This is a genomic window from Pedobacter sp. Leaf132, from assembly GCF_920984695.1.
Taxonomy (GTDB): Bacteria; Bacteroidota; Bacteroidia; order Sphingobacteriales; family Sphingobacteriaceae; genus Pedobacter.
This window is the reverse complement of record NZ_CAKLBO010000001.1, coordinates 461,373-692,058: the sequence shown is the minus strand read 5'-3', so window position 1 is coordinate 692,058 and position 230,686 is coordinate 461,373. Positions and strand designations below refer to the sequence as shown.

Below are 230,686 nucleotides of genomic sequence, written 5' to 3'. Positions count from 1 at the left end.
TCAACCTCTTTGTTGCTGGTAATCGAATTTCCGTTAGAATGTGTATGCTCTGCTCTTAAACCCAACTGAATTTGCCACACTTTCCACTCCTTAGCAAAATTTACATAGGCCGCATTTATGTTTTCTTTATAGATAAAATTGTTTGATTTGCCTAAATCGTTCTGCCAGTTACCCGATAAAAATTGTTCTGAAAGGAAATCGTTATTAGTTACCACGTAGCTGCTTTTCAAACCAGTTTCAAATTTCATGGTTTTATTAACAGGCAAGGTTAAATCTGTTTTGGCCGCATAAATATCTATGTTTGCATCGGTATTATTTCTTAACAAAGTTGCATTGGTTTGTTGTCCGGCCTGGTTTAAATAACGGGCATCAAATTGCTCATCTCTTTTATTATTGAAATTTGAATAATCCACATCGAAAGTGATGTTTTTACCTGTTTTATTAAAATCGTGTTTGATGTTGAAGTTAGCCGTAAAATTATTAGCCGGCGATTTTGAATACGCATTTTGCAATACAGAATTTGTACTCGCAACATTCGATTGCAGCTCCCTGATAAAAGTATTGCTAAAATTATCGAGCTTGGTATTAACCGTATTCGCATCCACCATTACACCAAAAACAGTTTTTTCTGAAGCATAATAGTCTGCACCAAGTTTACCCTGAAAACCTACACCTTTATTTTTTCTTTCAAAATCCTGATTAAAAGCACTCGATAAACCATTGGCGAAAGTAGTTCGGTTAACAATTGTATTGTTATAATTCGACTTTCTAGCTACGGCGCCGTTTCCAAAAACATTCCATTTGCCTTCGCGGTGATTTAAATTTAGGTTTACACCTGCACGAACTAAATCAGTTGGCGAATCGGGCATTATACCTTGCCCACCATTTACAGAAATGGTTCCGTTTGTACCATAAGCTTTATTTCTTTTAAGCTTGATATTGATAATCCCGGCATTTCCAGATGCATCATATTTAGAAGATGGATTGGTAATTAACTCAATGGTTGCAATCTGGTCGCTACTCATATTACTAAGCAATGTTGTAATATCAGCACCTGATAAAAAATTGGTTTTTCCATCAACCATAATGGTAACACCAGTCTTATTATTCAGTTTAATTTGTTCATTTTGCCTGTCAATTTGTACACCCGGTGCTTTTTCCAAAACATCTAAGGCTGTACCTCCTGATGATACAATGCTGCTTTCTACGTTTAAAACGGTTTTATCAATTTGATGCTCTACAAAAGGTTTCTTAGCCGTTATGCTAACTTCTTTTAATTGTTTCACCGTGCTCTCAACGGTAATGGCATTCATTTTCAAATCATTAAGTAATGCAAAACTTGCTGTTTTTGTGGTTTTATAACCAGCCATCGAAACAGATAGAACGTAATTACCAGATTTTAAATCATCAAAATTAAATTCTCCATCAACATTGGTAGAACCGCTCTTTACTATCATCGTATCCGGAGAATTTAAAACTCTTACCGCTGCAAAAGGCAAAGCCACACCTTTTTCATCAATAACTTTCCCGGAAAGTTTATTGATTTTTTGGGCAAAGGAAGCCCCACATGCCAAAAAGCATGCAATTAGCGTAAATAATATTTTCATGTTTTTAAAGCTTATGGAGAATTACAAAGTCGAGGCTTCTAAAGCCATCAACTTAGTAATTCTATCAGATTTTTATTTATTGATTAGCGGTATTTTCTTCAGTATTGATACCTAATTCTTCTTTTACTTCTCTAATTCTGGCAGATATTGAATCCTGGTAAACCGTATCCACACGTCTTTCTTTGCGTAATTGCTCCAAATCCAAAAGCTCACTGTTTAACTTTTTCTTATTCAAAGCTTCTTCTTTTAGCTGTGCAATACATCTTAAACCGTCTTCGGTCATCACCCATGTACTAAAATCGTCGTTGTCATTTTCTTTATCTTCACAATCCCAGGCGCCATAATTATTAATATAGCGGTACGCATCATGTTTAAGAATAAGTTTTGTACCTACCGGGATTTTCAGTTTTATCCAAACTTCCTGGTTTCTCCAGGTTGTACCTTTTACTAACTGAAACCTTGGGTTAAAAATTAGTTTATCCTCACGTTGTGTAAAATTATAATTTATGCTTCTTGCACTTTGTAATGCAAGCTGAAAGGTTTTTCCCTGCGATTCGTAGGTTTGTGTAATGCTTGCCGCTCCCTCGCCTTTCTCAATACTTATTCTAACAGAACTTGGCATTCTAAAAGGATGGTCACCATAATCATCCACAACAATTTGATTTTTATTACTATCATCAATATGGTAGGCCGCACTATCTTCCTTACTGAAATATTTGCTTTTATCTATATCAATAGTATAGGTAGCAAAGCTTTTTAAATCGGTTGATTGCGTTAATTCTGCATGTTCTTTAAATTCTGACGAAATTTTTGCTACGTAATAACCTGTTCCGGCAACTCCTGCTAACCAAATAATTAACAAAGCAAAAGATAGTGTTTTGTTAATTGCCTGGCGGTTAAAAGCAACTCTTATTGAAAACAAAACCAAAGCTAGTAGCGGTACAAAAAGTGTAATAAATGCCCAGAATAGTATTACACCCCTATAACTTTCACTTACAATAGAAAATGGAAACAAATCATATACGCTTGAATCTAAAAACCCCATAAAAGCAGCTGTAGATATAATTAAGGCTAATAATAATCCGGCTCCAAATACGATGATAAAGCCAGCAATAATTTTAAATATTAGCTTTCCGCTACCAGAAATAAATCTGCCCAGCCACTCAAAAAATTCGCCTATAAACATTCCAAATCTGCTGAAAATTGGTTGAGCATGTCTGTTTGCTTCGGCCAAACGTTCTTTAACCGATTGCAATTCTTCATCTAAATTTCTTTGAAAACCTTGAAGATTTGCAGGCTCGCCACGCATCTCCATTTTCTCAATTCTAGATTTCGCCTTTGGCATAATTATCCATAAAATAACATAAACCAAAATACCCGAGCCACCTACAAGTGCGAGTAAAATCATGGCAACTCTAATCCATTTTGCATCGAAATTTAAATAGTGCGCAATACCTGCACAAACGCCGGCTACAACACGCTCATCCATATCGCGGTACAATTTTTTATCAGTGGCTTGTTGTTGGAAACTAGTATTTATAACTGGTTGCTCCTCACCTTCTTCAACGGCATCAAAATCTTGTACACTGCCCATTTGGCTAATTACAAAATTTACGTTTGTAGCATCTACAACTTGTTTTTTCTGCTCATCCATTTGCTCGGTAAGCAGTTCTGCAATACGGTTTTCTATATCTGTTACAATTTCCAAATCATCAGCATGATTAGAAAAATGTTGTTTTACTTCGTTTAAATAAGCTTTTAAAAGCTCGTAGGCGCTCTCCTCAATATGGATGATGGTATTGCCTATATTTATGATGATGGTCTTTTCCATTTCTTTGCGGTTTTAAAATTTTACGAATTGGCGCCTTTTTGCGAAACGCCAACAGCGTAAGCAAGTTCTTGCCAGGTTTGGTCGAGCTGAGATAAAATGCCCTTACCATCTTCAGTTAAAGTATAATATTTGCGTGGAGGCCCTGAGGTAGATTCTACCCAGTTGTAGCTTAATAAACCATTGTTTTTAAGCCTGGTTAATAATGGATATAATGTGCCTTCAACCACCAAAAGCTTTGCCGACCTTAATTCAGCAATAATATCTGAGGCATAAATTTCTCCTCTTGCGATGATTGATAAAACACAGTATTCCAGAATTCCCTTCCGCATTTGTGTTTGCGTATTTTCTGCTATCATAATACAAAGATATATGTTTTAAATTGTACTATGCAATACATAGTACTAAAATAAATTTAAAATAATTCATAACAAACTGTAAATCAGTACAATAATTTTTATTATCAAATTATAAAATTTTAATTTTTTGACAAAAAAGGCATTACCTGTAATTTTTTGAAAAGCAAATTCAGTAATTTTTGGGTTAAATCAGTCCCGCTTTCGCCTATAGTCCCGATGTAGCCTGTGCAAAAAGAGAGCATCAATAACAGACACTATTCAGCTGTTTAAATCGGGAGCTATTTGGCTCAATCTGGTTTAGATAACTTCGGTTTTTGCAAAAAATAAAGTTAATTAGGTGATGAGTTTTATACTTCATTCGCTTTAAGATTCACGCCTACGTGGGAATGACGATGAACCTTAACGCTGAAATTTAAAAAATTACCGTCATTTCGAGCAAAGCCGATAAATCTTTAAGCTATTTTAAAAGATTTCTCCACTGCGGTCGAAATGACGACTTTACTTTTGTCTCTAAAATTCTGATACTAACACAAAAACAAATCACTACAAATAAGGTAGATTTAATATATTTTGGTAATTTTGCACTTCTTATTTAGTTTTCATGAAAAAATCTATAGCCAGCATTGTTGCTGAAGCCAATCAACAGGGCGAAGGTTCGTTAAAAAGAACTTTAGGCCCAATCAATTTAATTTTAATTGGTGTTGGTTTAACCCTAGGTGCCGGATTATTTTCCATCACTGGCTTAGCCGCAGCAAATCATTCTGGTCCTGCAGTAACACTATCATTTGTAATTGCTGCATTAGGTTGCGGTTTTGCGGCACTATGTTATGCAGAATTTGCTTCGATGATTCCCGTTGCCGGAAGTGCATACACTTACTCGTATGCTACAATGGGCGAGCTTTTTGCCTGGATAATCGGCTGGGATTTAGTTCTTGAATATTCTGTTGGTTGCGCAACTGTGGCGATTAGCTGGTCGCAATATTTAACCCGATTTTTAGCAAGCTTAAATATTTATCTCCCTCCGCAGCTTACTTTATCGCCTTTTGAAACCGCGAAGCTTGCTGATGGAACAACCGTTAACGGAATCGTAAACATACCTGCGGCATTGGTAGTTGTATTAATGACAACCATATTAATCAGAGGTACAAAAGGTTCGGCAATTGTAAATGGAATAATTGTGTTTTTAAAAGTTGGGGTTGTACTGGTTTTCATTGCACTTGGCTGGCAATACATCGACCCGGCAAATTATCATCCCTACATTCCTGAAAACACCGGCACTTTTGGTCAGTTTGGCTGGAGCGGCGTGTTACGCGGTGCAGGCTTAGTATTTTTCGTATTTATCGGCTTCGACGCTGTGGCTGCATCCGCCCAGGAAACTAAAAATCCATCCAGAGATTTACCTATCGGGATTATTGGTTCGCTCTTAGTGTGTACCGTATTATTCGGTTTGTTTGGCCATGTTATGACAGGTTTGGCAAATTATAAAGACTTCGCAAATAGTGGAGCGCCTGTTGCAATCGCCATCGAAAAAACTCCTTATGGCTGGTTAAGTCAGGCAATTATACTTGCCATTTTGATTGGTTATACCTCGGTAATTTTAATTGATTTAATGGCTCAATCGAGAATGTTTTACTCCATAAGTAAAGATGGACTGTTACCGAAGATTTTTTCAGAAGTTCATCCTAAATTTAAAACACCTTGGAAGTCAAATATCATGCTTTGCGCATTTATTGGTTTATTCGCAGCATTTGTTCCAATCAATGTGGTGGGCGAAATGACGAGCATTGGCACATTGTTAGCTTTTTTAATGGTTTGTGTAGGCATTTTGATACTAAGAAAAACAGACCCTGATGCTAAGCGACCTTTCAGAGTGCCATTGGTACCGCTTATTCCAATTTTAGGGATTTTAACCTGTATTGCAATGATGGTTTTTCTTCCATGGGAAACATGGTTAAGGTTAGCCGTTTGGTTAATTATTGGTTTGGCAATATACTTCTGGTACGGAAAAAAGCATAGTAAACTTAATAATACTAAAGAAAGTTAACGAATTAATTTTCAGCGGATTAAAGAAGAACTTATGTAGTTAATTAAAGTCAGTGATTTTATAAAATAAAGTGTGTTTTCGCTCACATAACCGCATAAATATCAATTCTTTAACAAAAAATACGATTTATCCACATTTCAACAATTTGATGTGTTTTTGGATCAAGATTTGTTTTATAGAAAATAACCTATAAAAACATTTCCTATGATTATTAAATTAGACACATCTCTATTTAGAATAACAAGGCAAAAATCTGAAGTTGACAAGAAAGTTGCCGATCCATTAACACAAGATCAATGGATTAATGCAGATAGAATCGTGATGGCAATCATGTTCATTGCAACTATTACAGGAGCAATTGTATTTTAATCAGGATTAAAAATCTTCCCATATTAACTCTTTATTCATCATTGCTCCAGCCATTGTTCCTGCTGCAATTGCAGCAGATAGAGCACGAAATAATGTAGCACAATCGCCTGCAGCATAAACACCTTTTGAAGTTGTTTTTTGGAAGGCATCAACAACCAAAAGATTATTTTCGTTAATCTCGCAATTTAAATCTATATACAAATTGTTATGCTGAACCATTTTCGGTTTAGCGTAAACTGCGGCCAACTCAATAGATTCGCCATTATCAAAAATAATTCTGCTTAAATAACCATCCTTGTGTGCTATTTCAAATAATTCAGTTTCTATAATATTTATTGATTTTGATTTAAGCCTAGCAGTTTGTTCTTTGGATAAATTAGATGGGCCGTTGGTTAAAATTGCAACCTCCTTATTCCAATGGTTTACCATTTTCGCCATATCGAAAGCCATATCTCCATTAAGCAACAAACCTACTTTCTCGTCTTTAACCTCGTAACCATGGCAATACGGACAATGAATTACAGATATGCCCCAGCACTCTTTAAAACCAATAATATCTGGCATAATATCTTTTAAACCACTTGCTAAAAGTATTTTTCTTGATGAAAATTTATTGCCACTCGATAGTACGACTTCAAATCCGAGTTCAACAGCTCTTGCAGAAGCAACCTCCCCATCAATAAATTTTATGGTTGGATATTTTAAAACTTCTGCTTTTGATTTAGTAGAAATTTCGTCTGGAGTTTCACCATCATGCGTTAAGAAATTATGCGAATGTGGCGTTTGCTTGTTACAAGGCTTATTCGAGTCTATAATTAATACATTACGTTTTGCTCTACCCAAAGCTAATGCCGCAGATAAACCTGCATAACTGCCACCAATAATTATAACTTCGAAATCCATACTACAATTTTATCCAAAAATATGAATTAATATTTAAAAGCAATTTTGTTGCATTTAAATATTTGTCATTTCGATTTCAAAAAAATTGTAGCTCTGATGAAGTTTCTATAATAGAATGATTCCTCAACAATTAAATAATTTCGTTTCAGGAAATAAGGTTTCATCTCAATTAATTCTGAAACCTGAATCATTCTAAACCACCTAAAAAATAAATACATTGATTTCAGCATTAAGGATTTCCACCATTGTCCGGATTTGTATTCCAGAGTAAAATCTACCATAAACCATTTTCCATTATTTTTTAGGAAATGGTGTAACTTATCAAAAACTAATGGAGCTTGCTGCCGTGAAAAATTATCAAATAAAAATGGTGTCAAAATAAAATCGAAAGAATGCCTTGTATCATAATCTTCAATTGATTGATGAATAAACTCAACCCGATTTTGCTTCCTGTTTCTAGACTTAGAAAGTATTATCATTTTTTTGGAAAGTTCGATGTAAACTATGGTTAAACCAGAACTATGAATTTTTGAAATTTCTTCTAAAATCCAGCCAGTGCCACCCCCAACAATTAATAATTTACTACCTTTTGAAATATAATGGAGCTGATTTATTTGTGCGTTAACCTGAGCTTTGGCAAATATAAAACGACTCAATTTATCGTAATATTTTGCTATTTTATCATAGTTTTCAGCCAAAATTTAAATCTTTTTAATTGTTAATCACTTTACAAATTGCATTCCTAAAATGCCACAAAGAGCCTTAAACAATATTAAGCCATCTATAACAATTAAGTAGAATAAAATATTCTTACGCTTGTGCATGGCGTATGCGACATACAGTGTTAAAATAAATGGAAGCACGTTACATAAAACTTGTGGCAAACCAAAACCTTTGTAACTGGCAAATACAGCCAAAGAGAGTAAGCCAACTAACAATAAAGGAATTAAAATATTGAAAATTGTTTTTCTTAATCCATAACGAACCACAAACGTTCTCAAATGCTTATTCGCATCAGTTGGATAATCTTTAATATCAAAGATGATGGCATTTACTGTGCAAAACATCCAGTTTTTGATGAATAACCATGTCCATAAAACGGAGTCATGGTAACCTATCCCAGTCTCTATCTTCAACATAATTAATGGTAAAACGTTTACACAACAGGCCCATACAAAACCTATTACAAAAGCTTTTAACCATCCTGTACTTCGTAGATTAAAATTGATAAAAGACTTGGGCAGCAAACCATAATACATACTTCCGGCTGTTATAATAATTACAATTGCCACCCAATAACTAAATGGCAGTTTTAAAATATTATTGAAATTTTGATAGAGTAAGTTTACAGCCAAAACACCACATAAAACGATTAATACAACCTGGCTGATTGCTATAAATTTCCGGTGATTGTAATACCATGTATTTCGAAGGTTTAAGCTGGATAGACTGGTAGATGCTTTGGTATACGCGTAGGTGTAGTAGATGGTTGGTGCAAAAAAAAGAAGCAGGTAATAATTTAAGGAATTAAAAGGTAATCTTAATTGTACGGTGGCTTCAATGGTTAGCGCAACAGCTAAAAGCCCTACGAAATAGTTTCCAAAGAAAATGAACTGGACAATTTTATTGAACATTGAATATAATTCAGAATGCCAATTTCGGATATTATATTAAGAGTTTTAAAAAAATGATAGAATTTATGGCACAAAAAAAGCCTCGCAGTTTCCTGAAAGGCTTAGTGTGGGAAATGAGGGGTTCGAACCCCCGACCCCCTCGGTGTAAACGAGGTGCTCTGAACCAGCTGAGCTAATTTCCCTATTTTCAATATTTCAACTCTTGAGTTCCCCGACCCTCCCGACTGATAATGTCGGGATGCTCTGAACCAGCTGAGCTAATTTCCCTTTATTTAAAGGATTGCATTATTTAATAAAAACCTTCCAACTCCATGAAAGGCTTAGTGTGGGAAATGAGGGGTTCGAACCCCCGACCCCCTCGGTGTAAACGAGGTGCTCTGAACCAGCTGAGCTAATTTCCCTTTCCTTTTGGGAATGCAAATATAGCGCTATAATCCTTTTTCACAAATCTTTTTTATTTTTTTTCAGCTCAGCAGGGTTTCTAAAATCTTATGCGACTGCACTTCACCAAAAGAGGCGGTATGTAAGGTGTAGAAAACCAATATTTTATCAAGCAAAAAGCGCCTTTGGTTATTGCTCATTTTTATATCTGATATTTTTTCGAGTGATGTATTAAATAAGGATATAAAACCTAAAGCATCATCTAACTGAAGGTAATTAGAATGTATGGGCACTCTTGATAGGAACTCCCCTTCCTGTAAATCAAAATAAACCTGGTCTGTTCTTCTTCTTTCATTTGGAGAAAAGCCCAAAAACCGTGTTAATTTAAGCAAGAAAGAGAGATGAAAATTTGGATTAAGTTCTTCATTTTCATCAAACCAGGCAATTGAATTAAAAATGTAATCGAATAAACCTTCATCTGCCGATTGCTGACGAATACTCTTATACAGCACCTCGTTCAAAAAAATTACAATACTTGTTTTTACAATATCGTAAGGAATCGTTTTAAATACCGGAACCTGCCTAACCTCAGAAACCCGCTGAATACTTGTGTTTGTTTTATGATAAACGACCATATCTAAAAGATGTAAGGATTGCAGCATATTCATCTTAATCTTCGCCTTTGGTTTTTTAACACCGTTTATTAGGTAAGATTGCATTCCGAATTTATCTGTAAAAACCTGTACGATTACACTGCTCTCGCTGTAATTGGTGGTTTTTAATACAATACCCCTAACTTTGTGCAACATGTTACTGAAACATTTTTTTCAAAAGTATGTTATTTGTGCAAATTTAATTGCGTAAAAATCGACTCCAATTTATAAATAAGATTAGTTTTGCTGTTGTCATTATAATTTAAAACTAGATTACTCATGTGGGTTAAGCTATCCAGGTTTATTCTTCAAAACCGTATTGCAATTATTTTATTTTTTGTTATAGGAACGGTTTTCATGGCTTATCAAGCCAAAAATGTAAAACTTTCATACACCGGAAGTAAAATTTTACCCGTTACTGATAGTGCATTCATCAAATACAACAACTTCAAAAAAACCTTCGGCGAAGATGGTAGTGTAATGGTGATTGGAATACAATCGCCAAATATTTTTAAAAAGGAAACCTATAATAAATGGGTTCAGCTTTCTAATGATATCCAAAAGTTAAAAGGCATCAAACAAGTTTTATCATCAGGTAGAATTTTTCAGTTAGAAAAAGATACTGTTGGGCAAAAATTTACATTAAAAGCAATTCCTGGTAGATTAGTAAAAACGGATTCAGAAATGGATTCTATCAAAAATACCCTACACAATACACCATTTTTTGAAGGATTGGTTTACAATAGGCAAAATGCTACGCTTATGGCGATAACGTTTGATACTAAAATATTAAATACTGCCGAACGTAATCCTATTTTAAAAGAGATTGAAACTAAAGCAAAGGCATTTGAAAAAGACACAAAAATACAAGTCCATATTTCGGGCTTACCTTATATACGTACAGCGGTTAGCAAATTAGTAAGTAATGAGTTTGTGTTGTTTTTAGGATTATCAATTTTAGTTTCTGCACTAATTTTATTAATCTTCTTTAGGAAATTTTCTGCTGTTTTCTTCCCGATTTTAGTTGTAATAATGGGAGTGATTTGGAGTGTGGGCACTTTGGTTTTATTTGGGTTTGAGCTGACAATTTTAACAGGGCTAATACCACCGCTAATTGTGATTATAGGAATACCAAATAGCATACTTCTACTTAACAAATATCAAAATGAAGTAAGAAAAGGGCTCTCAAAAGAGCTTGCATTAAGTGTAACTATAGAAAGAATTGCGGTTACAACGCTTATCGCTAATATTACGGCAGCAATAGGCTTTGGTGTTTTATATTTTACAGGTAGTGAACTGCTGATGCAGTTTGGTAGTGTAGCATCAATAAATGTGATGATAACCTGGTTAATGTGTTTATGCTTAATCCCGATTATTTTTAGCTATTTACCCGCACCAAAACTTAAAGCTCAAAACCACATTGAGGAAGGGTTTTTGCATAAAATATTAGTTAAAACTGATAAACTTGTTCAGCAGCAAAGCGCTGCTATTTATTTTGCTACGATTGTAATTTCAATCATAGCAGTTATTGGCGTGATGAAAATTAATGTGAATGGCTACGTTGTTGATGACTTGCCTAAAAGCTCAACGATTTTGGCAGATTTAAAATTCTTTGAGAAAAATTTTGAAGGCATTTTACCGCTTGAAGTTAGCGTTGATACAAAGAAGAAAAATGGCGTCTTCAATTTAACTAACTTGAAGAGGATGGAAAAAATGGAGAAAATGATTTCATCATATCCAGAATTTTCGCGTTCCATTTCGGTTAATATGGGATTAAAATATGCTACTCAAGCATTTTACAATAATGATTCTACTTTCTTTCGCCTGCCGGATAATATGGAGAAAAACTTTATTCTGGCTTATATTGCCAGTGGAGGTAAGGGCAATGCTAGTTTGCTGACCAATTTTGTAAGCAAGGATAATCAAAGCACCAGAATTAGTTTCCAAATGGCTGATGTTGGCTCTAAACGTTTAGATGCAATTATGGCCGAATTAAAACCTCGGATTGATAGTATTTTACCTCCTGACAAATTTGATGTACAGTTAACAGGCTCAAGTGTAATTTTTTCAAAAGGGACAGATTACATGCTAAAACATTTGTTTGAAAGTATAGGTTTAGCAATTGTATTGATTTCGCTTCTACGTTTAGCACAGTTTAAGAGTTTAGGGATAATGTTCATTTCATTGCTACCAAACATTGTTCCTTTAATTATTACTGCCGGAATTATGGGTTATTTTGGCATTTCACTAAAACCTTCGACGATTTTAATTTTTACCATAGCTTTTGGTTTAGCCTCAGACCAAACTATATATTTCCTAACCCGCTACCAACAAGAATTAAATCTGACTAATTTTTCTGTTCCAAAAGTAATTACGGATACGATTACCGAAACCGGGGTGAGCATGACCCATATTGCGCTAATTTTATTTTTCGGCTTTGGGATTTTTACAGCATCTACTTTCGGCGGAACGGTTGTTTTAGGTTTGCTCCTTTCGATAACTTTATTCGTTGCGTTGATTTTTAACTTAACTTTATTACCAGCTTTGGTTTTATGGTTAGATAAAAAGAAAGTTAGGAAAGTGGTTTCTGATGAGGAATCGGTAAAGAATGTTGGCGAGTTTGACCATTAAGCCCACGATTTAAATCGTGGGTTATGTTGTAAGCTATTTACAGGTAAAAACGAAGTTTCCTATTCTGCCAGATTTATCTAAACCTGATGGTAGCGAGCATGAGCGAAATTTTTCATGGAGCGAGTAAAGCGAACAGCAGGACGAACATTAAAATGAAACACAGGTTTTGCTTTCCAAAATAAAAATAAAAAGAATGTCATAAATTACAACGATAGAGATGCTAAAATAAATTCAGCATGATGACAGCTCTAAAGACCAAATATTAATATTACTCAGTGGCAGGCTTTTGCTCTTCCGCTTCTACAGGCACTTCAACCGTTGGGTCGGTAATAATTTCTGCCTTTCCATCGCCATCATCTTTAGCAAAGAGAATTGGATACAACATCCAAAACGCACCAACCATAACCAATACGCCCGAAAGGATTTGCATGTAACGGGCCCAGCTTACTTCGTATGCTGATAAAATACGGTAGGCGATGAAGGAAAGTACACCGAGTATAAGCACTAAAACAGCTTTTTGTAATTTCAATAGCTTTATCATGGTGTATTTCTTTTAAGTTTTACAATATGAACTAAAACAAAGATTAGCCCAATTAGTTCGAGCAGGCCGCAGAAATAAAATGCGTACAGCACAAAATCGCGATTCGAAGGATTAATAACGGCTACAATTGGCAATGCAATTACCGCAATAATCATGAGTAAGAGACCAATATTAAATAATTTCACGTTAAAAGTATTTACATCAAAACTACCAAATTTGAGCGAAAAACTTTAACTTTGCAACCTTAATTTTTTGAGGTACTTGATTGATGTATAGCGAATTTAAACAATTAGACCTTGCCAAAATAGGGCAAGAAATACTGGATTTTTGGAAAGAAGAGAACATATTTGAACAAAGCATTTCTTCTCGCCCGAAATCCAATCCGTTTACTTTTTATGAAGGACCACCATCTGCAAATGGCATGCCGGGGATTCACCACGTAATGGCTCGTGCTATTAAAGATATTTTTTGCCGCTATAAAACAATAAAAGGCTTTCAGGTTAAAAGAAAAGCGGGCTGGGATACCCACGGTTTGCCTGTAGAGCTTGGTACAGAAAAAGAATTAGGCATTACAAAAGAAGACATCGGTAGAACAATTTCTATCGAAGATTATAACGAAGCTTGTAAAAAAACAGTAATGCGTTACACCGATGTGTGGAACGATTTAACTGAAAAAATGGGCTATTGGGTTGATATGGACGACCCATATATTACCTACAAATCGAAATACATGGAATCGGTTTGGTGGCTTTTGAAACAGATTTATGATAAAGGATTAATCTACAAAGGTTACACCATCCAACCCTATTCGCCAAAAGCTGGAACAGGTTTAAGCTCTCATGAGGTAAACCAGCCTGGCGCTTATCGTGATGTTACCGACACAACAATTGTTGCGCAGTTTAAAAGCCCTCTAACTGCAATTGAAGGAAGTGAAAATTCCATCTTGAAGGCTTTTAATACTTCTTATCCTCTACAAGATGGGTCGGAAGAGGCTTATTTCCTTGCCTGGACTACAACGCCATGGACTTTACCATCAAATACCGCTTTAACTGTCGGACCGAAAATTGATTACGTTTTGGTTAAAACTTTTAACCAATACACATTTTTACCAACCAATGTAATTTTAGCAAAAAACCTGGTTGGTAAGCAATTCAGTAAAGTTTTTTTCGAAAGTAATGATGCTGAAGATTTTGCAAATTTTAAAGCCGGCGACAAGAAAATTCCTTACCAAATTCTTGCTGAATGCAAAGGAACTGAATTGGTAGGCATTAAATATGAACAACTTTTAACTTATTCTTTACCATATAACAACCCCGAAAACGCTTTCAGAGTAATTTCCGGAGATTTTGTAACCACAGAAGACGGTACCGGTATTGTTCATACTGCCCCAACTTTTGGTGCAGATGATGCTAAAGTTGCTAAAGAAGCCGTTCCTGAAATACCACCAATGTTGGTAATGGATGAAAATGACATTCTTGTTCCATTGGTAGATTTACAAGGAAAATTTACAAAACATGTTGGTCCTTTTGCTGGCAAATATGTTAAAAACGAATATTACAATGCGGGCGAAGCACCAGAGAAATCAGTTGATGTTGAGCTTGCTATCTTATTAAAAGAAGAAAATAAAGCTTTTAAAGTCGAGAAATATGTTCACAGTTATCCGCATAGTTGGAGAACTGATGAGCCACTTTTATATTATCCTTTAGATTCGTGGTTTATAAAAGTAACAGACGTTAAAGACAGAATGTTCGATTTGAATGAAACCATTAACTGGAAACCGAAATCTACCGGCGAAGGTCGTTTTGGTAACTGGTTAAAAAATGCGAACGACTGGAATTTATCTCGCTCCAGATATTGGGGCATTCCGCTACCGATCTGGAGAACTGAAGACAAAAAAGAAGAAGTTTTAATCGGTTCGGTTGAAGAACTTTATAACGCTATTGAGAAATCTATCGCAGCAGGTTTCCAAAAAGAAAATCCATTTAAAGGATTTGAAATTGGCAACATGTCTGAAGAGAACTATAACCTCATCGATTTACATAAAAACGTAGTTGATGGAATTACTTTAGTTTCTCCGTCAGGCAAGCCAATGCGTCGGGAAAGTGATTTAATTGATGTTTGGTTCGATTCGGGCGCTATGCCTTATGCGCAATGGCACTATCCTTTTGAAAACAAAGAAACCATTGATGAAAATCAGGATTTCCCTGCAGATTTTATTGCCGAAGGTGTTGACCAAACCCGTGGTTGGTTTTATACTTTGCATGCCATTTCTACCTTAGTTTTCGATAAAGTGGCTTATAAAAATGTAGTTTCTAATGGTTTGGTATTGGATAAAAACGGACAGAAAATGTCTAAACGTTTAGGCAATGCTGCAGACCCATTTCAAACCATTAATGAATATGGTGCCGATGCTACGCGTTGGTACATGATTTCGAATGCAAACCCTTGGGATAACTTAAAATTTGATATTGAAGGAATTGCAGAAGTTCGCCGTAAATTTTTCGGAACGCTTTACAACACTTACTCGTTTTTTGCATTGTATGCAAATATCGATAAGTTCGAAATCGACAAAAATAATTTAAGTAAAGTTGAAGATAGAACGGAATTAGACCGTTGGATTTTATCGTTATTGCAAAACTTAATTAACGAAGTTGATGAAAGTTATAATACTTACGAGCCTACAAAAGCAACCCGTGCTATCCAAGCCTTTGTTGATGAGCATTTAAGCAACTGGTATATCAGGTTAAGTCGCCGCCGTTTTTGGAAAGGCGAAATGACGGATGATAAATGTGCTGCATACGAAACACTTTACACTTGTTTAGAAAAATTAGCACAGCTGATGAGCCCGGTTGCACCTTTCTTTGCCGATTGGTTATATAGAAACTTAACGGTAACCGATAAAACTGCAGCTCAATCTGTTCATTTAACGTTATGGCAAAATGCAGATACTAGCTTAATCGACAATGATTTAAACGAACGTATGGTTTATGCGCAGGATATTTCATCAATGGTTTTATCATTACGTAAAAAATCAAGCATAAACGTTCGCCAACCTTTAGCGAAAATCTTAATTCCATCTTTAAATGGCGATTTCGAACAAAAAATCTCTAAAGTAGCAGATTATATTCTTTCAGAAACGAACATCAAGCATATCGAATTTATTACCGATACGCATGGCATTGTAAAGAAAAAAGTAAAACCAAATTTTAAAGTTTTAGGTGCAAAAGTTGGTAAAAGCATGAAAGCCGTTGCCGATGCAATTAACAATTTCAGTCAGGAAAATATTTTTACTTTAGAGAAAGACGGACAAATTAGCATTTCAACCAATCCAGAACTTGGCGAAAGTATTAACTATGATGTGCAATTAACTGATGTAGAAATTATTGCAGAAGACATTCCGGGATGGCAGGTAACTAATTTAGGCAGCTTAACTGTTGCTTTAGATGTAACCATTTCTGAAGAGTTGAAACAAGAAGGAATTTCGCGTGAGTTGGTTAACAGAATACAAAATTTACGTAAAGAATTAAACTTTGAGGTAACCGATAGAATTAAGGTTTCTTTACAAAATGATAATCTGGTAACTAATGCAGTTGCTAAAAACAAGGCATACATTTGCGCAGAAATTTTAGCCGATGAACTAGAATTAATGGATACTGTAACAAATGCAAACAAAATTGTTATTGATGATGTTGAGTTAAGCATTTCAGTAACTAAAATATAAAATCCATATATTAGAAAACTAAATTAAAACCATGGAAAACAGTAACAAAACCCGCTACTCAGACAGTGAACTTCAGGAATTTAAAGAATTAATTCAAGATAAATTACGCAGTTCTAAAGAAGAACTTAATGCATTAACATCATCATTAAGCAACCCAAACGCTAATGGCACAGAAGATACATCTGGCGCTTACAAAACTTTAGAAGATGGTTCTGCAACAATGGAAAAAGAACAAATCAATCAATTAGCTGCCCGCCAGAAAAAATTTATTGATAACCTTGAAAATGCATTGGTTCGTATCGAAAACAAAACCTATGGCATTTGTCGCGAAACAGGTAAACTAATCCAAAAAGAACGTTTACGTGCGGTTCCTCACGCTACTTTGAGCATGGAAGCTAAATTAAAGCAGAATTAATGAAAGGCTATACAAAACCTTTAATTGTTATCTTTTTAGTTTTACTTGCCGACCAGGTTTTAAAAACGTGGATTAAAACCCACATGTACCTTGGGCAGGAGTTTAACATTATAGGTAAATGGTTTATTATCCATTTTACCGAGAACAATGGTATGGCCTTCGGCATGGAATTTGGCGGGGAGTTTGGTAAACTGGCTTTATCTTTATTTAGAATTGTTGCAGTTGCCGGTATTGGTTATGGTTTGCATTATTTAATTAAACATAAATACCATCGCGGTTTAATTATTAATGTTGCCCTTATTTTTGCAGGCGCATTAGGTAATATTATCGATTCGGTATTTTACGGCAAAATTTATGGCTACGAAGGTTTGTTTCACGGCCGTGTTGTAGATATGCTGTACTTTCCAATAGCGCAAGGGCACTTTCCAAGCTGGATTCCAATTTGGGGTGGCGATGAATTTGTATTCTTCCGCCCGGTATTTAACCTTGCAGATGCCGCCATCTCAATTGGTGTAATACTTATTTTAATCTTCCAAAAAAATTATTTTAAAGAAGATGTAAAAGATGAAGTAAGCATCAATAGTGAGATTGTAGAAGATTGAGACTTGTAATTCTGAGTTTGTCGAAGAACAACAACGATTTATATAAATCCCATTTCTTAATTGAAATGGGATTTTTTTTATTCCCGTCATTGCAAGGCACGAATTAGTCTTAATACTGTAGCAAATCCAAAGGAGATTGCTTCGTGCCTCGCAATGAAGAATGGGCTAAAGTATGTTTTTTGAAAAGCAATCCCGCTACTAAAATCAATGTTTCTTCCCGCTATCCTTACTGCCAATGAAGCCTGTACTTTAACCATCTTTCCACTAAAAAATAACGAAAGAATTGAGCCGCATTGGCATTCATACTATCGGGTTTATTAACTTTGGGTACTGCTAAGAACTACAGATGCATGGCGTCAAACAAAATGATAAATTTTCTTGATATAACTTACTTAAACGCCGGAAACGAAAGGCAAAAGAAAGCTTATCTAATTCTATCCAAAAACAATATTTTAGAAAAGCTTAATCGCTTCGCTCCCATTCTGGTTGGTACCATCCCCATTAATATCGACATTGAAAAAAGTGATTTAGATATTATTTGCTGTTTCATTGATAAAGAAGAATTCAAAAATCACCTCGTAATGTTATTTCAGCATGAACAAGGCTTTATCATTTCAGAAAACGCTACTTTCAATTCAATAAAAGCTAACTTTTTTATCGACGATTTTGAACTTGAAATTTTCGGACAAAACATTCCAACACAACAGCAAAATGCTTATCGCCACATGTTAGTTGAACATAAATTGCTTTTAGAAAAAGGCGAAGATTTTAGGCAGCAAATTATCGCCTTAAGAAAGCAAGGTTATAAAACCGAACCAGCATTTGCAAAGTTGTTGAATTTACAAGGAAACGCTTATGAACAACTTTTGAAGTTGGAAACATAAGTTACACAAAGGCGGTCGTCATTGCGAGGCACGAAGCAATCTCAGCTTCAAAATAGATTGCCTCGTTCCTCGCAATGACGTGGTGGCTAAAGCATAATACCTCTTAACCTAGTTCCTAATTGAATCGAATATCCTATTAGTCGTCATTTCGACTGGAGCGTAGCGAAATGGAGAAATCTTTGTAAATAGATGCATTTCCAAAGATTTCTCCGCTAAGGTCGAAATGACGACCAAATCCATAAATCAATCTTTAAACAACAAACAAATTATATAACCAATAAAATAAGCCAGTAAATCGTAAACTGAAAAGTGAGTGCCCAAAACAATTGTCCAAAAATTACTATCCTGCAAACCTAACCAATTTACATAATGAGTTGCCTGTAAAAACTCAATAACAAAAGAAAAAATCAAGACACCTAAAGCCAGATTTTTATAATTCGTTTTCAGGAAAATTCTAAAGAAAGCATACATCAAAACCACAACCAAAACATCACCACCAAACGGACGGATAAAAGCATCATCCAAATATTTTGCTATTAAAACTTCTACAATAAAAATCGCCAGAAAAATAAATAGAAATTTTAGGCTGAAGGTTAATTTCATTGTTAAAATAGCATCGGTTCGAGCGAGGTGGAAAGAAAGATTGGCGTTTATCATTGCGAGGCACGAAGCAATCTCTAAGCTTAGATTACTTCGTGCCTCTCAATTGAAGAGAATCGACAAAAGTTCTTAATCAATTATATCGAAACCCATATATTTGACCAAAGCTTCAGGAATTTTGATGCCGTTTTCTGTTTGATAGTTTTCTAAAATTGAAGCAACAATACGTGGCAACGCTAATGCACTTCCATTTAAGGTATGCGCCAATTGCGTTTTCCCTTCCTTACCCTTAAAACGAATTTTTGAACGGTTACTTTGGAAAGTTTCAACATTTGATACTGAAGAAACTTCTAACCAACGCTCTTGCGATGCGCTCCAGGTTTCCATATCATATGTCATTGCAGAACCGAAACCCATGTCGCCACCACACAAGCGTAAAACGCGATAGTGCAAGCCTAATTTTTGCAATAAGCTTTGTACGTAAGTACTCATATCTTCCAGTGTTTCGTAAGATTTATCCGGGTGAGTTACCTGAACCAATTCTACTTTATCAAATTGATGCAAACGGTTTAAACCACGAACATGAGAACCATAAGAACCCGCCTCTCTACGGAAACATGGCGTGTATGCTGTATTTTTAATTGGTAAATCTTCTTCCTTTATAATAACATCGCGGTACAAGTTTGTAACCGGAACTTCCGCTGTGGGAATTAAGTATAAATCATCAACAGTTGAATGGTACATTTGTCCTTCTTTATCTGGCAACTGACCAGTTCCGAAACCAGATGCCGCATTTACCAAATGTGGTACCTGCACTTCTTTATAGCCCGCAGCAATTGCTTCATCTAAAAAGAAATTAATCAAAGCACGTTGTAACCTCGCCCCTTTTCCTTTATAAACCGGAAAACCTGCGCCAGTAATTTTAACGCCGAGTTCAAAATCGATTATATCATATTTTGCTGCCAATTCCCAGTGCGGTTTTGCATTTTCAGGTAACTGAGCTGGAGCTCCATGTACCAAAACCACTTCATTCTCTTCAGCGGTAGAACCTTTAGGCACTAAATCGTGAGGTAAATTTGGCAGCAATACCAATAAATTAAATTGAGCGGTTTCGAGCTCATTTAATTTTTCGGTAAGCATTTTAATATTTTCTTTGTGCGATGCTGTTTGTGCTTTAATGGCTTCGGCTTCTTCCTTTTTGCCGGCACGCATTAAATCCCCAATTTGTTTGGCAGCTGCATTTGCTTCAGCAGAAAGGCTATCAAGCGAAGTTTGAGTAGAACGACGGTCTTCATCAATTTTGATGATTTCATCAACCAACTCTGGTTGTTTAAAGTTACGCTTACTCAAACGTTCTAAAACTTTCTCTCTATTTTCGCGGATATAGTTAACTTGCAGCATTATTTAATTTTTTAGCAAAGATAATAATTAAGTCGTCATTGCGAACGTAGTGCGGCAATCTCTCTCCAAAAAGATTGCTTCGTCGTTCCTCCTCGCAATGACGAGCATACAAAAAATATGGACGGCAAACTATTTCTCGTACCCACACCAATTGGCAACCTCGAAGACATGACTTTTAGGGCAATTCGAATATTAAAAGAATGCGATTTAATTCTTGCTGAAGATACCCGAACCAGCGCACCAATGCTTAAGCATTTTGGCATTGATAAAAAGGTTTTCTCTCACCATCAACATAACGAACATAAGGCAACATCTGAGATTATAAAATTTTTACAGGAAGGGCAAAAGATTGCTTTAATTTCTGATGCCGGAACACCTGCCATTTCCGATCCGGGTTTTTTTCTTGTCCGCGAAGCGATAAAAAATAATATTGCAGTTGAATGTTTACCTGGCGCTACTGCATTTGTACCTGCTTTGGTAAATTCTGGCTTACCTGCTGATGCTTTTTGTTTTGAAGGATTTTTACCAGTAAAAAAAGGCAGACAAACGAAATTTAAAAAACTAGCAGAAGAAGAAAGAACGATTATACTTTATGAAAGTCCGCACCGTTTATTAAAAACTTTAGAAGAATTTGCACAATACCTTGGTGAGGATAGGCAAGCATCTGTAAGTAGAGAATTAACAAAAATGTTCGAAGAAACGGTTAGAGGAACTTTAGTGGAGATAAAATCACATTTTGAAAACAATGTTTTAAAAGGAGAATTTGTAATTTGCATTGCAGGAAAACCTGCATCGAAAAGTAAAAATAAATACAATGAAGCTGATTAACGGCTCAAATTAATATTTAAAAAATGATAAGCATAGATAGATTCTTAAGTGACGAACAAGACCCGAAAGCTGTAGAAAAGGTTATCGGTAAACTAAACGATCTTTTAACAGCAGGCGAGGAAATATTATACCTGGCTGTTCAAAAAAAGCCGGCTGTAAACTTGTTGCCAGATAGCATTGCAGTATCAAACAAAAGAATTTTTTATTGTGAGCCAGGTAATTTAGGTTTGACAATGAATTTCAAAGACATTTCATGGAAAAGTGTTAAAGAAGTTTCTTTTAAAGAGGAGTTTTTCGGCTCTAAATTTATTTGTGTGCCACAGCATGGAGAAAACATTGTTACTGAGTTTATTCCGAAAGTACAAGCCCGGAAATTACATCAGGCCGCAAATCAGCAATTAGAGGCCTATAAAGAGTTGTTACATCAGCAAAAGTTAGAGGAAAATCGTGCTATGGCAACAACTGCTAGTACAGCACCGCAGGCTTTTGCCGATATTGCTCCTGTAGAAAAAATAATTGCTGAGCCTGAGCCTATTCAAATTGCAGAAGTTGTAGAAGAACCGGAAGACGAAACAACATTAAAACTACGTAAGCTTAAAACTTTGTATGATAAACATTTGATAACTCAAGAAGAGTACGAAGCCAAAAAAGCAGCTATTTTAGATAGCTTGTAGAAATAGATTTCCCAGTACTGTCACGTTGAGCTTGTCGAAACGCATTACAATCCTTCGACAAGCTCAGGATGACATCTCGCCTAATCAGGCTAAATTATGAGCAAAAAACAAACCTATCTATTAGCATTATTAAGCGCATTTCTACTATGGCTTGCATGGCCACCAATGCCATTTACAACACCTTTATTGTTAATTGCCTTAGTTCCGCTACTTATTGCACTGGAAGATATCTCCAAAAGAGAAATTAAAAAACGCGGAAGAGCTATTTTTTTAACGGCGGGTTTAACGTTTTTAATCTGGAATTCGGCATCAATCTATTGGGTTTATAATGCTATAAGTGCATATAATGGAAAAATTATCGCCATTCCGATTTCGCTTATACCCTATGGTTTAGGTGCTTTATTAATGACATTTGCCTTTTGGCTCTTTTACAGGTTATCTAAATATACAAGTAAGAAAATAGCCTATTTGGGCCTAATTTCTTTTTACATTGCTTTAGAATATTTACAGCAAACCTGGGATTTAGCTTTCCCTTGGATGACCTTAGGTAATGGCTTAGCAGGCATGCATCAACTGGCACAATGGTACGATAGCACAGGTATTTATGGTGGTTCTTTATGGATTTTGTTAAGCAACATCGTAGCTTTTGAAGCTTATAAAAAACTAAAATCGCAAATCGGATATTTAAAATACAGAACTGCAGCAATTTGGGCAGTAATTGTTATCATTCCTATCGGGATTTCGTTAACCAAATATTACAATGCAGAGCAAAAAGGAACGCCAAGCAATGTTGTTGTTGTACAGCCTAATATAGATCCTTATCAAAAATTTGAAAGTATTTCTGCTAATGAACAACTTCAAATTTTAACGCATTTATCTGATTCGTTGGGGCAAAGCAATACCGAATATTTTATCTGGCCTGAAACAGCCTTGCCAACTTACGACGATGAAGACCGAATTCACAATTCTCAAACCTTACAAAATCTTCAAAATTTTTTAAGTAAGTATAAAAACGGAACGCTCATTACTGGTATTGAATCAATTAAATGGTACCCTCATAAAAAAACACTTTCTGCAAAACCCAGGGATGGAATGTTTTACGATAATTTCAACTCGGCCATGCAGGTAGAAAATTCTGCTAACGTTCAATTTTATCATAAATCCAAATTAGTGCCTGGGGTCGAAAAAATGCCTTTTCCTAAAATATTTTCGTTTTTAGATGGCGTTTTTGCTCAACTTGGTGGCGCAGTAAGTGGTTGGGGATGGCAGGAAGAACCTAGCGTATTGTATGCGCAAAGCGGTATAGGTGCGGCGCCTGTTGTTTGCTATGAGAGCCTTTGGGGCGATTGGATTGGCAAACAGGTAAAAGATGGTGCACAGTTCATCGCAATTATTACCAACGATGGCTGGTGGGGAAATACTTCAGGAAAATCTCAACATGAAATGTATGCCAGATTGAGGGCTATTGAAACCCGTAGAGATGTGGCACGTTCGGCCAATACCGGAATTTCATGTTTCATTAATCAAAGAGGAGATATTTTAAAGAGTACAAAATGGTGGACTAGAACTGCAATAAAGGCAGAAATTAATTTGAATGATGAAATTACTTTTTACGTAAAAAGTGGTGATGTGATTGCCAAATTACTTTGTGTTGCAGCTATTATTTTAGCCATGATTATTCCATACAGAAAATGGGTGAAGAAATAAAAAATACGCTTACTTCGCAATACGCTTACGTTTTATATTCAAGAAATACCATAATTGAATATATAAAAACCATGAGCATTGAAGATTTTTTAACTGAAAATAGCAGCTTCGGTCGTGGCTCTATTCGCAACCTTTTAGTACACATTTGCGATACTTATGCCGCGTGGATTGGTTTAAGAGCATTAAACATCCAGCAAGAGTTCAAGCCTTTTTCATATTATAAAGATATCGCTGATTGCATTACTTATTTTGAAGAGATTGATAGCTACATAAATACTTTCCTTCACAAATTTGAAGGCAGTTACGAGACTGAAATTGAAATCCAAAGAAATGGCGATATACTTAAGATATCACCATTAAGGTTATTTACACATACCATTACACACGAGTTTCATCACAAAGGGCAAATCATGTCGCTAAGCCGACATTTAGGCTACACACCTGTAGATGCAGATATTATCCGTTAATAAAAAATTATGAAATCAAAGCAAACGGTTCGTTTAGTGCTTTTAACAATTTTACTGCTTCTAAATATTGGTTGCGATCAAATTTCGAAAAACATTGCCAGAAATAACATCAGCGAATACGAACATATTAGCATTATCAAAGATACTTTTACACTAACTAAAGTAGAAAATAGTGGCGCCTTTTTAAGTCTGGGCGACCAAATGCCCTATATTTTTAGGTTAATAATTTTGACCGGATTGCCGCTTTTATTTTTAGGTTACGGAATGTTTTATCTTTACAGCAAGCCAAAGCTCCCAACAAGTTTTCAAATTGCATTATGCTTTTTAATTGGTGGTGGTATTGGAAATTTATACGATAGAATTAAATACGGTTCGGTAACTGATTTTATGCACCTCGATTTTAAAATTTTTGAAACAGGCGTTTTCAATTTTGCCGATATTTCTATTATGATTGGCGTTGGAATTTTGCTAATTCAGTCGCTAATGGCGAATTGGAAGACATTTACAAGCAATCAACCCGATTCAAATTAATTCTCGTATAGCTTGAAACAAATTTCTTAATCTGTACTTGCATTTTATCAGCAAACATATAATTATCTTTATCTGTTAACAATCTAAAATCAACTCAAAATTAAAAAAGATGAAAAGAAATGCTACAGCCGTTTGGCAAGGTTCTATTAAAGAAGGCGCTGGTAATATTACTACGCAAAGCACAACTTTAAGCAATACACAATACTCTTTCAATTCGCGTTTTGCCGAAGGTGTTGGTACAAACCCTGAAGAATTAATTGCAGCGGCACATGCTGGATGTTTTACCATGAAACTTTCTGCAAACTTAGGCGAAGCTGGTTTCACTGCAGATAAATTAGAAACGAAATGTGAAATCAATTTAGATCCATCAAAAGGTGAAATTGTTGAATCGCATTTAACATTAACAGCTTCAATACCAGATATCACTCAAGAAAAATTTGACGAATTGGTTGCAGATGCAGAAAAAAACTGCCCGATTTCTAAATTATTAAACACTACAATTAAGGTTGATGCAACTTTAGTATAGAAGACAATCATTTTAAAAAAGCGCTTGCAGAAATACAAGCGCTTTTTCTTTTAAATCAAATCGAAGGCTCTGGCATATTTTGAAATTTCAAAAGAGGATTTGGTATTCAGTTTATCGCGGATATTTCTTCGGTGCGTATCTACAGTTGTTGGCGATATGTGTAATTCATTGGCAATTTCGTTAGAACTTTTGCCCAAAGCCATTTCTTTTAAAATCGTTTTTTCACGCTTGCTCAATTTAGAGAAACTTCCGTAGTTGTTTCTGAGGAAATTATTTTCATCTAATAATCTATCAGCTTTTGCAGCCATGTGATGCATCGCATCAATTGGTATAGATATGGTTAATGATAAGAGTGGTAATCCGGCATCATCTTTCATAAATATTTTAGTACTCGATAAATGCCAACGCCAGCCATCAGTATCCGGAAACCTTAATTGTTGGTAATAACTTAAGGTATCTTCATGGCGATTTGATTCCATAAAAGCAATGATTTTCGGCACATAATCCCTTGCATCCTCCGGATTAAAATACCTATGATAGTATTCGGTATTACTTAATTCGCAAACATCCTCTAAACTCAATTTAAGTTGATCCAAACCTCGCTTATTCATATAAGCAACTTCCCAGTTTTGAGTTTCATGTACAATGACAACACCGGGCAAATGTTCAAAAGATAAGGAATGCTGGGTTATCAAACGCCGCATTTCGCTGGTAAGGATAGGTTTGTAGTAGCTTAACATTAATAGAGAGGTTGGGATTATACATGCAAATTACTTAAAATTAGACAGATAGCCCAAGCCCTCCCGAATATTTTTAAACTAACTCAAATATTTTCCTACAATCGGCATCCGCCTGCCCATTCCAAAAGCTTTTGGAGAAACCCTCAAAATTGGTGGCGTTTGGTAACGTTTAAATTCGGCAATGTTAACCATTTTTAAAATCCTTGCCACTAAAGCTTCATCATATCCTTGCGCAATTATTGCTTTTGAACCTTGCTTTAATTCGATGTGCTGGTGTAAGATTTTGTCCAGCAAGTCGTAATCAGGCAACGAATCTGAATCTTTTTGGCCTGGCCTTAATTCTGCCGATGGTGGTTTTACTATGGTATTTACCGGAATAATTTCCTTTTCTGTATTGATGTATCTGGCAAGCTGAAAAACCTGTGTTTTGTAAACATCGCCAATTACACCTATTGCACCACACATATCGCCATACAATGTTCCATAGCCCACGGCACATTCGCTTTTATTTGATGTATTAAGTAGAATGTAGCCGAATTTATTACTCATTGCCATATTAATAATTCCGCGAATACGAGCCTGGATATTTTCTTCGGTTAAGTTGAAAGGCAAACCTTTAAAAGCTGGCGCCAGCATATTATCAAAAGCTTCGGCAGCTTCTTTTATTGGAATAATTTCGTGCATGCAACCAATGTTCTCCACCAAATCAAGCGCATCCTGAACAGAATGATCGGAAGAAAATTTAGACGGCATTAAAACGGCCATTACATTTTCTGCTCCAAGTGCACTGCAAGCTAAAGCACAAACCACAGCAGAATCAATACCGCCTGATAAACCTAAAACAGCTTTACTAAAACCTGATTTTTGAAAATAATCTCTAATACCTAAAACCAAAGCATCGTGTATTTGCTCAATATCTGTTAATCGCGGCGCTGCCGGATATTTATTTTTAACATTTTCAATTTCATTTAAATCAAAAACCTGCAAATCCTCTTCAAAATATTTCATTTCTGCTTTGGTAGCGCCTTCAGCATCAAAAACTAAAGAGCCACCATCAAAAATAATCTCTGTTTGCGCACCAACCTGGTTTACGTAAAAAACCGGCAAATTATATTTTTTTGCATTATCTGATAATACTTTTATGCGTTCATCATCATGCGTGTAAGAAAAAGGCGAGGCCGCAATATTAATCATAACATCAGGCTGCTCTTTTATCAACTCATCCATCGGATTTGAAACATACAATGGGTTATCATTTATGTTCCATAAATCTTCGCAAATGGTTAAGGCTATTTTTTTCCCTTTAAATGCTATACACTGAAATTTTGTTGCCGGCTCAAAATAACGATACTCATCAAAAACATCATAGGTTGGCAGCAATGCCTTTTTAGTTACCGCCTTTACCTTTCCATCTTCAATAAAAAAGGCAGCATTAAATAAATCTTTCCCTTGCAAAACATCATTTTTTATGGGTAAACCGATAATACAGGCTATATCTGTACAATGTTCAGCAATTTGCAGGGCAGATTTTTCGCAGAGCGAGATAAATTCATCAAATTCTAAAAAATCGCGTGGCGGATAACCACAGATGGCAAGCTCAGCAAAAACCACCAAATCGGCACCTTTACCTTTTGCAGTTTGAATACTGCTGATTATTTTTTGTGTGTTGGCTTCAAAATTACCAATGTGATAATTAAGTTGAGCTAGAGCTATCTTCATGTACTGTAAAAAATTAAAAGAATATGTCAAAGTTTAGTACAAGGTAACGGTTAATGATCGAGAAAAATTAAAACGGTCATTATTCTTTTCATACCTTATGTGTTTTATATTTGTTTATAATGAAGTATAATATAAAACACCAGCAAATTTATCTAATTTTTCTTTTTGCCTTAGTATTTATTTCCTGTAGGCAAAGCAAACGGCCAGATGTTAGCAATATAAAACTTGATATTAAGATTGAGCGTTTTGAGAAAGAACTATATTCTGGAAAAACAAATGATGTTAATGAAACTGATAAAAAGCTAAATACAAAATATGGTGTTTTTTATGATGATTTTCTTCATAAAATTCTGGATAGTAGATACAGCAACACCGAATCTTTAGCAAATTTATATGCCGATAAAGCTTACACAGATTTAACAAAAGAAGTTGATAGTGTATATCCAAATTTAAAGGCTCAGGAAGAAGGCTTAACCGAAACCTTTAAGTACATCAAATACTATTATCCGAAAGCAAAAATTCCTAAAATTATATCTTTTGTATCTGGCTTTGCTTATCAAATGCCAGTCGGCGATAATTATTTAGGCATAGGCTTGGATATGTTTTTAGGAAAAGACAGTAAATTTTACACGGCCATAGTTAAAAGTGTTCCACTTTACTTATCGAAGAGATTTGCTCGTGAATACATTATACCGCGGGTTGCAGAAACCTATGCACATGAAGAACTTTTTCACGAACCTGATGAGAACCGGACGCTCTTATCGAAAATGATTTTTCAGGGGAAAATTTTATATTTCTTAGACCAGGTTTTACCTGAAAATATTCCAGATTCTATAAAAATTGGTTACACAAACAACCAACTCGGTTGGGCACAGAATTTTGAAACAGATATATGGGCATACTTTTTGGAAAACAATTTCTTGTATGAAACCGATTACCAAAAAATACAGGTTTTTCTTTCTGAAGGCCCGTTTACTCCCGGATTGGGTGAAAACCGAGATTCGGCACCAAAATTGGGCGTATTTACAGGATGGCAAATTGTAAAAAAATATATGGAAACCCATCCTGATGTTACTTTGCAACAGCTTATGGCAGAAAATGATGCACAAAAAATATTGAATCAATCAAAATATAAACCCAAACGGAAATAATCTGCAATAAAATTGATGTAATAATTCAACAATACCAAAGTCTAACATATAAGATAATTAGTACCGAGCCAATGACAAATCAACCTATTAAAGAAGCGATAATAAAACCAAAAAAAGTTGGAATTGTACTATCAGGCGGCGGAATCAGAGGAATTGCACATTTGGGTATTTTAAAGGCATTTAGTAATCTAGGCATAACTTTTAGTCAAATTAGCGGTACAAGCGCAGGTGCAATAGCAGGTTCATTTTTTGCAGCAGGAATAGATCCTGAAGAAGGACTGAATATATTTCTGAAAACAAAATTATGGCGTTTTGTTCGTCCGGCTGTTGGTTCATTGGGATTAATTAATATCGAAAATACATCCTTAATATTAAAAGAGTATTTCCCTAAAGATTCTATTGAGAAACTTAAAATTCCATTAACAATTGCGGCTGTAAACTTTAGCGAAGGCAGATTGGTTTATTTTACTAAAGGACCTTTAATTCGGGCTATTCATGCATCAAGTTGCATTCCAGGTATTTTTAAACCGATTATGATTGATGGCCAGATGTATGTTGATGGCGGAATTTTAAATAATTTTCCTGTTGAACCATTAATGAACGATTGTGATTTTATCATCGGTTCATCCTGCAATCATCTAAAAGCAGTAGATAAAATTACGGGTATAACAAATTTGCTAGGTCGTGCCGGATTAATGTCTATAAACCATGATATGGAGCGTAAAGCGAAATTCTGCAATGTAGTTATCGAACCAAAAGGCTTAGGCGCCATTAGCACCTTCGATATGAAACGTGCTGAAGATATTTATTGGTTGGCGCACGAAGAAGCCTTAAATGTTATTAAAAACACACCAGCGATTAGAGAATTGATTACGAAGTGATATATGAAGCCCGATCTTATCCGTCATTTCGAGCAAAGCCGAGAAATCTTTGTAACTAAATAGATTTTTTTCCATTAACCTACAAAATAAATTGGAGAACCATCAAGTTCCTTAAATAGAATAGTCTATCTCAACTTAACCAAGCGCTCTCCATCCAAAACCGGAATTGCTGTACAAACATTTAGCTGCAAACAGAATACAACATCTTCTTCTATATTCAGCTGTGCTAAACGATTGCTGTGAGACGATTTATGCAGATACTTTCTTAAATCATCCTTTGCTAAAATATACAAATCTTCAGCGGCTACGCTCGAATCATCAAAATGTTCGAAGTTTTTACGCAGTTTATTTACTACTGCTCCGGCAAATAAAGTATCTTCTAAATTAAACTGGTCTTTCCAGCCTGCACATAAAAGCAATACATTTTTATCTTGCTTTGCCAGATATTCACAAAGTGAATCGAGATTTAAAAAAGACCCAATTACAACCTGATGCGCTCGCTTATTTGCCAAATGAAGCGCTTTAGTACCGTTTGTTGTGGTAAGCACAATGGTTTTACCGGCAACTTTTTCTGTTGTATAAGAAAATGGCGAATTGCCGAAATCGTAGCCTTCAACCACCTCGCCGTTACGTTCTGCGGCCAATAGATAACCTTTATCTGCAAACGTTAAGCAATCTTCTACATTAGCAACCGGGATAATGGCTATTGCCCCATTTTCTATCCCATAAGTTATAGAAGATGTAGCCCTCAAAATATCAATAACTACAACAATACTCTGTTCAATATCATATAAATCAATCAGGGCAGGCGTTAAACAAACTTCAATTTTTTTCGACACGGTGAATGTTATAGGTTTTAGGTTATACGTTTTAAGTTGTAAGCCCAAAACGTATAACTTACAACTTAAAACCTACAACTAATTTATTTACAAAGTGAAAATTATACGTTCTAAGTTGTAAGCCCAAAACGTATAACTTACAACTTAAAACCTACAACTAATTTATTTACAAAGTGAAAATTATACGTTTTAAGTTGTAAGCCCAGAACGTATAACTTACAACTTAAAACCTACAACTAATTTATTTATAAAACGGGAACTTAACAACTTTGGCTTTAATTGGTGTATTGCGGATATTAATAAAAATCTCTGAACCTTCTTTAGCGAAATCTTTAGCAACGTAACCCATACCAATTGCCTTTTGTAACGAGGGCGCTTGTGTACCAGAAGTAACTTTACCAATGATGTTGCCTTCTGCATCAGCAATTTCATAATCATGGCGAGGAATTCCTCTATCAATCATTTCAAAACCAACTAATTTCTTCTGAATACCAGCTTCTTTTTGAGCTTGTAAAGCCTCAGCATTTGTAAATGTTTTAGAGAATTTAGTAATCCAGCCTAAACCAGCTTCAAGTGGCGAAGTTGAATCATCAATGTCGTTTCCGTATAAGCAGAAACCCATTTCTAAGCGTAACGTATCACGAGCACCTAAACCGATTGGTTTAATGTTATATGCCGCACCCGCTTCAAAAATTGCATCCCAGATTTTATCTGCATCCTCATTATTAAAATAAATTTCAAAGCCACCAGCACCGGTGTAACCAGTTGCAGAAATTAAAACATTTTCTACGCCTGCAAAAGTACCTTTAACGAAAGTATAATATTCCATTGAGGCCAAATCAACCTCTGTTAAACTTTGCAAAGCATCAGCTGCCTTCGGACCTTGAATAGCCAATAAAGAAGTTTTATCAGAAATGTTGTGCATTTCAACAGCTTTATCATTAAACTGGTTTATCCAGTTCCAGTCTTTTTCTATGTTCGATGCATTTACAACAAGCATATATGTTTTTTCATCCAGGCGATAAACCAAAAGGTCATCCACAATACCTCCATCTTTATTCGGCAAACAAGAATATTGTACTTTACCATCATAAAGTTTAGATGCATCGTTACTGGTAACACGTTGAATTAAATCCAAAGCATTTTCGCCTTTTAAAATGAATTCGCCCATGTGACTAACATCAAAAACACCAACTCCATTACGAACGGTTGCATGTTCTGCGTTTATACCTTCGTAAGTTACGGGCATATTATAGCCTGCAAATGGAACCATTTTAGCGCCTAATGCGATGTGTTTTTCTGTTAAAGCTGTATTTTTCATGCTTAATAAATAGTTGGCGGCAAAACTACTAAGAAAAAGGCAATGTTTTCGGTTAAATTTTATCAGAAATTTTGTATGATTTTGGAAATCTATATCAGTATTTTAAAGAAGCTGTAGAAAATATCGTCAATGCAAGGCACGAAGCAATCCTATTAATATCGATGGTAGATTACTTCTTGCTTCGCATTGACGAATGAGGAATGATAGTTCAAATTAACTTATAGACATTAGTGGCCATGCGTGGTTTTCGAATCCAACATAAAAACATTTAATCCTTTAGCTTTTCTAGAACCTTAAATAGTGAAGTTTAACCTGTACAATAGCCCCGATAGAGCGGAAAGCACGCATCCCGATTTTTTCTATCGGGAGCGGACTTGCAGCAATAGCGGGACTTTCGTAACCAAAGTGTACAGAAAATTGCGCTTCAAAAAAATATTTAACTTCAAATATAAACCAAGTAAAATGATGGCAAAGAAATACAGCGAAATGAGCACCGAAGAATTGATTAAAACCGAAAAATCAATGAAAGGCATTACTGCAATGTTAGGAGGGGCACTGTTAGTGCTGATTATAATAAATATTTTTATGGCCTTTAAGAAGGGTTTAAGTGCGCAATCTGTGATACCAATTGCAATAATCCCTATTTTTATTATAAATTTTGGCAAATTAAAGGCTATTAAAGAGGAACTGAAATTGAGGAAAAATTTGTAAAAAATGAGCACAGCAATAATTATAACCACGCCAGATAGCGAGATAGTGAGCAGCCGAATTGTTAATGCAACAATTGAACAGGTTTTTGAGGCATTTTCTAAGCCAAATCATTTAAAAAACTGGTGGGGACCAGCTGGTTTTACGAATACTTTTAACGAATTCGATTTTATAGTAGGTGGTAAATGGAATTTCGTGATGCATGGGCCAGACAAAGGAAATTATGCCAATGAGTGCGAATTTATTAAAATTGAAAAGCCATCATTAATTGCCTGGAAGCGCCACTCTAAGCCACTTTTTCAAGTATTATTCACCTTTGAAGAATTAGAAAAAGGCAAGACAAAAATTGTTTTCAAAATGCTATTTGATTCGGTTGCAGAGTGCAATAAATTAAAGCCTTATGTTACAGATAAGAATGAAGAAAATTTTGATAAGCTGGAAAATGAACTGAAAAACGTGACTGCTTAAATTACTGTGGCTTTCAGTTCAGAATAAGTTCTTGGTAAACTTTAAGCATGTTTCCGGCAACCAAATGCACCCCGTGTTCGTTTTCTACCGTCTTTCTGGCGTTTTCGCCAATCTCCAGCCATCTTTTAGGATTTATAATGCATTGCAAAATGGAGCGGTAAAATTCATCGGCAGAATTGGCGATTAAAATATCGTGTCCATGACGGCAATTTATACCTTCGGCAGCTGTTGGTGTTGCAATAATGCATTTCTTCATTGCCATACCTTCAATAATTTTTACCCGCATGCCTGTACCTGAAATGAGTGGCACAATCATAATGGCCTTCGAATTCATAAATTCTACGGCATCAAAAACTTCGCCTTCTACAATCAGATTATCAGAGTCGTATTCAAAAAAATGCTTTTGCATATTTTTTCCGGCAATATAAAAACGAAGGTCTTTGTTCAGTTTCTCGATATCTGGCCAAATATCATCTAAAAACCATTCTAAACCTTCCTGGTTTGGTCGCCAATCCATTGCACCTAAATGAAAAAGCGTTGGGAAACTGGTTTTACTGCTATCGATTTTATAGTTTTCCAAATCTATCGCAACAGGGAAAACCGACATCGGGATTTCACAACCAAACATTAAAATGCTTTGCCTATCAGGTTCGCTAATGGCAAAAATATGATGGAAACGATTAATCTGCTCGGTTTCGTAGGCTTTTAAACGTTGCGCCAAAAATGCCAAATATTTCCTGCGAACTAAGAAACTTTCTGAATGAGAACGGCGTTCCCACATGGTAAACTCAATATTGTGTGCTCTGTAAATCAGCTTTGCGTTACTGTTAGCCTTAACGATATCAAGGTATGGAACTACAAAAAGACCTTCGAATTGGATAACATCAAAAACATTTTCGCGGAGTATATTTTCCAGAGTTCTGGCAGCCTCTTCATCAAAATATCTGGAAACGTTATAAGATTCGTTAGTGAAAATATTGAAAAATGCAGACCAAACATTTACCTGGGTATCTAAATCACAGCTATGGCATTTAATTTTCTCGAAAACAGGGTCGGTAATTTCTTCAATATCTATTCTGGAATTTGCCGGGTTTAAACTGAACAAAGTAATATCTGCACCAAGTTGTAGCAAACCTTTCATGGTGTTATAAACCACAATTGGATAGCCGCTATTTGGCGGGAACGGAACTCTTTTAGTTATGAGTAAAATTTTCACAGCGTTGTGAAAATACGAAAATTAGGCGTTTTTTGAAAACAATTCCAACTGCGGAGCACGAACATTAAATGTTTTACGATGAAATGGCGAAAGACCGATTTCTAATACCGCTCTCCTGTGTGCAATAGTTGGATAACCTTTGTTTTTTCCCCAATTATATTGCGGATAATTTGAATGGAGATTGGTCATAAATTCGTCGCGATGGGTTTTAGCTAAAATCGATGCAGCAGCAATATTTAAATATTTTCCATCACCTTTAATAATACAACTATGCGGAATTTGAGGGTAAGCTTTAAAACGATTACCATCGATAACCAGATAACCTGGTTGTGTATGCAGTTTTTCTACAGCTCTGTGCATTGCCAAAAAAGAGGCATTTAAGATGTTAATCTTATCAATTTCTTCATGATCGCAGGAGGCAACTGCCCAGGCTAAAGCCTCTTTTTCGATAATTGGACGAAGCAAATCACGTTGTTCATGCGTTAATTGTTTAGAATCATTTAAACCATCCAGCACAAAACCTTTAGGCAAGATTACGGCTGCTGCAAAAACAGGACCTGCCAAGCAACCTCTCCCCGCTTCATCGCAGCCTGCTTCTAAAAATTCTTCCTGATAACAATTTAACAACATAGCGCAAATTTAAAGAATAACGCTTAATTTTTGCCTAACGGATAAGGATTGATTAAATTAGTTTTAAACATTAATTATGATGAAATATAATGAAACATTAGCCTTTAGAATTGCCGAAAGATTAATGCATTTGCCTGATGTTGAAGAAAAGGAAATGTTTAGCAGCTTGATTTTTATGGTTGATGCAAAAATGTGCATAGGTGTTTCTAAAAGAAATTTAATGCTTCGACTAAATCCGGATGATTTGGGAAACCTAAGTAATAAAGATGGCTGGGAACAAATGACAATGGGAAACAAAGTAATGAATGGATTTGTATTGGTTTCTGAAGATGTGTTGAACCGCAATGATGAATTGGATTTTTGGATAAAATTAGCGTTAGATTTCAATCCTCTAGCAAAAGCTTCGAAAAAGAAAGTTAAACGCTAACGTTTTGTGCTTTCACATCAAAAGCATCACGTAAGCCAATTGCCAAAACGTTAAAAGCATAAACCGTTAACATAATGGCTAAACCAGGCAGAACAGCTAAATATGCCGCATCCATAATAATATAGCCATAATGTTCTTTAATCATACTGCCCCAGCTTGGCATAGGTGGTTGTGCGCCAAATCCTAAAAAACTTAAACCCGTTTCTAACAAAATTGCAGAGGCAAAATTTGCAGAGGCCACAACTAAAATTGGTCCGGCGATGTTAGGTAAAATATGCCTTGCAATGGTTCTGGCTGTGCTAAATCCTAAAGCTCTGGCCGCTTCTACAAATTCTACCTCTTTAAGCGCCATTACTTGTCCGCGAACCAACCGGGCTACATCTACCCAGGTAGACAAACCCACTGCGATAAAAATTTGCCAAAAACCTTTTCCTAAAGCAAATGAAATGGCGATAACTAATAAAAGCGAGGGTAGCGACCAAACGACATTCATAAACCAGCTTATTGCAGCATCGGTTTTACCGCCAAAATAACCAGCAATAGCGCCTAAACTTACACCGATAAAAAGTGAAATTAAAACCGCTATTAAGCCTACTGACAATGAAACCCGAATCCCTAGAATCAGGCGGCTCAATAAATCACGACCATAAATATCAGTTCCGAGAAGGAAAGTTTTTTGGTAAATATTTTTTTGAGAAAAAAGCATTTCTGGAGAACCCAATTTTGATGGTAATGTGCAATTTGGGCACAAATCTTTTAAATTATATTTGGTTTCTGGTGCTTTTTCTTCGCCGATAAATTCTGTTGCGAAAACATTATCTCCAGCAATTCTATAACCTGTAATTGGAATGCTTTTGAAATTAGGTTTCTGACCGTTTAGCATCTTTTCGAAAAAACCTACCTTTTCAACATTCGCATAGCGCTCAATAATCATAAAAGTAAATCTTGCTCCGGGCTTTTCCTTCGCAATCTGTACCATTTGATTATTCGCGTTTGGAGAATTATCAGGCATAATTAAATAGCCTAAAATACCCATCACTATCAATAATAAAATAAAAATAAGCCCGCTAAGTGCTAGCTTGTTCCTTCTAAATTTTATCCAAACTTTTTTTGATGGGCTATTATCCATTATTTAACCATTCTTCCTTTCCAGTTATATTTTCCGCTATTGCCTGCTACACCAATAAATATGATGTATAGAATGTGCAAAATGCTTAAAAATGGCACAAAAACCAATAAACTTCGTCTTTTGCTAAAGCTGGTTACATCCCATAAAAATAAACCTTCTAAAATAATCTTAACTAACAACTGATAAAATGTGATGGTTAAAAATCCCGGAAGGAATAAACCCGCTGTAAAATTTGCAAGAATGCTTAGGTTGAAAATCCATACAAAAACGCCTAAAATTATTATGCCTTTGTTTTTATATCGCGTACTTTTTGATGCCCAACGTTTGCGCTGCTGAATAAATGAATTTAAATTTTCTTTGGCATGAGTATAAACAATGGCATCTCGATTTTTTAAAAAACCTATGTTATCAGGGTATTTGGCTGCAATTTTATGGAGTAATAGTTCATCATCGCCTGAGGCTAAATCATCGATTCCGGTAAAGCCACCAACCTCATAAAAAGTTGCTTTTTCATAAGCCAGGTTTGCCCCATTGCAAGTAGATGGTTTTTTATTGCCAATGGTAGATGCGCCTAAACCTATCAGATATAAAAATTCTAGAGACTGTAATTGCTCAAACAAACTTTTTTCTTGAAAATATCCTACCGGGGATGAAATCATTTTGTAATCTTTTTCCTCGTACAATGCCACAATGGTTGATAACCATTTCTCTCCCATGCGGCAATCAGCATCCGTTGTAATAATTAAATCTCCAGAGCAGGTACCTATTGCGGTTTGTATTGCCTTTTTCTTATAAGAATTGAGCGCTTTAGCTTCGTTTAACTTAATTAGTTTAACATTTTTATCTGCATAACTTAAAACAATTTCTGCCGTTTTATCAGTAGAATGGTCGTCGATAATAATAATTTCTGTTAGATGTTTTGGATAATTCTGAGCGGTTAAATCAGTAATGGTTTTACCGATATTATCTTCCTCATCACGGGCAGCTACAATTATCGAAACTTTGGTATTTAATATTGTGTTACCTGATTTAAAATAGACCAATTTATGCCATCCTCTAATAAAACTGATTACCAGAAGAGCATAAACGAGCGTTAATAAGGCAGAAAATAGACTAATCAGATTTAGGATTTCCAAAAAAATTGAGTTTAAAAACGAAATATGTGCCTAATATAGCAGGAATAATAATATTTATAAGCCAAATACTAGCTGTACATGCAATAACTGCCACATCTTGCTTGGTTATGAAGCTGAAAAAATAAGAAGCAGTTACGCTCCTGATTCCAACATCGAACAAATCTAAAGATGGTAAGGTTGATTGAACGAAAAACAGAATGCAAATCATCATTATAATATCCAGATATTGTAGTCCGGGAATCAACCACGTAAAAAGGATAAAGTATTGAGAGCTAAACACAAAGTAGCGGGCAAGGCAAAACATTAAAATTTTGAAAAGCTCTCCTTTTTTGTAGCGACCCAAAATGCTGTAAAACTTCTTATATTTTCTGGTGATTTCAAATGATAGAAGTATTCCGTTTAACCACCTGATGTTGAAATAGAAAACCAAAAAGAACAGACAAAAAACCACGACAACTACTTCAATAGCAAAAAACAATCGGTAATCTAAATTCATAAACCGATAGATAAAGGCACTTAGGGCAATGGCACCAAAAACATTCGTTAAAACCAATTGCCCAATGTTTCCTACCGCCATAGCAACCACCCCTACTATTCTGCGCTTTGGCGATAAAAAGAAAACCCTGCCGCCATATTCACCTAGTCTATTTGGGGTAAAGATTGCCAGCGTTAATCCACAGAAAACTGATTCTACAGCTCTGTAAAAGCTAATGCGCTCAATTCTTTGCATTAAATATTTCCATTTGGCCGATTCGAGAAACCAATTCACAAACATGAGTAGAAATACAAAGCCAATTACAAGCGTAATTTGCATCTGTGGAATATTACTCAAAAGCTGACGGAAATTATGTAGGTTTTCATTAGCCACAAGCTTGTGGTAAATAAACCAAAAGGCCAAGACAACAATAATGGATTTAATGGATATTGAAAATATTTTTTTGTTTGTGGCGGTCAACTTGCTCTTTTTAGTTTGCAAATATGCTTAATATTGCTGTAATGTTGAGCGAAAAAAAGGAAAGGGTAATTTTGGGTATCGACCCAGGTACAGCGGTAATGGGTTATGGAGTAATTTTGGAGAAGGGAAATAAGACCGAACTGCTGAGTATGGGTGTTGTAAAAATGACTCATTTAGACGATCCTTTTCTTAAGCTTCAACGCATTTTTGAAAAAACCGTTGTCCTCATCGACCAATACAATCCTGATGTTTTGGCAATTGAAGCTCCGTTTTATGGTAAAAACATTCAGGTGCTTTTAAAGCTAGGCAGAGCACAAGGCACTGCTATTGCAGCAGCTTTATCAAGAAATATATCTGTAACCGAATATTCGCCCAGAAAGATAAAGCAATCGATTACCGGAAACGGGAATGCCACTAAAGAACAAGTTGCCGCCATGTTGCAGCGCTTATTAAACTTTAAAGAAACCCCAGAATTTTTGGATGCAACTGATGGTTTAGCCGTTGCGGTTTGCCATTCGTTTCAAAAGATAACAACCGGTGGAAAATCAAAAACTTATTCAGGCTGGGAATCATTTGTTGTGGATAACAAAACCAAGGTTAAGGGTTTGGTGGCGAAAGCCAAGAAATAGAATTAATTTCGGTCGGTGAGATACCGACCGATGGTTTAGCAACAATGTAAATTCCTTTTTTCTTTCCGATTCCGTCATTGCGAGGCACGAAGCAATCTTTCTAACTAAAGAGATTGCTTCGTGCCTTTTCATAACGTGGCGATGAAAGCTTAAGCTCTCCTTGCTCGGTAATATCTAAATACAACCACTCCTAAAACCCCTACTAAAATCAGCATCCATAAATTAGCGATTGCTAAAATAAATTCCATAAAAATACTCCAGCCATTTACAATATTTAACCATAAACGGGTAGCGAAAGCAGGCTTATAATCGTAAATATTGTCATTTGCTACAATCATCGTTTTAATGGTATTATCCTGATAAAAATTAAGTGTAATATTGCTGTATTTCACTTTGCTATCAATCAACATATTTTCGATTTTCTTATCAATTAAATCATCTTTAATCATTAATGAGGTTTCTACATTCGGGCTTTTCTTTGTCGCCAGTTTATTAATTCTGCTAACTGCTTCTATCCGGTTTTCAGCCTTTAATTTATTAGCCAGATAAGCAATGCTTTGGTCGTCTAGTTTGAGCGATTGATTATCGATAAACACCGCCATTTTAGCAATTGTATTGGTAAATTCATCTAATTTATCTGATGGCACTTTTGCAACCAGATAACCTTCGGTACGGTAAGAAGTTATTTCTTTTAAAGAATCTGTAGACTGTTTTACCTTATCGGTTCCTTGCACCACACTTTGAATGGAAAACTCTGCGACAGTGCCGCCCTCGGCTTTAATTGCCTTACTTAATTTCTCTTTAGTGTTTTGTACATCTTTTACGCGAAACCGCATGTCGGCAGTTTTTACAATTTTTTCAGTGTTATCGGCGTTCGCCACAGAAGCACTGTCAAGCGCTACAGCATCAGTTGATGCAACAGATTCGTGATTTTTTTCAGCATTTTGGCAGCCGAACAAGCCTAAAATTATGGCTATAGCAATAATATTCCTTTTCATGATTTGATGGTTTAAATTTTATAATCATTGTAAAATATTATCTAATGGCCATTAGATTTTTCTTGACGTTTTGGTTAGTTTAATCGTCTTTTTCCCTTTATACAAAAAAGTGATTTAGGTAACCCACTCATAATTAATAGTTGATAAATATAGATTGTTGCTATGTTAAAATTGTAGCCACAGATTTACAGATTATAAAATGACCTGTAATCAGTAAATCTGTGGTCAAGAATATTGAATTCTGCCTGTAAAACCACAAATATTAAGCTTGACCTGTGTAAACTAAACCTGACAGCAGCGAACACGTAGCCGAATTTTTAAGAGGCAAGTAAAGCGAATGGCAGGACTATCGGTAAAAAAACGAAACCGAACCTTGCTTTACTAAAGAAAAAAATAGACAAACAAAAAAGCCAGTCACATAATTAAAACATGATTGGCTTTTATATTAAAGAGAAAATATTTTATGCGTCTAAAATTTTGAATACACCTTTGATGCTGATGATTGCGCCAATAAAAAGGATAATCCATGATACTAATGATAAAACCCATGAATCGAATGCAAAACGAGCGTAAGTACCAACCATGCAAACCAATACACCAAAAATCATCAATTTATAAATTCCTGGCTGGTTAGCCGTTTTCATACTTTCTGTATTGTGCTTTAATTCTGTGTTTTCCATAATATTTATTTTTATGATGCAGCAAAAGTAATACTTATTGCCGAATATTTATAAAGTTTAATAACTTTTTAATCGTTCTAAACGTTGTTTTGCTTTCTCTTTATCGTTTAAATTATCTCCTTTGTACAAAGGTTTTTCCCAATCGCCATACATAGGGTTTGGCAACACAATATATTTTACACCAAATAAGGTTTGATTTGCATTAACCTGCTCTGTAGTATTTTTATTTTCGCGATAGAAAATGTTAGAGAAATCGCTCAAATTATCGCCGCATAGCATTAAGATATTATGTGTTTCGGCAATTTTCTGCCGTCTGGGTTCTTTGTTAGATGTTCCTTTCGATACCAACAGATGTGCATCATCTGCATAAGGGAAACCAAATTGCTGCAAATTTTTAAGGGTTGCGCTGTAATCTTTCTCATCTCTATTGCTGAGGTAAAAAGTTTCGATGTTTTTAGAGAGGGCAAACTTTAAAAAAGCCAAAGCACCCGGAACAGTATCTGCCTTTGATAAATTTGTCCATTCTGTCCAATCTGCAGGATTATAACTTAAGCCTTTTTTAATTTCATGGCCTTGAAACGGCGAGTTATCTAATACGGTTTCATCAATATCTACAATAACACATTTCGGTTTTTTACTGGTATCGGCCCATAAAGCTTCCTTTAAAGACAAACGAGCAAAGTTATATGCTTGAAAACATAGTGCTTTGTATTCGCCTGAGGTTTGCTGCCATAAAACGGCATTGGTGTAATCTCTTGCAGGTAATTGTGCTTTTACAAAAAATGGAGCAAGTATTAGTATGATGATGCTGTATTTTCTCATTGTTTAAAATTATAAAGCAAAGATAAGTGTTATAGAATTGATGGCAGATTTTACTATAAAACCGAATCGGTAACATTCATAATAAAATAATAAAATCGGCAAACGACTACATTGTTAGTTGAGTTTTTTAATTAGATTTGAATCACACACAAATAAATCTATATTATGAAATTTAAATCTTTATTAGGGCTTAGCATGGCCTTTTTTTTTCTTGTTGCATGCAAGAAAGAAAGTCCGGAAATTAGTACTACCGAATTCAGCATTGATAAAAAATCACTGTACTTAACACAATCGATTGAACTTGAAGCAAAAGATGCGACTGCCGGAAGTAATTACATTTGGAATTACGGCGATGGAACCATTGAAACTACAGGAAGTAAAGCTAAACATCAGTATAAAACTTCAGGAGTTTTTGAAGTGACTTTAACTGTTTATGATAAAGCCACCAAGATTAAAATCAGAGTCTTTCCTGGTGACATCAGCTATCAAATTAAAAACAACAGCAGTTTTGATTTGGATTTGAATTCTTACGTAAATCTTCCGGTTAATACAGTTAAATCAATATTAAAACCAAACGCAATTTCTGACACGATTTATGTAAACCTACAAGTTACTGGCAATTTATTGCATGTTACAAATATTAGCGGTATGGCCAAAGGAAAAGCTTTCCGTTTTGACGACATGTTTTGGCAAAAAGATTCTATGCATAATATTCTTTCTGTAGATAATAAAACTAAAGTGCAACTGGGGACACGAGGAGAATTAGGTATTAGTTCTATACTAGAAAATTTATAACATAACAAAAAATCCCAATTCAATTAAGAAATGGGATTTTTTTGATAATCCTTCGACAAGCTCAGGATGACAAATGTCGTTTATCCGTTCAATGCTGCTGCACCACTTACAATCTCTGTTAACTCAGTTGTAATTGCTGCCTGACGAGCTTGGTTATAAGAAAGTTTTAAGGCTTTTAATAACTCACCAGCGTTTTCAGTTGCTTTATCCATCGATGTCATACGTGCGCCATGCTCAGATGCGTGAGAATCTAACACCGCTTTGTATAACTGAATTTTAATTGACTTTGGAATTAATTGCTCTACAATTTCTTCTTTCGAAGGCTCTAAAATATATTCAACATTTGTTGCTTTAACTTCAGCTTTTGTAGGCTCTTCTGCTTTTTGAAGTGGTAGTAATTGTTCAGTAGTAATATATTGTATCGCTGCATTTCTGAAACGGTTATATACAAGTTCTACTTTGTCAAAATCGCCCTTTTCAAAACCAGCCATAATCGCATCAGTAACTTTAGTTACGTTTTCGAAAGTTAAGGCAGAATATATTTCGTTATTGTTGCCAATAACATTGTATTTGCGTTTCTCGTAAAAATCTTGTGTTTTTTTACCGATAGAAATAATGCTAACGTTACCATTTTGTAACTGCTTGCTATATTTTTCAGCAATTAAATTGTTGGCCGCTTTAATTACGTTCATGTTAAAAGCTCCGGCCAAACCACGGTTTGATGAAACAGTAACAATTAAAACCTTATTAGGTTCACGCTCTTGAATAAAAGGCGATGAAGAACCTTCTAAACTTGCAGAAAGATTTTCTAAAATTTCTTTCAGTTTAGTTGCATAAGGACGTAAAGCGATAATTGCATTAGTAGCACGTTTCAACTTAGCCGCCGAAACCATTTTCATAGCTTTGGTAATCTGCTGTGTTGATTGTACCGATGCAATTCGGTTTCTTACTTCTTTTAAATTAGCCATTCTTATTTTTGGTTGTAAGTACTAAGTTATAAGTTGTAAGTGTAAAACTTAAAACCTATAACTTAAAACCTATAACATTCTTAGTATTTACTTGAAATTTCTTTTGCTACTGTATCTAAAACACCAGTAATGTTATCATCAAATTTACCAGCTTTTAATGCCGCTAAAGTTTCAGGATGACGCATTTCTAATTGTGTTAAATATTCAGTTTCAAATTCTTTTACTTTCTCAACCGGCACAGTACGCATTAGGTTTTTAGTACCCACGTAAACAATTGCAACTTGTTTCTCAACACTTAATGGCGAAAATTGCGCTTGTTTTAACATTTGTACGTTACGTGCACCTTTATCTAAAACAGATTTAGTTGCAGCATCTAAATCAGAACCGAATTTAGAGAAAGCCTCTAACTCACGGTATTGTGCCTGGTCTAATTTCAAAGTACCAGCAACTTTCTTCATCGATTTAATTTGAGCATTACCACCTACACGTGATACCGAAATACCTACGTTAATAGCCGGACGAATACCTGAGTTAAATAAATTCGACTCCAGGAAAATCTGCCCATCAGTAATCGAAATTACGTTAGTTGGAATATACGCCGATACGTCACCAGCTTGTGTTTCGATAATTGGAAGCGCTGTTAATGAACCACCACCTTTTACAAGATGTTTAATAGATTCTGGCAAATCATTCATTGCTTGTGCAATATCATCATTTGCGTTAATTTTTGCGGCTCTTTCTAATAAACGACTGTGTAAGTAGAAAACGTCTCCTGGATAAGCCTCACGACCTGGAGGACGTTTTAATAATAATGATACCTCACGGTAAGCCACAGCTTGTTTAGATAAATCATCATAAACAATTAAAGCCGGTCTACCAGTATCACGGAAAAACTCACCAATTGCAGCACCAGCAAACGGAGCGTAGAACTGCATTGGAGCAGGGTCTGCAGCCGAAGCAGCAACAACAACTGTATATGGTAAAGCGCCGTTTTCCTCTAAAGTACGTACAATGTTAGCAACGGTAGAGTTTTTCTGACCAATCGCTACATAAATACAATACACAGGTTGGCCTGCTTCGTAAAATTCTTTTTGGTTGATAATGGTATCGATACAAACTGCAGTTTTACCAATCTGACGGTCGCCAATAACCAACTCACGTTGACCACGACCAATTGGAATCATTGCATCGATTGCTTTAATACCAGTTTGTAAAGGCTCATTTACCGGCTGACGGAAAACCACACCTGGAGCTTTACGCTCTAATGGCATTTCGTAAGTGTCGCCTAAAATTGGTCCTTTACCATCTAATGGCTCACCTAAAGTGTTAACCACGCGGCCAAGCATACCTTCACCAACTTTAATAGAGGCAATTTTCTTAGTACGTTTAATTGTATCACCTTCTTTAATCTCGTCAGAAGCACCCAAAAGTACCACACCAACGTTATCTTCTTCAAGGTTTAATACAATGCCTTGCAGGCCGTTTGCAAATTCAACCAACTCACCCGATTGAACTTTAGTTAAACCGTAAACACGGGCAATACCGTCGCCTACTTGCAACACGGTACCAACTTCTTCCAGTTCGGTTTCTGATTTAAAGCCAGCCAATTGTTGTCTAATAATTGCCGATACTTCGTCTGGTCTTACCTCTACCATAATTTTAATTATATCTTTTTGTAAATGTAAATCTTGTAGTTCTTTTGTTATTCTAGTCCCGCTTTCTGCTTCAATCTTTTACTAAAACCTTATAGGTTTATTTTGCACCTTAATATTTAAGCTATAAGGTTTGCAAAAGTATTTCCGCTGTCAATCGGGTTTATATTATTTTATGCTGTAGTTCTTTTGTTTTTTCAGTATCCCTCAATTTTCAAATCTCAATTCACAAATCTCAAATCTCAATACTCAATACTCAAATCTCAATACTCAATACTCAAATCTCAATACTAACTAAACAGCAAATTCTTTTTTAAGCTTATTCAATCCGCTGGCAATACTTGCATCAAATTGTTTATCACCAACTTTTAAAATAAAGCCACCAATAAGTTTCTCATCAACTTTTTCGTTAATAATAACTTGTTTAGCGCCTAATTCTTTTTTAACAATGGCAATAACTTCCTCTTTGGCTGTAGCACTTAAAACCGTTGCAGAAATTACATCAGCAGTAACAATACCATTAATTTTATTATACTGCTCCACAAATTGTTTTGCAGTAGCAAATAATATAGCCGAACGACCTTTACTTACCACAATTTTAAAATAAGCAATCGTTAACTTACTTACTTTATCAGCAAAAATACCATTTAAAATACCAGTCTTTTTATCTAAAGGTACAATTGGGTTTTTTAATATCGCTTCTAGTTCAGGAGTTTCATCAACTGCCTTTTCAAATAAAACCATATCATTAAAAGTAGATTCTAAAGCGTTGTTTTCAACGGCTAAATCTATTAATGATTTGGCATACCTGCTTGCAACTTTAATTTCTGACATATTTTGAGTTGTAAGTTGTAAGTGATAAGTTGTAAGTTATAATTGCGGTTAACCCTAAACTATAGCCCAATACTTAAAACTTAAAACGTAATACTTATAACCTAGTTTAATTCAACGCCTTTTAACAAGTCGGCTACTAAAACTTCTTGTTTAGCTTTATCATCTAATTGATTACGTAAAACACGTTCCGCAATTTCTAACGATAATGTAGAAACCTGACCTTTAACTTCAGCTAAAGCAACTTTCTTTTGGTTTTCGATTTCGATTTTAGCTTTTTCAATCAGTTTAGCACCTTCAACCTGAGCTTGTTTTTTAGCCTCGTTTAAAATGCTGTCTTTTAATGTTTTAGCTTCTTTCAAAATTTCATCGCGTTCAGCACGTGCTTGTTGCATTAAATCTTGATTCTGACTTGTTAAACGAGCCATCTCTTGTTTTGCTAACTCAGCTTTGTTCAAAGCATCATCAATACTTTGCTCACGCTCGTGGATAGCATTCATAATCGGTTTCCAGGCAAACTTACCTAATAGAAAAACCAATAGTAAAAATGCAATGGTATTCCATACCAACAAGCCAATTTCAGGAACTAATAAATCCATCTTATATAATTAATATTCTTTTAACAACGTAATTTAAACAAGAACCTTCGCGGCAATCCCGAAAAGGTTCTTGTAGAGTTTTTCTTTGATTATTTTGCAATCAAAGAAACTACTACTGCGAATAAAGCAACCGCCTCGATAAAGGCTGCAGCGATAAGCATAGCAGTTTGAATTTTTGAAGCGGCTTCTGGTTGACGAGCAATAGATTCCATTGCAGATCCACCAATTTTACCGATACCTAATCCAGCGCCTATTGCAGCTAAGCCTGCGCCGATTGCAGCTAATGTTCCAGTCATTTTCTGATTTATTTATATTAATTTAACAATAATGTTCTTAATGGTGTTCTTCTACAGCCATACCAATAAATAAGGCCGAAAGAATGGTAAATATAAACGCCTGGATAAACGCAACCAAAAATTCAATTAAGCCGATAAATACAGCAAAGAAAATTGAAGCCGGAGCAATCCAAAGCGAGTTAAAAATAAAAATTAAGCATAATAAAGACATTACCAAGATGTGACCAGCAGTAATGTTTGCAAATAACCTGATTGCAAGAGCGATTGGCTTTGTGAAAATACCAAAAATCTCAACAGGAATCATTAATGGCTTTAGCCACCAAGGCACAGGAGGATTAAGGATGTGCCCCCAATAGTATTTGTTACCTTTAAAAGTGATGATTAAAAATGTACAGGCAGCTAAAACAACCGTTAAAGCAATATTACCTGTTACGTTAGCGCCTCCCGGGAAGAAAGGAACTAAACCTAAAATGTTGTTTAACCAGATAAAGAAAAACACAGATAGTAAGTAAGGCATGAAAGCTGCATACTTATGACCTAAGTTTGGTCTGGCAATATCATCACGAACAAATAAAATGATTGGCTCTAAGAAAGACTGCATACCTTTTGGAGATTTGCCTTGTCTTTTTTTGTATGATGAAGCAACTATTGTAAACACAATTACCAATATTATTACTGATAAAAGCATACTGAAAACGTTTTTAGTAATAGAAAAATCCAGCGGACGAGCATTGGTTACAACTTCAGCGCCATCTTTAACTTCGTGAGAAACAAAAGCGCCATGTTCATTTGCAGTTGCATTGGCATAATAAATTTTATTATGTGCCATTGCAAAACGTTGTCCATTTTTTTCAACAACCTGAGTGCCATCATCATTAAATTTGAAATCTGATGAACTAAAAGTTACTAAACCGCTGTTTGTCCAAAGAATAATTGGTAAATGTAAATGGAAACCATGGTCTCCGTGACCAAAAAGTGTAAAATAGTGGCTATCGCTAATGTGGTGAAAAATGAAAGAAGTGATATCAAAACCTTTTTCTTTTTCTTCATGCGCTTCGCTGTGATTTACAACAGCGCCAGCTTCTTGAGTAGGTGCTACAGCAGTATCTACAGGTAAAGAAGCTACACTATCAACTTGAGCGAAAGTATTATTTTTGATAGATAAAAACGCCGTTAAAAGCGTAAAAACAACAATTACCTTAACAACTTTCGACATAAAAACTTGGTTAAAATCCATTTATTGGCAGTTTTTTACTTTAAATTTTGGTGGCGCAAGTTACGTAACAAACAGTACATTTCAAAGGCTGTAAACAATAAATAAACAGAAAAAAAATTAACAACAAAGAGAAGCCCGTTTTCCTTTGTATTTATACTGTAAATCAGCACAAAAGCCATACAAAAAATCATCTTCAAAATAACAGAGCCTAAAATTGCCATTACTCCCGCTTCGGGATTTCTGTTTATACCTACGTATGCTAAAAAATATGCGATGTATGTAATGCCTGCAATGAAGCCAAAAATTAGCCAAAAGCTACCAACCAGAATTTGCAGTCCGGGAAAAACTAATGGTAAGGCAACAGCAAAACCAATTAGTAAGCCAACAAGAATAAAATAATAACTGGTAAATTTGGTTAGGGTCAATTTCTGATAGATATTTTCTTGATTATTAAACTTCTGCAAAGATAAGATTTTTAAAACCAAGTCGCTACATTATGTAAACATTCAAAAAAGAAACGAAAATGAGTGGATATATAGTTAAGAATATCAGGTAATCCTGACAATTTGAGATGGTTGATTACGCAGAATCAGTATTAAAGAAGATAAATTATGGCTTTGTAACTTGTTTTATGGCCTGATATAAACCTAAAATAACCCCAACTAAAGCAAAGATTGCAGTAATAATATTTGATTCATTTTTCTGATATTCATCAATTTTATAACCAATAAAGGTTAATAAGCCAATTGTTGCAATCATTTGAAAACCAATGGCAGAATATTTTGCCATCCCGCTATACTTCTTTCCGTTATTCTCGTCTTTAGGTTTATCCATCGGTTTAATATAATAAATAATTAACTTTGAGTAATTAAATCTATTGCTAAGTAAAATAATTTTACTTACATTTTGTTATTGTATATATTAAAAAAGCAATCAATAATACTTGAAAAAATATACCTTAAAAACTTTATCTCCCATCCTTTTATTCATAAGCTTATTATTCGTCTTTGGTTGTGTAGCCAATAAGAATACAGGCCTAGATCGTAAGATGCAAAACCTTACGGCAAGATATAACTATATATATAATTCAAATGTTTTACTAACTGAGTATAACGAAAGCTTATTACAAAGTTATGCAGATAATTACGAGCAAATTCTTCCTGTTTATTTAGATCCCGAGCCTCAGGTAAATCTGGTTTTAACTCCAGGAATGGAGAATAAACAATTAGATGAAGTTATTTTTAAAGGACAGGCAATTATTAATGAGAAAAGCTTTAGTAATTATATCGACGATGCATACATGTTACTTGGCCGTGCCAATTACCTGAAAGGGAATTATTTTATTTCATCAGAATATTTTGATTACGTAGCAAAAACCTACAATAGTAATTTGAAAGCTTTTGTAATGGCTATGAACTGGAAGGCAAGAAGCCAGATGCAGTTAAATAACATGGCTTTCGCCGATAAAATTTTAGACACCATGCTTCGCTCTGCAGATAATTTGAAAAAAGACATCGCCGAGCCATTGGCTACAACAGCACAAATGCGCATTTATCAAAAAAGAAACAAAGAAGCTATTTTACTTTTAGAAAATGCAATCAGGCTTGCTGATGAAAAGCAGCTTAGGATTAGATGGCAATACATTCTTGCACAGCTACAGGAGAAGGAAAAAGACTATCAAAATGCTTTTATCAATTTTACAAAAGTAGAAAACAGCAATGCGCCTTTCGAGATGTATTTCCACGCAAATTTAAATCGCATTAAACTTAGGGCAATAATAAGTGGCTATAAAATTAATGAGGAGCAAGCCTTGCTAACTTTATTAAAGGATGATAAAAACTTCGATTATACAGATCAAATCTATTATCAGGTTGGCGAACTTTTCTCAACCGAAGGTAATTATTTGAAAGCGGAAGAAAATTACCAAAAATCGATACAGAAAAGCACTAAAAACCAGAATCAAAAAGCTTTATCTTACTTAAGAGTTGCAGATTTAAATTTTAAAGAGTTTAAAAATTACATCAGAGCAAAATTATATTATGATAGTGCGGTAACTATTTTGCCAAAAAGTTTCTCTGATTACGATAACATCGTTAAAAAAGCAAATAACTTACAGTATTTAGCAGATAGATTTAACCTAATTTCTAAAGAAGATACAGCTCAATTCATAGCTCGTTTGCCCGAAGCTGAGCGTGCTGCTAAGGTACAAGATTATTTACGTCCAAAGGTAGATGTTTCTATACCAGTAAGCTCTACAGGCAATGAACTCCTAAACAATATTGCTATGCCTAATCAATCGTTAAATTCAAATTTATCAAATGGTGCGGGCAATACTTTTTACTTTAATAATAGTACAGCAATAAGTAATGGCTTTGCTGATTTTAAAAAGCGCTGGGGTAACCGACAATTAGAAGATAACTGGCGACAAAGCGTGCGTTCTTCTGCTCAGGATAATAACCAGATTTTAGCCGGTGGAAATGTGGCATTAGGAAATAATCCATCTTTAGTACAAAATGCGCAGACAGATAATTCTCAAACTTCAATTGAGAAAAAATTTTTAGATAATTTACCCTTAACACCTCAACTTTTACAAGCATCGAATCAAAAAATCATCGATGCCTATTTCGAGATAGCTAGTTTTTATCAACAAGAGTTGAATGATGTAGCAGAAGCCAATAAGATTTACCTTGAATTACTGAAGAGATATCCAGAAAACAATCATTTGGATGCTATTTACTACAGTTTATACTTAAATTATAAAGATTCAGATCCAGCTAAGTCGAACGATTATAAGCAACAGGTGCTGAGTAAATTTCCTCAATCAAATTTTGCAAAAATAATTATCGATCCTGCCTATTCTTCAAAACAAGATCAGTTAGAAAACACCATTAATGAACAGTACAATAATGTTTTTGAAAATTATGCCCGAAAAGATTACAGCAATGTGATTAAACAGGTAAATGAAAATCTTCTTGCTTATCCCAATAGTGGCTTAGCACCACAATATGCCTATTTAAAAGCAATTGCAGTTGGCAGAACATCGAAAGTGGATGCTTTATTAAATGAATTTAATTCGATTACTGCATTATATCCTAATGATTTAATCATTGTGCCGTTGGTTAGGGATCATTTAAAATATATTGAGGCAAATATTGAAGCTTTTAAACTGCGTCCGGTGGCATTGGTAGATTTCGACTCTAATGAACCTCGCTTTGTTACACAAGCGCCAAATGCAGAAAGCAAGCCTAAACCAATAGAAAACATTAATGCTGCAGCAGATAATAAACCAGCTCCAATAACGGTAAAACAGCCTGAAGCGGTTGCGGCAAATAAACCTGCAGAAAACAAACCAAGCAGCATTTTTAGTGTTGCTACATCAAATACTTATTATTATGTGATAGATGTTTCGGATGCATCCTTAACTTTGAGCTCTTCCAGATTTGGAATTGGCCAATTTAACAGAGGTAATTACCCGGATAATGATTTGGCCCATAAATTGGTGGAGTTAGATGAGAACCAACTAATTTACGTAACAAGCTTTGTAGATATGGAAGATGCCAAGATTTATGAAGAAAGTATAAAAGGGCAGTTGAAAAATATAATGAAAGTGCCAGTTACAAAATACAGAAGCTTTATTATAAGTAAAGAGAATTTCGATAAACTCACAAGTAAGAATAGTATTGACGAATATATTGAGTTTTACAAAAACAATTATTAGTGCATGAATTAATAAACGTTAATTTCTTTAATGTTTAAAGGTTCAGAACAACAAAAACAACATTACACGAATGAAAAAATCTATTTCAGAAGCTGATATTAAAAGGTATAATTTAAGGATATGGAAAATTGTAATTGGTGGAATTGCAATCTTTGCCATCTTTATCTCTATGCTTGGCTTCGGTCTTTTCGGAACTTTGCCTTCATTTAGAGATATTGAACACCCAAAAAGCAATCAGGCCTCAGAAATTATTGCAGATGATGGCAGACCTTTAGGAACATATTTTGTTCAAAACCGCTCAAATGTTAGCTATAAAGATATTTCCCCGAATGTAATTAATAGCTTAATTGCAACAGAAGATACTCGTTTTAAAGATCACTCAGGTATAGATTTTCAAAGAACATTTACCATAATAGGCTACAATTTAATTGGTAAAAAGCAAGGCGGCAGTACAATTACGCAGCAGCTGGCCTTAAATTTATTTTCTGAGGAAGGCAGGGAAAGAAATTTCTTTAAAAGGGTAATGCAAAAATTTAAAGAATGGGTTGTGGCGGTTAAGTTAGAGCGCAACTACACCAAAGAAGAGATTATTACCATGTACTTAAATACAGTAGATTTTGGCAACCAGGCTTATGGTATTAAGTCGGCAGCGAGAGTTTACTTTAATACAACACCAGATAAATTAAGCATTACCGAAGCAGCAACATTAGTTGGTATGCAGAAAGGTATTACCATGTATTCTCCTACCCGCAATCCGGAGCGATCAAGAGGTCGTAGAAATACAGTAATGGCCATGATGGTGAAGTCTGATTATATGACTCAAACCCAGTTTGATATCGAGAAAGAAAAACCACTTGGTTTACGTTTTAATGCTGCAACTGTTAATGATGGTATTGCGCCATATTTTAGATCGGTACTTAAAGCAGATATTAAAAATATTTTCGAGGAACAAGGTATCACTAAACCTGATGGTTCATCGTATGATTTAGACCGTGATGGATTGAAAATCTACACAACATTAAACTACGATATGCAGGAATATGCCGAAGCTGCTCAAAGAGAATACATGAAAACGCTTCAGGCACAGTTTATTAACAGCTGGAAAGGAAGAAATCCTTTTAAAGACAAAGCCTTACAAATTGAACAGGGCATTAAACGTTCTGACCGTTATAAGGCTGCCAAACTTGATGGTAAAACCGATGAAGAAATTAAAACAGAATTTAACACACCTACAGAATTAACCATTTTCACCTGGAAAGGTAATGTTGATACTACTATGAAGCCTATAGATTCTGTTCGTTATTATAAAATGCTTTTGCGCAATGCGATGATGAGTATGGACCCATCAACAGGATATGTAAAAGCCTGGGTTGGCGGTATAAACTATGAGCATTTTAAATATGACCAGGTAAAAATGGGAACCAGACAAGTTGGTTCAACAGCTAAACCATTTACTTATGCTGTAGCCGTTGAAAATGGTTTTTCACCATGCTTAACCGTTCCAAATGTTCCGGTTACTATTGATGGTTATGGCGACCCATGGACACCAAAATCTTCAGGAAAACCTTTAGCGGGTTCTATAACATTACAAAAAGCACTGGCCTTTTCTCAGAATTATGTTACGGCATATTTAATGAAGCAGGTTGGGCCGGTTGCGGTATCAACTTTAGCCACTAAAATGGGTATTCCAGATGTTCCGGCTTATCCCTCAATTGCTTTGGGTACTTTTGATTCATCAATTTATAACATGGTTGGGGCTTATGGCGCTTTCGCCAATAAAGGCGTTTACACGAAACCAGTTTATTTATTAAGAATTGAAGATAAAAATGGCGTGGTGTTATTTTCTCAGAAACCAATACCTAAACCAATTATGAGCGAAGAAGTGGCCTATGTGATGACCAGAATGCTTAAAGGTGTAGTAACAGGTGGAACGGGGTCAAGATTAAATTACAAATACCACGTTAATGCACCAATAGGTGGCAAAACCGGCACAACGCAGAATAACTCTGATGGTTGGTTTATGGCAATTACGCCGCAATTGGTTACCGGGGTTTGGACAGGTTGCGAAGACCGTGCTTTTCACTTTATAAGTACCAACCTTGGTGAAGGTGCAAATACGGCTTTACCAATTTTTGCAGGCTTTATTAAACGTGTTTACGCCAATCCGAAGCTGAAGATTAGCCACGCAGATTTTGAAGCACCGAAATCCGGTGTTTCCATTGTGTTTGACTGTAACCAATACCAACAGCAAGAAGAAGGCACTACAGAGCTTGACGAAAGATTAGGCTTCTAGGTTTTGCGTGAAGGATAGCAGCGTAAAAGCCCGCAAACCCGATTTAAGCTCTGCCTAAAATTTTTAAAAGGTCTGCTTTCTTGTTTCACAGGTTTTATCGGGTGCGGACTTGAAGCGAATAGCCTGACCCCTTGCGCAGCTTGGGGGCACGCCCAAAATTTTATTAAAGCACATTACAAAATCCCATAAAAATATTAATGAGCAGTTTCGACCATAAAACAGCACTAACGGCAATACCCCACAAACCTGGGGTGTATCAATACTGGGATGCTGAAGGGAAGCTGATGTATATTGGCAAGGCCAAAGATTTAAGAAATCGCGTTGGATCTTACTTTAATACCGATAAAAGCCAGTTTAACGGTAAAACTAGAGTGCTGGTTTCTCGCATCAGGAAGATAACTTTTACCATTGTTGATACAGAAATTGATGCCTGGTTACTCGAAAATAGCTTAATTAAAAAGCATCAGCCAAAGTTTAATATTAACTTAAAGGACGATAAAACCTACCCCTGGATAATTGTAAAAAATGAGCACTTCCCTCGTATATATTGGACCAGAAAAGTTATAAAAGACGGTTCAACTTATTTTGGACCTTATGGCTCGATTGGTATGATGCATACCATACTCGACTTAATTAAGGAAACCTACACTTTACGTACCTGTAATTTACCTTTAAACGAGAAAAATATTGCTGAAGGAAAGTTTAAAGTTTGCCTGGAGTATCAGATTGGAAACTGTAAAGGACCTTGCCAGGCATTACAAAGTGAAGCCGACTATGATAAAAATATTGGCGAGATTAAAGAAATTTTAAACGGTAAAATCGGTAATGTTATCCGCGATGTTAAAGGTGTAATAAAAAAAGCATCAGAAGAATTAAACTTTGAACAGGCACATCAATACGCCAGAAGATTAGAAGTATTAGAAAAATACCAAAGTAAATCTACGGTTGTTAATAGCGCTATAACCAATGTTGATGTAGTGAGTATTGCATCGGATGAGCGTTATGCTTTTGTGAATTACCTAAAAGTGATGAATGGTACAATCATTCAAACGCAAACCATAGAGGTTAAAAAACAATTGGATGAAAGTGATGATGAGATTTTAACATTAGCGATGCTAGATTTTAGAACCAAATTTAACAGTACATCTAAAGAAATTATTGTACCCTTTGAGCTTTCTTTAGAAGATGATAATCTAAAATTCACCGTTCCGAAATTAGGTGAGAAAAAGAAACTACTCGAACTTTCTCAAAAAAACGTACTATTCTTTAAAAAGGAAAAATTAAATCAATACGAAAAACTTAACCCAGATTTAAGGGTTGATCGCATTTTAACCACAATGCAAAAGGATTTGCGTTTAACGCAATTACCTCGTCATATAGAATGTTTTGATAACTCTAACTTTCAAGGTAAGTATCCGGTTTCGGCAATTGTGGTTTTTAAAGATGCAAAACCTTCTAAAAAAGATTACCGCCACTTTAATGTTAAAACCGTTGAAGGTCCGAATGATTTTGCAACCATGGAAGAAGCCGTTTTTAGGCGCTATAGACGCATGTTAGAAGAAGACCAGCCTCTACCTCAACTTATCATTATTGACGGTGGTAAAGGGCAGCTATCATCGGCAGTTAAAAGTTTAAAAAACTTGGGTATTTACAACAAGGTTACTGTTATTGGCATTGCTAAAAGATTAGAAGAGTTATTTTATCCCGGCGATTCATATCCGCTTTATTTGGATAAAAAATCTGAAACTCTGAAAATTATTCAACAGTTACGAGATGAAGCCCACCGTTTTGGAATTACCTTCCACAGAAAAAAACGCGATCAAGGCACATTAAAGACAGAACTGGATCAAATTGAAGGCATTGGAAAAACTACCGCTAATAAATTACTGAAGCATTTCAAATCTGTAAAGAAGATACGAGAAGCTACAGAGAAAGAACTTTCGGAAGTTTTGAACAAAAAACAAACGGTAACACTTTTAGAATATTTTAAGGAAGCGTAAAGCACCTTAAATTTTATCAATAGCGAAAAGGCAAGAAGTAACCATATTTAAGATTGTTCATGCCTTGCAATAAGAATAGGCCAAAAAAAAGGCTTCGATGTTGAGTCGAAGCCTTTTGCTTTTTTAGTATTCCCAAAGTCCTTGCTCGTAATCAAGAACAGCTTTTTTAATTCTTTCAGATTCCATCAATCTTTCTCTTGGGTCTGAAATAATATCCCTCAGTTTATTATCACCCGGGTTAGATTCTTTAACAATATAACTGCTAAATAATCTGCGGATAAAAAAATCATCGAAACTCAAGGTTGATGCATCGTTATTGGTATTTATCAATCGTTTGTGAGCGATAATCGGTCTTAACTCATCGTAACTTACCCAAAATACCGGCTGCCAAACTTTAGAAATTTCATTGAATTTTAAAGGCGCTATACCAACAATACGAGGTTCGAAAATTCCGCGTTTTGTATCAAAAATCCAATCCTCTTTAACTCTAAACTTTAAGAATGATTCAGGATTGAAATCATTAACAACAGTAGTTACTGTACCTGTTTTATTGTTAGAAACCTCTGATGTTCCAAGCGCATTTCTTGCAGCAGAATCTGCACTTAAAGGCATATGAAAGGCATCATCTTCGTTTAAAACACTATCAATTGGCGCATAGGCTGTTAATTCTTCTGCCTTGATTGAAGCAATTAAAACATCAATTAATCTAGATTTAGGTGATTTTAAAACTGAATTCACCGTATCTCTTAAATCAATCTCTCTCCAGATACGTTTTGCATAAAAAACATCCTCTTCACGCACATCTGCAAAAGGTACCATTTCCGTACTATCAATATCTTTACGGGCATAGAAACCATCTTTTGGTGGCACCTTAAGTTTCTTTTTAACTGAAACTTTTTTGGTTGAATCTACAGGAGTAACAACATTACTCGTTGATTGCTGCACCGGCGCCTTTTTCTTTAAAGGCGTTTGAGCGTAAACTAAACCTGTTGATAAAACTAAAACCGCAAAGCTTATAATCCTTTTCATCGTTTTATTATTTAACGTTAAATGAAACCGAAGGCAAAATTTTCTGACGGCCATCTGGTCCCTGAGATACAATATCATCAAAGAAAACTTTTGAGCCCGGTGTTATTGCATTCATCGCACTTTTAACAGCACCAGCAAAATTACCGCCGCTACCTGCTATCGTAACCGCTTCAGAGCGTGGTTTAATTACTGTTATTTTATATCTTAAAATTTTAAAAGAAACATCAAATGGGAAATCATCCAAATCTGCTTCAATTTCTGTTTCACTTTTTAATTGTACTGAAGAAACATCTCCACCAATTCTACCACCAACTTTTGCAATTGGAGCAGGAATAGCTTTAACTCTAAATTTTTGAGAGCCTAAGCTTACCGTTTTACCTGCATTTGATGCGGTAACATTTATTGAAACTTCTGAACCAACCAGCGAACCACTTGCAAGTACGTTATACTTACCAGCACCAACTTTACTCATAGATGCACCTGATGCACTAGCATTAACACTTTCTAATGGAAAACCTGCAGCAGATACAGAGAACGGATTCGGAATACCTGCATAAATTACATTCATTTTATCTGATGAAACGCTTGCAGAAGGTTTTGCAACCTGATATGTTTGTTCAGGTGTTTTGTATTCTTTAATCTGACCATCAGTTTGGCGCACACGGATTGTTCCAACCCACTTGAAAACACCTACACTACCAGTACCACCAGTGTAAGTTCCCTTACCTTCTTTTACATTCAGCTTACCGCCACCAACGCTAATATCAGGGTTCGATCTTGAATCGCTTGCAGTTAAAAATACCTCTGCAGTGTAGGGCTGACCTTGAATAACATAAGAAGTTGGCGCAACTGCAACAGCCGCAAACTTATCAATGTTAACAATAGCCTTATCCATATTTCCGAATAACTTTTTTACCACTTCAGCTTCAGCGTTTTTAGTATCTGTTTGAAGTTTAGTTAAAATGGTCATTGCAGCAGTTAATGGCGTACCTTCACCAAAAAGTGTTTCTTCCCAGTTTCCTTTTCTTTTTCTAGCCGGATCTTTAGCCTCTAAAGAAAACGTAACCGAGGCTCTATCCTGTGCATCGAGCAAAGAAATTAATTTCTCGCGGGTTGCATTAATTTTATCCTTAAGTTTTGCGCCTTCTTTTTGATTTATCATGATACTTGGAGAAATATCCTGATTATCTCTGTTGGTTAAATCACCAGTTTCGGGATTTATACCATCGCCGGCAACTGTAAATTTCTTCTTAATACTTTCGATGTAATTGTTCAAATCATCAGCCGCTGCTTTTGCCTGTTTAGCTTTATCATAAATAGGTTGCGCTCTTGCTGGTTCTTCCTTTAATTTTGAATTTTCGAAAGATGAAAAAAGTTGTTCAATACTTGTATTAACATTATTTTTTGAAGTATCTAAACTATCGTTGATGTTTTTGAAGGCATCTAATATTGTGTCTGATACGTTAAGGGCAAGCATAGCCAACAATACCAAATACATGATATTGATCATCCGCTGCCTCGTTGTTTCTTTTCCGCCTGCCATTTCTTATGTAGCTTTTCTAATTAAGTTAAAATTAAAATAATTAAACTCTTGGGCTGTTCATAGCCGAAAGCATGTTACCATAAATGGCATTAAGTGATGATAAGTTCTTAGCCAACTTATTTACTTCTTCTTTAAACTGTTTCGAATCTTCCATCGATTCGTTAAAGTTTTGCATGGTAAGTGATAAGTTTGAATAGAATTTGTTCATCGATTTTAAGTGTGCAGAAGAATCTTGTAACTCTAATTCGTAAACTGCGTTTAAAGCAGATAAGTTTTTAGCTAAGTTGTTAACCTGATCGTGATAAGCCTGAGCATTAACACTATTATCGCCCATAGCTTTTAAATTAGCGGTAGCCTTTTCAAAAGAAACGCTTAAATTATCAAATCCTGCAGAAGCAGTTTTTACTTTACTTGTAAATTCGTTTGTTGCAGTAGAAGCATCAGCTACATTTGAAATAGCCGCTACTTTATCGCCAAATGTGCGTAAACCGTTACCTAAGCTTTCAATTAATTCAGGACCAACCTTTGCATCAGCTAACATTTTATCTAAAGCTGCTGACGTTGGAGCAGAAACTGCTACCGCTTGTGGTCTAGCTGAAGCAACAGGCAACTCTCCTTTAAAATCTTCCCTCAATTCCGGATAAACTCTTTCCCATGCTGGTTCTGGTTCTGGCGGGAAAAATCCGGTTAAAAAGAACAATAAAGCCTCAATACCTAAGCCTGCACCAATCATATAGTTACCCAATATTCCGCCCAGGTGCAATATTTTAAATAATGCTCCGATAATTACAACACTTGCTCCCCATGAAATCGCTACGTGTAACCAACTTGGTTGTTTCTTTGCTGCCATAAAAAATTTCTTAAAATGTTTTTCTTTAGTTTTTAGTTTGTTTGAATTGTTAGTTACGATTTCTTAAATCTGTACCATATAATGATGATACACATCTGAAACCTATGTAAGATCTTTGTTGGTCTTGATATTCATAAGTTGATACCGCATTCTGTAAGAAATAGCCTGTATCTTTCCATGATCCACCTTTAACCACTTTACGTTTTAAATATTTGCTATCTTCTTTTCCGGCAACATAAGTAAAGTTAGGGCTTAAATCATGTAAAAGTGGCGCCGCTGATTTGTTATAAGCGGTTTGTGTCCACTCGGCCACATTACCAGCCATATTATACAAACCGTAATCATTAGGGAAATAAGAACGAACACCGACTGTATAAATACCACCATCGCTAGAGTAATCTCCACGACCAGGTTTAAAGTTAGCCTGTAAGCATCCTTTAGTATTTCTGATGTATGGACCGCCCCATGGATATTTAGTTTTTGTATTACCACCCCTTGCTGCATATTCAAATTCAGATTCTGATGGCAACCTGTAATCTGCTCTTGCATTAGCAGGCATCTTTCTGGCAGAAGCTACGCCTTGGTATAATTGTGTACGCCAATGTGCAAAAGCTTGTGTTTGCTCCCAGCTAACACCTGTAACCGGATAATCGTCATAAGATGGATGGTTAAAATAACCTCTAACCATTGGATCGTTTTGCGAATATGAATAATCTGTTTTCCAAACCATTGTATCCGGATAAACCGCAATGGTATACCTATCAATATAATCCTGACGCTTGCTGTTAGGATCTTTATGTCCAATAGCAGCTTTATCAAAATTTAATATGCCGTAAGCGTATTCAAGTTTGCGAACATCAATTTCCTTTTTACCTGGTAAAGCATCTAAGCCAGAATAGTACATATTATCCAGCTGACTTGCATTAGCAGCATTCGCACCTTTCCCTTTACCGCTCCAAATGCCCGAGCCATTACCGACCTTTTTCCAATCAATATATTTTTCACCGCCCAATGCATTAGCTGCTGCACCTTTTTGAGTCATCATATATTGTTGCGGATAACCCATTGCAACAATAGCAATCGAATCGCGAACCCATTTAGTAAATTGGCGATACTCAGCATTAGAAATTTCAGTTTGATCCATAAAGAAAGCAGGAATGGTAGTCATTCTGCTTGGTCCGGCTTGAGAGAAGGTAATATCCTCATCAGAACCACCAAGTGGTGTATGCCCTGGTGGAATATAAACCATACCTAATGGAATTCTTTGATTCTTAAATTTACGGTTGTAAGAGCCAACAAGCTCACCTTGGCCACCATGACCACAGCTAGCAAGCAATACTGTCACAGCCAATATAGACAGAAGGTAAATTTTCTTCATATTTTTTTATAGTGTAAAAACACAATTAGGAATTGTATCAAAAATCATTTAAATAAATAATAAAAGCAAGAAATTTACACGAAACCTCATTAATATGGGTATAAGAACAGTTTTTCAAACGTCTCAGACCTAATATTTCCGTTACAAACAAGACGTTATCCTGCTATAACTCAAAAAGTTGCGGTTTATTATTACTAATTAAAAAAATATAGGGATTATTTTTTATTTATTCGAAACTTTGATGTAATTCTCAATGGCCATTGTCATTGAAGGTACTCCAGGAGTTGGCGCAGCAATATCAACAACTAAACCCATATCGGTTACAGCTTTGCTCGTATTTACTCCAAACGCGGCAATACGGGTATTGTTCTGTTTAAAGTTGGGAAAATTTTTGAATAGGGATTGAATACTAGATGGGCTAAAAAATGCAATTACGTCATAAAAAACCTCAGCAAGGTCAGATAGGTCGCTCACCACAGTTCTAAATAAAACAGCAGGTGTAAAATCATAACCGCTTTTCTCCAGAAATTTCATCGTATCTTCAGTTGCTACATCAGAACAAGGATACAAAAATTTCTCGTTAGCATGCTTTTTTAAAACTTCTGCTAAATCTGCAGCAGTTTGCTTACCAAAAAAGATTTTACGTTTACGGTATTGGATGTACTTTTGAAGATATAAAGCAATTGTTTCAGATAAGCAGAAATATTTAAGTTCGGCAGGAACATCATAACGCATTTCTTCACAAATTCTGAAAAAATGATCTGCGGCATTCCTGCTTGTGAAAATTACAGCTGTAAAATCCGCAAGGTTAATCTTATCCTTTCTGAAATCTCTTGCAGGCACGCCTTCAACGTGAATAAAGGACCTAAAATCGACTTTTAAATTATGCTTTTTAGCCAAATCATAGTAAGGAGATTTTTCAGTTTCAGGTTTCGGTAGAGTAACTAAAATACTTTTTACTTTACGGATTCTAGAGTCGTTGTTTTCTTGCATTTTCCTTTATTTCTGCTACAGCCCTATCGTTTTAATTAGTATTAAAATAGGACATATTTCGAGGGCGCAAAAGTACAAAAATAAATGCATTTTAGAAAACTTATTATTTGAGAGTATGGTGATACCCGCCCTAAGTAGCTGAAAAGCAAATATAATTACCAGCAGGAGAATGGCAATCCCGATGTATATGGCGCCATATTTCAAAGGCGATAAGGCAAATGCTACAACTAGAGGAATAAACAATAATGAAGCATTAAAATAACTTAAATATAATATAGAAATGTACTCTCCTACTGGTTTCTGCATGTTAAACAGAAAACCTAAGAATCTTAAAATCAAAAGTTTTAAGGCATAAAAAACAATAATTATCAGAGATATAGAGAAGAAAAATTTAAAACCATCCATTGCCTGATACATATTATAATACTGTGCAACGAGAAAGAAAAACATTCCTAAAATGAATCCGAATTGTATAAATAAAAGTAAAAAGGGCCAGGAACTAAATAAGTTATCTTCCTTATTGATGTTGTTTAAAATACGATTACTAAAAAAAGACTGTACTATTGCCGATAGTTGTTTTGAAAAAGCATTCTTCAAAATAGCAAACACAACTAACATGATAAATATAAAACCAAGAAGATAAACATTTCCTTTTGGTATAGATTTACCTAATTGGTATGGATTTTCCTTTTTCTTAAAATCTTTGTATTTAAGTTGCCAGGCACGTAAATCAAGGGTTGGAAACAGATATTCTTTTTGAACGCTATCAATTAAGGCATTTTTATTTATGGCACTATCTGCTAATACCCACGTATGGCGAATGATAGAATCCGTTACAAACTTTTGTTTTGCTAAAGTTGCAGAATCAACTCTATATCTTCTATAACTATATTTAGCTACTGAAACACTATCCTTTACGGGTGAAATTTGCTGTGCAAAGGCAAAATCTGCACAAAAAATTAATGTAAAAAGGATTAGAATGTGTTTAAGCATTTAATAGTAAGAGTTGTTGCTGCAAAAATAGCTGTTTAATCATTGTTTACCTAAAGAAAATAAATGGATTTATTATATGATGTATCTTTGCGCCAATGTCAGGTATATATATTCACATTCCATTCTGCAAAAAGGCTTGCAACTATTGCGATTTTCATTTTAGTACATCGCTAAAGTATGCCGATGAAATGGTTGAAAGTTTATGCAAAGAAATCAAATTTAAAAAAGATAGAATAAACGGACAGGTTGGAAGTATTTATATTGGTGGAGGAACACCTTCTATCCTATCTCAAGCGGCATTGCAAAAAATCTTTGATGCGATAAATCAAACTTATTCTGTTAGCGCTGATGCTGAAATTACTATCGAAACCAACCCTGATGATTTGACAGCTCAAAAGTTAAAGGAACTAAAACAGTTACCTGTAAATCGCTTTAGCGTTGGCGTTCAGTCATTTTTTAATGAGGATTTAGTTTGGATGAACCGGGCACATAACGCAGATGAAGCAGAAAATTGCATCAAAAGAAGTCAGGATGCAGGGTTTGAGAACCTAACATTAGATTTAATTTATGGTTTTCCGCTTTTAACTGATGATAAATGGGAAATAAACATTCAAAAAGCTATAGAGCTGAGTGTCCCTCACGTATCTGCATACGCTTTAACGGTTGAGCCTAGAACAGCCTTAGCGCATGCCATAAAAATGAAACAGCAAAGCCCGGTAAATGACAATCAAAGTGCATCGCAGTTTGTAATACTGATGGAAAAACTGAAAAATGCAGGTTTTGAGCATTATGAAATATCAAATTTTGCAAAACCCCATGCTTATGCCATTCATAATACCAATTATTGGAAAGGTGTAGATTATATTGGAATTGGCCCATCGGCACATGGTTTTGATGGCAGAAACCGATATATGAATCCGGCAAATAATGCTTTATACATAGAGCGCCTTCAAAGCAATAAACTACCAGAGGTTGTTGAAGAATTAAGTTTAAATGATAGATTTAACGAATACATAATGACTTCATTGAGGACAATTTGGGGAACCGACTTGCAAAAAATTGAAACAGATTTTGGTAAAGATTTTCTTGAAGAAACCAAGCATAATTTACGCCGTTTTGAAAATAAAGATTGGCTAAATATTGAAAATAACACCATAAAATTGAGCGAAAACGGAAAGCTTTTTGCTGATTATATTGCATCAGAATTATTTATAATTGAGAATGAGTGAAGTTTGAAGGATTGAATTTTTAATGTATCAATATCCAAATCTATGGATGCTCCAACTCATCACTTATTCATTCTATCAATCAATAATTTATAATTCAATCATTAACTTAAATAAAACCTATGTCTAAAATTGTATGGATTACAGGCGCTTCATCAGGCATTGGCGAAGCTTTAGTTTACGAATATTTTAAAGCCGGCCACAAGCTCATTATTTCTGCCCGAAACCGTGATGAATTATTTAGAGTTAAAGGAAACTGCCAAAATTCTTTTAATGTACATGTTTTACCTTTCGATTTAAGTGAAACCGAAATTTTAGAACAAAAGGCTGAAGATGCCATCAAAATTTTCGGAAAAATTGATCTGCTTATCAACTCCGGAGGTGTTAGTCAGCGGAGTTTGGCTTTAGAAACAAATACAGAAACGGAACAGCAAATTATGGCTACAAATTTTTGGGGTACAGCCGTTTTAAGTAAAAGTGTTGTTAAAAATATGATAGCAAACGGTGGCGGACAAATTGTTGTAGTAAGTAGCTTGGTTGGTAAATTTGGCACCAAATTACGTTCTGCATATTCGGCATCAAAACATGCATTACACGGCTATTTTGATTCTTTACGCTCAGAAGTTTATGATAAAAATATAGACATCACAATTGTTTGCCCCGGATTTATTAAAACAAATGTTTCTGTAAATGCGCTAACGGCAAGCGGCAAAACGCAAGGAACAATGGATGATGCACAAGCGAATGGAATGAGTGCAGAGGATTGTGCAAAAGAAATTGTAAAAGCAGTTTCGGCCAAAAAGGAAGAAGTTAACATTGGTGGTAAAGAAACCAAAGCAGTTTTACTTAAGCGCTTTTTCCCTAAAATATTTTCGAAAAAAGTTAGGGAGGCAAAAGTTACTTAACCCTTTGCAATAGCAACTTAAATATTAGCAAAAACCCGCGTAAAATAAACCGTATTGAGGCGGTATACTTTTTTGCCTTTGATTAAAATAAAAAGTTTCCTGAGCACTTTAATAAATAGTATTTCTAAGTTAAGTGTTGCGGCAAAAAAGATTTAGCGAAAAGGCGGACTAACATTCAAAAATACATCTTCAGTATCTTTCAAAATAAAAATAAAACCCTTCATTATCAATAATTTACATAAAGATTTCTACTTATTAAAATCCAAGCATCGGTATGCTATCGTAAATGGAATCAAATAACAAAAACTTAAAAATTAGAAATAATGAAAAAATTAATTTTATCTGCAATTGCTGTTGTTACAATGGCATTTACAAGTCAGGTTTACGCTCAAAAAAACCCAATGGTTGGTGGTGCAGCAATGTATGCAACTAAAGATATTGTTGATAACGCGGTAAACTCAAAAGACCACACAACTCTAGTTGCAGCGGTTAAAGCAGCAGGCTTGGTAGAAACTTTAAAAAGTGCCGGACCATTCACCGTATTTGCACCAACCAATGCAGCTTTTGATAAATTACCTGCAGGAACAGTTGATAATTTAGTTAAACCAGAAAACAAAGCTACACTTACAAAAATTTTAACTTACCATGTTGTTGCCGGTAAAATGAATAGTAAAGCAATTGCTGCAGCAATTAAAGCTGGTGGTGGTAAAGCAGAGCTTACTACTGTACAAGGCGGTAAACTTTGGGCTTGGATGGAAGGTAAAAAGCTTATTTTGAAAGATGAAAAAGGTGGAATGAGCACCGTAACTATTGCCGATGTTAATCAGAAAAATGGTGTTATCCACGTTGTTGACACTGTTTTGATGCCAAAATAATTCACGTCCTGATACTATAACTTAAACGTTTCTACTTAGGTAGAAGCGTTTTTTTGTGTTTATTAATCAGCATTAATGTTAATTGTCAGCCTTATTTCAGGTTTTTTAATATTTTACTATTGATGATGATTATGTACATAATTTTACTGCTCAATAGAATAATCAGCTGCGCTTAAACATTTGATTATTAAAATAGACAACAATGAATCCCAACATTTTAAAAATTCAGCAAAATATTGAGCCGTTAAGGCAGCAAATTATTAACCATAAAGTTTACAGCGAAATTAGTGAATTAGAAGATTTGCAAGTTTTTATGGAACACCATATTTACGCCGTATGGGATTTTATGTCGTTACTTAAATCGCTACAAATAAATTTAACCTGTACAACACTACCTTGGTTTCCGGTTGGCGATGCTGTTTCACGCCAGTTGATAAACGAGATTGTTGCAGGCGAAGAAAGCGATGTTGATGCAAATGGAAACATAAAAAGCCACTTTGAAATGTATATAGATGCGATGGAGCAGTGCGGTGCAAATATAAAATCGATAAAAAACTTCTTAACTTCTTTACAAAACGGGAGAGATTTTGATATGGCTTTTGAACTTGCACAGGTGCCAGCTGCAGCAAGAAATTTTGTGAAGGCAACTTTTGAAACCATTAACAACAATAAAGCACATTTGCAGGCGGCAAGTTTTACTTTTGGCAGAGAGGATTTAATACCAAATATGTTTTTTAGTATGGTTAACGATTTAAATAGTACAAAGCCAGAGCATGTTTCTACTTTTAAATATTACCTGGAGCGACATATTGAAGTAGATGGCGACCACCATAGCCACTTAGCATTATCTATGACGGAGAAACTTTGCGAGCAAAACGAAACTTTTTGGGCAGAAGCAGAACAAACTGCAAAACTGGCACTGCAAAGTCGTATTGATTTGTGGGATGCAGCATACAATGAAATAATTAAACAGAAAGTTGTGGCGTAACAATTAATTATTAAAAAATTGTTAAGATAGAAATAAGTGATTTTCGTCACAAATGAAGGTTCGTAACAAAATTATTAAATAAAATTCACACATTTGTTATTCGGTATAAACAGCCGATTTTAAGCCCATGAGTTTCATTTTAAAACCTGTAGATATTGTTGAGAATATCACACCAGAGGAATTTAAGAAGAATTATCTGAAAACTAAACGTCCTTTGGTAATTAGAGGCCTTACTAAAGATTGGCCCGCAAGAGAAAAATGGACAACTGAATATTTAAAGGAAATTGGGGGTGATTTAGAAGTGCCATTGTATGATAATTCTAAAGCCGATCCATCAAAACCTATCAATGCCGCCACGGCACACATGAAATTTGGCGATTACTTGGATTTGATAAAACGCGAACCTACAGAACTTCGCATTTTCTTTTTCAACTTGTTTAAAAAAGTACCAAGCTTAATTAACGATATAAAAATACCCAAAGATTTAATGGGAGGATTTATAGAAAGTATGCCTGCGATGTTTTTTGGTGGTTCAAACTCGGTAACGTTTTTACATTACGATATTGATTTACCTCATATTTTCCATACCCATTTTGGTGGTAGAAAACACATTATCCTTTTTGATTATAAATGGAAAGATAGATTATACTGCCTGCCAAATGCAACTTATGCCTTAGAAGATTACAAGGTAGATAATCCGGATTTTGAGAAATTCCCGGCTTTAAAAGGTGTAGAAGGCTACGAAGTATTTTTAGAGCATGGTGATACTTTATTTATGCCAACCGGTATGTGGCACTGGATGAAATATGTTGATGGCTCTTTCTCATTAAGCCTTCGTGCCTGGGATCAATCTATCTCTCGTAAAGTTGCAAGTGTGTGGAGTTTGTTTAGACATGGCGCCGTAGATAGCTTGATTAAAATGGCTTTTAAAGAGAAATATGCACATTGGAGAGAGAAAAAAGCTGTGGTTATTGCAGAAAATGCATTAGCAAAAGGAAAACCATAAAATAAAATACAATTTAAACCGTTTAATCGGTTTGGGGAAAGCAATTTCAGCGGGGCAGTCGATTATTCGATTGCCCCGTTTTTTTATTTTGGAAATTTTAACATTACGTGAGTTTGCTGTCATGATATTAAGTCGAATTGGTGCAATTCATAAACTTTTTTATCTTCGATAGATGGAAAACGAAATACTGACTGAAAAACAAAAAATGCTTGCCGGTAAAGCTTACCAAGCCGGTGGAACTGAATTAGCTCAAGAAAGATTAAAAGCCAGAGAAATTGTTCACGAGTTTAACAACCTGGCGCCAAAATTTATAAAGCAAAGAAAAGAGTTACTAAAGCGGTTATTTGGCAAAACAGAAAAAATGTTTTACGTAGAGCCACCATTTCGCTGCGATTATGGTTACAATATCGAAATTGGCGATAACTTTTATGCAAACTTTAACCTGGTGGTTTTAGATTGCGCTAAAGTTAGTATTGGCAATAGCGTTTTTATTGCTCCAAACGTTGCCATTTACACAGCCGGGCACCCTATACATGCACACTTACGCGATCAGGAATATGAATGGGCACAAGAAGTAACCATAGGCAACAGCGTTTGGATTGGTGGAAACGTGGTGATAAATCCTGGTGTTACCATTGGCTCGAACGTGGTTATCGGCTCAGGAAGTATTGTTACCCGTGATATACCCGATAATGTTTTCGCTGCCGGAAATCCTTGCCGCGTTATTCGCCATTTAACAGATGCTGATAAAGATTACTACTACAAAGATTTTAAATTAGGTGAATAAAGCTGTTTTAGATTAGCCCTGAGGGATGCAAAGTTTCAGAAGAATTGCAGAAGGTTGTTATTTAAACCTTATTGAAACGGCATCCTTTGAGCGTAGCGAAAAGATATAGTGTAAAGAAGGGCTGAAATTGCCAAAAGTGACAACATTGCTTTTCTAAAAAAATAGGCTATCTTCAAATATGGCTTTGAAAAACAATCAGCAATTTAAAACCGGTTTATACGCAGCTGTTGTGGTTTTTTTAGCTTATACCATGATTTTTGGTTTTCGGAAATCGTTTACGGTTGCAACTTTTGATGGTTTAACCATTGCGGGTTACGGCTACAAAACCGTGTTGGTTATTACGCAAATGCTTGGTTATTTGCTGGCCAAATTTTATGGCATAAAGTTTATTTCAGAATTAAAAAGAACCGGACGCGGCAAAATTATTATTGTGTTAACCGGTATCTCGTGGTTAAGCTGGCTGTTTTTTGCCATTACGCCAATTCCATACAACGTAATTTTTCTTTTTGTAAACGGTTTTCCGTTAGGTATGCTTTGGGGCGTTGTATTTTCTTATGTTGAGGGTAGGCGAAGTACCGATTTTATAGGCGCAACCTTAGCCGTGAGTTTTATTTTTGCATCTGGTTTTGTAAAATCTGTTGGCTTGTGGCTAAGCTTAAGCTTTAATATTTCTGAATTTTTGATACCCTTTTACACGGGTTTGGTTTTTGCGATGCCGCTAATGTTCTTTATCTATCTGATGGAAAAAATTCCACCACCTGATGCTGAAGACATAAAACACAGGGCAGAACGCATTCCAATGACCAGCGCCGATAGAAAGTTATTTATTAAAGATTTTTTCTGGGGATTACTGGCCTGCGTAATTATTTATTGTTTCGCTACCATTTTTAGAGATATCAGAGATAATTTCAGCGCCGAAATGTGGAAAGAGATGGGCTTTTTTAATCAGCCTTCCATATTCGCCAAAACTGAAACACCAATAACATTAATTGTTTTGATATTAATTGGCAGCATGGTGCTGATTAAAAACAACTTTAAGGCTTTACAGTTGGCGCATTACTTTATTTTAATTGGGTTTTTATTCGCTGGTACTTTTAGTTTACTTTTTAAAGCCCAAATGTTGCCGCCAATTTGGTGGATGACACTAACCGGATTGGGGCTTTACATGGTTTACATACCTTTTAATGCGGTATTTTTTGATAGATTGATTTCTACTTTTAAGTACACCAGCAACGTAGGATTTTTAATTTACATTGCCGATTCTTTCGGTTACGTAGGCAGTATAGGTGTTTTATTCAGCAAAGAAATTCTGAAAGTAAAATTAAACTGGGTAACGTTTTTCTCCAATAGCGTAATTATTTTATCGGTAATTGGAATTTTACTTACTATTTTTTCGCTTCAATACTTTAAATCGAAGTTTAAAAAAATCAAGGCAGTTGCTTAGCTCGAGTGGTCTACAAAAATTTTCCACTCTCCATTAAGCTTTTTAAAAAGTAGCGTAAAATAACCTTGAGGTTCATCTTTTTCTCGTTTCAAATACCAGCTACCTAAAACAAATGCCACATCTTTATTTAAAAAATCTACTTTTTTAATGCCAAAAGTTAACTGGCCCATCCCTTCTTTGCCTTGATAAGTTTTTCGGTAATTATCTAAAGTTTTTTGCCAGCCATAAGTTGATCCGCTGCTACCAACAAAAAGCAGGCTATCACTTTTTACATAACCCTGCATAAAAGTTTCAAGGTCGCCTTTGTTCCAGGCCAATCGTTGGGTTTCTAAAACTTTTAAAATGGCCGTTTTGTCTTTTGGCGTTTGCGCCTGGGCAAACAAAGAAATTGATAACAGGAAGAGAATGATTCGAATACGCATGATTGTAAATTAAAAAATAAATATGCGTTTTATTTCATTTAAAAGCTATAGAAATTTGTTTCTTTATACAAAGTAATATCTATGAGCAAAACAGTAACATCTATTGGTGAAATTTTATGGGATGTTTTCCCGGAAAGAAGAAATGCAGGTGGTTCTTCGATGAATGTAGCTTTAAATTTGCATAAACAAGGCATTGAAAGCAAATTTATAAGTGCCATCGGTAAAGATCAACTTGGGGAAGAACTAATAAATTTTTTAAGTAATCAGCACTTTCCAACAGATTTAATTCAAACCAGTAATTTGCCAACCAGTACCGTAGAAGTTAAACTTGATGAAACGCAACAAGCCACTTATAATATTGTAAAACCAGTGGCCTGGGATGCCATTCAACTTACCTTTGATGTATTGAACGCAGTGCAAAATGCTGATGCTTTTGTTTACTGTAGCTTAACCTGCCGGGATGAAACATCAAGAAAAACGGTACTTTCATTGCTGGAGGTTGCTAAAACAAAAATATTCGATATTAACCTGCGGGCACCATTTTTTGAAAAGGAACTGATTGGACAATTATTAACCAAAGCAGATATTTTAAAAATAAACGAAGAGGAAATTGTTTGGGTAAAAGAAGCTTTTGGCTTAACAGGCAATTCAAACGAACAGCTACTGAAACAGCTGGCATCTACTTTTAGCATCGAAATTATTTGCCTTACGCTTGGCGATAAAGGCGCATGCGTTTTAAAAGATGGTAAATTATTTAAGCATGCCGGCTACAAAGTTAAGGTGGCAGATACAGTTGGTGCAGGCGATGCATTTTTAGCAACTTTTGTAGCGTGTTACCTGCAAGCCTACCCAATGGAAACAATTTTAGATAATGCTTGTAAAGTTGGTGCTTTCGTGGCATCGCAGCCTGGTGCAAACCCAGAGTACAATAAAAAGATTTACCACATGGCTTTAGGTTAGCCACAGATTTTTTGCCACAAAACTCAGTCTAATACAGAAAGTAAAACCGAACCAATTTGCAATCTCCATTATTACTGTATTCTGATTTAATACGCTGGGTTTTGCGTTAGGGATTGCCTGCCTTCGGTAGGCAGGAAAGGTTTAGTACCGATTTTTCATCGGTACCGCAGCGAAGCGAAGCCCTGGAAAGCCCGACCCTTTCCCGGTTTTTCATCGGCATTGGGGAACGTCCTTATTATTTTGAATTTTCTCCATAACCAATTTCTGCTATGACTCATAACTAAATTATGACACCACGCTTAAATTAATACACGTTGAAACTTTTACCTTTAGTAATCTGTTACTAAAAGCACATGAGAGGTTTCCGTTTTTCTGATTATAAGCCTGGCGAAACGCCAAAAGGTGGGTTTGAGGAGTTGCTTAAATTATTTAGCGAATTGCTAAATTATACTGCCGGTGATGCCGCTGAGGCACTAAGCTGGCTAAATGAACTTGATAAACAATATAAATTAACAAACAATGATTACGGCATCGGGAATTTTATCGATGACCTGAAAGATAAGGGTTATTTAACTGAGGATAATCAATCTGGTGAATTTAAAATTACAGCCAAAACCGAACAAACCATTCGAAAATCTGCTTTAGATGAGATTTTTGGAAAACTTAAAAAGTCTGGTCGCGGTAACCACAATAGCAACCAAAGCGGCATAGGCGAGGAAAAAAATGCTGATAGAAGAGAGTATAATTTTGGCGACAGTTTAGACCAGATTGATATGACGGCTTCTATCCAAAATGCACAAATTAATCATGGTATTGGCGATTTCACTTTAACAGACAGAGATTTAGAAGTTGAAGAAAAGGATTTTAAAACGCTAACATCTACCGTGTTGATGATTGATATCTCGCATTCGATGATTTTGTATGGCGAAGATAGAATTACACCTGCAAAAAAAGTGGCTATGGCTTTAGCCGAGCTGATTAAAACCAAATACCCAAAAGATACTTTGGATATTGTTGTTTTTGGTAATGATGCCTGGCCAATAACCGTTAAAGATTTGCCCTATCTGCAAGTTGGCCCGTACCATACCAATACCTTTGCAGGTTTAGAACTGGCAACAGATTTACTTCGCCGGCGAAAAACGCACAACAAACAAATTTTCATGATTACAGACGGAAAACCAACCTGTTTAAAAGAAAATGGTAAATATTACAAAAATAGTATGGGTTTGGATAGAAAGGTAATTAACAAAACCTTGAATATGGCCGCTCAATGCAAGCGTTTAAAAATCCCAATTACAACCTTTATGATTGCAAAAGACCCTTATCTGCAACAATTTGTTCGTCAGTTTACCGAAATAAACGGCGGCAGGGCTTTTTATAGTTCACTTAACGGATTAGGTGAATACATTTTTGAAGATTATATTAAAAACAGAAGGAAAACGGTTAAATAAGTTAAAGGTTGAAAGTTAAAGGGTTTAAATGTCTAACCTTTTAACACATAGCCCATAACACGCAACACAATTATATGCAAAACACAACTTTAGGCCAGTTAAAGGCAACAAATTATAAATCAAGAAGCGTTAAAGAAGAACTCAGAGAAAATCTGATTAAAGTTCTGAAAGATAAAAAAACTGAATTTGAAGGCATTATCGGTTATGATGAAACCGTAATCCCCGAATTGCAAACGGCCATACTATCTCGCCACAATATTTTACTTTTAGGTTTACGCGGACAAGCAAAAACGCGTATTGCCCGTTTAATGGTAAATTTATTAGATGAGTATGTACCTTATGTTGCAGGAAGCGAAATTTTCGATGATCCGTTGAATCCAATTTCGTGGTATGCAAAAAATGAAATTGCAACCAAAGGTGATGAAACCGAAATTGCGTGGCTGCACAGAAGCGAAAGATATACTGAAAAATTGGCTACGCCAGATGTAACCGTTGCCGATTTAATTGGGGATGTTGACCCGATAAAAGCCGCTACCTTGAAGTTAACGTATAACGATGAGCGAGTTATCCATTTCGGATTAATTCCACGTGCACACCGAAGCATTTTTGTTATTAATGAATTGCCAGATTTGCAAGCCCGTATTCAGGTTGCTTTGTTTAACATGTTGCAAGAAAAGGATATTCAAATCCGTGGATTTAAGCTACGCTTACCATTGGATATTCAATTCGTTTTTACGGCAAACCCAGAAGATTACACCAACCGTGGCAGCATTGTAACGCCATTGAAAGATAGAATTGAAAGTCAGATTTTAACGCATTACCCAAAAAGCATCGAGGTTTCTCGTAAAATTACTTTTCAGGAAGCTAAGCTTACAAAAGAGCAAAAAGAAAATATTGAAGCAGATGGTTTACTTAAAGATTTAGTAGAACAGATTGCTTTCGAGGCTCGTAAAAGTGAATATATCGATCAAAAATCTGGTGTTTCTGCAAGGCTAACCATTTCGGCTTACGAGAATTTAATCAGCACTGCTGAACGTAGAATGTTAATCTCTGGAGAGAAAAACACTTTTGTTCGTTTATCAGATTTAGCTGGAATTATCCCGGCAATAACCGGTAAGATAGAATTAGTTTACGAGGGCGAATTGGAAGGTCCGGCACATGTGGCTACCACATTGATTGGAAAGGCAGTAAAAACCATGTTTGCCCGCTATTTTCCAGATCCGGAAAAAGCCAAGAAAACAAAAACAGGCAACCCATATACCGAAATTACTGAATGGTTTACCGATGGAAACAACGTTGATTTAACTGATGTTTTAAGCAACAATCAATACAAAAAAGCTTTGATGTTGGTACCCGGACTTTATGACTTAGTTAAAAAATTCCATATAAAATTAAGTGAAAACCAGACATTACTTTTAATGGAATTTGTATTGCATGGTTTGGCAGAATATTCGCAGTTAAGCAAAAACTTTCTTAACGGAGGTTTTGGGTTCTCAGATATGTTCGGCAGTTTATTCAACGCTGAATTTGACGAGGAAGAAGACGAAGACGATTTCAGATAATAATTAATTATGCATTGTTAGCTTTGAAAAATATTTCTTTAATGGGGAGAGATTTTTCAAAGCTTTTTAATTTAACCCGATAACCCAACATGGGCAGATTACCTTTTATAATTGCAGCTTGCATTCTAATTACAGTTTTTGATATTTACTGCTACCGGGCAATTGTTGCGGTTTTCAAAAATTGGAAACCATCAACTAAAAAAATATTTGGAATTTTATATTGGAGCTTTAGCATTTTATTAATTGCCGGCGTTTTCGCTGGAATATACCTTAATTTATTTTTAACACTGAGAGCAGTTATTTTAGTTGCTTTCTTTTTAACCGTAGCCTGTAAATTGGCTATGCTTCCTTTTTTAATTTTTGATGATGTTAGAAGATTATTCATCAAAATATTCCCTAAGAAACAAATAATTGCAGACCAGCCTATCAGCGAGGCTGAGCCTATTTCACGTTCAGAATTTTTAGTAAAAGCTGGTCTGGTCGCGGCTGCAGTTCCACTAACATCATTAAGCTGGGGCATTATTTCTGGCGCTTATGATTATCAGGTAAGAAGGGTAAACTTAATCTTACCCAATCTTCCAAAAGCATTTGATGGTATAACGATGGCACAAATTTCAGACATTCACTCTGGCAGTTTTTATAATAAAACAGCAGTTAAAGGTGGTGTAGAAATGTTATTAGCCGAAAAGCCAGATTTTGTTTTTTTTACCGGAGATTTGGTTAACAACTTAACCAATGAGGTTAAAGAATATCAAGATATTTTCGCAAAAGTTAAAGCGCCTTTAGGTGTTTACTCAACGCTTGGTAATCATGATTATGGCGACTATTATTTCGGTAAAGAATCATCACCGGCCAAAGTAAAAAACCTGAAAGATATTATTGATGTCCACAAAATAATGGGTTACGATTTATTGATGAACGAAAATCGTCGCTTAAAAGTAGATGGTGAAGAAATTGGGATTTTAGGCATAGAAAACTGGGGAATGGGTCGTTTTCCTAAATATGGTAAGATGGAACTTGCTGTAGAAAATACAGATGATTTACCGGTTAAACTTCTGCTAAGTCACGATCCGTCTCATTGGCGTGGCGAAGTTTTACAAAAATATCCTCAAATAGATGCAATGTTTAGCGGGCACACCCATGGAATGCAATTTGGTGTTCGCTTAAAAGAATATCAATGGAGCCCGGTTCAATATATTTATAAAGAATGGGCAGGTTTATATCGCGAGCAACAACAACAGCTTTATGTTAATGTTGGTTATGGCTTTTTAGGTTATCCGGGCAGAGTTGGCGTTTTGCCAGAGATTACGCTTTTCACGCTAAAAAGAGCTTAAAGAAGATTAGAAATTCCTGTAGTTGTAAGGCACGAAGCAATCTAAAAGAAGAGAGATTGCTTCATGCTTTGCAATGATGAAAGGAGAAACCTACCCTGCATTAAAGCGATAGCCAACACCACGCACTGTTTGCAACAACTGCGGATTATCAGGATTTAATTCTATTTTCTTACGTAAACGTACGATATGCATATCAAGTGTACGTGTATTTACGTCGGAGTTGTAACCCCAAACTACAAGCATTAACTCATCTCTGTTTATTACCTTACCAGGATTGCGTAAAAAGTAAAGCAAAATACGATTCTCTAAAATGGTAAGCTCTATCTTTTTTCCATCTCTAAATAAAGTATGGATATTTGGATGATGCTCCATGCTGCCAAAACGATGAATTTCTGCCGAATCTTTATTAACGATGAATTTAACTTTGCTTTCCAGCATGGCAACCAAAACATCCATATTAAAAGGCTTCGTAATGTAATCTGATGCACCAAAATTATAAGCATCAATCTTATCTACATCCTGCGCTTTGGCGGTCATCATAATAATGAGATTTTCAAAACCTTGCTTACGCACCGATTCACAAACTTCAGCACCTTGTTTACCAGGCATCATCCAATCTAATAAAACAATATCAGGTTGGTCTGCTAAAATCATGCGTTCACCAGCTTCGCCATCGTTTGCTTCAAGAACGTTATAGCCTTCGGCCTTTAAGCGATGTGCCACAAGAAAACGAAGGTTTTCATCATCCTCTACAATTAATATTTTTACTTCTTTAGACATTTATGTGTGTTTAGGGTTGTAATATTAAAGTGTTGAAAGGTTAAATTTTGTAAACGCAAATTAATCATTCTAACATTACAATATTTCAATTTTTAAATCTATTTAGCGCATTAAAAATAAGCAAATTTTAAGGGGCATGCTAAGCATTACAGCTTTAAAAACATATTAAGTATTATAAGGCAGTACAATTTTAAATTCGGTACCAATGCCAACCTTGCTTTTAACAGTAATTTCGCCAAGCATAAAGTTAACCAGTTCTTTGCAAAATGCCAAACCTAAGCCAACGCTTCCCATTTGGTTATATTCGTTTTGAATACGGAAAAACTTTTTAAATATATTATTTAATTCTGATGATGGAATGCCGATACCTTTATCTGCAAAACGAAATACCAAAACACCTTTAATCAGCTTTGCGCTAATATGCAATTTCTTGTTATCCGGTTTAGAATATTTGTAGGCATTTTCTGCTAAATTATCGAATAAACTACCCAATAAAACCGGATCGGTTATAAATGTTCTAAAGCCTACAATTTCATACGTAATATCAAAATCAGGATGTTTTAGCGTATGAGATTCAATCGTACTCTCTATAAAATCCTTTATATTAACTTCCTCCTGGTTAAGTTTAATGGCTTTGTTTTCAATTTGCGTAAAAGCAAGCAATTTATTCATCAAACCATTTAATTTATCAGCCTCTTCATCTAAAATTTTGCCGTAAAGATGCTGCTCTTTCTGGCTTAATGATGTTGCACTTTTAATGTTGTTACCAGCAATTTTAATTACGCTAACAGGCGTTTTAAATTCATGGGTAAGGTTGTTTACAAAATCGTATTGCAGTTTAAACATTTTACTGTTGATGTTTAAGTTTCTATATATTAAAAACGCAACAAGTAACAATACGCCATAAACCAAAAGCAAAACCAGGGCAATTGGTAAAAAGTAAATAAAAATTTCTTTTTTAATATATGATTTTGAGGATGTGAAATAGAGCTTAAAATCTGAGAAAGCACCCGGCAATGCAATTTCTGTGTTAATATTTTCGTCTGAGTTATCTATCGGATCATAAGTTAATGGCTCTACTTTAATGCTTTGATATAAAAGTGGACGCGTATTAATCACTTTTATTTTGTAAGGATTCAATTGAAAAACCAACATATCTTGTTGATAAATTGGTGCCGGATCTAGCTTACGCTGAAGCATGGCCTTATACATTTTTAAATCTTCCTGCCGAGGAATGTTTAGGTAAGTTATTTTGTTAGATAAAACAACAGAAAAATTGGTAAACAGCTCTTCCTGAGAGGGCACCGATGCGGTATCCAGCTGATCGATAAAACGTACAAGCTTTAAAGCCATTCCATTAAAATCATCATTAACTTTAAAAGAACGGGTATCTTCTTCAGAAAACAACTTAATCGAATCGGGCTTAACACTTTTTCCGAATTGAAAAATAGATTTTGGTCCGATGGAGAAATGCCCGGCGTTCATGCCATCCTTTACAGGCGTATTTTTAACCTCCGAATCGTAAAAAGTAACTTTAGAAACAAAAGGATATTTTACGGTTATCGTATCTACAAATTTGGATGCGGTTGCAGAATCTAAAAAGCCATTGTAGTACGAAACTTCAGGAATTTTATTCTGAAAAAACTCATTGTATGGTTGTATACTCTGCTCTAAAACATTAACCTTCTCTGATACGAATTCATTCTCGATAGATTTTTTACTGTAATTAAAAGCTAAAAAAAGCGAAAGGATGAATAAAATTGAGATGAGCACGATGAAAGTGACACTCAATGAGAAATTTTTACGATAACCACTTTTCTTTTCCAAGGACATAACCTACTTCTTAATCAGGTTTACCTGTAAAAATTCTTCTAAAGATTTATATAATGCCGTTCTGCCTTGCTGCCTTAAAACCGGATTAGGCCCCTCCTCTTTCTCGATATACGTTACAGATACATTACGTTTTTTAAGCTCTTTTACAAACTGAACACCTTGCGCAACGTTTACTCGTGGGTCTTTAGGGTTTTGTGCAATAAACACAGGCGCTTTAAATCTATCAGCATGAAAAACAGGCGAAGCGAAACGAATGTAATCGGTATCAGTTTCAGGGTTTCCAAATATTTCGTAATACATCTGCAAATTCGACTTAAGGAATGGCGGTATTGTAGTTAAGTAGCTAAATAAACTAATTACGCCAGAGTTAGCACCTCCGCAACTATAAATATCAGGATTTTTATACAAACAATTTAATGCAATAAATCCGCCTAAACCATTACCATAAATGGCAATTTTTTTAGGGTTAGCAATTTTTTGGTCAATAAGCCACCTCACCCCATCATTTACATCATCCTGAATTTTATCGCTCCATTGTTTAAAACCGGCGGCGTAAAATGATTTGCCATAACCAGCCGAGCCGCGATAGTTAACCTGTAAAACAGCATAACCTCTGTTTGCAAAAAACTGAACATCGGCATTATAACCCCAGGTATTTCTGCCTCCGGGTCCGTTGTGTGGTAAAACCACTACAGGTAAATTTGTTGGTTTTTTGTTTTTCGGTAAAGTTAGGTAGCCATTTATGGTTAAGCCATCTTTAGTTTTATAGTTAATTGGCTTCATCTCACTCATTTCCTCCTCTTTAATTGAAGGGTTAATATCAGCCAGTTTCTTAATTTTATTCTGATTAACTACATACAAATAATATGAACCCGGATTTCTATCCGTATAAGTTCTAACCACAAAAACATTATCATTTTTATCTTTATCCATAATGCGCCATTCTGCACCCGGTAGAAGCTGGTCAATTTTCGAGTAGGTAGTTTTGGTGCTGTCGTCTAAGTAATACTTTTCCTTCTTCCACGATTCACAGGTAACGAACATCATTTTCTTCTTCGCTTTGGAGTATTTCGCATCAATAACGTTCAAAGTATCATTACCAAATAAAACCTGTTTCTCTTTACCGGTTTTTAAATCCAAAACTACCAAAGCATTTTTATCTCTATTTACATTAGAAATGGCATAAAGCACATCGGCTTCACTCTCAGAAAAGGCAACAGGTTGTAACGTAGTTTGAAAATTATTGGATGTTACGGCTTTAAATGGTTGGCGCTCATTCTCGCGATATAAAAGCGTTTCGTTTACACCATCACTTGCTACAGCAATTTTTAAGATGCCCTTATTATCTGTTACCCATTCGGTGATGTTGCCAGGGTTTTTCGCCGCAATTTCCATGTTACCCGTACGAACATTTAAACGGTAAACATCAAAAACGGTAGAATCGCGTTTGTTAGAAGCTACAATAATATATTTATCATCAATAAGTTGATCTTCTATTACGCGAAGGCGGTTTTTCTCGTTCGAGCTCAGTTGCTTTTGCTTGCTGCCATCTTTACTTACTACAAATAAATCTGATTTTCGCTCTTTAGATTCATCCTCGGTATAATAAATCAACTCGTTATTACTGGTCCAAAAATAAAAACTGATGCTTTTTTCTTTTAGATGCGTTAGCTGTTTTACCGTTCCGGCTTCAATGTCTTCTACAAAAAGATCTAATTTTTTATCCTGAAGTTTAAGATAAGAAAGGCTTTTGCCATCGGGCGATACATGATAATAAGCTTTATCCTGCGTTCTGAAAAAATTATCTACAGGAATAGTATCCTCTTTTTTGGTGCCTTTGCAGGCCCAAATAAAAGCTACTAAAACCAATAAAATAATTCTTTTCACCATAATCTTCTTCGTTTGGGACGACAAAAATATAATAACCTGATAGCTAAAAGGTATTTTACAGTAAGAATGTTACTAACATTTAAAACACCCGATCGATTCCAATTTAGTATTTAAAATAAATAGTCAAAATAAAATACAAGTAACATTTAAAATACGTTTTATCAGTTGATTGAGTTTAAAGAATTAGGTATTAAAATGTTACATTTAAAACGAATATTTTAAGAATGAAGTCTATTATCCTAAGTTTTTTATTATTGATTAGCATCGCATCAAATGCTCAGAACTTTCGCCCTGGAAGACAGATTGCAAATGACGATGCATCGCTTGCCATCCAATATTATCAGGATGGTGAATATGAAAAAGCTGCCGTTTTGCTGGAGAAAATATTTGCAAGCCCTAATAATGAAGGCTACTTTGACATCTATTTTAATGTTCTATTGAAACTTAAAAAATATGATTTAGCAGAGAAAACGGTAAAAAAGCAAATCAAACAATCTGCAGATAATGAAATGTATACTGTGGCCCTGGGTAAACTGCAACAAGAGAAAGGTGATGCATCTGCAGCCAATAAAATTTTCTCAGAGGTGATTAGTAAGCTCCCTAAAGATGAATTTAGGATAAGAATGTTAGCCAACAACTTTTATCGCTTCGAAAATTACGATTATGCCATACAAACTTTTAAACATGGTAGAAAAATTTTAAATGATGAAAAGGCATTTGCTTTTGAATTATTAAATATTTATCGTTTTAAAAAGGATAAGCCAATGCTGATGCAGGAATATTTAGACATTTTACCAACTGCACCGCAAATGCTTCCTCAGGCGGAAGCCGTTTTATCAATGATTTTTGAAGATAAAGCAGATTATCAAACCTTTCAAACCGGAATTTTAAAAAAGATTCAGAAAGCTCCTGATGAAGAAATTTACATTCAGCTATTAACCTGGAATTACATTCAGCAGCAAGAATACGATATGGCCTTGCGCCAGCTTATTGCTTATGATAAACGCACAAAGGCAGATGGAACAACCTTATTTAATGCAGTTTACACCTTTGTTGATAATGGAGCATACGAAGCAGCGATAAAGGCCTACGAATATTTGATAACGAAAGGCAAAGAAAATCAATACTATTTGCCAGCCAAAATAGAACTGTTAAACACTAAATATAACATTCAAACCAAAGGGAAATTTAAGGTGGCAGATTTAGACATTTTAGCAAAAGATTATCAGGTTTTGTTAGATGAAAACGGCAAAAACAAAAACACTTTATTTGCGATTAAAAAGTGGTCGAATTTGCAGGCATATTATTTAAATCAGCCCAAAAAAGCAGAACTCGCTTTAGAAGAAGCGTTGAAATTGCCTGGTTTAAGTCCGCAGGAAAGTGGGCAGCTTAAATTAGATTTAGGAGATATTTACATTTTAACCAAACAACCATGGGAAGCGTTTTTAGTTTATGAACAGGTAAGTAAACAATTTGAGGGGCAGCCCATTGGTAATGAAGCCCGTTTCAGAAGTGCGAAACTTTCTTTTTACCAGGGTAATTTTGAATACAGCATGGGGCAATGTATGGTGTTAAAAGCTGCAACAAGCCAACTAATTGCCAACGATGCTTTAAATTTAAGTCTTTTAATATCTGATAACATTCAAACACCTGGCGATAGCAGTGCTTTAAAAATGTATGCTGATGCAGAAATGTTGGTTTTTAGAAACTTACCGGAGCAATCCATAAAAAAGCTAGACAGTATCTCAATCGCATTTCCTCAAAATACACTTGCCGATGCGATATTGATGAGTAAAGCCAAAATATTTATTAAAGCCGAACAATATGAAAACGCTGTGGCAATGTTAAAGAAAGTTGATGAAAATTATAAGGATGGAATCTGGACTGACGATGCGCTTTTTACACTTGCAGATTTGTACGAGAAAAAATTGAATGATTTGGTGCAGGCAAAAATATATTTCCAAAAATTGATAACCGATTATTCGGGTAGTATGTTTACCGCAGAAGCACGTAAAAGGTTTAGAAATTTACGCGGCGACGGCGTTTAGTTTTCGGCACCCTTGTTTTCTCTCTCCTCTTTTCCATAGCGTTTTTGCATTTCTAAGGCTAATCCGGTTTCGATAATAAATGCATAGAGCGCACAATTAAATACCAAGCCAAAAAAGTATAAGAAAGTGTTTGAACTAAAAAATTTCCACAAAAATGTATGGGTTGGAAATTGAAAAAAGGAATACAAATCTGCCAAAGAACTTAACAGAAAATTTGGTGCAAAAACATGCCTATCTTCCGATACAAATGCAAAAAAGCAAATTGTAGTTAAAATTGCAATAATAATAAATGCTTTAAAGCATCTATATGGACGGAAGAATTTCATTTAGGGGGTGATTATGATTCCAAAACACTAAGTTCTAAAAATTTCTCACTTATTAAAAAAATAATAACATTTACATTTTGTGGCGCTCTAATCAATTTCAGTTTGTTAGCCAAGCTAATTAATTATATTTGTGCCATGCTTTTATATAATGTAACCCTAATATTAGAAGAAACTGCCGCCGAAGATTGGTTTAATTGGATGACAGAAATCCATATTCCAGCGGTTATGGCTACTGGTATGTTTGCATCTCACCGCCTTTTAAAAGTTGTAGATTCTCCGAATGAAGGTGTTACCTATTGCGCACAATACGTAGCTGATAGCCAGGAAAATTACAACGAATATCAGGAAAAGTATGCCCCGGCACTACAAGAAGATTTAAATGCAAAGTTTAAAAATCGCTTCGTGGCTTACAGAACTTTAATGGAATTTGTAGGCTAACGCTTTTTACTATTTTAATTTCTCGTTATTTTTATGTCTATCCGCATCGCGGATGCTTTTCTTTTGCAAGTTTTTCTCAAAGGCATCAGTTAAGTTAATGCCCGTTTGGTTTGCCAGGCAAACTAAAACAAAAAGTACATCAGCCATTTCATCTGCCAGGTTTACCTCTTCATCACTTTTTTTAAAAGATTGCTCGCCATATTTGCGAGCCATAATACGGGCAACTTCGCCAACTTCTTCCATTAAGATAGCCGTATTGGTTAACTCATTAAAATAACGGATACCGGTTGTGTTAATCCACCTATCTACAGTTTGTTGTGCTTCTTCAATGGTCATGTTTACGTTCTTCTATCTCTAATTTCAGCCTAGTATTAATGTCTATCTTGGCACCTTCCAAAAGGAAAACTGTTGTACCTTTTTCTCTTGCAAATGTATTCCTCAATTCACCAATTTTGGTTATTTTTTCAAAAAGAGGTTGCTCTTTCTTACGTTCAGGATCGCTCTCACCTGCTTCTCTTATCAAAATTAAATCTTTTATAGGTTTATCCATCTTAAACCAATAAAGATAATCGGCATTGTAAGAAACTGCATCTATGTTTTTAAATTTCGAATAATAATTAATTGCTCCTGCTTGCCCGTAGTTATCTGTACGTACAACAACTGCAGTTTTATCTTTAACTTTTGCGTAAGCTGAATCTACAATTGCTGCTAACTCTTTCCAACCAAGCATATCCGCATAATCCTGTGGTAAATTATGGTTTTTTCCATCTTCCCAACGCAAAGCACCTACTTTTTCAAAACGTTTTATATGCTGTACAATTTCAATTGGCGAGTATACCGGCATCAAGATTGGAACTATGTAATAAAATGATCCAACAGTCAAAACTACAAGCAGCCCATAAATCACGTATTTTCTGCCAATAACAATAGTAAGGTAAACACTTCCAAAAGCTAATAAAACCGGATATAAACCTAATGCATAATAGGATTTGGCATTGAAATAACTAAAAATTGATATGGTAAAAATATAAGAAAATAAAACCCAAAGGTGCTTACGGAAAGGTTTATAGATGGCTAAGCCAATGAAACCCGCTAGCCAAATAAATACCACATTTATAAAAAACAGGATTTGTTCTTTAAAGAAATCAGACCGTTTTACATTTACTAATTGCGTTTCTGCAAGTTCCTTCATGTGGCTTATTACCGGAAAATGATGTCCAATTTGCCATATTACATTCGGCGATATGATTAAAAACGCAAGGAGTACCGAAAAATATAAGTGTTTATTCTGAAAAATTTTTCGGTTCGGTAAAATGAGAACAGCCGGCAATATTCCCAAAACCAAAAACATCACATTATATTTATTAAGAAAACCTAAGCCCAGCCAAATAGCAAAATAGTATAGATATTTGATTTGCTGATCTTCAAAATATTTTAAAAGGCAATAGTAAATGGCCGTCCAGGCTAAAACATCAAATGAATTTGGTTGATAAAGTATGTTAATTCTTAAATACACAGAGCATAAATATGCAAGTGCCACCAAACATTTGGCAATTAAATTACCTTTCAAAGCATCTACAATTTGCCAGGCGAAAAGCATAGTTAATGCGCCAAATAATGTTGGAAAAAATTTTACCCAGAAAACACTTCCACCAAGCAGATTTATAATTACCGAAAATATGGCTGTTAATGGTGGAATTGAGGTAAAGCCTGCTGCTAAATGACGGCCCTGATCTAAATGTAAAAATTCATCGCGATGAAGCTCATAAACATTATTAACCAACGCATAACTCAAAACAAATTTAAGTAAGATAAAGCCCGAAAGTATGATTGTTTCAAGAAAGGGCGATTTTTTTTCTTTCATCACTCCTTATTTTTCGTGTCGATTAATATGGTTACCGGACCATCATTAAGCAAACTGATTTTCATATCTGCACCAAAAATCCCAGTTTCTACTTTTTTACCAAGCAAAGCCGACAGCTTTTCAATCATTTTCTCGTAAAGTGGAATGGCGATATCAGGTTTCGCTGCTCTGGTAAATCCCGGGCGGTTGCCCTTTTTGGTAGCCGCAAATAAAGTAAACTGACTGATTAAAAGAATGCTTCCATTAACATTGGCAAGAGCCTTATTCATTAGGTCGTTTTCATCAGAAAACACCCTCATATTTACAATTTTCTGAGCCAGCCAATCTAAATCTTCAATTGTATCTGCATCTTCAATGCCCAAAAGCACTAAAAAACCGGTTTCAATTTGTCCGGTAATGTTACCATCAACAACACAATTAGCCTGTGTAACTCTTTGTAAAACTGCTCGCATATTAAACCTTGGGATATTATAATGCGAAAGATAAGTATTTTGAAATTATTGTAAAAAACAGCAGTTAATGCCTGGTATCGTTGCCATGATAAATGCTCAGGTAACTTTCATATCTCGAAACCGCAATTTCATCATTATTAACCGCTTCAATTACCGCACAACCAGGTTCGTTAACATGTTTGCAATTATTAAAACGGCAATTGTGCGAAGTTTTAAAAATCTCTCTGAAGAAATGACCCAGCTCCTCTTTTTCTATATCAATAACACCTAATTCTCTAATTCCAGGCGTATCAACAATAAAACCACCTTGTGGCAACTCAAACATTTCGGCAAATGTAGTAGTATGTTGCCCTTTATCGCTCCAATCAGAAACTTCGCCGGTTCGCAAATCTCTATCTGGCAATAAAGCGTTAATCAAACTCGATTTTCCAACACCAGAATGGCCCGAAATCAATGTAATTTTATCGGTAATTAAATCTTGAATAACCGGAATATTGATGCCCTTCAAAGCCGAAACCTCGTAAGTTGCATATCCTATTTTTTCGTAAATTTCTTTAAAATCCTGCAGAATTTCTAAACCTTCTTTGCTAAACAAATCCAGTTTGTTAAATACCAAAACCGTAGGTACATCGTAAGCTTCGGCAGTTACCAAAAACCTGTCTATAAAACCTAAAGATGTTCTTGGAGAGGCCAGCGTTACTATCAAAATAGCCATATCTAAGTTTGCAGCCAAAATTTGAGCCTGCTTACTTAGGTTAATCGACTTGCGGATAATATAATTTTTACGTGGCAATAATTCATTAATCAAGCCCTGTTTGCTACCTTTTTCGAGGTCGAATTTTACCCGGTCGCCCACTGCAATTGGGTTTGTAGTTTTAATGCCTTTAATTCTGAATTTCCCTACAATACGGCAGTCATAACGTTCGCCATCATCGGCCAAAACATTGTACCAGCTCCCCGTAGATTTAATAATTAAGCCCTGCATATTTTGCAACAAAGGTATGAAAAGGATGGAAGATGTAAGAAGTAAAAATAGAAGGCGAATTTATAAAGATTTGAAAAGCAAAACCTGTGTTTCATTTTAACGTTCTCCCTGCTTTCTGCTTTATTCCGCTGCGCTCCATGCTCGCGTCAATCAGGTTTAAAGACTAAAGGTGTTGCACAAAATCCTTTCCAATTCGTCAATATGAACCTTTCGAAAAGTAACAATTCAAGCGCTAATAATTTATGCATATAAATTATGGAATTGCACAAAATTTACCAATATTTAATAATATTCAAAACCTGTCAATCGACATTTCGTCATTGCGAGGTACGAAGCAATCCCTACAACTTTGGGTTTGATTTGCGACTGCTCGAAGATTGCTTCGTGCCTCGCAATGACGAGCGTACCTTTTAACCTGACAGACATAGAAATATTTTTTGTTCATCTCTCGAAGTAGATTGCACCCAGCCCTGCAGTCACACCTCTTTGAAAAAACGATGGCAGCAAAAATCCGTACCCCTAAAACCCACATTAGTTTTCAGTTCAAAAAATGCTAGCATTCAATCTAATTAAACGTTTTATTAAAACAATTTTAAATAAAATTAAAAATTGTTTGCATTTAAGAAAAATAATCTGCTACTTTACAGTGTACAAAATACACCATTAGCGAATGATTTTTAACACTTCAATTATTACAACGATTATTATTACCACCGGGATAAACCAGCGGGGCTAATTTGTTGTAAGTTGAATTAACATAAAAACACAGAAAGCGTCCCGATACAAATCGGGACGCTTTTTTTTAACTCTTAAACCGAAACTGATTGAAAATTTAAGCTCATAGTAAATTAAAAGCCTTAAAAATAAATCAGTTAAAAACTATATAAAATAATGAAAGTATTAAAATTCGGCGGCACATCCGTAGGTTCGGCCGAGAACATTAAAACGCTGCTGAGCATAGTAGCCAAAGAAAAATTACAGAGCAATCCGGTAGTTGTATTATCGGCAATGAGTGGCGTAACCAATTTGCTAACCGATATGGCCGAAAAAGCCGAGCGTGGCGAAGATTACGATGCTGGCATTAAGGACATTGAGGCGAAACACTTCGCAGTTATCCGTTCGCTTTTGCCGGCAGCAGCCCAAAATCCGGTTTTTACGCGTTTAAAAATCTTCTTTAACGAACTAGAAGATTTATTACAGGCCGTAACCAATCTCCGCGAACTGAGCTTGCAAACTAAAGATCAGATTTTAAGCTACGGCGAACGTTGCTCCTCTTTCATGATTGCGCACATTGCATCGCAACAATTTAATAATGCATTATACGTAAATGGTGCTGAATTAATTAAAACCGATAGCAATTTTGGGCAGGCAAAAGTAGATACAGAATTAACTGAAATGTTGATTAATAACTTCTATCAGGCCAATAAGAGCAATGTTTTATTTGTTACCGGTTTTATTTCGAGCAATGCAGCTGGTCGCGTAACTACTTTAGGTCGCGGCGGTTCTGACTACACTGCAGCCGTTTGGGGCGCAGCTTTAAATGCAGAGGAAATTGAAATCTGGACAGATGTTAACGGTATGATGACCGCCGATCCACGCATCGTTAAAAAAGCATTTTCATTACCAGAATTGAGCTATACCGAAGCGATGGAATTAAGTTATTTCGGGGCGAAAGTGATTTATCCGCCAACAATGATTCCGGCTTTCATGAAGAAAATTCCGATTGTTATCAAAAACACATTTCAGCCAGATTTTTCAGGAACATACATAAAAAGCGATGTTAAAGCATCGAGTTTACCAATAAAAGGAATCTCTTCTATCGACCATATCAGCATTATTAATCTAACCGGAAGCGGTATGGTTGGCAAAGCAGGTTTTAGTGGCAGATTGTTTTCACTACTCTCTAGGGAACAAATTAATGTGGTGTTGATTACGCAATCATCATCAGAACATAGTATCACTTTTGCTGTTAAACCAACCGATGCAAATCAGGCAATTGCACTGATTAAGAAAGAGTTTGAGCTTGAATTAGATGCCAATAAACTGGCTTTACCAGAGGTTGAAAATAATTTAGCCGTGTTAGCAATCGTAGGCGAAAACATGAAGCGCACACCAGGTATGAGCGGACGATTGTTCAATGCTTTGGGCAGAAATGGTATCAATGTCAGGGCAATTGCCCAAGGTTCATCAGAATATAACATTTCGGTCATCATCAGCGCAGGCGATTTATCAAAAGCAGTAAATGCCGTTCACGATGCTTTCTTCACCGACTTAAAACGCACCCTTAACATTTTCTGCCTTGGAACCGGAAATATTGGTAAAACATTATTTAACCAACTGAAAGAACAAATGCCATTTTTGGCAGCAAATAACGATTTGCAAGTGAAAGTTGCAGGCATTAGCAATACCCGTAAAATGATTTTTAATCCTGAAGGATTATCATTAGAAGATTGGGAAAATGAGCTAAATGATAAAGGCGAACAAGCAGATTTAGCTGTTTTTGTAGACCGCATGAAAACTTTAAACTTACCAAATTGCGTTTTTGTTGATAATACCGCAGCAGAAACACCAATCGAATTTTACCAGGGTATTTTTGAAAGTAGCATTTCAGTTGTTACTTGCAATAAAAAAGGAAACTCAGCAGATTTTGCGCAATACAAATCATTTAAAGATGCTGCCCGCAAATTTGGTGTAGATTTTTATTACGAAACCAATGTTGGCGCAGGTTTACCAATTATCCGAACGTTAAAAGAACTGATGATGAGTGGCGATAAAGTTGCCCGAATCGAAGCAATTTTATCGGGAACCATTTCTTATATCTTCAATAATTTTAAGGGCGATGCCGGATTTTACGAAACGGTTAAAGAAGCACAAGAGTTGGGTTACACCGAACCCGATCCGCGTGATGACTTAAATGGTAAAGATTTCATGCGTAAAATGTTAATTCTGGCAAGAGATGCGGGTTATCCTTTAGAAGCAGAAAATGTAAAAATTGATAATATTTTGCCAGATGCATGTTTAAACGCAACATCTGTTGAAGATTTTTATTCAGAATTACAGAAAAATGCAGCATATTTTGAGCATTTGAAAACCAAAGCGGCGAGCGACGGGAAAGTGTTACGCTACATTGGAAAACTGGAAGATGGCAATGTAGAAATTAGTCTTCAAATGGTTGATGACAGCCATCCTTTCTACATGCTTTCTGGAAGTGATAACATTATTTCTTTCACAACAGACAGGTATAAATCTCGTCCGCTGGTGGTTAAAGGACCAGGTGCAGGCGCAGAAGTGACGGCTGCAGGCGTTTTCGCAGATATTATAAATGTAGGTTCTTTAAGTTAAAAGCATAGATATTGTCATGCTGAGCTTGTCGAAGCATTTTAGGTAAAGGTCTTCGATAAACTCAGACTGACTGTTCTTATAAAATTAAACAGATACCAAAAAATTCAAAAAACAAGAAGATAAATTCTGAAGAGTTGACGTAAGGTTTTTAATCTTTAACCCTTCATCCTTATTCTAATTATGAAAGAAATAAAAGTTTTTGCTCCGGCAACGGTTGCAAACGTAGTTTGTGGTTTCGATGTATTGGGCTTTGCTGTAAATGAGCCTGGCGATGAAGTTGAGATGTGTTTAACCGAAACACCGGGTGTTGTCATCAAAAAAATTACTGGCGATGATGGCCGTTTACCTTTAGATGCGGCTAAGAATACCGTGAGTGCCAGCGTACAGCATTATTTGAAACACATTAACCGATTAGATATTGGCGTTGAAATTGAATTGCACAAAAAGATGCCAATTGGTAGCGGTTTAGGCTCTAGTTCGGCAAGCACGGTTGCGGGTTTATTTGCTATTAATAAGCTAATGGGCGATTTACTAACGCCAAAAGAGTTGGTTCCTTTTGCCATGAAAGGTGAAGAATTAGCTTGCGGTTACGGCCATGCAGATAACGTTGCTCCAGCAATTATGGGTGGCTTTGTTTTGGTTAGAAGTTACGAACCACTTGATGTAATTTCGCTCCCAGCCCCGGCCGGAATGTATGCAGCAATTGTTTATCCTGAAGTTGATGTACCTACAAAAGATGCCCGACAGATGATTCGCAGCAAGGTATTTTTAAAAGATGCAGTTACCCAATGGGGAAATGTTGCAGGCCTGGTAAGCGGATTATTTATGAATGATTTCGACCTTATCGGCCGAAGCATGAAAGATGTTTTGGTTGAACCAACGCGTTCTATTTTAATTCCTGGATTTGATGAGATGAAAAATCTGGCAATGGAAAACGGCGCTATTGGTTTTGGTATTTCAGGTTCAGGACCATCGGTTTTTGCCTTAACAAAAGATGAAGAAACGGCAAAAAAAATAACCAAAGCACAACAACAACATCTACATAAAATTAATATTAACAGCAAAGCTTTTGTTTCTTCGGTTAACGCCGAAGGACCGAGAGTTATTTAAGTGATACGTTATAAGTTTGCTAGTTCAAAACTTATAACGTATTACTTATTACCTACAACTTAAACCATGAAATTGTACTCAACCAACAATAAAAACCTAAGCGTTTCTTTTAAAGAGGCTGTTTTTAATAGCATGCCGCAAGATAAGGGCTTATATATGCCTGTAGAAATTCCTCAGCTTGATGCGGATTTTATAGAACATATTGAAAAATATACCTTGCCTGAAATTGCAAATAAAGTTGCTTCGGCATTATTAAAAGATGAAATTCCTGCTGATGATTTAAAAGCATTAATTGATGATGCTATTAATTTTGATGCGCCTGCGGTAAAACTAGATGAAAAAACTTTTGTGTTGGAGCTTTTCCACGGACCATCATTAGCATTTAAGGATTTTGGTGCTCGTTTTATGAGTCGCGTAATGGCATATTTTCTAAAAGATGGCGAACAGCTTCTAGATGTTTTAGTGGCTACATCCGGCGATACTGGAGGTGCAGTGGCCTTAGGTTTTTTAGGTGTAACAAATACCAGAGTTACCATTCTTTATCCAGAGGGAAAAGTAAGCCCGATACAGGAACTACAACTAACTACTAACGGACAAAATATTAGAGCCATTGAAGTAAAAGGAACTTTTGATGATTGCCAGGCCTTGGTTAAACAAGCTTTTGCCGATAAAGACCTGAACGCGAAATTCCGTTTAACTTCTGCTAATTCAATAAATATTTCTAGATTAATTCCGCAAACCTTCTATTACTTTAACACTTATGCGCAGTTAAAAAAGCAAGGATTAATTGATTTAATTTTCTCCGTTCCGAGTGGAAATTTTGGAAACATTGGTGCTGGTTTATTGGCCTACAAATTAGGCTTACCAGTGAAACAATTTATTGCTGCAACCAATATTAACGATACCGTTCCCCGCTTTTTAGAATCAGGTGTTTATGAAACAAAACCATCAACACAAACCTATTCAAATGCAATGGATGTTGGTGCACCAAGCAACTGGGTTCGTATTATGGATTTATTTGATAACGATGTTGAAGCATTAAAAAACATAATTACTTCTTATCGTTTTAATGATGAAGAAACACTTGCAGGCATCAAAGAGATAGATGCTAAATTTGATTATGTAGCTTGTCCGCACACGGCAATTGCCTACTTAGCCATTAAAAAATTTAGAAAGGAAAATCCTGAAGATAAAAGTGCAGCGGTATTTTTATCTACTGCACATGCCTGCAAATTTCCAGATATTTTCCCTGTAGATATTGCTGCTAAAATAGAAATTCCAAAACAGGTTAAAGCGCTACAGAGCAAAGCACATCATGCAGATAAATTAGGTGCTGATTTTGAAGGATTTAAAAGTTATTTGTTAAAGAATGCAGATTAAAACAGAATCATTAAGAGCGGTGGTAATTTAAATTCTGAAAGTCTCAGCATTACATAAAATTATATCCAAACTCTTAAGGTTTTCAAAAAATAGGAAACAATTTATTTATTTTGGATGTATCCTATTATAAACATTCTAGCCGATGATTGTTAAAGAAGTTCAAGATGCAAGTGCAGAATTATGGGAAAATGCGTTACCGCATATCTCTATAGATTGTGTGGTTTTTGGCTTTCATAATAACAGTTTAAATGTGCTAATGCCAAAGCTAAAAGGCGAACAAAGCTGGATGCTTCCTGGTGGCTATGTTTACAAAGATGAATCAATTGATGATGCGGCGAAACGTATACTTTTTGAAAGAACCGGAGCCGATAAAGTTTTTTTAAATGCCTTTGGCGTATTTGGAAACCTGAACCGTTCAGAGGATTATTTTAAAGACTATCCAGATAATTTATGGCATAAGCAACGCTTCATAACCTTGGGCTATTATGCCTTGGTAAATCACAATGATGTTAATCCTGTAACTGATGTTTATTCGGATTCTTGTGAATGGATTTCTATCGAAAACATTCCAAACTTGGTGATGGATCATAAGAATATCCTACAAAAAGCTTTGCAAGCTTTGCGAGAACAAATAAGCCACAAACCGATAGGATATAATTTACTTCCTGAAACCTTTACCATGCCTGAACTACAGGCTTTGTATGAAATCATTCTTGGTCAGAAATTAAACAGAGGTAATTTCTACCGCAAAATTATGCGCTATAATATTTTGGTTAAACTCGATGAACCTAGAAAAGGTGGCGCACATAAGGCACCAAATCTTTATCGTTTTGATAAAGAGAATTATAAAAAAGCATTGAATGAAATAAATTGGTAAAGCATAAAAAAGCCGGAATTTCTTCCGGCTGATTCCTATCATTACTACTCACCTTTTTGTGTTTTTAATAATTGCAATTCGCGTTTAAGATCGTCAATTTGCTGTTGTTGTTCTTTTATACTTCCAACCAAAAGCGGGATTAAACGTTCGTAATCTACCTTAGTCATCGTAGCAGAATTAAAAGCATTTTTACCTGCCGCGTATTGTTTTGCCTGCACTGCAACTACTGATGGCACGGCCGCTTTGGCATCTGAACCAACAAATCCATATTGTGGTGTTGATGGAAGTTTCAACTTTTCGGCCCATGCTTTATCGTAATTAAAACTTACCGGCTGTAATTTAGAAACCATTTCTAAAGAGTTGTTTAGAGGCTTAACATTGTTTTGTACAACTTCTTGTGCACTAAGAGAAAATGATGCGGCTACAAAAAATACCGCGAGTGAAATTGCTCGTTTCATATTATGATATAATTAAATTAAAAAAAAATGAATGATGCCTAAACTGTTTTTTAGGCAGAGAAAAAAGATTTGTTTACGAAAAAACTATCTTTAAATAGATGGTGGAGGCGTTAAAACCTCAATAGAGTGGGCTAAAACAAAGGAATCTCCAGAAACCGGTAATTTCTCCGGTGATGCTGAAAATACCTGAAAGGAAGAATTAGCGAAAAGTTGATCATCAAAGTATTCACTTTCAATTTTCTTCTCTTCTTTTTCAGAATCATCAGCTAGTGCTGTGTATTCAATAGTTGAGGTAGAAAATTTTAAATACGACATCACATTGCTCACCTTAAAAAATAAGGTTAGTGTTACGCAAATAATTAAAACATATTTAAAATTTATAAACTTCATTCTTACAAAGATAAGTTGTATAAATTGTTTAACAAAAAAGCTAAGATCAATGTTTTGTAATTTTCCCAAAAGCGTAGAAAGCCTTTGGCAAAAACACTTAAATTTTAAAAAATCGCTTTTGCAATTTGCTTAGTTTGCTCTGGCCTGCCCATGGTATAAAAATGCAACACTGGAACACCAAAATCGATTAGCTCCTTACATTGCTTAATCATGGCTTCTGTACCAATTTCTTTTGCTTCAGCATTGCTTTTTGCATGAGATAATGCGTCCGTAAGTTCATCGGGTAAATCGATATGGAAAATTTTTGGCAACACATTTAATTGCGTTAATGTGCTTATCGGTTTTAAACCCGGTATAATCGGTACATTAATATCGTTCTCCCGGCATTTTTTTACGAAGTCGAAATACTTCTGATTATCAAAAAACATTTGGGTTACGATAAACTCAGCACCCATATCTACCTTTTTTTTCAAAAATTTAAAATCTGCATTTAAATTCGGAGCTTCAAAATGCTTTTCTGGATATCCGGCAACGCCGATACAAAAATCGCTTTTGAAAGTTTCTACATCTTCATGCAAAAATTTGCCTTCGTTGTGATTTTTGATGTGCTCGATTAAATCTGTAGCGTAGCAATGGCCACCTTTAGTTGGCACAAAAGAATGATCGGCGGCACGGGCATCTCCACGTAAGGCCAAAACATTATCAATACCCAAAAACTGCAGATCGATTAATGCATTTTCTGTTTCTTCTTTAGTAAAACCGCCGCAAATTAAATGCGGAACGGCATCAATTTTATATTTATGAATGATTGCTGCACAAATGGCTATCGTTCCCGGACGTTTGCGGTAAGAAACTTTTTGCAATAAACCATTTTCCTGCTCTTTGTAAATGTAATCTTCGCGTAAAGAAGTTACATCAATAAACGGTGGATTAAATTCCAATAAAGGATCAATCGCATCGTAAATCCATTGTATACTTTGTCCTTTAATCGGCGGTAAGAGTTCGAATGAGAATAAGGTTTTACCTTTTGCCTCTTGAATATGTTGCGTAATTTTCATTTAGTACTTAGTATAAAGTATTGAGTATTATGATTAGAGGCTTAAACTTCTTTGCAATCCACTTATCATTTTTTGTATTTCGTTTATTTGAATTATTGTTCTATCATAATTGATTTTATCAATATATCCGAACTCGAAAGCTAATATTATCTGCGTTTCTAATTCAAATGCAGAGCCTAAACTTATGCTTAAAAACCGATTGAATTCTTTAGCTGATGCTCTACCACAGCCTTCTGCAATATTTGATGGTATCGATATAGCCGAGCGGGTTATTTGAGATGTTAAAGAATATCTTTCTTCTGCAGGAAAAGTTCTGGTGAGCTGAAATACCGATCTCGATATTTGAATTCCCATTTTCCAAACTTTAAGATCTCTGAAATTATGCATCTTGTCTAATTACTTTACACTAAGTACTAAATACCAAAAAACTAATATGCCAAATTCGGGCTCAACCATCGCTCTGCTTCTTCCAACTCCATACCTTTTCTTTTGGCATACTCCTCTACTTGGTCTTTAGTTATTTTACCTAAACCAAAATATCTCGATTCTGGGTTTGCAAAGTAAAATCCGCTAACGGCAGCTGTTGGGTACATGGCATAACTTTCTGTTAAACGAAGACCTATTTCTTCTTCAGCATTTAGCAAGGCGAATAAAGTACCTTTTTCGGTATGCTCGGGGCAAGCCGGGTAACCTGGCGCCGGACGAATACCTGCATATTCTTCCTTAATTAAAGCTTGATTATTTAAATCTTCGTCTTTTGCATAACCCCAAAATTCTTTACGAACACGCTCATGCATGCGCTCTGCAAAAGCTTCTGCTAAACGATCGGCCAAGGCTTTCGCCATGATGCTGTTATAATCGTCGTGTTTTGATTCAAATTCTTCAACCAAAGCATCTATACCAATCCCTGTTGTAACTGCAAAACCACCAAAATAATCCTGTATGCCCGATTCTTTCGGAGCAATAAAGTCTGATAAAGCGTAATACGGCTGCCCGTCAACTTTTTCGGCCTGCTGGCGAAGCGTGTGAATAGTGGTGGAATTTTCCGTTCCATTTTCCATTTTCCCGCTAACATCCAAAACAATATCATCGCCAACTGCATTTGCCGGCCAGAAACCAATTACGCCTCTCGCTGTTAGTAATTTTTCATCAAGAATACGTTTCAACAATACTTGTGCATCATAAAAAAGTTTTTTGGCTTCATCACCAACATTTTTATCGTCAAAAATCTTCGGATAACTTCCGCGTAATTCCCAGGTATGGAAAAAGGGCGTCCAATCAATGTATGGTACTAATTCTTCTAAAGGATAATTATCAAAAACCTTTGTACCGGTAAACGCCGGAATAGGAAGTTCAGCTTTAAAATCTATCTTAAATTTATTTGCTCTAGCTTCTTCTAAAGTTTTAAAACGTTTATCAGAACGTTTGTTTAAATGTGCTTCACGAGCCTTATCGTATTCAGCTTTGATGCCTGCAATATAGTCATCCCGGGTTTCCGGATTCATTAAAGTGCTGCAAACCGTAACACTTCTTGAGGCATCCAGAACGTGTATAGCCGGACCAGAATAGTTCGGAGCAACCTTAACCGCAGCATGAATTCGGGAAGTTGTTGCGCCACCAATAATTAAAGGGATAGTGAAATTTTCACGCTCCATTTCTTTGGCGAAATGTACCATTTCATCCAAAGAAGGCGTAATTAACCCACTTAAACCAATAATATCTGCATTAATTTCTTTTGCTTTTTTGATGATGTCTTGTGCCGGAACCATCACGCCCATATCTACAATTTCGAAGTTGTTACAAGCCAGTACAACACCAACAATGTTTTTTCCAATGTCATGAACATCTCCCTTAACGGTTGCCATCAAAACTTTACCGGCCGATGAACTTTGGTTTTGATCCGGATTATCTAATTTTTCTTGCTCGATAAAAGGCAATAAATAAGCAACAGCTTTTTTCATTACCCTTGCTGATTTTACAACCTGCGGCAAAAACATTTTACCGGCACCAAATAAATCGCCCACAATGTTCATCCCATCCATTAACGGGCCTTCAATTACCTGAATCGGGCGAGCGTATTTCTGACGGGCTTCTTCAACATCATCATCCAAATACTCTACAATTCCCTTAACCAAAGAATGTGAAAGGCGTTCTTCAACCGTTCCTTTTCTCCACTCCTCATCTTTAACAAGTTCTTTACCTTTTGATTTTACAGTATCTGCATATTCAACCAATCGCTCTGTAGCATCTTCCCTTCTGTTTAAAAGCACGTCCTCTACACGTTCTAATAATTCTGGTGGAATTTCCTGATAAACTTCGAGCATGCCGGCATTTACGATTCCCATATCTAAACCCGCCTGAATGGCATGGTATAAAAATGCAGAGTGCATCGCTTCTCGAACGACATTATTTCCTCTAAATGAGAAAGAAATATTAGAAACACCGCCGCTTACTTTAGCATGAGGAAGGTTTTCTTTTATCCACCTTGTGGCATTTATAAAATCAACAGCGTAGTTGTTATGCTCTTCTAAACCCGTTGCTACCGTTAAAATATTCGGGTCGAAAATAATATCTTCCGGTGGGAAACCGATTTCGTTAACTAAAATATCATAGCTACGCTTGCAAATTTCTTTTCTACGCTCGTAATTATCGGCCTGACCTTGTTCATCGAAAGCCATTACTACAACGGCAGCGCCGAATTGCATAATTTTACGGGCGCTTTCTTTAAACTTATCTTCGCCTTCTTTAAGTGAAATTGAATTTACAATCCCTTTACCTTGCAAACATTTCAAGCCATTTTCTATAACCGACCATTTAGATGAATCGACCATAATCGGAAGCTTTGCAATATCAGGTTCTGAAGCAATAAGGTTTAAAAATTTCGACATGGCAGCTTCTGAATCAAGCATGCCTTCGTCCATATTTACATCGATTATCTGAGCGCCACCTTCAACCTGTTGCAGTGCAACTGCTAATGCTGCTTCATAATCGCCACCTAAAATAAGTTTTGAAAATTTAGGCGAGCCTGTGATATTGGTTCTTTCCCCAACATTTACAAAAATACTATCAGGTGTTATGGTTACCGGCTCTAAGCCACTCAAACGCATAAATGGTTCAATAGCTGGGATTTTGCGTGGCGCTGCCTTTTTTGCATTTTTTGCGATGCAGCCAATATGGTCTGGCGTGGTACCGCAACAACCACCAACAATATTAACAAAACCCGACTGGATAAAATCATCTACCAAATGAGCGGTTTCATGCGGTTGCTCATCGTAAGCGCCAAACTCGTTTGGTAAGCCTGCATTTGGATAAGCAGAAACATAACAACCAGCTTTTGTAGCTAATTCTTCAATATGCGGACGCATTTCTTTTGCACCCAAAGCACAGTTGAAACCAATACTCAAAGGTTTTGCATGCATAACCGAGTTTAAAAAAGCCTCGGCTGTTTGACCGGATAATGTTCTGCCAGAAGCATCGGTAATGGTTCCCGAAATCATAATTTCGAGCTTACGACCGATAACTTCTTCGTATTTTTTAATGGCCACAATTGCCACCTTTGCATTTAAAGTATCAAAAATGGTTTCAATAAGCAATACATCCGAACCACCATCTACCAAACCACGAACCTGCTCGTAATAGGCTTCTTCCAATTCATCGAAATAGATAGCTCTATAACCTGGGTCGTTAACATTTGGCGACATAGAAAGCGTACGATTGGTTGGACCAATAGCACCTGCAACAAAACATTTGCGGTCTGGGTTTTCAGCCATAAATTCTAACGCAGCTTCTTTAGCAACCCGAGCACCCTCAAAACTTAATTCGTACGACAAATCTTCCATCTGGTAATCTGCCATAGAAATCCTTTGCGTACTAAAGGTATTGGTTTCGATAATATCGGCACCTGCTTTTAAATATTCCAGGTGAATGGCCTTAATAATATCCGGACGAGTTATGTTAAGCAAATCGTTATTGCCCTTAACATCACAAGGATGATCCTTAAAACGCTCCCCTCTAAAATCCTCTTCAGTTAACGTATAACGCTGAATCATGGTACCCATCGCACCATCAATTACCAAAATACGTTTCTCTAGTTCTTCTCTTATACTCATTTGTTGTTTCTAGTAGCAAGTAGTTAGTATCGAGTATCAAGATTCCCAGACATCAATCTAACTGCAGATAATTAGCACAAAATATAGACGTGCGTCTTGATACTTGATACTTTATACCTGATACTTAAAGCTTATTTAAAAAGTTGGCAGATTGATTTACCTTCTTAACTTATCTTCTCTCGCCACTGCTGAGATTAGAATTTAGCACCTTGTGTGGGCACAGGTTGCTAAGACATCGTTGGGTCTAATCCCTCCGTCTTTCTTAATAAGCATACAAAAATGCAACAAAGCAACATCAATTCCAAAAATTATCGCCTTGAAGCCAAATAAAATTACAAAGGCCACGCAAAATTGCGCAGCCTTTAAAATATTGTTCTGTTACAAGTTATTTTCTGCTTCCAAAAATACGAAGTAAGAAAAGGAAAATGTTTAAAAAATCCAGATATAAAGATAAGGCTGCTACGATGGCCATTTTCTTAGATTCTACTTGTAAAACCTGTTCGCCGTTTGCTTCGATACCTTCACCAATTCTTTTAATTTTTTGAACATCATAAGCGGTTAAAGCGGTAAAAATTGCGATACCGATGAAAGCCATAAACAAGCTAAATTGCTCACTTTGGATAAACATATTTACCAAACTAGCAATTACCAAAGCAATTACACCAACCATTAAAATCGGACCGAATTTGCTTAAATCGATGTTAGTCGTGTAACCCATTACCGCCATAATACCAAAAATGCCAGCTGCACCTGCAAAGCAGCTTACAACTGAACCAGATGTATAGGCCAATAAAATAAAGCTTAAGCTAATGCCCGTTAAAACAGAATAAAGCACAAATACACCAATTAATGAAGTATATGAAAGCTTGCTCAAACCAAATCCCATTAATAAAACTAAACCAAGTGGTGCAAACATTGCGATGTAACCGAAAATAGACATACCAACTTTTCCTGTTGATGGATTAACAGTTAATAAATATTGCATCAATTGCTCGTTCTGACTAAATAGGTAAGCCGCAATTGTTGAGAGACTAAGTGCTACAAACATCCAGGTAAATACGTTTGCAAAGAATTTTTTAGAAACAGAGCCTTGTTGTACAAAAACGCTGTTATCTTGATATTGATAATTTTGTTGTTCCATTTTTTATTTTGTGTATTTAAATTATATAAAAATAGATATTTTAATTCAATCTTTTTGTCAGCAACTCTTCAACTTTTTTAAAGAATTGTAACGGTTTTAGTGTACGCCAAGGCATTTCATCAAAGGAGCCACCAAAGTTTATGTAATAATCGATGCTGTTATCCTTAAACTCCCGGATTACATGCTCCTGAAAATTTATGCCCACAATCCACCCATCTTCAACCTCCTGAAACCATTCCTCATAATAACTATCATCAGATGAATGAAAATTGAGTACATTTTCTCCTATAAGGATGAATTTATTAATGCCTTCATCCATCATTAATTCCAAAATATCGCGTTTAAGCAACATGATGTCATTATTTATAGCGTCGTTCCATTCTCCAATAAATTCAATAATGGCATAACTTCTATCATAATCAACAAAAAGCACTTTCATGTATAAGGTATTCGAACCAAATTCATCCCATTGGGGATGTAAAAGAAAATTGTAAATCTGCTTATCGAAGTATAGCTCAGAATATTCTGTATTGTAAAACGGCGAACGTTCATCTTCTGCCGAGATATACTCATCCCTCCATTGATAATACGGCTCTATCTCGTGCATTTCTTAAATTTTTGATTTAAAGATTTACGATTTTAGATTGAAAAATCGTAAATCAGTTTATTTGAAATTGGGTTGCAGCAACCGTAAGTCGTAAATCTACAATCATAAATTCAATTGCCCTGCTTCTACCGCTTTACGAACGCTGCCATAACGATTTAACAAATCTGCTGCTTCATCATAATTAATGTGCAACTCATCAGCAACCATTTGCGTTCCGCGATCAACCAGTTTATTATTGGTTAACTGCATATCTACCATTTTGTTTCCAACAACACGTCCAAGCTGAACCATAACGGTGGTACTCAGCATGTTTAAAACTAATTTTTGTGCCGTGCCTGATTTCATCCTTGTAGAACCCGTAACAAATTCAGGTCCAACTACAACTTCTACCGGAAAATCTGATTCAGCAGCTATTGGTCCGCCGGTGTTACAAACGATACAACCGGTTAAAACGCCAATTTTGCGGGCTGTATTTAAACCACCGATAACGTAAGGCGTTGTGCCTGAAGCTGCTAAACCAACTAAACAATCTTTCTCGTTAATATCGAATTCCTGCAAATCTTTCCAGGCTTGTTCTGCATCATCTTCTGCAAACTCTACGGCTTTTCTAATTGCCGTATCGCCACCGGCAATAATACCAACTACCCAATCGAAAGGCACACCATAAGTTGGCGGGCATTCTGAGGCATCAACCACACCCAAACGGCCACTGGTACCTGCACCAATATAAAAAAGGCGACCGCCTTTTTTCATTCTTTCAGCTACTGCCGAAGTTAATTTTTCTATCTGAGGCAAAGATTTCTCCACTGCAAAAGCAACAGTTTTATCTTCATTATTAATGCCCTGAAGAACCTCCAAAACCGACATTTTTTCGATGTCGTTGTATTTTGATTCTTGCTCGGTAACTCTATCCATAAATTTAATTTTGATAAAATTCGGTAAATTCTTTCTAAAAACTAATCAAAAAAACAAAAATATGTGTCACAAAAATTTAGCAAACACTTAACTAAAGTTATTTAATGTTAAAAATGATAAACAAAAGATGATAAAAATGCGTTAAAAAATTAATCAAACCGCTTATTTTCATAAATTTGTAGCAACGCTAATGAAAAAAAACTCCCGTAATAATGCCTTAATTGCCATAAGCTATTCTGTAATTTTAATAGTAGGTATGGTTTTGGGTATTAAGTTTATCAAAGACCAGGGATATGGCGTTCAAAAACCTACAAAACTAGCCGCAAACTCCGAAAAACTTGAAGAGATTCTGCACATCATCAACGGAAATTATGTAGATGATATCAATACAGATTCTTTACAGAATTTACCTATCGACAGCGTTTTACACCAACTTGATCCGCATAGCGTTTACCTGCCACCTACAAATGCGCAAAATATGCAGGAAGATTTGGAAGGAAATTTTGAAGGTGTTGGATTGGAATACTACATGCTTAACGACACCATGATGGTAACGGGCGTTATTAAAGATGGACCAGCTTACCAGGCAGGCATAAAACTTGGCGATAAAATTTTAAGCATAGATTCTACCGTTGTTAGCGGCAAAAACTTACCCAAAGATCAATTAGCCGGTCGTTTTAAAGGCAAAGCCGGAAGTGGTGTTAATGTTTTATTACAGCATAGCGGAAACCAGCTACCAAACCGCGTAATGGTAACCAGAGGAAAAGTTAACATTAGTAGTGTTGATGCCGCATACATGATTAATAGCGAAACTGGCTATGTTCGCATTAGTAAATTTGGCGCCAATACAGATAATGATTTTTCTGTAGCTGCCAATAATTTAAAGGCCAGAGGCATGAAAAAGCTAATACTCGACTTACGCGATAACGGAGGTGGATATTTTAGTGCGGCAACAGGTTTAGCCGACCAGTTTTTAGGCGAAAATAAACTGATTGTTTACACGCAAGGCAAGCACGAACCACGTACCGATTATTTCTCCACAGGCAGTGGCGCTTTTCAGCAAGGAAAATTAGCTGTTTTAATTAATGAAAACACCGCATCGGCGAGTGAAATTGTTGCAGGTGCTATCCAGGATTTAGGCAGAGGTGTTATTGTTGGTCGCCGTTCTTTTGGTAAAGGATTGGTGCAAGAGCAATTTGCATTTGAAGATGGTTCGGCATTAAACCTTACCATTGCAAGGTACTATACACCTTCTGGTAAGAGTATCCAAAAATCTTACAAAAAAGGTTACGATGCTTACAAACATGAATTAGATGAACGCTTAAACGACGGCGAACTTACCGGAGATTTAACTTCGTTTAAAGATTCTCTCGAAAAAAATAACGGCGTAAATGTTTCGCAAAGAAAACCAAAAACTGTTGGCGGCATACAGCCTGATGTTTTTGTAAAACTCGACACTACAGGTTACAATAAATTCTACAACACTTTGGTAAGCAAAAAAGTGCTTTCTGATTATGTGTTTAATATTTTAACAACAAAATATAGTTCCACATACATCGAACAGAATATCAATACCTTTAACCTTAACGATTTAGATTTTAAAGATTTTATCGGTTTTCTGCAGCGTAAAAATGTGCAAATAGACCGTTTTCAACTCTACAATTCTAAAGGTTTAATTTTAAATGATTTGAAAGCATTACTTTGCAGATACTATTTAGGCGATGTTGGCTATTATAGAGCTGCAAACCAAAACGATAATGTAGTTAAACAAGCCTTAAACAGCTTGCAGTAAATAAAATTCCAGGCATTACTCATGACACTTGAAACAGACAGATTGATTTTGCATCCCTTAACTCATAACCAACTTTTAAAATACGTTAGAAATGATAATTCGTTAGAAAACGAGCTTAAGCTTAAGCATGGCCATAACGTAATTTCTGATGAATTGCAAGAAGCCATTCGCGAAACCATTTTGCCAAACGTAATAGATGCTAACAAGAACTATTTGTATAATACTTTATGGTCAATCATATCAAAAGATGATGAGAAATTGGTTGGCGATATATGTTTTGTTGGCGAACCCGATGCCAATGGAGAAATTGAAATTGGTTATGGAACCTATGAACAATTTAGAAACAAAGGTTATATGACCGAAGCCGTTGGCAGATTAATTAGATGGGCAGCAACGCAACCTGAAGTAAAAATCATAACTGCATCTACAGAAATCGATAATGTAGCTTCCTACTCCGTTTTAGAAAAAAATAATTTTGTAAAAATTGCCGAAGGCGAAGGCATGTTTACCTGGAAACTAAATTTAAGATAACCTATGAAATCAGTATTATCTGCAATGCTTTGCCTGATATTTTCGAGTGTTTTTGCCCAAAACCCAAAACTAAAAATTGAAAAACTAGCGCCCAATTTATACAAATACACCTCATATAACACTTACAAAGGAGATATTGTAGATGCGAATGCCATTTACCTGGTAACAAAGCAAGGCGTTGTGGTAATAGATGCACCCTGGGATGCTACACAGTTTCAACCGTTTTTGGATAGCATAAAGGCAAAGCATAATCAAAAAGTGGTATTGGCCATCGCAACGCATTCGCACGATGACAGATCCGGAGGATTAGGGTTTTTTAAAGCCAAAGGAATTAAAACTTACGCTACAGTTAAAACCAATAAAATACTAGCTGCAACAAATAAACCCACCGCTCAATTTACCTTTAATGGCGATACAACTTTTAATGTTGGCGGTTACAAAATCCAGACATTTTTTCCCGGCGAAGGGCATACTAAAGATAATATTGTGGTTTGGTTTGATAAAGCTAATTTATTGTACGGCGGTTGCTTTGTAAAAAGTATCGATTCAGAAGATTTAGGTTATATCGGTGAAGCAAATGTTAAACAATGGCCTCAGAGTTTAAAAAACCTGCAGAATAAATTTCCTGCTGCAAAGATTTTAATTCCGGGTCATGGAGATGGAAATACACCAAAAGCCATCAATCATTCGCTACAATTACTAAAAGCTGCGGCAGCTAAACCCTAATTTCGAACAAGCTTAAACTTATGCCTTCATAATGCTTCGGCAAACCATCAGTTTTTTCCATAGTTACCACACCGGCATAGTCAAAACCGCAAGCAGTGTAATATTCCAAAAGCTTTTCATTATCGGCCCAGGTATCCATTCTAATAAAAGCAATATTATTTCCGGCTGCAAAACCTTTAGCCCATTTAATAATTTCTTTTACGAAAGCATATCCTCTAAAATCAGGATGTGTAACTATTCTGTGGATGTAAATGGAATCTTTATCCCGCTCGCCCCAGATTAATTTATCATCAAAAGTTACTGCAAAAATGCAGGCAACCACTCCATCAACTAAAATTTTGTATTGTCGGTTTTCGGCAATTTCAGTTTCTACCAAATCCCTGCTGAAACCTTGCCAATGTTTATTAAAAACCTTTTTCTGGTGGGCAACGGCCATATCGTAAAACTCAAAAATTTTATCAATATCCTTAGCTGTGCTGTTCTTAACTTCAATTTGCATGATGTAAAATTATGTTTTTTACCACTGAAACATGGAATACGCGGAGGATTTTATAACAAATTATCAAATCGCCGTTATTCTGCCTATGCGGGAAACGGAAAGCAATTGAAATAAAATTTTCAATAATTTGGATGATTTAATTTTTTGAAGCGCAATTGCACTACATAAATTTACATTTCTTCCCGTTTTCCGTTTATACGCTTCGGGCGCTTCGCAGCCCTGCAGGGTATCACTTCAACCGGGGCTAAAAACTTCTGTAGTGTAAATATTTGTGGGTTTGTGGCGCAAAAACCAACACGAAATGTTATCAATTTAGGGAGAAAACAAATATTATCATCTTGAGTTTCCCAAAGCATCGATACAAGTTATCGAAGGATATATATTTTTCGTTTTTCGGTTGCAAGAAAGGTCTTCGACAGGCTCAGACTGACAACGGCTTTTTTAGAGTATGTGAAACTGAGGCAAGGGGTGGTTAACCTACCCCAAAAGCACATTACTTTGTAACTAAACCTGATTGACGTGGAAATCCCCCGATTTTTCTTCGGGGATTGAAACAAAAAAGCAGGGCTGCTTTCTCCTATGGAATGCGAACCCTGCTTTTCTAATTATTTTTAAAAACTCTTGCTTATTTCTGTCTAAAATAAATTTGAATCGGAACTCCAGAAAAATCGAAGTTTTCTCTTAATTTATTTTCGATGAAACGCTTGTACGGATCTTTAATGTACTGCGGCAAATTACAGAAGAAGGCAAACATTGGCGATGTTCCGTTAATTTGAGTAATGTATTTAACTTTAATGTGCTTGCCTTTTAGTGCCGGCGGCGGGAAAGCCTCGATTAATGGCAGCATTATATCATTTAATTTTGACGTCGGTATTTTTTTGCTACGGTTTTTATGAACTTCTAAAGCTGCTTCGATAGATTTAAAAATACGTTGTTTGTTTAAAACAGAAGTGAAAACGATAGGCACATCGGTAAATGGTTTGATGCGTTCTCTAATTTCATCTTCAAAAACCTTCATGGTTTTGGTGTTCTTTTCAATTAAATCCCACTTGTTTACCAAAATTACAATACCTTTTTTATTCTTTTCGGCCAGGTGGAAGATGTTAATATCCTGACTTTCGATACCTTCTTGGGCATCAATCATCAATACCACAACATCAGCCTCTTCTAAAGCTTTAATGGTACGCATTACCGAATAAAACTCAAGATTTTCTTTAACCTTAGTTTTTTTACGCAATCCGGCAGTATCAATTAACATAAATTCGTGACCGAATTGGTTGTAATGAATTTTAATTGAATCGCGTGTTGTACCGGCGTTTGCGGTTACAATATTGCGTTCTTTACCGATTAAAGCGTTTACCAAAGAAGATTTACCCACATTTGGGCGACCAGCGATGGTTACTTTCGGCAATTCATTTTCTTCTTCAGGCTCATCGTTAAAGCTTTTAATTACTTCATCCAACAACTCTCCGGTTCCAGAACCCGTCATTGAAGACAGGGGGTAAACTTCGCCTAAACCAAAACCATAAAAAGTATGAACTTCGTTGTATAAAGCGGTATTATCTACTTTGTTGGCGCAAACAAAAACAGGTTTTTTACTTCTGCGAAGTACCTGGGCAATATCATCATCTAAATCTGTGATACCGGTTGTAACATCAACCATAAAAATAAGCACACTTGCTTCTTCAATGGCAATCATTACCTGTTCGCGGATAGCGGCTTCGTAAACATCTTCTGAGTTTGCAACGTAACCACCTGTATCAATTACTGTAAATTGTTTGTCGGTCCACTCGCCTACACCATAATGCCTGTCGCGGGTTACGCCGCTCATATCATCAACAATTGCCTTCCGACTTTCTGTTAAACGATTAAATAGTGTACTTTTTCCTACGTTTGGCCTGCCTACGATGGCGATAATATTACTCATTGTATGTGTTATTGATAGTTAATGGCTTATAGTTAATGGTCGCGGTGTTTAGGCAAGCTGCTTAAACGATTGGGCTATCAGCCATTGACTATCAACTACTAACCGATTTATTTCGGGCTGCAAAGGTACGCTTAATTATCGTAACCAAAGCTCTTTAGGTAATTCTTTTTGCTTCTCCAATCGGGAATTACTTTAACAAACAGTTCTAAAAAAACTTTATTTCCTAAAAACTTCTCAATTTCGAGGCGGGCTTCGGTACCCACTTTTTTAAGCATTTTACCACCCGTACCAATTAAAATGTTTTTTTGCGAATCGCGTTCTACCACAACTTCGGCGCTTATTCTAACCATTAAATCACCTTCTTTACCAGAACGTAATTCTTCTTCTTTAAAGCTTTTTACAATAACTTCGGTACTGTATGGAATTTCTTTCTGGTAGTTTAAAAAGATTTTTTCGCGGATGATTTCGGACACGAAAAAACGCTCAGAACGATCGGTTAATTCTTCTTTATCGTAATATGGTGGATGTTCGGGCAGCATTTCCAGAACGCGTTCTAATAATCCATCAACATTATGTTTGTGCAAAGCAGAAATTGCATAAATGGCCACCGGGTTTAATTTTTCCTGCCAATAAGCAATTTTTTCATCCACCTGCTCTTGTAACGCTGTATCTATTTTGTTAATCAGTACAATTGTTGGAATGTCGCGTTTAATTAATTTATCTAAAACGTCGTCTTCATCGTGTGTTTCGTTAATGTCGGTCACAAATAAAAGCACATCAGCATCGGTTAAAGAACCATTAACAAAGCTCATCATACTTTCTTGCAAACTATATTTGGGCTTGATAATACCTGGAGTATCAGAAAAAACAATCTGATATTCTTCTTCATTTACTATACCTAAAATGCGGTGTCTTGTGGTTTGCGCTTTAGGTGTAATAATACTAAGTCGCTCGCCTACAAGCACATTCATCAAGGTTGATTTACCAACATTTGGCTTACCAATTATACTAACAAAACCTGCTTTATGTGCCATTAAAATATTTTTTAAAAAAAATTTGCACTACAAAGAAACGAATTATATCTTTGCATTCCAATTCGGAAACAGAGTTAAGGATTTAATTCAAGCTAAAAACGAGTTGTATATAATGCGGGGTGGAGTCCCGAAGTTTCGGGATTACGCTCGTTAGAGCTAATGCCGAATTAAAAACACCAAATATAATGCGGGGTGGAGCAGTTGGTAGCTCGTCGGGCTCATAACCCGAAGGTCGCACGTTCGAGTCGTGTCCCCGCTACCAAGTTGAATGGCGATTTTAGATTAATGATTGTATATTTTACCAATCGTAACACTTAAATCCGAAATCGCAAATCAAAATGGCCCGTTCGTCTAGGGGTTAGGACGCCAGATTTTCATTCTGGAAACAGGGGTTCGATTCCCCTACGGGCTACGAAGCTGCTTTACAAATGTAAAGCAGCTTTTTTCTTTAATACAAAAAGCACATGTAGAAAATATATTCCTAATTGTGCTAAGCAAGTCCTCCCTTTTATTTATTTTAGTATCCATGTTTAACTTTTAAAATCACCCTTTTTTTGAAATTATCACTATTTGTCATCATTTTTTTAATCAGTACGATTTGCTTTGCTCAATCGCCTAGCAAACACTCAATGGATAAAGCATATCTAATTGGAAGAGATATGACTGATGTTGACTCCAGTGATTTGATGATACAAAAACTATTAAAGCAAACCAGGGCACACCAATACCAACAAGGAACAGTTAACCTTTTAATTTTAAGGTGCGTAAATCTTTATAATAGTGGCAAGTTCGATGAAGCACTTAAAACCATCCAAAAAATTGAGCCTGAAGTTAGAGCATTAAAAAATCCTGCAAGTCTTTCTCATCTCTTTGCATTAAAAGCGAATTGCTATGGAAATTTATTTTTCTTTAATAAGAGTAAAGAATATCTCTTAGAATCTGAAACTTATGCTAAAAAAATAGAAGAGAAGGATTTAAGGAATTTTAATTTAGGAAGAGTATATCGATTAAGGGCGGTGAATATTGAAAACAACAAAACCGTACCTGTTAACTTAGATTCGGTTTTATACTACCGAAAAAAAAGTTATAATATCCAGCAATTTATTTCAAATAAAAAATTGAAAAACGCATTGGTAATTGATGCTTCTTTACTTGGTACATTTTATCTCAACAAAGGCCAGCTTGATTCTGCGAAGCATTATTTTGAAGCATCAAATGCATTGGCTGAAAAACTAAAACTTCTTAAACTGAGCATAGAATCATTTCTGGGTTTAGGTCAGATTTACACAAAGCGAAATGAAACAGATAGTGCATTATTATATTATAAAACCGCATTAAAAATTGCCCAAAAGGGTAAAAGAGTAGGCAATATAAAAGCAAGCTATAGGTTAATTGCGCAGCTTTACGAAAAACTGGGCGATAAAGATAATGCTAAAAATTACGCAAGCATGTATGCAGCTATTACTGATAGTATTGCAGCTGCAAATAAAGTTTCTTCTCAGGTAACTGCAGAAATTATACTTGCTGAGAAAGAAACTCACCACGAAAAAAGCCGGATGACTTACGTTACGCTAATTGTGGCAGCTATTATTGCCGTAATTGCATCTATCCTGGCCTTCTTTCATCTGCGAAACAAGCATAGCAATTCAGTTAAAACCCATCAACAAGAAAAAACATTATTAAATAGGAAGTTTGAGGAATTGCAGGTAGATAAATTGAGCGAAGATGTGTTGAAAGAAATTAACAATCTTGTAAAAGACAACGACCCCTCATTTTATGCTAAATTTAAAGAGCATCACCCTGTTTTTATCTACAAGCTGACTAAACACTCCCCCGATATTCTATCATCAGATTTAGATTTATGCGCTAAGTTAAAACTCGGATTTAATACAAAAGAGATAGCATACTTTAGCAAAACATCTTTAAGAGCCGTAGAAAGCCGTAAATATAGAATCAGGAAAAAAATAGGTTTATCTACAGATGATGATTTAGCGACATGGATAGTTAATTTGTAGCTAAAGTATTTTAAAAACGAAGAGATAAAAAATTAGGCAAAAATACCGCAGAATAATGCCTTAATTTTAGATGGGAAATGTCTGATTACCTTCTTTAAATTTTATCTCAAATCTGGTATCATCTATACCATAGGTTTTTAGTTTGAAACTAAAATTATGATTTAGTAATATTTCCCGGACCAGAGTTAGGCCTATGCCCTGTCCGTCTTTCTTAGTTGTAAAAAACGGGCTAAATAACATGTCTTCATGCTCTGGCGATATGCCATTTCCTGAGTTAGAAATATCCAATCTATAATCTTCAAAATCTATATAGATTTTGACTATACCATTTTTTCCAATAGCCTCAACAGCATTTTTTACAATGTTAATTAACGCTTGCTCCATCTGTTCTACATCAGCAAGAATAAAAAAAGGTTTATCTGGAATATTAAATTTGAATTCGATATTTTTCTCCTGAAGTGTAAAATGCAGTAGTTCCGTTATCGAAATAAGCAAAGAAACCAAATCAATCTGCTTACGATTGGCTTTAGGTAGCTTAACTAAATCAGCAAAATTCCGCATAAAAATGCTCAAATTTTGATTTCGGTCGATAGCTACTTTCATCGCATTTTTTATCATTAACTCTTTATCGTTGGCCCACAAACTCTGTTGAGCCAATGCAGTATTCATTATCGAATTTACCGGACCAATTGTGTTGTTAACTTCATGTGCCATCATTCTGATAACCTTATTATAAACCCCTTTTTCGGCTGCAAAAATTTCGGCAGTTACTTCTTCCAACATAATAAATATGCGCTCAAAACCCCTATCCATAAATTTAGATTTTTGCACTTTATAGTTATGTAAGCCATCAATCCTAATCATTTTAGCAGTACCGGTTTGCATGTTGTGTATATGTGTTTCGAGCAATTCAGGATTTGTTTTCAAAATCGCCAATGCTTTAGGATTAATCTGTTTAATCTGTTTATCAAAATCGAGTGTAATAATCCCGGTTGGAGAAGTTTGAATCAGTTTTTCCAGAAAAAAATGCTGTTCTTCCTGTCGGGTTCGTTCTGCCCTTAATTCATCAATCATGCGGTTATAAACGCCAACCAATTCATCAACTTCTTTTTTGCCGGTTTCTACAAATTTTACGTTAAAATCTTTATCCTTAATTGCAGAAATTCCTTGTTTTAAATAGGTAAGCGGACTAATTAATTGTTTATACAGATTGATAGAAATAACAACCGAGCATAAGATGGCAACTTCAGAAACGATGAAAATGAGCTTTTCTGTTTGGAAAATGAAATAACTCAGCACCAAACAAATGATGTGCAGAATTACGATAAATAAAATATACTTAGTCTTCAGTTTCATTAAAAGGAATTTGATGCTTCTCCAGGCGGCGATAAAGTGCATTTCTGGTTATACCTAAAGATGCAGCCGCTTTTGTAATTCTGTTTTTATGGAAATTCATAGCCTGCTTTACCATTTCAGCCTCCATTTGCTCAAGAGTCATGGTACCAACACCCGGTAATTTCACTTTATCGTTTTTTAAAGGCGATAAATTTAACTGCGACTTAAAATCATCAATACCTAATTCATTTTTATTGCTGATAAGAACGGTTCGTTCTACCAGATTTTTTAACTGGCGAATGTTTCCCGGCAAAGGCAATTGCTGCAACCAACGCACCGCTGAGGGTATAACCTGTAAATCTGGCCTATTGTAGAGCTCTTTCATATTTTCGATAAAGAAATTTACCAGAAGCGGGATATCACCCGAACGCTCCCTCAACGCAGGCAAATGAATAGTTATCAGGTTTATTCTGTAGAGTAAATCTTCCCTAAACAATCCCGAACCTACCATTTCGTTCAGGTTTTTATTGGTTGCGCAAACAACCCTTGCATCAACAGTTTTGGTTCGGCTGCTGCCCAAAACTTCATAAGTTCTATCTTGCAAAACCCTTAAAAGCTTTACCTGACTAGAAGCTTCCAAATCGCCAATCTCATCTAAAAAGATTGTGCCCTTATTGGCCATTTCAAAGCGCCCGATTCTGTCGAAACGAGCATCGGTAAAGGCACCGCGAACATGGCCAAACATTTCACTTTCAAACAATGAGGTAGAAATGCCTCCCAAATTTACCTTAACAAAAGGCTTTAAAGAGCGGGCACTGTTCTCGTGTATAGCTTCTGCAATTAATTCTTTGCCCGTACCGCTTTCGCCGGTAATTAACACAGAAGCATTTGTTCCTGCTACCCTACCAATAGTTTCTAAAATATTAATTAACCCGGCATCTTCACCGATAATTTGCGAGAAATTATATTTTTTTGTTAGTGATTTCCGGCTTTGAGAAATAGCTTGCCTTACATTTAATTGCAAAAGGGTTTCAACGGTTTGTAAGAGATATTCGTTATTCCAGGGTTTGTTAACAAAATCATTGGCGCCAAGTTTCATACCCTCTACTGCAAGTTCGATACTTGCCCATCCGGTAATTAAAATAATTGGCACTTTGGTATCAACCGCTCTGATTTTTTTAAGCAAACTCATTCCCTCCTTACCAGATGTATCGTTATAAAAATTTAAATCTAAAATAATCAGATCAGGCTTTTTTGATTGCACCCTTTCAAAAGCTTCAACAGCATTATCAGCCGTAAGCACCTCATTCCCGGCTCCTTTTAGCAGAAGCGAAATTGAAGCTCTTACCGCGATATCATCATCAACAACTAAAATCATATACGAAGTTAAAAAATTAGTCTTCATGCAATGCAATGGCAGGATGAATTGCCGCCGCTTGCTTACCCGGATACAACGAACAAGCCAAAACCAATGTATAAATAAATAATATTGCTAATAAAATGGCTATAACATAAACGCTTGCAGGTATGGCAAAAACATTTAACAGCGGAAACTGAACAGCAAAAAAACAACCTAATAATAACGAAATTGTAGTTAGTATTAATGATTCTAAAACCATTTGTAAAGATACCGAGGCACCACTTGCACCAATCGCCCGCCTTAATCCAATTTCTCCTTTTCTTTTATTAATGTTGTACCACAATACGCCAAACAAGCCAAGCGCAACATTTATAATCAAGAAAGCGGCAACAATTACAAACAGAAATATAGGTATCAGTGTAGTTCTGTTTCTTGATGCCCGCATTTCATCAACGTGCTGTATTTCTACAGCACTGCGTGTGGTGCTTGTCATAAATTTATACAGCTTGCTTTCAAAAGTTGCATCGGCAGTTTCGTTTACTTTTATTAAAATGTTACTTGTCCATTTTAAATTAGCTGTATCAAGCTGCACAAACATGATGTTATTCATCGGTGCAAAATCTCCGTCTGATTTGAAATCATTTGCAATGCCAATAACTTTTAACTTTTCTTTCTCATCGCCTATTATTTTACCTATTCCCTTTTCCTTTCCAAACATTTCCTGTCTTAAAGATTCATTAATAATGATGGCTTTATCTTTCGTAACCAAATCTTCGGGCAAAAACCACCTGCCATATTTCAGTTTCACATCCCATACTTTGTTATAATCGTTAGAAACTACGTAATGATTAATCATATTAAAATCTTTCTTTCCATATTTTAACCCTCTGTTCATAAAACTAGAAGAGTATGGAAAATTAGAATGCGAAAAACTAACTTCTTTAATCTCTGGCATAGATTTTAAACTTTTCTCCAGATTAGCATAAAAGGTAGTTAAGGTATCAGGGTTTTTAGACAATTGCTCACCGCTATAAGCAATTGCCCAAACCCTGTTATAATCAAAACCTAAAGGCCTTGAATAGTTCTGATAGTAATAAGTTATGTAAGAAAAAACAGCAAACACAACCAGAAACGAAATCAGAATTTCTGTTAAAAAAAGAAAGTTTTGCTTCCTTTTATTCCATATTAATTTAAATAGATGCTTAAACATATATATTTTATTTATGGCGATTTAAGCCTTTAAAGCTTTAACAATATTTAATTTAGACATTCTCCAGGCCGGATAAACTCCGGAAATTAACCCGAATAAAAAGCATGTTAAAAGACTTATAAAAAAGACTTTTAAATTCATGCTGAGGTTGAAGTTTGATATGTAATCTGAATCATTTATCAGGTAAATAACCAGCACAGAAAGCAAAATTCCTATCAACCCACCTATAAAAGTTAAAATTAAATTCTCGACAATAAACTGGTAAACTAAGGTTTTGGAAGATGCGCCAAAGGCTTTGCGGACGCCAATTTCTGATGAACGTTCCATAATTCTGGTGATGTTAATGTTAACCAGATTGATGGTTGGAAGCAGCAAGAAAAGTAAAACAAAAACACCGCCAATGGTAATTACTTTAGTAACACCATCATCGGTAGAATTTCCGGCCATTCTACGTGTTATGCTAATTAAATGCTTATCTGCATTGCAATAAATTTTATCAAACTCTGGCGGAATAGGCAATTTATTAACCATTTGAGCAAATTCTTTCTTCATTTTGGGTAAGTCGCTTTCAGTTCGACCAAGCAATACGCCATTACATGACCCCATTAAACCGGTATCTTTTTTATCTCTCGAAAGTGTAAATGGCAAGTACATATCTCCAGTAAAATTGCGCACCGAGCCCGGAACATTTTCTACTACACCAATAACCCTATAGTTAATATTATCAGCAGAAATGTATTGACCAATAACTGATTTTACATCACCAAAATAAGCCTCCTTTGTCTCTTTAGAAATTACCGCAACACGCTCTAAATTTTTAATTTCTACATCGGTATAGGGCTTACCTTCAATAAACTTGTAGTTCAAAACATTCCAGTAATCGGCGTTGGTGTATTTGTAACCAATAACCAGTTTTTTATTGTTAACATAAGCATTTGAAGATTTCTCGCCCGAGGAAATGGCTATTTTGTAAACTGTTTTTAATTTCGAAGCATATTGTTCAAAAAAATGAAAAGATAGGTTACTCATATTTACCCAGCCTTGTTTCGTATTCTTGATTTCTATTCTTTCTACGTATAGCGAACGTTCCTGTTTATCATCCGGGTAATCCGGACTAAACATTTTATCTGCCAAAGCAGTTGCAACCATTAATATGGTAAGCGTAAAGCTGATGCCAAATAAGCTGATGAAGGTGAAAAACTTTCTCCTTTTTAATACAGCGATAGCAATTTTGAAGTAATTCTTTAACATAGCTGTTTCTTTATTGAACTTGAGAACCATCAAAAAGGCGTACTAACCTATGCGTTTTTTGCGCCATACTTTCATCATGGGTAACCATTACAATGGTAGTACCTTCGTTTTTATTCAGGTTAATGAGTATATCCATAATCTCGTTACCCATTGCGCTATCCAGGTTACCGGTAGGCTCATCGGCAAGTATAATTTGCGGCCGACCAACAATTGCCCTTGCAATGGCTACGCGTTGTCTTTGCCCGCCAGACAGCTGACTAGGAAAATGTTTTAACCGATTAGATAAACCAACTTTTTCTAATGCTGCTGTGGCAAGTTCTTTTCTTTCTTTAGCAGATAAACTGCGATAAAGCAATGGCAATTCTACATTATCCAAAACTTGCAGATCGTTAATTAAATGGTAACTCTGAAAAATGAAACCCAGTTTTTCATTTCTGAAATTGGCCAGTTTTTTATCTGTAAAACGGTTAATGTCTTGATTATCGATAACGATATTGCCTTTGGATGGATCATCTAGCAAGCCCATAATGTTTAGCAACGTGCTTTTACCGCAACCGGAAGGACCCATGATGGATAAAAATTCTCCTTTGGCAATATCTAAACTAATGTTATTTATGGCCAGTGTTTCTACAGTGTCGGTTCGGTAAACCTTTTCAATATTTTGTAAGCGTATCATAATGTGTAAATTAATGTAAGGTTATGGAAAATGGATTAGTAAGGATGTAAAATATATGATGGTTGATGGAAAATGGATGATGGAAATGGTTATTGATCATTGCGATTTGGTTCTTGGTCTTTGGTTTTTATTTATTGTAAATTGCTCATTGTTTATTGTTTATTGTATATTCTTTAATTCCATTTTACCCAAATAAGAAAACCAGAGCAGCTGAAAAGAATCTTAACATATTAAACTAATTTTAGCCTTTAGTGGAGCAGCCACAGGCTCCGTTCTCTTAATCAGGTTTTTATGTTTTCAATAGGTAATTTTTACATTTTTTTCAAAATCGTATAACGATAAGTAGCGAAGCTGATAATAAGCGCCCCAGAAATCGCGAAGCGAAGAAACATAATCTCGTTTGGCTCTATCATTTTCCTGAAAAGCAATGCTTAAATCTGTAATACTCAGGTTGCCTAAAACATACCTTTCGCTGGCTATTTTATATTTTTCTGAAGCAATATTTTCTGCCGCATCGGTTAATTTGATTTGTTCTTTCATCATATTAAAAAGTGTTACCTGGGTAATAATCTGCTGTTCAAAAACCTGCTTATCCTGCTCTACCGCATAAGTGGTAAATTGCTCATTTGCCAATGCCGTTTTAGTACGTGATTTTGACCTTCCCCAATCCATTACCGGGATAGATAATTGTAATTCTACAGATTGCTGACTTCTTGGGTTGCGGTAAACATCAAGAGCATTGATACCCGCATTTGAGAAACCAAGATTTGCCCGCAAAGTAGCTTTCAAACCATTTTCGCCTTTGGCTTTTGCAACATCTCTCTTTGCCTCCGCTAACCGGCGGATAAAACCAATTGCATCTGAACGATTTTCAAAGGCTTGCGCCAAAACTCTATCGGCCAAAACAGACATTTGTGCAACCGCAGCAGGCATTTCAAGTTTTATGCGATCATCTCCTTCTATACCGGTATAACTGCGGAGATTTAAAGTGGCTATTTCCACATCTCTTTTTGCCGTTCCAACTGCTTTTTGGGCATTTAAAACTTCCAGCTGTAATTGCAAAATTTCATTTTTAGAGATTTTACCCAATTCAAATTTTGTATCGGCAATGCCCAAAATCCTTTTCGTATTTGTAAAATTCAATTCTGCAATATTCAGGTTTACCTGCGCCAGTAATAAATCGAAAAAATACTCCGTTACCGTGATGGAGATTTTTTCCTGCGTTTCTATAAAAGTCTGCTTGCTTTCATTGTATTTTAAGGGTTCAATCTTTTGATCCCATTTTAAACTGTTAAACTGCAAAAGCGGCTGCTGGTATCCAATACCATAAGGGATACCATTGTAAAGCACATTATTTCTATCAAAATCAGTAAACCGTTGTAGCTGTGTAGTGCCAAAAATTGTTCCGCCTGTTGCGGCAATACTCTGACTAAAATTTAGCGTAAGCGATGAATTATCGTAATGCACAGGCTGAAAAAGAATGGTTCCGTTTGGCTGTTGCACCTGGCTATAAGTTTTTGTATAACCCGGTAAAATACCTTCTAAAGAAAGCTGTGGCTGATAATTGGATTTAAAAGTACGCCATTCCCAGTATTTTGTTTCTTTTACGGTGATGGCTTGTTTGGCGGCGATAGAGTTTGATTTCGCCATTTGCACAACTTGTGGCAAAGTCAGTTTCAAGGTATCCGTTTCGGCTAAAGCAAAACTTGCAAACCTGATGGCCAAAAGTAAAGCGCTAAGTAAAATTCTTTTCATCGTTTTAATTACTTAGCGTTACGTTTTTTACATTTTTAAAATCACTCATATCCGATGTGATAATTTCATCGCCTGCTTTTAAGCCACTTTTTATTTCAACAAAGTCGAAATTACTCAAGCCGGTTTTAACAGTTCTTCGCTCTGCAACACCCTTATTTAAGACAAATATTTCCTGAAGATTTGAACCATTAAATGCTGGTCCGTTGGCTACCCTTAAAACACCGTTTCGGGTTGCCGTAACCAGAAAAACATCAACCTTCTGGTTTGGGCGTAAAACCTTATTATCTTTTTGATTTAACTGAATATCGAAAGAAACGATGGCATTACTTACAGATGGAGAAATATTGGTTATGGTTCCACGTAATTGCTCATCGCCCACGCGAATAATGGCCGCCATATTTTGATGGATTTTATCCAACAGATTATCAGACAAACTTCCGGCAATTTTAAAACCGCTTAAATCTGCAATCCGCACTAAAGCCTCACCCGCCTGCACGCTACTGCCAATATTTTTATTTACCCAGGTAATTACGCCAGGTCTGGTTGCAATTAAGTTGGCTAAATCCAATTTGCGTTTTAAACCATTTAAATCATTTCGCTGTATGGCCAGCGCAATTTCAGCTTCCCTGATTTCTATTTTCATGGTTTGCTGCTTGCTTTTGATTTCGTTCTCGAGCTGAAGTTTTTCCAGATTGGCAACGCGTAAATCAAGTTCTGCCCGTTCCACATCTTCTTGTGTACCACCACCGGCTTTTAGTAATCGCTTTGCGGAAGAAACCGCATCTTTTAGATTGCTGATGCGCAATTGTTTTATACTGTTACTCGATTTGATATCGAAGAAACTTTTTTCTAAATCGAGCTTAAGCTTACGGATTTCATTCTCTTTAGATTCCATTTGAAACTGAAGCTTGCCATACTCATCTTCAGAAACAGATTTATCGAGTGTTAAAATTGATTGACCTTTTTTTACCTGATTACCGGCATCCATTAATACTTTTTGGATAGAAGCATTTATCGGACTGGTTAAAACTTCTTCAAATTCGGGAAGCACTTCGCCGGTGGCATTAATTGTATTTTCTATTATGCCAACTTCTACCTTTGAGGTGGTGATATCGGCATCGGTTAAAGAAGGCTTAAAATAAAATCTTAGCAACCAAACAGCCGCAATAAGCACAACTAAAACTATAAATATGATGAAGTAAGTTTTCTTCCTTTTTTTCGCTAAAACTTCTTCTTCAATGAGCTTGTCCATTTAAATATTTTTGAACAAGCTTTTACAAGCAAAATGCCAAAGTTAAAATATTAACAATCAGCTAATTATAATTTAAGCTCAAACAAAAAATGCCCGATATCGAACGTTGTGTTTTATATCGGGCATTTATATGAACTTGTCACCTTATGGCTTATCGCTAATTTTAAACGTTTCTTTCATATTCACTAATCCTTTATTGCTAATGCCTTGAACGATGATTGAAAAATCATCAGCAATATCGCCGGCCTTGAAACTAATTGGAATTTCACCTGACGCATTTGTTACCATACCGGATTGCCAGTACAAGGTTGAGTGGTATTGCAAACCGCCATCATCTTCTACAGCCATATAATATTCTTTACCAGTATTAATACCTGCAATAGCAATTCCCATTTTTTCATTTTCGGTTAAGCAGCCTGTATACCAAACTCTTTCTACTTTAAACTGTGAACCCTGCAAATCAGTTCGTGTTAAATAAGGCGTATTTTTGATTGGCTTTAGCCTTCCGGAAAGTGGCGTGCCGGGATAATTTAAGTAATGATGAACACTAACATAATCACCACATTCATTAGCACCAGCTTCACCTTTAGTTCCATACATAGCACCTTTCTTTACTGTTATCTCTACATCTTTTAAAGCAATTACGTTTTGAAGATTTTTTAATATGGAATTTTCCTGATGATTTAGCAAACTTTCGAATATGGTTGGTTTCATCTTTGATACCAGTGCATTAGTTATAGGCAATAAGGCATCAGCAATTTTAAAATCGTAATTATTTTTATCTACACCAACCCGCAAAAACACATTATTATTTCGTTCTACCATGATGTCGTCATTACGCAAATTGAATGAACCATCCGTATTGGTTTCTATAATGCCGGTTTTAATGCTTCCGAAAGAAATTAAATTAACTGCTTTTTTTAAAGGTTTCTGACCATTAAATACCGCACCACTCATAATGTTCTCCTTTACCATAAACACTGAATCACGGTTTAAGGCTTGCAAAACTGCCGTATATCGCCTCCATCCTTTTATTAATAATATATTTTCCAGATATTCTTTATCCTGCAAACCATTACCCGATGGATTTGCAGGCAATTCGTTAAGCGAATTATTTAAGTAAAAATAATGCTCGATGTTTGCTGTTTTGGTACTTAAACGATTATTTTGCACCACAGAAACCGATACAATACCCGACGCCGCCTTGCCCTCCATATCAGATAATTTCAGCTTTAACTTTACAGAATCTCTTATATTATAATTTTCCTTTTCAATTTTGATATTTTGAGATAAATCCTGTTGATTGTGGTGTGCAAAGAACAGCCGTTCGGCCAAAGGTTTTCCAGATGCATCCAGAATGGTAATCGTATTCAGGCCTTTTTGAAGTGCTTCGATTGAAATATTATTAACGTTGGTAGATGCATTTGTATTCCCTTTAAGTAAAACATAATCTCCCGAATCATTATGTAGCATCATTTGAATGGGCTTAACTTGTTTAGAAGCAATTATAAATCGCAAACTATCATTCAAAACCGCTTTTGGAATATGTAAAGTAATGTCTGTATCGGTTGATTGCGCAGGAAGTTTAATATTTATACCTTCTGATGCATAAACTCCTGGCTGTAATCTTACACTATATTCGGCTCCATCATTAGGGGTAATTACAAACGAGCCCAAGCCATAATTATTAGTTGAAACTTCATACAAGGCTTCATTATTTTTCATTAACATTCCTTTTAAAGATAGCGGACGCCCATCTGCAGTTGTAACTTCCCAGCCTACACGTGATTGCAGATCGGCCACAAGCGCTCCCCCTTCCGGATAAAACTTTACATTCAACTTTTGCTTTTCTTGTGTAGGTATAAGCTTTGTATGGTACTGCACTTCGCCATCAACATTTACATTTAGCAATAGTGTTGTGTTTTGCTTTAAGAGATGCTCCGGAATAGAAATGGTGGTCTGCTTACTATCGATTTTAATCGATTTGGAAAAATCTGCTCCCAGCTGATAATTTAATGAAACTACTGCCTTGCGATTCGCATCCAGACCATCAATATTGACCTGAAACCGCATTGCACCATTTTTAATAAGGGTATCTAACCAGGTAATTCTGCTTGTAAAAGTAGGCTGACTAATATTAAATACCTTAATTGACGACCTGAATTGAGCTATTGGTAAATTCTGTGCATTTAAAACATTCGAATAGGCCATTAACTGATAATTTCCCGGTGGAATTGAATCTGGCAATAACACAAAACCAGAACTTAAACCGTCTGTAATCACAAATTTTTGCGAAACCGCTGATTTTCTGGTCTGCTCGTTTACAAGGGCAACATTTAAAAGCTTATGTTCTGCTATCGGATTGGGCGTATTAAGAAGATAAGCACTGAACCAAATTTTTTCGTTGTTGGTGTAAATATCTTTATCATGATGAAGATAGAGGAAAGAAAATGGTTTAATTTTTCGGAGCTGATTTAAATTTTCATTTAATTTAGATTGCGAACATACCGAACAAGCATGAAAAATGAATACAAAGGCAATGATAATATTTTTCATCTGCAAGGACGATATCGGTTAATAATTAATTTATGGTAATATCGCGAATCAAAGCATGGAAACTAAATCTATAGTTTCATTGTTACAAACTTATCGCCTAGCTGCAAATTTTGTTTAAGCAAGCGTAATCATATTTTTTGCCGGGTTTGGATATAACTTTAATTTTTTCAGAAGGAAATAGAATTATTTTTTTAGCGATTTTATCATAGGTCAAGATTGGGAAATATTTATTAGTCTAATTTAGCTTTAGCATAAAAAAATCACCTAAAAATAAATCAAACCTAAAAACTTAAAGCTATGAGTACACTAAGATTAAAAGACGGAACAGAAATTTTCTATAAAGACCAGGGCGAAGGACCTGTTTTGATGTTCCACCACGGATGGCCATTATCATCTGATGATTGGGATGCCCAGGTTATCTTTTTCCTGCAAAAAGGATATCGGGTAATTACACATGATAGAAGAGGCCATGGCCGCTCGAGCCAAAACATTTATGGCCATAATATAGAAACTTATGCTGCTGACGCTGCAGAATTGGTTGATCATCTCGATTTAACAGATGTTATTCACATCGGCCACTCCACCGGCGGCGGCGAAGTGATTCGCTATGTACACAAGTACGCCAACGGAAGAGCAAAAAAAGCAATATTAATCAGTGCCGTTCCTCCAATAATGGTTCAAAGCGATAGTAATCCTGATGGTGTGCCCATGTCGGTATTTGATGGTATTAGAGAACAAACTTTAAATAACAGACAACAGTTTTTTTTAGATTTAACTATACCTTTTTATGGTTACAATAGAGCAGGCGCCGATGTTAAAGAAGGCGTGCAGCGTAACTGGTGGAGACAAGGAATGATGGGTGGTATTGTTGCGCACTATGATGGCATAAAAGCATTTTCAGAAACCGATTTCAATGATGATTTAAAAGCGGTAGATATCCCGGTATTGGTACTTCACGGTGAGGATGACCAGATTGTACCCTATCAAAATGCCGGCGTAAAATCTGCCAAATTATTAAAAAACGGGAAACTGATAACTTATCCTGGTTTTCCGCATGGTATGCCAACCACAGAAGCCGCAACAATTAATAAAGATATCCTGGAGTTTATTCAATCTTAAAAAGTTGTTTGTTTGCATAGATTTTTTTTGACAAAACGAAAATACATTAAAACACGAAAGCCTTTAATTAACGTTGAAGGCTTTCGTGATCCAGCTGGGATTGGCTCAGCCCCGCAAGCCTTGGCTTAGCCCCGAGCCTTTTTCAAATTGAACCCGCCCGGCGCTTCTGTTCGAACCCCAGCGGCTTAAAATAAAAAATCCCCTAACTTTCGTTAGAGGATTTGCTTGTGATCCCGCTGGGATTCGAACCCAGGACCACTACATTAAAAGTGTAATGCTCTACCAGCTGAGCTACGGAATCGCTCCTGTTTAAGGAGGTGCAAATATAGAAATTATAAGTATTCGTGCAAAATTTATTTTAAATAAATATTAAATGTAGGTTAAACCCATTGCTAATCAAAAACTTAAATTTATATCTTATCCAAACACTAAGGTTATTGTAAATAAGAAACTGAGCCATATCACTAAAATTAACCCATAAGCAGGTTTTAATTTAAGCTTTGCGTGCTTTCCTCCAGCTATGCTGAAGAAATTGTATAGAAATTCGAATAATAACTGAATCATAAACATGTAAGGTTTATTTTAAAGGTAAATATTTTATAGCGCAATTAAAAAGTTACTAAGCAATTGAGGGCTTAAGGCCCCAATAAATTATATTTGTTTGGCTCTGCAACATGGCTTGCATACGCCTCAACCAAACAACCAAATCATTTTTTTACTGTTTATGACCAGAAAATTTTACTTTCTAGCCTTATTTGCGTCCGCATGTATTCCATCGGCAGTAAGCGCACAAAACAATCCCGGCAATACCAGGCAACAAGTTGCTGCTCCGGCCACCAACATTGCAGCCTTTACAAAGGATTTCAAAAAACAGGAAGGTTATTTCAATTATTACTATGATGAAAAAACCGGAAAATTGTTTCTGGAAATTGATCAGTTTGATAAAGATTTCCTTTATTTTAATTCTTTAACAGATGGAGCCGGCAGAAATGCAGAACGTGGCGGAGCCTCAACCAACGTTGTGCGTTTTATTAAAGTTGGCCCGAAGGTTTTCCTATTAGAGCCCAACCTGGCTTACCGTGCGGGTAATAACAATCCCGATGAAATTAAAACAATTGAAGGTTCTTTTGCAAAATCGGTGATTTGGGGTTTTGCACCTGTAGCAAGCGAAGGCAATAAAGTTTTGATAGATTTAACGCCATTCATCATAAGGGATAGTCAGAATATTGGGGGAATAATTGGTGCACCAGCTTCATCGGGTGGTGCCGACGGCCGCGGAGCGGCAACCGGTGGTGGCACTTATCGCATTGATGAAAGCCGTTCGGCAATTTATTTACCCAACACCCGAAACTTTCCAAAAAACACAGAATTTGAAGCCATGGTTACTTTAACTGGCGGTGCACCAAATGGCCGGGGAAACATTGCCCCGGATGCGAACGCAGTAACCGTACGCATGCATCAATCTTTTGTAGAATTGCCAGAAGCGGGCTTTAATCAGCGAAAATTCGACCCACGTTCGAGCTATCAGTTATTTAGTTATACAGATTTTTCTGCACCAATGAATGAATCTTTAGTTAAACGCTTTACAAGAAGACATCGACTGGAAAAAAAAGACCCGAATGCAAAATTAAGTGAAGCTGTAAAACCAATAGTGTATTATATAGACAGAGGTGCACCTGCGCCTATTAAAAAAGCATTGATAGAAGGTGGCGCTTTTTGGAATGAGGCTTTTGAGGCTGCAGGATTTAAAAATGCTTTTCAGGTAAAGGAGTTACCCGAAGGTGCCGACCCGATGGATATTCGATATAATGTAGTAAACTGGATTACCCGTGCAGGTAGTCCGAGGGCTTTCTCTTATGGTTCATCTTACAGCGACCCACGTACAGGCGAAATTATTAAAGGCGTAGTTACTTTAGGTTCAGACCGCCATCGCCAGGATTATTTAATCGCTGAAGGATTATTGCAACCTTACACCGATGGAAAAGCAGTTAGCAAGCAAATGGAAGAAATGGCTTTGGCGAGAATCAGACAGCTATCGGCCCATGAAATCGGGCATACCTTAGGCTTAAACCATAACTTTGCTGCCAGTCCGAAAGACCGGGCATCGGTAATGGATTACCCCTTCCCGCGTATCAAACAAAAAGCAGATGGTCGTATAGATTTATCTGATGCTTATGCAAAAGGAATAGGCAGCTGGGATAAAAGAGCTATAATGTGGGGATATAGCGTGTTTCCTAAAGGCGCTGATGAAAATGCTGAGCTGGACAAAATCATGAATGAAACCTTGAAGCAAGGCTTTCAATATATACCTGATATTGGCGGTTATACACACCCTGCAGCGAACCAATGGGAAGATGGAGAAAATCCAATTACTGAACTTAACCGCTTAATGAAAATTAGAAGGCAGGTTTTGGATAATTTTTCAGAGAAAGCAATTGTTAAGGATGCGCCAATGGCCACCTTGGAAGAAGTTCTGGTTCCAATTTATCTATTGCATCGTTATGAAATTGAGGCAGTCGCAAAATCAATTGGTGGTCTTTATTTTACCCACGCGATTAAAAATGACGGGCAGAAACCGACAAAGATGGTCGAGCCGGCACAGCAATGGAGTGCATTTGATGCTTTGATGGCAACCATTAGTCCGGAAGCACTAGCTTTACCCGAAAGCCTGATTCAGAAAATCCCACCACGCCCATCAGGTTATCCGGCTTCGGCAGAAACATTTAGTGGCTATACCGGCCCTACATTCGACCCAATTGCTACTGCGGAAGCCGCAGCAAATGAAACCATTTCTTCATTACTAAACCCCGAACGTGCCTCACGTTTGATTGAATACAACGCCAGAGATGCTCAACAACCGGGATTGATAGCCATAATTGAAAAGTTAATTGCCAAAACCTGGAAAGCTAAGCCTTTAACCGGTTATAATGGTGCTTTACAAACTATGGTTAATAACTTAACTTTAAAGTATCTGCTGCAGCTTGCAGCAAATGATAAGGCTGCCGAAAATGTGCGTGGCGAAGCCCTGCTAGAGGTTACAGAATTAAAATCGTGGATGAACAGTCAATTATCAAATGCATTGCCCAAACAAAAGGCTAACCTCCTTTATGGCTTATCGCAAATTAAAGATTTTGAAGAGTCTCCATCAAAATTCCAACCTGCACCAGCACAGGTAATGCCTCCGGGCGCACCAATTGGAATGGGTGGGTTGGACTTTATAGAAAATTGGAAATAAGAGAATGTTTCTAAATTAAAAACAGATTTATTTCGCACCAAACAAAGTTCTAGCTTTGCTATATACAAAACATAAAATGGCTAAAACAAAACTTACAATTAATAACAATGGCTCTGTGAAAATAGAGGGCGATTTTGAAATCGTTGATAGAAATGGAAATGAATATGGCTTGCAGGGCCGCACAGTGCTTTCTATCTGTAGATGTGGATTATCAAAAAACAAACCTTTTTGCGACGGTGCTCACAATGGTCACTTTGAGCATGAAGCTATAGCTTTTGATCTTCCTCCAAAAAAAGTATAATAAAATTAAATTATAGCAAAACAGGCTGAATCATTTAGATACAGCCTTTTTTTTATGCTGATAAAGGCAAAGCGATAAAAAATGTGCTTCCGGAAGATTTGTTGTTTTCGAACCATATTCTTCCGCCGTGCTCTTCTACAATTTCTTTGGAGATGGACAAACCCAAACCAAAAGACTCTTCGTTGGCAGTGCCCAGGCGTTGCGCCTTGGTGGTTTTACTAAAAATATTGTGGCTAATCAAGTTTGAAATACCCAAGCCCTCATCTTTAACACTTATTATGGCTTCGTTTTCAGTTGTGTTCAAACCCACATTTATGTTGGTATTTTCAAAACTGAATTTTATGGCATTTGAAACTAAATTAATGATAACCCTTTTAATTTTTTCTTTGTTAACCAATAATTGTATTCTATTTCCTTCAAGAATGATTTTTTGAGATTTTTCTGCTGCCTGAAAATTTAAGAGATATGTACAGGTATCTAAAATTTCATATAAATCGCTACGCTCTTTTGCAAGTTCTACTTCCTTTTCTGTAGTTAACAATTCGTTTAATAAGGCGGCAGCACTAGTACCTGATTCTTCTATAAGTTTCAAAAGTTTCTCTTCATCCTCAGAAAAGTTTCCATCCATTTGAATTAACCTCGAGGCAGATATAATTCCTGCAATTGGTCCGCGTAAATCGTGAACGATTGATTTTGTAGATTTTAAATGGGCTTTTTGCCTTAATTCTAAAAGTTCGCAATTACTTTGTAGTTCAACATAATTATTAGCAAGGTTATTATTTTGCTTAAAAAAATTATTTAGCTTTTGCTTAGTACGATATTGTAAATGGGCTGCGAATGCAATGAATGCAATCGCCATCAAAGATGTAAAAAATAGAGAGTTGTAGAAGTCAGTCATCAGAATGGAATTTGTAACAACAGGGAAAGTTGAGTGTTTATTTTTAAAACTTTACAAAGAACGATACTGATGTAAAAAACCAGCTGAATTTATAATACGCAAAAATACGCAGACGCTTCAATAGCTTGACAAACAGTATATTAACAAGCTACTGAAGATTATTACATAGAAAATAATATAAGCCTACGTTTTAAAAAAATAGAGCCTAATTTTGTCTGCTACTTCTGCTTCTTAGCGCAGGATTTGCCATCGAGCAGCTTTCAAATGTTACGGTTACAGGTACTCTATTGCTTTCACAGCCTCCGGCCACGGTTTGTGTTGCATAATAAGTTGCACCATTTACCAGCACAGTTGTATTTGGCAATACCGCAGAACTTACAGCATCAGCATACCACTTTATATCAGTACCCGAAATGGTTATGCTCGCTAATGTGGTATACATGGTAACGCAAATTCGTTGATTGGTTGCGGCTACCGGGTTCACTTTAGATTTTACAGTTAAAACTACTTCGCTAGTCGAAAAACAGCCTGTTGCTGTTTCAACAACTCTTACATACACCGTTTTCCCAATTCCCGAATAAGTGTTTGCTATTGGATTAATTCCGGCAACTGCATCCGCTGTGCTTGCATAATAGGTAAATGTGTAATTTGCAGGTGTAGCTACTAATATTGCATTTGCATCAGTAAAAGTAAAGTTACCCGAATTCCCCCCTGAAGTATTTGCGCAAGAACTCAAGCTAGCAGTATTTAGTACAGGGCCTGGTGTTAAACCTAGGGTAATGGCATCCGTTAAATTACAGCCCGTTCCATAAGTTACGGTAACGCTGTAAGTTCCAGGTCCTGTTACTGTAATATCCGGAGTGGTAGCGCCATTGCTCCATAATATTGAAGTGGCGTCCTGGTTAAAACTAGCAGAACTTAATACATACGGATATTCATTACACTTTAAAACCTTATCAGCTCCCAAATATTCAAAAGCGGCAATAGTAGCGAAGGTCCAATTACTGTTTCCGCCTGCATCATCACCCACTACCTTATTCTGTGCTACGGTACAAGTACCACCCGCGGTAATATCCGTTAATCGGGCAAATTTAATGTCAAAATTGCACAGGGTGGATGTTAAGATTGCTGGCACACCTGAGTTACTCGCAAAAATTCTGATTGGATTACATGGTGTTCCATTAGCTTTGAGTTTATTCGTTACTGTAAAAGTATTGCCTGATGATAATGAGTTATTTGAAGATGTAGGAAAGTTTAAATTGGACATTTCATACCAGCAACGTGATCGGTTAAAGGCGCTGCATCAGATGTTTTTACTAATCTTATGCGAGTGTGCAAAAATCCTTTATTAGCACTTTCGAGTTCTAATATTGCGTTCTTGCTTGGTAAATTTCCAGACGAAACCGATCCATCTTTAAGCTTTTGCTGAGCATAAGATGCTGTAGTACCGATAAGGATTGTTAAGAAACTAAGTAGTAATTGTTTTTTCATATAATGAATATTCTAATAGGTAATGTTTTTTTTGAATGGACGTTAATCATCAATGGACTATAATTTTTACATTTACAAAATTTTACACTTTTGTATGTTAAAACTTACAAGATCCGTGTAGATATTCCAAAAACTGAACCAATAAGAAAATATGAGTATAAATGCGTAGGTGCTTGAATAGGTGTTATTGGGGATTAAATCTTGAGGAACATATTCCCCAATGACTTACTTTTAGAACCCCATTTTTCCCGATATTTAAGATCGTCTTAAAAAAAATAACACATCACCCGGGTTGGTAATATGTTAATATTCAATACAATAATTTAGAATTTAGTTATTGAGGAAAATCACAATTTATGTTTTTATAACATTCAACTATGATTTCTATATTCACGAAGCAAGGGGTACGCCAAATTTGAACTAATGATGTGGGGAAAAATTGATGCAAATTATTAATGCATCTGAAAAATAAAAGAATTAAAATGAAAAAACCCTTTTAAAAAGGGTTTTAAATTTATTAAGCGGCATCATAAATAATTACCTTTTCGAAGAGTTCTCTAAACTCATCCAAAAATGCTTTATGAATCGGATGGACCTGATATACATCATGTGCGGCAGGATCATCAAAAAATAAGACTAAGCTAAAAGTATAACTAGTATCAACAACAGCTCTTTCTATAGGTGCAGGTGTACCTATATGAATGGTTTTAACAACTTCAATACCTTGCAATGATTCTAAACCATTTTTAAACGCTTCCTTTTGTGCTGAACTGGTTTCGGCTTTAAGCCAAAATAATACGTGATGTGCTATCATTTATAATTGTTTTTTTTTGCGAAGATAGTCATTAAGCCTATTGTAAACCCAATAAAATAACAGGCTGATGTATCGAAACTATTTTTGACTGAGATATGTTTTAAAATGAAAATTAGAAACGTATGGCAAAGGAAAAAGACAAGAAAAAGAAAAAATCGTCTAAAAAAGGTAAGAAGAAAAAAAATAAGCTTGGTGTTAAAAATTCGCTTGTAAATAATATTAATGCCAGAAAAAAGAAAGGGATTTCTCGTTCTAAAAAGAAATCGAAAATAGGTAAGAAAGCCTATAAGAAAATGAAGAAAAAGTGGAAAAAATAAAGGTCTAAATGTTGTTAGCTGTATAAATAATTTTATAATGATATTTTAGATTATCTTTGCGGAAAATAAAATCGATGGCGGTATTACACAAAAAAGAAGAAAAAATACAGGCAGTACTGGGTAGGCTTGCAAAGAAATATACTGATGAGCAATTCGTGGAAATGTTTATAAAACTTTATTCGAAAGATTGGGGCAAAATTAAATCAGCATATATTAAGCAATCTCAAGATAAAGAACCAGGTACAATTATTAATATGCCCAAGCCTGAAGTTTATTTAAAGCAAATTCTTGCAATTTATTTGCAGCAAAAAGATGAGCCAAAAATAGCGGAACCTGTAAATGAAATACCAGTTGAAGAAAAGCCTAAAAAGAAAGTAAAAGCAGATGCTGATGCGCCTTTAGAGAAAAAGCCAAAGGCAGTTACAAAGAAAACTGCAGCAAAAAAATAAAAATATTTTAACTAACGTACAATAAACAGCAGATATAGTTGTTTATATATCTGAGAGCGTTAATTTAGATGACGGGGATAGGTCGGTATGATTTATCCCCGTTTCTTTTTTTTAGGAGACGCTGGCATATCAAATTAAAAAACAAAAGCCGCCAATTTCTTAGCGGCTTTAAAGCATAATTTCCAAAATTATTTATCAATCATCTTGTAATATCGAACATAATCTACATCCATAGTTTGTGGCCAAATCGAAGCATCAATACCTTGTGCCCCACCCCAATCTCCGCCAACGGCAATATTTAGCAGTAAATGAAACTTTTTGTCGAAAGGCCAAACTTTATATCCGGTACCTTCATTAGCAAATTCAAAAACCTGTATCCCATCAAAAAAACCCCTAATTGCATAGGGTGTCCAATCTACCCGGTAGGTGTGAAATGCACTACTAACCCCATCAATCTTTTTTGTGCTACTTTTTTGTGTATTGATTTTAAAATAATAAGCTTCGGTATGCGTAGTGAAATGAACATTATCCTGATCATAACCCACATGCTCCATAATGTCAATCTCTCCAGATTTTGGCCATTCTCCATAAGCTCTATCCGTTGGCAACATCCAAATGGCTGGCCAGGTACCTTTTCCCATTGGTAATTTCGCCTTAATCTCAAAACGACCATACAGCACATCAAGTTTACCTCTGGTAACCATTCGAGATGAGGTGTAGCCCATACCACCCATATTTTCCTTTTTAGCAGTAATGGTTAAAATACCATTGGCTACACTTGCGTTATTAGTGGTGTTGGTATAAAACTGTAATTCGTTATTACCCCAACCACTACCGCCGGTATCGTAATCCCAATTGGAAGATAATGGCGCCCCGGTATTTGAAAATTCATCACTCCAGCTAGGTGAAGTTTCGAAGCTCCAATTTTTATCAACAGGAACTGTTACAACTGGAGGAATATATACTGGGTCATCAGTACCACCAGAGCCTTTTGAGCATCCGGCTAAACCAAAAGATGAGAATGCCAATGCTGCAAAAATCAGATTTTTAAAATACTTCATGGAGTTTGTTGTCTTAAAATTGAAAGAGCAGCAGGTTGAAATTATTTTCAAACTGCTGCTTAAATATTATTTAAATTCGAAATCATCGATATAGAAGATACCTGGATTCGGGTGTCCTTCACCACCTAACTGCACTACAATCTTATCATATAAAGTTTGACTAGCTGATGCAGCATAATCAAATTCTAATTGAACCCAAGTATTGTATTGAGCGCTTGTAATAGTTTTAACAATTTCGATCTGAGTTTGCCATGCATTTCCACCTAGCAAAGAATTTTGCAATTTAACAGATACGGTTGGCGCAACTTTAGTAAAATCATTTCCTCCCGGGATAAATACTTTAAGTCTGATTTTGTTTTTGGATGTTAAATCAAAACGATAAGGAAGTGTAATATTTAAATTTCCGTATTGACCATCATTGCCATTTCTTTTCTCGTAATAACCAACTTTTGAAGATGTATTTACAGGGAACCTGGCCGGATTATCATAGTTTCTATTAAAATCCATATTTTCGGTAAGCCATGCCATACCTGTGCTTAACTGAAAATCATCTGACAGGTTAGCCGCCTGAATTGGTTTTTGAACCGGCGGAATAATTGGCCTGACATAACCTTTTCTAATTAATTTTAAATACCAGGCATTACCCGCATTTGCTTTGTCTAAGCATCTTAACCACATTTCATCAGCTGTAAGTGAAAGAATTTGGTATGACGATACACCTAAGTAGTAAGATACAAAACCAGTACTGCTTAAATTGATGTATTTGGTTCCATTAACATCATTTAATATCCATGTTAAATTTGTTGGCGGTGTGTAATTAACTGTTGGATCATTACTTCCGGCAGGGCCGCCAATTCCCGGGGCATTTGATGCATTTGCAAATGTTGTCCCGTTATTAGCGTAGGTATATTTCAACGATGTAGAACCCATTGTAAAAGTCATTTCATCATCATAAAAACCTAATCCGGCCTTCTCATTTGGACCTGCCTGATACCAATCTGGAGCTTGCGAGGTAATAGGGCCAACACCTAAGTGCCCAGGTTGAGTTTGATCAATTACCCATGTTTTTCCTGCTGTATTAGATATACCTCCGGAAAGCAAGGTATATGCCGGATCGCTTAACATACTTGTATTTGTTGAAGCAATGGTAATCGTTTTTGTAGTTGAAACCGTTCCTCCATCAGCAAGTATGGTTAGCTTTACGGTGTAAGTTCCGGCAATTGGGTATGATGACTGAACATCATTACCATCTGCGCTGGCACCGTTACCGAAATCCCAATGTGCATTAATACCATTATAAGCGCTTTTAAAAGCAATTATATTTGGATTAGTTGATGTAGGAGCAGCAGTAAACTGAATCTGAGCCTCGGTTGGAGGCATTCCTATATCTTTACTTGTTTCTGTTTTTTTACAAGAAACCATAAAGCTAAGTAGCAAGCTAAAACTTAGTAAGATTGATACTTTTATTTTGTTTTTAAGTAATTTCATTTCACTATAAATTAGTTATAACCCGGATTTTGTTTGATGCTACCTTTTGTAACTTCAATTTCATTTAATGGAATGGGAAGGTATTCGCTCTTCCCGGCCTTAAAACCCTGAGCGCCTAATACAGCTACCGCACGGCCGGTTCTTACTAAATCGAAAAAGCGATGTCCTTCTGTAGCCAATTCCAATCTACGCTCTGCGTAAATATTATCTAAAGTTGCCGGAACAGAAGCTAAACCAACTCTCGCTCTTACAGCATCAAGCAATTCTTTTGCCCTGGTTGCATTACCTCCGCTTCTTACTAAGGCTTCGGCTTGCATTAGATAAGTATCCGCAAGGCGAATTTCGATCTCATTCATCGGCCAGTTTTGCTCAGCTACACCACTTGCAGAACGAAAAGCTTTTAACGGTGCATATTTTTTGATAAAATAATCAGTGTTTTGATAACGGGCGTTGTAAGTACCTCCGTTTGCTTTAAGTGCCGCTCCATCTATAATAGTTGCAGCAAAGCGTGGATCGTTTTTCATCACACCCACTAAATCAAGCGTTACCGGACAAAAGCCCCATCCGCTAGAGAATGTATCGCCATTGTATCCGTCCATACCCACAAACTGTGGGGCAACATTTCCCTCGCCGCCATTGATGTAACCCCAATCAGACCAGGCAGAATTACTTGAATGAGGAATTTCAAGAATAGATTCGCTATTGAACTTATTGTTAGGGCTGAATATATCTGCATAGTTTGGAAGTAGCGTATAGCCGTAAACATTGCCAACGCGATTTACATCCTCAAATAAAGTTGCAGCTTCTGTTAATTTAGTATTATCGTTTTGATACAATAAAACTTTACCCAATTGAGCTTTTGCAGCACCTTGAGATATTCTACCTTTCTCAGCTGTAGAAATTGTATTCGGTAAACCAGGAATCGCTTCTCTTAAATCCTTCTCGATTTGTGCATAAATTTGTGCTGGTGTTGATTGAGTTCTGTCGTAAAGTTCATTAGTTTCTAAAACTTTTGTTATTAACGGAACATTACCAAACCACCTTACCAAGTCGAAATAGAAATAAGCCCTTAAAAATTTCACCTCAGCAACAACTCTTGTTTTAAAAGCAGCATTTAGTGATGTAGCTTTATCTATTTTACTTAAAATTACGTTTGCCCGGTTTATCCCCGAGTAACTTTTATTCCACAAACCTATCTGCGGACCAAGGCCGGAGTTCATATTAAAATTATCATATGCAACCCAATTTGGTTGGTCAGATGCACTACTTCCACCCGCAAAACAATCATCAGATGCAGCACTTAAAAGCGGCATTTTCATTGTATATCCACCTGTTGTGCCCCATTGTATTACATCATATACCGAAATAACACCCTGCATTACCTCGTTTTCATTTTTATAAAAATTATCTTCTAAAGCAGTACCTCTGGGTGTTAATTCTAAATACTCTTTCTTACACGATACAAAAATTAGCATTAAGGCAACTATTGCCGTTAAGCCTTTAAATTTTTTATTGTTCATTTTTCTTACTAATTAGAAACCAACATTTAAACCGGCGAAGAAAGTTCTTGCCTGTGGATAGAAACCACGATCTACACCATAACTACCGCCACCAATTTCCGGGTCGTAACCTGTATATTTTGTAAAAGTTACCAGGTTATTAGCCATTACATAAAATCTTAGCTTATCCAACCCAGCTTTTTTAATTAGATTTTTTGGTAAACTATAGCCAATCTGAAGCGTTTTTATGCGGAAATAAGAACCACTTTCTAAAAATATGCTAGATACGCGACTGTAATTTTGATTTGCATCATCCAACGTAACACGTGGGATAGAATTACTGGTTCCTTCTCCGGTCCATCTGTTTAAAATTGCAGTAGTATAGTTAGCTGTTGGTAAATCGAATCTTCTTAATGCATTAAAGATTTGATTGCCCGAAACGCCCTGACCTAAAGCAACTAAATCAAAGCCTTTGTAGGCTAAATTGATGTTCATACCATAGGTGAAATTTGGCGTTGGGTTACCAATAATTTCGCGGTCATCGTTATTTATTTGTCCATCGCCATTCAAATCAATAAATTTAATATCACCAGGTTTAGCATTTGGCTGAATTAACGAGCCACCCTGATTTTTATAATTATTTATTTGCGCTTGATTTTGAAATAAACCATCACTTCTGTATCCATAAAAAGAGCCAATTGAGTAACCCACTTTTGTACGGGTTATTTCTAAAGCTTGAGGAGTTACCGTTTGGCCACCAAGATATTCTTTATCATCGCCCAAATAATCGATATTATTTTTTACAAAGGCACCATTTGCATTAACTTTTACAGATAAATCGCCAAATCTTTTATTGTAACCAAGTTCCAATTCAAAGCCTTTGTTAGATAAATCGGCTATGTTACCGATTGGGCCTGCATTACCTACATAACCTGGTACAGCAATTTGCAACAACATACCTGATGTTTTTTTCTTGTACCAATCTGCGGTAAGGGTAAAGTTTCCGAATAAATTCATATCAACACCGATATCTGTTGATGATGTTTGCTCCCATTTTAAATCAGGGTTTGAAAGCGCATCCGGACTAACCCCATTATTTAAACCTGCCGAAGTACCTAAAGTGTAGTTTCTGCCACCACTAACAGTAGATAAATACCTAAAGTCTCCAATATTATCGTTACCAACAACACCGTAAGATCCTCTAAATTTTAAGAAGGTTACATAATCGTTTTTTGGAAAGAAATCTTCTCTACTTGCTACCCATCCAACTGATGCTGAAGGGAAATATCCGAATTTGTTATTTGGACCGAAACGGGATGAACCATCTCTTCTGATAATACCTGTTAAAAGATATTTTTCATCATAATTATAAGTTAATCTGGCAAAAGCAGAATTTAATGTGTTTAGGTATTCTCCACCGTAGAAAACATCATTCGCTCTTGAAACCGGAAATTGTAAGGAAGCATCTTTTATGTTATTAACCGGAATACCATCTTTTGTACCGCCTTGGGTTTCACCTCTGTTCTTTTGGAAAGAATAGCCAATTAAACCGGTTACATTATGTTTGGCAATTTGTTTATTATAACTGATGGTATTCTCTAAAGAATAAAATAATCCTCTATTAGAATTTCTGTTATAAGATGTTATGGTAGTCTGGTTTATTGAATTTAAATAATAAATTGGTGTAAAGCCTTCGCTACCCCAAAAAGCTAAGTCTACGCCGCCTTGAGAACGTACTTTTAAACCTTTAATAATTTCTGCTTCAACAAATGCATTGGCAACTACTTTATCAGACCAGCCTTTGCCTTGAGCCACTTGTAAAGCTGCTATCGGATTTAAAATTTCAGATTGAGCATATTGTGAAATTCCGTATGGAAAACCAGCTTCATTTCTAACAACCGGATTACCGATGTATGGAGCAGCACCGTATTTTGCCGGGTCTGTCTCAATTATCGGTGTAATTGGGTCGATATTAATTGCCCTGTTAAGTGGAGAACCATATTCTGTATTGGTACCAACACCAACAGAATTTACCCTGGTATAACCAATAGTTTGGCCAAACTTTATGGCCTTGGTTAACTGATGTTCTGAGTTAAATCTAGCCGTAAATCTTTTATAATTAGAGTTGCTTGTGGCTACAATTCCATCCTGATCAAAATATCCAAAAGAGCTGTAATAGGTAGATTTATCATTACCTCCGCTAATACTTAATTCATGATTTTGGATTCTTGCATCATTATTAAAAACAGCAGCCTGCCAATCTGTTCCTTCGCCTAATGATTTTGGATTTGGAAACCTTGGCGTTGTTAAAGCCGGGTTACGGGCATATTCTGCCTCATTATAAATGGTTGCATACTGCGTAGCGTTTAACAAATCTAATTTGCGAGAAGGCGCCTGTGTACCTAAATAGGTATTGTAATTAACCGCCATTCTTCCATTTTTACTCCCTTTTTTTGTAGTAATAATGATAACACCATTTGCGGCTCTGGCACCATATATAGCACCCGAAGCAGCATCTTTTAACACTTCGATAGATTCGATATCTGCCTGATTTAGGTAATCAATACCACCACCAACTTGCACCCCATCAACAATATACAAGGCTTCACTGTTATTAATTGAAGTTGTACCACGTATACGCAATGTTGCACCTTCACCTGGCTGACCGGAAGAGGTTGTTATGGTTAAACCTGAAGTTCTGCCTTGTAAAGATTGCTCTACACGTACAACAGGCATATTCTCTAAATCAGTTGCCTTTACCTGAGATATCGCACCGGTTACCACACTTTTCTTTTGTGTTCCATAACCAATAACTACAGCATCGGCCAAAACTCCCGCTTGCGGTACCATTTGTACTGATATGGCAGTTGCAGATGTTGCCGCCACTTCTTTACTTTCGTAACCAATATAAGACACCACAATAATTGCGTTGTCTTCTACCGTTTTTAATGTAAATGCACCATTAACATCAGTCATGGTTCCTTGATTTGAACCTTTAACCTTAACACTTGCACCAACCATGGGTGCGCCGGTTTCATCTACAACTTTACCCTTTATATCGGCATAGCTGCGCATTAATAACGGCGAGCCGTTTAATGCTTTCTTGTGGATAATTATTGTGTTATTCTTAATGGTATAGCCAAGTGGCTGTTCCTTAAAAATTTGTATTAAAGCTTCGTTAATATCAATGTTTTTTACATCGATGGTTACTGGCTTTGCTTCTTTTAAAAGATCGGTGTTGTATAAAAAACTAAAACCAACACTTTTATTCAACTTCCGAAAAATTTTTAGCAGTTGGGTGTTTTTTTCTGAGAGCGTTACATTTTGCGCTTTGGCACCGTAACTGATTTGAAGAAACGTAGTGATTAATAAGACAAAAGTCAATTTCATAATCAACAAAAATTTAGATAGGCGCCCCTTTGGATTGGGAAACCATTCAGTATAAAAATTCATATATTTGGTTATTAGGTTTATTAATAGTTGTATCTCACAATTTTACGATTAGAATAAAGCCCTGATGTACTCCGGGAGCGTTGCCGCGCTTCCGGTTTTTTTTAGCTATGCTGTATTCTAACACCATCATAAATGACGAAAAAAGTATAAGTTTAAGGCATAACTAAAATCCTCCTTTCTTCTATCTTAAAATGAACATCGCCTGTAGCTTGTAATGTTTCCAAAACTTCGTTCACACTATTAAAACGAGAAATTTTTCCCCCAAAAAGTTTATCCATTTTTGCTCCCCGATAATCGATATCTACATTGTACCAGCGAGAAATCTTATTCATGATTGTTTGCAGGTTCTCATCGTTAAAACTGAAAAAACCATCTTTCCATGCGATAGCATCTTCGGCATCAACATTTCTAACCATAACGAATGTAGATGATGGCGAAATGGTTGATTGCTGACCAGGTTTTAAAATATTAGCAGCAGTAGAATTCAAATTTAAAACCCTTACGCTACCCTCCAATAAAGTTGTTTTGTTATTGGGTTCATTTGCATAAGCATTGATATTAAAATGTGTTCCTAAAACCTCAACCTGTTGATTTTTGCCAATACCAATTTCACTATTCACTTTAAAAGGAACACGAACGCCATTTTTATTGGCCAATTTCGCCACCTCAAAATAGGCCTCGCCTTTGAGCTCCACAATGCGCTCAGCATTACTAAAACTTGTTGGATATTTTAAGGAAGATTCTGCATTTAACCAAACCTTTGTACCATCGGGCAAATTGATTTGATATTGACCGCCGCGGGGCGTTTCTATTGTATTGAATAAATTATTTGATTTATTGTTAGGTTGAGATGATACGGTATAAATTAATTCTCCATTACGTGTTTTAGTGATGTTAATCCCAGCTTGCTTTGCAATAATACCGTTTGTAGCATCGGTTAACGAAATTTTAGAACCATCAGCCAAAGTCAATGTAGCCTTGTTACCACCAGGCTTAATCCCTTCTAACTTATTGTTAACAAATTCGTTTTCTTTAAAAGATTTTGTGACTTGAGTTTTAATTACAAAACCAATAAAAAATAGCACAACAGCTGCCGCAGCAACTTTAATCCACAATTTATAATTTGGTGTTGATTTTAAATCTGTTTGCACTTCAATGGATTGCCATATTTTATTCCTGGCTTCACTGATATCATCCTGGCTTAAATCAGATTTTTTTCTTGAAATTTCTTGAAGATGCCACGATTCTATCAAAGCAATTTCTTGCTCGGTACAAAGTCCATCCCGATATTTTTCTAAAAGTTTTTCAACTTCAGCTTTATTCATCACTAAATATATTTGGCTATTAAATACATGTAGGATACAAGGCCCTTAGGTAGTAGATAAAATAAAATATTTTTTTAAATTTTTTTAAAATGTGGCATGGGAGCCGATGAAAGGGCTATTATGAATTAAAAAACTATCTTAAAAATAATAAGAATGCAATTGAAATTAATGAAGTTAGCTTTAAACGCAAAACTTTTAAGGCATTGCTCATTTGTTTTTTTACGGTTTTATCAGATAGATGAAGTAGTTGAGCAATTTCTTTTTGCGATAGATGTTGCTGACGGCTCATCTCAAAAATTTGCCTCATTTTTGGCGGCAATAAACTTACTTCTTTCTCAATTATCGATGCAAATTCCTTTTCACGAAGGTAATCTTCGGTGATGCAATTTCCTTGTTCAGCAAAATCGCCTAACGAAAGTAAATAGTTTGATTTTGACTTATTCTTATCTAACCAATCGAAAACTTTGTAGCGTATTGCCGTATATAAATATGATGATAACTGAGACTTAATTTTAATGTTTTGATTGCTCCATAAATAAACAAATATCTCTTGAACAATATCTCTCGCATCTTCTTTATCCGTAACCAATTTAAAGGCATAAATAAACAACAAACCGTTAAAACGCTCGTATATTTCCTCAAAGGCAGCTTTATCTCTAAGCTGAATCAGTTCGAAAAGTTCGTTGTCTGTGAATAATTTATAGTTAGCCATTTGGTTAGAATGATTAACGAATGTAAGCAATAGTTTGAGTTAAATTCTAAATATTTTAACAAAGCATATTTTGTTTAATCGATTTATAAGCTCGTATTATAACCTTAAACATAGATTTGTAATCTTATAAATTATATTGGCATATCGGGAAAAACCGATATACCTTTGTGTTATGGATCAGGTAGAAATATTTAAGGCACTTTCTAACAAAACCCGTTTACAAATTTTAAACTGGTTAAAAGAGCCTGCAATACATTTTAACGAACAGCCCAATGCCGATTTCGAAAACATCGGGGTTTGTGTTGGTCAAATTCAAAATAAAGCTGGTTTATCTCAAAGTACAATTTCCGAGTACCTTTCTATTTTGCAAAGGGCAGATTTGGTATGCGCAACGCGAATTGGCCAATGGACGTATTATAAACGCAATCAGGTAGGTATAGAAGAATTAGCTAAAATTTTTAATTCAGAACTTTAAAAATAAAATAAAATGAATACAGATAGTTTATTTAGGCCTTTTAGCCTTAAAACTTTAAATATTAAAAATAGAATTGTGATGGCTCCAATGACGAGATCTTTCTCGCCAGATGGCGTTCCAACTAAGGATGTTGCCGCATATTATGCAAAAAGAGCCGCAGGAGAAGTTGGTTTAATTCTTTCAGAAGGTACAGTAATTAACCGTCCATCATCATCTGCCGATCCTAACATTCCTCATTTTTATGGCGAGAATGCATTAGCTGGTTGGCAAAAAGTAATTAATGATGTTCATGCTAATGGCGGACAAATGGGACCACAAATCTGGCACCAGGGCATTTCGGCTAATCATGCATCAGGCTGGCTGCCAAGCGCTCCATTTGAAGGCCCTTCGAGTTTTAACAGTCCGGGTTTTGAAAACGGCATTGCAATGACCGATTCGGCAATTGCTGATACCATTGCCGCTTTTGGGCAAGCAGCAGCAGATGCAAAAGCATTAGGTTTTGAAACAGTTGAAATTCATGGTGCCCATCAATACTTAATTGATCAGTTTTTTTGGGACGCTACAAATAACCGCACAGATATTTACGGTGGCAAAACATTGGCAGAACGAAGTAGATTTGCTGTAGAAGTAATAAAAGAGGTACGCAAAAGAGTAGGTGAAGATTTCGCTTTAATCATCCGTTTATCTCAGTTTAAACCCGCAGCTTACGACTTTAAATTAGCCAAAAACGAAAACGAGATGGAGCAATGGTTAACGCCACTTGCAGATGCAGGAATCGATATTTTCCATTGCTCGCAACGCCGTTTCTGGGAACCGGAATTTGAAGGTTCTGACTTAAATTTTGCTGGATGGGCTAAAAAATTAACCGGAAAAGCAACAATTACAGTTGGCTCTGTTGGTTTAGACGGAGATTTCTTTGGTGCATTTGCAGGTCAAAGTTCACAACCAAGTTCGCTTGATGAATTAGTTCGCAGAATGGATAGAGGTGATTTTGATTTAGTTGCAGTTGGCCGACCGCTTTTGGCTGATCCAAACTGGGTAGAAAAAATTAAAAACGATAAAACTGATGAGCTTAAAGGCTTTACAAAAGAAGCTTTAGCAGAACTGGTGTAAGTTGATAAATAGTTTAGAACTTCGTAAAGCGAAGTATGAAGCCATCAGCAAGATACTTCATACTTCGCTTTTTTTGTAAAGTTTTAATTAAATTCACATCGTAAAAACCCATCTCATGTCGAACATTAAATTGATTATAGAAGAACGCCCGGCAAATATTGGCAACTTTATGGTTGGCCGCTTACTTCCATTTCGCGAAAAAAGAATGGTTGGTCCATTTTCATTTATTGATCACATGGGGCCAGCGGCGATGAACGATCATGAGAATTTAGATGTTGCGCCACATCCGCACATCGGTTTATCTACCTTAACCTTTTTATTTGAGGGAGAAATTACACACCGCGATAGCTTAGGAACCAATATAGTGATTAAGCCGGGGCAGGTAAACTGGATGACATCAGGTAGCGGAATTGTACATTCTGAAAGAACGCCTGAATATTTAAGAACTACAGATAAAGTATTACACGGCTTACAAATATGGGTTGCCTTACCTAAAGAACTGGAACAAATGGATCCTGAATTTTTCCATGCGGAAGAAAAAGACATCCCCCATTGGGAAAAAGATGGATTGAGTTTTAAATTAATAGCGGGCGAGGCATTTGGCCACAAATCACCAGTGCCGGTTTACAGTCCGCTTTATTTTATCGAGATTAAAAGTACAGCTAAGCAAAAGGTAAATATTGGTAAAGATTTATTCGGAGAAAGTGCGCTGTATATTTTAGAAGGGTCTGTTGAAAGTGATGGAAATATTTTTGAGCCAAAAAATATTTTAATTGCAAATGATGCAACACTTTGCGAATTCGATATGAACGAAAATACTACAGTTTACATATTTGGCGGAACACCATTTCCGGAAGAACGCTTTATGTATTGGAATTTCGTAGCTACGGATAAGCAGCTGATAGAAGAAGCCAAAACGAAATGGCTAAATCAAAGCTACAAACCTGTACCGGGTGAAACAGGATTTGTTCCCCTACCCGACCAAAGCAAATTTATTAAACGCTAAGTTATTGTTCTAACAAAGCTTCTCTTATTTTCTGAGCAGCATCGGCAAGTTCTTCCTCAGTTGGTTTAAGCTTTTCTTTGCTGAAGTTCATATCGCTAACATTATTCATCGGAATTAAATGAATATGTGCGTGTGGAACTTCTAATCCAATAACGGATACACCAACTTTTTTGCAAGGAAAGGCTTCTTTAACGCCCTTGGCAACAATTTTTGCGAACATCCACATACCAACATATAAATCTTCTTCCATATCAAAAATATAGTCGGTTTCTATTTTTGGAATCACCAAAACATGTCCGGCAGTTAAAGGCTGAATATCTAAAAAAGCTAAATACTCTACAGTTTCTGCTACAACGTGCGCACTAATTTCTCCTGAAACGATTTTTGAAAAGATAGACATGTGTTGGAAAGTTTAAAGTGGAAAGTTTAAAGTGGAAAGTGTAAGGTTTAAAGTGGAAAGTGTAAGGTTTGATAGGCGGAGTAGTTCCTCCGCCTTTTATCTTAACGTGAAATTTCTAAAACTTCGAATTGCATTTTGCCTGCAGGCACTTCTATTTCGGCAAATTCGCCAACAGATTTGCCCAGTAAGCCTTGTGCAATAGGAGATTTAACTGAAATTTTTCCGGTTTTTAAATCAGCTTCGCTTTCTGCAACCAACTGATAAGTCATGGTTGCACCGTTTTTTACATTTTTTATTTTAACGATAGATAATGCCAAAACCTTTGATAAATCTAATTTAGACTCATCAATAAGACGGGCATTAGCCAATGTGTTTTTTAGTTTTGCTATTTTAGCTTCATGTAAGCCCTGAGCTTCCTTTGCTGCGTCATACTCCGCATTCTCAGATAAATCCCCTTTATCTCTCGCCTCAGCAATTGCTTTTGATATTAGCTGACGGCCCGTAGTTGTTAGATAATGAACTTCCTCTTTCAATTTATCTAATCCTTCTTGTGTGTAATACGTTACCTCTGTCATTGCTCAATTAATTTTGTTGTAAAGCCTATAAAAAACAAACAAGACTATGTAGTTGGTTTTGCTACATAGTCTTGCTTCAATTATAACGAAGATAAAATGCTTAAATTACAAAAGCAAATAAATCATTATGATTTTAAAGTTTTGACAATTTTCAAAAAAAAAAATTATAACAATTAGCCATTCTCAGCCTTGGTTTGTGCTTGATGTTTAACCGGAAAATTGAGTGAATTTGCAATGTAACACATTTTATTAGCCTCTTTGTGTAATGTTTCAGCCAGTTCTATATGTGCTTTATCTGCAATCAGTACAGCTGGGTTCAGTGTTACTTCCTTAAACTTACCGCCGCCATCTGCCGATTCTTCCATTATTCCAACAGCATTATCATTATAATCGATAACTACAATTTCGTTTTTAGAGCATAAGTGCAAATACCAAAGCATGTGGCAGCTCGAAATGGAGGCTAATAATAAATCTTCGGGATTGTGTTTCGATTTATCGCCTAAAAAGGCAGAATCTGAAGAACCTGAAATATCAGTTTTACCTTTTACGGAGATGAGATAATCGCGATCGTACGAGCGATAATCCATCGTACCTGAGCCTTTATTGCCAGTCCATGTTACAGTTGTAGAATATTGATGTTCTTTCGGCATGATATAATTAGTTAGAATTGTATTGCCAATTTAAGAATTTAAGATTGATAAACACATGGATAAATTGAAAGCATAGCAAATTTATTATTAAAAATTGCCTGAAATCAGTAATTTGAAAAATCTAGAAAGTTCATAAAAACAGATAGCCATGAAAGATAAATTACACAGCACAAACTACTACAATACATTTATAGAAATTGCTGAAGATAGTAAAGCGATTTCAGGAAGCCACCCTAAAGCAAAAGGAAAGGATAAAACTATTGCAGAAATTCAATTTGAGATAATTGCAAAAAATCCTTACAAATACACATCCGATGATGTTTTATTCAATGTATTTATAGAGCGAAGTGATATTTCGAAAGAAGAAGAAAATGATGCAAAAGTAAAATTCTTTTCAAAAGGTCAGGCTTGTTTCAGAGCCTCTCCATTAACCAAGCAATATGGCTTTGGTTTACATGCAAATAACGAAGGTAAAATTGCTCTTTTTGGTATGGAAACCAAAGAGTATCAGCAATTTTTAGCCGACAACAACATCAAAAAAATTAAGGCAATGCGTTCTGCTAAAAAGTAGAATCGATGGCAATTAATTTCTCGGCCAGCACTTCAGATATTTTACGATAAGAATCGAAAGTCCATCCGCCAACATGCGGCGTTAAAATAACTCTATCGTGTAGTTTTAAATCGCTATACCAGTTTTGCTCTGCTAATGCAGGAAATTTTTCTGTTTCTAAAACATCCAAACCAGCGCCTAAAATTTTGCCACTATTTACTGCATTTAATATGGCCGATACTTTGGCAATTTCTCCACGAGCCGTATTTATAAAAAATATTGGTTTTTTAAAATGGAAGAAATATTCATCGTCAACCATTTGTTTGGTTTCTGTTGTTAAGGGAATGTGTAAACTCAATACATCAGCATGTTTAACAATTTCTTCCATGCTCACCTCACGTGCGAAAGCATCAGAAAATCCGGTTTTGTATTTGTCGTAAGCCATAACATCAACCTCAAAACCAGCTAACTTTTTTGCGAAACTTTGCCCCATAAAACCATAGCCAATTATCCCAACTTTTTTGCCTTTCAATTCATAACCGCGGTTTCCTTCCCTATCCCAAATACCGTTTCTGATTTGAATGTCGGCATTTCTGAAATTATTCATCAAGGATAAAAGTAAACCAACTGTATGCTCGCCAACAGCGTCACAATTTCCCTCTGGTGCATTTATAAGCCTGATATTTTTTTCAAAAGCAATTTTATCATCGATATTATCCAAACCGGCACCTGCACGAGCTACAAATTTAAGTTTAGATGCGGCTGCAAACAATTCTGCATCAATTCTAAATTTGGTACGTACGGCGATACCATCATAATCTTTAATCTTTGCCAAAGTTTCGGCACGTGTAATTAAAGGTTCGTCATCTACCAAATAACCCAACTTTAAAGCCTGTTCCTTAAATGCAGGATGCAAATCATCAACAATTAATATTTTTTTACTCATGATATGGCAAAAGTAACATTAAACTCACTTGCAGATTAAATCTAACAGTAAAATTTAATTTTAATAAATACTAAAAGGTTTAGGCTAAGACCACAAAAATATTACCCTTAAAGCGCTGTAATAAAATAGTTACGGCACTTGTTTTAAACTTCCTTGCCGTTTCTTTGTCAATCTTTAAGAAAATTAACAAAAACTTTAAAAATTTAATGAGACTTCTACATTACAAAGCGATAAAAATCACCTTTTTTTTACTTTTCACTTCCTTTAGTTTATTTGCACAAACCGGTGGTAAAGCAAAAATCATCGGGGTATTAAAAGACGCCAAAACACAAGAACCTATTGCTTTTGCAACTGCCGTTTTAGTAAATAAGGAAACTAAAGCAAATGCAAAATTAGCACAAACAGATATTGATGGTAAATTTACCATGCCTGACTTAGCAAACGGAAGCTACACTTTCAGAGTGAGTTTTGTTGGCTACCAAACAATGGTTAGGGATAACATCACGATAACTGATGCTACCGGAACGCTAAATTTTGGCGATATTAAAATGAATGCCGCAGCTGGTACAGTATTAAAAGACGTTACAGTTACTGCCCAAAAAGCAGCTATGCAGATGGGTATTGATAAAAAAGTATTCTCTGTAGATCAAAGTTTAGTAAGCGAAGGCGGTTCGGCTACAGATTTATTGGCTAATGTACCGTCAGTATCAACTGATATTGATGGTAATGTAAGCTTACGTGGTTCATCTGGTGTGCGGGTTTTAATTGATGGAAAACCATCGTTAATTGCCGGCGGAAATGTATCTCAAATTTTAGCATCTATCCCTGCAAGTTCTATAGAAAGTGTTGAATTAATTACCAATCCATCATCAAAATACGATGCAGAAGGCCAGGCTGGTATTATCAACATTGTACTTAAGAAAAACACCAAACTTGGTTTTAATGGTTCAGTTGCAGTAAGTGCCGGTAACCGAGATAATTACAACGGAAATACAAACCTTAGTTTTCAAAATAGTAAGGTTAACCTTTATGGAAATTACAGCTACCGTTACGGAAATCGTTTAGGTGGTGGCTTTCAAGATATTACCTATAAACAAAGTACTGGCTCAACTGCATTTGCAAATCAAACTACAACATCAAATTCTTTAGATAAGGGGCATAACGTTAAAGCCGGACTTGATTATTACTTAGCACCAAAAAGCGTGGTAAGTTTATCCGGAGGTTTCAATTCGAGAGAAAATGATAGAGATGAATTTGTTGATATCAGACAGTTAGGTAGAAATTTAAATCCTGTTTTATTAAGCAACAGACTAAATAATAACCTCGGTAGCGGAAATAGCTATGATTTAAATTTAGATTATTCGCAAAAATTTGCAAAGCCTAAAGAGGAGTTAACTTTTAACTTTGGCTATTCTTCGGGTACAAATAATAACGATCAGGATTACAGTACTACTTTTACCAATATAAATGGCAATGCGGTAAACATTAACCCAAGTTTGCAAAGAATTTTTAATACCGGAGATAATACAAACTACAATGTGCAAGCAGATTATACTTTGCCAGTTGGTAAAGCCGGTAAAATAGAAACAGGTTACCGCAGTCAGATTCGTTTAGGAGATAATACTCAGGATGCAGATTCGATACTAACGAACACCAACATTTTCGTTAGAAACAATAAACTGATCAATACCTTCAGCAGTAAAGATCAGGTTCATGCTTTATATTTAAACTATCAAAATCAAATTAAAGATTTTGGTTACCAATTAGGTTTAAGAGCAGAAGATGCCCGTTTAGATACTTATTTAGAAGGTTACAATGGAAACGTACTAACAAACAGCGAAGGCAATATCCATTATAAAAGATTATACCCAAGTGTTTTTGTTTCGCAGAAATTAAAGAACGAACAACAGGTACAGTTAAGTTATACACGTAGAGTAAACCGTCCACGCCCGTGGGATACAAACCCGTTTCTTGATGTTTCTGACCCATTAAACTACAGAGCCGGTAACCCTAATTTATTGCCAGAGGATGTGCATTCATTCGAGTTAGGCTACAATAAATATTGGAAAAAAGTTACTTTAACATCAAGCTTATATTTCCGTCAAACTAATGATGTAATTCAAAGGGTTAGAAGTGTGCCCGATGCGAATGGAATTATAACCACTACGCCTCAAAACTTAACCCGTCAGTTAAATAGTGGTTTAGAGTTAATTGGTCGTTTCGATTTAATTAAAGCATTAAACTTTACCAGTAACGTAAACCTTTATCAGCAGAAAATTGAAGGCGACGCCAGATACGGCATTCAGGATAGAAGTGGCTTTAGCTGGAATGCAAACTTAACTGCAAACATAACTGCCATTAAAAATTTATCATTCCAGTTTCGTGGAGATTATCGTGCACCAGAAGTAATGGCACAAGGTAAACGTAACTCAATGTATGGTATTGATGGTGGTGCAAAATATGATTTCCCTAATAAAAAAGCATCTTTAAGCTTAAATATCAGAGATATGTTTAACACCAGAAGATGGAGCATGACAACCGATGATAATTTTACGCTGATTGATTTTCAACGCCGTATGCAAGGCACAATGGGTAACTTAACATTCTCTTACCGTTTCGGAAAAACTTTGTTTAACAGTACGAAGAAGAATAAAAAAGAAGAGCAACAAGAAAGCAGACCTGATGAGGGTTCTTTTTAAACAATAAATAACTTACAGGCGTTTCTATAATTCGGAACGCCTTTTTTATGCAGTTTATTCTTAACAAATCTGCACATTTTATATCTTGCAGTTATGGAAGAAATCAATCCCTGGCAAACGCTGCAAAGTGAATTAAAGTATGATAACAACTGGATTAGTGTAACTGAACATCAGGTTATAAATCCGACGGGCGGAGCAGGAATTTATGGTGAAGTTCATTTCAAAAATTTAGCTATTGGCATTTTACCTTTGGATGAAGACCAAAACACCTGGCTAGTCGGGCAATACCGTTATCCTTTAAAAGCTTACAGTTGGGAAATCCCCGAAGGTGGTGGCCCGCTGGGTGAAGAACCGCTAAAAAGTGCGCAAAGGGAATTATTAGAAGAAACCGGAATGAGTGCCAGAAACTGGAAAGAAATTCAGCGTATGCACCTATCTAATTCGGTAAGCGATGAAATAAGCATTATTTATATCGCAACAGATTTGATTCAGGGTATTGCTATGCCAGAAGAAACTGAAGAGTTGGTAATAAAAAAATTGCCTTTTGAAGAGGCATACCAAATGGTTAAGCATGGAGAAATAACAGATTCGATGAGCGTAGCGGCAATTTTAAAAGCAAAGCTGATGTTTATGACTGGCGATTTATAGTGTTGAATGGTATAAAATCTAATTTTTATATTTGCTAAAATTTTTAAGCCCAAATGAGCAAACTTTTTGGTTATATACTTAGCCCAATTTTTTATTTTTTCTTCGCGTTAAGCCTTTGCATTTTCCACCCAATTCAATGGCTTTGCTACAAATTTGGCGGATATAAAGCGCATAAATTATCTGTTGATGTGTTAAATTTCTTTTTAACATATTGCCAGATTTTCCTTTTTAATTCCATCAGCTTTAAAAATACACAGAACCTGCCTACTGATAGGCCGATAATTTTTGCCGCAAACCACCAAAGCATGTATGATATTCCATCGTTAATTTGGTTCCTGAGAAAATATCATGCTAAATTTATTTCCAAAATTGAACTAGCAAAAGGGATTCCATCCATTTCTATAAACTTACGTTTAGGTGGTGGTGCAAACATCGACAGGAAAGATAATAAGCAGGCAATTTCTGAAATTATTAAACTAGGCCGTAGAATGAAAGATAATAACTGGAGTACAGTTATATTTCCGGAAGGCACAAGAGCTAAAGATGGCCAGGTAAAAACCTTTCAATTTGGTGGCGTTGCAACTTTACTGAAAGTGGTACCAAATGCTTTGGTTGTTCCAATTGCAATAGAAAATTCTTGGAAAATTGTACGCTTTGGCATGTTTCCTTTAACGACTGGCCACGCTTTAAGGTGGACCGTTTTAAAACCTATCGAACCAGGCGAAAAAACCGCAAATGAAATAACGCTGGAAGTGGAGACTGAAATCAGAAAAGTATTGAATCAGAAAGTACTTGATTAGTTTACTGGTTGTTCAGATAATTGGTTAAAACAAACAATTAATTCCGCAAAACCGTTTCCCATCATCAATCTTCCCTTATCAATCATACATCCTCTAAATGTTTTTATTTCCAATTACTTTAAAAAACTCATCTCTATAGGTATCTCCTACCGGGATAATTTTTTTGTTAATGGTAATCCTGCTTCTTTCAATGCTTTCAATTTTATCTATGGCAACAATATAAGATTTATGAACACGGATAAACTGACTATCAGGTAAAGCTTCTTCCATTTTTTTCATACTTTGAAGGGTAATGATACGCTCCTCTTTAGTAAAAATAGAAATGTAATCCTTCAATCCTTCTATGTATAAAATATCGTGAAGATATATTTTTTGAATTTTATGTTCCGTTTTTACAAAAATAAAATCCTGTATTGGATTTGGAGAACCTGAAAATGGCGCAGGTGTTATTAAAGGCTGAATTTGCGGTGGACTCACTTCTGCGGGCTTCATCTGGTTATGAACTTTTTCTACCGCTTTATAAAAACGATCGAATGCGATGGGTTTCAGCAAATAATCAGAAACATTCAAATCATAGCTCTCTAAGGCATATTGAGGATACGCAGTTGTTAAAATGAAATGACATTTATTCCCTGCGATTTTTAAAAACTGTATCCCTGTAAGTTCTGGCATTTGAATATCAAGAAAAACCAAATCTATACCTCCAGCCTGAACAATTTGTAAAGCCTCAATCGGATTTTCGCACCTTTTAGTAAGCGTTAAAAAAGGTACTTTTGAAATATAATCCTCTAAAATATCGAGTGCTAGTGGTTCATCATCTACAATAATACAGTTCAAGTTCATCTTAGGTAATAATTTATTTGCTTGTAATTTTTTGATAAATAATTAGAGATTTCTTTGGTTTTAGATATCAATCATTAACTCGCAGGTATAGTGTGTAGGCGAATTTACAACATTTAATTTATATCTATCCGGATAAATAAGCTGTAATCTACGCTCAACATTTGGCAAGCCAACACCACCCTGCGCATCTTTATTTTGATTATTTTTTTTGTTGATTACACTAAAGTGCAAAATCTTTTGATTGGCGATAATATCAATTTTCACTGGCTCATTAGCATCAGTAACTACGCCATGTTTAAAAGCATTTTCTACAAAAGAAATTAGCATCAAAGGCACAATTTTCTGGTCATCAATTTCGCCATTTAAAGTCATCTCTATAAAAGCACCATCTTTAAACCTGATTTTTTGTAATTCAATGTAGTTCTTTAAATAATCAACTTCTTTACTTAGGGCAACTGTTGGCGTATTACTCTCGTAAATCATGTAACGCATAATTTCAGATAGCTTCATAATCGCATCAGCGGTTTTATCTGATTTTTGATAAGCCAATGAGTATATGTTGTTTAACGAATTAAACAGAAAATGTGGGTTTAATTGCGATTTTAAAAACTGAAGTTCCATTTCTCGGCGCTCGCTTTCGAGGTTGCGTTGAACACGTTCACTATCAAACCAATCTACCATAAAACGTACAATTCCGCTACTTACAAGAAAAAAACCTGCAACAAAACAACTAACTATGACAAACTCATTAACAGAACGTTCTTTAAGTTTCCCATCCATTACGTAATGTAAAATCTCTATCGGATTTAATACTGCTATTACTGTTTTTACCAATACTACAGCTATTATTGTTACTACAAACAAAAGAATATAAACCCAATATTTTTTCCGCTTTTTAACAAATTCAGGTATTAGAAAAATATAATTGATGTAAAATATAGATACGTTAAGCAGACCAAAAACACCAATAGAAAGAAAATAATCTTTCATTGTAATTTTCTCTGGTTGCATAAGCACTGTCGAAATGACAAAAATTGAGATTATCCCCCAAAAAATAGAATTTAGTATTAATGGTGCTTTACTTTTCTTCATATTAATAAAAACAGAAATGCAAGCTTTTTGGCTTACAATAAATCATCCCCCAAAATAAATAAAGAAACTTGTATTTAATTACACAATCTACCAACGGGCATTTTTTTTCTACCAACGGCTTATCGGGCAAAATTTATCGACCAACGCCAAAATCACCTGTTCATCTATAATCTTTAACACTTGGTATAATAGATTTTAGCACCCTGTTTTTCTTCTGTTTCTTTGAACTATCAAAACGAAACGATTATAACTATAAATAAACCTATTATGAAAAAGTTAGCCAACACATCGCCATTTTTACTTTTATTACTACCAGTTTTTATGATGATGGTATTTACACTTACCATAAACACCAACCAAAACAACACCGAAGAAGTGGTTGTAAAGCCAGCAAAAACTTCTGGTTCAATTGTAAAACAAGCTACTGCTATTTTTAAATAGGAAATGAGCGCTTTCGCAATCGAAACGGTCGGCCTTAATTTCAATTTCGGCAGCCAAACCATCGTAAAAGATTTATCTTTACAAGTGCCAAAAGGTAGCATTTATGGCTTCTTAGGGCCAAATGGGGCTGGAAAAACGACAACCATTAAAATACTTTTAAACCTGCTTCAGTCTCCGGCCGACCAGGTTTTTATTTTTGGTAAAGAAATTAACCGAAACCGCATTGCAACTTTAAAAAGGATTGGCGCTTTAGTAGAGCAACCAGCTATTTACGGGCATTTAACAGGTAAAGAAAACTTAATAAACCGCTGTATTTTATTAGGCATCAATAAAAATAAATCTACCGAAATGCTTGCTTTGGTTGGCTTAACTGATGCCGCTAGTAAAAAAGCTGCTCAATATTCATTGGGTATGAAACAAAGACTTGGCATTGCACTGGCTTTAGTTTCCGACCCAGAACTTTTGTTATTAGATGAACCTACTAACGGCCTCGACCCAAACGGAATTATAGAAGTTAGAAACCTGATGGTTGAGTTGGCTACAAAACATCAGAAAACAATTTTGGTTTCCAGTCATTTATTAGCAGAAATTGAACGCACAGCCACCCACGTTGGCATCATAAATAAGGGGCAGCTGTTGTTTCAAGGTACAATTAATGAACTTCATCAGCTTAGCAAACCCATGTTAGAAATCGAAATAAATGATGTGGAAAAAGCTTCAGATTTACTCATCAATTGCGGATACCAAGTGGCAGAGAATGATGGTAAAAAGCTAAGCATCCCTTATAAAAATGATAAAGAAAATGCAGAAATAAATACTTTGTTAGTTCAAAACGGATTTATGATTTCTGCACTTTACAAACAAAGAAAAGATTTGGAAAACCTATTTCTTGATATTACCAAAAACAACTAATTATGCGCTCTTTATACATCTCATTATTTTCCGAATATTATAAATCAAGAAAAACATTAGCTTTTTGGGCAGCTATTTTGCTCCCTGTAATTATATGCACCCTTGTATCATTTGGTTTTTACTCAAATGCCGACAAGATTTTGCCACTAAAGTTTTCGGGCATGATGCTTTGGGCCAGATATAGCAGCGCAACACTAAATGTAATGGGTTTCCTAATTATGCCATTTTATGTAATTTTTATGGCTTTTTCGGTAAATAATATAGAGCATAAAAACGATACCTGGAAAACACTCTTTGCACAACCTTTAAACAAATTCTCCATCTACGCAGCCAAATATTTATTCGCGGTTTTACTCATTTTTATCTGCCTTGCTTTATTTGGAGCATTAACATTGGGCTTTGGTTATATATTGCAATCTCTTGTTCCGAAATATACATTTAACCAATATAACCCTGTAACATTCCTTTTTAACTCATACGCCAAACTTTTCCTTTCATCACTCGGAATATTATCGCTACAATTAATTTTAAGTCTTATTTGGGCCGATTTTTTAAAACCAATGGGCATAGGTTTTGTAGGCACAATTATGGGTATCGTTACTGCAAGTTTAAACTGGAAATTTGCTTACTTAATTCCATACAGTTTACCAACATTAGCCTTGCAACTAACCAAAGTAAAAAAAGGTGGCGACCCGCTTGCATTCGAGGTTTTTTCCAGAGAAATCTACACCAGCCTAATTTTTGCAACCGCATTTTTTATTATCGGCTATTTTATTGTATCTAAAAAAAGTATCAAATAATTTATTTTTTAAGCCTAACCGCTTTTCAATTCATGCTAATCGTTTTTACAATTCCTGCCTACCACTGGCAAGAAAATTAGCATAGATGAACCATGTGCAACAAGCAAGCGCAAAATAAATAGATATTAGCGCTTAAACCTTCATTACAGAATTTCATTTCAATAAAGGTTATTTTTTTCAGTTTGGCTTACTAGTAAAACTCAATTTTAGTTGACTCCACCAAAATTTACACATAAATGCAACTTAGTTACTATGTAAAATTCTCATGGTAAATAATCTCATTAAAGCATATTAAGCTTATTTTTAAGCCTAATAACCACCCTAACTATTTACAAATGATTAAAAAATTTACTGCTACGGCATTGGCATTAAGCTTATGCCTTTCTGTGCTTGCTCAGGATATACCCGACCCGGCAATGGTACAAAAAATAAGAAAAGAAGGATTAGATAATTCGAAGGTTATGGACATTGCTTTTAACCTTACTGATGTAAGTGGGCCACGTTTATCAAACTCTCCTGGTTTAAAAAAAGCTCAGGAATGGGCAATGAAACAACTTACCGATTGGGGTTTAAAAAATGCCAAATTAGAATCGTGGGGAACTTTTGGTAAAGGATGGCAAATTGATAAATATTATGCAGCCACAACATTGCCATTCTATCACGCAATAATTGCTTCGCCTAAAGCTTGGACACCTGGTACAAATGGCCCAATAAAATCTGAAGTGGTATTAATCAAAGCAGATAGTGTTGCAGATTTGACTAAATATAAAGGTAAATTATCGGGTAAAATTGTAATGATGGATTCTGGCAATCCACTACAAAGCGGTACACGCCCAGATTTTGTACGTTACACTGATAGCGTTTTGGCTAAAATGGCCGATGCAAAACCAACGCCAGCAGGCAACAGAGGACAACGCCCTGGTGCTACAAATAATATGATGGCGCAAATGATGAAAATGAGAGAAGTTAGAGCAGCCATGAGCAACATGCTAGTTGAAGAAAAAGTTGGCTTAATTTTAACTTACGCTCGCGGTGGACAAGGAACTTTCTTTACCAGCAATGGCGCATCTTATGCATTAGATGCTAAACCGGTATCGCCAGAGTTAGAAGTTGCCGCTGAAGATTATTTACACATCTTACGCTTATTACGTGCCGGAAAACCGGTTGAGTTAGAAGCCGATATAAAAACATCTTTCTACACCCAAGACCCTCAAGGTTACAATGTTATTGCAGAAATTCCCGGAACAGATAAAAAATTAAAAGAAGAAGTAGTTATGATTGGCGGTCACTTCGATTCGTGGCACGCAGCAACCGGAGCAACAGATAACGCTGCTGGCTCAGCCGTTATGATGGAAGCCGTTCGTATTTTAAAAGCAATTGATTTTAAACCAAAACGTACCATCCGCATTGCACTTTGGAGTTCAGAAGAACAAGGTTTATTTGGTTCCAGAGGTTATGTTGCGAAGCATTTTGGCGACCCTAAAACGATGGTATTAACGCCTGATCAGAAAAAAATCTCTGCATATTATAATTTAGATAATGGTACCGGAAAAATTCGCGGTATTTATTTACAGGGAAATGAAGCAGCCGGCCCAATTTTCAAAAACTGGTTGGCACCTTTTAATGATTTAGGCGCTACAACGGTAACTGTTAGCAACACAGGCGGTACCGATCACCAGGCGTTTGATGCTGTTGGTATCCCGGGTTTTCAGTTTATTCAAGATCCTGCAGATTACAATACCCGTACACACCATAGCAACATGGATACCTACGATAGATTGGTTGAAGATGATTTAAAACAATCAGCAACCATCATTGCATCTTTTGTTTACAATACTTCACAACGTGATGCGCAAATTCCGCGAAAAGAATTGCCTGCAGCACCTGCTTCTACATCTACAGGTACAGCTACACCTGTAAGAAACTAATAAATAGTCAACTCACAAAAAAAGGCCCACCGTTTACGGGGGCCTTTTTTTCGGGATTGTTTTTCATAATCCTAACTATAACTAAAAAATGAGAGATTGACTTTGTTTAACCAAAGTTCAACGTTATTTAGAGCAGTTAATATTTTACAGCAATATTTAATGTTTTAAATTTTGCTTTATATTTTACTTAATCGCTAAGTAATCCTAATATTTGCTTTTCTTTTATCCAAAATTACTGTTCATGCATTAAATCCTTAAGCATTAAACACCCTTTTTACAGAGGGTGTTTTTACGGTATTGGCATAGGGGAAAATTGCCTTAGAATAAACATGTATTTATAACCAATTTTAGATAATATACACCCAAAAAAAAATCATGATTAAAACTTCGTTAACAAAAGACGGAACAAATAATTCCGTTCCGGTTGATATTGCGAAAAAAATGACAGCTGCTTTTAGAGAAAGTCAAAAAGCTGATAAAGGAACTTACACCGAAGCTGCCTGGCTCCCAGCCGAACAAATAAAAAAAATAGCAGAAAAATTAGCCGAATTTGAGGGTGATGGAGTACGTATTTATTTTGCAAGATATACGCAGGATATTATCGATTCTATTAATAAATTAAGTTATGGAGATAAAATTCCGGATAAGTATTGCAATATGAACACCATACTTCTTGTAGTTACTAAAGTGGTTGATGGCAAACCAAAGACAGATTATTTCTTAGATAAAACCATTGAACAAAAACCAATCTGTGATGAGGCTGATCCAAATCCGACTGACCCGGAAAACAGAGGAGTTTTATGTCCAACAGAATGTGATGATGATAGTGCGTTAATGAATGACTAGTAAGCTTAAAATCAATTTTGAAAAGTGCTCAATGATTAATATTTTTTCTCCAACCTTGATAATTGAATTAACATGTTTGTTATTCGCCATCATATTTCTAATTAATGATAGAACCAAATTCTGGAGAATTACATTAATATACATTGTATGTATGTGTATTTCAGAAATAATTGCCAAATATATGGGCAGAGTTTACCGGAATAACATCGAAGTTTACAACACATATACACTTTTGGAGATGAGTTTTATATTTTATGCTTTTCATCATTTTTTAAAAGAATATATAAAAATTAAGAAGATAATATTGGCAAACTATATTCTTATTCTTATCATTTACTTTACGCACATCTTTATTTATGGTTATAAAGCTTATAATGCTGTTACAGTTAGTGTAATGTCTGTATTCTTTGTTATATATGCACTACTTTATTTTTATTTGCTTTTAAAAGATGAAAAATATATCGACCTAAAATTTCATCCCGCATTTTGGTGGGTTGGCGGTACATTAATTTTTTACTTTGGAAGTACCTTAGCCAATTTCTTTGATGATATCATACAAACAAAAATTCTTGGAAATTTGAACCCCCGGCTGCTGATTTACACAACATTAAACTTCTTTTTATACGGTTTTTGGTCCTATTCATTCATATGCAGAGCTCGCCAACGCAAATCTTATCTTTAATTTTATTGGCATCATTAGTTTTTCTTTTGATGCCAATATCCTTGCTGATGTACATCCGCTCGTATAATCGGCACAAGAAGAATCATTTTATTGAGAAAGAAAACATGCGCCAAAAATTTGAGTCGGAAATTTTGAAAACGCATATTGAAGTACAAGACCAAACCATGCAAACGATTGCCACTGAACTACATGATAACATTGGGCAATTACTAAGTTTAACAACTTTAACGCTTAACTCCATTCAAATAACAGATAATGAAAAAGCCAGCGAAAAAATTTCCAGTTCTTTATCGCTGGTGAGTAAATCCATAAAAGAAATAAGGGAGCTTGCCAAAATTCTACATGGTGAACAAATTGTAGAATCGGGAATTGGAAATGCAATTGAGCAAGAAATAAGCTGGCTACGCAAAATTGAAGGTTATACATTACAAGTTACCAATGATTTACTTCAAATAAATATCACTTCGCAGGATAAAGATTTAATCATTTTAAGATTATTACAAGAGATAATAAATAACATAATAAAACATGCCCAAGCCAGCACAATTCAGATAGATACCAGCTTAAAAAACGAGACTTTACTTTTAACCGTTAAAGAAAACGGTATAGGTTTTAATTATGAAGATGCGGCAAAGCGAAAAACTGGCATGGGTTTAAATTCAATTAAAAAAAGGGTTGAAATGATTGATGGGAAAATAGATGTAATTTCAGCTCCAGAAAAAGGCACTTCAATTTTTATAGAAATTCCATATCCTTAACTATGAATACAAATACCTTCCGCATTGCAATCGTTGATGACCACACACTGTTTCGCCAAGGGCTTGCAAATCTTCTTTCAGAATTTGATGAGATAGACATTATTTTTCAGGCTACAAATGGTGTTGATATGCAAAATCAAATTAAAGCTCATCCAGATGTTCAGCTTATATTAATGGATATAAACATGCCTGTTATGGATGGTTATGCCGCTACCCGCATCGTAAAAAAAGAATATCCTGATGTAAAAGTGTTGGCCTTGAGCATGCATGAAGAAGAGAAAGCAATTATTGAAATGTTAAAAGCCGGAGCAGGTGGTTACATTTTAAAAGGATCTACCCCGTCTGATTTAGTTGTTGCTATAAAAGCCATCATCGAAAAAGGATTTTTTATTAATGAAATGGTATCCGGAAGACTGTTATTTTCATTAAAAAAAGAAGATCCTAAACCAATAATTACCGAAAAAGAACATACTTTTCTACAGCATTGCAGTACTGAACTTACCTATAAAGAAATTGCCGATTTGATGAACATCAGTCCGCGAACGGTAGATAATTATCGCGAATCTTTATTTGCCAAGCTGAACATTAAAACAAGAACCGGCCTTGTTGTGTATGGAATTAAAAACGACTTAATAAAAATTTGATATAAATTTCTTTCTGAAAACTTGCGTAACTAATTAATTAGTTCTATCTTTAATACAACGGGTAAAATTTTATTCGTTCCTATAATCAAGAAATAAAATGGATATTAAAGATTTAACCAAAGCCGAAGAACAGATAATGCAAGTATTATGGCAGTTGGAAAAAGCATTTGTTAAAGAAGTAATTGACGAGTTACCAATACCTAAACCAGCATACAATACAGTTTCAACAATTATCAGAATATTAGAAACTAAAGGTTTTATAGGCCATGAAGCTTTTGGTAAGGCTCACCAATACCATCCTTTAATTAGTAAAGAAGAATACAAGCGCCATGCAACTGAAAAATTGTTGGGCAATTACTTCGAAAACTCAGTAGAAAGCATGTTTTCATTCTTTGTAAAAGAAGAAAAGTTAGATTTAAGTGATGTGGATGAAATTCTTAAAATGATTAATAAGATTAAACACAAACCAAAATGAGTTTCGCCCATTACCTTTTGCAGGTAAACTTGTATCTGATAGTATTTTATGGATTTTATAAATTATTATTAGACAAGGAAACCTATTTCACGCTGAATAGAATCTATTTGGTTGCAGCAGGCCTTTTATCTCTGTGCATCCCATTTATAAGACTAGAATGGCTAACTACACAAAAAGCGGCGCAAAACGTTTATGCAACAGTGAAGTGGGATACAATTCTGGAACAGGCTACTGTTGTTTCTGAAGCGCAAAATGGCTTTAATTGGGCAAATTTATTAGTAAGCATTTACTGTGCAGGAATTTTATTTTTCCTCTGTCGATTAGTTATTAATCTCTTATTTGTTAAAAAATTAATACAAACGGCAAAAGCCGGATCTGCCTTTTCATTCTTCAGCAAAAAAGTAATTGATATATCATTACCAAACAGTGATATTATTGATAGCCATGAAGAAGCTCATGTTAAGCAATGGCATAGTTTTGATATTTTATTTTTTGAAGTGATAGGTATACTTACCTGGCTAAATCCAATAATATATCTTTATAAAAAAAGTATTAGAAACATTCACGAATTTTTAGCTGATGAGCATGCTGCAAGTTATCAGGGCGACAAAGCTGAGTATGCTATGTTAATTTTAAGCAAATCTTTTGGGATAAACCAAAGCGCATTAACAAGTAATTTTTTCGAAAAATCTTTAGTGAAAAAGCGCATTTATATGTTACATAAAGAGCGTTCAAAAAAAACAGCTGTTTTAAAATACGGCATTTTCATTCCCCTATTCGCTACTGCAATTTTATTCTCTTCTGCAACCATCAGAAAAAATGAAAATTTGATTTCTCTTGCAGCAGAAATTCCTTTTGATAAACCCATTGCCTTTGTTGAAGACATAGTTATAAAACCAATAAAAATTTCAGCGCCTGAAAAAGCAAAAACTGTAGCTAAGCATGCCTCCGTTAGTAACAACTGGGAAGATTTCTACAAATTTTTGGCTGAGCATATCAAGTATCCAAATAACGCTCAGGAAAAATCAATAGAAGGTACAACGCATATTATGTTTACAGTTAAAAACGGTAAAATTACCGATTTAGGCTCGAAACAAGATTTAGGCGAAGGCTGTGATGAGGAGGTTATGAAAAATATTTTAGCCTATAAAAATTTTAAGGCTGTTAAGGATGGAAATTATGCTTTCAAAGTAGCTTTCAGCCTAGGCGAATCTCAGTCGGGGAACGAAGATTTATCTAATCAAAAAATTGATGGATATAAAGAAATTTCGCCACTTCAAATCATCGGATATGTAAGGAACAACGAGGAAGTTATAGAAAGAAGAGATAAAGTTTATGATTTTGTATCTATAGAAAAACAACCCGAATACCATGGCGGAATTAAAAATTTCTATGATTACTTAAGTAAAAATATAAAGTATCCCGAAGACGCAAGAGAAAATAATATTCAGGGAAAAGTGTTTCTATCTTTCACTGTAGAGAAAAATGGCAAGCTTACCGATATACAGATTGTAAAAGGCTTAAACGAGAGTACAAATCATGAGGCCATTAGAGTTTTAGATGAATCGCCTAACTGGACACCTGGCATACAAAATGGAAAACCCGTTAGAGTTAAATACAATTTATACATAAATTTCACTTTAGATAATTCTGCAAAAACAAAATCAACACAAGTTGTAGACAATGGAAATCTTTCCATCAAAGGAATTCAAAATCTATCAGAGGCCAATAGTCCATTGGTTGTTTTAGATGGCGTAACACAAGGTAAAGATGCATTGAAATACATAAGAACAGAAAATATAGAGTCTGTTTCGGTATTAAAAGATCAAGCTGCCACTACTTTATATGGTAATAAAGGAGTAAATGGTGTAATCCTTATCACAACAAAGTTGGATAAGAATAAGTTGCTTAAAGCCGTTGATAATAAGATAGCACCTTAAAACTTGTGTATATTTTAAAGTCTAAATTATAAGGATATGAAAAAAATATTTTTCTTAGCAGTTCTAATTAGTTGCCTGGCAACAGCTGGCATTGCACAAACAAAAGCAGACTCAGCTAATGTTAACAGCGTAAATATCATTATACGAAACATAGGCGATTCTACTTCAAAAAGGCCTTTGCTATATGTTATTGATGGCGTAAAACAGTTTGACACGGATTTTACCATTAAAAAACTCAATCCAAACGATATTAAAGCCATAACTGTGCTAAAAAACGATAAAGGTTCTAAACTCTTTGGAAACGAAGGTAACAATGGAGTGGTTTTGGTAACTACAAAATTTGGTTTGAATTCGCCTGAAAATACGCTGCTTCGGGCAAGAATTAAAGCGCTGAATACTTATGCTGATAATGGTGAGACATCAAAGCTGGCACTAAAAGGCGATAATTTAAATGATAGTTCAAAAGTAAGAATTTACTCACATAACGCTCCGTTTAAAGGAATTAATGCTGGAAAGCAGACCAATCAACCGTTATACATCGTAGATGGTGAAAAAGTTGAAAGCGCTTCAATCGAATTGCTCGACCCAAATACAATTCAATCTGTTACAGTGCTTAAAGATAAAGATTCAATTATTAGTTACGGTTTAGCTGCTTCAAACGGAGTTGTTTTAATTACAACTAAGGCAACAAAAAAGGCTTTAAAATCAACAGAACCAGACCAGAATTAGAGAATTTATACCCGAAATAATTAATGTTCTTGTTATAACGATTATTAACAAAAGGAACATTTCAACACAAAGCCCGGCAATAAGAAATTGTCGGGCTTTTATGCTTTCTCTCCTGTCTCGGAGTATTAAAATTAAAAAATCTTTAATGTATATGCAAATTTTACAAAATAAAATTTTTAATTAATTGAATTATTAATATGCAAACATAATGATTTTGCTAATTGAACAAATTAATATTTGCTGTTGCAATTTTCTTTTCATTTCTTTTGGATGTAAAAAACTTTCGATTCTTTACATTACATTATTTTTACCTTAAAATTTAGAACTAATTACTTCTGATTGATTGTAAATATTCATCACATAAAAAAGTAAAAAATAAAAAGCCTCCATAAAAATGGAGGCTTAAAATCTTAAATTGGAATGGAATCGTATGCTTTTAAACTTCTTCTTCGCTGGCAAATTTTGCAGTAAAGTAATCTCTGTTCATACGAGCGATATTTTCTAATGAAATACCTTTTGGACATTCAGCTTCGCAAGCACCAGTATTGGTACAGTTACCAAAACCTTCTTCATCCATTTGGGCTACCATGCTTTGTACACGACGATAACGCTCTGGCTGACCTTGTGGTAATAAAGCCAATTGAGATACTTTAGCAGATACGAATAGCATTGCTGAAGCATTTTTACAAGTAGCCACACAAGCACCACAACCAATACAGGCAGCAGCCTCGAAAGCAGCATCAGCTTGTAACTTAGGAATAGGCAATGCGTTAGCATCTTGTGCATTACCAGTATTTACCGATACGAAACCACCAGAAGCAATAATACGGTCGAAGGCAGAACGATCTACGGCTAAATCTTTAATTACCGGGAATGCTTTTGCTCTCCAGGGCTCAACAACAATCGTATCGCCATCTTTGAAAGAACGCATGTGCAATTGGCAAGTAGTTACCAGGTCTTTTGGTCCGTGAGGCTGCCCGTTGATGAACATTGAACACATGCCGCAAATACCTTCTCTGCAATCATGATCAAATACTACTGGTTCTTCACCTTTAGTAATTAATTGTTCGTTCAACACGTCAAACATCTCTAAGAAAGACATATCTGGAGAAATCTCAGAAAGCTTATAATCAACTAATTTACCAGCTGATTTGCTATTTTTTTGACGCCAAACTTGTAGCGTTAAATTCATATTTCCTGTACTCATTTTCTTTAAGTATTGAGTAACGCGTATTGCGTATTGAGATTTAATCTCGCTAAACTTTACACTATACTATTAATAACTTTATAACAGTCGTTTGAGTTTGTCGTATAGTTAAATACGCACATCTCAATACGCTATACTATTTATAATTTCTTTGTGCAACCTTAATGTTCTCGTAGTTCAATTCTTCTTTGTGCAATTCGAATTCACTTACGCCTTTATATTCCCAGGCAGCTACGTATGCGAAGTTTTCGTCATCACGCTTCGCTTCGCCTTCTTCAGTTTGGTGTTCCTCTCTGAAGTGACCGCCACAGCTTTCTTCTCTGTTAAGCGCATCAATACACATCAACTCACCTAATTCAATAAAATCTGCAACTCTGTGTGCCTTCTCTAATTCAGGGTTAAATTCATCTGCAGAACCTGGAACTTTAACATCCGCCCAAAATTCTCTGCGTAAATCCTGAATTTCTTTAATAGCCTGAGTTAATCCTTCTCTGTTACGAGCCATACCACATTTTTCCCACATGATGTGGCCTAATCTTTTGTGAAAATGGTCTACAGATTTAGTTCCATTAATGCTTAAGAACTTATCGATGGTTGCTTTCACATTATTTTCAGCTTCAACAAATGCTGGGTGGTCTGTAGGAATTGGCTTGGTAGCTAATTCTTTTGATAAGTAAGCCCCGATTGTGTAAGGCAATACAAAATAACCATCTGCCAAACCTTGCATTAATGCAGACGCACCTAAACGGTTTGCACCGTGGTCTGAGAAGTTAGCCTCACCAGTGCAATATAAACCAGGGATGGTTGTCATTAAATCATAATCAACCCATACACCACCCATAGTGTAGTGAACCGCTGGATATATACGCATTGGCATTTCATAAGGATTTTCACCAGTGATTTGCGCATACATATCGAACAAGTTACCATATTTCTCTTTGATAACTGCTGTACCTAAACGCATGCAAGTTTCTTTATCAGGGTTATGGTTACCAGCTTTCGAAGCTTCGATACGACCATAACGCTCTGTATTTGCTTTAAAATCTAAGTAAACAGCTAGTTTTGAAGAACCTACACCATAACCGGCATCGCAACGCTCTTTAGCAGCACGAGAAGCCACATCACGTGGAACCAGGTTACCGAAAGCAGGGTATCGACGCTCTAAATAGTAATCTCTTTCATCTTCAGGAATATCTGAAGCTTTACGATTATCATCTTTCTTTTTTGGAACCCAGATACGACCATCGTTACGTAACGACTCCGACATCAAGGTTAATTTCGATTGATGATCTCCCGAAACCGGGATACACGTAGGGTGAATTTGAGTATAGCAAGGGTTTGCGAAAAACGCTCCTTTTTTATGCACTTTCCAGGCTGCAGTAACGTTACTTCCCATTGCATTGGTTGATAAATAGAATACGTTACCGTAACCACCAGTACCTAAAACCACTGCATGACCGAAGTGACGCTCCAACTCGCCGGTAATCAAGTTACGAGCGATAATACCACGAGCTTTACCATCAATTACAACAACGTCAAGCATTTCATGGCGGGTGTACATTTGTACTTTACCCATACCTACCTGGCGCTCTAATGCAGAGTAAGCGCCTAGCAACAACTGTTGTCCGGTTTGGCCAGCCGCATAAAATGTACGTTGTACCTGTGTACCGCCAAAAGAACGATTATCTAACAAACCACCGTATTCACGAGCCAAAGGCACACCTTGCGCCACACATTGGTCGATAATATTTACACTCACTTCGGCTAAACGATGTACGTTTGCTTCACGTGCTCTGTAATCTCCACCTTTAATGGTATCATAAAACAAACGGTAAGTGCTATCACCATCATTCTGATAGTTTTTTGCTGCATTGATACCACCCTGAGCAGCAATAGAGTGTGCTCTGCGTGGTGAATCCTGAAAACAAAAACATTTAACTTTGTAGCCCATTTCTGCTAATGTAGCCGCTGCAGAGGCACCCGCTAAACCAGAACCTACTACAATTACTTCTAAACTTCTTTTGTTCGATGGATTAACCAAAGGCATAGAAGCTTTATATTTTGTCCACTTTTGGGTTAATTCGCCCGCAGGGATATTTGAATTTAATGTCGACATTTACTTAATCTTTTAATTAAACGTTTCAGTTAGCTAATCCAGCCTAAATAGACAGAAATTGGCATTAATGCGAAAATGATAGGAACAATGATTGAGAACCATATACCTATCGTTCTTACAACTGGTGTCCACTTTCTGTGATTCCAGCCCATCGTTTGAAAAGACGATTGAAAACCATGCAGCAAGTGGTATCCCAAGGAAATTACGCCTAAAATATAAACTACAACTACCCAAAGCTCTTGAAAAATTGCTACAATGCCGTGGAAGGTGTTATGTTCTTCGTGCGAGAAAACAGCAACTTTTGTTGGCCACCAAAAGTGGTAAAGATGCAGCACCAAAAACATTAAAATCAAAGTACCTAACAATCCCATACTACGAGAATACCATTTGCTATTCGCCTGTGGCTTATTGTAAGCATATTTTTCAGGACGAGCCGCATTATTCTGGGCAGTTAGCATTACCGCTTGAATAATATGCAGGATGATTCCGGCAAATAATCCAATCTCGAGGATGCGGACCACAATGTTATGACTCATAAAATTGGCTGCAATGTTGAAGGTTTCACCTCCATCATTCGCAAAAATTAATGCATTTATAGATACGTGTAAAATAAGGAAAGTAATCAGGAAAAGACCCGTTAATCCCATTACGTACTTTCTACCTATAGATGATGTAAAAGCTTTACTTAAACTACTCATTAGATTATTTTATTTATAATTCTTTGTGCAAAAGTATTTAATTATAGTTTCAATTTATAAATGAATATGACAAATCAACGATAAATGATTTATTTAGAAACATTCTAAAGGTTATTTTAATTTTTTCTAATATAAATCTAATTACACACCCAATAAGAATATTTTTAAACAGTAATAAAACCAACTAACAATTTCGTTATATTGCTTTATCTAATTAAATATTCATGAAAAAATTCACCCTCATAATTTTAGCTCTCCTATTGCTTAATTCTTGTAGCAATGACCCTGCATTATTTAACCTCAATGCCAAAAACTTTGGAAAAAATGCCACGATTAGCATCATATCTACAAATGGAGAATTGCTAAAAGTAGAAAACATAAAAGAGAACAATCAAACCTTTCAGGTTAATTTGCCTAAGGAAGGATTTGCAGCCCTTAAAGTTGAAAATGGAATAGATGTTAGAGATTTCTGGTTCCATTTAACAAGTGGCACGTATAATTTAGTTCTCAATGCAGAAGATAACAGAACTATTTACCCCTTTAAGAAAACACCATCAACCCAAGGTGAGGATTTTATTCATTTCTATTCCATAAAAAATAAATTGAACAAGCCAATCACTGATAGTTTACTACTTGCCAAACGTGCGGTTGATGCTGCAGACTTAACCAACATTAATGTAAGAGTTGATGTGTTGGCAGACTTAATGGATCGAACTAAAACATTAGATTTAAATGCAATTGAAACGTTTGCCAAGAAGCACCCAAATTCGGAAAACACTATCTTTCTACTTGATCAATTGGTTGTAACAGACTTAAATAGCGAAAAATTTGAAAAAATATTCAGTTATCTGAGTGATGATGTTAAAAATTCTAAAGCAGGTAAAAAACTTTTAGAGCAAATTACCCGGGTTAATAATAGTAAACCAGGCAATCTTTTTGCCGGTATTGCCGGCGAAACTCCTGATGGAAAAGCTTTTAGTAAAGAGATTTTTAAAAAAGTTAATCTGGTTTTTGTTTGGACATCGTACAATAATCGTTGCAGAACAAATAATAAAGCACTGCTAACGCTTTATAATAAGTATAAAAACCAGGGAGTTGAATTTATTGGTGTTTCGCTGGATAGTAAAAGAAATTGGTGGGTAAATGTTATTAGAGATGATAAATTAAGCTGGCCGCAATTCTCTGATTTGAAAGGCGCAAAATCTCCTAATGCAAAAAACATCGGCAATTATAATGTCCCTTATTTTATGATACTGGATAAAAATGGCAAAATTTTAATGAGCGAAGATATAAGCCTTGAAATGCTTGAAGCCGATATTATTAAATATTTGAGAAAAGTTTCTTAAAATATCGCCCATAAAAAAAGTCCCGATTTGCATCGGGACTTTTTACGATTTATGTATTCGAGTTTTCTTAAGCTACTTTAACATTTACCGCGTTTAGGCCTTTTCTACCTTCTTCAACTTCGTAAGTTACAGAATCGTTCTCACGAACATTGTCGATTAAGCCTGAAGCATGAACAAAAATTTCGGCATCGCCATTTGCTGGGATAATAAATCCGAAACCTTTAGTTTCATTAAAAAATTTTACTGTTCCTTGTTGCATTATATTGTATTTTAATTTGCTATAAAGGTAAGCTTAAATACCTATAAATCAATTTTTTATTTTTTTAAACACAAATAAAATGCAAAAACATTGGTTTAATGGCACTTAGGAGCTAAATCTTTGCTAAAAATAATTAAAGGCTTATGCCATTTTAACCTGAAATTTGAACTTAAAATGCTGTAAACAATAATTTTTTAAGCAATAAAAAGCGTCACAACTTAAGGTTGTAGAATGTCAATTACAGATTAATTGATGATTTTTAACGTAATGTATAGTCAAATCATCAGTAACCTTAACCATAAAAGTTCGATTAAAAACACGTTTACCATCATAGCTTAAAATCAACATATCATCAACCAATTCATGCAAAACCAGTTTAGGACTTGTGTAAGTAATAGATACCACATGCCCCGCCTTGTTTTCTAAATCAGAACAAAAAATTTTAAGTAGTGCCATTTCAAATAAAATTGGTTTACCGGCTTCATCGTATAAAACAGGCATTTTATTGTCAAGCAATTTAATATTTTCAACTGCCGAATCGTGTAATTTTTGATGCAACGAACCTGCTTTACTATTTGCCGCCTGCATTTGAGCAAAAGTATTTAAACCGTTTTTCAAATTAAATATTTTAGACTCCTTTTGAAATTCCTTATACGTATCGTGAAATATCCGTCTTTCAAAATCGGTTTTGCACATGAAATTAAAATATTGTGTAGAGCTGATGTTGATGTTAGCTAAAGCCATAATATCTATTTTGTGTTGCTTAAATAATTACAATAAAAAATGAATTGTTGGTAAACTTCTATTAAATAGTTAAAACCCTAAACTATCATTAGAAAATGAATTTAAAATGAACCCCTTTTCATGTAAAACGAGTAAATGTTCAAAATCGCTTCACTAGCAAAAAAATATTATTAAGAAAAGCAGTTTCCTGTTCTTTTGTTGTCGTTAGTCCTGCTGTTTGTCCAATCTTTTTTAACCTCTTTTACTGCTAAGTTACGAAGCAACAATTTCATTGTTTGCAGATGCTTCGTGCCTCAGCATGGCAAAATATTCAGGCTTACTGCAAACAAAAAAGGATTTCCCTACCATCAGGTTTATATTAATCAAGTTTCTGCAACTATTAAAAGCAAAAATCACAATAAAACGCAAAAAAAATTACCAAAAAAAAAGTCTCGATTTTCATCGAGACTTTTAAATCTTATTTAAGCATTTATTGAGCCGGGAAACTAAAATTAAAAGTTCCATGTTCATTTACACCCGACATGAAAATCATGCCATTTCGGGTTTGAGGCAAAGCTTTTTGAACATCAGTTACACTATTAACTGCTTGTCCGTTTACTTTAGTTATAATTAAACCTTTCTCAACACCAATATTATCGAAGGCTTTTCCGGCAGTTACCGAAGTTACCACAACACCGCTGTTAATTTTCAGTTCAGATTTTTGAGCTTGTGTAGCCGGAGCAAAAGTTGCACCCAACTTGGTAACTTCTGCCGCTTTGTTAGCAGCAGTATTTGTATTTAATCCAACGCTTGATTCACCTTTTAACGTAACACTAACATCTCTTAACGAGCCATCTCTTAACACTGATAATTTAACTTTATCACCAGGATTTAAGCGACCGATTCTTTCTTGTAGATCCGGAGAATCATTAATCACTACACCATCAACTTTCTTAATAATATCACCCGATTTTATGCCTGCTGCAGCAGCACCACCACCAGCAACAACATCGTTTACATATAAACCACTAATCTCTTTAGTTTTTACATCTGATGGATTTTCTGCACTTAAAGGCACAAAATTAACGCCTATGTAACCGCGTTTTACTGTGCCATATTTCATAAAATCATCTACAATTTTACGAGCTAAGTTTACTGGGATAGCAAAACCGTAACCTTGGTTATATCCGCTTTGAGATGCAATAGCAGCATTAATGCCCACCAATTCTCCACTTGCATTTACCAAAGCACCACCACTGTTTCCTGGGTTAATCGCCGCATCTGTTTGTATAAATGATTCGATACTCGTATTAGCCGGACGCTCTGGTCTTTTGCCCGTACGCTGATATTCTCTATATTCTTCTTCAGTAATGCCACCGCCTTGCTGCTCGCGACCAATAATACCAATACTCCTGTTTTTCGCACTAACGATACCAGCAGTAACGGTTGTTTGTAAATCAAGCGGGAAACCTACAGCTAAAACCCATTCGCCAACTTGTACATTATCTGAGTTACCCATTTTCACAACAGGCAAGCCTGTTGCATTTACTTTAATTAAAGCTAAATCGGTATTTGGATCACGACCAATAACCTTTGCTTCCACTTTACGTCGGTCTGTTAACACAACCTCAACTTTATCTGCATTTTCTACAACGTGATTATTAGTAACGATATAACCATCCTGACTGATAATTACACCCGAGCCAGAAGCCGCCTTTGGTTGACGCTGCATTTGACGACCGCCGCCACCGAAGAAATCTTCGAACATATCAAACGGTGATGAACCGCCTTGACTTCTGCTTGATTCTGAACTGTAAGTTGTTTTAATGTGAACAACACCTGGCGCTACAGCCGCAGCTGCTTCTGTAAAATCTGCAGCACCTGCCGATGATACTTTTAATGGATTATTGGCGAAGTACAAATTTTGCTTTTCAGAAATTGTCCCACCGTTTTGGCTACCCTCAAATAGCTTGTAACCCCCAATTGCTGCTGCACCACCTATAAATGCAGCTAACACTGTAATTCCTAATATTTTTTTCATGTGTTAAAATTGTTTTTTATCCCCACATTTAAATTATAAGCCAATTTGCTAGCTAATTGTTTGGTAAACTTATAATAAATGTATTTTACTAATTTATTTTTTGCGAGAGCTTTTCACTTTGATTTAAGCAGATTGCTCAGGCAGTTTTTATCTGCTCAAATTTCTTTTTATGTTTATTCAAATTTAATACCATATAAACGATATTTGCATAACAAATGCACCTGGCTTCGTGTTAAAAAATGTTAAATCAAAAAACATCGTTATAACACTAAGCACTCAGCTCAAATTTTGCATTTAAAAATGAAGCTTTTATGAAAATTAATTTCTACAAATATCAAGGTGCAGGCAACGATTTTATTTTGATTGATCACACCATGGCTCCGCTTGAAAACGTTGATAATAAGCAAATTGAGGAGCTTTGTAATCGAAGATTCGGTATTGGTGCAGACGGTTTAATGTTTGTAACCAAACACGAGAACTACGATTTTGAGATGCACTACTTTAATGCAGACGGTAAATTAGGCAGCATGTGCGGAAACGGAGGGCGATGCATAGTTGCCTTTGCAAAACAATTGGGTATTATTGATAGTGAAACAAACTTTTTGGCAGTTGACGGACCACATTATGCCAGAATTTCAGAAAATGGCGAATGGGTAGAATTGCAAATGATTGATGTTGATACCATGTCTAAAGATGCTGAAGCTTATGTTTTAAATACAGGTTCGCCTCATTACGTTGCTTTCAAAAAGGATTTAGAAAACTTTGATGTTTTTAACGAAGGAAAAAATATCCGTTACAATGAAATTTATGCAGAAAAAGGCATAAACGTAAATTTTGTGGAAGATAAAGGCGACCATTTATTTGTTAGAACTTACGAACGTGGGGTTGAAGATGAAACTTATGCCTGCGGAACAGGAGTTACGGCAGTGGCAATGGCAGTAGCAAAACACAAAAATTTAACGGGACATTTAAAAACAGATATAAAGGTTTTGGGTGGCGATATAAAAATTGAATTTGATTACGATGGCACAACATTTACGAATGTATTTTTATGCGGTCCGGCAAAATTAGTTTTTGAAGGCACAACCGAATAAAATCAATAAATAATTTCAAACCATAATTATTGTGTACTTTTTACACGAAGCGCCATTCTATTTTGCCTTATTTTCCGAACAATCTTTAACAAAAAAATATAAAAAATTAAGCCTTATTAACTGTTTTTAACATCTGTCGCAATTTATTTACACAGCATTTAAAGCTAAATAAAACGCTTTAAACTATTAAAAAACAGTGTTTTACATTCATAAACAACTATTATTAGATTAAAAATAAATCAATCGATTGATTAAATGACAGAATTTGGACAGATTTATTTTTTTTTAGGCTCTATTTTTGGGCATTAATCACGTAAAAAATAGAAGTGCGCTCAGAACACTTTTAGTCCCGGAATTTAAATTTTAATACACACAGAAAACATCCATGAGAAAAGTAACAACGCTCGTTTTTAGTATGAGTATCGCTATGCTGATAGCATCTTGCGGAAATAACGACGAAGCAAAAAAAGCAGCCGCAGCAGCAGCTGCGGGTCCACAACCATACCCGGTATTCACTGTTAATGCACAAACTACAGAATTAAATTCAGATTATCCTGCAACAATTGAAGGGATACAGAATATAGATATTCGTCCGAAAGTTGATGGCTTTATACAAAAAATATTGGTTGATGAAGGTGCTGTTGTTAAAAAGGGTCAATTACTGTTTACCATAATGGCTCCACAATATGAGCAAGAAGTTAGAACGGCTAAAGCTGCAATTAGCAGTGCTGAGGCTGATGTTAACGCCGCACAACTGCAGGTTAACAAAACCAGACCCTTGGTAGAAAAAGATATCATTAGCAAATACGATTTGCAATCTGCAGAACTTACCCTTCAAAGCAGAAAAGCTGCATTGTCGCAAGCTAAAGCGGCATTAGCAAATGCTAGAGTAAATTTAGGTTATACATCAATTACAAGCCCTGTTAATGGCGTTGTAGGCAGCATCCCTTTTAGAAATGGAAGTTTGGTAAGCAGCTCGAGCACAGAGCCATTAACAACGGTTTCGAATATTGCTAAAGTTTACGCCTATTTTGCACTTAACGAAAAACAACTATTAGATTTTTCGACAAAATATAAAGGCAATACGCTTGCACAACAAATGAAAAACATTCCACCTGTTAGTTTAGTGCTTGCTGATGGAAGCACTTATGCTCAAAACGGAAGAATTGAATCCATCAATGGACAGATTAATACCCAAACTGGTTCTGCTAGTTTAAGGGCAACCTTTCCAAACCCAACATCGTTGCTAAAAAATGGTTCAAGCGCTACGGTTAGAATTCCACAAAAGGTAGAAAATGCAATTTTAATCCCTCAAAAGTCTACAATCGATTTGCAGGGTAAAAAGTTTGTGTATGTTTTAGGCGATTCTGCTAAAACCATCAGCACTGAAATTGAGATTATGGATTTAACTAAAGGTAAATTCTACGTAGTAACCAAAGGCTTAAAAGCAGGCGATAAAGTTGTTTTAGAAGGTTTTCAATCGTTAAAAGATGGCACCAAAATTAAACCGGAAGAAAGAAGCTCAGATTCGGTTTATGCTGAACTAAAAAAGTAAGCTAGTGTAAATCGTTAAGAAAAAATTATGTTTAAGAAATTTATAGAAAGACCTGTTTTATCAACGGTAATATCCATCATCATTGTAATTTTGGGAATATTAGGTTTGGTAACGCTTCCGGTATCTCAATATCCCGAAATTGCCCCGCCTACCGTACAGGTTTCTACCTCGTACCAAGGTGCAAATGCCGATGTGGTAATGAATAGTGTAGTTGTTCCGCTGGAAGAACAAATTAATGGTGTAGAAGACATGACCTACATGACATCTACAGCTAGTAATGATGGAACTGCAAGCATTACCATTAACTTTAAATTGGGTACAAACCCAGATTTAGCAGCCGTAAACGTACAAAACAGGGTTGCCAGAGCATCAAGTTTATTGCCGGCAGAGGTTACACGTGCCGGTGTAATTACCGCAAAAAGGCAAGCAAGTAATGTATTAATCTTCGCGGTTTACAGCGAAAGTGATTCTTACGATCAGAAGTTTTTACAGAATTACGCCAACATTAACATTATTCCACAAATTAAGCGTATTAATGGTGTGGGTGATGCAAGTGCATTCGGTACATTGGATTATACCATGCGTATATGGCTTAAGCCCGATGTAATGGCAACATACGGCTTGGTTCCGAATGATGTAAACGTTGCTTTAGCAGAACAAAACATTGAAGCCGCTCCCGGACAATTTGGAGAACAAGGCGACCAGGCTTTTCAATATACCTTAAAATATACCGGCCGTTTAAAAGATGAAGCTGAATTTAGCAACATCATAATTAGAAGCAATCCAAACGGACAAATCCTTCGCTTAAAAGATGTTGCACGTATTGAACTTGGTGCATTAAGTTATGCAAGTTCGGTAAGGTTTAATGGTAAACCTGCTTTAGGTATTGCAATTAACCAAACTGCTGGTTCAAATGCGAAAGAAGTTATCGAAAACTCAATTAATACATTAAACGAAGCTCAAAAATCTTTTCCAAAAGGCATTCATTATACAACTTTAGTAAACGTTAACGATTTCTTAGATGCATCGATTGAGAAAGTAATCCACACTTTAATTGAAGCATTTATTCTGGTTTTCTTGGTCGTGTTTATCTTCCTTCAGGATTTCCGTTCGACCTTAATTCCTGCCATTAGTGTTCCAGTGGCTATTATTGGTACATTCTTCTTTTTAAGTTTGTTCGGTTTTACCATTAACTTATTAACCTTATTTGCCCTGGTTCTCGCAATTGGTATTGTTGTGGATGATGCCATCGTAGTAGTTGAGGCCGTACACGCCAAACTGGATGAAGGTTATACCGATGCGAAAAAAGCCACAGTTGATGCAATGGATGAAATCAGCGGTGCGATTATCTCCATCACATTGGTAATGGCAGCCGTGTTTATCCCGGTAAGTTTTATTCAGGGTTCATCGGGTGTATTTTACAAACAATTTGGTTTAACCTTAGCAATTTCAATTATATTATCGGCTATTAACGCCTTAACATTGAGTCCGGCTTTGTGTGCTATTTTACTAAAACCACATAAAGATGACCACGATAAGCCTAAGAACTTTTTAAAACGTTTCTATGCAGCTTTCAATACATCTTTCGATGCCGTAACCGGAAAATATAAAAAATCGGTTAGTTTCTTATCAAAGAAAAAGTGGATAGTTGGTGTTGGTATTGCATTCTTTACCATTGTATTGGTTTGGACTATGAACACCACACCTAAAGGTTTCGTTCCAAATGAAGATTTAGGTACTATCATGTCTGATATTTCATTACCTGCCGGAACATCTCAGGAAGAAACAAATGTTATCATTTCTCAAATTGATAGTATTGTACATAAAATTCCAGAGGTAAAAAGCTCCTTAAGAGTTGTTGGTAGAAGTATGATTAGTGGTTCTGGTAGTTCATATGGTATGGTTATTTCGAGATTAACACCTTGGGATGAAAGAAAAAGAGACGTTAAAGCAATTATAGGAGACCTTTTTGCCAAAACCGCATCAATTAAAGGTGCTAAAATTATCTTCTTTGCGCCACCAACCATTCAGGGTTTTGGTACAAGTGGTGGTTTCGAGTTTCAGTTACAGGATAAAACCGGTGGCGACATCAAAAAATTTAATGAAATTGGAAATTCATTTTTAGCAGCATTAGCTAAACGCCCAGAAATTCAGTATGCATCAACTTCATTTAACCCAAATTTCCCTCAATATCAAATTTCGGTAAATGTAGCCAAAGTAAAACAAGCCGGCTTAACGGTTAGTGATGTTTTAGGCGTAATGCAAGGTTATTATGGTGGTGTTTATGCATCAAACTTTAATAAATTTGGTAAGCAGTTTAGGGTAATGTTTCAGGCTGATGCAAAATATAGAGCAAATCAGGAGAGTTTAACAAGCATTTACGTTCGAAATTCTGCAGGTACAATGGCGCCAATATCAGAATTTATAACTTTAGAGAAAGTTTACGGTCCGCAAGCCATTTCTCGTTTTAACTTATTTACCTCAATATCTGTTACTGGTAATCCAAATGCAGGTTTCAGTTCGGGTGATGCCCTTAAAGCGGTACAAGAAGTTGCTGCAGAGCAATTACCTGCAGGTTACGGTTACGAATTCTCCGGATTATCCCGTGAGGAAATGAACAGCGGTAGCCAAACCATCTTTATCTTTTTACTGTGCGTAATCTTCGTTTATTTCTTGTTGGCCGCACAATACGAAAGTTATATTTTACCGTTGGCCGTGTTAATTTCATTACCAATTGGTTTGGCAGGTGTATTTGTTTTTGATAAGATATTTGGAGTTGATAATAACATCTACACCCAAATTACATTAATTATGCTCGTTGGTTTATTGGCAAAAAATGCGATTTTAATTGTAGAGTACGCTGTAGATAGACGACGAAAAGGCATGAGCATTGTTAACTCGGCAATTGATGGTGCAACAGCACGTTTACGTCCAATTTTGATGACATCATTCGCATTTATTTTAGGTTTATTGCCACTAATGCTTTCATCTGGAGTTGGTGCTTCGGGTAATACTTCTATTGGTACAGGAGCAGTTGGTGGTATGTTAATCGGTACACTTTTCGGTGTATTTGTTATTCCGGCCTTGTTTATTATTTTCCAAAGTTTGCAAGAAAGAATAAGCAATAAATCGCCTTTTAATGAAGGCATTGACCATGAGCAAACTAAAGAAGAATACGAGTTAGCTACCAGCAACAGCAAACATTAATTTAGAAAAATAATGAATTCAAAATATAAATATTCGGTTTTAATCGGTTTTGTAATACTTACACTGGGTGCCTGCGTAACTAAAAAATACGAAACACCCCTGGTTAAGAAAGAAGGATTATACCGCGACAATAATACGACGGATAGTACAACTATGGCCGATTTGCCATGGAAAAGCTTATTCTCAGATACAACCTTACAATCCTTAATTCAAAGAGGTATAAACGAAAACCTGGATTTAAAGCAAGCTATAGAGCGTATAAAAATTTCGGAAGCAACTTTGCAGCAAAGCAGAGCGGCATTTTTGCCAAGCTTACAGGCAGATGCATCTGTAACCGATGCAAAGCAATCGTTATCATCTTTAAACTTTCCTCCCGGGATAAACATTAACCTGGAAACCCAAACCTATCGTGCACAGTTAAGCACCGCCTGGGAAGCTGATATTTGGGGGAAATTGAGCAGTGCAAAACGTTCTGCCTATGCAACACTTTTGCAGAGTGATGCCGCAAAAAGAGCGGTACAAACGCAGTTAATTGCAACCATCGCCAATAATTATTACACTTTGTTGGCTTTAGATAAGCAACTGCAAATCACACAGCAAACCATCGACATCAGAATGAAAGATGTTGAAACCATGAAAAGCCTTAAAGAAGGTGCAATAGTAAATGGTGCCGCAGTAGTTCAAAGTGAAGCTAATTTGTATGCCGCACAGGTTACCTTACCAGATTTAAAAAGAAGCATAAAAGAAGCTGAAAATGCGCTGAGTGTTTTAATTGCACAGGCGCCGGCAACAATCGGCCGTACTACTCTGGAGCAACAAGTTCCTTACGCAAATTTACAAACCGGTGTATCAGCACAGCTTTTAAAAAACCGTCCGGATGTAATTGCGGCAGAATTTGGTTTTAGAGCCGCATTTGAAAACACAAACCTGGCTAAAACTTACTTTTACCCATCATTAACACTAACCGCTTCGGGCGGTTTATCTACTTTACAATTAAAGAATTTCTTCGATAATTCGATATTCTACAATATTGTTGGTGGTTTAACGCAACCAATTTTTGCCCGCGGACAAAACAAAGCACGTTTAAGAACAGCACAAGCCACTCAACAACAGGCTTTTTATACTTTTCAGCAAACACTTTTAACCGGCGGACAAGAAGTTTCGAATGCATTATATGCTTATCAAACGGCTGCAGAAAAAGAAGAAACCAGGGCAAAGCAAATTGCATCATTAACTAAGGCTGTAGATTTTACCAAAGAATTATTACGCTATAGTTCTGCAACTAACTACACCGATGTTTTAACGTCAGAGCAAAGTCTATTAACTGCCCAGCTTAACGGCATTAACGATAAATTACAGAAACTACAATCTGTAGTAAATTTATACCGTGCTTTGGGCGGTGGCTGGAAATAGTAAATTAACAATTTGTACGTCATTGCGAGGCAAAGCCTTCCCCGACAAATCGGGGAAGCAACTAATTTGGATTGATAGATTGCTTCAGCTCACCAAGTCTCGCTTCGCAATGACGCCTATTCTTAAATAACAGTTATCCTAAAAGGTAACTTGTAATCGCTCTCAGATTGAAAAATAAACTGAATTTCAATCTATCCTTCCTTCTTTTCAAAATAGTCCAAAATCTAACAAAATATATTTTTTGTAAAAATGTTCGCTTCTTTTGATGTAAACTCAAAATAGTGTAAGTTTAAAGTTTTTTAAAGGGGATAACTTTAAAAAATTTTCACATCCATCAATGTTACGCGTAGATAGCTCAAAATCCTGCAAAATTGTGTACTCCTTGTGCAAACATGAGTATTTGGGCTTTTTAATTGAACCTCATGTTGTTCAGCTTAATCCACAAGGCGATTTCTCTTTTACTTATCAAAGAATTTTTACGCATACGGCTGATGAATTTAAGGCTTGCTTAAGCGAAATCGACTACAAACTCATCAAAATTTTGGATGATATTGAGCAGGATTCCCTCATCAAAAAGCACTACAAAAAATTAATAAGGCCTACAGAGTTTTTTACAAAAATTTTCGACAGCAAATTTTACGAAAGTGTTCGCCCAAAAATTGAGAAAAAACTTGCTGAGGCTTTAGAGCTGCTAAAGGTTAAAGATGCTCTTTATATTATGGATAAAGATGGTTGGCCGGTTGAGCGTAAAATCGAACTTGCTACAGAACCTGCTTCCATCCTATTTCACTTCCGTAGAAATGAAACTGAAACACGATATTTTCCAACGATAAAATATCAAAATTTGCGTATAGAATTTATGTTCAAAGAAGCGCAAATCATCAGCAATAAACCAGCATGGCTATTGTTAAATGATGTTTTATACTTTTTTGACCAGGATATAGAAGGCAAAAAACTTCAACCTTTTTTAAATAAGCGTTTCATTGCGATACCCAAAGCGACTGAAGCCACTTACTTTGAAAAATTTGTTGCACCGCTAATTGAAAAGCACCATGTTTATGCCGAAGGTTTTGAAATCAGAACTGAACAATTTGAGGCTATCCCAGTTATTAAAGTTTTATATGTTGATGGTGGAATTTCTCAAATTCAGCTTTATTTTAAGTATGGCGAATATATTTTTCCTTTAGAAAACGCACACAAGGTTACGGTAAGGTTAGAAAAAATAGACGATAACTACATTTTTCACCGCATTAAACGCTCTGCCGAATGGGAGAAAAAACAGCTTAATTTATTGCTATCTCTTGGTTTAAAAAAAACCAGTGCTTTATTTAGCAATTTAGAAGTTGCCGCCGAAATTGATAACCCGAGCTACGCAGCCATAAATTGGGTAAATGAGCATATAGAAATGCTAAGCGATGCAGGTTTTGAGATTGAGCAGGCCACCGGACAAAAACGTTTTGTTATTGGAGCCAGTAAAATAGACTTAGAAATTAAAGAAGGTAATGACTGGTTCGACATTAACGCTGTGGTTTGGTTTGGGAAATATCAAATTCCATTTCTTTCTTTAAAACAACATATTCTACATAAGCGCCGAGAATTTATTTTGCCTGATGGCGAAGTAGCCATTATTCCTGATAAGTGGTTTACGCAATACGGTAGTTTATTTAGTTTGGCCGAAGCCGGAAAAAATTTAAAATTAAAGAAACACCACATCGGCTTAATTAACGATTTGGCAGAAGATAGCTTGGCCAATGTAACTTTGGAGCGCAAATTACAACGACTATCTGATTTTGAAGATATTGCCGATACGCAAATGCCGGTAAACTTTAAAGGCAGCTTACGCGATTACCAAAAAGCAGGCTACAATTGGTTTAGTTTTCTTCGCGAATATAATTTTGGTGGCTGCCTTGCCGATGATATGGGTTTAGGTAAAACCATCCAAACCCTGGCGATGTTGCAAAAAGTTAAAGAAGATGATGCTTTAGCATTAACACAAACCACTTCCTTAATTATTATGCCTACTTCTTTAATTTATAACTGGTTAACAGAGGCTAAGAAGTTTACACCAAAATTGAAAATTCTGGCGCATACAGGTACAAACAGGAATAAAGATGTTGCCAATTTTGCCAATTACGATATCATTATTACAACCTATGGCATAACCCGGGTTGATGTAGATGATTTGAAAAACTTTTATTTCAACTACATTATTCTGGATGAAAGTCAGAACATAAAAAACCCATCTTCAAAATCTTTTAAAGCGGTTAGAAGTTTAAAATCGAGGCATAAACTAATATTGAGTGGTACGCCGGTAGAAAATTCTGTTGGCGATTTATGGTCGCAATTGACCTTTTTAAACCCCGGTTTATTGGGCACACAAGCATTTTTCTACGAAGAATATGTTCTGGCTATAGAGAAGCGAAAAGACGAAGAAAAAGCCAGAAAGCTGCAATCTATTATAAAACCATTTGTACTGCGTAGAACAAAAGAACAGGTAGCAGCAGAATTGCCGCCTAAAACGGAGCAGATTATTTATTGTGATATGAGCGAAGACCAGGCCGCTTATTATGAAAAAACAAAATCTGCTTACCGTAACGATTTGTTGCAAAGCATGGATGATGGTACATTTGCTCAGAAACAAGTTCAGCTTTTGCAAGGTTTAACCGCTTTGCGTCAATTGGCGAATCATCCGGTAATGATTGATAACGAATATGCATCAGATTCGGGCAAATTTAAAAACGTAATTCACACGCTTGATAATGTTTTAAAAGGCGGCCATAAGGTTTTAGTGTTTTCGCAATTTGTTAAACACCTCGATATTTTCAAGAAACATTTCGAAGCTGAAAATATTCCTTTCGCCTACCTGGATGGCGCAACAAGAAACCGTGGAGAAATTGTTGCCGAATTTCAGCAAAATACCGATTTAAAGGTATTTTTAATTTCGATAAAAGCCGGTGGTGTTGGTTTAAACCTTACGCAGGCCGATTATGTATTTATCCTCGACCCATGGTGGAACCCGGCAGTAGAGCAGCAGGCAATTGACCGTACCCATCGAATTGGGCAAGACAAAAAGGTTTTCATCTATAAATTTATTGCAAAAGATACTGTTGAAGAGAAGATTTTAGCCTTGCAAAACCGTAAGAAATCGCTTGCCAATTCTTTAATTACTACTGAAGAAAGTTTCTTTAAATCTTTAAGCAAAGAAGACATCAGGGATATTTTAAAATAGTATTTGCCACGGAAACACAGAAGGCACGGAAAAGTATTTATTGAATTAATAAATCTCATCAGCTTTAATGTACTAGGTAATTTTAATTACATTCTGTGTTCTATGTGTTTCCGTGGCTAAAAGCTTCAAGCCCTAGTTTATAAGCCTGATTGTAGTGAAAATCCTTTTGGCTACCAAAATTGCAGTTTCTGCAGTACATTAGGCAGAAACTTGGTTAAGAATAGCCAAAAGATTGTAACGGAAAGCAGGGCGAAAGATGCTATTGGCAATAACTTTCACTTTCAAATTAAACAAATAGCGATTAAATTATTTCATTTAAAACCCAAAGGCTTTTAACTTGTTATTACATAGCATAAAATATACAGCTATGACAAACGACGATTTAAACAAAACCTTAAACAATATAACCGAAGCCTGGAAATATCCTGAGCTTTATGAAAACGTTTCAAAATCTGAACGTTGGTTATCTGGCGCCGCCGGAACTTATTTTCTATACAAAGGCCTAAGTGGATTATTTTCTCACCCAATTATTGGCTTAACAGGTGTTGCAATTGGCGCATCATTGCTTTACAGAGGTGTAACGGGTTATTGCCCAATGCGAGACTTAGCTCAACAAAAGGAAGAACAACTAATACCAGACGAAGTAATTGTAACCGAAACATTTATTACTGACGATTTGAAGTAATAAATTGAATACTAAATTTCTATTTCTTAATAAACTGGTTAACTTTAAGAGTTAAACCACATATATGAAAAAGTACGCACTGTTATTTATTCCTGCATTTGTTGCAGTTAATGCTATGGCTCAGGATAAAAAAATTGATCCAGCGAAAGATCCAAAAACCACTGAAGTTTGGGAGCCGGTTCCAAAAATGGTTGTTCCAGGTAAATTACCACAAGATGCGCCAAGTGATGCACTTGTTCTATTTAATGGAAGGAATTTAGATGCCTGGCATTCGGTTAAAGACCCATCTAAACCTGCAGCCTGGACAATTGACGATGGCTTTTTTACGGTAAAAAAAGGTACCGGAAATATAGAAACCAATAAAAAATTTACTGATTACCAATTACACATGGAATGGAAAATTCCGGCAAATATTTCTGGTGAAGGACAGGCAAGAGGAAATAGCGGCGTATTCTTAGCTTCAACCGGCGGTGGCGATGATGGTTATGAAATTCAGATTATGGATGCATACAACAACAAAACCTACGTAAACGGCCAAACCGGAAGTGTTTATAAGCAAGGTGTTCCATTGGCAAATGCCAATAAAAAACCAGGCGAATGGCAGTATTACGATATTATCTGGAATGCACCGCGTTTTAATGAGGATGGCAGTTTACTAAAACCTGCAAGTGTTACCTTATTTTTAAATGGTGTTTTATTACAAAATGGCTTCGTTTTAAAAGGTGAAACCAGATACATTGGCGCACCACAATACAAAAAACATGGGCCGTCTTCTATTAAACTACAAGACCACGGAGACCCTAGTCCGGCGATAAGCTTTAGAAATATTTGGGTTAGAGAATTATAACATTTTAAACCAAAAATACAGAACCTGCAATTTTAAAATTGCAGGTTTTTTTATGCTTTGTGAAGGATGTTCATATACAAATCTCTTTCAATCATTTCTGCACCCAGACTTAATAAATGGTCAGTTGGCATTTGGCAATCTATTAAATCTATATCAGTTTTAGCCAAAAAAATTAAGGCCGCTTTTGATGCATTGCTCACATGGCTGAACATACTTTCGCCACAAAAAACCCGGTTAATTTTAACACCATATAAACCGCCAACAAGATTGTTATTTTGCCAAACTTCTATGCTATGCGCAAATCCTTTATGGTGTAAATTTAGGTAAGCTTGTTGCATTTCGTCGGTAATCCAGGTTCCGTCCTGCCCAATTCTAGGCGTTGATGCACAATTTTTCACCACTTTTTCAAATGCTTTATCGATGGTGATGTTAAAGCTATTGGCGGATATAACTTTGCGCATACTTTTGCTCACTTTAATCCTTTCGGGAAATATTACGCACCGTTGGTGCGGCGAATACCAAAGAATTGGATCGCCTTCGCTAAACCAGGGAAATATTCCATTTGAGTAGGCAATAAGTAATCTCTCTAAACTTAAATCGCCCCCAATTGCAAGCAATCCATCTTCTTCTGCAAGCGCCGGATTAGGGAAATTGCAATCATCTTCAAGCAATTGAAAAAACATAGCGCTAAAGTAACAAACAAAACAATGATTAAACCACTGCGTTTAAAATTAGTCATATAACTAAAATATAATCATGAGCCCGAAAGATAATTTTTACAGAGTAAAGCATCTTTACAGCCGAGCTGGCTTTGGTATTTCTTATAATGATTTGCAAAAACTCAGCAAAAAAAATTACGAAAAAGTAGTTAATAATCTGATAAAACCGCCCAAAGCGCAAGATAATATTCTACTGATTGATTCAGCATTATCTAAACAACAGATGCTGATGCAGGCCGGATTATACTCTAAAAAAGATTTAACAGACGAAGAGAAAAAGCAGCGACAGGAAATTGTGAAAATGCAAAATGAGCGAAGCCGTGATTTAAACATTGCATGGGTAGAGAAAATGATAAATACGGCTACACCTTTGCGAGAGAAAATGACGCTTTTTTGGCATGGGCATTTTGCCTGCAGAAGTAATAACCCCATGTTTGCCCAACAGCTTAACAACATTCAGAGAGAAAATGGTTTAGGTAGTTTTAAAACGCTTTTGGTTGAGGTTTCAAAATCGCCGGCTATGTTGCAATACTTAAACAACCAGCAAAATAGAAAAGGCAAACCAAACGAAAATTTTGCCCGTGAGTTGATGGAGCTTTTTACTTTAGGCAGAGGCAATTATACGGAGCAAGACATTAAAGAATCTGCCCGTTCTTTTACCGGCTGGATGTATGATAAAGATGGTTCGTTCGTTTTCAGACCTAATTTACATGATGAACAACCTAAAACATTCTTTGGTAAAACCGGAAACTTTGATGGTGAAAATATTATAGATATCATTCTCGAAAAGCCACAAACGGCTCAGTTTATTGCTCAGAAAATTTATAAGTTTTTTGTAAATGATACACCCAATGAAGCACACGTTAAAGATTTAGCGGATACGTTTTTCAAATCCGGATATGATATTTCGGCAATGATGAAAAAGATGTTTATGGCCGATTGGTTTTACAGTCCTGAAAATGTTGGCACCAAAATAAAATCACCTGCAGAGTTTTTGGTTGGCTTGAGTCGCGAGTTTTACGTTACCTATAATAAACCGCAGGTTTTAATTCAGCTTCAAAGTAGTTTAGGTCAGTACTTATTTAACCCACCAAATGTTGCAGGCTGGCCTGGCGGACAAAGCTGGATTGATAGTTCTTCATTAATGCTGAGGATGAGAATACCATCTTTAGTTTTGAATGATGGAGAAATTGATTTCAGCGGCAAAGCCGACCCCGAAGATGAGGCCATAATTGCACAAAGCAAAGCGGCAACTGCAGCTGTAAATGCAAATGTTAAGCCTAAATCTTATGTAGATTCAAAAGCAGATTGGCCAAAATTTTTAGATACGCTTCCGAAAGGAATTACACCAATAGAACTGGCAGAATTTTTACTTCAGCCAAAGCTAAATAATAAAATTACCACAATGATAAGTGATAATAAAGGTTTGCGCAGTACTTCGGTAGAATTAACAAGCATGCCAGAATATCAACTTTGTTAAATTTAAGGTTATGAACAGAAGAAATTTTTTAAGGAGTTCTGGTTTTGTAGCGGCGGGTTCGCTATTTGTACCGGCCTTTATGAAACCGCTTGAGGCGATGGCGCTGGATGAATTAAGTTTGTACAAAAACCTTGTTGTGGTGCAGCTTTCTGGCGGAAATGATGGATTGAATACTGTAGTTCCATTTGGAAATGATATTTATTACCAAAAGCGAAAAAGTATCGCCATTAAGCCCCAAGATGTTATTAAACTGAACGACATGCAAGGCTTAAATCCTAATATGGCTGCTTTACAGGAAATTCACGACCAGGGTTGGATGACGATTATTAATGATGTTGGCTATCCAAATCCAGATCGTTCTCATTTTAGATCTATGGATATTTGGCAAACCGGGAGCGATAGTAATCAGTTTCTATCAACCGGGTGGATTGGAAGATATTTAGACAGTAATTGCCAAACTTGCAAATTTCCTTACACTGCCATTGAGGTAGATGATTCCTTATCACTGGCCTTAAAAGGCGAAACTAAAAAAGGTATCGCACTAAAAGACCCGGCGGCATTATTCCGCAATACAAACAATCCGTTTTTTAAAAATATCATTAATGGCGATAAAGAGCATTTGGATGAAGATAATTTAGGCTATCTGTATAAAACCATGATTGAGACTTCTTCATCGGCCAGTTACATTCAAAATACCTCAAAAGTTTATCAAAGCAAAGCAACTTATCCTCAATCTGGTTTCGCAAATCAGTTAAAAACGGTTTCTAAATTTATTTCATCGGGCTTAAAAACCCGTGTGTATTATGTTTCTTTAAGTGGATTTGATACACATGTAAATCAAATTAACCAACAAGGTAATTTACTGAAGCAGTACAGCGAAGGTATGGCTGCATTTTTAAAAGATTTAAAAAGCAATAATAAGTTAGAAGATACTTTGGTGGTAACTTTTTCGGAGTTTGGACGTAGAGTTGAGCAAAATGCAAGTAACGGAACAGACCATGGAACTGCAAATAACATGTTCATCTTCGGAGGACGTTTAAAGAAACAGGGAATTTTTAACAGCCCACCAAATTTGAGTGATTTAGATACGGGCGATTTAAAATATCAGTTAGATTTCCGTCAGGTTTATGGAACAATTCTAGACAAATGGCTTGATGTAAACAACGGCGATATATTGAATAAAAAGTTTAATACGCTGGATTTTATATAAGTTTTGGGATAGAAAAATACATAATGAAATTGATCTTTAAGCTACTTAATAAGGCTATCGTCATTGCGAGGCACGAAGCAATCTCTTGTAAGTGAGATTGCTTCGTGCCTCCCAATAACGACTTTTAGCATTAAATCCCTTCAAATTTATCCTTAAACTCCAGCCTTCTTTTCGGTAAACTTTCAGGGTAATTGGTTTGAATAAATGCAATCATCGCTTCGCGGATGTTACAGCGCAAATCGAAAGCACGAGATGAGTTTGAAGCACTCATTAAAAAACGAACCTCTATCGAACCATCTTTTGTACTATCTGTAACCTGCACAACATTTACGCGTTTATCCCAAAGGGGATTTGCGCTTAAAAGCCTCGTCATCTCTTGCCTTAAAGGTTCAATCGGAATCGTGTAATCAAGGTATAAAAAAACCGTTCCTAATAAATCAGCCGAAACCCGTGTCCAGTTTTGAAATGGCTTTTCGATAAAATAAGTAATCGGTAAAATCAAACGCCTCTGGTCCCAAATATTTACAACAACATAGGTTAAAGTAATTTCTTCCACCTTCCCCCATTCGCCTTCAACAATTAGTACATCATCAATCCGTATTGGTTGTGTAAAAGCAATTTGAAAACCAGCCAATAAATTACCGAGCGATTTCTGCGCCGCAAAACCAATAATAATCCCACCAATACCAACACCGGTAAGTAAGCCGGCGCCTATTTTACGCATGCTTTCAAAACTCAGCAGTATAATTGCAGCTGTGATTAAGATGATTAAGGATACTATGAACTTTCTTACAAATTGAAGTTGCGTTCTGATTTTACGCTCCTTTAAATTATTTTCTTTGTTGAGGTCGTATTTGAGGTAAAAAAAATCTTCTAGTACGTTAATTATTCTTACTAAGATTAATGCAAATGTTGCAGTTAATGCAATTTCTAAAGATTTATCTAAAGGTATTCGAATTGCTGCTGGCATTACCATTACATCTAAAGAGAAATTTAGAAATAACAGGGGTATAAATATGGCTATTGGCCTATGCAAATGCTTAATGGTAGATTTTATGACGATGAAATCCCACCAACGAGATAATAACAGAAAGATTTTATGAATGATGAACCTAACAAAAATGCCAAGAAGAATGGCTATGATAGCAATTATTAAATTTTTAAAAAATAAGGGAATTGGATATCCGAAAATATCATCAAAGTAATGCATAAAAATCTGTTGGTTAAGAGAACACTTGTTTAACAACAAGCAAAGTTTATTGTTTGAAGTTGCAATTTGTGACCTCAAAAATCACTTCTGTTTTTGTATCCAATTTAAATCCAATAATGATATGATGGCTAAACAAACGCTTTCTATCATCCCTGAAAATATTTTACTTAATAAGATTTATGAGATTCGCCGGCACAAGGTGATGCTTGATAGCGATTTAGCAGAACTTTATGGTGTTGAAACGAAAAGACTAAATGAACAAATCCGCAGAAATACCGATAGATTCCCCGAAGACTTTATGTTTCAACTGAATGATAGTGAGTGGGAGTTTTTGAGGTCGCAAATTGCGACCTCAAAGATTGGAAGAGGTGGTAGAACATATTTACCCAATGTTTTCACAGAACATGGAGTTTTGATGCTTTCCAGTGTTTTAAATAGCCAACAGGCTATTCAGGTAAACATTCAAATTGTAAGAATTTTTACAAGATTGAGAAATTTACTGAGTGAGCATACAGAATTAAAACTTGAAATTGCGGACATTAAAACGCAACTCCAAAATCATGATAAAAATATAGAATTGGTTTTTAGTTATTTAGATAAGCTGATTGATAAAGAAAACCAGCCAAGAAAACGGATTGGTTTTAAACCCGATGATTTGTAGCCATTCTGTTTGACGCCATCAATAGCATAACAACCCAAGCCATATAAACGGGATTGCAGCGATATCCTTTTAAATTTGCACCAACTTCATTTACATTGTCATGCTTCGTGCCTCAGCATGACATAAGTGATTTAAAAGATTTAGCGTAAAGCCCGGCCGGAACCAACCAAAGAATTACTGTAATTGCTTTACAAAAAATTCTCGAAATATGATGTTTAAATAACTTCGGCTCGAAGAATAACATATCCTTCACGCCCACCGCACTAAAACTTAAAACTTATTACTTAAAACCTTTAACTTTTTTCTAATCAACTATTTGATAATAAAAGTTTTCTACCTATCTTTGCAGTCCCAATTTTAATGGGAATAAATAATTGTTTAATAAATTAAATACAAGCAAGTGAATACGTTAAGTTACAAAACTGTCTCTGCCAATGCGAAAACTGTTAACAAACAGTGGATTGTTGTTGATGCACAAGGCGAGATTTTGGGGCGCTTGTCATCGAAGATCGCAATGATCATCCGTGGTAAAAACAAGCCAGAATACACCCCACACGTAGATTGCGGAGATAACGTTATTGTTATCAATGCAGACAAGGTTAAATTGACAGGAAACAAATTCAGCGAAAAGCAATATGTTTCTTATACTGGTTATCCAGGTGGTCAACGTTTTATCTCTCCAAAAGAGTTAATGGCGAAACACCCTCAACGTGTAATCGAGAAAGCGGTACGTGGTATGTTACCGAAAACTAAATTGGGTAAAAAACTTTACACCAATCTTTTTGTGTATGCTGGTGAATCTCACCCTCATGCAGCTCAATCTCCAAAAACCATTAAACTTTAAGAAATGTCAGTTACTAACACTTCAGGTAGAAGAAAAACAGCAGTAGCACGTATCTATTTAAAAGATGGTGCTGGTGCAATTACCGTTAACGGTAAAGATCACAAAGTTTATTTCCCAACTTTACCTTTGCAATATATCGTAAACCAAAGTTTAGAAGTTTCTGAGCTTACTGGTCGTTATGATATTACTGTAAACGTTCAAGGTGGTGGAGTAAAAGGACAAGCAGAAGCTGTTCGTTTAGCTATTGCTAAAGCGATTGTTGAACTAGATGCGGAGAAAAAACCTGCATTACGTGCTAAAGGCCTAATGACGCGTGATATGCGTATGGTTGAGCGTAAGAAACCAGGACGTGCTAAAGCTCGTAAGAAATTCCAATTCAGTAAACGTTAATCACAGGAGGCAAAGACAATGGCAAGAACAACTTATCAAGACTTATTGGATGCAGGTGTACACTTTGGTCACCTTACCCGTAAATGGAATCCAAAAATGGCTCCTTACATTTTCATGGAGCGTAATGGAATTCACATTATAGATTTAAATAAAACTTTAACTAAAACTGAAGAAGCTGCGGCTGCGATTAAGCAAATCGTAAAATCAGGACGTAAAGTATTATTTGTTTCAACAAAAAAACAAGCAAAAGGAATCGTAGCTGAGCAAGCTAAAAAAGTAAATATGCCTTTCGTAACCGAACGTTGGTTAGGTGGTATGTTAACTAACTTTGCTACAGTTCGTAAGTCAATCAAAAAGATGTCTAACATCGATAAAATGACTAAAGACGGTACTTATGCTATCTTATCTAAAAAAGAGCGTTTAATGATTCAGCGTGAGCGTATTAAATTAGAATCACTTTTAGGTGGTATTGCTGATTTAAACCGTTTACCTGCAGCTTTATTCTTAATTGATGTTAAGAAAGAACACATTGCTGTAACTGAAGCGTTAAAATTAAACATCCCAACTTTTGCGATGGTTGATACAAACTCTGACCCTTCTAACATTGATTTCCCAATTCCGGCGAATGATGATGCTACAAAATCTATCTCTTTAATTACAGATGTAATTATCAAAGCGATTGAAGAAGGTTTAGATGAACGTAAACGCGAAAAAGATGATGAGGCTGAAAAAGAAGCAGTAGCGGCTAAAGCTGCAGCTGATGCGCCAGAGGTTAAAGAACCAAGACGCAAAAAAACAGCTGAAGCAGAAGTTGAAGCATCTTCATCAGAAGAAACTAAAACAGAAGGGGAATAATAGCCCCTCTTTACCCTCCCCAGAAGGGAGGACTCTCAAATAATTCATAATGATAAACTTCTCGCTCCTCCCCCCATTAGGGGGGAAAGAGGGGGGCTAATTATAATAAAATGTCTACAGTACAAATTACTGCCGCTGATGTAAATAAACTACGCCAACAAACTGGTGCTGGTATGATGGATTGCAAAAAAGCTTTAGTAGAAGCTAATGGCGATTTCGAAGCAGCTGTTGATTTATTGCGCAAAAAAGGTCAGAAAGTATCTGCCGCTCGTTCAGGTAATGCTACATCCGAGGGTTTGGTATCAATCCAAGTTTCTGCTGATGGTACTAATGGTAAATTAGTTGCTTTAGCTTGCGAAACTGAACCAGTTTCTAAAGTTGAAGATTTCCGTAATTTAGCTCAGGCTGTTTTAGCTGCTGCAGTTGCAAATAACCCTGCTAACGCTGAAGAATTATCGGCTATTGCTTTAGAAGATGGACGTACAGTTGCTGAAACAATTACTGAATTAACCGGTAAAATTGGTGAGAAAATCGTTATCCAGGAGTATGCAAACGTAACAGGCGAGCAAGTTGTTTCTTATGTTCACTCTAACGGTAAAATGGGCGTTTTGGTAGTATTTGAAGGTGCCAACGGTGCTGATATTACTGATGCTGGTAAAGATGTTGCAATGCAAATTGCTGCAATGAATCCGGTTGCTGTTGATAAAGACGGTGTTGACCCGGCTACTATCGAGCGTGAAATTGAAATTGCTAAGGATGTTATCCGTCAGGAAGGTAAACCAGAAGAAATGGTTGAAAAAATTGCTGCTGGTAAATTAAACAAATTCTACAAAGACAGTACTTTATTAAACCAAGAGTTTGTTAAAGATGGTTCTATGGACGTTCGTAAATTCTTAGACAATACTGCTAAAGGATTAACGGTAACAGCTTTCAAACGTGTTCAATTAGGTGCATAAGCATTTATAAAATTATAGGAAACCGCCCGATGCAAATCCGGGCGGTTTTTTTATGCTTTTTTCTTTTAGAAAATGAACGGTATTTAACGTTTAGGGAAATTCAGCCCCGCTATTGTTCCAATCTTTTTGAAAAATGCTACTGCCTTTAAATCCCGTCATTGCCTGCCTACCGCAGGCAGGCGAGGAAGAACGACGAAGCAATCTCCAATGAAAAATCAACAAAAAGTATTTCCACGCTATCGGGTTTAAAATTACAGTTTCTGCTTAAACACCAAAAATCCCCCCTCAACTTTGTACCTTAGCAGATATGCTAAACCTATCCAATACAAAATTTTACCAGAACAATACTTTACAAGAAGGGAAAAGTATAAATATTCAGGATGGTAAAATCGTGTCAATAAAAAAATCAGCATCTAATTCAATCGAATCATTAATTGTACCAGGCTTTATCGATTTACAGATTTATGGTGCAGGGGGCAGATTATTCTCAGCTTCGCCCAATGTAGAGTCGTTAAGCATTATGGAAAATGAATTGTTAAAAAACGGCACAACAGGTTTTTTAGCTTGCATGGCAACAAACACCAAAGAAGTTTTTAACGAATGCATTAAAGTTGCTAAAGAACATCGTTCTACAGCTAAAAACTGTTTAGGCTTGCATTTAGAAGGACCCTTTTTAAATCCTAAGCGCTTAGGTGCACACGTTCCGGAGTTTGTTAGAAAGGCTACGCTTGATGAAATTAAAGAATTACTTGATTTTGGCGATGGCGTAATCAAAATGATGACCATTGCACCCGAGTGCCAGGATGAAGAGGTTATACAATATTTATTAGATAACGGTGTTGTGGTTTCACTTGGCCATAGCAACGCTACTTTTGATGAAGCTACAAAGGCATACAATAAAGGTATCCAAACCACAACGCATCTTTTTAATGCAATGAGCCCTATTCACCACCGCGAACCTGGAATACCAACTGCGGTATTTAATCACGATAAAGCAGTGGCTAGTATTATTGTAGATGGACAACACGTAGATTTTGAGGTGGTGAAATTTGCAAAAAAGCTTTTAAAGGAACGATTATTTTTAATTACCGATGCCGTTACAGAATGTGCAAATGGGCCATATCAGCATGTAAAAAGCGGAAATAAATTTGTTATGCCAGATGGAACCTTATCGGGCTCATCATTAACCATGTTACAAGCGGTTAAAAATTGTGTAGAGCATTGTAATATTTCTTTGCCTGAAGCTTTAAATATGGCTACAAAATATCCTGCCAAGCTAATTGGCCTTGATAATTTTATTGGCGAAATAGAAGTTAATAAATCTGCAGATTTATTGATTCTTGACAATGAATTAAACCTAAAACAAGTTGTGTTTAAGGGCGAATTATTTTAATTAAAACCTTTAGCATTAAAACTTTCCAACATTAAAACAATTATCCTATTTTTGAGGTCATGAAATACAAACGCATCCTACTAAAGCTTAGCGGCGAATCGCTAATGGGCGATAAACAATACGGTATTGATAATGAGCGTGTTAAACAATACGCTGAAGACATTAAAGCAGTACACGATAAAGGATTAGAAATAGCAATCGTAATAGGTGGCGGAAATATTTTTAGAGGTTTGAGCGCCGAAAAAAGCGGCATGGACAGAGCGCAGGCCGATTATATGGGTATGTTAGCCACTGTTATCAACTCAATGGCCTTGCAAGATGCATTAGAAAAAGTGGGTTTAAAAACCCGTTTACTAACTGCAATTAAAATGGAACAAATTTGCGAACCTTTTATCCGCAGGCGTGCTGTTCGTCACTTAGAAAAAGGGCGTGTGGTAATTTTTGGAGCAGGAACAGGAAATCCATACTTCACAACAGATTCTGCAGCAGCGTTAAGGGCAATCGAAATTAAAGCAGATGCGGTATTAAAGGGAACCCGTGTTGATGGCATTTACACTGCAGACCCTGAGAAAGATCCGCTTGCTACTAAATATGACGAAATTTCTTTCAAAGAAGTTTATGCAAAAGGATTAAACGTAATGGATATGACCGCCTTTACTTTATGTGAAGAAAACCAAGTTCCAATTATTGTGTTTGATATGAATAAACACGGCAATTTTATGAAAATTGCTAATGGTGAAGCAATCGGTACACTGGTAAAATAACCATTAAAAATTTTATTATTTTTGTAGAAATACACACATTATGAACGAACTCATACAATTACAATTAATGGATGCCCAATCTTCGATGGATAAAGCTATCGATCATTGTGAATCTGAATTGACTAAAATTAGAGCTGGTAAAGCTTCTGCGGGAATGCTTGATGGTATTTTTGTTGATTATTATGGTGCGGCAACAGCATTATCTCAAGTAGCGAGTATCAATACACCCGATGCCAGAACAATCGTTATTCAACCTTGGGAAAAAACATTATTAGTACCAATTGAGAAAGCAATTCAGGTTGCAAATATTGGTATTAATCCACAAAATGATGGTATTGTTATCCGTTTAGTTGTACCACCATTAACCGAAGAACGTAGAAAAGATTTAGTTAGAAAAGTTAAAGAAGAAGCCGAACGTGGAAGAATTACGGTACGTAATATTCGTAAAGATGCGAACACTAAAATTCAGAAATTAAAAGGCGAAGGCGTTTCTGATGATGAAATAAAAACAGGCGAAGGCGAAGTGCAAAAATTAACCGATGCGTATATTATCAAGGTTGATAAGCATGCCGAGGCTAAAGAAAAAGATGTAATGACCGTTTAATAGTTAAGATAAATTATTTAAAAAGGAATGGAGCAATCTATTCCTTTTTTTGTTTGGCTTAATTTATAAAAAATTCTCTCTAAAAAGAAAAAGAGCAACCCATCCGGGATTGCTCGATTAACTAACTTATTATTCATAAAAAATGCTGTTGGGGAAGGAGTCGAACCTTCAAGGGGTAGTTAGCTACAGTTCAAAAAATTAATTGTGGTCAACCCAATAAACTGCGTTTGTCCCATTATTCCCCACCACCGAGACAAGGAGGCGTGTCTGCCAATTTCACCACCCAACATTATTACTTAAGTTATAAGTTTTACGTTTTAAGCAATAAGTTTAGTATAGAAACTTATAACCTAAAAACTTATCACTTACAACTTCAGTGCTGTAGGGGAAGGAATCGAACCTTCAAGGAGTGGTTAGCCATTGCTGGTTTTCCCATTATTCTCCGCCACCGAGACAAGGAGGTGTGTCTGCCTGTTTCACCACCCTACAGTATGTTAAACAAATTGTTAAAGAACGTTCCTTTTTGTTATTTGCTTAATACAAATGTAAAGGAACATCTAATACCTTGCAAATATTTTAATCATTTAATTTTATTTTTATAATATTGATAATTTTATTTAAATTTGCTTATCAAAATCAGAAAATATGCTCAAAAAAGACAATTCCAATTTAGAAATTGACAACCTCGACATCGACATTTTAAAACAATTAATGCAAGATGCCACCAAACCATACACAGAAATAGCAAAAGATTTAATCGTTTCCGGCGGTACAATCCACGTTAGGATGAAGAAATTGCAGGAAATGGGCATCATTAAAGGCTCTCACTTAATCATCGACCCACAAAAGGCCGGCTACGATATTTGTGCCTTTCTTGGTATTTACCTTGAAAAAGGTATTCAATATAAAGATGCAGTTGCCCAATTAAGCAAAATTAAGGAGGTTGTAGAGCTTCATTACACAACCGGCGCTTACAGTATGTTTGCGAAAATAATTTGCAGAGATACCAACCATTTACGCCACGTTTTAAACGAAGAAATACAAGCAGTAAATGGCATCCAGCGTACAGAAACTCTAATATCATTAGAAGAAAGTATTAAAAGACAGATTGAGCTAGGGTAAGGGTTTTAAGTTATAGGTTGTACGTTTTAAGTGTAAAGTTGAGAGTGAAAAGTTGAAAGTGTAGAGTTAAGCGTGTAAGCGTATATGATAACCTATGGTGTATTTTGAAAGGCCAAAGAGATTTAATCTTTCTTATTTGGAAAAGAAAGTTTGAAGTTATTCTGATTCTGTAGTCCCGCTATACGCTGTGGTTCCGATTTTTAATCGGAAGCCGTCGCTCCTATCGGGTTTAAAAAAATGGTACGTGCATTAAATAGCAAATTGCATATTTACAATTGTGTATGTTAAGCGCCTAGCCAAAAATAGGATTACATATTGAGCCATTTAGACCCGATTGATTGAACACGAATCCCGATTTCCATCGGTAGCGTAAAACGGAAAGCGGGAAGAAACCTTTAATAGAAGCAAAAATTTGCTCTTCTAAATATATTTCGAACCTATACGTTTTTATTTAAGCAATTGATAAGCAATCAGCGCTGCGAAATAAGCTAAAGCCGTCATATATACCAATTGTATAACCGGCCATTTCCAACCTTTGGTTTCGCGGTAAACAATTGCCACAGTGCTCATGCATTGCATGGCAAAGGCGTAGAAGAGCATTAATGATATGCCAGTTGCGAATGTGTAAACCGGCAAACCAGTCCGATTATTAACCGAAGCCGACATACGTTCTCTAATGGTTGATGTATCTTCATCGCCGCCATCTACACTATAAATGGTTGCCATTGTACCTACAAAAGCCTCTCGAGCAGCAAAAGAAGTAATTAAACCAATGCCGATTTTCCAATCGTAACCAAGCGGACGAATGGCTGGCTCAATCCAATGACCTAAAATACCCACATAAGAATTTTCTAGCTTTTCTGTAGCAACCAGGGTTTCGATATGAGATGTATTTTTACTGCTATCGTTTAAAGCTGTTTCGTATTTCTTGTCAATATTTTCGAAGCGATTCCCCGGCCCGAAGGATGCCAGCACCCATAAAATTATAGAAATTGCAATGATAACTTTACCAGCCTCAAAAACAAAAGTTTTTGATTTTTCGTACATCGTGAAGATTACATTTTTCCACCTGGGCATGCGGTAAATAGGCAATTCCATAATAAAATAAGCTCTCTCTTTGGTTTTTATAATGAATTTAAAAACCCAGGCCACTAAAACTGCCGCGATTAAGCCAACCAAATACATTGCCATTAAGGCTAAACCTTGCAAACTGAAAATACCGAAAACGCTTTTTTCAGGAATGATTAGCGATATGATTAAAATGTAAACCGGTAATCTAGCCGAGCAACTAATTAAAGGCGTCACCATGATGGTAATCATTCTATCTTTCCAATTTTCGATGTTTCTTGCGGCCATAATTGAAGGAACGGCACATGCCAAACCACCAATCATTGGCACAACCGATTTACCATTCAAGCCAACCTTACTCATGATTTTATCCATCATAAAGGTAACACGAGCCATGTAACCCGTATCTTCTAAAATGGAGATAAAAGCAAATAATATGGCGATTTGAGGAATAAAAACGAAAATACCACCCAAACCTGCAATTACACCATCTAAAACCAAATTGGTGAGCATACCGGCAGGAAGATACTTGTGCCCAATTTCTGTAATAAAACCGAATGCCACTTCAATCAAATCCATTGGATAGGATGACCAGGCAAAAATTGCGTTAAAAATTACAAATAGAATGAGTAAAAAAATGGCAAAGCCCCAAACTTTATGGGTTAATACAGAATCTAGCTTATCACTAAAAGAAAATTTTTCTGCCGTTCCTTTATCAATTACTACATCTGCCAATATGGAACTTAACCTTTTATATCTGGCAATGGTTTCTGCCGCTTGTATTTTGGATGATTGAAAATTATGTGCCTTTTCAATCTCTTCAATTTCAGTTTGATCTTTATCTGTAAAGAAAGTTAAATGCTCATGCTGGTGAAGAATTTGAAGCGCATAATAATCGTTTTCAGTATTTATTTTACGCTTCACAGCATTTATGGCTTCAGGCGCTAAATAATTAATATCTACAGCATTAATTTGTGTAGCAATTTTATTGGTATAGGTAATTGCAGCCTTTAATTTATCTAGTCCTGTATTATTACGAGCAGATATTGGTATAACCTGTACGCCTAATTTTAGCGCAAGTTTATCAATATGGATGTAAATACCTTGCTTATCAGATAAATCTGTCATATTCAAAGCCAAGACCATTGGAATGCCGAGGTCTGCCACTTGAGAAAAAAGCAGCATGTTTCGTTTCAGATTGGATGCATCAACAATTAAAACAATAACATCTGGATGGCTGCTGTTTGCCTTATCTGCTAAAACCTGAAAAACAATACTTTCATCGTTACTTTTTGGATACAAACTATATGTACCCGGCAAGTCAATCACTTCGGCATCTTTGCCATCAATGAGTTTAGTGTAACCTGTTTTCTTATCAACAGTAATGCCCGGAAAATTGCCAATTTTTTGATTTAAACCTGTTAGGCGGTTAAACAAGGTAGATTTACCTGTATTGGGATTACCAACTAATGCAACTTTAATATCCAAACTATGTAAGCTTATTGAATGATGATAACCGCAGCCTCACTTTTACGTAAGCATAGCTGATAACCTGCAACTCTTATCGCCATCGGATCGCCAAGTGGTGCAAATCTTTCAACTTCAACAAGCTCGCCCGGAAGGCAGCCCATCTCGATTAATTTTACAGACATTTCTAGATCTGTAAATGCTACAATCGTTCCTGTTTCTCCAACTTTTAACTGCGATAGTTTCATCTGTTAAATTTGGTGCAAGTTAGCCTTTCTTTAGATTTATTCCAAATAAGAAGACTAATAAATGACCTCATAAAAGGTAAATTACAGGCAAATGATTTAGTTTCGGTTTCTGCCACCGCGGTTACCGCTTCCATTTCTCTGTTCGCCTATCATATTCATATTTTTCCCGCCCATGCGGTTAAGCGCATAAGTAAACGAAAACATAAAATAGCGTTTTAAAACATTGTAACTCACATCCTGGATAGTATTATTGTTCGCTGTTCTGGTTATACCTTGGTTTTGGTTCAATAAATCATTTACCGAAGCTTTAAGCGTTCCGCGGTTTTTAAACAAGAGCTTGCTGATGTAAGAATTTATCAAGGTAAAGTGCGTATCAAAACCTTCGCCACGACCAGTATTTTGATTATAATCTGCATCTATGTACCAACGGATATCGCCAGGGAAAAGATAACTTACGCTAATATTTGGACTAAAAGTATAAAACCTTGTATTTGAATTTGGCTGTACCGAATAAGTAGCCCGGTTAATGGAACCATTAACACCAGCGGTTAAATCCAACTTATCTAAATTAGAAACCAGGCGATAACCATTGGTAATGCCCCAGCTATTGGTGATATTTTTTATAGAATTAGTGAAATTCACATCGCGATCATAATTGCCGCCAATATTGATGTGGAAATTTAATTTATTATCTGGCAAGAAAGGCAAACCCAAAGAAGAAGAAATACTGCCCGAATATGTTCCGTTAACGTTTACCGGTAGTATTGCAAGCTTACCTTGGTTTATACCGCTTTGAATTAAACTGCTGCTGTTTGCAATCCTGTTCATGGTTTGCGTTAGGTTCATATTTACAAAAAGCGACCGATTTTTTCCAACTGTAAAAGTGTTGTAAGCAATGCGAAGGTTGTTGTTAAATTCTGGCTTTAAATCTGGGTTACCTACCGGGATGCTTTGCGTATTGGTATTATTTGGTATAGGTTGCAATTGCTGGATGGTTGGTTGATTTGTTGAACCTCTGTAATTAACAACCAAACGTTTACTATTGCTAAAATTATAGCGGTACATTGCAGATGGCGTATAATTAAACACGTTTTGCTTTAAGGTAAAACCCTGCGTTAAATTATCGTTTGTTCTATCAGTATTTTGAACAGCGAAACCCAGATTCCAGTTAAACTTTTTGCCATTACCATTAAAGCTGAAACCTGCTGTATTTGTTAAAATGGTATTCTCGTAAGAATTGCTATAGGTTAAATCTAAGATATCATACTGCAAAGTTGCCGGGTTAAAATTGTAGGTAAACCTATCGGATGTATTATGATTATAACCGTTTTGATAATTTAATTCGAGATTTAAAGTTTTGGAAATTGGCTCTGTATAAACTATTCTCGAATTTTGATTAATTGATTCGGTGGTTTGGTCATTAAGCTGATTGGTAATTTTTTGTGTGGTGATGCCTGCATTTGTTGTATTATCAACAATGTTATTATAATTATCGGCATCGTTATTATTAATACTGGTATTTAAGTTTAAGGATAGTGTTCTACCTCTACGCTTAAATTTTCGTCTAAATAAAATATTATTATTTATTGATGGAGAAGTATTCTTATTATTTAAAGCCTGCGTTCCATTTGTAGTGTAGGTACTGTAATCTCTTGTGTATGTACTATTGTTGGCGCTCTCATTGTTTGTATAACTTAGCGTAGGTTGAATTCTAAGAGAAGTTAAAGAATCAATTTTAGTATCGACCATAAAATTTAAACGATGGTTTAATCTATCAGCCACATTATTTTGATTGTTATTAAATATGGTTGTAATATCGCCTAACAGGTTTTGCGTTACACTGTTTCGCTGAACTAGATTTTCGGTTTTATTGAAAAAATAACTGGCGTTAACCTGAGTTTGATCTGAATAAGTATCTGCAAAATTAAAACCCAAGGCATTAGTTGTGGTAATACCGGTTCCTCTACCGCCTGCACCGCCATTACCACCTAAGCCACCACCAAAATTTTGCTTATTTACATTGTTAAATTGCGCCACCAAACTCATCTGCTGGTCTTGATTAAATCGGTTGATGTTTGCGTTAGCATCATATCTATCATCAGAACCATAACCTACACTGCTATTTCCAAAATAACCGTTTTTCTTATTTTTTCTCGTGGTGATATTGATAATTTTTGTTCGGGTTCCATCATCTACACCAGTAAACTGTGCCTGATCTGATAATTGATCTATAACCTGTATTTTATCAACCATATCTGCCGGAAGATTTTTTGTAGCCAATAAAGGATCATTACCAAAAAACTCCTTTCCATCAACCATAACCTTGGTAATAGTTTCGCCTTGGGCTTTTACTGCTCCGGCTTTATCTACCTCAACACCCGGAAGTTTTTTAAGTAAATCTTCTACCACGGCATTTTCTACCGTTTTAAAAGAACTGGCGTTAAATTCTAGCGTATCCTTTTTCACAACAATTGGAGGCACTTCTGCTTTAATTTCAACCGTTTGCAAATCAATTGCACTACCATCCAAAACAATATCACCTAACGCAATTTCGCTTTTATCAGCAGTTATAGAAAAATCTTTGCTGTTGTTTTTTAAACCAATATAAGCAGCATATATTTTATAGTTACCTGCCTGAAGATTTTTGAATGCGAATTTGCCATCCTCACCGGTTGTACCAGAAACTACGGTGCTCGAGTCTTTAAGATTTTTGATTACTATTGAGGCATAATCTAAAGGTTTTCTATCCTTCGATTGAACAATTCGACCGCTTACGGTTCCGGGTTTTTGCTGAGCAAATGTAGAAAGGCATAAAAAGAGTATAAAGCAGGTAAAAAATGTTTTCATTCGGTTTACGGATAGTCTGTATAATGATTGACTGCCAACCTACTAAAAGGTTTGTTTTATAGCAGGTAACAATTGAAATACAAAAAAGCCTATCGCTGTTAACGATAGGCTTAAAAATTTGAGTTCTATTATATAATTACATTCTCATGCGCATTCCGCCCTGACCAGGTGCACCAGGCATTTGAACATCATTACCAATATTTCTGCCGCCAATACGTGTTAATGAATAAGTGAATGAGAACATATAATAACGTTTTAATACGTTGTAATTTAAATCGGTAATTGTATTTGCTGTAGCTGTTCTGCTAATTCCCTGATTCTGATTTAAGGCATCATTTACCGCAACCTTGAATGTACCACGGTTTTTAAAGAACTGACGGCTGATGTATGCATTAACCAAAGTGAAGTCTGTATTAAAACCTTCTCCTCTACCCGTGTTTTTCATGTAATCTAAATCAACCGCAAGGCGGATATTGCCTGGGAAAAGATAAGAAACATCGAAGCTTGGATTTAAGGTAAAGAATCTTGTATTTGAGTTAGGTGTTGCAGAATAAGTTGCTCTTGTAACTGTACCACCAATACCAGCGGTTAAATCTAATTTATCCAAATTGGTTACAAACCTGTAATTATTATTTAAACTCCAGTTGTTAGTGATATTATCTAATCCACTGGTAATGTTTGTTCCGCGTGAATAATTTCCAGACAAGGTTGCATTTAAATTCAATTTGTTATTTGGAAGAATTGGCTGACCTAAAACCACGTTCGCATTACCGCTGTAATTTCCATCAACATTGATAAAAGTTGATGCAATTTTACCATAGTTAATATCTGCTGGATTCGTAATAACCGATTGGCTCGATGCAAAGGCATTAAACGTTTGGGTTAAGTTTAAAAACACGGCGAAGAAACGCATTTTTGCAAAAGCAAAGTTGTTGTATCTAACACTTAGTGTATTGTTAAACGCAGGTTTCAAATTCGGGTTACCTAAAATAACAGATTGTGTGTTTGTATTATCTGGAATTGGTTGAATTTGATCAATACTTGGTTGTTGTGTATTTCCTCTATAGTTTACAAATAACCTTTTACTGTTGCTAAAATTATATCTGAACTGCGCTGAAGGGGTAATGTTCACAAAGTTTTGGGTAAATACTACTCCTGTAGTTAAATTGGTATTTTCTCTATTTGTTTGTTGTCCGGCAACGCCAATATTCCAGTTGTATTTTTTCTGTGTTACTGTATAACTTAAACCAGCGGCATTTGTTAAAGTCTGGTTTTCGAAATGGTTAGAATATGTATTATCAACTAAATCAAAGTTTCCGGTTAGCGCATTAAAATTAAAGATATTTCTATCTGAAGTACTGTTATTTATACCGTTTTGATAGTTTAACTCCAAACTTGTAGTTTTAGATAGAGGCTCAGTATAAACAACCCGTGTGTTATTTGTTAAATTACTACTGCTTAAATCATTTAATTGATTCGTTAGCTTTTGCGTAGTTACGCCATTAAATGTGCTGGCCTCTGAGATGTAGTTGATATTATCCGAATCGCTATCATTAATTGTAGTGTTGATATTTAATGATAAAGTACGGCCTCTGCGTTTAAATTTTTTACGAACCAGGATATTATTGCTGATAGCTGGTGTTGAATTATCTGTAGTAAAATTCTGATTACCGATAGTGTTGGTGGTTCCATTCGCCAGAATGTTGTTTCTATTGTAATTCTGCAAACTTAAACCACTGTTTTCGGTGTAGGCCACATTCGGCTGAATTTTGATACTTGTACTCGAATCTAGTTTTGTGTCAATCATAAAATTAAATCTATGATTGTTTCTATCGCTATTGCTGTTTAAATAATTATTTACATTTTGAGAAGTATTACCTAATAAAGTTTGTGTTGTGCTGGTTTGTTCGTTAAAAACAGATGACTTGTTAAAGAAGTAACTTCCCTGAATTTGGGTTCCGTCTTTATAGGTATCGCCAAAGTTTAAACCCGCAGCATTTGTAGTGGTAATACCGCCACCACCAGATGATGAACCGCCGCCGCCAATACTAAAACCACGGCCACCGCCGCCACCGCCACCAAAACCGTTGCCTTGACCACCGCCACCACCAAAGTTTTGTTTATTTACGTTATTAAACTGACCAATAAAACTGAATTGCTGGTCGCCATTAAATTTATTAACGTTTAAGCTGGCATCGTAGCGGTCGTTAGTTCCGTAACCTACATTACTATTTCCAAAATAGCCTTTTTTCATACCGCTTTTGGTGGTGATGTTTAAAATTTTACTTCTTGTACCGTCATCAACACCTGTAAATTGTGCCTGCTCAGATAATTCATCAATAACCTGAATTTTATCTACCATATCTGCCGGAAGATTTTTTGTTGCCAGCAATGGGTCGCTACCGAAAAATTCTTTTCCATCTACCTTAACTCTGGTTACAGTTTCGCCCCCGGCTTTAATGCTACCATCTTTGGCAACCTCAACACCTGGAAGTTTCTTTAAAACATCTTCTACAACGGCATTTTCACGTACTTTAACCGATTTAGCATCGTATTCTAAAGTATCTTTCTTAACCACAACCGTTGGTACCTGAGCCGTAACATTTACGTCATTAAGGTTCAAACCATCATCAGCCATAGCGATATCGCCAATGTTTATAGCGGCTTTTGCTACAGTAATAGTTTTATTGGTTGTTTTTAAACCTAAAAATGCAGCGATAACCCTGTAATTACCTGCTGGGATGTTTTTAAAAGAAAAAGTTCCATCGGGATTTGATTGACCGGAAGCCACAATAGAGGAATCCTTTAAGCTTTTTACTGCAATTGTTGCATAGTCTACCGGTTTTTTATCTTTCGCATTGATAATCCGACCATTTATTGCTCCGCCATTTTGCGCCTGAGCTAAGTATCCACAAAAAATAAGAACAAAAAATATTGCTCTTTGAACGTAAATTTTCATCAAAATTTGAATATAATTAATACAAAACTATGCTATCAGACTAAGGGAATGCTGAAAGGTTTGTTAAGGTATGTTAAAAACAAGGTAACATTTTAAATACAGCCGAAAAATCGCTAATCTGGCGGCATTTTAATGCTATTTATTTTTGGGATGGATAAGACTTGTAATATACTTTAGGACAGTTGCAATCCTTTTTGAATACACTACAACTACTTAATGATAGTATAAAAATTAAACAGATTAAACTAATTGGCTTTTTCATTGAAATTTAATTTATGCAATAAAACGTAACTAAAAACCGCCATAAAACAGCCTAACATATCACATGTAAAATCCCACCATTCGGCAGCGCGATACGTAAAAACTTTCCATTGCAATAACTCAATTCCACCACCAATTATTACGTTAATCAGTATAATTTTAAAAATTGTTAAGGTTCTGAAACCAAAACTATGCTGGTAATTGATTTTTCCATAAAACAGGAGTACCGATAAAATATAGAAGAAGCCCAGGTGAGCCATTTTATCAAATCCAGTAAAGAAAAAACCATCACCATCCTGATCGGGGAGATGAATATTACAAAGCACTAAAGTTACAAGTGTCCATAATATGGCCCATTTTTGTGTCTTTAGTGCTTTAAACAATGTTGTTGGATTATTATGCGCCAACTAAAGCCTGATATGCCTCAGCTGTAAGTAATGCATCTACATCTGCAGCGTTAGATAATGAAACTTTTACCATCCAGCCTTTACCGTATGGATCAGAATTAACCAGTTCAGGGTTATCATTTAATTCAGCATTAATTTCTAACACAGTACCAGCAATCGGCATAAATAAATCAGAAACAGTTTTAACAGCCTCTACAGTTCCAAAGACCTCTTCCGAGGCTACTTCTGTACCCACGCTATTGATATCCACATAAACGATATCACCAAGTTCACGCTGAGCAAAATCAGTAATGCCGATATATGCTTCATTTCCTTCTACTTTAACCCATTCGTGGTCTTTAGTATATTTTAATTCTGATGGAAAATTCATTTGTATAATTATTTGTTTGTCAAAGTTAAATATTATGTTGGAATGTTGAAATCTAAACATTGAAATGTTACGCTCAATTTATCCATACATCAATTAATTCAAAGTAAACCTCAGGCTAAAACCAAAATTACTAAACGATGTATTGAACGTTTGCGATGTATATGGTTTGGTGATGTTGGAATCGTAAAACAATCTGATGTTAAACTTTTGATTTAATACGTAATCAATTGTAGGTCTTAATGAAATGTTTTTTGCTCCAGATGATACCTCCGTTTGTGCCACTTCCTGATTACGCTCATCTGTTACCGTTCTATAAATAACTGTTTTATTATCTCTAATGGCTACATCAAGTTTAAAATCCATATTGTTATCCATTTTTAAGCTTTTAAACCATCCAAATGGGAAACGGAATTTATTGGTACGGTAACCAAAACCCACCACCACGTTGTTTTCTGAAAGTTGCGCTAATTGACTGTTGGATAAACTCAAACCCAATAAACGAGAACGGTTTAATTCTATATTCGCAGTTAAATTATTCTTTAAGCGAGTGTCTATTCCAATCAATGGAGAAAAATATTCTGAAACCGTTACCTGCGCAAACTGAAATTGTGGCAAGAAGTTATTATTAGCATCTCTTGTGCTTACAAAGCCATTATTTTCCTGGTAACGTAGTAATGAATTATAACCATTAATATTGTATGCCGAACGGTACCCATGTTTAATATCCACCGAAGAAAATCTATCGGCAATAAATGGAATCTTAGTTAATCCGTTATACGTTAAACTCCAGTTTGGTAGCGGTATTTTAGGAAAAGAACTTAATTTTGAATTATTGGCATCTTTACCAGAATAAGCAGCTAAAAAGGCTGCAATAACCACATCCTGACTTTCTTTGCCATAACCATCAGCATAACCATTTGTAATACCAGATGAATTTGGATTTTGACCGCCTAAACGCCTCGACATTACCAAACGATTTGAGATAAACCTATTGTATAAAGTTGAAATGGTACTTGCATTGTTTTCTTTAAATGCCGTTCCGAGTGCGATGTAAGAAATACTGTAATCACCAGTAGTAATTGCACTTAAATTTTCAAAAGAAGAAACGCTTGCCACGTATCTGAAATTGCTTGAGAAATTTCGGGTTTGTGCTCTATTTGCTCTTAAAGTAATTCTTAAATCTTTGATTGGCTCAATCTGCCCGGTTAATTGAAAGTCTTCTCTCAAAGTATTTACATATTGCTGGGTTTGTAAGGTATCTGTTGTTATCCAACCGTTATTTAATGCCATATCCCTAATATCTCTCTGGCTACCAAAAACAAAGCCTAAGCCAGGTGCACCGCTTACATTATCGATACCCAAATACCTTGTTCTTGGCAAATAACCAGGCAAAAATGTACCTTTAGTTTGTACATAATTTAGGTTTACATTTTTTAAACTGGTAAGCAGGTTAACAAAAAACTTTTTCGCGCCACCACCTTCTGCATTGTTCGCTTCGCGGATAAAACCAAATTTATTGTAAAGCGTATTGAAATTGAAAGTTGGATTTACCTGAATGTTTCTACTGTTTTGAACCGTATTACCTAAATTAATATTAGGGTCGCTTAAGGTTGCCAAAGGCTCAGTTTGCCAGTTAAAGTTTGTACCGTATTTAGTTAATAAAGTTATCCAGTTAAACCCCGGAATTTTATTTATCGGCACAGCATAAGTTACATTCAAATTATGATTGTAATCTGTCGTTCTGCCTAAACGCTTCAAGTTTTGCCAAACAGTATCTCTTTTTAAGCCTTCTATTCTTCCATCGGGTTCATCAATTATAGAATAATTAGTAGCATTAAAATCTAGCTGTAAAGAACGGGTTAAATTCCAGGCGATACCATACAAGCGACTCATTCTAAAATTCTTGTTAAAGGTTGTACCGTAACCGCTTTGCAACAACGGAATTGTATTATTAGGGTCGTTGTTTCTTAAGGTATTTTCAGAGTATAATCGGTCAACATCAACCCTGAAATTAATTGCGCTAGGCAAAATACTGAAGTTAAAATCTTTCAATATCGAAAGCATATTCGACTTTATAATCTTTTCAAATGGCGCATAACTTCTCGCTTCTTTCGAGTAACTATACTGCAAAGAGCCGCGGTAATTATTTTGAATGCTGCTTTGATTAATAAAATCGCGATGATCATATTGCGTGTAAGCATAGCTTGCAGAAAAATTTTCTACATCCCATAACTGTACAGGTTTAGTATTGTTGGTGCGCTCTTTTCTAACGTTTGTAAAGTTTATACCCCTACGAACGGTGTAATCTTGGGCAAAATTTAATATTGAATCTTTTTGCGCTCTTGTAGATTGATCCAATGCATTTTTCAATTCAATATCTGGTGTTTTAGGATTGTACTGTGGAGTAGCAACCTGCTTAGAATAGCTTACAAACATTGGTATTTTTACACCAGATTTTTGTGGCAAAAATTTACCTAGCTCAACCGCCGAAGAAACATCTAATAAAACGTTATCGGCACGATTTCTTTCGCTAACGCGAGAATCAATAGAGCCAAACCCAATAGTAGATTTACTTCCAGAAATATTTACATCGGCAAAATCTGCAAGTTTTAAGTTTAACCTGGCAGTAGCTGCCCAACCGCCACGCTCATCAAATTCGGTTAAGCGAAGCTCGTTAAACCAAACCGTAACACTTTTATCCAAACCATCATCTCTACCCGGGCTAGCCAAATTTCTGAGTGGATTTTTAACCCCAAGCATATAAATACGCACTTTGCTCATATCGGGCTGACCTTTCACAATAATTGTCCGCACCCCATCAGAATAGGTAAATGGTACATTTATCGGCCAGGGTTGTCCGTTAGCTTGTTTAGCTACGTTACGAGCCAGTTTAGCATTTTGAAAAAGCGTTAAATCTATATCCATTCGGTTTGCTTCAGGCCAAATGGCATCAGGGTCTGATGTTCCTGGTGTTGTTATTTTAAGCGGGATATTATATTCGTAATAGTTATCCTGATTGTCTGTTCCAATTCTCAAAAAAGCAGAAACGTCGCCATCATTTAAAATTTGATTATCTAAAGCTTCGGCGTGTATAAACATTTCCAGGCGCTTGTAAGAACGGAAATCGCTGTATGCTGTTTTGAAAGCAGCTCGACCATATCCATCTCGTAACGTTTTCACATTTACGGCAAGCGATTGCTCATTTAATCGGGTATCTCCACGGTAATTACTGTAATCTCTTTCTCTGATGATGCCCGGTGGCGTTACATAAGGAATTGGCGTACGTCTGCCATTTTCTTCAATGTTTACAGTAGCAACTTCAATACTGGAGTTATCTGGTGTAAGCAATGGCAAACTTGGATCAACGATAACCTGATCTGCACCATTTTTGGTATTAAATTCACGCCATTCGCCACGAATTAACTGCAGTTTTGCAAAACGCATAATGGTTGTATCCGCAAAATTCGTCATAAACATTCTAAAGAAACGAATGGATTTAAAATCCTGAATGTTACCAACTTTTTGCTGATAATCGCCAATTGGAACCCGAAACTGATACCAGGTTACTGCCTGAGTATTTCCATTCGCCAGCTTAACCGATGAGGTTACTTTATCGCTAATGAAATTTTGTCCAACAACCAAATCAGCCGGACGCATAGAAACTTTATATTGGAAATATTCATCGCTTTGCGTCATGTTGTTATCGCGATTAATATCTTCTCCATCAGGTAAAGCGGTTGATGCAGAATTTTCTAAACCAAGTTCTGCTTGAGATTGCTGCGAAGTTTTAGAGTTTCCTTCCGGCCCGTTGTATTTTTCGTAACGTTTTAAAATACCAGCATTAATTTGATCCAAAGCAGGACCGCGGAAATATGCATAATCGTCTGATGACGGATCTGCATCCATAATGGCCGCAGCAGCAGGACTTAATTGCGCTTTAATTGCCGCAAGTGCATTTGCAAATTTTGTTTTTTCATTTTGGTTTGATAACCCATCTAAACCAACATCCTGTGCTCTACGGGCATCCGGATCATTATCAAATGCCTGGATTACGGGCTGCAATCTTGGTACACGCCCCCAATTGGTTTCATCATATTTAGATGGATCATCATTAGCAGGCAAACCATTTTCTAATGATTTTCTGCCATCTTTTAAAATATCTTCTGAAATATTACCGAGGTTAAAATAAATATCGCCGCCTGCGGTATTGCTTTTGTTATAAATAAATGGATCTAAAACCCAAAATTCTATAAAGCCAACATTCAAAGCTTCAAAATCATTTGTTTCAATTCTACGTTGAAAGCCACCCCAGTTATTTCTTGGGTTTAATAAAGTTCCATCTCTGTTAAAACCTGTTGTGCGGTAATTGTATGGACCACGAAGCGTTGGATAATAAGCCACATCCAAAGTGGTAATATTTAAAGCTTGCCCTGTTGCAGTTTGCTTAAAGGGAAAAACCTCTTGCTCCACCACCTCACGTACGTAGTGATTTGAAAGCTCATTACGGTTATTACGAATATTTGCAGGCGTTGTAGATGCCGCAGCATTGTAAAAAGTTGGGTCGATATTGTAAAAAGCTACCCTTGCTCGGTTATAACCATATTCCAAGTTATCGATTAGTTGAGATTCTGGAAAAAGCTGAGGTGTACCAGATAGTTGCCACGAAATCGCTCCTTTTAAATCAATTATCGATCTCGATGCTTCAAAATCGTCCAGATAACTTACGCCATTACGGCTACCAGCAAAATTTAAAGCTCTTGGATGCCCGGGAATAAGTTGAGCATATTCACCATAAAAGTTTACACTCGATGGCGCTTTTGTAGATATAAAAGGAAGTTTATCTACTAATTTTGTTAAAAAACGAGATGGGGAACTGTAATTAATATCGGCGCCCCAAATGGTGTTTGAAATCGGTTCCTCTCCCAAATTAACCTTTTGAGTTAATGGTTTCTCCGTTAGGTTCATTATCGTACCACCAAGATTTAACTTGTTATTTAAACGATAATCTAACCGCGTACCAAATAACGAGCGCTGCTGTAAACCAAAAAGCTCGTTGTTTTCAGTTGTAATCCTTATCGGCTGGCCAGAAATTAACAATGCCTGGTTAATAACACTTACCCTGCCACCTTGATAATCTACTGTAAAATCTACACCTTCTACCAAAGGCATAGTTCCGGCAAAAACCTTAACAGAACCTTCAGGAACATTTATTGCATTAAGGCTAAATTCTGAAGAAACTTCAGATTGATAATGACCCTTTAAAACATACCTGTTTTTATCCTGAAATAATTGTTTAGCTATAGTTTGTGTAGAATCATATAATGCCGTAAAGGTGTACTTATCGATTAAAGCTTGTTCACCAGGTGTAAATTTAGCAGCCAAATCTTTTCCAAAAGGCTCAATAACCGGGAAGATAATTCTGCCATTGGCTGGGTCTATCGTAATATAACCAGTATTTGTATTGTTCAGCAAAGCTGATAAACCGCTGGCATTTAAATTTGAGCCAAAAGTTGAACTATTATTCGCCGTATAAGCATTTGTGGCAGAGCCGAAAGCATTATTCGCAGGCACAAAGTCAAAAACACCATCCGATTTTCGTTCGTTTTGAGGATTCAATCTATCAAACTCTGTTAAATTAATCCATTGTTTATTCGCTGTGTTTTGTCCCTCCGTCATCACCGGACTTTCAACGCCGCTTTGATTATCAATCCTGAAAATATCTAACCTAAAATTCTGACTACTAATCTGATACCCACCAATGGAATAGATATTTTTCATCATCAAATCCCAGGTTGGCAGGTTAATTTTAGTGGTTTCGTTTTTTAGTAGCTTTGCAAATAATACTTTAGGTGTAGCGCCATCAAAAGTTACATCTGTAGAAAATTCTCCAACCTGGTATTCAACGCCATTGTAGGTGTATCGATAAGCAACCGCTAAAACTTCATCGCCATTTAAACCATTGTTAAGGGAAATGTAACCAAGTTGAGGCTGGAAAGTAAACTCTCTGTCGGTTAGTTTTCTGGCATAAATCAGCTTTGCAAAGTTATCTGTACCGCCATTTGCCTGAAAGTAAGAAATTACATCATTAGAGTTGGTAAGCCTTGCGCCTGCCGGAAGATTTTGTAATAAATTATTCGATTGCTGCGGAAAACCAGTAGCTGTTGTTCCTGCAGGAAGTGCTGAACTTCCGCCGGTTACTTGCGCCGTATTAAATGGGTTATTTTCACCTAAGTCGATTAAACCTAAAACATCACGAGAATCGGTTGTATTACCGGCTTTGTTTGTTATCCAAACCTCTATTTTTGTAATTTGGATTGGTGATGTAATAATAGGTGCATTCGCTAAATTTTTGTTGTAATTATTTCTAAAGTATTGCGATAAAAAGAAGTGCCGATTGGCCTCGTAATTATCTGCACCAACTCTAAAATCGTTGGATTGCGCACCATTCGTAATTTTTATTTCACGAGATTGAGATTTTTGCTGTGTGTAAACGCTGGTTACATTTAATTTACCAAACTGCAATTGCGTTTTTAAACCAAAAAGTGCCTGAGTACCGGTAATTAAACTGGTGTTTAATGGCAAACTCACATTTCCAGCCTCAATCTTCTTGATAATATCGTCAGCACCACCGGTATAATCCAACTTAATTTGATTTTCGAAATCAAACTGCGCCTCAGTATTATAATTACTTTTTATTTTTAGTTTCGTACCAATGTTACCAATCAAATCCATTTGAATTCTTTGGTTAAAATCGAAATTGGTTTGCACCCTTTGGCGCTCATTAAACAGTGGGTTTTCATTCCTGTTGGTTCGACCAAGAAAGGTTAATTCAGCTTCGCCACGAGGCTGAATATCTATAGTCGTTCCGCCAAATAATTTTTCGAAAGCTTTGCTATTAACCTGTATTTGAGGAATTACTCCAGTGTTTCTAAAATCGCTAACCTCTGCATTAGAAATACTTCTCCAGTTGCCGCGTTTTATTTCGCTGTTAACCAATCGCTGGTATTCATCTATCGTTAAATACTGCGTACTGGTTACATATTTATCGCCAACCAAATCTTTAACAATGTAACGCTTGTTTTTAGCATCAAACTCTACCGTTCTTTTTAAACCATTTGGAAGTGGATAAAAGGGATTGGTGGTAGGGCTTAAGCCAAGCAATTGCTTTTCGCGGAGGCTAAAATTATTTTTTTTCAATGAGGTATCCGCTTTGCCTGTTACAACTTGCGAAAAGCTGTTTTTTGTGGCAAATAGAATAGGGATGAGAATTAATAGGGTAAATATTCTCTTCAAAGGCGGTTAGTCTATAAGTTCTTCAAGGCATGTTTAATTAGCTGCTCTACCGAAAGCGTTCCTTCTGTTACTTTTAAAATCTGATCGATAGTTTTTTCGGCTGTTTGTTTGGCGAAACCGAGCATTACTAATGCTGATAACGCTTCATCTTTAACGGTATTGTGCAGAGGAACAGAAATTAATGAATCTACGCCCTCCTTCTTTAGTTTATCCTGCAATTCTAAAACTAAACGCTGTGCAGTTTTTGCGCCTAGTCCCTTAATTCGCTGAATTAGTGGATAGTCTGCATGAACGATAGCTGCTTGAATTTCTGTTGGTGTAATTGAGGATAAAATCATCCTTCCTGTATTCGGGCCAATACCCGAAACAGAAATCAGATGTAAAAATAAACGGCGTTCACCCTCATCGGCGAAGCCATATAGTGTGTGTGCATCTTCCTTAACATGTAGCCAGGTGTAAAGTTTACACCTTTCCGTATCGGTAAGATTGCTATACGTATTTAATGAAATGTTTATATGAAAACCTATTCCTCCTGCTTCTATAACAACATAAGCAGGGTTTTTAAAGGTAAGTTTACCATCAATATAGGCGTACATATTTTAGATTTCGGATTACAGTTTGAGATTTTCAATTTAAAGCTAATTACTATTAAAAGCAACTAAACTTACTTTTTTGCTGCTGTTTTAGTAAAAATACCTTTCCGCTTTGTGCCACCTGCCGATTCTTCTTTGGCTTGCGCATCTGCAACAGCAATGGTTACCATATTTACAATTTCACGCACCGAACTACCCAACTGCACAATATGCACCGGTTTATTTAAGCCTAACAAAATCGGACCAACAGCTTCAGCACCTCCAAGTTCTTGTAGAAGTTTGTAAGCAATGTTACCAGCTTCGAGATTAGGAAAAATTAGCGTATTTGCAGGTGCATCTGCCAATGTGCTGAAAGGAAAATTATCTTTCAAAAGCTCATTATTAATGGCAAAATTACCCTGCATTTCACCATCCACAACAACTTCAGGATGTTCCTTATGTAAAATATTAACAGCTTTCCTAACCTTTTCTGGTGTTATGCCATCGTTCGAACCAAAGTTTGAATAAGACAGTAAGGCAACTCTCGGCTTAATGTTAAATTGTTTAACCGATTTCTCTACTAATAAAGTGATGGCAACAAGTTCCTCAGCAGATGGATCTACATTCACAGTAGTATCTCCAAAAAACACCGGACCTTTTTTAGTCATCATCATATACATACCTGCAACACGCTTAACCGATGGATCTACACCAATTACATGAAGAGCTGGCTTAATTGTATCGCCATAATTTTTGGTTAAACCAGAAATCATTGCATCAGCTTCACCAAACTCAACCATCGATGCACCATAATAATTTCTATCTCTCAATAGTTTGGCCGCATCTTTTGCAGAAATTCCTTTACGCTGACGTTTTTTATAGAGTGCGTCTGCATATTGTTTGGTTTTAGCAGGATTTTGAATTGGATCTATAATTTCTACACCATGCAATTCCAAAGCGTGGGCATCAATTATATCCTGAATTTTTTCTCTGTTACCCAATAAAATTGGGATTGCAATGCCTTCATCTTTCACAATTTGGGCAGCTTTTAAGATTTTATAATTATCCGCTTCGGCAAAAACCACACGTTTTGGGTCTGATTTTGCTTTATTGGTGATGGCTCGCATAATTACATCATCCAAACCTAAGCGTTTTCTTAATTCTTCGTGATAAGCATCCCAATCTGTAATGTTTTTACGGGCAACGCCACTTTCAATCGCCGCTTTAGCTACCGCGATAGAAACTTCTGTTATCAACCTAAAATCTACAGGTTTTGGAATGATATAATCTCTGCCAAATTTAAGATTACGGGCGTTATAAGCAAGATTTACCGCCTCAGGCACAGATTTTTTCGCAAGCTCGGCAATCGCCTTAACAGCAGCAATTTTCATCGCTTCGTTAATGGTTGTTGCACGTACATCTAAAGCGCCTCTAAAAATATATGGGAAACCCAATACATTATTAACCTGGTTAGGATAATCAGAACGGCCGGTAGCCATAATTAAATCCTTACGGGTTTTTATAGCTAAATCATAAGCAATTTCCGGATTTGGATTGGCCATCGCAAAAACAATCGGGTTTTTGGCCATACCAACCAACATCTCAGGCTGTATAACGTTTCCTGCTGATAAACCAATGAAAACATCAGCGCCTTTCATAGCCTCGCCAATGTTTTTTATGTCTTTCCTGGTTGTTGCGAAACTCATTCGCATATCATCCAAATCTGTACGTTCGGTGTTAATTAACCCATTAATATCGAACATAACCAAATTTTCGGCTTTTACGCCCAAAGAAAGGTACATTTTAGAGCATGATACAGCCGCTGCACCAGCGCCACTTACCACAACCTTAATTTTATCTATTTTCTTCTTCTGGATTTCGATGGCATTCAATAACGCTGCACCAGAAATAATTGCTGTTCCATGTTGGTCATCGTGCATCACAGGAATATTCATTTCTTCCTTTAACCGACGCTCAATTTCAAAACACTCAGGCGCTTTAATATCTTCTAAATTTACACCACCAAATGTTGGCTCTAAAGCCTTAACGATTTTCACAAAATCATCAACATTTTTAGTGTCCAATTCCAAATCAAAAACATCTATATCTGCAAAGATTTTAAATAACAAACCCTTACCTTCCATTACAGGTTTACCTGCTTCGGGGCCAATATCGCCTAAACCTAAAACGGCTGTACCGTTACTAATTACCGCAACAAGATTTCCCTTTGCGGTGTATTTATAAACATCATCCGTGTTAGCGGCTATTTTTAAACAAGGTTCTGCAACACCCGGCGAATAAGCCAAAGTTAAATCGCGTTGCGAAGTTGTTGGTTTTGTAGGTACTACTTGTATTTTTCCTGGCCGCCCTTGCGAGTGGTAATCGAGCGCATCTTGCTTTCTATTGATATTACTCATTAAGTAACTTATTAGTGACGGCGCAAAGGTACAATTCTTTTTATGAGGCTTAAAATAAAAAGGCTATTGAATAAAAAGAATGGAAGTTATTCAGCTCTTCAAGATGTTCTGAAAGGCATCTCGAAGTTCTAATAAAATAAGGATTTGAAATCCTTATTCCTTTCCAAGTCTGGCTGCACACCTCAGCTCTTCGAGATGTTCTGAAAGGCATCTCGAAGTTCTAATAAAATAAGGATTTGAAATCCTTATTCCTTTCCAAATCTGGCTACGCTCTGCCAACATCAAGAATAGCGAAAATAAAAAAATGGAAGTTACCCTTTACTAATCTTAAGCACCATACCAGGTTGCAAACCAGCTTTAGCCAGTCGATTATCTTTTCTGATACTTTGAACGCTTGCACCATCAAATTTTTCAGCAATTTCAGATAGCGTATCACCACGCTTTACTGTATAGCTTAAATAAGATGCAGGTGCTTTCAAAGCAACTGTTCTTTTTGCATACACTTTCAGCTTTTGCCCCGGAACTACCGTTTGGCTTTTTAAACCATTCCAAACTTTTAAATCCTGAACTTCAACACCATACTTATTGGCAACGGCGGTTAAATTTTGACCTGCTAATACTTTATGGAAAATCATCGCTTTTGAAGCAATAGTTGTTACCTTTTTCTTTCTAAGTTCACGCACATCATCTGTTCCGGCTTCAATAACACGCATATTTCCGTCAAACTCATCGGCGTTTAATACATCGTACAAACCAGCCAAATCAGCACTTTTTAATTTAGGTAGAATTACACGTTTTGGTAAATCTGCCGTACCATTAATAATTTTTTTCTTATACCATGGGTTTAAAGCAAACAATGTGCTTTCGTCTACATTTAAAACCTTCGCAAGCGATTGTAGTGAAACAAAATGGTTAACCTGCATGGTATCGGTTTTTAAAATCATATTGCTGGCCAGCTCAGTAATCTGGTGTTTGCCAGAATAATTCATAACATAAACTGCCGCTATAAAAGCCGGAACATAGTTTCTGGTTTCTTTTGGTAAAAACTGTCTTATCTCCCAAAAATCGCGTGAGCCTGCTTTCTCAATTGCCCGATTCACATTTCCTTTGCCACAATTGTAAGCCGCAATAGCCAAAAGCCAGTCGCCTAATTCTTCAAAAGCATCTCTAAAATATGCGGCGGCGGCATAACTTGCCTGTATTGGGTCTTTACGTTCATCAACATAATTATCCATTTTTAAGCCGTAAGCTTTACCGGTACCAAACATAAACTGCCAAATGCCGGTTGCGCCAACCCTTGAAATGGCATGCGGATTCATTTGAGATTCTACAATGGTAAGGTATTTTATTTCCTGTGGAATATTGTAATCCCTCAATGCTTTTTCAAAAATCGGGAAGTAATAATCAGATAAGCCATGCATTTTGCCAAACATATCTTTACGTTTAACATAAATATCTATGTATTGCTGCACATATTCGTTATGCGGAAGTGGTACAATTTGCTCAACCGAATCTAACCGAAGTTTATAAACATAATTTTGGCTTAAAAGCAAAGGATTTTCTATTGCCGGAGGAACGGCTACCGTATCGGTATTTATGAATACGTTATTTTGCTTTTTAAAAAGACTATCTGCTTTTAGAATTTGCTGTGCCGATGCCGAAAAAACAAATCCGCTTAGCGCCAAAAAACAAGTAAAAAGTAATTTTTTAATCATGCGTTGTGGTTTAATATAAAACTAAATTGTAGCGCAACTAATTACACTTATTAAAAATTCTTCCCGTGTTTCGCTTTTACGCTTCGCTTCGTCGGTTTCCTCCTCGCTGCAGGGTAACCGCTTCACCCGGGGCTAAATGGCAAAATTATATTCCATTTTAATGTTTCCAACCTACACAAACCTTTGTACCTAAACCCGATTGACGTGAATCCCGATTTTTCATCGGGAGCAACAAAAAGCGGGACTACAATCGGCCAAAAGGCAAATGCTTCAATTTCCAAAATAAAAATCTTTTAGGTTTTAAAAGATTCCTTTTTCCTCGCAATAACGAGCTATTTTAAAAACGAATTAGAGAAAGCAAGTAAAGCATCCTCTTCAAAATGCCTGGCTATAAACTGAATACTTAACGGCAAACCTTCGCTATTATTGCCTAAAGGCAATGCAATCGCCGGGTTACCGCTTAAAGATGGTAAAACCGTAAAAATATCGGCCATGTACATCACCAAGGGATCTTGAAAATTCTCGCCAATTTTGAAAGGCGAAGTGGGTGCCACGGGCGATAGAATTAAGTCGTAAGACTTGAATAAATCATCAAGTTTTTCACGGATTAGTCTTCTTACCTGTTGTGCTTTCTGATAATATGCATCGTAATAACCAGCGCTTAAAACAAAAGTTCCAAGCAAAATACGGCGTTTAACCTCTTCACCGAAACCTTCAGAACGAGAAAGTTTATATAAATCTGTGAGCGATTTTGCTTCCGCGTTGCGATGCCCGTAATGCACACCATCATAACGCGAAAGATTTGAAGAAGCCTCTGCGGTAGTTAAAATATAATAAGCCGGCACTAAATAATCCAGTAAATCAAAAGAAACATACTCAATGGTATGGCCTTTTTGCTTTAAATTTTCTATAGATTGAAGTATGGCAGCTTTAATTTCCGGATCAAGCGCTTCGCTCTCGATGGTTTCTTTTAAAACGGCGATTTTTTGTTTTTTATTATTGCTCAAATGAGCAGCATAATCAGGCACTTCTAAGGCAGAAACAGTAGAATCATTCTCATCAGCACCTGCTAAAACCTTTAATAATATGGCTGCATCATCTACAGATGAAGTTATCGGACCAACCTGATCGAAAGAGGAAGCATAAGCGATTACGCCATACCTGGAAATTCTTCCGTAAGTTGGTTTTAAACCAATTTGCCCACAAAAAGCAGCCGGCTGACGAACAGAACCGCCCGTATCGGTGCCTAAAGCTGCCAAACACATGTCTGCCTGAACGGCTACTGCAGAACCACCTGATGAGCCACCGGGAACAAGTTCTGGATTTGCAGCGTTTTTTACCGCTCCAAAATATGAGGTTTCGTTAGAACCACCCATTGCAAATTCATCGCAATTTAAGCGACCAATTATTATGGCATCCTCCTGTAATAAACGCTGTACAACCGTTGAAGAATATGGGGATACAAAACCATCGAGCATTTTTGAAGATGCCGTAACAATATGATCTTTATAGCAAATATTATCTTTTATGCCGATAACCATGCCCGCAAGCTTACCTTGCGTGCCTTCGTTTATTTTTTGCTGTACTGTTGTCGCCTGCGCCTCTGCCGAATAAAAAAACACCTCATTAAATGCATTGAGGTGTTCGTTTGCTTTAATTTGCTTAAAATAATAAGCCAATAAATCGGGTAAAGTGATTTGCTTCTGCGAAATGAGCGTTTGAATCTCCTTTAGAGAGCTGTATTTCTTCAAAACCTAAAATTTGTATTAAACAGTTTTATCGCGGTTTGATGGATCTACTTGTTCGCCATCTACACCATCTTTACCATCTTTAAATTCTTTTACACCTTTACCTAAACCACGCATAAGTTCAGGAATTTTTTTACCACCAAATAATAAAAGTACCACTACCGCAATAATGATGATTTCTGGTGTGCCAAGCATTGCTGCTATTGTTGTATTTAACATAACTTTTTAGTTTAAACTTTTTGACTATCTGTTACAATTTTTTCATCAATGGGAGTACTGCTAACAGAGGAATGTGTATTATCTGGAGTTGTAGCAACCTTTTCATCAACTACCGAATCATCTGAAGGATGATGGCGCTGGCTATGTATGTTGGTTGCATGCTGTTCTTCTTCTTCTTTATCTAAATCCATTGCATTGATGTTTCTATGGATTTCGCGTTTTACACCATCAGATGCATCTTTAAATTCTCTAATCCCCTTCCCTAATCCTCTTGCTAATTCGGGTAATTTTTTACCTCCAAACAACAAAAGAACCACAACCAATATAAGTACGATCTCTGATCCACCCATATTTAAAAACTCTAATAACGTGCCTTGATACATCACTAATCTATTTTATACAAATATAAACATTTAATTCCCTATTGTTATTTACTAATCCAAGCTTCTGGATTTAAGGCCCCTTGACCTCTTCTAATCTGAAACTTCAAAATCGCATCATCGCCTGTATTTGCAACAGAGCCTATTGATTGTTTAGTATCAACCGTTGAACCTGTGGTTACAGTAACCGCTTTTAAATTCTGATATACTGTGAAATATTCTCCATGGCTAATTAAAACGGCTATTCTACCCATAATATTCTGAACCATTACAACCTTTCCGGCAAAAACGGCTCTAACTGTAGCACCATCTGAAGTAGTAATATCTATTCCATCATTGGTATATGTAGCTTGATCTATTTTATGTAAACCAAAACGCTCTGTAATAGTACCTGCTGCAACTGGCCAAGGCAATCTACCTCTGTTATTTTCGAAACCTGCTGATAATCGTGCTGCTTCAGGTGTAGCTGTTAACAGTTCTGAGGTACTCTTCTCTTTTACTGCCGGAGCGGCTTTAGAAGCAGTTGGAGCAGGCTTATTTTCTGCTTTTGCTTTCTCTGCCGCAGCTCTTTCTTCTGCCGCACGTTTTGCCGCCGCTAAACGAGCTTCCTCAGCTGCCTTTCTTCTGGCCTCTTCAATTGCTCTGGCGATTGCAGCACGAATGGCCCTATCAATTTGCTGTTGTTCTTTTCTTTTGGCGTTAATATCCTGCTTAAATTGACGCTCTTGTTTGCTTAAGTTTTTTAAAGCTACAGACTGCTGGTTTTTATCTTTTCCTAAGCGTTCTCTTTCTCTTTCCTGCTCTTTTAAAAGTTCGCTTTTTTCTTTTAAGGTTTTATCCAAAACCCTGATTTTACCATTTAATTCGGTTTGCGTATTTTCGATGTAGCCTGCTTGTTTTTTACGATACTGACTAAATTGTTGCAGGTATTTAATTCTTTTATAGGCTTGATTAAAATCTCTTGCTGCAAAAACGAACATCATTTTTTCGTAAGCATTTCTATTTCTTTGCGCAAAACGAATCATGCCGGCATATTCTTTTTTTAAATCGCCAAGCTGTCCTTGTAATGTATGTACGGTATTTGTATTCTGAGAGATTTGGTTATCGAGGTTTTTTATTTCAGAGTTGATGGTTCCGATTTTATCCTGGCGAAGCCTGATTTGGGCATTAATGGCATTAATTTGTTGTAAGGTTAGCTTTTTACCACTTGCCGTTTTATTAAGATTTTTTTGTAGCTGTTCTATTTCTCGCTGTATAGCTTCTTTTTTTCTTCGTAATTGGCTCTCAGTTTGCGCATAAGAAGAAAAGGCAATAGTGCTTAAAGACAGGATGATTAGGAGTTTGTATAGCTTCATTAAGCCAAAAGTATAAAAATTTTACAGTAAAAAGTATTAAAATTAAGTTACTAAGGGCATTAGGAGTTCATCTTCACAAAAACTTCATGCCTGTAACGAAACATTTAAATTGCAAAATTTTATACTTAAATCTAATTGATGAATAATTTCGATTGGGTACGAATTATTTCACAATCGTGTATCGCTTTGGTACAGTAAACGGAAAATCTACCGGAACATTGCCATCAATTTTTACGTACTGCATTTCGATATTAATTTTTTTACTTCCTGATAAGGTATTAATTTTTAAACTGCCCGGAAAAAGGAACTCATTAAGCTTTTGGTAATCATCATAATTTACCTTCAACGCTTGTCCGTTTTTAGCATCGTTAAGGTTAGTTTCGGCAACTTTAAAAAGAGCATTAAAAAGCAGGCGATAATCTAAGCTTTCTTTATTGCCTGATACTATCCATGCGCCATTTTCTTGCTTTAATGTAGATTGTTCAGTCAAAAATTCGCCCATGGCGTTGCCTGTTAAAATAGCTTGTAAGGTGTTAAAGTTTACCTGTTTATTGGTAAAATTGTAAATGTAACTGAAAGGTTTTTTCAGGTATTCAGTTTTAAGCTTATTTTGAATTTTGATGCTATCGGGCGTAATTAAAGCCCTTGCAACTTCGGCCATTCCGCCTAAAGCAGTAATACTCACCCAAATCACTTCTTTATCCTTCATTCTGAAATTCATAGTTACATCATTTACATCACCAGAAATATCAAGCGAAGCCTTTGCCTTTAACGAAAGTGTATTAAACTTAAGCTGTTTACTATTTAATAAATTCAGGGTTTCGATTTTTGAATTATCGGTTCTAGGTGCTGGTGTGGTTGTTGGCGCAACTACAATTTCTTTTTTTGGTTTACAAGCAGCAAAGAACATTACTGCAGATAGGATTAAAACACTATTTAAAATATTTCTTTTCATTGATTTTCTTTGTTAAAACTTCTGAGCCATTACCGGCATCTTTGGCCTTTTGCCATTGGAGCATCGCTGCATCTTTTTCACCTTTAAGAAAAAGAATGTCGCCGTAGCGCTCCAAATAAACACCGTTTTTATTGCTATTGTTTTGCAATGCCTTTTCAATCCAGGTTTTTGCCAAATCGTATTTCTGCTGCTTAAACAAAATAAATGCATAAGTATCTGCAACCGATGAATTTTCGGGCATCGCATTCGCTGCTGTTTCTGCATATTTTGCCGCTTTAGCTAAATCATCATTCTTTAAAGCAAGGTAGTAGGCATAATTATTCATTATCAGATAATTATCAGGCTCGGTTATAATTGCCTTTTCAAATGCTAGTTTGGCTTGCGGAAAATTATTCTGGTTAATGAAAATATCGCCTTGCAAAGCATATACCTGCGCTTGTAAGCTTTTATTATCTACATCCAGCTGAAGTGCATTTTTGAGGTTATTTTGAGCAACATCATATTTGCCCGTTTTATACAAGGCATAAGCCATGTAATAGTATAAACTTGCCTGATTGGGATAAATGGTTAATGCTTCATCGCCAAGCTTAACTGCATCTGTATAATGGCCTAATAAAGTTTGGATATTTATTACCTGTTCCCAAACTGCGTAAACTTGTTCGTTAAGTTTTAAAGCTGCCTGATATTGCACCAACGCATCTTGCAACTTGTTCTGCTGATACAATATATCACCATAAAGCGATAATGATTTTGCATCTTTCGGGTTAGCTTCTGCTAAACTTTTACCTAAGGCTGTAATGTTTTTAGATACTATTGGCTGATCTATTTTTTGGAAAAGCGCTGCAATTATTTTAACCTTTTCATCAATCGGCATCTCTTCGCTTTCAAATGCTAATTTTAACGATGCAAATGCGGCTTCATCATTCTTTTGCTTGCGATAAACATCTGCCAAGCCAAGGTTCACTTCAAAATTTTTAGGCTCTATTTGCTGTGCTTTCAATAAAACTTTCAAAGCTTCAGCATCGTTGTTTTTTTGAAGCAATAAACCCGCAGCATACAGATAATTTTTTACATCGGCCTGGTTGCCTTCTAACAACTTTACAATGTCGCTTTCAGTTGCATTAGTTCCATCAATTCTCCTCCTGGCGTTTGTTAATTCTCTCGATACGCCAAATTTTGATTCGATTTCGCTGTAGGTTTTTTTTGCTTCATTAACCTGGTTAGCAATTAACTGTGCATTTGCCTTATCAAAATAATATATGTCATTTTCAGGCTCGATTGCTATCAATTGGTTAAATACAGAAATAAGCGAAACCATATTATTATTCCGCTTATAAACTTCGCTTAGCAAACGCAAATACCATTTGTTTCCTGGATTTAAATCGATAGCTTTTTTGATATTTAGTTCGGCTTCTGATAATTTATTAAGCCTTAGATTTAAACCAGCAAGCTCATAATAAGCAGCATGATTTTTGGTATCCAGCGTAACTACCTTATTAAAAGTTGTAGATGCAACGACAAAATTCTCAAACATTTTTTCGCGTAAGCCTGCAAAGAAAAGCTGTTTAACCACATTGCTATCCTGATTAAGTTTTACAGGAGGCAGCTGACTAAAAGCTTGCAGACTAAAAGCAATTAAAGCGAAAAAAATGTATTTTCTCATAATTTAAACCTAAATGCCAGATGAGCTATTTGGCTATTGCAACACATTCAATAATTAAAACTTAATCATTAAAAATTTATTTGCCCGTATGCCCATAACCGCCCGCTCCTCTTGCTGTATCAGATAATTCTTCAACAAGATTCCAGCTTACAGTTTCATGTTTAGCAATAACCATTTGAGCAATACGCTCGCCATTTAAAATCTTGAAATCCGTATCGGATAAATTTACCAATAAAACTTTCAATTCTCCACGATAATCTGCATCAATAGTTCCGGGTGCATTAACAATACTGATTCCGTGCTTGTAAGCTAACCCGCTTCGCGGTCTGATTTGTGCTTCATAACCAATTGGCAATTCAATATGTAATCCTGTCGGGATTAACATTCTTTGCAAAGGCTTTAGCGTAATTTCCTCAGTTATTGATGCCCTCAAATCCATACCTGCAGCATGAGCAGTTTCATATTGTGGCAATGGGTGTTCTGATTTATTGATGATTTTTATCTCCATTTATAATTTTGAATGACTGAATGTTTGATTGAATAAATGAGTGAATTAATGATTATTGCATTATCGTTTTAAAAGTTTTCTGATTTCATTTTTCTCGAAGTAAGCGATACCGGCAATAAAAGCAATAAGCATCGCATTGCCGATGTAAATATTTTTATCGAACACAAAAAACGAGGTAAAAACTATTATGGTTGAAACTATTAAATAAGCAAGTATTTTTTTTAGGTTATATGGAATTGGATAATGTTTCTGTCCGAGGATGTACGAAATGATGGTCATAATTGCATAAGCAGCCATCGAAACCCATGCAGAACCCATGTAACTGAAGCGAGGAATTAGTACAACGTTTAACACAATTGTTATAATAGCGCCAATAACTGAAATATATAAACCGAAGCGGGTTTGATCTGAAAGGCGATACCATATTGATAAATTCATGTAAATGCCCAAAAAAACATAACCCATTAATAAATATGGTACAGCAGGCAACCCAACCCAGTATTCTTCATTCCTGATGAAATATTTTAAAAGTTCTATGTTTGCAATTAATGCAACAAAAAGTATGGCAAGCGCAATTACGAAATACTGCAAAATGGTTGCATAAGTTTCTTTGGCATTTTTATTTTTAGCGTGACTAAAGAAAAATGGCTCTGCCCCCAAGCGGAACGCAGTTATAAATATGCTCAGAAAGATGGCAATTTTGCATACAGCGCCGTAAATACCCACTTCTTCGTTAGCAATATCTGCCGGAAGCAAATCTTTTAGAACAATCTTATCTAAATTTTCATTTACGATGAAGGATAAGTTTGCAATAAGTATAGGCCAGCTATAAGAAAACATGTTTGAAAACAGTGATTTATCAAACTTCAGTTGTATTTTTAAAAACTCAGGAAGCAATGCGAAAAGCGTAGCTAAACTTGCAATTAAGTTAGATACAAACACATAACCAATCCATTGATGGCGATACCAAGACTGTAGCCATGATGCACCAATCCAGTTATGTTTTATAATGGCAGGCAGTACAAAAATAAATATCAGGTTAAAGCCAACGAAGCAGCCAATATTTAGGAATTTTACAACACTGTACTTAAATGGCCTTCCATCTGCCCGCAGTTTGGCAAAAGGAATTACACAAATTGCATCAATAAATAAAATCCACAGAAAAAAACCAACATACTGTTTGTAATCAGAAACTTCGGATGCTTTTGCGGCCAGATATGTGGCTATTGGATTTGAAAAAATTAACCCGGTTATTAAAAAAAGAGTAGAAATAAAGGCAATGCACAAAAAAGAGTTATTGTAAACTTCTTGCTTTTTATCCTCAAACTTATTCAGGTACCTGAAATAAGTACTTTCCATACCAAAAGCCAAAATTGCATTTATCAAAGAGGCATTGGCATACATGTTGGTAAAAATTCCATACACGCCTTTTTTATACACCGAAGTATAGATTGGGGTAAGGATAAAATTGAACAATCGGGAGAAAACGGTACTAAGACCATAAACCATTGTTTGCCCAACAAATTTTTTATATACAGACAATTTTATTTCAGATTTTTGATTTACGATTTTAGATTATAAGATGCTTAATCTATTTATTTCTTAAAACTTCAAAATTACGATAGTTTTTAACTTCGCCTTCGCTTACCGAAACATTTTCAACCCGCGAACGGTCTGGCCCTTCATGGCACCAGTTTACAAACTCTTCAAGGAAGATATCATCTGCTTCTGCTTCAACATACACCGAGCCGTCTTTTTCGTTTCTAACAAAACCATTAACCATCATTTGATTGGCAATAATTTTGGTGGTTTCGCGAAAACCCACACCTTGAACTTTTCCGGTAATAACGATGTTGAAATGCTTCATTGAAATTAAATGTTGAATTGTTTTACGGTTGCAAAGTTAACATTCCAAATGCTTATCAAATAGTTAGTCTGTTAATTCGTTGTGCAAATCCTTTAATCTTTTTAATCCGGCTTTGTATTCGCTCCAAATTTCATCCAAAATTTGTTTTGCAGGTTTCACTTCATTTAGCATAGCTGATACCTGACCAATTTCCAGTTCACCATTTTGCATATCACCTTCAAACATACCAAGTTTAGCCCTTGCCCTACCTAATAAATCCATCAGTTCAGTTTTCCCGGTGCCTTCGGCTTCAGCCTTTTCAACTGCATCAGCAAATTCATTTTTTAATAACCTAACGGGAACAACCTTTTTCATGGCCAGTTTGGTATCGCCTTCGGCGGATGAAATAATCTTTTCTTTAAATGCCTGATGTGCCGAAGATTCTTCAGCAACGGCAAAGGCAGAACCAATTTGAACAGCATCGGCACCTAATGCAAAGGCCGCCAACATCGATTTTCCACTTGCAATACCACCAGCAGCAATTACCGGAACATTTACCGCAGCCTTAATCATCGGTATTAAACACATGGTTGTGGTTTCCTCCCTACCGTTATGTCCGCCGGCTTCAAAACCTTCGGCAACAATTGCATCAACACCGGCTTCCTGAGCTTTTAAGGCAAACTTTGTATTTGCAATAACATGTACAACTATAATTCCATGCGCTTTTAGTGTGCTCGTCCATGTAGCCGGGTTGCCAGCGGATGAAAAAACGATTTTAACTTTTTCTTCAATAACAATATCAATTATTTCTTGAATGTTCGGGTACAACAAAGGTATATTTACTGCAAAAGGCTTATCAGTAGCGAGTTTACATTTTTGAATGTGGCTTCTTAAAACATCAGGATACATTGAACCTGCGCCAATAATCCCCAAACCACCAGCGTTTGAAACCGCCGAAGCTAACTTCCAACCACTGCACCAAACCATTCCGGCTTGAATAATCGGGTATTTTATATTAAAAAGTTTACAAATTGAATTCATAAATATTAAATCAGTTTAGTAACCTTATCACTTTCTATTTCAAAATTATTAGATAGTTGAATCAAATTTAAGCCAGGCGTTTTGCCAATTTCAATTGTTCCTAACTTATTCTCTAATGCTAAAAATTCGGCACCATTGATAGTCGCCCAAGTTAAAAGTTTTTCGAAATTGACTTTTTCTGCCTTTTGCAAGGTTCTCATTTCAGACAGAATATTTAACTGATGATTACTTGCCAGGCTGTCGGTTCCTAATGTAATTTTCAGGTTTTCATTAATCAGTAAATCTACATCAGGTAATGCATTTTCTATATATAAATTTGCATTCGGACAAAGGCACCAGTATAAATTTGGATTTGCCTTTTTTGCAAAATCAATATCTTCTTTACTGGAAACCGTATTATGAACCATTAAAGTTTTAAGCAACTCTAAGTTTGGCAAATAGCTTTGCAATGATGTTTTGGCTGTCGCTTGGAAAAACGATATATCTAAACCTAAAAACTTGTATAACTCTAAAAAATCGCCTGTCTTGTTTTGAAAAAATGAATTTTCTTGCGGGCTTTCCTGATTGTGAATGCTGATAAATTGCTTATTCTGATGAGCAATTTCTCTAATCAGATTGAAAAGCTCAGCAGAAACTGAATATGGTGCATGGGGAACTATGGAAGCATGCAATGGGGAGAAATCATTCATAATTTCTTTTGAATGCTTCATAATTAATTCTGCCCTATCGGGATTAAATCCCATTGCTTCGACAAAAGTATGGTAATAAATTTTACTCTTTAATTTAGTTTCTTTCGAAACAATTTGATTCGAAATATCGCCAACGGCAACGATGCCATTATCAAACATTTGTTTATCAGCAATTTCTATAGATGCTTTAATTTGTTCATCGCTAGCTTGCCTACTTTTAATTACCTGCTTTACAAACTCCACCAAACCGGTTTGTTCTGGAATTTGCTTAAACATGTGCGATAATTCGAGGTGGCAATGGGTGTTTACAAAACCTGGAACGATAGCGCCATTGTGTTTATAGACATCTAAATTTTTCGATTCATCTTCATTAAGAAGCTTAGTGATTTCGCCTTTAGCATTTGTAACAACTGTACCGTTTTTTATAGCAGGTGCATTAACAGGAAATATCCAATCGGCTGCAAAATATTGTAACATAAAGCGAATTTATGATTTTTGATTTATGAATGTAGTAAAGCTGTGGAGTAAAACGCTTTAAGAAAAGATATCGGTTTTGAGCAAAATCTAATATTTTAAATCTGCAATCGAAGATAAAAAAGAGCCTCCTATCGGAATCGAACCAATGACCTACTGATTACAAGTCAGTTGCTCTACCAGCTGAGCTAAGGAGGCTTTTTATCGGGCTGCAAGTATAGAAAAAATTATGTTGCCGAAAAAAAGTTTTTTAAAATTTTATTCGTTTCGCTTTAACCTCTCCTCATTAATTTAACCTTTCAATCTGTCAGTCTGCGCTTCTCGAATACCTTAAATTACTTTTTATGAACTAAAGATTCTGTATAACAATAACTTGTCAAGAAGTTTAGGGAAGCTCAGGATGACAAGCACAAATTTGCTTGAGTTATTGACATCGGAGCAGGAGCTACCCTTTCTATTTCCTGCAGAAACCAATTTACCTAAACCCGGTAATAGCGGCAGCCCCGAGCTTTTTCTGCGAGGGCTACAGCGAATAACGGGACGAACTTTGATTATTAGCAGTGCTTTTGCTTTCCAAAAATTTAAAAAATCAATTTAACCTGTTGGCATTACCCCCAATGTGTGGAGAAAGTCTACACACATAATTAAGCTACTAATTTTTATAGTCTTGAAAATCAATAAGTTAATAAGGCATGCCAGCTTTGGCATTATTATGAAACCTTAGCAAGTATTGTTACAAATATTAAATTTTAAAAATCATACTATGAAAAAGTTCATTTTATCAGCTACATTTTTAGCGTTCGCAGGATTCTCAGCAGTACAAGCAAGTGAAGTAAAAGATTTAAATACAACTGCAATTGTTGCAGCTCAAGATAGCACTACAAAAACTCCGGTAAAACTAGAAGAATTACCAGAGCCGGTTACAACCGCATTAAAATCTGATGCATATAAAGGCTGGACAGCTACAGAAGCCTGGGCAGTTAAAGAAGGAACAAAAGAATATTACCTAATCAATGTTAAAAAAGAAGCTGAAACTGGCTCGGTTAAAATTGATAAAGACGGTAAGCCGGTACAATAATATTAATAGCACCCCAAAAATTACAATACCCTCGATTGAGGCATAATTAACCAATAGTGTAGCCATTTACCAGGCTACACTTTATAATAAAAATTTACAACTATGAAAAAGTTCATTTTATCAGCAGCATTAGCTGTAGCAGGATTAACAGCAGTACAAGCGAGTGAAATTAAAGATTTAAAACCAACTGCAATTGTTGCAGGTCAAGATAGCACTACAAAAACTCCGGTAAAATTAGAAGAATTACCAGAGCCGGTTACAACCGCATTAAAATCTGATGCTTACAAAGGCTGGACCGCTACAGAAGCCTGGGCAGTTAAAGAAGGAACAAAAGAATATTACCTAATCAATGTTAAAAAAGAAGCCGAAACAGGCTCAGTTAAGATTGATAAAGACGGTAAACCAGTACAATAACCCCAAATTATTGCATCTACCTAGTATACGAAAGGCCAGTATTTAACTGGCTTTTCGTATTTTTGTTATATGGCGAGAATCCTGATTTTAGAAGACGATACAACATTTGCTCAATTACTTGAAGGTTTTTTAACTAAAAACAATTATGAGGTTACGCTCGTAACCCATGTAAAGCAATCTTTTAAACTTATAGAAAATCAGGAGTTTGATTTGCTTCTTATTGATTATCGCTTACCAGATGGCGTTGGTTTAGAAGTGATTACCCACACCAGAAACTTAGGGTTTCTGACCCCGATAATCATCATGACAAGTTTTAATGATGTAAGAACAGCTGTGAAATCTATGCAGATGGGCGCTTTCGACTACATTACCAAACCTGTAAACCCTGATGAACTTTTGATGGTTATAAAAAACTCGCTTACAAAAAAGCAGGATAAAGACAATAACCAAAAACCTGCTGAAAGCGATTTTATTAAAGGCAGAAGCGCAATTGCCGATAAATTGTATGAACATATTGCTTTGGTTGCACCAACGGATATGTCGGTAATTATTCAAGGTGAAAGCGGAACGGGAAAAGAATTTGCCGCCAGAACTTTACATCAGCAAAGTAAAAGAGCAAATAAACCATTTATTGCTATAGATTGTGGTGCATTATCGAAAGATTTGGCCGCAAGTGAATTATTCGGACATGTAAAAGGTGCTTTTACAGGCGCACTAAATGACAAAAAAGGTCAGTTTGAGGCTGCAGATGGCGGAACTTTATTTTTAGATGAAGTAGGAAATTTAAGTTACGAAGTACAAATAAAACTTCTGCGAGCCCTGCAAGAACGCGTTATACAACCGCTTGGCAGCACAAAGCAAATTCAGGTTGATGTTAGAATTATAACTGCAACCAATGATGATTTAGCAGGAAGCATGCAACAGGGTGAATTTAGAGAAGATTTATATCATCGCTTAAACGAATTTAAAATTCAGTTGCCTCCATTGCGTGATAGAGGCTCCGACCTTGAATTATTTATCAACCATTTTGTGCAACTATCAAACCGCAACTTAGGCAGGAATGTTAAAACCATATCTGCAGATGCAAAAAGCCTGCTCTTAAATTATGATTGGCCAGGAAACCTGCGTGAATTAAGTAATGTAATTAAGCGAATGGTTTTATTAACACAAGGTGATGTTGCGCAAGTAGAAGCCCTTCCAGATGAGATGATGATTTCTGTTCATCAGCAAACAGCGGTTGGAAATTCATCAGATTTAAAGGCGGTGAACGAACAAAACGAAAAAGCTTTGATAACAGAAACCCTAATCAGGGTTAGGCACAATAAATCAAAAGCTGCAAAAATTTTAAATATCGACAGGAAAACATTGTACGCCAAAATGGAGCGATACGGGATAGAATAATGTGGTAAGAACGGCGAAAATTATTTTGCTCCAGCGCATTCCATTTCTTCTATAACCGCGATTAAACCCTCCAGTTTTTGGAGTTGATTTAGAACTTCTTTAGAATTTCCATCTGTTAATCCAATCTCGGCAATATCTATTTCCAATTCGCGGAAAGCGGTTGCTAAAGTTTTAGCACCCATTTGGGCGGTTCGCCCGGCAAGGCGATGAACAATTAGCCTGCTTTTATCCTGATTATTATCTTTAATATATTGTGTAAGTTCTTTTGAATCGTTAACACAATCTAATTTAAACCTCGTTAATATTTTTTCCAGCATCTGCTGGTCGCCAAAAGTCATTTTCTCTATTGAAGAAAAATCAAACTCTATTGCATCAGTAACAATTTTAGTTTTATCAAAAATTGATAATAAATCTACCGCCTGGAAGGGTTTCATAATCAAACCATCAAATCCATCACCCAGAACCATTTCTCTTTCCTCTGGTAAAACCTGGGCTGTTATGGCGTAAAACTTAACTTCGGCTGGGAGTTTTTTCCTTAATAAATGGCACAATTCAATACCGCTCATTTCGGGCATTCGCATATCAATTAATACGTATTTTAAATCTGGGGCAACCTCTTCATGTAAAATATCAGCCACATGATTAAAGCTTTTATACGGAATTTTATTTTTACCGAAAATGAAACCACATAAATCAAGAATAAGCTTATCATCATCAATAATCCAAACCAAACCCGGGTTTACAATGGCATAATGTTC

Annotated in this window: 199 protein-coding genes, 8 tRNA genes and 1 riboswitch (2 of these 208 only partly in view); of the genes, 91 read left to right on the top strand and 116 right to left on the bottom strand. The window is 35.9% G+C overall.

The features are described 5' to 3' along the window. The 3 genes from LUA86_RS03020 to LUA86_RS03010 all read right to left on the bottom strand — a co-directional run. Positions 1-1,607, bottom strand: partial view of an outer membrane beta-barrel family protein gene (locus LUA86_RS03020; RefSeq protein ID WP_231459074.1) — the 5' portion only. 844 nt of this gene lie to the left of the window's left edge; only the first 1,607 of its 2,451 coding nucleotides appear in the window; it begins with the start codon at positions 1,605-1,607; the stop codon falls past the left edge of the window. Positions 1,608-1,683: 76 nt separating this feature from the next. Next, positions 1,684-3,438 carry a PspC domain-containing protein gene (locus LUA86_RS03015; protein WP_231459073.1) on the bottom strand — a complete coding sequence of 585 codons (1,755 nt, stop codon included), beginning with the start codon at positions 3,436-3,438 and terminating at the stop codon, positions 1,684-1,686. 20 nt (positions 3,439-3,458) lie between these two features. Then, positions 3,459-3,794 carry a PadR family transcriptional regulator gene (locus tag LUA86_RS03010; protein ID WP_231459072.1) on the bottom strand — a complete coding sequence of 112 codons (336 nt, stop codon included), beginning with the start codon at positions 3,792-3,794 and terminating at the stop codon, positions 3,459-3,461. A 601-nt stretch (positions 3,795-4,395) separates the two neighbouring features. On the opposite strand from LUA86_RS03010, the gene LUA86_RS03005 reads away from it, so the two are divergent. After that, positions 4,396-5,838: an amino acid permease gene (locus LUA86_RS03005; protein WP_231459071.1), complete on the top strand. Its 1,443-nt coding sequence runs from the start codon at positions 4,396-4,398 to the stop codon at positions 5,836-5,838. 204 nt (positions 5,839-6,042) lie between these two features. Continuing rightward, complete coding sequence (locus LUA86_RS03000) at positions 6,043-6,207, top strand: hypothetical protein (RefSeq protein ID WP_231459070.1); 165 nt, start codon at positions 6,043-6,045, stop codon at positions 6,205-6,207. Between the two features lie 6 nt (positions 6,208-6,213). Here LUA86_RS03000 and LUA86_RS02995 read toward each other — a convergent pair whose 3' ends face one another. From LUA86_RS02995 to recO, 6 genes are all read right to left on the bottom strand, one after another. Then, positions 6,214-7,110, bottom strand: coding sequence for an NAD(P)/FAD-dependent oxidoreductase (locus tag LUA86_RS02995; protein ID WP_231459069.1), 897 nt, complete (start codon positions 7,108-7,110; stop codon positions 6,214-6,216). 65 nt (positions 7,111-7,175) lie between these two features. Then, positions 7,176-7,808, bottom strand: coding sequence for a class I SAM-dependent methyltransferase (locus tag LUA86_RS02990; RefSeq protein ID WP_231459068.1), 633 nt, complete (start codon positions 7,806-7,808; stop codon positions 7,176-7,178). 24 nt (positions 7,809-7,832) lie between these two features. Beyond that, positions 7,833-8,744 (bottom strand): hypothetical protein, encoded by a 912-nt coding sequence (locus LUA86_RS02985; protein WP_231459067.1) that lies wholly within the window; start codon positions 8,742-8,744, stop codon positions 7,833-7,835. Positions 8,745-8,851: 107 nt separating this feature from the next. Next, positions 8,852-8,926 (bottom strand) — tRNA-Val (locus tag LUA86_RS02980). A 144-nt stretch (positions 8,927-9,070) separates the two neighbouring features. Continuing rightward, positions 9,071-9,145: transfer RNA gene (locus LUA86_RS02975), tRNA-Val, on the bottom strand. 63 nt (positions 9,146-9,208) lie between these two features. Beyond that, entirely contained in the window at positions 9,209-9,934 is a 726-nt protein-coding gene (gene recO / locus LUA86_RS02970) for a DNA repair protein RecO (protein WP_231459066.1), read from the bottom strand. A gap of 123 nt (positions 9,935-10,057) precedes the next feature. On the opposite strand from recO, the gene LUA86_RS02965 reads away from it, so the two are divergent. Then, complete coding sequence (locus tag LUA86_RS02965) at positions 10,058-12,409, top strand: RND family transporter (RefSeq protein ID WP_231459065.1); 2,352 nt, start codon at positions 10,058-10,060, stop codon at positions 12,407-12,409. 268 nt (positions 12,410-12,677) lie between these two features. Here LUA86_RS02965 and LUA86_RS02960 read toward each other — a convergent pair whose 3' ends face one another. Beyond that, on the bottom strand, positions 12,678-12,950 hold the full coding sequence (locus tag LUA86_RS02960; protein ID WP_231459064.1) for an isoleucyl-tRNA synthetase: 273 nt from the start codon (positions 12,948-12,950) through the stop codon (positions 12,678-12,680). A gap of 268 nt (positions 12,951-13,218) precedes the next feature. Between LUA86_RS02960 and ileS the strand changes: the two genes are divergently transcribed. From ileS to LUA86_RS02940, 4 genes are all read left to right on the top strand, one after another. Next, a complete protein-coding gene (ileS, locus tag LUA86_RS02955; protein ID WP_231459063.1) occupies positions 13,219-16,671 on the top strand; it encodes an isoleucine--tRNA ligase in 3,453 nt (1,150 codons plus the stop codon). A gap of 31 nt (positions 16,672-16,702) precedes the next feature. Next, positions 16,703-17,086, top strand: a complete 384-nt coding sequence (locus LUA86_RS02950) for a TraR/DksA C4-type zinc finger protein (RefSeq protein WP_231459062.1) — start codon at positions 16,703-16,705, stop codon at positions 17,084-17,086. Next, positions 17,086-17,688, top strand: a complete 603-nt coding sequence (locus LUA86_RS02945) for a lipoprotein signal peptidase (RefSeq protein ID WP_231459061.1) — start codon at positions 17,086-17,088, stop codon at positions 17,686-17,688. Before LUA86_RS02950 ends, LUA86_RS02945 begins: the two co-directional genes overlap by 1 nt. A 365-nt stretch (positions 17,689-18,053) precedes the next feature. Next, on the top strand, positions 18,054-18,572 hold the full coding sequence (locus LUA86_RS02940) for a DUF4269 domain-containing protein (protein ID WP_231459060.1): 519 nt from the start codon (positions 18,054-18,056) through the stop codon (positions 18,570-18,572). A gap of 243 nt (positions 18,573-18,815) precedes the next feature. On the opposite strand, the gene LUA86_RS02935 is transcribed toward LUA86_RS02940, so the two are convergent. Together LUA86_RS02935 and serS are read right to left on the bottom strand one after the other, a co-directional pair. Further along, the gene (locus tag LUA86_RS02935) at positions 18,816-19,175 is read right to left on the bottom strand and encodes a DUF2809 domain-containing protein (protein ID WP_231459059.1); all 360 of its coding nucleotides are present in this window, start codon (positions 19,173-19,175) and stop codon (positions 18,816-18,818) included. Positions 19,176-19,301: 126 nt separating this feature from the next. Next, positions 19,302-20,573, bottom strand: coding sequence for a serine--tRNA ligase (serS, locus tag LUA86_RS02930; protein ID WP_231459058.1), 1,272 nt, complete (start codon positions 20,571-20,573; stop codon positions 19,302-19,304). Positions 20,574-20,690: 117 nt separating this feature from the next. On the opposite strand from serS, the gene rsmI reads away from it, so the two are divergent. From rsmI to LUA86_RS02900, 6 genes are all read left to right on the top strand, one after another. After that, positions 20,691-21,401, top strand: a complete 711-nt coding sequence (rsmI, locus tag LUA86_RS02925; RefSeq protein ID WP_231459057.1) for a 16S rRNA (cytidine(1402)-2'-O)-methyltransferase — start codon at positions 20,691-20,693, stop codon at positions 21,399-21,401. A 23-nt stretch (positions 21,402-21,424) separates the two neighbouring features. Beyond that, a complete protein-coding gene (locus tag LUA86_RS02920; protein WP_231459056.1) occupies positions 21,425-22,075 on the top strand; it encodes a PH domain-containing protein in 651 nt (216 codons plus the stop codon). 96 nt (positions 22,076-22,171) lie between these two features. Beyond that, entirely contained in the window at positions 22,172-23,782 is a 1,611-nt protein-coding gene (gene lnt / locus LUA86_RS02915; protein ID WP_231459055.1) for an apolipoprotein N-acyltransferase, read from the top strand. Continuing rightward, positions 23,767-24,249 (top strand): DinB family protein, encoded by a 483-nt coding sequence (locus tag LUA86_RS02910; protein WP_231459054.1) that lies wholly within the window; start codon positions 23,767-23,769, stop codon positions 24,247-24,249. Before lnt ends, LUA86_RS02910 begins: the two co-directional genes overlap by 16 nt. Before the next feature lie 9 nt (positions 24,250-24,258). Beyond that, positions 24,259-24,780: a signal peptidase II gene (gene lspA, locus LUA86_RS02905; protein ID WP_231459053.1), complete on the top strand. Its 522-nt coding sequence runs from the start codon at positions 24,259-24,261 to the stop codon at positions 24,778-24,780. Between the two features lie 109 nt (positions 24,781-24,889). Continuing rightward, positions 24,890-25,306, top strand: coding sequence for an OsmC family protein (locus tag LUA86_RS02900; RefSeq protein ID WP_231459052.1), 417 nt, complete (start codon positions 24,890-24,892; stop codon positions 25,304-25,306). Between the two features lie 50 nt (positions 25,307-25,356). Here LUA86_RS02900 and LUA86_RS02895 read toward each other — a convergent pair whose 3' ends face one another. Both LUA86_RS02895 and LUA86_RS02890 read right to left on the bottom strand, forming a co-directional pair. Further along, a complete protein-coding gene (locus LUA86_RS02895; RefSeq protein WP_231459051.1) occupies positions 25,357-26,046 on the bottom strand; it encodes a response regulator transcription factor in 690 nt (229 codons plus the stop codon). A 78-nt stretch (positions 26,047-26,124) separates the two neighbouring features. Continuing rightward, a complete protein-coding gene (locus tag LUA86_RS02890) occupies positions 26,125-27,765 on the bottom strand; it encodes an NAD+ synthase (protein ID WP_231459050.1) in 1,641 nt (546 codons plus the stop codon). A 119-nt stretch (positions 27,766-27,884) separates the two neighbouring features. Here LUA86_RS02890 and gldB point away from each other — a divergent pair, with 119 nt between their 5' ends. Together gldB and LUA86_RS02880 are read left to right on the top strand one after the other, a co-directional pair. Next, a complete protein-coding gene (gene gldB / locus LUA86_RS02885) occupies positions 27,885-28,916 on the top strand; it encodes a gliding motility lipoprotein GldB (protein ID WP_231459049.1) in 1,032 nt (343 codons plus the stop codon). A 71-nt stretch (positions 28,917-28,987) separates the two neighbouring features. Continuing rightward, positions 28,988-29,797: a patatin-like phospholipase family protein gene (locus LUA86_RS02880; protein ID WP_231459048.1), complete on the top strand. Its 810-nt coding sequence runs from the start codon at positions 28,988-28,990 to the stop codon at positions 29,795-29,797. 125 nt (positions 29,798-29,922) lie between these two features. On the opposite strand, the gene LUA86_RS02875 is transcribed toward LUA86_RS02880, so the two are convergent. Both LUA86_RS02875 and gcvT read right to left on the bottom strand, forming a co-directional pair. Further along, a complete protein-coding gene (locus LUA86_RS02875) occupies positions 29,923-30,636 on the bottom strand; it encodes a 2-phosphosulfolactate phosphatase (protein ID WP_231459047.1) in 714 nt (237 codons plus the stop codon). 241 nt (positions 30,637-30,877) lie between these two features. Next, positions 30,878-31,957 (bottom strand): glycine cleavage system aminomethyltransferase GcvT, encoded by a 1,080-nt coding sequence (gcvT, locus tag LUA86_RS02870; protein WP_231459046.1) that lies wholly within the window; start codon positions 31,955-31,957, stop codon positions 30,878-30,880. Positions 31,958-32,257: 300 nt separating this feature from the next. On the opposite strand from gcvT, the gene LUA86_RS02865 reads away from it, so the two are divergent. Continuing rightward, the gene (locus LUA86_RS02865) at positions 32,258-32,668 is read left to right on the top strand and encodes a hypothetical protein (protein ID WP_231459045.1); all 411 of its coding nucleotides are present in this window, start codon (positions 32,258-32,260) and stop codon (positions 32,666-32,668) included. A 3-nt stretch (positions 32,669-32,671) separates the two neighbouring features. Continuing rightward, a complete protein-coding gene (locus LUA86_RS02860) occupies positions 32,672-33,133 on the top strand; it encodes an SRPBCC family protein (protein ID WP_231459044.1) in 462 nt (153 codons plus the stop codon). 13 nt (positions 33,134-33,146) lie between these two features. Here the strand turns inward: LUA86_RS02860 and LUA86_RS02855 are convergent, their stop codons facing one another. Both LUA86_RS02855 and LUA86_RS02850 read right to left on the bottom strand, forming a co-directional pair. Beyond that, complete coding sequence (locus tag LUA86_RS02855) at positions 33,147-34,349, bottom strand: glycosyltransferase family 4 protein (RefSeq protein WP_231459043.1); 1,203 nt, start codon at positions 34,347-34,349, stop codon at positions 33,147-33,149. Between the two features lie 21 nt (positions 34,350-34,370). After that, positions 34,371-34,979, bottom strand: a complete 609-nt coding sequence (locus LUA86_RS02850) for a ribonuclease HII (RefSeq protein WP_231459042.1) — start codon at positions 34,977-34,979, stop codon at positions 34,371-34,373. 76 nt (positions 34,980-35,055) lie between these two features. Here LUA86_RS02850 and LUA86_RS02845 point away from each other — a divergent pair, with 76 nt between their 5' ends. Further along, positions 35,056-35,406, top strand: a complete 351-nt coding sequence (locus LUA86_RS02845; protein WP_231459041.1) for a TfoX/Sxy family protein — start codon at positions 35,056-35,058, stop codon at positions 35,404-35,406. On the opposite strand, the gene LUA86_RS02840 is transcribed toward LUA86_RS02845, so the two are convergent. From LUA86_RS02840 to LUA86_RS02830, 3 genes are read right to left on the bottom strand one after another with little or no spacing between them, the layout of a single operon-like run. Next, a complete protein-coding gene (locus LUA86_RS02840; RefSeq protein ID WP_231459040.1) occupies positions 35,396-36,535 on the bottom strand; it encodes an ABC transporter permease in 1,140 nt (379 codons plus the stop codon). The two genes, LUA86_RS02845 and LUA86_RS02840, sit on opposite strands and share 11 nt — an antisense overlap. Further along, complete coding sequence (locus tag LUA86_RS02835; protein ID WP_231459039.1) at positions 36,535-37,671, bottom strand: glycosyltransferase; 1,137 nt, start codon at positions 37,669-37,671, stop codon at positions 36,535-36,537. Before LUA86_RS02835 ends, LUA86_RS02840 begins: the two co-directional genes overlap by 1 nt. Further along, positions 37,649-38,485 carry a hypothetical protein gene (locus LUA86_RS02830; RefSeq protein ID WP_370634287.1) on the bottom strand — a complete coding sequence of 279 codons (837 nt, stop codon included), beginning with the start codon at positions 38,483-38,485 and terminating at the stop codon, positions 37,649-37,651. The genes LUA86_RS02835 and LUA86_RS02830 overlap by 23 nt, the downstream gene beginning before the upstream one ends. A gap of 182 nt (positions 38,486-38,667) precedes the next feature. Between LUA86_RS02830 and ruvC the strand changes: the two genes are divergently transcribed. Continuing rightward, positions 38,668-39,255 carry a crossover junction endodeoxyribonuclease RuvC gene (ruvC, locus tag LUA86_RS02825; RefSeq protein WP_231459254.1) on the top strand — a complete coding sequence of 196 codons (588 nt, stop codon included), beginning with the start codon at positions 38,668-38,670 and terminating at the stop codon, positions 39,253-39,255. Positions 39,256-39,404: 149 nt separating this feature from the next. Here the strand turns inward: ruvC and LUA86_RS02820 are convergent, their stop codons facing one another. The 3 genes from LUA86_RS02820 to LUA86_RS02810 all read right to left on the bottom strand — a co-directional run bounded on the left by LUA86_RS02820 (position 39,405) and on the right by LUA86_RS02810 (position 41,755). Next, positions 39,405-40,253 (bottom strand): DUF4349 domain-containing protein, encoded by an 849-nt coding sequence (locus LUA86_RS02820; protein WP_231459038.1) that lies wholly within the window; start codon positions 40,251-40,253, stop codon positions 39,405-39,407. 461 nt (positions 40,254-40,714) lie between these two features. Next, entirely contained in the window at positions 40,715-40,933 is a 219-nt protein-coding gene (locus LUA86_RS02815) for a hypothetical protein (protein WP_231459037.1), read from the bottom strand. A 57-nt stretch (positions 40,934-40,990) separates the two neighbouring features. Continuing rightward, the gene (locus LUA86_RS02810) at positions 40,991-41,755 is read right to left on the bottom strand and encodes a 5'-nucleotidase, lipoprotein e(P4) family (protein ID WP_231459036.1); all 765 of its coding nucleotides are present in this window, start codon (positions 41,753-41,755) and stop codon (positions 40,991-40,993) included. A gap of 165 nt (positions 41,756-41,920) precedes the next feature. Between LUA86_RS02810 and LUA86_RS02805 the strand changes: the two genes are divergently transcribed. Further along, positions 41,921-42,550: a PKD domain-containing protein gene (locus LUA86_RS02805; RefSeq protein WP_231459035.1), complete on the top strand. Its 630-nt coding sequence runs from the start codon at positions 41,921-41,923 to the stop codon at positions 42,548-42,550. A gap of 80 nt (positions 42,551-42,630) precedes the next feature. On the opposite strand, the gene atpG is transcribed toward LUA86_RS02805, so the two are convergent. The 8 genes from atpG to LUA86_RS02765 form a co-directional block, all read right to left on the bottom strand. Beyond that, complete coding sequence (atpG, locus tag LUA86_RS02800; RefSeq protein WP_231459034.1) at positions 42,631-43,518, bottom strand: ATP synthase F1 subunit gamma; 888 nt, start codon at positions 43,516-43,518, stop codon at positions 42,631-42,633. 80 nt (positions 43,519-43,598) lie between these two features. Continuing rightward, complete coding sequence (gene atpA / locus LUA86_RS02795) at positions 43,599-45,173, bottom strand: F0F1 ATP synthase subunit alpha (protein WP_231459033.1); 1,575 nt, start codon at positions 45,171-45,173, stop codon at positions 43,599-43,601. A gap of 291 nt (positions 45,174-45,464) precedes the next feature. After that, positions 45,465-46,004 (bottom strand): ATP synthase F1 subunit delta, encoded by a 540-nt coding sequence (gene atpH, locus LUA86_RS02790; RefSeq protein WP_231459032.1) that lies wholly within the window; start codon positions 46,002-46,004, stop codon positions 45,465-45,467. 101 nt (positions 46,005-46,105) lie between these two features. Beyond that, a complete protein-coding gene (locus tag LUA86_RS02785) occupies positions 46,106-46,600 on the bottom strand; it encodes a F0F1 ATP synthase subunit B (protein WP_231459031.1) in 495 nt (164 codons plus the stop codon). Positions 46,601-46,689: 89 nt separating this feature from the next. Further along, a complete protein-coding gene (atpE, locus tag LUA86_RS02780; protein WP_010601523.1) occupies positions 46,690-46,896 on the bottom strand; it encodes an ATP synthase F0 subunit C in 207 nt (68 codons plus the stop codon). Positions 46,897-46,933: 37 nt separating this feature from the next. Next, the gene (atpB, locus tag LUA86_RS02775) at positions 46,934-48,133 is read right to left on the bottom strand and encodes a F0F1 ATP synthase subunit A (RefSeq protein ID WP_231459030.1); all 1,200 of its coding nucleotides are present in this window, start codon (positions 48,131-48,133) and stop codon (positions 46,934-46,936) included. A 14-nt stretch (positions 48,134-48,147) separates the two neighbouring features. Beyond that, positions 48,148-48,576, bottom strand: a complete 429-nt coding sequence (locus tag LUA86_RS02770) for a hypothetical protein (protein WP_231459029.1) — start codon at positions 48,574-48,576, stop codon at positions 48,148-48,150. Between the two features lie 145 nt (positions 48,577-48,721). Continuing rightward, entirely contained in the window at positions 48,722-48,946 is a 225-nt protein-coding gene (locus LUA86_RS02765) for an AtpZ/AtpI family protein (RefSeq protein ID WP_231459028.1), read from the bottom strand. Positions 48,947-49,160: 214 nt separating this feature from the next. Here LUA86_RS02765 and LUA86_RS02760 point away from each other — a divergent pair, with 214 nt between their 5' ends. The 3 genes from LUA86_RS02760 to uvrC all read left to right on the top strand — a co-directional run bounded on the left by LUA86_RS02760 (position 49,161) and on the right by uvrC (position 56,123). Beyond that, positions 49,161-51,830 (top strand): gliding motility protein, encoded by a 2,670-nt coding sequence (locus LUA86_RS02760; RefSeq protein WP_231459027.1) that lies wholly within the window; start codon positions 49,161-49,163, stop codon positions 51,828-51,830. 70 nt (positions 51,831-51,900) lie between these two features. Further along, a complete protein-coding gene (locus LUA86_RS02755) occupies positions 51,901-54,123 on the top strand; it encodes a transglycosylase domain-containing protein (RefSeq protein WP_231459026.1) in 2,223 nt (740 codons plus the stop codon). A gap of 197 nt (positions 54,124-54,320) precedes the next feature. Beyond that, positions 54,321-56,123 carry an excinuclease ABC subunit UvrC gene (uvrC, locus tag LUA86_RS02750; protein ID WP_231459025.1) on the top strand — a complete coding sequence of 601 codons (1,803 nt, stop codon included), beginning with the start codon at positions 54,321-54,323 and terminating at the stop codon, positions 56,121-56,123. Between the two features lie 123 nt (positions 56,124-56,246). Here uvrC and gldN read toward each other — a convergent pair whose 3' ends face one another. From gldN to LUA86_RS02720, 6 genes are all read right to left on the bottom strand, one after another. Next, a complete protein-coding gene (gene gldN / locus LUA86_RS02745) occupies positions 56,247-57,152 on the bottom strand; it encodes a gliding motility protein GldN (protein ID WP_231459024.1) in 906 nt (301 codons plus the stop codon). A gap of 7 nt (positions 57,153-57,159) precedes the next feature. Then, positions 57,160-58,695, bottom strand: a complete 1,536-nt coding sequence (gene gldM, locus LUA86_RS02740; RefSeq protein ID WP_231459023.1) for a gliding motility protein GldM — start codon at positions 58,693-58,695, stop codon at positions 57,160-57,162. Between the two features lie 40 nt (positions 58,696-58,735). Then, positions 58,736-59,545 (bottom strand): gliding motility protein GldL, encoded by an 810-nt coding sequence (gene gldL, locus LUA86_RS02735; protein ID WP_231459022.1) that lies wholly within the window; start codon positions 59,543-59,545, stop codon positions 58,736-58,738. A gap of 49 nt (positions 59,546-59,594) precedes the next feature. Then, positions 59,595-60,923 carry an SUMF1/EgtB/PvdO family nonheme iron enzyme gene (locus LUA86_RS02730; RefSeq protein ID WP_231459021.1) on the bottom strand — a complete coding sequence of 443 codons (1,329 nt, stop codon included), beginning with the start codon at positions 60,921-60,923 and terminating at the stop codon, positions 59,595-59,597. A gap of 222 nt (positions 60,924-61,145) precedes the next feature. Next, positions 61,146-61,916, bottom strand: a complete 771-nt coding sequence (locus LUA86_RS02725; RefSeq protein ID WP_231459020.1) for a uroporphyrinogen-III synthase — start codon at positions 61,914-61,916, stop codon at positions 61,146-61,148. A gap of 15 nt (positions 61,917-61,931) precedes the next feature. Next, positions 61,932-62,909 (bottom strand): DUF4271 domain-containing protein, encoded by a 978-nt coding sequence (locus LUA86_RS02720; protein ID WP_231459019.1) that lies wholly within the window; start codon positions 62,907-62,909, stop codon positions 61,932-61,934. A 95-nt stretch (positions 62,910-63,004) separates the two neighbouring features. Between LUA86_RS02720 and hemW the strand changes: the two genes are divergently transcribed. The 7 genes from hemW to LUA86_RS02685 all read left to right on the top strand — a co-directional run bounded on the left by hemW (position 63,005) and on the right by LUA86_RS02685 (position 70,140). Beyond that, positions 63,005-64,138 carry a radical SAM family heme chaperone HemW gene (hemW, locus tag LUA86_RS02715; RefSeq protein WP_231459018.1) on the top strand — a complete coding sequence of 378 codons (1,134 nt, stop codon included), beginning with the start codon at positions 63,005-63,007 and terminating at the stop codon, positions 64,136-64,138. A gap of 119 nt (positions 64,139-64,257) precedes the next feature. Further along, positions 64,258-65,040 (top strand): SDR family oxidoreductase, encoded by a 783-nt coding sequence (locus tag LUA86_RS02710; RefSeq protein ID WP_231459017.1) that lies wholly within the window; start codon positions 64,258-64,260, stop codon positions 65,038-65,040. 323 nt (positions 65,041-65,363) lie between these two features. Then, positions 65,364-65,915 carry a fasciclin domain-containing protein gene (locus LUA86_RS02705; protein WP_231459016.1) on the top strand — a complete coding sequence of 184 codons (552 nt, stop codon included), beginning with the start codon at positions 65,364-65,366 and terminating at the stop codon, positions 65,913-65,915. Positions 65,916-66,117: 202 nt separating this feature from the next. Continuing rightward, on the top strand, positions 66,118-66,903 hold the full coding sequence (locus tag LUA86_RS02700; RefSeq protein ID WP_231459015.1) for a DUF3050 domain-containing protein: 786 nt from the start codon (positions 66,118-66,120) through the stop codon (positions 66,901-66,903). A gap of 127 nt (positions 66,904-67,030) precedes the next feature. Next, positions 67,031-67,909: a cupin-like domain-containing protein gene (locus LUA86_RS02695; protein ID WP_231459014.1), complete on the top strand. Its 879-nt coding sequence runs from the start codon at positions 67,031-67,033 to the stop codon at positions 67,907-67,909. 172 nt (positions 67,910-68,081) lie between these two features. Continuing rightward, positions 68,082-68,696, top strand: a complete 615-nt coding sequence (locus tag LUA86_RS02690) for a sugar O-acetyltransferase (RefSeq protein WP_231459013.1) — start codon at positions 68,082-68,084, stop codon at positions 68,694-68,696. 178 nt (positions 68,697-68,874) lie between these two features. Next, positions 68,875-70,140: a DUF5690 family protein gene (locus tag LUA86_RS02685; protein WP_231459012.1), complete on the top strand. Its 1,266-nt coding sequence runs from the start codon at positions 68,875-68,877 to the stop codon at positions 70,138-70,140. Here the strand turns inward: LUA86_RS02685 and LUA86_RS02680 are convergent. After that, entirely contained in the window at positions 70,137-70,562 is a 426-nt protein-coding gene (locus LUA86_RS02680; RefSeq protein WP_231459011.1) for a DUF4440 domain-containing protein, read from the bottom strand. The two genes, LUA86_RS02685 and LUA86_RS02680, sit on opposite strands and share 4 nt — an antisense overlap. A gap of 81 nt (positions 70,563-70,643) precedes the next feature. Between LUA86_RS02680 and LUA86_RS02675 the strand changes: the two genes are divergently transcribed. From LUA86_RS02675 to LUA86_RS02660, 4 genes are all read left to right on the top strand, one after another. Then, the gene (locus tag LUA86_RS02675) at positions 70,644-71,522 is read left to right on the top strand and encodes a carbohydrate kinase (protein WP_231459010.1); all 879 of its coding nucleotides are present in this window, start codon (positions 70,644-70,646) and stop codon (positions 71,520-71,522) included. Positions 71,523-71,875: 353 nt separating this feature from the next. Next, positions 71,876-72,973: a VWA domain-containing protein gene (locus LUA86_RS02670; protein WP_231459009.1), complete on the top strand. Its 1,098-nt coding sequence runs from the start codon at positions 71,876-71,878 to the stop codon at positions 72,971-72,973. Positions 72,974-73,047: 74 nt separating this feature from the next. Then, positions 73,048-74,535, top strand: a complete 1,488-nt coding sequence (locus LUA86_RS02665) for a sigma 54-interacting transcriptional regulator (protein ID WP_231459008.1) — start codon at positions 73,048-73,050, stop codon at positions 74,533-74,535. A gap of 89 nt (positions 74,536-74,624) precedes the next feature. After that, a complete protein-coding gene (locus LUA86_RS02660; RefSeq protein ID WP_231459007.1) occupies positions 74,625-75,869 on the top strand; it encodes a metallophosphoesterase in 1,245 nt (414 codons plus the stop codon). Positions 75,870-75,959: 90 nt separating this feature from the next. On the opposite strand, the gene LUA86_RS02655 is transcribed toward LUA86_RS02660, so the two are convergent. The 3 genes from LUA86_RS02655 to LUA86_RS02645 all read right to left on the bottom strand — a co-directional run bounded on the left by LUA86_RS02655 (position 75,960) and on the right by LUA86_RS02645 (position 80,372). Further along, the gene (locus LUA86_RS02655) at positions 75,960-76,649 is read right to left on the bottom strand and encodes a response regulator transcription factor (RefSeq protein ID WP_231459006.1); all 690 of its coding nucleotides are present in this window, start codon (positions 76,647-76,649) and stop codon (positions 75,960-75,962) included. A 165-nt stretch (positions 76,650-76,814) separates the two neighbouring features. After that, positions 76,815-78,482 carry a sensor histidine kinase KdpD gene (locus LUA86_RS02650; RefSeq protein WP_231459005.1) on the bottom strand — a complete coding sequence of 556 codons (1,668 nt, stop codon included), beginning with the start codon at positions 78,480-78,482 and terminating at the stop codon, positions 76,815-76,817. A gap of 3 nt (positions 78,483-78,485) precedes the next feature. Further along, entirely contained in the window at positions 78,486-80,372 is a 1,887-nt protein-coding gene (locus LUA86_RS02645) for a prolyl oligopeptidase family serine peptidase (protein ID WP_231459004.1), read from the bottom strand. A gap of 224 nt (positions 80,373-80,596) precedes the next feature. On the opposite strand from LUA86_RS02645, the gene LUA86_RS02640 reads away from it, so the two are divergent. Further along, positions 80,597-82,420 carry a tetratricopeptide repeat protein gene (locus LUA86_RS02640; RefSeq protein WP_231459003.1) on the top strand — a complete coding sequence of 608 codons (1,824 nt, stop codon included), beginning with the start codon at positions 80,597-80,599 and terminating at the stop codon, positions 82,418-82,420. On the opposite strand, the gene LUA86_RS02635 is transcribed toward LUA86_RS02640, so the two are convergent. Further along, positions 82,417-82,746 (bottom strand): hypothetical protein, encoded by a 330-nt coding sequence (locus tag LUA86_RS02635; protein WP_231459002.1) that lies wholly within the window; start codon positions 82,744-82,746, stop codon positions 82,417-82,419. The genes LUA86_RS02640 and LUA86_RS02635 overlap by 4 nt on opposite strands. Positions 82,747-82,881: 135 nt before the next feature. On the opposite strand from LUA86_RS02635, the gene LUA86_RS02630 reads away from it, so the two are divergent. After that, on the top strand, positions 82,882-83,184 hold the full coding sequence (locus tag LUA86_RS02630; protein ID WP_231459001.1) for a DUF4286 family protein: 303 nt from the start codon (positions 82,882-82,884) through the stop codon (positions 83,182-83,184). 9 nt (positions 83,185-83,193) lie between these two features. On the opposite strand, the gene LUA86_RS02625 is transcribed toward LUA86_RS02630, so the two are convergent. The 4 genes from LUA86_RS02625 to rsgA form a co-directional block, all read right to left on the bottom strand. Next, entirely contained in the window at positions 83,194-83,520 is a 327-nt protein-coding gene (locus LUA86_RS02625) for a nucleotide pyrophosphohydrolase (RefSeq protein WP_231459000.1), read from the bottom strand. Then, the gene (locus LUA86_RS02620) at positions 83,510-85,048 is read right to left on the bottom strand and encodes a glycosyltransferase family 39 protein (RefSeq protein WP_231458999.1); all 1,539 of its coding nucleotides are present in this window, start codon (positions 85,046-85,048) and stop codon (positions 83,510-83,512) included. Before LUA86_RS02620 ends, LUA86_RS02625 begins: the two co-directional genes overlap by 11 nt. Then, entirely contained in the window at positions 85,048-85,500 is a 453-nt protein-coding gene (gene dtd / locus LUA86_RS02615) for a D-aminoacyl-tRNA deacylase (protein WP_231458998.1), read from the bottom strand. Before dtd ends, LUA86_RS02620 begins: the two co-directional genes overlap by 1 nt. A gap of 64 nt (positions 85,501-85,564) precedes the next feature. Next, entirely contained in the window at positions 85,565-86,485 is a 921-nt protein-coding gene (gene rsgA / locus LUA86_RS02610) for a ribosome small subunit-dependent GTPase A (RefSeq protein ID WP_231458997.1), read from the bottom strand. 891 nt (positions 86,486-87,376) lie between these two features. Between rsgA and thrA the strand changes: the two genes are divergently transcribed. From thrA to LUA86_RS02590, 4 genes are all read left to right on the top strand, one after another. After that, the gene (gene thrA / locus LUA86_RS02605) at positions 87,377-89,827 is read left to right on the top strand and encodes a bifunctional aspartate kinase/homoserine dehydrogenase I (protein ID WP_231458996.1); all 2,451 of its coding nucleotides are present in this window, start codon (positions 87,377-87,379) and stop codon (positions 89,825-89,827) included. 180 nt (positions 89,828-90,007) lie between these two features. Continuing rightward, on the top strand, positions 90,008-90,937 hold the full coding sequence (locus LUA86_RS02600) for a homoserine kinase (RefSeq protein ID WP_231458995.1): 930 nt from the start codon (positions 90,008-90,010) through the stop codon (positions 90,935-90,937). Positions 90,938-91,003: 66 nt separating this feature from the next. Next, complete coding sequence (gene thrC / locus LUA86_RS02595) at positions 91,004-92,317, top strand: threonine synthase (RefSeq protein WP_231458994.1); 1,314 nt, start codon at positions 91,004-91,006, stop codon at positions 92,315-92,317. A 142-nt stretch (positions 92,318-92,459) separates the two neighbouring features. After that, a complete protein-coding gene (locus LUA86_RS02590; RefSeq protein ID WP_231458993.1) occupies positions 92,460-93,194 on the top strand; it encodes an NUDIX domain-containing protein in 735 nt (244 codons plus the stop codon). 44 nt (positions 93,195-93,238) lie between these two features. On the opposite strand, the gene LUA86_RS02585 is transcribed toward LUA86_RS02590, so the two are convergent. From LUA86_RS02585 to murQ, 8 genes are all read right to left on the bottom strand, one after another. Continuing rightward, positions 93,239-93,652, bottom strand: a complete 414-nt coding sequence (locus tag LUA86_RS02585; protein ID WP_231458992.1) for a tail fiber domain-containing protein — start codon at positions 93,650-93,652, stop codon at positions 93,239-93,241. A 90-nt stretch (positions 93,653-93,742) separates the two neighbouring features. Beyond that, positions 93,743-94,042 (bottom strand): hypothetical protein, encoded by a 300-nt coding sequence (locus LUA86_RS02580; RefSeq protein ID WP_231458991.1) that lies wholly within the window; start codon positions 94,040-94,042, stop codon positions 93,743-93,745. A gap of 104 nt (positions 94,043-94,146) precedes the next feature. Then, positions 94,147-95,100, bottom strand: coding sequence for a methylenetetrahydrofolate reductase (locus tag LUA86_RS02575; RefSeq protein ID WP_231458990.1), 954 nt, complete (start codon positions 95,098-95,100; stop codon positions 94,147-94,149). Between the two features lie 33 nt (positions 95,101-95,133). After that, complete coding sequence (locus tag LUA86_RS02570; protein ID WP_255713359.1) at positions 95,134-95,487, bottom strand: four helix bundle protein; 354 nt, start codon at positions 95,485-95,487, stop codon at positions 95,134-95,136. 41 nt (positions 95,488-95,528) lie between these two features. Further along, complete coding sequence (gene metH / locus LUA86_RS02565; RefSeq protein ID WP_231458988.1) at positions 95,529-99,209, bottom strand: methionine synthase; 3,681 nt, start codon at positions 99,207-99,209, stop codon at positions 95,529-95,531. A 166-nt stretch (positions 99,210-99,375) separates the two neighbouring features. Continuing rightward, positions 99,376-99,481, bottom strand: a riboswitch (SAM riboswitch). 113 nt (positions 99,482-99,594) lie between these two features. Beyond that, the gene (locus LUA86_RS02560) at positions 99,595-100,350 is read right to left on the bottom strand and encodes a Bax inhibitor-1/YccA family protein (protein ID WP_231458987.1); all 756 of its coding nucleotides are present in this window, start codon (positions 100,348-100,350) and stop codon (positions 99,595-99,597) included. A 40-nt stretch (positions 100,351-100,390) separates the two neighbouring features. Continuing rightward, positions 100,391-100,957: a hypothetical protein gene (locus tag LUA86_RS02555; RefSeq protein WP_231458986.1), complete on the bottom strand. Its 567-nt coding sequence runs from the start codon at positions 100,955-100,957 to the stop codon at positions 100,391-100,393. Between the two features lie 102 nt (positions 100,958-101,059). Continuing rightward, positions 101,060-101,872, bottom strand: coding sequence for an N-acetylmuramic acid 6-phosphate etherase (murQ, locus tag LUA86_RS02550; protein WP_231458985.1), 813 nt, complete (start codon positions 101,870-101,872; stop codon positions 101,060-101,062). Between the two features lie 190 nt (positions 101,873-102,062). Here murQ and LUA86_RS02545 point away from each other — a divergent pair, with 190 nt between their 5' ends. Genes LUA86_RS02545 through bla form a run of 3 tightly spaced genes read left to right on the top strand, consistent with a single transcriptional unit; the run spans position 102,063 to position 104,921 of the window. After that, positions 102,063-103,664 carry a S41 family peptidase gene (locus LUA86_RS02545; RefSeq protein WP_231458984.1) on the top strand — a complete coding sequence of 534 codons (1,602 nt, stop codon included), beginning with the start codon at positions 102,063-102,065 and terminating at the stop codon, positions 103,662-103,664. Positions 103,665-103,685: 21 nt separating this feature from the next. After that, positions 103,686-104,195, top strand: coding sequence for a GNAT family N-acetyltransferase (locus tag LUA86_RS02540; RefSeq protein WP_231458983.1), 510 nt, complete (start codon positions 103,686-103,688; stop codon positions 104,193-104,195). A gap of 3 nt (positions 104,196-104,198) precedes the next feature. Continuing rightward, positions 104,199-104,921: a BlaB/IND/MUS family subclass B1 metallo-beta-lactamase gene (gene bla, locus LUA86_RS02535; protein ID WP_231458982.1), complete on the top strand. Its 723-nt coding sequence runs from the start codon at positions 104,199-104,201 to the stop codon at positions 104,919-104,921. Here bla and LUA86_RS02530 read toward each other — a convergent pair. The 3 genes from LUA86_RS02530 to era form a co-directional block, all read right to left on the bottom strand. After that, a complete protein-coding gene (locus LUA86_RS02530) occupies positions 104,911-105,420 on the bottom strand; it encodes an N-acetyltransferase (RefSeq protein WP_231458981.1) in 510 nt (169 codons plus the stop codon). The genes bla and LUA86_RS02530 overlap by 11 nt on opposite strands. A gap of 625 nt (positions 105,421-106,045) precedes the next feature. Then, on the bottom strand, positions 106,046-107,347 hold the full coding sequence (der, locus tag LUA86_RS02525) for a ribosome biogenesis GTPase Der (protein WP_231458980.1): 1,302 nt from the start codon (positions 107,345-107,347) through the stop codon (positions 106,046-106,048). Positions 107,348-107,478: 131 nt separating this feature from the next. After that, positions 107,479-108,381 (bottom strand): GTPase Era, encoded by a 903-nt coding sequence (era, locus tag LUA86_RS02520; RefSeq protein ID WP_231458979.1) that lies wholly within the window; start codon positions 108,379-108,381, stop codon positions 107,479-107,481. 186 nt (positions 108,382-108,567) lie between these two features. Between era and LUA86_RS02515 the strand changes: the two genes are divergently transcribed. From LUA86_RS02515 to LUA86_RS02505, 3 genes are all read left to right on the top strand, one after another. Further along, positions 108,568-108,643 (top strand) — tRNA-Met (locus LUA86_RS02515). Positions 108,644-108,721: 78 nt separating this feature from the next. After that, positions 108,722-108,793, top strand: a tRNA-Glu gene (locus LUA86_RS02510). 217 nt (positions 108,794-109,010) lie between these two features. Next, the gene (locus LUA86_RS02505) at positions 109,011-110,396 is read left to right on the top strand and encodes a tetratricopeptide repeat protein (RefSeq protein WP_231458978.1); all 1,386 of its coding nucleotides are present in this window, start codon (positions 109,011-109,013) and stop codon (positions 110,394-110,396) included. Positions 110,397-110,462: 66 nt separating this feature from the next. Here the strand turns inward: LUA86_RS02505 and LUA86_RS02500 are convergent, their stop codons facing one another. The 8 genes from LUA86_RS02500 to LUA86_RS02465 all read right to left on the bottom strand — a co-directional run bounded on the left by LUA86_RS02500 (position 110,463) and on the right by LUA86_RS02465 (position 121,791). Then, positions 110,463-111,752 carry a PAS domain-containing sensor histidine kinase gene (locus tag LUA86_RS02500; RefSeq protein ID WP_231458977.1) on the bottom strand — a complete coding sequence of 430 codons (1,290 nt, stop codon included), beginning with the start codon at positions 111,750-111,752 and terminating at the stop codon, positions 110,463-110,465. After that, on the bottom strand, positions 111,736-113,136 hold the full coding sequence (locus LUA86_RS02495; protein WP_231458976.1) for a sigma-54 dependent transcriptional regulator: 1,401 nt from the start codon (positions 113,134-113,136) through the stop codon (positions 111,736-111,738). Before LUA86_RS02495 ends, LUA86_RS02500 begins: the two co-directional genes overlap by 17 nt. Further along, entirely contained in the window at positions 113,126-114,301 is a 1,176-nt protein-coding gene (locus LUA86_RS02490) for an ABC transporter permease (protein WP_231458975.1), read from the bottom strand. Before LUA86_RS02490 ends, LUA86_RS02495 begins: the two co-directional genes overlap by 11 nt. A 21-nt stretch (positions 114,302-114,322) precedes the next feature. Further along, the gene (locus LUA86_RS02485) at positions 114,323-115,552 is read right to left on the bottom strand and encodes an ABC transporter permease (protein ID WP_231458974.1); all 1,230 of its coding nucleotides are present in this window, start codon (positions 115,550-115,552) and stop codon (positions 114,323-114,325) included. Positions 115,553-115,562: 10 nt separating this feature from the next. Further along, positions 115,563-116,228, bottom strand: coding sequence for an ABC transporter ATP-binding protein (locus tag LUA86_RS02480; RefSeq protein ID WP_231458973.1), 666 nt, complete (start codon positions 116,226-116,228; stop codon positions 115,563-115,565). A 297-nt stretch (positions 116,229-116,525) separates the two neighbouring features. Next, positions 116,526-117,983, bottom strand: a complete 1,458-nt coding sequence (locus LUA86_RS02475; RefSeq protein ID WP_231458972.1) for a TolC family protein — start codon at positions 117,981-117,983, stop codon at positions 116,526-116,528. A 4-nt stretch (positions 117,984-117,987) separates the two neighbouring features. Next, positions 117,988-119,235: an efflux RND transporter periplasmic adaptor subunit gene (locus tag LUA86_RS02470; RefSeq protein ID WP_231458971.1), complete on the bottom strand. Its 1,248-nt coding sequence runs from the start codon at positions 119,233-119,235 to the stop codon at positions 117,988-117,990. A gap of 144 nt (positions 119,236-119,379) precedes the next feature. Continuing rightward, complete coding sequence (locus tag LUA86_RS02465) at positions 119,380-121,791, bottom strand: hypothetical protein (RefSeq protein WP_231458970.1); 2,412 nt, start codon at positions 121,789-121,791, stop codon at positions 119,380-119,382. 297 nt (positions 121,792-122,088) lie between these two features. Here LUA86_RS02465 and LUA86_RS02460 point away from each other — a divergent pair, with 297 nt between their 5' ends. Then, entirely contained in the window at positions 122,089-122,910 is an 822-nt protein-coding gene (locus LUA86_RS02460; protein ID WP_231458969.1) for an alpha/beta fold hydrolase, read from the top strand. Between the two features lie 228 nt (positions 122,911-123,138). Here the strand turns inward: LUA86_RS02460 and LUA86_RS02455 are convergent. Continuing rightward, positions 123,139-123,211 (bottom strand) — tRNA-Lys (locus LUA86_RS02455). Positions 123,212-123,634: 423 nt separating this feature from the next. On the opposite strand from LUA86_RS02455, the gene LUA86_RS02450 reads away from it, so the two are divergent. Both LUA86_RS02450 and LUA86_RS02445 read left to right on the top strand, forming a co-directional pair. Continuing rightward, positions 123,635-126,145: a zinc-dependent metalloprotease gene (locus LUA86_RS02450; RefSeq protein WP_231458968.1), complete on the top strand. Its 2,511-nt coding sequence runs from the start codon at positions 123,635-123,637 to the stop codon at positions 126,143-126,145. A gap of 76 nt (positions 126,146-126,221) precedes the next feature. Further along, positions 126,222-126,446, top strand: a complete 225-nt coding sequence (locus tag LUA86_RS02445) for a CDGSH iron-sulfur domain-containing protein (protein ID WP_231458967.1) — start codon at positions 126,222-126,224, stop codon at positions 126,444-126,446. A 52-nt stretch (positions 126,447-126,498) separates the two neighbouring features. On the opposite strand, the gene LUA86_RS02440 is transcribed toward LUA86_RS02445, so the two are convergent. The 4 genes from LUA86_RS02440 to LUA86_RS02425 form a co-directional block, all read right to left on the bottom strand. After that, the gene (locus tag LUA86_RS02440; RefSeq protein ID WP_231458966.1) at positions 126,499-127,344 is read right to left on the bottom strand and encodes a sensor histidine kinase KdpD; all 846 of its coding nucleotides are present in this window, start codon (positions 127,342-127,344) and stop codon (positions 126,499-126,501) included. A gap of 205 nt (positions 127,345-127,549) precedes the next feature. Continuing rightward, positions 127,550-128,611, bottom strand: a complete 1,062-nt coding sequence (locus LUA86_RS02435; protein ID WP_231458965.1) for a hypothetical protein — start codon at positions 128,609-128,611, stop codon at positions 127,550-127,552. Continuing rightward, on the bottom strand, positions 128,599-128,835 hold the full coding sequence (locus LUA86_RS02430) for a hypothetical protein (protein ID WP_231458964.1): 237 nt from the start codon (positions 128,833-128,835) through the stop codon (positions 128,599-128,601). The genes LUA86_RS02435 and LUA86_RS02430 overlap by 13 nt, the downstream gene beginning before the upstream one ends. 517 nt (positions 128,836-129,352) lie before the next feature. After that, a complete protein-coding gene (locus tag LUA86_RS02425; protein WP_231458963.1) occupies positions 129,353-129,649 on the bottom strand; it encodes a Dabb family protein in 297 nt (98 codons plus the stop codon). A gap of 122 nt (positions 129,650-129,771) precedes the next feature. On the opposite strand from LUA86_RS02425, the gene LUA86_RS02420 reads away from it, so the two are divergent. Together LUA86_RS02420 and LUA86_RS02415 are read left to right on the top strand one after the other, a co-directional pair. Continuing rightward, positions 129,772-129,966: a hypothetical protein gene (locus tag LUA86_RS02420; protein WP_231458962.1), complete on the top strand. Its 195-nt coding sequence runs from the start codon at positions 129,772-129,774 to the stop codon at positions 129,964-129,966. Positions 129,967-130,040: 74 nt separating this feature from the next. After that, on the top strand, positions 130,041-130,415 hold the full coding sequence (locus LUA86_RS02415; protein ID WP_231458961.1) for a hypothetical protein: 375 nt from the start codon (positions 130,041-130,043) through the stop codon (positions 130,413-130,415). A gap of 188 nt (positions 130,416-130,603) precedes the next feature. On the opposite strand, the gene LUA86_RS02410 is transcribed toward LUA86_RS02415, so the two are convergent. From LUA86_RS02410 to LUA86_RS02385, 6 genes are all read right to left on the bottom strand, one after another. Further along, positions 130,604-131,476: a family 16 glycosylhydrolase gene (locus tag LUA86_RS02410; RefSeq protein ID WP_231458960.1), complete on the bottom strand. Its 873-nt coding sequence runs from the start codon at positions 131,474-131,476 to the stop codon at positions 130,604-130,606. A gap of 66 nt (positions 131,477-131,542) precedes the next feature. Then, the gene (locus tag LUA86_RS02405) at positions 131,543-132,964 is read right to left on the bottom strand and encodes a PKD domain-containing protein (RefSeq protein ID WP_231458959.1); all 1,422 of its coding nucleotides are present in this window, start codon (positions 132,962-132,964) and stop codon (positions 131,543-131,545) included. Positions 132,965-132,975: 11 nt separating this feature from the next. Next, positions 132,976-134,484, bottom strand: a complete 1,509-nt coding sequence (locus LUA86_RS02400; protein WP_231458958.1) for a RagB/SusD family nutrient uptake outer membrane protein — start codon at positions 134,482-134,484, stop codon at positions 132,976-132,978. Positions 134,485-134,496: 12 nt separating this feature from the next. Continuing rightward, a complete protein-coding gene (locus LUA86_RS02395; RefSeq protein ID WP_231458957.1) occupies positions 134,497-137,853 on the bottom strand; it encodes a TonB-dependent receptor in 3,357 nt (1,118 codons plus the stop codon). Between the two features lie 215 nt (positions 137,854-138,068). Next, positions 138,069-139,241, bottom strand: coding sequence for a FecR family protein (locus LUA86_RS02390; RefSeq protein ID WP_231458956.1), 1,173 nt, complete (start codon positions 139,239-139,241; stop codon positions 138,069-138,071). Positions 139,242-139,374: 133 nt separating this feature from the next. Beyond that, the gene (locus LUA86_RS02385) at positions 139,375-139,953 is read right to left on the bottom strand and encodes an RNA polymerase sigma factor (RefSeq protein WP_231458955.1); all 579 of its coding nucleotides are present in this window, start codon (positions 139,951-139,953) and stop codon (positions 139,375-139,377) included. Positions 139,954-140,125: 172 nt separating this feature from the next. Between LUA86_RS02385 and LUA86_RS02380 the strand changes: the two genes are divergently transcribed. The 3 genes from LUA86_RS02380 to LUA86_RS02370 all read left to right on the top strand — a co-directional run bounded on the left by LUA86_RS02380 (position 140,126) and on the right by LUA86_RS02370 (position 142,547). After that, positions 140,126-140,428, top strand: coding sequence for a helix-turn-helix transcriptional regulator (locus tag LUA86_RS02380; RefSeq protein WP_231458953.1), 303 nt, complete (start codon positions 140,126-140,128; stop codon positions 140,426-140,428). A gap of 12 nt (positions 140,429-140,440) precedes the next feature. After that, complete coding sequence (locus LUA86_RS02375) at positions 140,441-141,541, top strand: NADH:flavin oxidoreductase (RefSeq protein ID WP_231458952.1); 1,101 nt, start codon at positions 140,441-140,443, stop codon at positions 141,539-141,541. Positions 141,542-141,656: 115 nt separating this feature from the next. Then, positions 141,657-142,547, top strand: coding sequence for a pirin family protein (locus LUA86_RS02370; protein ID WP_231458951.1), 891 nt, complete (start codon positions 141,657-141,659; stop codon positions 142,545-142,547). A 1-nt stretch (position 142,548) separates the two neighbouring features. Here LUA86_RS02370 and LUA86_RS02365 read toward each other — a convergent pair whose 3' ends face one another. The 3 genes from LUA86_RS02365 to LUA86_RS02355 all read right to left on the bottom strand — a co-directional run bounded on the left by LUA86_RS02365 (position 142,549) and on the right by LUA86_RS02355 (position 144,172). Continuing rightward, entirely contained in the window at positions 142,549-142,947 is a 399-nt protein-coding gene (locus LUA86_RS02365) for an HIT family protein (protein ID WP_231458950.1), read from the bottom strand. 101 nt (positions 142,948-143,048) lie between these two features. Continuing rightward, entirely contained in the window at positions 143,049-143,522 is a 474-nt protein-coding gene (gene greA / locus LUA86_RS02360; RefSeq protein ID WP_010603520.1) for a transcription elongation factor GreA, read from the bottom strand. Positions 143,523-143,695: 173 nt separating this feature from the next. After that, entirely contained in the window at positions 143,696-144,172 is a 477-nt protein-coding gene (locus LUA86_RS02355) for an OsmC family protein (RefSeq protein WP_231458948.1), read from the bottom strand. Between the two features lie 148 nt (positions 144,173-144,320). Here LUA86_RS02355 and LUA86_RS02350 point away from each other — a divergent pair, with 148 nt between their 5' ends. After that, the gene (locus tag LUA86_RS02350; protein WP_231458947.1) at positions 144,321-144,743 is read left to right on the top strand and encodes a DUF6157 family protein; all 423 of its coding nucleotides are present in this window, start codon (positions 144,321-144,323) and stop codon (positions 144,741-144,743) included. On the opposite strand, the gene LUA86_RS02345 is transcribed toward LUA86_RS02350, so the two are convergent. Then, the gene (locus LUA86_RS02345; protein ID WP_231458945.1) at positions 144,733-145,668 is read right to left on the bottom strand and encodes an NAD(P)-dependent oxidoreductase; all 936 of its coding nucleotides are present in this window, start codon (positions 145,666-145,668) and stop codon (positions 144,733-144,735) included. The two genes, LUA86_RS02350 and LUA86_RS02345, sit on opposite strands and share 11 nt — an antisense overlap. Positions 145,669-145,874: 206 nt before the next feature. On the opposite strand from LUA86_RS02345, the gene LUA86_RS02340 reads away from it, so the two are divergent. The 3 genes from LUA86_RS02340 (at position 145,875) to LUA86_RS02330 (ending at position 149,815) form a co-directional block, all read left to right on the top strand. Beyond that, positions 145,875-148,367, top strand: a complete 2,493-nt coding sequence (locus tag LUA86_RS02340; RefSeq protein ID WP_231458940.1) for an outer membrane beta-barrel family protein — start codon at positions 145,875-145,877, stop codon at positions 148,365-148,367. Between the two features lie 93 nt (positions 148,368-148,460). Then, a complete protein-coding gene (locus LUA86_RS02335; protein ID WP_231458939.1) occupies positions 148,461-149,015 on the top strand; it encodes an NUDIX hydrolase in 555 nt (184 codons plus the stop codon). 53 nt (positions 149,016-149,068) lie between these two features. After that, positions 149,069-149,815, top strand: a complete 747-nt coding sequence (locus LUA86_RS02330) for a 1-acyl-sn-glycerol-3-phosphate acyltransferase (protein WP_231458937.1) — start codon at positions 149,069-149,071, stop codon at positions 149,813-149,815. Between the two features lie 93 nt (positions 149,816-149,908). Here LUA86_RS02330 and LUA86_RS02325 read toward each other — a convergent pair whose 3' ends face one another. Together LUA86_RS02325 and LUA86_RS02320 are read right to left on the bottom strand one after the other, a co-directional pair. Continuing rightward, entirely contained in the window at positions 149,909-150,658 is a 750-nt protein-coding gene (locus LUA86_RS02325; RefSeq protein ID WP_231458935.1) for a LytTR family DNA-binding domain-containing protein, read from the bottom strand. 60 nt (positions 150,659-150,718) lie between these two features. Beyond that, entirely contained in the window at positions 150,719-151,750 is a 1,032-nt protein-coding gene (locus tag LUA86_RS02320) for a sensor histidine kinase (protein WP_231458934.1), read from the bottom strand. Between the two features lie 267 nt (positions 151,751-152,017). Between LUA86_RS02320 and LUA86_RS02315 the strand changes: the two genes are divergently transcribed. The 11 genes from LUA86_RS02315 (at position 152,018) to LUA86_RS02265 (ending at position 161,905) form a co-directional block, all read left to right on the top strand. Continuing rightward, positions 152,018-152,191 (top strand): hypothetical protein, encoded by a 174-nt coding sequence (locus LUA86_RS02315; protein WP_231458933.1) that lies wholly within the window; start codon positions 152,018-152,020, stop codon positions 152,189-152,191. 3 nt (positions 152,192-152,194) lie between these two features. After that, a complete protein-coding gene (locus LUA86_RS02310) occupies positions 152,195-153,103 on the top strand; it encodes an ABC transporter ATP-binding protein (RefSeq protein WP_231458932.1) in 909 nt (302 codons plus the stop codon). Between the two features lie 2 nt (positions 153,104-153,105). After that, on the top strand, positions 153,106-153,903 hold the full coding sequence (locus tag LUA86_RS02305; protein ID WP_231458929.1) for an ABC transporter permease: 798 nt from the start codon (positions 153,106-153,108) through the stop codon (positions 153,901-153,903). Between the two features lie 335 nt (positions 153,904-154,238). Then, positions 154,239-155,831, top strand: a complete 1,593-nt coding sequence (locus LUA86_RS02300) for a M20/M25/M40 family metallo-hydrolase (RefSeq protein ID WP_231458928.1) — start codon at positions 154,239-154,241, stop codon at positions 155,829-155,831. Between the two features lie 375 nt (positions 155,832-156,206). Next, positions 156,207-156,677 carry a hypothetical protein gene (locus tag LUA86_RS02295; RefSeq protein ID WP_231458927.1) on the top strand — a complete coding sequence of 157 codons (471 nt, stop codon included), beginning with the start codon at positions 156,207-156,209 and terminating at the stop codon, positions 156,675-156,677. A gap of 151 nt (positions 156,678-156,828) precedes the next feature. Further along, on the top strand, positions 156,829-157,359 hold the full coding sequence (locus tag LUA86_RS02290) for a hypothetical protein (protein ID WP_231458926.1): 531 nt from the start codon (positions 156,829-156,831) through the stop codon (positions 157,357-157,359). A gap of 5 nt (positions 157,360-157,364) precedes the next feature. After that, positions 157,365-158,117 carry a sensor histidine kinase gene (locus LUA86_RS02285; protein WP_231458925.1) on the top strand — a complete coding sequence of 251 codons (753 nt, stop codon included), beginning with the start codon at positions 157,365-157,367 and terminating at the stop codon, positions 158,115-158,117. 2 nt (positions 158,118-158,119) lie between these two features. Further along, on the top strand, positions 158,120-158,761 hold the full coding sequence (locus tag LUA86_RS02280) for a response regulator transcription factor (protein ID WP_231458924.1): 642 nt from the start codon (positions 158,120-158,122) through the stop codon (positions 158,759-158,761). Between the two features lie 97 nt (positions 158,762-158,858). Continuing rightward, positions 158,859-159,236 carry a BlaI/MecI/CopY family transcriptional regulator gene (locus tag LUA86_RS02275; RefSeq protein ID WP_231458923.1) on the top strand — a complete coding sequence of 126 codons (378 nt, stop codon included), beginning with the start codon at positions 158,859-158,861 and terminating at the stop codon, positions 159,234-159,236. After that, positions 159,233-161,176, top strand: a complete 1,944-nt coding sequence (locus tag LUA86_RS02270) for a M56 family metallopeptidase (protein ID WP_231458922.1) — start codon at positions 159,233-159,235, stop codon at positions 161,174-161,176. Before LUA86_RS02275 ends, LUA86_RS02270 begins: the two co-directional genes overlap by 4 nt. A gap of 36 nt (positions 161,177-161,212) precedes the next feature. Further along, entirely contained in the window at positions 161,213-161,905 is a 693-nt protein-coding gene (locus tag LUA86_RS02265) for a TonB-dependent receptor plug domain-containing protein (protein WP_231458921.1), read from the top strand. Between the two features lie 436 nt (positions 161,906-162,341). Here LUA86_RS02265 and LUA86_RS02260 read toward each other — a convergent pair whose 3' ends face one another. The 3 genes from LUA86_RS02260 to LUA86_RS02250 form a co-directional block, all read right to left on the bottom strand. Further along, on the bottom strand, positions 162,342-163,112 hold the full coding sequence (locus tag LUA86_RS02260) for a succinate dehydrogenase/fumarate reductase iron-sulfur subunit (protein WP_231458920.1): 771 nt from the start codon (positions 163,110-163,112) through the stop codon (positions 162,342-162,344). Between the two features lie 136 nt (positions 163,113-163,248). Further along, complete coding sequence (locus tag LUA86_RS02255) at positions 163,249-165,228, bottom strand: fumarate reductase/succinate dehydrogenase flavoprotein subunit (RefSeq protein WP_231458919.1); 1,980 nt, start codon at positions 165,226-165,228, stop codon at positions 163,249-163,251. 29 nt (positions 165,229-165,257) lie between these two features. Then, positions 165,258-165,926, bottom strand: a complete 669-nt coding sequence (locus LUA86_RS02250; RefSeq protein ID WP_231458918.1) for a succinate dehydrogenase cytochrome b subunit — start codon at positions 165,924-165,926, stop codon at positions 165,258-165,260. A 224-nt stretch (positions 165,927-166,150) separates the two neighbouring features. On the opposite strand from LUA86_RS02250, the gene LUA86_RS02245 reads away from it, so the two are divergent. Next, complete coding sequence (locus LUA86_RS02245; protein ID WP_231458917.1) at positions 166,151-167,272, top strand: TlpA disulfide reductase family protein; 1,122 nt, start codon at positions 166,151-166,153, stop codon at positions 167,270-167,272. 67 nt (positions 167,273-167,339) lie between these two features. Here LUA86_RS02245 and LUA86_RS02240 read toward each other — a convergent pair whose 3' ends face one another. The 3 genes from LUA86_RS02240 to LUA86_RS02230 form a co-directional block, all read right to left on the bottom strand. Further along, positions 167,340-167,531: a cold-shock protein gene (locus LUA86_RS02240; RefSeq protein WP_231458916.1), complete on the bottom strand. Its 192-nt coding sequence runs from the start codon at positions 167,529-167,531 to the stop codon at positions 167,340-167,342. Positions 167,532-167,765: 234 nt separating this feature from the next. Next, positions 167,766-168,275: a hypothetical protein gene (locus LUA86_RS02235; protein ID WP_231458915.1), complete on the bottom strand. Its 510-nt coding sequence runs from the start codon at positions 168,273-168,275 to the stop codon at positions 167,766-167,768. Positions 168,276-168,744: 469 nt separating this feature from the next. Then, positions 168,745-170,295: a trypsin-like peptidase domain-containing protein gene (locus LUA86_RS02230; RefSeq protein ID WP_231458914.1), complete on the bottom strand. Its 1,551-nt coding sequence runs from the start codon at positions 170,293-170,295 to the stop codon at positions 168,745-168,747. A gap of 311 nt (positions 170,296-170,606) precedes the next feature. Here LUA86_RS02230 and dapF point away from each other — a divergent pair, with 311 nt between their 5' ends. The 7 genes from dapF to LUA86_RS02195 all read left to right on the top strand — a co-directional run bounded on the left by dapF (position 170,607) and on the right by LUA86_RS02195 (position 182,325). Further along, positions 170,607-171,389 carry a diaminopimelate epimerase gene (gene dapF, locus LUA86_RS02225; RefSeq protein WP_231458913.1) on the top strand — a complete coding sequence of 261 codons (783 nt, stop codon included), beginning with the start codon at positions 170,607-170,609 and terminating at the stop codon, positions 171,387-171,389. 385 nt (positions 171,390-171,774) lie between these two features. Then, positions 171,775-172,944: an efflux RND transporter periplasmic adaptor subunit gene (locus LUA86_RS02220; protein ID WP_231458912.1), complete on the top strand. Its 1,170-nt coding sequence runs from the start codon at positions 171,775-171,777 to the stop codon at positions 172,942-172,944. Positions 172,945-172,971: 27 nt separating this feature from the next. Further along, positions 172,972-176,151 carry an efflux RND transporter permease subunit gene (locus LUA86_RS02215; protein ID WP_231458911.1) on the top strand — a complete coding sequence of 1,060 codons (3,180 nt, stop codon included), beginning with the start codon at positions 172,972-172,974 and terminating at the stop codon, positions 176,149-176,151. 12 nt (positions 176,152-176,163) lie between these two features. Beyond that, entirely contained in the window at positions 176,164-177,564 is a 1,401-nt protein-coding gene (locus tag LUA86_RS02210) for an efflux transporter outer membrane subunit (protein ID WP_231458910.1), read from the top strand. Positions 177,565-177,901: 337 nt separating this feature from the next. Continuing rightward, positions 177,902-180,793, top strand: coding sequence for a DEAD/DEAH box helicase (locus LUA86_RS02205; protein ID WP_231458909.1), 2,892 nt, complete (start codon positions 177,902-177,904; stop codon positions 180,791-180,793). Positions 180,794-181,160: 367 nt separating this feature from the next. Continuing rightward, entirely contained in the window at positions 181,161-181,478 is a 318-nt protein-coding gene (locus LUA86_RS02200) for a DUF2892 domain-containing protein (RefSeq protein ID WP_231458908.1), read from the top strand. A 64-nt stretch (positions 181,479-181,542) separates the two neighbouring features. Then, on the top strand, positions 181,543-182,325 hold the full coding sequence (locus LUA86_RS02195) for a DUF1080 domain-containing protein (RefSeq protein WP_231458907.1): 783 nt from the start codon (positions 181,543-181,545) through the stop codon (positions 182,323-182,325). Positions 182,326-182,375: 50 nt separating this feature from the next. On the opposite strand, the gene aat is transcribed toward LUA86_RS02195, so the two are convergent. Then, entirely contained in the window at positions 182,376-183,008 is a 633-nt protein-coding gene (gene aat / locus LUA86_RS02190) for a leucyl/phenylalanyl-tRNA--protein transferase (RefSeq protein ID WP_231458906.1), read from the bottom strand. A gap of 73 nt (positions 183,009-183,081) precedes the next feature. Between aat and LUA86_RS02185 the strand changes: the two genes are divergently transcribed. Continuing rightward, entirely contained in the window at positions 183,082-184,524 is a 1,443-nt protein-coding gene (locus tag LUA86_RS02185; RefSeq protein WP_231458905.1) for a DUF1800 family protein, read from the top strand. Between the two features lie 10 nt (positions 184,525-184,534). Further along, positions 184,535-185,734, top strand: a complete 1,200-nt coding sequence (locus LUA86_RS02180) for a DUF1501 domain-containing protein (RefSeq protein WP_231458904.1) — start codon at positions 184,535-184,537, stop codon at positions 185,732-185,734. A gap of 130 nt (positions 185,735-185,864) precedes the next feature. Here the strand turns inward: LUA86_RS02180 and LUA86_RS02175 are convergent, their stop codons facing one another. Then, positions 185,865-186,704, bottom strand: a complete 840-nt coding sequence (locus LUA86_RS02175; protein WP_231458903.1) for a mechanosensitive ion channel family protein — start codon at positions 186,702-186,704, stop codon at positions 185,865-185,867. A gap of 361 nt (positions 186,705-187,065) precedes the next feature. On the opposite strand from LUA86_RS02175, the gene LUA86_RS02170 reads away from it, so the two are divergent. From LUA86_RS02170 to frr, 8 genes are all read left to right on the top strand, one after another. Further along, positions 187,066-187,605, top strand: a complete 540-nt coding sequence (locus LUA86_RS02170) for an ORF6N domain-containing protein (RefSeq protein ID WP_255713356.1) — start codon at positions 187,066-187,068, stop codon at positions 187,603-187,605. Positions 187,606-188,005: 400 nt separating this feature from the next. Continuing rightward, positions 188,006-188,449, top strand: a complete 444-nt coding sequence (gene rplM, locus LUA86_RS02165) for a 50S ribosomal protein L13 (RefSeq protein ID WP_231458902.1) — start codon at positions 188,006-188,008, stop codon at positions 188,447-188,449. 3 nt (positions 188,450-188,452) lie between these two features. Then, complete coding sequence (rpsI, locus tag LUA86_RS02160) at positions 188,453-188,839, top strand: 30S ribosomal protein S9 (protein ID WP_055913282.1); 387 nt, start codon at positions 188,453-188,455, stop codon at positions 188,837-188,839. A gap of 18 nt (positions 188,840-188,857) precedes the next feature. Then, entirely contained in the window at positions 188,858-189,694 is an 837-nt protein-coding gene (gene rpsB, locus LUA86_RS02155) for a 30S ribosomal protein S2 (protein WP_231458901.1), read from the top strand. 110 nt (positions 189,695-189,804) lie between these two features. Then, positions 189,805-190,650, top strand: a complete 846-nt coding sequence (tsf, locus tag LUA86_RS02150) for a translation elongation factor Ts (RefSeq protein ID WP_231458900.1) — start codon at positions 189,805-189,807, stop codon at positions 190,648-190,650. 307 nt (positions 190,651-190,957) lie between these two features. Next, on the top strand, positions 190,958-192,043 hold the full coding sequence (gene nagA, locus LUA86_RS02145) for an N-acetylglucosamine-6-phosphate deacetylase (protein ID WP_231458899.1): 1,086 nt from the start codon (positions 190,958-190,960) through the stop codon (positions 192,041-192,043). Positions 192,044-192,102: 59 nt separating this feature from the next. Next, complete coding sequence (pyrH, locus tag LUA86_RS02140; RefSeq protein ID WP_231458898.1) at positions 192,103-192,807, top strand: UMP kinase; 705 nt, start codon at positions 192,103-192,105, stop codon at positions 192,805-192,807. Between the two features lie 40 nt (positions 192,808-192,847). After that, the gene (frr, locus tag LUA86_RS02135; protein WP_231458897.1) at positions 192,848-193,411 is read left to right on the top strand and encodes a ribosome recycling factor; all 564 of its coding nucleotides are present in this window, start codon (positions 192,848-192,850) and stop codon (positions 193,409-193,411) included. A gap of 145 nt (positions 193,412-193,556) precedes the next feature. Here frr and LUA86_RS02130 read toward each other — a convergent pair. Together LUA86_RS02130 and LUA86_RS02125 are read right to left on the bottom strand one after the other, a co-directional pair. Then, positions 193,557-193,700 (bottom strand) — tRNA-Asp (locus LUA86_RS02130). Positions 193,701-193,790: 90 nt separating this feature from the next. Further along, a tRNA-Asp gene (locus LUA86_RS02125) sits at positions 193,791-193,900 on the bottom strand. A gap of 156 nt (positions 193,901-194,056) precedes the next feature. On the opposite strand from LUA86_RS02125, the gene LUA86_RS02120 reads away from it, so the two are divergent. Then, a complete protein-coding gene (locus tag LUA86_RS02120) occupies positions 194,057-194,533 on the top strand; it encodes an Lrp/AsnC ligand binding domain-containing protein (protein ID WP_025145395.1) in 477 nt (158 codons plus the stop codon). Between the two features lie 447 nt (positions 194,534-194,980). On the opposite strand, the gene feoB is transcribed toward LUA86_RS02120, so the two are convergent. From feoB to LUA86_RS02010, 22 genes are all read right to left on the bottom strand, one after another. Beyond that, entirely contained in the window at positions 194,981-197,089 is a 2,109-nt protein-coding gene (gene feoB / locus LUA86_RS02115; RefSeq protein ID WP_231458896.1) for a ferrous iron transport protein B, read from the bottom strand. Between the two features lie 11 nt (positions 197,090-197,100). Then, entirely contained in the window at positions 197,101-197,316 is a 216-nt protein-coding gene (locus tag LUA86_RS02110) for a FeoA family protein (protein ID WP_231458895.1), read from the bottom strand. A gap of 96 nt (positions 197,317-197,412) precedes the next feature. Then, entirely contained in the window at positions 197,413-200,163 is a 2,751-nt protein-coding gene (locus LUA86_RS02105) for a TonB-dependent receptor domain-containing protein (protein WP_231458894.1), read from the bottom strand. 136 nt (positions 200,164-200,299) lie between these two features. Then, positions 200,300-203,122 carry an outer membrane beta-barrel protein gene (locus LUA86_RS02100; RefSeq protein WP_231458893.1) on the bottom strand — a complete coding sequence of 941 codons (2,823 nt, stop codon included), beginning with the start codon at positions 203,120-203,122 and terminating at the stop codon, positions 200,300-200,302. Between the two features lie 245 nt (positions 203,123-203,367). Further along, entirely contained in the window at positions 203,368-203,790 is a 423-nt protein-coding gene (locus tag LUA86_RS02095) for a glycine cleavage system protein H (protein WP_231458892.1), read from the bottom strand. Continuing rightward, positions 203,780-204,160: a glycine cleavage system protein GcvH gene (gcvH, locus tag LUA86_RS02090; protein WP_231458891.1), complete on the bottom strand. Its 381-nt coding sequence runs from the start codon at positions 204,158-204,160 to the stop codon at positions 203,780-203,782. Before gcvH ends, LUA86_RS02095 begins: the two co-directional genes overlap by 11 nt. A 93-nt stretch (positions 204,161-204,253) precedes the next feature. Next, positions 204,254-211,453, bottom strand: coding sequence for a cell surface protein SprA (sprA, locus tag LUA86_RS02085; protein WP_231458890.1), 7,200 nt, complete (start codon positions 211,451-211,453; stop codon positions 204,254-204,256). A gap of 11 nt (positions 211,454-211,464) precedes the next feature. Continuing rightward, positions 211,465-212,049 (bottom strand): Holliday junction branch migration protein RuvA, encoded by a 585-nt coding sequence (gene ruvA / locus LUA86_RS02080; RefSeq protein ID WP_231458889.1) that lies wholly within the window; start codon positions 212,047-212,049, stop codon positions 211,465-211,467. Positions 212,050-212,117: 68 nt separating this feature from the next. Next, positions 212,118-214,442, bottom strand: a complete 2,325-nt coding sequence (locus LUA86_RS02075) for an NADP-dependent malic enzyme (RefSeq protein ID WP_231458888.1) — start codon at positions 214,440-214,442, stop codon at positions 212,118-212,120. Positions 214,443-214,753: 311 nt separating this feature from the next. Continuing rightward, on the bottom strand, positions 214,754-216,157 hold the full coding sequence (locus tag LUA86_RS02070; protein ID WP_231458887.1) for a lytic transglycosylase domain-containing protein: 1,404 nt from the start codon (positions 216,155-216,157) through the stop codon (positions 214,754-214,756). A 332-nt stretch (positions 216,158-216,489) separates the two neighbouring features. Beyond that, complete coding sequence (gene gatA, locus LUA86_RS02065) at positions 216,490-217,908, bottom strand: Asp-tRNA(Asn)/Glu-tRNA(Gln) amidotransferase subunit GatA (protein ID WP_231458886.1); 1,419 nt, start codon at positions 217,906-217,908, stop codon at positions 216,490-216,492. A 15-nt stretch (positions 217,909-217,923) separates the two neighbouring features. Next, complete coding sequence (locus tag LUA86_RS02060; protein WP_029287719.1) at positions 217,924-218,124, bottom strand: twin-arginine translocase TatA/TatE family subunit; 201 nt, start codon at positions 218,122-218,124, stop codon at positions 217,924-217,926. Positions 218,125-218,135: 11 nt separating this feature from the next. Then, the gene (locus tag LUA86_RS02055; RefSeq protein ID WP_231458885.1) at positions 218,136-218,474 is read right to left on the bottom strand and encodes a twin-arginine translocase TatA/TatE family subunit; all 339 of its coding nucleotides are present in this window, start codon (positions 218,472-218,474) and stop codon (positions 218,136-218,138) included. Between the two features lie 77 nt (positions 218,475-218,551). Beyond that, a complete protein-coding gene (locus tag LUA86_RS02050; protein ID WP_231458884.1) occupies positions 218,552-219,859 on the bottom strand; it encodes a murein hydrolase activator EnvC in 1,308 nt (435 codons plus the stop codon). A 163-nt stretch (positions 219,860-220,022) separates the two neighbouring features. After that, positions 220,023-220,814: a DUF4292 domain-containing protein gene (locus LUA86_RS02045; protein ID WP_231458883.1), complete on the bottom strand. Its 792-nt coding sequence runs from the start codon at positions 220,812-220,814 to the stop codon at positions 220,023-220,025. Next, positions 220,792-222,477, bottom strand: a complete 1,686-nt coding sequence (locus LUA86_RS02040; RefSeq protein WP_231458882.1) for a tetratricopeptide repeat protein — start codon at positions 222,475-222,477, stop codon at positions 220,792-220,794. Before LUA86_RS02040 ends, LUA86_RS02045 begins: the two co-directional genes overlap by 23 nt. A gap of 76 nt (positions 222,478-222,553) precedes the next feature. Then, the gene (gene dut, locus LUA86_RS02035) at positions 222,554-222,985 is read right to left on the bottom strand and encodes a dUTP diphosphatase (RefSeq protein ID WP_231458881.1); all 432 of its coding nucleotides are present in this window, start codon (positions 222,983-222,985) and stop codon (positions 222,554-222,556) included. A gap of 60 nt (positions 222,986-223,045) precedes the next feature. Continuing rightward, positions 223,046-224,527: a lipopolysaccharide biosynthesis protein gene (locus tag LUA86_RS02030; RefSeq protein ID WP_231458880.1), complete on the bottom strand. Its 1,482-nt coding sequence runs from the start codon at positions 224,525-224,527 to the stop codon at positions 223,046-223,048. Positions 224,528-224,576: 49 nt separating this feature from the next. Next, the gene (locus tag LUA86_RS02025; RefSeq protein WP_231458879.1) at positions 224,577-224,852 is read right to left on the bottom strand and encodes an acylphosphatase; all 276 of its coding nucleotides are present in this window, start codon (positions 224,850-224,852) and stop codon (positions 224,577-224,579) included. Between the two features lie 63 nt (positions 224,853-224,915). Continuing rightward, complete coding sequence (locus LUA86_RS02020) at positions 224,916-225,872, bottom strand: nitronate monooxygenase family protein (protein ID WP_231458878.1); 957 nt, start codon at positions 225,870-225,872, stop codon at positions 224,916-224,918. A gap of 5 nt (positions 225,873-225,877) precedes the next feature. Continuing rightward, on the bottom strand, positions 225,878-227,038 hold the full coding sequence (locus tag LUA86_RS02015) for an amidohydrolase family protein (protein ID WP_231458877.1): 1,161 nt from the start codon (positions 227,036-227,038) through the stop codon (positions 225,878-225,880). A 122-nt stretch (positions 227,039-227,160) separates the two neighbouring features. Beyond that, positions 227,161-227,233: transfer RNA gene (locus LUA86_RS02010), tRNA-Thr, on the bottom strand. A gap of 565 nt (positions 227,234-227,798) precedes the next feature. Here LUA86_RS02010 and LUA86_RS02005 point away from each other — a divergent pair. The 3 genes from LUA86_RS02005 to LUA86_RS01995 all read left to right on the top strand — a co-directional run bounded on the left by LUA86_RS02005 (position 227,799) and on the right by LUA86_RS01995 (position 229,928). Further along, the gene (locus LUA86_RS02005; protein WP_231458876.1) at positions 227,799-228,113 is read left to right on the top strand and encodes a hypothetical protein; all 315 of its coding nucleotides are present in this window, start codon (positions 227,799-227,801) and stop codon (positions 228,111-228,113) included. A 102-nt stretch (positions 228,114-228,215) separates the two neighbouring features. Further along, positions 228,216-228,527, top strand: a complete 312-nt coding sequence (locus LUA86_RS02000) for a hypothetical protein (protein WP_231458875.1) — start codon at positions 228,216-228,218, stop codon at positions 228,525-228,527. A 69-nt stretch (positions 228,528-228,596) separates the two neighbouring features. Further along, complete coding sequence (locus LUA86_RS01995; protein ID WP_231458874.1) at positions 228,597-229,928, top strand: sigma-54 dependent transcriptional regulator; 1,332 nt, start codon at positions 228,597-228,599, stop codon at positions 229,926-229,928. 20 nt (positions 229,929-229,948) lie between these two features. Here LUA86_RS01995 and LUA86_RS01990 read toward each other — a convergent pair whose 3' ends face one another. Continuing rightward, a protein-coding gene (locus tag LUA86_RS01990) for an ATP-binding protein (protein ID WP_231458873.1) crosses the window boundary here: on the bottom strand, positions 229,949-230,686 show its end. Its footprint extends 1,740 nt past the window's final position; 738 of the gene's 2,478 nt are visible here — the last part of the coding sequence; its start codon lies beyond the right edge, outside the window; its stop codon occupies positions 229,949-229,951.

Bases quoted from the DNA above. Each gene is read 5' to 3' on its own strand.
- LUA86_RS03015 (WP_231459073.1), bottom strand. From the start codon at position 3,438: ATGGAAAAGACCATCATCATAAATATAGGCAATACCATCATCCATATT.
- LUA86_RS03010 (WP_231459072.1), bottom strand. From the start codon at position 3,794: ATGATAGCAGAAAATACGCAAACACAAATGCGGAAGGGAATTCTGGAA.
- LUA86_RS03005 (WP_231459071.1), top strand. From the start codon at position 4,396: ATGAAAAAATCTATAGCCAGCATTGTTGCTGAAGCCAATCAACAGGGC.
- LUA86_RS03000 (WP_231459070.1), top strand. From the start codon at position 6,043: ATGATTATTAAATTAGACACATCTCTATTTAGAATAACAAGGCAAAAA.
- LUA86_RS02995 (WP_231459069.1), bottom strand. From the start codon at position 7,110: ATGGATTTCGAAGTTATAATTATTGGTGGCAGTTATGCAGGTTTATCT.
- LUA86_RS02985 (WP_231459067.1), bottom strand. From the start codon at position 8,744: ATGTTCAATAAAATTGTCCAGTTCATTTTCTTTGGAAACTATTTCGTA.
- recO (WP_231459066.1), bottom strand. From the start codon at position 9,934: ATGTTGCACAAAGTTAGGGGTATTGTATTAAAAACCACCAATTACAGC.
- LUA86_RS02965 (WP_231459065.1), top strand. From the start codon at position 10,058: ATGTGGGTTAAGCTATCCAGGTTTATTCTTCAAAACCGTATTGCAATT.
- LUA86_RS02960 (WP_231459064.1), bottom strand. From the start codon at position 12,950: ATGATAAAGCTATTGAAATTACAAAAAGCTGTTTTAGTGCTTATACTC.
- ileS (WP_231459063.1), top strand. From the start codon at position 13,219: ATGTATAGCGAATTTAAACAATTAGACCTTGCCAAAATAGGGCAAGAA.
- LUA86_RS02950 (WP_231459062.1), top strand. From the start codon at position 16,703: ATGGAAAACAGTAACAAAACCCGCTACTCAGACAGTGAACTTCAGGAA.
- LUA86_RS02945 (WP_231459061.1), top strand. From the start codon at position 17,086: ATGAAAGGCTATACAAAACCTTTAATTGTTATCTTTTTAGTTTTACTT.
- LUA86_RS02940 (WP_231459060.1), top strand. From the start codon at position 18,054: ATGATAAATTTTCTTGATATAACTTACTTAAACGCCGGAAACGAAAGG.
- LUA86_RS02935 (WP_231459059.1), bottom strand. From the start codon at position 19,175: ATGAAATTAACCTTCAGCCTAAAATTTCTATTTATTTTTCTGGCGATT.
- serS (WP_231459058.1), bottom strand. From the start codon at position 20,573: ATGCTGCAAGTTAACTATATCCGCGAAAATAGAGAGAAAGTTTTAGAA.
- rsmI (WP_231459057.1), top strand. From the start codon at position 20,691: ATGGACGGCAAACTATTTCTCGTACCCACACCAATTGGCAACCTCGAA.
- LUA86_RS02920 (WP_231459056.1), top strand. From the start codon at position 21,425: ATGATAAGCATAGATAGATTCTTAAGTGACGAACAAGACCCGAAAGCT.
- lnt (WP_231459055.1), top strand. From the start codon at position 22,172: ATGAGCAAAAAACAAACCTATCTATTAGCATTATTAAGCGCATTTCTA.
- LUA86_RS02910 (WP_231459054.1), top strand. From the start codon at position 23,767: ATGGGTGAAGAAATAAAAAATACGCTTACTTCGCAATACGCTTACGTT.
- lspA (WP_231459053.1), top strand. From the start codon at position 24,259: ATGAAATCAAAGCAAACGGTTCGTTTAGTGCTTTTAACAATTTTACTG.
- LUA86_RS02900 (WP_231459052.1), top strand. From the start codon at position 24,890: ATGAAAAGAAATGCTACAGCCGTTTGGCAAGGTTCTATTAAAGAAGGC.
- LUA86_RS02895 (WP_231459051.1), bottom strand. From the start codon at position 26,046: ATGTTAAGCTACTACAAACCTATCCTTACCAGCGAAATGCGGCGTTTG.
- LUA86_RS02890 (WP_231459050.1), bottom strand. From the start codon at position 27,765: ATGAAGATAGCTCTAGCTCAACTTAATTATCACATTGGTAATTTTGAA.
- gldB (WP_231459049.1), top strand. From the start codon at position 27,885: ATGAAGTATAATATAAAACACCAGCAAATTTATCTAATTTTTCTTTTT.
- LUA86_RS02880 (WP_231459048.1), top strand. From the start codon at position 28,988: ATGACAAATCAACCTATTAAAGAAGCGATAATAAAACCAAAAAAAGTT.
- gcvT (WP_231459046.1), bottom strand. From the start codon at position 31,957: ATGAAAAATACAGCTTTAACAGAAAAACACATCGCATTAGGCGCTAAA.
- LUA86_RS02860 (WP_231459044.1), top strand. From the start codon at position 32,672: ATGAGCACAGCAATAATTATAACCACGCCAGATAGCGAGATAGTGAGC.
- LUA86_RS02850 (WP_231459042.1), bottom strand. From the start codon at position 34,979: ATGTTGTTAAATTGTTATCAGGAAGAATTTTTAGAAGCAGGCTGCGAT.
- LUA86_RS02845 (WP_231459041.1), top strand. From the start codon at position 35,056: ATGATGAAATATAATGAAACATTAGCCTTTAGAATTGCCGAAAGATTA.
- LUA86_RS02840 (WP_231459040.1), bottom strand. From the start codon at position 36,535: ATGGATAATAGCCCATCAAAAAAAGTTTGGATAAAATTTAGAAGGAAC.
- LUA86_RS02830 (WP_370634287.1), bottom strand. From the start codon at position 38,485: ATGCAAATTACGCTTGTAATTGGCTTTGTATTTCTACTCATGTTTGTG.
- ruvC (WP_231459254.1), top strand. From the start codon at position 38,668: ATGTTGAGCGAAAAAAAGGAAAGGGTAATTTTGGGTATCGACCCAGGT.
- LUA86_RS02820 (WP_231459038.1), bottom strand. From the start codon at position 40,253: ATGAAAAGGAATATTATTGCTATAGCCATAATTTTAGGCTTGTTCGGC.
- LUA86_RS02815 (WP_231459037.1), bottom strand. From the start codon at position 40,933: ATGGAAAACACAGAATTAAAGCACAATACAGAAAGTATGAAAACGGCT.
- LUA86_RS02810 (WP_231459036.1), bottom strand. From the start codon at position 41,755: ATGAGAAAATACAGCATCATCATACTAATACTTGCTCCATTTTTTGTA.
- LUA86_RS02805 (WP_231459035.1), top strand. From the start codon at position 41,921: ATGAAATTTAAATCTTTATTAGGGCTTAGCATGGCCTTTTTTTTTCTT.
- atpG (WP_231459034.1), bottom strand. From the start codon at position 43,518: ATGGCTAATTTAAAAGAAGTAAGAAACCGAATTGCATCGGTACAATCA.
- atpA (WP_231459033.1), bottom strand. From the start codon at position 45,173: ATGGTAGAGGTAAGACCAGACGAAGTATCGGCAATTATTAGACAACAA.
- atpH (WP_231459032.1), bottom strand. From the start codon at position 46,004: ATGTCAGAAATTAAAGTTGCAAGCAGGTATGCCAAATCATTAATAGAT.
- LUA86_RS02785 (WP_231459031.1), bottom strand. From the start codon at position 46,600: ATGGATTTATTAGTTCCTGAAATTGGCTTGTTGGTATGGAATACCATT.
- atpE (WP_010601523.1), bottom strand. From the start codon at position 46,896: ATGACTGGAACATTAGCTGCAATCGGCGCAGGCTTAGCTGCAATAGGC.
- atpB (WP_231459030.1), bottom strand. From the start codon at position 48,133: ATGGATTTTAACCAAGTTTTTATGTCGAAAGTTGTTAAGGTAATTGTT.
- LUA86_RS02765 (WP_231459028.1), bottom strand. From the start codon at position 48,946: ATGGATAAACCTAAAGACGAGAATAACGGAAAGAAGTATAGCGGGATG.
- LUA86_RS02760 (WP_231459027.1), top strand. From the start codon at position 49,161: ATGCAAAACCTTACGGCAAGATATAACTATATATATAATTCAAATGTT.
- LUA86_RS02755 (WP_231459026.1), top strand. From the start codon at position 51,901: ATGAAAAAATCTATTTCAGAAGCTGATATTAAAAGGTATAATTTAAGG.
- uvrC (WP_231459025.1), top strand. From the start codon at position 54,321: ATGAGCAGTTTCGACCATAAAACAGCACTAACGGCAATACCCCACAAA.
- gldN (WP_231459024.1), bottom strand. From the start codon at position 57,152: ATGAAAAGGATTATAAGCTTTGCGGTTTTAGTTTTATCAACAGGTTTA.
- gldM (WP_231459023.1), bottom strand. From the start codon at position 58,695: ATGGCAGGCGGAAAAGAAACAACGAGGCAGCGGATGATCAATATCATG.
- gldL (WP_231459022.1), bottom strand. From the start codon at position 59,545: ATGGCAGCAAAGAAACAACCAAGTTGGTTACACGTAGCGATTTCATGG.
- LUA86_RS02730 (WP_231459021.1), bottom strand. From the start codon at position 60,923: ATGAAGAAAATTTACCTTCTGTCTATATTGGCTGTGACAGTATTGCTT.
- LUA86_RS02725 (WP_231459020.1), bottom strand. From the start codon at position 61,916: ATGCAAGAAAACAACGACTCTAGAATCCGTAAAGTAAAAAGTATTTTA.
- LUA86_RS02720 (WP_231459019.1), bottom strand. From the start codon at position 62,909: ATGCTTAAACACATTCTAATCCTTTTTACATTAATTTTTTGTGCAGAT.
- hemW (WP_231459018.1), top strand. From the start codon at position 63,005: ATGTCAGGTATATATATTCACATTCCATTCTGCAAAAAGGCTTGCAAC.
- LUA86_RS02710 (WP_231459017.1), top strand. From the start codon at position 64,258: ATGTCTAAAATTGTATGGATTACAGGCGCTTCATCAGGCATTGGCGAA.
- LUA86_RS02705 (WP_231459016.1), top strand. From the start codon at position 65,364: ATGAAAAAATTAATTTTATCTGCAATTGCTGTTGTTACAATGGCATTT.
- LUA86_RS02700 (WP_231459015.1), top strand. From the start codon at position 66,118: ATGAATCCCAACATTTTAAAAATTCAGCAAAATATTGAGCCGTTAAGG.
- LUA86_RS02695 (WP_231459014.1), top strand. From the start codon at position 67,031: ATGAGTTTCATTTTAAAACCTGTAGATATTGTTGAGAATATCACACCA.
- LUA86_RS02690 (WP_231459013.1), top strand. From the start codon at position 68,082: ATGGAAAACGAAATACTGACTGAAAAACAAAAAATGCTTGCCGGTAAA.
- LUA86_RS02685 (WP_231459012.1), top strand. From the start codon at position 68,875: ATGGCTTTGAAAAACAATCAGCAATTTAAAACCGGTTTATACGCAGCT.
- LUA86_RS02680 (WP_231459011.1), bottom strand. From the start codon at position 70,562: ATGCGTATTCGAATCATTCTCTTCCTGTTATCAATTTCTTTGTTTGCC.
- LUA86_RS02675 (WP_231459010.1), top strand. From the start codon at position 70,644: ATGAGCAAAACAGTAACATCTATTGGTGAAATTTTATGGGATGTTTTC.
- LUA86_RS02670 (WP_231459009.1), top strand. From the start codon at position 71,876: ATGAGAGGTTTCCGTTTTTCTGATTATAAGCCTGGCGAAACGCCAAAA.
- LUA86_RS02665 (WP_231459008.1), top strand. From the start codon at position 73,048: ATGCAAAACACAACTTTAGGCCAGTTAAAGGCAACAAATTATAAATCA.
- LUA86_RS02660 (WP_231459007.1), top strand. From the start codon at position 74,625: ATGGGCAGATTACCTTTTATAATTGCAGCTTGCATTCTAATTACAGTT.
- LUA86_RS02655 (WP_231459006.1), bottom strand. From the start codon at position 76,649: ATGTCTAAAGAAGTAAAAATATTAATTGTAGAGGATGATGAAAACCTT.
- LUA86_RS02650 (WP_231459005.1), bottom strand. From the start codon at position 78,482: ATGTCCTTGGAAAAGAAAAGTGGTTATCGTAAAAATTTCTCATTGAGT.
- LUA86_RS02645 (WP_231459004.1), bottom strand. From the start codon at position 80,372: ATGGTGAAAAGAATTATTTTATTGGTTTTAGTAGCTTTTATTTGGGCC.
- LUA86_RS02640 (WP_231459003.1), top strand. From the start codon at position 80,597: ATGAAGTCTATTATCCTAAGTTTTTTATTATTGATTAGCATCGCATCA.
- LUA86_RS02635 (WP_231459002.1), bottom strand. From the start codon at position 82,746: ATGAAATTCTTCCGTCCATATAGATGCTTTAAAGCATTTATTATTATT.
- LUA86_RS02630 (WP_231459001.1), top strand. From the start codon at position 82,882: ATGCTTTTATATAATGTAACCCTAATATTAGAAGAAACTGCCGCCGAA.
- LUA86_RS02625 (WP_231459000.1), bottom strand. From the start codon at position 83,520: ATGACCATTGAAGAAGCACAACAAACTGTAGATAGGTGGATTAACACA.
- LUA86_RS02620 (WP_231458999.1), bottom strand. From the start codon at position 85,048: ATGAAAGAAAAAAAATCGCCCTTTCTTGAAACAATCATACTTTCGGGC.
- dtd (WP_231458998.1), bottom strand. From the start codon at position 85,500: ATGCGAGCAGTTTTACAAAGAGTTACACAGGCTAATTGTGTTGTTGAT.
- rsgA (WP_231458997.1), bottom strand. From the start codon at position 86,485: ATGCAGGGCTTAATTATTAAATCTACGGGGAGCTGGTACAATGTTTTG.
- thrA (WP_231458996.1), top strand. From the start codon at position 87,377: ATGAAAGTATTAAAATTCGGCGGCACATCCGTAGGTTCGGCCGAGAAC.
- LUA86_RS02600 (WP_231458995.1), top strand. From the start codon at position 90,008: ATGAAAGAAATAAAAGTTTTTGCTCCGGCAACGGTTGCAAACGTAGTT.
- thrC (WP_231458994.1), top strand. From the start codon at position 91,004: ATGAAATTGTACTCAACCAACAATAAAAACCTAAGCGTTTCTTTTAAA.
- LUA86_RS02590 (WP_231458993.1), top strand. From the start codon at position 92,460: ATGATTGTTAAAGAAGTTCAAGATGCAAGTGCAGAATTATGGGAAAAT.
- LUA86_RS02585 (WP_231458992.1), bottom strand. From the start codon at position 93,652: ATGAAACGAGCAATTTCACTCGCGGTATTTTTTGTAGCCGCATCATTT.
- LUA86_RS02580 (WP_231458991.1), bottom strand. From the start codon at position 94,042: ATGAAGTTTATAAATTTTAAATATGTTTTAATTATTTGCGTAACACTA.
- LUA86_RS02575 (WP_231458990.1), bottom strand. From the start codon at position 95,100: ATGAAAATTACGCAACATATTCAAGAGGCAAAAGGTAAAACCTTATTC.
- LUA86_RS02570 (WP_255713359.1), bottom strand. From the start codon at position 95,487: ATGCATAATTTCAGAGATCTTAAAGTTTGGAAAATGGGAATTCAAATA.
- metH (WP_231458988.1), bottom strand. From the start codon at position 99,209: ATGAGTATAAGAGAAGAACTAGAGAAACGTATTTTGGTAATTGATGGT.
- LUA86_RS02560 (WP_231458987.1), bottom strand. From the start codon at position 100,350: ATGGAACAACAAAATTATCAATATCAAGATAACAGCGTTTTTGTACAA.
- LUA86_RS02555 (WP_231458986.1), bottom strand. From the start codon at position 100,957: ATGCACGAGATAGAGCCGTATTATCAATGGAGGGATGAGTATATCTCG.
- murQ (WP_231458985.1), bottom strand. From the start codon at position 101,872: ATGGATAGAGTTACCGAGCAAGAATCAAAATACAACGACATCGAAAAA.
- LUA86_RS02545 (WP_231458984.1), top strand. From the start codon at position 102,063: ATGAAAAAAAACTCCCGTAATAATGCCTTAATTGCCATAAGCTATTCT.
- LUA86_RS02540 (WP_231458983.1), top strand. From the start codon at position 103,686: ATGACACTTGAAACAGACAGATTGATTTTGCATCCCTTAACTCATAAC.
- bla (WP_231458982.1), top strand. From the start codon at position 104,199: ATGAAATCAGTATTATCTGCAATGCTTTGCCTGATATTTTCGAGTGTT.
- LUA86_RS02530 (WP_231458981.1), bottom strand. From the start codon at position 105,420: ATGCAAATTGAAGTTAAGAACAGCACAGCTAAGGATATTGATAAAATT.
- der (WP_231458980.1), bottom strand. From the start codon at position 107,347: ATGAGTAATATTATCGCCATCGTAGGCAGGCCAAACGTAGGAAAAAGT.
- era (WP_231458979.1), bottom strand. From the start codon at position 108,381: ATGGCACATAAAGCAGGTTTTGTTAGTATAATTGGTAAGCCAAATGTT.
- LUA86_RS02505 (WP_231458978.1), top strand. From the start codon at position 109,011: ATGGATAAAGCATATCTAATTGGAAGAGATATGACTGATGTTGACTCC.
- LUA86_RS02500 (WP_231458977.1), bottom strand. From the start codon at position 111,752: ATGAAACTGAAGACTAAGTATATTTTATTTATCGTAATTCTGCACATC.
- LUA86_RS02495 (WP_231458976.1), bottom strand. From the start codon at position 113,136: ATGAAGACTAATTTTTTAACTTCGTATATGATTTTAGTTGTTGATGAT.
- LUA86_RS02490 (WP_231458975.1), bottom strand. From the start codon at position 114,301: ATGTTTAAGCATCTATTTAAATTAATATGGAATAAAAGGAAGCAAAAC.
- LUA86_RS02485 (WP_231458974.1), bottom strand. From the start codon at position 115,552: ATGTTAAAGAATTACTTCAAAATTGCTATCGCTGTATTAAAAAGGAGA.
- LUA86_RS02480 (WP_231458973.1), bottom strand. From the start codon at position 116,228: ATGATACGCTTACAAAATATTGAAAAGGTTTACCGAACCGACACTGTA.
- LUA86_RS02475 (WP_231458972.1), bottom strand. From the start codon at position 117,983: ATGAAAAGAATTTTACTTAGCGCTTTACTTTTGGCCATCAGGTTTGCA.
- LUA86_RS02470 (WP_231458971.1), bottom strand. From the start codon at position 119,235: ATGGACAAGCTCATTGAAGAAGAAGTTTTAGCGAAAAAAAGGAAGAAA.
- LUA86_RS02465 (WP_231458970.1), bottom strand. From the start codon at position 121,791: ATGAAAAATATTATCATTGCCTTTGTATTCATTTTTCATGCTTGTTCG.
- LUA86_RS02460 (WP_231458969.1), top strand. From the start codon at position 122,089: ATGAGTACACTAAGATTAAAAGACGGAACAGAAATTTTCTATAAAGAC.
- LUA86_RS02450 (WP_231458968.1), top strand. From the start codon at position 123,635: ATGACCAGAAAATTTTACTTTCTAGCCTTATTTGCGTCCGCATGTATT.
- LUA86_RS02445 (WP_231458967.1), top strand. From the start codon at position 126,222: ATGGCTAAAACAAAACTTACAATTAATAACAATGGCTCTGTGAAAATA.
- LUA86_RS02440 (WP_231458966.1), bottom strand. From the start codon at position 127,344: ATGACTGACTTCTACAACTCTCTATTTTTTACATCTTTGATGGCGATT.
- LUA86_RS02435 (WP_231458965.1), bottom strand. From the start codon at position 128,611: ATGTCCAATTTAAACTTTCCTACATCTTCAAATAACTCATTATCATCA.
- LUA86_RS02430 (WP_231458964.1), bottom strand. From the start codon at position 128,835: ATGAAAAAACAATTACTACTTAGTTTCTTAACAATCCTTATCGGTACT.
- LUA86_RS02425 (WP_231458963.1), bottom strand. From the start codon at position 129,649: ATGATAGCACATCACGTATTATTTTGGCTTAAAGCCGAAACCAGTTCA.
- LUA86_RS02420 (WP_231458962.1), top strand. From the start codon at position 129,772: ATGGCAAAGGAAAAAGACAAGAAAAAGAAAAAATCGTCTAAAAAAGGT.
- LUA86_RS02415 (WP_231458961.1), top strand. From the start codon at position 130,041: ATGGCGGTATTACACAAAAAAGAAGAAAAAATACAGGCAGTACTGGGT.
- LUA86_RS02410 (WP_231458960.1), bottom strand. From the start codon at position 131,476: ATGAAGTATTTTAAAAATCTGATTTTTGCAGCATTGGCATTCTCATCT.
- LUA86_RS02405 (WP_231458959.1), bottom strand. From the start codon at position 132,964: ATGAAATTACTTAAAAACAAAATAAAAGTATCAATCTTACTAAGTTTT.
- LUA86_RS02400 (WP_231458958.1), bottom strand. From the start codon at position 134,484: ATGAACAATAAAAAATTTAAAGGCTTAACGGCAATAGTTGCCTTAATG.
- LUA86_RS02395 (WP_231458957.1), bottom strand. From the start codon at position 137,853: ATGAAATTGACTTTTGTCTTATTAATCACTACGTTTCTTCAAATCAGT.
- LUA86_RS02390 (WP_231458956.1), bottom strand. From the start codon at position 139,241: ATGAATAAAGCTGAAGTTGAAAAACTTTTAGAAAAATATCGGGATGGA.
- LUA86_RS02385 (WP_231458955.1), bottom strand. From the start codon at position 139,953: ATGGCTAACTATAAATTATTCACAGACAACGAACTTTTCGAACTGATT.
- LUA86_RS02380 (WP_231458953.1), top strand. From the start codon at position 140,126: ATGGATCAGGTAGAAATATTTAAGGCACTTTCTAACAAAACCCGTTTA.
- LUA86_RS02375 (WP_231458952.1), top strand. From the start codon at position 140,441: ATGAATACAGATAGTTTATTTAGGCCTTTTAGCCTTAAAACTTTAAAT.
- LUA86_RS02370 (WP_231458951.1), top strand. From the start codon at position 141,657: ATGTCGAACATTAAATTGATTATAGAAGAACGCCCGGCAAATATTGGC.
- LUA86_RS02365 (WP_231458950.1), bottom strand. From the start codon at position 142,947: ATGTCTATCTTTTCAAAAATCGTTTCAGGAGAAATTAGTGCGCACGTT.
- greA (WP_010603520.1), bottom strand. From the start codon at position 143,522: ATGACAGAGGTAACGTATTACACACAAGAAGGATTAGATAAATTGAAA.
- LUA86_RS02355 (WP_231458948.1), bottom strand. From the start codon at position 144,172: ATGCCGAAAGAACATCAATATTCTACAACTGTAACATGGACTGGCAAT.
- LUA86_RS02350 (WP_231458947.1), top strand. From the start codon at position 144,321: ATGAAAGATAAATTACACAGCACAAACTACTACAATACATTTATAGAA.
- LUA86_RS02345 (WP_231458945.1), bottom strand. From the start codon at position 145,668: ATGAGTAAAAAAATATTAATTGTTGATGATTTGCATCCTGCATTTAAG.
- LUA86_RS02340 (WP_231458940.1), top strand. From the start codon at position 145,875: ATGAGACTTCTACATTACAAAGCGATAAAAATCACCTTTTTTTTACTT.
- LUA86_RS02335 (WP_231458939.1), top strand. From the start codon at position 148,461: ATGGAAGAAATCAATCCCTGGCAAACGCTGCAAAGTGAATTAAAGTAT.
- LUA86_RS02330 (WP_231458937.1), top strand. From the start codon at position 149,069: ATGAGCAAACTTTTTGGTTATATACTTAGCCCAATTTTTTATTTTTTC.
- LUA86_RS02325 (WP_231458935.1), bottom strand. From the start codon at position 150,658: ATGAACTTGAACTGTATTATTGTAGATGATGAACCACTAGCACTCGAT.
- LUA86_RS02320 (WP_231458934.1), bottom strand. From the start codon at position 151,750: ATGAAGAAAAGTAAAGCACCATTAATACTAAATTCTATTTTTTGGGGG.
- LUA86_RS02315 (WP_231458933.1), top strand. From the start codon at position 152,018: ATGAAAAAGTTAGCCAACACATCGCCATTTTTACTTTTATTACTACCA.
- LUA86_RS02310 (WP_231458932.1), top strand. From the start codon at position 152,195: ATGAGCGCTTTCGCAATCGAAACGGTCGGCCTTAATTTCAATTTCGGC.
- LUA86_RS02305 (WP_231458929.1), top strand. From the start codon at position 153,106: ATGCGCTCTTTATACATCTCATTATTTTCCGAATATTATAAATCAAGA.
- LUA86_RS02300 (WP_231458928.1), top strand. From the start codon at position 154,239: ATGATTAAAAAATTTACTGCTACGGCATTGGCATTAAGCTTATGCCTT.
- LUA86_RS02295 (WP_231458927.1), top strand. From the start codon at position 156,207: ATGATTAAAACTTCGTTAACAAAAGACGGAACAAATAATTCCGTTCCG.
- LUA86_RS02290 (WP_231458926.1), top strand. From the start codon at position 156,829: ATGTGTATTTCAGAAATAATTGCCAAATATATGGGCAGAGTTTACCGG.
- LUA86_RS02280 (WP_231458924.1), top strand. From the start codon at position 158,120: ATGAATACAAATACCTTCCGCATTGCAATCGTTGATGACCACACACTG.
- LUA86_RS02275 (WP_231458923.1), top strand. From the start codon at position 158,859: ATGGATATTAAAGATTTAACCAAAGCCGAAGAACAGATAATGCAAGTA.
- LUA86_RS02270 (WP_231458922.1), top strand. From the start codon at position 159,233: ATGAGTTTCGCCCATTACCTTTTGCAGGTAAACTTGTATCTGATAGTA.
- LUA86_RS02265 (WP_231458921.1), top strand. From the start codon at position 161,213: ATGAAAAAAATATTTTTCTTAGCAGTTCTAATTAGTTGCCTGGCAACA.
- LUA86_RS02260 (WP_231458920.1), bottom strand. From the start codon at position 163,112: ATGAGTACAGGAAATATGAATTTAACGCTACAAGTTTGGCGTCAAAAA.
- LUA86_RS02255 (WP_231458919.1), bottom strand. From the start codon at position 165,228: ATGTCGACATTAAATTCAAATATCCCTGCGGGCGAATTAACCCAAAAG.
- LUA86_RS02250 (WP_231458918.1), bottom strand. From the start codon at position 165,926: ATGAGTAGTTTAAGTAAAGCTTTTACATCATCTATAGGTAGAAAGTAC.
- LUA86_RS02245 (WP_231458917.1), top strand. From the start codon at position 166,151: ATGAAAAAATTCACCCTCATAATTTTAGCTCTCCTATTGCTTAATTCT.
- LUA86_RS02240 (WP_231458916.1), bottom strand. From the start codon at position 167,531: ATGCAACAAGGAACAGTAAAATTTTTTAATGAAACTAAAGGTTTCGGA.
- LUA86_RS02235 (WP_231458915.1), bottom strand. From the start codon at position 168,275: ATGGCTTTAGCTAACATCAACATCAGCTCTACACAATATTTTAATTTC.
- LUA86_RS02230 (WP_231458914.1), bottom strand. From the start codon at position 170,295: ATGAAAAAAATATTAGGAATTACAGTGTTAGCTGCATTTATAGGTGGT.
- dapF (WP_231458913.1), top strand. From the start codon at position 170,607: ATGAAAATTAATTTCTACAAATATCAAGGTGCAGGCAACGATTTTATT.
- LUA86_RS02220 (WP_231458912.1), top strand. From the start codon at position 171,775: ATGAGAAAAGTAACAACGCTCGTTTTTAGTATGAGTATCGCTATGCTG.
- LUA86_RS02215 (WP_231458911.1), top strand. From the start codon at position 172,972: ATGTTTAAGAAATTTATAGAAAGACCTGTTTTATCAACGGTAATATCC.
- LUA86_RS02210 (WP_231458910.1), top strand. From the start codon at position 176,164: ATGAATTCAAAATATAAATATTCGGTTTTAATCGGTTTTGTAATACTT.
- LUA86_RS02205 (WP_231458909.1), top strand. From the start codon at position 177,902: ATGTTACGCGTAGATAGCTCAAAATCCTGCAAAATTGTGTACTCCTTG.
- LUA86_RS02200 (WP_231458908.1), top strand. From the start codon at position 181,161: ATGACAAACGACGATTTAAACAAAACCTTAAACAATATAACCGAAGCC.
- LUA86_RS02195 (WP_231458907.1), top strand. From the start codon at position 181,543: ATGAAAAAGTACGCACTGTTATTTATTCCTGCATTTGTTGCAGTTAAT.
- aat (WP_231458906.1), bottom strand. From the start codon at position 183,008: ATGTTTTTTCAATTGCTTGAAGATGATTGCAATTTCCCTAATCCGGCG.
- LUA86_RS02185 (WP_231458905.1), top strand. From the start codon at position 183,082: ATGAGCCCGAAAGATAATTTTTACAGAGTAAAGCATCTTTACAGCCGA.
- LUA86_RS02180 (WP_231458904.1), top strand. From the start codon at position 184,535: ATGAACAGAAGAAATTTTTTAAGGAGTTCTGGTTTTGTAGCGGCGGGT.
- LUA86_RS02175 (WP_231458903.1), bottom strand. From the start codon at position 186,704: ATGCCAGCAGCAATTCGAATACCTTTAGATAAATCTTTAGAAATTGCA.
- LUA86_RS02170 (WP_255713356.1), top strand. From the start codon at position 187,066: ATGATGGCTAAACAAACGCTTTCTATCATCCCTGAAAATATTTTACTT.
- rpsI (WP_055913282.1), top strand. From the start codon at position 188,453: ATGTCAGTTACTAACACTTCAGGTAGAAGAAAAACAGCAGTAGCACGT.
- rpsB (WP_231458901.1), top strand. From the start codon at position 188,858: ATGGCAAGAACAACTTATCAAGACTTATTGGATGCAGGTGTACACTTT.
- tsf (WP_231458900.1), top strand. From the start codon at position 189,805: ATGTCTACAGTACAAATTACTGCCGCTGATGTAAATAAACTACGCCAA.
- nagA (WP_231458899.1), top strand. From the start codon at position 190,958: ATGCTAAACCTATCCAATACAAAATTTTACCAGAACAATACTTTACAA.
- pyrH (WP_231458898.1), top strand. From the start codon at position 192,103: ATGAAATACAAACGCATCCTACTAAAGCTTAGCGGCGAATCGCTAATG.
- frr (WP_231458897.1), top strand. From the start codon at position 192,848: ATGAACGAACTCATACAATTACAATTAATGGATGCCCAATCTTCGATG.
- LUA86_RS02120 (WP_025145395.1), top strand. From the start codon at position 194,057: ATGCTCAAAAAAGACAATTCCAATTTAGAAATTGACAACCTCGACATC.
- LUA86_RS02110 (WP_231458895.1), bottom strand. From the start codon at position 197,316: ATGAAACTATCGCAGTTAAAAGTTGGAGAAACAGGAACGATTGTAGCA.
- LUA86_RS02105 (WP_231458894.1), bottom strand. From the start codon at position 200,163: ATGAAAACATTTTTTACCTGCTTTATACTCTTTTTATGCCTTTCTACA.
- LUA86_RS02100 (WP_231458893.1), bottom strand. From the start codon at position 203,122: ATGAAAATTTACGTTCAAAGAGCAATATTTTTTGTTCTTATTTTTTGT.
- gcvH (WP_231458891.1), bottom strand. From the start codon at position 204,160: ATGAATTTTCCATCAGAATTAAAATATACTAAAGACCACGAATGGGTT.
- ruvA (WP_231458889.1), bottom strand. From the start codon at position 212,049: ATGTACGCCTATATTGATGGTAAACTTACCTTTAAAAACCCTGCTTAT.
- LUA86_RS02075 (WP_231458888.1), bottom strand. From the start codon at position 214,442: ATGAGTAATATCAATAGAAAGCAAGATGCGCTCGATTACCACTCGCAA.
- LUA86_RS02070 (WP_231458887.1), bottom strand. From the start codon at position 216,157: ATGATTAAAAAATTACTTTTTACTTGTTTTTTGGCGCTAAGCGGATTT.
- LUA86_RS02060 (WP_029287719.1), bottom strand. From the start codon at position 218,124: ATGTTAAATACAACAATAGCAGCAATGCTTGGCACACCAGAAATCATC.
- LUA86_RS02055 (WP_231458885.1), bottom strand. From the start codon at position 218,474: ATGGGTGGATCAGAGATCGTACTTATATTGGTTGTGGTTCTTTTGTTG.
- LUA86_RS02050 (WP_231458884.1), bottom strand. From the start codon at position 219,859: ATGAAGCTATACAAACTCCTAATCATCCTGTCTTTAAGCACTATTGCC.
- LUA86_RS02045 (WP_231458883.1), bottom strand. From the start codon at position 220,814: ATGAAAAGAAATATTTTAAATAGTGTTTTAATCCTATCTGCAGTAATG.
- LUA86_RS02040 (WP_231458882.1), bottom strand. From the start codon at position 222,477: ATGAGAAAATACATTTTTTTCGCTTTAATTGCTTTTAGTCTGCAAGCT.
- dut (WP_231458881.1), bottom strand. From the start codon at position 222,985: ATGGAGATAAAAATCATCAATAAATCAGAACACCCATTGCCACAATAT.
- LUA86_RS02025 (WP_231458879.1), bottom strand. From the start codon at position 224,852: ATGAAGCATTTCAACATCGTTATTACCGGAAAAGTTCAAGGTGTGGGT.
- LUA86_RS02020 (WP_231458878.1), bottom strand. From the start codon at position 225,872: ATGAATTCAATTTGTAAACTTTTTAATATAAAATACCCGATTATTCAA.
- LUA86_RS02015 (WP_231458877.1), bottom strand. From the start codon at position 227,038: ATGTTACAATATTTTGCAGCCGATTGGATATTTCCTGTTAATGCACCT.
- LUA86_RS02005 (WP_231458876.1), top strand. From the start codon at position 227,799: ATGAAAAAGTTCATTTTATCAGCTACATTTTTAGCGTTCGCAGGATTC.
- LUA86_RS02000 (WP_231458875.1), top strand. From the start codon at position 228,216: ATGAAAAAGTTCATTTTATCAGCAGCATTAGCTGTAGCAGGATTAACA.
- LUA86_RS01995 (WP_231458874.1), top strand. From the start codon at position 228,597: ATGGCGAGAATCCTGATTTTAGAAGACGATACAACATTTGCTCAATTA.